Origin of the sequence: Brevibacillus parabrevis (assembly GCF_003710905.1) — a bacterium.
Lineage (GTDB): Bacteria > Bacillota > Bacilli > Brevibacillales > Brevibacillaceae > Brevibacillus > Brevibacillus parabrevis.
On sequence record NZ_RHHV01000014.1, the window covers coordinates 1 to 230686 of the forward strand.

General features: G+C 52.8%; 226 protein-coding genes, 7 tRNA genes, 1 other RNA gene, 2 pseudogenes, 3 riboswitches and 3 other annotated features (1 of these 242 cut by a window edge). Of the genes and pseudogenes, 154 read left to right on the forward strand and 82 right to left on the reverse strand.

Translation table 11 applies throughout. The features are described from left to right. Positions 1-129 precede the first annotated feature (129 nt). The 5 genes from EDM60_RS20450 to EDM60_RS20470 all read left to right on the forward strand — a co-directional run bounded on the left by EDM60_RS20450 (position 130) and on the right by EDM60_RS20470 (position 654). Positions 130-220: transfer RNA gene (locus EDM60_RS20450), tRNA-Ser, on the forward strand. A 10-nt stretch (positions 221-230) separates the two neighbouring features. Beyond that, positions 231-307, forward strand: a tRNA-Met gene (locus tag EDM60_RS20455). A 26-nt stretch (positions 308-333) separates the two neighbouring features. Then, positions 334-409, forward strand: a tRNA-His gene (locus tag EDM60_RS20460). Positions 410-414: 5 nt separating this feature from the next. Next, a tRNA-Cys gene (locus EDM60_RS20465) sits at positions 415-488 on the forward strand. A 92-nt stretch (positions 489-580) separates the two neighbouring features. Then, positions 581-654, forward strand: a tRNA-Arg gene (locus tag EDM60_RS20470). Positions 655-1046: 392 nt separating this feature from the next. Here the strand turns inward: EDM60_RS20470 and EDM60_RS20475 are convergent. Continuing rightward, positions 1047-1784 carry a class I SAM-dependent DNA methyltransferase gene (locus tag EDM60_RS20475; protein ID WP_122965628.1) on the reverse strand — a complete coding sequence of 246 codons (738 nt, stop codon included), beginning with the start codon at positions 1782-1784 and terminating at the stop codon, positions 1047-1049. Between the two features lie 1011 nt (positions 1785-2795). After that, entirely contained in the window at positions 2796-3053 is a 258-nt protein-coding gene (locus EDM60_RS20480; protein ID WP_122965629.1) for a hypothetical protein, read from the reverse strand. Positions 3054-3434: 381 nt separating this feature from the next. On the opposite strand from EDM60_RS20480, the gene EDM60_RS20485 reads away from it, so the two are divergent. The 3 genes from EDM60_RS20485 to mnmL all read left to right on the forward strand — a co-directional run bounded on the left by EDM60_RS20485 (position 3435) and on the right by mnmL (position 6199). After that, positions 3435-3519 (forward strand) — tRNA-Leu (locus EDM60_RS20485). 301 nt (positions 3520-3820) lie between these two features. Then, positions 3821-5059, forward strand: coding sequence for a glycosyltransferase family 2 protein (locus EDM60_RS20490; protein WP_122965630.1), 1239 nt, complete (start codon positions 3821-3823; stop codon positions 5057-5059). A 165-nt stretch (positions 5060-5224) separates the two neighbouring features. After that, positions 5225-6199, forward strand: coding sequence for a tRNA modification radical SAM protein MnmL/YtqA (gene mnmL / locus EDM60_RS20495; protein WP_122965631.1), 975 nt, complete (start codon positions 5225-5227; stop codon positions 6197-6199). Positions 6200-6267: 68 nt separating this feature from the next. Here the strand turns inward: mnmL and EDM60_RS20500 are convergent, their stop codons facing one another. Together EDM60_RS20500 and EDM60_RS29615 are read right to left on the reverse strand one after the other, a co-directional pair. Continuing rightward, positions 6268-6999, reverse strand: coding sequence for a glycerophosphodiester phosphodiesterase (locus tag EDM60_RS20500; RefSeq protein ID WP_122965632.1), 732 nt, complete (start codon positions 6997-6999; stop codon positions 6268-6270). Between the two features lie 96 nt (positions 7000-7095). Then, positions 7096-7182, reverse strand: a complete 87-nt coding sequence (locus EDM60_RS29615) for a YjcZ family sporulation protein (RefSeq protein ID WP_122965633.1) — start codon at positions 7180-7182, stop codon at positions 7096-7098. A 190-nt stretch (positions 7183-7372) separates the two neighbouring features. Here EDM60_RS29615 and ablB point away from each other — a divergent pair, with 190 nt between their 5' ends. Beyond that, positions 7373-8221 carry a putative beta-lysine N-acetyltransferase gene (gene ablB, locus EDM60_RS20510; RefSeq protein ID WP_122965634.1) on the forward strand — a complete coding sequence of 283 codons (849 nt, stop codon included), beginning with the start codon at positions 7373-7375 and terminating at the stop codon, positions 8219-8221. A 2-nt stretch (positions 8222-8223) separates the two neighbouring features. On the opposite strand, the gene EDM60_RS20515 is transcribed toward ablB, so the two are convergent. Beyond that, entirely contained in the window at positions 8224-9768 is a 1545-nt protein-coding gene (locus EDM60_RS20515; protein ID WP_122965885.1) for a PucR family transcriptional regulator, read from the reverse strand. Between the two features lie 149 nt (positions 9769-9917). On the opposite strand from EDM60_RS20515, the gene EDM60_RS20520 reads away from it, so the two are divergent. The 7 genes from EDM60_RS20520 to EDM60_RS20555 all read left to right on the forward strand — a co-directional run bounded on the left by EDM60_RS20520 (position 9918) and on the right by EDM60_RS20555 (position 17623). Further along, a complete protein-coding gene (locus EDM60_RS20520; RefSeq protein WP_122965635.1) occupies positions 9918-11270 on the forward strand; it encodes an aspartate aminotransferase family protein in 1353 nt (450 codons plus the stop codon). Positions 11271-11286: 16 nt separating this feature from the next. Continuing rightward, positions 11287-11979 carry a 3-oxoacid CoA-transferase subunit A gene (locus EDM60_RS20525; RefSeq protein WP_063227722.1) on the forward strand — a complete coding sequence of 231 codons (693 nt, stop codon included), beginning with the start codon at positions 11287-11289 and terminating at the stop codon, positions 11977-11979. Further along, positions 11961-12638, forward strand: a complete 678-nt coding sequence (locus tag EDM60_RS20530; RefSeq protein ID WP_122965636.1) for a 3-oxoacid CoA-transferase subunit B — start codon at positions 11961-11963, stop codon at positions 12636-12638. Before EDM60_RS20525 ends, EDM60_RS20530 begins: the two co-directional genes overlap by 19 nt. A gap of 54 nt (positions 12639-12692) precedes the next feature. Then, complete coding sequence (locus EDM60_RS20535; protein ID WP_122965637.1) at positions 12693-13973, forward strand: peptidase; 1281 nt, start codon at positions 12693-12695, stop codon at positions 13971-13973. 166 nt (positions 13974-14139) lie between these two features. Further along, positions 14140-15558: an aldehyde dehydrogenase family protein gene (locus EDM60_RS20540; protein WP_122965638.1), complete on the forward strand. Its 1419-nt coding sequence runs from the start codon at positions 14140-14142 to the stop codon at positions 15556-15558. A gap of 73 nt (positions 15559-15631) precedes the next feature. Next, positions 15632-15720 (forward strand) — tRNA-Ser (locus EDM60_RS20545). Between the two features lie 334 nt (positions 15721-16054). Beyond that, entirely contained in the window at positions 16055-17623 is a 1569-nt protein-coding gene (locus EDM60_RS20555) for an acyl-CoA synthetase (protein ID WP_122965640.1), read from the forward strand. Between the two features lie 397 nt (positions 17624-18020). Here the strand turns inward: EDM60_RS20555 and EDM60_RS20560 are convergent, their stop codons facing one another. Next, entirely contained in the window at positions 18021-20144 is a 2124-nt protein-coding gene (locus tag EDM60_RS20560) for an exo-beta-N-acetylmuramidase NamZ domain-containing protein (protein WP_122965641.1), read from the reverse strand. Between the two features lie 256 nt (positions 20145-20400). Between EDM60_RS20560 and EDM60_RS20565 the strand changes: the two genes are divergently transcribed. The 7 genes from EDM60_RS20565 to EDM60_RS20595 all read left to right on the forward strand — a co-directional run bounded on the left by EDM60_RS20565 (position 20401) and on the right by EDM60_RS20595 (position 29004). Continuing rightward, the gene (locus EDM60_RS20565; RefSeq protein WP_122965642.1) at positions 20401-21207 is read left to right on the forward strand and encodes a copper amine oxidase N-terminal domain-containing protein; all 807 of its coding nucleotides are present in this window, start codon (positions 20401-20403) and stop codon (positions 21205-21207) included. Between the two features lie 65 nt (positions 21208-21272). Further along, positions 21273-21896, forward strand: a complete 624-nt coding sequence (locus EDM60_RS20570) for a sporulation protein (RefSeq protein ID WP_122965886.1) — start codon at positions 21273-21275, stop codon at positions 21894-21896. A gap of 118 nt (positions 21897-22014) precedes the next feature. Further along, positions 22015-25242: an AfsR/SARP family transcriptional regulator gene (locus EDM60_RS20575; RefSeq protein ID WP_122965643.1), complete on the forward strand. Its 3228-nt coding sequence runs from the start codon at positions 22015-22017 to the stop codon at positions 25240-25242. Positions 25243-25417: 175 nt separating this feature from the next. After that, on the forward strand, positions 25418-25999 hold the full coding sequence (locus EDM60_RS20580; RefSeq protein WP_122965644.1) for a TetR/AcrR family transcriptional regulator: 582 nt from the start codon (positions 25418-25420) through the stop codon (positions 25997-25999). 40 nt (positions 26000-26039) lie between these two features. After that, positions 26040-27230, forward strand: a complete 1191-nt coding sequence (locus EDM60_RS20585; protein WP_122965645.1) for an HlyD family secretion protein — start codon at positions 26040-26042, stop codon at positions 27228-27230. Beyond that, the gene (locus EDM60_RS20590; protein WP_174769225.1) at positions 27220-28398 is read left to right on the forward strand and encodes an ABC transporter permease; all 1179 of its coding nucleotides are present in this window, start codon (positions 27220-27222) and stop codon (positions 28396-28398) included. The genes EDM60_RS20585 and EDM60_RS20590 overlap by 11 nt, the downstream gene beginning before the upstream one ends. A gap of 93 nt (positions 28399-28491) precedes the next feature. Then, on the forward strand, positions 28492-29004 hold the full coding sequence (locus EDM60_RS20595) for a DUF3907 family protein (RefSeq protein ID WP_063227734.1): 513 nt from the start codon (positions 28492-28494) through the stop codon (positions 29002-29004). Between the two features lie 29 nt (positions 29005-29033). Here EDM60_RS20595 and EDM60_RS20600 read toward each other — a convergent pair whose 3' ends face one another. The 7 genes from EDM60_RS20600 to EDM60_RS20630 form a co-directional block, all read right to left on the reverse strand. After that, on the reverse strand, positions 29034-29627 hold the full coding sequence (locus EDM60_RS20600; RefSeq protein ID WP_122965647.1) for an NAD(P)H-dependent oxidoreductase: 594 nt from the start codon (positions 29625-29627) through the stop codon (positions 29034-29036). Between the two features lie 33 nt (positions 29628-29660). Beyond that, a complete protein-coding gene (locus EDM60_RS20605; RefSeq protein WP_122965648.1) occupies positions 29661-31064 on the reverse strand; it encodes a S8 family peptidase in 1404 nt (467 codons plus the stop codon). A 70-nt stretch (positions 31065-31134) separates the two neighbouring features. Next, positions 31135-31767 (reverse strand): trimeric intracellular cation channel family protein, encoded by a 633-nt coding sequence (locus tag EDM60_RS20610; RefSeq protein WP_122965649.1) that lies wholly within the window; start codon positions 31765-31767, stop codon positions 31135-31137. 19 nt (positions 31768-31786) lie between these two features. Continuing rightward, positions 31787-32563 (reverse strand): Cof-type HAD-IIB family hydrolase, encoded by a 777-nt coding sequence (locus tag EDM60_RS20615; protein ID WP_122965650.1) that lies wholly within the window; start codon positions 32561-32563, stop codon positions 31787-31789. Positions 32564-32719: 156 nt separating this feature from the next. Beyond that, positions 32720-33835 (reverse strand): ABC transporter ATP-binding protein, encoded by a 1116-nt coding sequence (locus EDM60_RS20620; RefSeq protein WP_063227739.1) that lies wholly within the window; start codon positions 33833-33835, stop codon positions 32720-32722. Between the two features lie 110 nt (positions 33836-33945). Then, positions 33946-34980 carry a PucR family transcriptional regulator gene (locus EDM60_RS20625; RefSeq protein ID WP_122965651.1) on the reverse strand — a complete coding sequence of 345 codons (1035 nt, stop codon included), beginning with the start codon at positions 34978-34980 and terminating at the stop codon, positions 33946-33948. Positions 34981-35029: 49 nt separating this feature from the next. Next, complete coding sequence (locus EDM60_RS20630; protein ID WP_122965652.1) at positions 35030-35929, reverse strand: metallophosphoesterase; 900 nt, start codon at positions 35927-35929, stop codon at positions 35030-35032. A 163-nt stretch (positions 35930-36092) separates the two neighbouring features. On the opposite strand from EDM60_RS20630, the gene acsA reads away from it, so the two are divergent. Next, positions 36093-37808: an acetate--CoA ligase gene (gene acsA / locus EDM60_RS20635; RefSeq protein ID WP_122965653.1), complete on the forward strand. Its 1716-nt coding sequence runs from the start codon at positions 36093-36095 to the stop codon at positions 37806-37808. Positions 37809-38170: 362 nt separating this feature from the next. On the opposite strand, the pseudogene EDM60_RS20640 reads toward acsA, so the two are convergent. The 3 genes and pseudogenes from EDM60_RS20640 to EDM60_RS20650 form a co-directional block, all read right to left on the reverse strand. Continuing rightward, a pseudogene (locus tag EDM60_RS20640) lies at positions 38171-39157 on the reverse strand (cation diffusion facilitator family transporter); the annotation flags it as partial. A 25-nt stretch (positions 39158-39182) separates the two neighbouring features. Beyond that, entirely contained in the window at positions 39183-40229 is a 1047-nt protein-coding gene (locus tag EDM60_RS20645) for a flavin-containing monooxygenase (RefSeq protein WP_122965654.1), read from the reverse strand. Positions 40230-40368: 139 nt separating this feature from the next. After that, the gene (locus tag EDM60_RS20650) at positions 40369-40770 is read right to left on the reverse strand and encodes an ArsR/SmtB family transcription factor (RefSeq protein ID WP_122965655.1); all 402 of its coding nucleotides are present in this window, start codon (positions 40768-40770) and stop codon (positions 40369-40371) included. A 139-nt stretch (positions 40771-40909) separates the two neighbouring features. Here EDM60_RS20650 and EDM60_RS20655 point away from each other — a divergent pair, with 139 nt between their 5' ends. Together EDM60_RS20655 and EDM60_RS20660 are read left to right on the forward strand one after the other, a co-directional pair. Continuing rightward, the gene (locus EDM60_RS20655) at positions 40910-41914 is read left to right on the forward strand and encodes a permease (RefSeq protein WP_122965656.1); all 1005 of its coding nucleotides are present in this window, start codon (positions 40910-40912) and stop codon (positions 41912-41914) included. 13 nt (positions 41915-41927) lie between these two features. Continuing rightward, a complete protein-coding gene (locus EDM60_RS20660) occupies positions 41928-43136 on the forward strand; it encodes a TIGR03943 family putative permease subunit (protein WP_122965657.1) in 1209 nt (402 codons plus the stop codon). 212 nt (positions 43137-43348) lie between these two features. Here EDM60_RS20660 and EDM60_RS20665 read toward each other — a convergent pair whose 3' ends face one another. The 3 genes from EDM60_RS20665 to EDM60_RS20675 form a co-directional block, all read right to left on the reverse strand. Further along, positions 43349-43750 carry an SET domain-containing protein gene (locus EDM60_RS20665; protein ID WP_122965658.1) on the reverse strand — a complete coding sequence of 134 codons (402 nt, stop codon included), beginning with the start codon at positions 43748-43750 and terminating at the stop codon, positions 43349-43351. 97 nt (positions 43751-43847) lie between these two features. After that, on the reverse strand, positions 43848-44498 hold the full coding sequence (locus tag EDM60_RS20670) for a response regulator (RefSeq protein ID WP_063227749.1): 651 nt from the start codon (positions 44496-44498) through the stop codon (positions 43848-43850). Next, positions 44495-45301, reverse strand: coding sequence for a sensor histidine kinase (locus EDM60_RS20675; RefSeq protein WP_122965659.1), 807 nt, complete (start codon positions 45299-45301; stop codon positions 44495-44497). The genes EDM60_RS20670 and EDM60_RS20675 overlap by 4 nt, the downstream gene beginning before the upstream one ends. 106 nt (positions 45302-45407) lie before the next feature. Here EDM60_RS20675 and thiD point away from each other — a divergent pair, with 106 nt between their 5' ends. After that, positions 45408-46202 carry a bifunctional hydroxymethylpyrimidine kinase/phosphomethylpyrimidine kinase gene (gene thiD / locus EDM60_RS20680; RefSeq protein ID WP_122965660.1) on the forward strand — a complete coding sequence of 265 codons (795 nt, stop codon included), beginning with the start codon at positions 45408-45410 and terminating at the stop codon, positions 46200-46202. 60 nt (positions 46203-46262) lie between these two features. On the opposite strand, the gene EDM60_RS20685 is transcribed toward thiD, so the two are convergent. Both EDM60_RS20685 and EDM60_RS20690 read right to left on the reverse strand, forming a co-directional pair. Next, the gene (locus EDM60_RS20685; RefSeq protein ID WP_122965661.1) at positions 46263-47606 is read right to left on the reverse strand and encodes a DUF4179 domain-containing protein; all 1344 of its coding nucleotides are present in this window, start codon (positions 47604-47606) and stop codon (positions 46263-46265) included. Positions 47607-47616: 10 nt separating this feature from the next. Further along, entirely contained in the window at positions 47617-48141 is a 525-nt protein-coding gene (locus EDM60_RS20690; protein ID WP_122965662.1) for a sigma-70 family RNA polymerase sigma factor, read from the reverse strand. A gap of 141 nt (positions 48142-48282) precedes the next feature. Here EDM60_RS20690 and EDM60_RS20695 point away from each other — a divergent pair, with 141 nt between their 5' ends. The 4 genes from EDM60_RS20695 to EDM60_RS20710 all read left to right on the forward strand — a co-directional run bounded on the left by EDM60_RS20695 (position 48283) and on the right by EDM60_RS20710 (position 51172). Continuing rightward, positions 48283-48492, forward strand: a complete 210-nt coding sequence (locus EDM60_RS20695; protein ID WP_122965663.1) for a hypothetical protein — start codon at positions 48283-48285, stop codon at positions 48490-48492. 84 nt (positions 48493-48576) lie between these two features. Continuing rightward, entirely contained in the window at positions 48577-49650 is a 1074-nt protein-coding gene (gene splB / locus EDM60_RS20700) for a spore photoproduct lyase (protein WP_122965664.1), read from the forward strand. Positions 49651-49795: 145 nt separating this feature from the next. After that, positions 49796-50431, forward strand: coding sequence for a deoxynucleoside kinase (locus EDM60_RS20705; RefSeq protein WP_122965665.1), 636 nt, complete (start codon positions 49796-49798; stop codon positions 50429-50431). Between the two features lie 51 nt (positions 50432-50482). Further along, positions 50483-51172: a deoxynucleoside kinase gene (locus tag EDM60_RS20710; RefSeq protein WP_122965666.1), complete on the forward strand. Its 690-nt coding sequence runs from the start codon at positions 50483-50485 to the stop codon at positions 51170-51172. A 118-nt stretch (positions 51173-51290) separates the two neighbouring features. Here EDM60_RS20710 and EDM60_RS20715 read toward each other — a convergent pair whose 3' ends face one another. Both EDM60_RS20715 and EDM60_RS20720 read right to left on the reverse strand, forming a co-directional pair. After that, positions 51291-51881 carry a TetR/AcrR family transcriptional regulator gene (locus EDM60_RS20715; RefSeq protein WP_122965667.1) on the reverse strand — a complete coding sequence of 197 codons (591 nt, stop codon included), beginning with the start codon at positions 51879-51881 and terminating at the stop codon, positions 51291-51293. A gap of 43 nt (positions 51882-51924) precedes the next feature. Further along, a complete protein-coding gene (locus EDM60_RS20720) occupies positions 51925-52347 on the reverse strand; it encodes a VOC family protein (protein WP_122965668.1) in 423 nt (140 codons plus the stop codon). A gap of 162 nt (positions 52348-52509) precedes the next feature. On the opposite strand from EDM60_RS20720, the gene EDM60_RS20725 reads away from it, so the two are divergent. The 6 genes from EDM60_RS20725 to EDM60_RS20750 all read left to right on the forward strand — a co-directional run bounded on the left by EDM60_RS20725 (position 52510) and on the right by EDM60_RS20750 (position 56390). After that, complete coding sequence (locus tag EDM60_RS20725; protein WP_122965669.1) at positions 52510-53247, forward strand: class I SAM-dependent methyltransferase; 738 nt, start codon at positions 52510-52512, stop codon at positions 53245-53247. 87 nt (positions 53248-53334) lie between these two features. After that, positions 53335-53619 (forward strand): 4a-hydroxytetrahydrobiopterin dehydratase, encoded by a 285-nt coding sequence (locus EDM60_RS20730; protein WP_122965670.1) that lies wholly within the window; start codon positions 53335-53337, stop codon positions 53617-53619. A 106-nt stretch (positions 53620-53725) separates the two neighbouring features. Further along, complete coding sequence (locus EDM60_RS20735) at positions 53726-54049, forward strand: hypothetical protein (RefSeq protein WP_122965671.1); 324 nt, start codon at positions 53726-53728, stop codon at positions 54047-54049. After that, positions 54046-54819, forward strand: a complete 774-nt coding sequence (locus EDM60_RS20740; protein WP_122965672.1) for a DUF3109 family protein — start codon at positions 54046-54048, stop codon at positions 54817-54819. Before EDM60_RS20735 ends, EDM60_RS20740 begins: the two co-directional genes overlap by 4 nt. Positions 54820-54887: 68 nt before the next feature. Further along, on the forward strand, positions 54888-55397 hold the full coding sequence (locus EDM60_RS20745; protein ID WP_173595978.1) for an acyl-CoA thioesterase: 510 nt from the start codon (positions 54888-54890) through the stop codon (positions 55395-55397). A gap of 75 nt (positions 55398-55472) precedes the next feature. Continuing rightward, positions 55473-56390 carry an aldo/keto reductase gene (locus EDM60_RS20750; RefSeq protein ID WP_122965674.1) on the forward strand — a complete coding sequence of 306 codons (918 nt, stop codon included), beginning with the start codon at positions 55473-55475 and terminating at the stop codon, positions 56388-56390. A gap of 53 nt (positions 56391-56443) precedes the next feature. On the opposite strand, the gene EDM60_RS20755 is transcribed toward EDM60_RS20750, so the two are convergent. The 5 genes from EDM60_RS20755 to uvsE all read right to left on the reverse strand — a co-directional run bounded on the left by EDM60_RS20755 (position 56444) and on the right by uvsE (position 60844). Next, positions 56444-56872, reverse strand: a complete 429-nt coding sequence (locus EDM60_RS20755; protein ID WP_122965675.1) for a thiol-disulfide oxidoreductase DCC family protein — start codon at positions 56870-56872, stop codon at positions 56444-56446. 190 nt (positions 56873-57062) lie between these two features. Then, positions 57063-58568, reverse strand: a complete 1506-nt coding sequence (hutH, locus tag EDM60_RS20760; protein ID WP_122965676.1) for a histidine ammonia-lyase — start codon at positions 58566-58568, stop codon at positions 57063-57065. Positions 58569-58895: 327 nt separating this feature from the next. Further along, entirely contained in the window at positions 58896-59504 is a 609-nt protein-coding gene (locus EDM60_RS29240; RefSeq protein WP_173599749.1) for a hypothetical protein, read from the reverse strand. A gap of 10 nt (positions 59505-59514) precedes the next feature. Beyond that, positions 59515-59847, reverse strand: coding sequence for a hypothetical protein (locus EDM60_RS20770; protein WP_167470352.1), 333 nt, complete (start codon positions 59845-59847; stop codon positions 59515-59517). 64 nt (positions 59848-59911) lie between these two features. Then, a complete protein-coding gene (gene uvsE, locus EDM60_RS20775; RefSeq protein ID WP_122965678.1) occupies positions 59912-60844 on the reverse strand; it encodes a UV DNA damage repair endonuclease UvsE in 933 nt (310 codons plus the stop codon). A 312-nt stretch (positions 60845-61156) separates the two neighbouring features. Between uvsE and EDM60_RS28780 the strand changes: the two genes are divergently transcribed. From EDM60_RS28780 to EDM60_RS20810, 8 genes are all read left to right on the forward strand, one after another. Then, the gene (locus EDM60_RS28780; RefSeq protein WP_167470353.1) at positions 61157-61294 is read left to right on the forward strand and encodes a hypothetical protein; all 138 of its coding nucleotides are present in this window, start codon (positions 61157-61159) and stop codon (positions 61292-61294) included. A 22-nt stretch (positions 61295-61316) separates the two neighbouring features. Further along, positions 61317-62846: an amino acid permease gene (locus EDM60_RS20780; protein ID WP_122965679.1), complete on the forward strand. Its 1530-nt coding sequence runs from the start codon at positions 61317-61319 to the stop codon at positions 62844-62846. A gap of 121 nt (positions 62847-62967) precedes the next feature. After that, positions 62968-63492 carry a hypothetical protein gene (locus EDM60_RS20785; protein ID WP_233454065.1) on the forward strand — a complete coding sequence of 175 codons (525 nt, stop codon included), beginning with the start codon at positions 62968-62970 and terminating at the stop codon, positions 63490-63492. A 270-nt stretch (positions 63493-63762) separates the two neighbouring features. Further along, positions 63763-64938 carry an amidohydrolase gene (locus tag EDM60_RS20790; RefSeq protein WP_122965680.1) on the forward strand — a complete coding sequence of 392 codons (1176 nt, stop codon included), beginning with the start codon at positions 63763-63765 and terminating at the stop codon, positions 64936-64938. Positions 64939-64972: 34 nt separating this feature from the next. Then, on the forward strand, positions 64973-65803 hold the full coding sequence (locus tag EDM60_RS20795) for a DUF3100 domain-containing protein (RefSeq protein ID WP_122965681.1): 831 nt from the start codon (positions 64973-64975) through the stop codon (positions 65801-65803). Beyond that, positions 65800-66237, forward strand: a complete 438-nt coding sequence (locus EDM60_RS20800) for a hypothetical protein (protein WP_122965682.1) — start codon at positions 65800-65802, stop codon at positions 66235-66237. The genes EDM60_RS20795 and EDM60_RS20800 overlap by 4 nt, the downstream gene beginning before the upstream one ends. A gap of 162 nt (positions 66238-66399) precedes the next feature. Next, a complete protein-coding gene (locus EDM60_RS20805) occupies positions 66400-67191 on the forward strand; it encodes an ABC transporter ATP-binding protein (RefSeq protein ID WP_122965683.1) in 792 nt (263 codons plus the stop codon). A gap of 97 nt (positions 67192-67288) precedes the next feature. Beyond that, positions 67289-67978, forward strand: coding sequence for an MBL fold metallo-hydrolase (locus EDM60_RS20810; protein WP_122965684.1), 690 nt, complete (start codon positions 67289-67291; stop codon positions 67976-67978). An 85-nt stretch (positions 67979-68063) separates the two neighbouring features. Here EDM60_RS20810 and EDM60_RS20815 read toward each other — a convergent pair whose 3' ends face one another. From EDM60_RS20815 to EDM60_RS20825, 3 genes are all read right to left on the reverse strand, one after another. Beyond that, complete coding sequence (locus tag EDM60_RS20815; protein WP_122965685.1) at positions 68064-68684, reverse strand: peptidylprolyl isomerase; 621 nt, start codon at positions 68682-68684, stop codon at positions 68064-68066. A gap of 202 nt (positions 68685-68886) precedes the next feature. Continuing rightward, positions 68887-69573 carry a tetratricopeptide repeat protein gene (locus EDM60_RS20820; protein ID WP_122965686.1) on the reverse strand — a complete coding sequence of 229 codons (687 nt, stop codon included), beginning with the start codon at positions 69571-69573 and terminating at the stop codon, positions 68887-68889. An 80-nt stretch (positions 69574-69653) separates the two neighbouring features. Next, positions 69654-71606, reverse strand: a complete 1953-nt coding sequence (locus EDM60_RS20825) for a beta-propeller domain-containing protein (protein ID WP_122965687.1) — start codon at positions 71604-71606, stop codon at positions 69654-69656. 186 nt (positions 71607-71792) lie between these two features. Here EDM60_RS20825 and EDM60_RS20830 point away from each other — a divergent pair, with 186 nt between their 5' ends. The 3 genes from EDM60_RS20830 (at position 71793) to EDM60_RS20840 (ending at position 74279) form a co-directional block, all read left to right on the forward strand. After that, positions 71793-73328 carry a fumarate hydratase gene (locus tag EDM60_RS20830; RefSeq protein ID WP_122965688.1) on the forward strand — a complete coding sequence of 512 codons (1536 nt, stop codon included), beginning with the start codon at positions 71793-71795 and terminating at the stop codon, positions 73326-73328. 261 nt (positions 73329-73589) lie between these two features. Next, positions 73590-73967 (forward strand): LysM peptidoglycan-binding domain-containing protein, encoded by a 378-nt coding sequence (locus tag EDM60_RS20835; protein ID WP_122965689.1) that lies wholly within the window; start codon positions 73590-73592, stop codon positions 73965-73967. 120 nt (positions 73968-74087) lie between these two features. Continuing rightward, positions 74088-74279 carry a hypothetical protein gene (locus tag EDM60_RS20840; protein ID WP_063227780.1) on the forward strand — a complete coding sequence of 64 codons (192 nt, stop codon included), beginning with the start codon at positions 74088-74090 and terminating at the stop codon, positions 74277-74279. A 228-nt stretch (positions 74280-74507) separates the two neighbouring features. Here the strand turns inward: EDM60_RS20840 and EDM60_RS20850 are convergent, their stop codons facing one another. Further along, a complete protein-coding gene (locus tag EDM60_RS20850; RefSeq protein WP_122965691.1) occupies positions 74508-74762 on the reverse strand; it encodes an alpha/beta-type small acid-soluble spore protein in 255 nt (84 codons plus the stop codon). Between the two features lie 31 nt (positions 74763-74793). Then, positions 74794-75909 (reverse strand): radical SAM/CxCxxxxC motif protein YfkAB, encoded by a 1116-nt coding sequence (gene yfkAB, locus EDM60_RS20855; protein WP_122965692.1) that lies wholly within the window; start codon positions 75907-75909, stop codon positions 74794-74796. Between the two features lie 78 nt (positions 75910-75987). Here yfkAB and EDM60_RS20860 point away from each other — a divergent pair, with 78 nt between their 5' ends. Together EDM60_RS20860 and EDM60_RS20865 are read left to right on the forward strand one after the other, a co-directional pair. After that, positions 75988-76668 (forward strand): DUF1385 domain-containing protein, encoded by a 681-nt coding sequence (locus tag EDM60_RS20860; protein ID WP_122965693.1) that lies wholly within the window; start codon positions 75988-75990, stop codon positions 76666-76668. An 82-nt stretch (positions 76669-76750) separates the two neighbouring features. Continuing rightward, positions 76751-77296: a GNAT family N-acetyltransferase gene (locus tag EDM60_RS20865; RefSeq protein WP_122965694.1), complete on the forward strand. Its 546-nt coding sequence runs from the start codon at positions 76751-76753 to the stop codon at positions 77294-77296. A 40-nt stretch (positions 77297-77336) separates the two neighbouring features. Here EDM60_RS20865 and EDM60_RS20870 read toward each other — a convergent pair whose 3' ends face one another. Both EDM60_RS20870 and EDM60_RS20875 read right to left on the reverse strand, forming a co-directional pair. After that, the gene (locus EDM60_RS20870) at positions 77337-77867 is read right to left on the reverse strand and encodes a gamma carbonic anhydrase (protein WP_122965695.1); all 531 of its coding nucleotides are present in this window, start codon (positions 77865-77867) and stop codon (positions 77337-77339) included. Between the two features lie 13 nt (positions 77868-77880). Next, positions 77881-78189 carry an iron-sulfur cluster biosynthesis family protein gene (locus tag EDM60_RS20875; protein WP_122965696.1) on the reverse strand — a complete coding sequence of 103 codons (309 nt, stop codon included), beginning with the start codon at positions 78187-78189 and terminating at the stop codon, positions 77881-77883. Between the two features lie 134 nt (positions 78190-78323). Here EDM60_RS20875 and rnpB point away from each other — a divergent pair. The 3 genes from rnpB (at position 78324) to EDM60_RS20890 (ending at position 81702) form a co-directional block, all read left to right on the forward strand. Beyond that, an RNA gene (rnpB, locus tag EDM60_RS20880) (RNase P RNA component class B) lies at positions 78324-78712 on the forward strand. 260 nt (positions 78713-78972) lie between these two features. Continuing rightward, positions 78973-81015, forward strand: a complete 2043-nt coding sequence (locus EDM60_RS20885; protein ID WP_122965697.1) for a molybdopterin-containing oxidoreductase family protein — start codon at positions 78973-78975, stop codon at positions 81013-81015. A 57-nt stretch (positions 81016-81072) separates the two neighbouring features. Then, positions 81073-81702, forward strand: a complete 630-nt coding sequence (locus EDM60_RS20890) for a DL-endopeptidase inhibitor IseA family protein (protein WP_208715231.1) — start codon at positions 81073-81075, stop codon at positions 81700-81702. Positions 81703-81741: 39 nt separating this feature from the next. Here EDM60_RS20890 and asnB read toward each other — a convergent pair whose 3' ends face one another. Then, positions 81742-83589, reverse strand: coding sequence for an asparagine synthase (glutamine-hydrolyzing) (asnB, locus tag EDM60_RS20895; RefSeq protein WP_122965699.1), 1848 nt, complete (start codon positions 83587-83589; stop codon positions 81742-81744). 136 nt (positions 83590-83725) lie between these two features. Between asnB and EDM60_RS20900 the strand changes: the two genes are divergently transcribed. From EDM60_RS20900 to EDM60_RS20925, 6 genes are all read left to right on the forward strand, one after another. Next, positions 83726-85477 carry a LytS/YhcK type 5TM receptor domain-containing protein gene (locus EDM60_RS20900; RefSeq protein ID WP_122965700.1) on the forward strand — a complete coding sequence of 584 codons (1752 nt, stop codon included), beginning with the start codon at positions 83726-83728 and terminating at the stop codon, positions 85475-85477. Beyond that, on the forward strand, positions 85477-86208 hold the full coding sequence (locus tag EDM60_RS20905; protein ID WP_122965701.1) for a LytR/AlgR family response regulator transcription factor: 732 nt from the start codon (positions 85477-85479) through the stop codon (positions 86206-86208). The genes EDM60_RS20900 and EDM60_RS20905 overlap by 1 nt, the downstream gene beginning before the upstream one ends. A 134-nt stretch (positions 86209-86342) precedes the next feature. Then, positions 86343-86690 carry a DUF485 domain-containing protein gene (locus EDM60_RS20910; protein WP_122965702.1) on the forward strand — a complete coding sequence of 116 codons (348 nt, stop codon included), beginning with the start codon at positions 86343-86345 and terminating at the stop codon, positions 86688-86690. Then, the gene (locus EDM60_RS20915; RefSeq protein WP_208715233.1) at positions 86690-88216 is read left to right on the forward strand and encodes a solute symporter family protein; all 1527 of its coding nucleotides are present in this window, start codon (positions 86690-86692) and stop codon (positions 88214-88216) included. Before EDM60_RS20910 ends, EDM60_RS20915 begins: the two co-directional genes overlap by 1 nt. Positions 88217-88300: 84 nt before the next feature. Continuing rightward, positions 88301-89866, forward strand: coding sequence for a solute symporter family protein (locus EDM60_RS20920; RefSeq protein ID WP_370641099.1), 1566 nt, complete (start codon positions 88301-88303; stop codon positions 89864-89866). Positions 89867-89911: 45 nt separating this feature from the next. Further along, positions 89912-90223 (forward strand): hypothetical protein, encoded by a 312-nt coding sequence (locus EDM60_RS20925; RefSeq protein ID WP_122965705.1) that lies wholly within the window; start codon positions 89912-89914, stop codon positions 90221-90223. 48 nt (positions 90224-90271) lie between these two features. Here the strand turns inward: EDM60_RS20925 and EDM60_RS20930 are convergent, their stop codons facing one another. From EDM60_RS20930 to EDM60_RS20940, 3 genes are read right to left on the reverse strand one after another with little or no spacing between them, the layout of a single operon-like run. Beyond that, entirely contained in the window at positions 90272-91363 is a 1092-nt protein-coding gene (locus EDM60_RS20930) for a Ger(x)C family spore germination protein (RefSeq protein ID WP_122965706.1), read from the reverse strand. Next, the gene (locus EDM60_RS20935; protein WP_167470354.1) at positions 91360-92457 is read right to left on the reverse strand and encodes a GerAB/ArcD/ProY family transporter; all 1098 of its coding nucleotides are present in this window, start codon (positions 92455-92457) and stop codon (positions 91360-91362) included. The genes EDM60_RS20930 and EDM60_RS20935 overlap by 4 nt, the downstream gene beginning before the upstream one ends. 5 nt (positions 92458-92462) lie before the next feature. Further along, positions 92463-93785, reverse strand: a complete 1323-nt coding sequence (locus tag EDM60_RS20940) for a spore germination protein (protein ID WP_122965708.1) — start codon at positions 93783-93785, stop codon at positions 92463-92465. Positions 93786-94137: 352 nt separating this feature from the next. Between EDM60_RS20940 and EDM60_RS20945 the strand changes: the two genes are divergently transcribed. The 17 genes from EDM60_RS20945 (at position 94138) to EDM60_RS21020 (ending at position 111499) form a co-directional block, all read left to right on the forward strand. Continuing rightward, positions 94138-94512, forward strand: coding sequence for a hypothetical protein (locus EDM60_RS20945; RefSeq protein ID WP_122965709.1), 375 nt, complete (start codon positions 94138-94140; stop codon positions 94510-94512). A 159-nt stretch (positions 94513-94671) separates the two neighbouring features. Further along, positions 94672-97656 carry a formate dehydrogenase subunit alpha gene (fdhF, locus tag EDM60_RS20950; protein WP_122965710.1) on the forward strand — a complete coding sequence of 995 codons (2985 nt, stop codon included), beginning with the start codon at positions 94672-94674 and terminating at the stop codon, positions 97654-97656. Continuing rightward, positions 97631-98125 carry a helical membrane plugin domain-containing protein gene (locus EDM60_RS20955; RefSeq protein WP_122965711.1) on the forward strand — a complete coding sequence of 165 codons (495 nt, stop codon included), beginning with the start codon at positions 97631-97633 and terminating at the stop codon, positions 98123-98125. Before fdhF (EDM60_RS20950) ends, EDM60_RS20955 begins: the two co-directional genes overlap by 26 nt. Before the next feature lie 31 nt (positions 98126-98156). Continuing rightward, a complete protein-coding gene (locus EDM60_RS20960; protein ID WP_122965712.1) occupies positions 98157-98369 on the forward strand; it encodes a heavy-metal-associated domain-containing protein in 213 nt (70 codons plus the stop codon). 24 nt (positions 98370-98393) lie between these two features. Continuing rightward, on the forward strand, positions 98394-98537 hold the full coding sequence (locus EDM60_RS28785) for a hypothetical protein (RefSeq protein WP_167470355.1): 144 nt from the start codon (positions 98394-98396) through the stop codon (positions 98535-98537). Between the two features lie 83 nt (positions 98538-98620). Next, the gene (locus EDM60_RS20965) at positions 98621-99949 is read left to right on the forward strand and encodes a cytochrome ubiquinol oxidase subunit I (protein WP_122965713.1); all 1329 of its coding nucleotides are present in this window, start codon (positions 98621-98623) and stop codon (positions 99947-99949) included. Further along, positions 99946-100962: a cytochrome d ubiquinol oxidase subunit II gene (locus EDM60_RS20970; protein WP_122965714.1), complete on the forward strand. Its 1017-nt coding sequence runs from the start codon at positions 99946-99948 to the stop codon at positions 100960-100962. Before EDM60_RS20965 ends, EDM60_RS20970 begins: the two co-directional genes overlap by 4 nt. Positions 100963-101210: 248 nt before the next feature. Beyond that, positions 101211-104162 carry a formate dehydrogenase subunit alpha gene (gene fdhF, locus EDM60_RS20975; RefSeq protein ID WP_122965715.1) on the forward strand — a complete coding sequence of 984 codons (2952 nt, stop codon included), beginning with the start codon at positions 101211-101213 and terminating at the stop codon, positions 104160-104162. Continuing rightward, positions 104162-104641, forward strand: a complete 480-nt coding sequence (locus EDM60_RS20980) for a helical membrane plugin domain-containing protein (protein ID WP_122965716.1) — start codon at positions 104162-104164, stop codon at positions 104639-104641. Before fdhF (EDM60_RS20975) ends, EDM60_RS20980 begins: the two co-directional genes overlap by 1 nt. A gap of 44 nt (positions 104642-104685) precedes the next feature. Next, on the forward strand, positions 104686-105108 hold the full coding sequence (locus EDM60_RS20985; protein ID WP_122965717.1) for a phosphate-starvation-inducible protein PsiE: 423 nt from the start codon (positions 104686-104688) through the stop codon (positions 105106-105108). Next, positions 105105-105455 carry a Na-translocating system protein MpsC family protein gene (locus EDM60_RS20990; RefSeq protein WP_122965718.1) on the forward strand — a complete coding sequence of 117 codons (351 nt, stop codon included), beginning with the start codon at positions 105105-105107 and terminating at the stop codon, positions 105453-105455. The genes EDM60_RS20985 and EDM60_RS20990 overlap by 4 nt, the downstream gene beginning before the upstream one ends. Positions 105456-105489: 34 nt before the next feature. After that, positions 105490-106311: a formate dehydrogenase accessory sulfurtransferase FdhD gene (gene fdhD / locus EDM60_RS20995; protein WP_173600098.1), complete on the forward strand. Its 822-nt coding sequence runs from the start codon at positions 105490-105492 to the stop codon at positions 106309-106311. Further along, positions 106301-107305 carry a GTP 3',8-cyclase MoaA gene (moaA, locus tag EDM60_RS21000; RefSeq protein WP_233454068.1) on the forward strand — a complete coding sequence of 335 codons (1005 nt, stop codon included), beginning with the start codon at positions 106301-106303 and terminating at the stop codon, positions 107303-107305. The genes fdhD and moaA overlap by 11 nt, the downstream gene beginning before the upstream one ends. 5 nt (positions 107306-107310) lie before the next feature. Beyond that, positions 107311-108573, forward strand: a complete 1263-nt coding sequence (locus tag EDM60_RS21005) for a molybdopterin molybdotransferase MoeA (protein WP_122965721.1) — start codon at positions 107311-107313, stop codon at positions 108571-108573. Positions 108574-108612: 39 nt separating this feature from the next. Next, entirely contained in the window at positions 108613-109236 is a 624-nt protein-coding gene (locus tag EDM60_RS21010) for an HD-GYP domain-containing protein (RefSeq protein ID WP_233454066.1), read from the forward strand. A gap of 184 nt (positions 109237-109420) precedes the next feature. Continuing rightward, a complete protein-coding gene (locus EDM60_RS21015; protein ID WP_122965722.1) occupies positions 109421-110482 on the forward strand; it encodes an HD-GYP domain-containing protein in 1062 nt (353 codons plus the stop codon). Between the two features lie 147 nt (positions 110483-110629). After that, positions 110630-111499, forward strand: coding sequence for a universal stress protein (locus tag EDM60_RS21020; RefSeq protein ID WP_122965723.1), 870 nt, complete (start codon positions 110630-110632; stop codon positions 111497-111499). Positions 111500-111501: 2 nt separating this feature from the next. Here the strand turns inward: EDM60_RS21020 and EDM60_RS21025 are convergent, their stop codons facing one another. Then, the gene (locus tag EDM60_RS21025; RefSeq protein ID WP_122965724.1) at positions 111502-112755 is read right to left on the reverse strand and encodes an MFS transporter; all 1254 of its coding nucleotides are present in this window, start codon (positions 112753-112755) and stop codon (positions 111502-111504) included. A gap of 61 nt (positions 112756-112816) precedes the next feature. Next, positions 112817-113410: a TetR/AcrR family transcriptional regulator gene (locus tag EDM60_RS21030; protein WP_122965725.1), complete on the reverse strand. Its 594-nt coding sequence runs from the start codon at positions 113408-113410 to the stop codon at positions 112817-112819. Between the two features lie 153 nt (positions 113411-113563). Between EDM60_RS21030 and EDM60_RS21035 the strand changes: the two genes are divergently transcribed. Together EDM60_RS21035 and EDM60_RS21040 are read left to right on the forward strand one after the other, a co-directional pair. Continuing rightward, positions 113564-114406, forward strand: a complete 843-nt coding sequence (locus tag EDM60_RS21035) for a deoxyribonuclease IV (protein WP_122965889.1) — start codon at positions 113564-113566, stop codon at positions 114404-114406. 59 nt (positions 114407-114465) lie between these two features. Next, positions 114466-114867 (forward strand): hypothetical protein, encoded by a 402-nt coding sequence (locus tag EDM60_RS21040; protein WP_063227799.1) that lies wholly within the window; start codon positions 114466-114468, stop codon positions 114865-114867. Positions 114868-115072: 205 nt separating this feature from the next. On the opposite strand, the gene EDM60_RS21045 is transcribed toward EDM60_RS21040, so the two are convergent. Next, positions 115073-116497 carry a sigma-54 interaction domain-containing protein gene (locus EDM60_RS21045; protein WP_122965726.1) on the reverse strand — a complete coding sequence of 475 codons (1425 nt, stop codon included), beginning with the start codon at positions 116495-116497 and terminating at the stop codon, positions 115073-115075. A gap of 288 nt (positions 116498-116785) precedes the next feature. Between EDM60_RS21045 and EDM60_RS21055 the strand changes: the two genes are divergently transcribed. From EDM60_RS21055 to EDM60_RS21080, 6 genes are all read left to right on the forward strand, one after another. Further along, the gene (locus EDM60_RS21055; protein ID WP_122965728.1) at positions 116786-117451 is read left to right on the forward strand and encodes a CoA transferase subunit A; all 666 of its coding nucleotides are present in this window, start codon (positions 116786-116788) and stop codon (positions 117449-117451) included. Further along, complete coding sequence (locus EDM60_RS21060; RefSeq protein WP_122965729.1) at positions 117451-118113, forward strand: 3-oxoacid CoA-transferase subunit B; 663 nt, start codon at positions 117451-117453, stop codon at positions 118111-118113. Before EDM60_RS21055 ends, EDM60_RS21060 begins: the two co-directional genes overlap by 1 nt. A 39-nt stretch (positions 118114-118152) precedes the next feature. After that, the gene (locus EDM60_RS21065) at positions 118153-118962 is read left to right on the forward strand and encodes a transporter substrate-binding domain-containing protein (protein ID WP_122965730.1); all 810 of its coding nucleotides are present in this window, start codon (positions 118153-118155) and stop codon (positions 118960-118962) included. An 86-nt stretch (positions 118963-119048) separates the two neighbouring features. Further along, positions 119049-119714 carry an amino acid ABC transporter permease gene (locus EDM60_RS21070; protein ID WP_063227804.1) on the forward strand — a complete coding sequence of 222 codons (666 nt, stop codon included), beginning with the start codon at positions 119049-119051 and terminating at the stop codon, positions 119712-119714. Positions 119715-119732: 18 nt separating this feature from the next. Next, positions 119733-120473 (forward strand): amino acid ABC transporter ATP-binding protein, encoded by a 741-nt coding sequence (locus EDM60_RS21075; protein ID WP_122965731.1) that lies wholly within the window; start codon positions 119733-119735, stop codon positions 120471-120473. A gap of 33 nt (positions 120474-120506) precedes the next feature. Further along, positions 120507-121694, forward strand: a complete 1188-nt coding sequence (locus tag EDM60_RS21080; RefSeq protein ID WP_122965732.1) for a thiolase family protein — start codon at positions 120507-120509, stop codon at positions 121692-121694. Between the two features lie 191 nt (positions 121695-121885). Here EDM60_RS21080 and EDM60_RS21085 read toward each other — a convergent pair whose 3' ends face one another. The 4 genes from EDM60_RS21085 to EDM60_RS21105 form a co-directional block, all read right to left on the reverse strand. Further along, positions 121886-123163 (reverse strand): erythromycin esterase family protein, encoded by a 1278-nt coding sequence (locus tag EDM60_RS21085; RefSeq protein WP_122965733.1) that lies wholly within the window; start codon positions 123161-123163, stop codon positions 121886-121888. A gap of 64 nt (positions 123164-123227) precedes the next feature. Continuing rightward, the gene (locus EDM60_RS21090; RefSeq protein ID WP_122965734.1) at positions 123228-123596 is read right to left on the reverse strand and encodes a hypothetical protein; all 369 of its coding nucleotides are present in this window, start codon (positions 123594-123596) and stop codon (positions 123228-123230) included. A 172-nt stretch (positions 123597-123768) separates the two neighbouring features. Further along, entirely contained in the window at positions 123769-125484 is a 1716-nt protein-coding gene (argS, locus tag EDM60_RS21095; protein WP_122965735.1) for an arginine--tRNA ligase, read from the reverse strand. Between the two features lie 76 nt (positions 125485-125560). Continuing rightward, positions 125561-125826 (reverse strand) — a binding site (T-box leader). A 43-nt stretch (positions 125827-125869) separates the two neighbouring features. After that, positions 125870-126364, reverse strand: a complete 495-nt coding sequence (locus EDM60_RS21105) for a hypothetical protein (RefSeq protein ID WP_122965890.1) — start codon at positions 126362-126364, stop codon at positions 125870-125872. A gap of 208 nt (positions 126365-126572) precedes the next feature. Here EDM60_RS21105 and EDM60_RS21110 point away from each other — a divergent pair, with 208 nt between their 5' ends. Further along, complete coding sequence (locus EDM60_RS21110) at positions 126573-127145, forward strand: sigma-70 family RNA polymerase sigma factor (RefSeq protein WP_122965891.1); 573 nt, start codon at positions 126573-126575, stop codon at positions 127143-127145. After that, positions 127136-129304: a YcdB/YcdC domain-containing protein gene (locus tag EDM60_RS21115; RefSeq protein WP_122965736.1), complete on the forward strand. Its 2169-nt coding sequence runs from the start codon at positions 127136-127138 to the stop codon at positions 129302-129304. Before EDM60_RS21110 ends, EDM60_RS21115 begins: the two co-directional genes overlap by 10 nt. 69 nt (positions 129305-129373) lie before the next feature. Here the strand turns inward: EDM60_RS21115 and EDM60_RS21120 are convergent, their stop codons facing one another. Continuing rightward, complete coding sequence (locus tag EDM60_RS21120; protein ID WP_083955646.1) at positions 129374-129481, reverse strand: YjcZ family sporulation protein; 108 nt, start codon at positions 129479-129481, stop codon at positions 129374-129376. Between the two features lie 209 nt (positions 129482-129690). Next, positions 129691-129791, forward strand: a riboswitch (SAM riboswitch). Between the two features lie 116 nt (positions 129792-129907). On the opposite strand from EDM60_RS21120, the gene metH reads away from it, so the two are divergent. Both metH and EDM60_RS21130 read left to right on the forward strand, forming a co-directional pair. Continuing rightward, positions 129908-133357 (forward strand): methionine synthase, encoded by a 3450-nt coding sequence (gene metH / locus EDM60_RS21125; RefSeq protein ID WP_122965737.1) that lies wholly within the window; start codon positions 129908-129910, stop codon positions 133355-133357. Between the two features lie 34 nt (positions 133358-133391). Further along, positions 133392-135257: a bifunctional homocysteine S-methyltransferase/methylenetetrahydrofolate reductase gene (locus EDM60_RS21130; RefSeq protein ID WP_122965738.1), complete on the forward strand. Its 1866-nt coding sequence runs from the start codon at positions 133392-133394 to the stop codon at positions 135255-135257. Between the two features lie 72 nt (positions 135258-135329). On the opposite strand, the gene EDM60_RS21135 is transcribed toward EDM60_RS21130, so the two are convergent. The 4 genes from EDM60_RS21135 to EDM60_RS21145 form a co-directional block, all read right to left on the reverse strand. After that, entirely contained in the window at positions 135330-136316 is a 987-nt protein-coding gene (locus EDM60_RS21135; protein ID WP_122965739.1) for a phosphotransferase, read from the reverse strand. Between the two features lie 77 nt (positions 136317-136393). Further along, a complete protein-coding gene (locus EDM60_RS21140; RefSeq protein ID WP_122965740.1) occupies positions 136394-136972 on the reverse strand; it encodes a mismatch-specific DNA-glycosylase in 579 nt (192 codons plus the stop codon). Positions 136973-137095: 123 nt separating this feature from the next. After that, on the reverse strand, positions 137096-137239 hold the full coding sequence (locus EDM60_RS28790) for a hypothetical protein (RefSeq protein WP_167470357.1): 144 nt from the start codon (positions 137237-137239) through the stop codon (positions 137096-137098). 195 nt (positions 137240-137434) lie between these two features. Next, the gene (locus EDM60_RS21145) at positions 137435-138955 is read right to left on the reverse strand and encodes a carboxypeptidase M32 (RefSeq protein ID WP_122965741.1); all 1521 of its coding nucleotides are present in this window, start codon (positions 138953-138955) and stop codon (positions 137435-137437) included. Positions 138956-139146: 191 nt separating this feature from the next. Between EDM60_RS21145 and EDM60_RS21150 the strand changes: the two genes are divergently transcribed. Beyond that, the gene (locus EDM60_RS21150; protein WP_122965742.1) at positions 139147-140745 is read left to right on the forward strand and encodes a peptide chain release factor 3; all 1599 of its coding nucleotides are present in this window, start codon (positions 139147-139149) and stop codon (positions 140743-140745) included. A 126-nt stretch (positions 140746-140871) separates the two neighbouring features. Here EDM60_RS21150 and EDM60_RS21155 read toward each other — a convergent pair whose 3' ends face one another. After that, positions 140872-141390: a GNAT family N-acetyltransferase gene (locus EDM60_RS21155; protein WP_122965743.1), complete on the reverse strand. Its 519-nt coding sequence runs from the start codon at positions 141388-141390 to the stop codon at positions 140872-140874. A 159-nt stretch (positions 141391-141549) separates the two neighbouring features. On the opposite strand from EDM60_RS21155, the gene EDM60_RS21160 reads away from it, so the two are divergent. Both EDM60_RS21160 and EDM60_RS21165 read left to right on the forward strand, forming a co-directional pair. Next, entirely contained in the window at positions 141550-142707 is a 1158-nt protein-coding gene (locus tag EDM60_RS21160; RefSeq protein ID WP_122965744.1) for an MFS transporter, read from the forward strand. 216 nt (positions 142708-142923) lie between these two features. Continuing rightward, positions 142924-143457, forward strand: coding sequence for a GNAT family N-acetyltransferase (locus EDM60_RS21165; protein ID WP_122965745.1), 534 nt, complete (start codon positions 142924-142926; stop codon positions 143455-143457). A 199-nt stretch (positions 143458-143656) separates the two neighbouring features. Here the strand turns inward: EDM60_RS21165 and EDM60_RS21170 are convergent, their stop codons facing one another. The 3 genes from EDM60_RS21170 to EDM60_RS21175 all read right to left on the reverse strand — a co-directional run bounded on the left by EDM60_RS21170 (position 143657) and on the right by EDM60_RS21175 (position 145552). Further along, positions 143657-143830, reverse strand: a complete 174-nt coding sequence (locus tag EDM60_RS21170) for an aspartyl-phosphate phosphatase Spo0E family protein (protein WP_217365719.1) — start codon at positions 143828-143830, stop codon at positions 143657-143659. Positions 143831-144115: 285 nt separating this feature from the next. Next, complete coding sequence (locus EDM60_RS29495; protein WP_255679242.1) at positions 144116-144244, reverse strand: hypothetical protein; 129 nt, start codon at positions 144242-144244, stop codon at positions 144116-144118. A gap of 15 nt (positions 144245-144259) precedes the next feature. Beyond that, positions 144260-145552, reverse strand: coding sequence for a helix-turn-helix domain-containing protein (locus EDM60_RS21175; RefSeq protein WP_122965892.1), 1293 nt, complete (start codon positions 145550-145552; stop codon positions 144260-144262). Positions 145553-145893: 341 nt separating this feature from the next. Here EDM60_RS21175 and EDM60_RS21180 point away from each other — a divergent pair, with 341 nt between their 5' ends. The 4 genes from EDM60_RS21180 (at position 145894) to EDM60_RS21190 (ending at position 149845) form a co-directional block, all read left to right on the forward strand. Next, the gene (locus EDM60_RS21180) at positions 145894-146481 is read left to right on the forward strand and encodes a GNAT family N-acetyltransferase (RefSeq protein ID WP_122965747.1); all 588 of its coding nucleotides are present in this window, start codon (positions 145894-145896) and stop codon (positions 146479-146481) included. 440 nt (positions 146482-146921) lie between these two features. Next, positions 146922-147572, forward strand: coding sequence for a hypothetical protein (locus EDM60_RS21185; protein WP_122965748.1), 651 nt, complete (start codon positions 146922-146924; stop codon positions 147570-147572). A gap of 7 nt (positions 147573-147579) precedes the next feature. Continuing rightward, entirely contained in the window at positions 147580-147756 is a 177-nt protein-coding gene (locus EDM60_RS28795; RefSeq protein WP_167470358.1) for a hypothetical protein, read from the forward strand. 166 nt (positions 147757-147922) lie between these two features. Continuing rightward, positions 147923-149845, forward strand: coding sequence for an AraC family transcriptional regulator (locus tag EDM60_RS21190; RefSeq protein ID WP_122965749.1), 1923 nt, complete (start codon positions 147923-147925; stop codon positions 149843-149845). A gap of 365 nt (positions 149846-150210) precedes the next feature. Here the strand turns inward: EDM60_RS21190 and EDM60_RS21195 are convergent, their stop codons facing one another. After that, entirely contained in the window at positions 150211-150996 is a 786-nt protein-coding gene (locus EDM60_RS21195; RefSeq protein ID WP_122965750.1) for a DUF817 domain-containing protein, read from the reverse strand. Between the two features lie 497 nt (positions 150997-151493). Here EDM60_RS21195 and EDM60_RS21200 point away from each other — a divergent pair, with 497 nt between their 5' ends. Next, positions 151494-152237: a bleomycin resistance protein gene (locus EDM60_RS21200; protein WP_122965751.1), complete on the forward strand. Its 744-nt coding sequence runs from the start codon at positions 151494-151496 to the stop codon at positions 152235-152237. A gap of 143 nt (positions 152238-152380) precedes the next feature. On the opposite strand, the gene EDM60_RS21205 is transcribed toward EDM60_RS21200, so the two are convergent. Both EDM60_RS21205 and EDM60_RS21210 read right to left on the reverse strand, forming a co-directional pair. Further along, positions 152381-152794 carry a DUF4288 domain-containing protein gene (locus tag EDM60_RS21205; RefSeq protein ID WP_122965752.1) on the reverse strand — a complete coding sequence of 138 codons (414 nt, stop codon included), beginning with the start codon at positions 152792-152794 and terminating at the stop codon, positions 152381-152383. A gap of 144 nt (positions 152795-152938) precedes the next feature. Further along, complete coding sequence (locus EDM60_RS21210) at positions 152939-153766, reverse strand: sulfurtransferase (RefSeq protein ID WP_122965753.1); 828 nt, start codon at positions 153764-153766, stop codon at positions 152939-152941. Between the two features lie 96 nt (positions 153767-153862). Between EDM60_RS21210 and EDM60_RS21215 the strand changes: the two genes are divergently transcribed. Beyond that, positions 153863-154471, forward strand: a complete 609-nt coding sequence (locus EDM60_RS21215) for a DUF502 domain-containing protein (protein WP_122965754.1) — start codon at positions 153863-153865, stop codon at positions 154469-154471. Positions 154472-154595: 124 nt separating this feature from the next. On the opposite strand, the gene EDM60_RS21220 is transcribed toward EDM60_RS21215, so the two are convergent. Both EDM60_RS21220 and EDM60_RS21225 read right to left on the reverse strand, forming a co-directional pair. After that, on the reverse strand, positions 154596-154844 hold the full coding sequence (locus EDM60_RS21220) for an OadG family protein (protein WP_122965755.1): 249 nt from the start codon (positions 154842-154844) through the stop codon (positions 154596-154598). 164 nt (positions 154845-155008) lie between these two features. Further along, entirely contained in the window at positions 155009-155452 is a 444-nt protein-coding gene (locus tag EDM60_RS21225; protein ID WP_122965756.1) for a DUF2621 domain-containing protein, read from the reverse strand. Positions 155453-155626: 174 nt separating this feature from the next. Between EDM60_RS21225 and EDM60_RS21230 the strand changes: the two genes are divergently transcribed. From EDM60_RS21230 to EDM60_RS21240, 3 genes are all read left to right on the forward strand, one after another. Continuing rightward, complete coding sequence (locus tag EDM60_RS21230) at positions 155627-156001, forward strand: ATPase (protein WP_122965757.1); 375 nt, start codon at positions 155627-155629, stop codon at positions 155999-156001. Positions 156002-156099: 98 nt separating this feature from the next. After that, on the forward strand, positions 156100-157062 hold the full coding sequence (locus EDM60_RS21235; protein WP_122965758.1) for a tetratricopeptide repeat protein: 963 nt from the start codon (positions 156100-156102) through the stop codon (positions 157060-157062). Positions 157063-157245: 183 nt separating this feature from the next. Further along, entirely contained in the window at positions 157246-157635 is a 390-nt protein-coding gene (locus EDM60_RS21240; protein WP_122965759.1) for a VOC family protein, read from the forward strand. Positions 157636-157662: 27 nt separating this feature from the next. Here the strand turns inward: EDM60_RS21240 and EDM60_RS21245 are convergent, their stop codons facing one another. From EDM60_RS21245 to EDM60_RS21260, 4 genes are all read right to left on the reverse strand, one after another. Further along, positions 157663-158160, reverse strand: coding sequence for an 8-oxo-dGTP diphosphatase (locus EDM60_RS21245; RefSeq protein WP_122965760.1), 498 nt, complete (start codon positions 158158-158160; stop codon positions 157663-157665). A gap of 132 nt (positions 158161-158292) precedes the next feature. After that, entirely contained in the window at positions 158293-159099 is an 807-nt protein-coding gene (locus EDM60_RS21250) for an ABC transporter permease (RefSeq protein WP_122965761.1), read from the reverse strand. Beyond that, complete coding sequence (locus EDM60_RS21255) at positions 159080-159883, reverse strand: ABC transporter ATP-binding protein (protein WP_122965762.1); 804 nt, start codon at positions 159881-159883, stop codon at positions 159080-159082. Before EDM60_RS21255 ends, EDM60_RS21250 begins: the two co-directional genes overlap by 20 nt. A gap of 6 nt (positions 159884-159889) precedes the next feature. Further along, positions 159890-160882, reverse strand: a complete 993-nt coding sequence (locus EDM60_RS21260; RefSeq protein WP_122965763.1) for an ABC transporter substrate-binding protein — start codon at positions 160880-160882, stop codon at positions 159890-159892. A 130-nt stretch (positions 160883-161012) separates the two neighbouring features. Between EDM60_RS21260 and rnz the strand changes: the two genes are divergently transcribed. The 3 genes from rnz (at position 161013) to EDM60_RS21275 (ending at position 162945) form a co-directional block, all read left to right on the forward strand. After that, the gene (gene rnz, locus EDM60_RS21265) at positions 161013-161990 is read left to right on the forward strand and encodes a ribonuclease Z (protein WP_122965764.1); all 978 of its coding nucleotides are present in this window, start codon (positions 161013-161015) and stop codon (positions 161988-161990) included. Positions 161991-162111: 121 nt separating this feature from the next. Continuing rightward, entirely contained in the window at positions 162112-162723 is a 612-nt protein-coding gene (locus tag EDM60_RS21270; protein ID WP_217364905.1) for a YczE/YyaS/YitT family protein, read from the forward strand. Between the two features lie 132 nt (positions 162724-162855). Further along, positions 162856-162945, forward strand: coding sequence for a YjcZ family sporulation protein (locus EDM60_RS21275; protein ID WP_122965765.1), 90 nt, complete (start codon positions 162856-162858; stop codon positions 162943-162945). 84 nt (positions 162946-163029) lie between these two features. Here the strand turns inward: EDM60_RS21275 and EDM60_RS21280 are convergent, their stop codons facing one another. Then, positions 163030-163269: a stage VI sporulation protein F gene (locus EDM60_RS21280; RefSeq protein WP_063230750.1), complete on the reverse strand. Its 240-nt coding sequence runs from the start codon at positions 163267-163269 to the stop codon at positions 163030-163032. 192 nt (positions 163270-163461) lie between these two features. On the opposite strand from EDM60_RS21280, the gene EDM60_RS21285 reads away from it, so the two are divergent. Beyond that, the gene (locus EDM60_RS21285) at positions 163462-164409 is read left to right on the forward strand and encodes a S8 family peptidase (protein WP_122965766.1); all 948 of its coding nucleotides are present in this window, start codon (positions 163462-163464) and stop codon (positions 164407-164409) included. A 108-nt stretch (positions 164410-164517) separates the two neighbouring features. Here the strand turns inward: EDM60_RS21285 and EDM60_RS21290 are convergent, their stop codons facing one another. After that, on the reverse strand, positions 164518-164832 hold the full coding sequence (locus EDM60_RS21290; RefSeq protein WP_063230752.1) for a hypothetical protein: 315 nt from the start codon (positions 164830-164832) through the stop codon (positions 164518-164520). An 83-nt stretch (positions 164833-164915) separates the two neighbouring features. Between EDM60_RS21290 and EDM60_RS21295 the strand changes: the two genes are divergently transcribed. Together EDM60_RS21295 and EDM60_RS21300 are read left to right on the forward strand one after the other, a co-directional pair. Continuing rightward, positions 164916-165380, forward strand: a complete 465-nt coding sequence (locus EDM60_RS21295; RefSeq protein ID WP_122965767.1) for a YaiI/YqxD family protein — start codon at positions 164916-164918, stop codon at positions 165378-165380. Continuing rightward, positions 165367-166032: a phosphatase PAP2 family protein gene (locus EDM60_RS21300; protein ID WP_122965768.1), complete on the forward strand. Its 666-nt coding sequence runs from the start codon at positions 165367-165369 to the stop codon at positions 166030-166032. The genes EDM60_RS21295 and EDM60_RS21300 overlap by 14 nt, the downstream gene beginning before the upstream one ends. Positions 166033-166037: 5 nt before the next feature. Here the strand turns inward: EDM60_RS21300 and EDM60_RS21305 are convergent, their stop codons facing one another. Next, positions 166038-166922, reverse strand: coding sequence for a LysR family transcriptional regulator (locus EDM60_RS21305; protein WP_122965769.1), 885 nt, complete (start codon positions 166920-166922; stop codon positions 166038-166040). Positions 166923-167054: 132 nt separating this feature from the next. Between EDM60_RS21305 and EDM60_RS21310 the strand changes: the two genes are divergently transcribed. Next, the gene (locus EDM60_RS21310) at positions 167055-168272 is read left to right on the forward strand and encodes an MDR family MFS transporter (RefSeq protein ID WP_122965770.1); all 1218 of its coding nucleotides are present in this window, start codon (positions 167055-167057) and stop codon (positions 168270-168272) included. Positions 168273-168579: 307 nt separating this feature from the next. Here EDM60_RS21310 and EDM60_RS21315 read toward each other — a convergent pair whose 3' ends face one another. Further along, positions 168580-170013, reverse strand: a complete 1434-nt coding sequence (locus EDM60_RS21315) for an amino acid permease (RefSeq protein WP_122965771.1) — start codon at positions 170011-170013, stop codon at positions 168580-168582. A 215-nt stretch (positions 170014-170228) separates the two neighbouring features. Then, positions 170229-171569: a sigma-54 interaction domain-containing protein gene (locus EDM60_RS21320; RefSeq protein WP_229049948.1), complete on the reverse strand. Its 1341-nt coding sequence runs from the start codon at positions 171567-171569 to the stop codon at positions 170229-170231. Positions 171570-171847: 278 nt separating this feature from the next. Between EDM60_RS21320 and EDM60_RS21325 the strand changes: the two genes are divergently transcribed. Together EDM60_RS21325 and sda are read left to right on the forward strand one after the other, a co-directional pair. After that, complete coding sequence (locus tag EDM60_RS21325) at positions 171848-173059, forward strand: ornithine--oxo-acid transaminase (RefSeq protein ID WP_122965773.1); 1212 nt, start codon at positions 171848-171850, stop codon at positions 173057-173059. 277 nt (positions 173060-173336) lie between these two features. Next, complete coding sequence (sda, locus tag EDM60_RS21330; RefSeq protein ID WP_063230759.1) at positions 173337-173474, forward strand: sporulation histidine kinase inhibitor Sda; 138 nt, start codon at positions 173337-173339, stop codon at positions 173472-173474. 141 nt (positions 173475-173615) lie between these two features. On the opposite strand, the gene EDM60_RS21335 is transcribed toward sda, so the two are convergent. Then, positions 173616-174119 carry a hypothetical protein gene (locus EDM60_RS21335; protein ID WP_122965774.1) on the reverse strand — a complete coding sequence of 168 codons (504 nt, stop codon included), beginning with the start codon at positions 174117-174119 and terminating at the stop codon, positions 173616-173618. A gap of 181 nt (positions 174120-174300) precedes the next feature. Here EDM60_RS21335 and EDM60_RS21340 point away from each other — a divergent pair, with 181 nt between their 5' ends. From EDM60_RS21340 to EDM60_RS21355, 4 genes are all read left to right on the forward strand, one after another. Then, on the forward strand, positions 174301-175470 hold the full coding sequence (locus EDM60_RS21340) for a MalY/PatB family protein (protein ID WP_122965775.1): 1170 nt from the start codon (positions 174301-174303) through the stop codon (positions 175468-175470). 81 nt (positions 175471-175551) lie between these two features. Next, entirely contained in the window at positions 175552-176484 is a 933-nt protein-coding gene (glsA, locus tag EDM60_RS21345) for a glutaminase A (protein WP_122965776.1), read from the forward strand. Between the two features lie 93 nt (positions 176485-176577). Continuing rightward, entirely contained in the window at positions 176578-176859 is a 282-nt protein-coding gene (locus EDM60_RS21350) for an Fpa/YlaN family protein (RefSeq protein ID WP_063230762.1), read from the forward strand. 105 nt (positions 176860-176964) lie between these two features. Further along, positions 176965-177206: a binding site (T-box leader), on the forward strand. Between the two features lie 41 nt (positions 177207-177247). Beyond that, positions 177248-177496 (forward strand) — a binding site (T-box leader). Positions 177497-177558: 62 nt separating this feature from the next. Next, positions 177559-178899: a sodium-dependent transporter gene (locus tag EDM60_RS21355; RefSeq protein ID WP_122965777.1), complete on the forward strand. Its 1341-nt coding sequence runs from the start codon at positions 177559-177561 to the stop codon at positions 178897-178899. A gap of 122 nt (positions 178900-179021) precedes the next feature. Here EDM60_RS21355 and cax read toward each other — a convergent pair whose 3' ends face one another. Next, the gene (gene cax, locus EDM60_RS21360) at positions 179022-180065 is read right to left on the reverse strand and encodes a calcium/proton exchanger (RefSeq protein ID WP_063230764.1); all 1044 of its coding nucleotides are present in this window, start codon (positions 180063-180065) and stop codon (positions 179022-179024) included. 170 nt (positions 180066-180235) lie between these two features. On the opposite strand from cax, the gene EDM60_RS21365 reads away from it, so the two are divergent. Next, positions 180236-180496 carry a hypothetical protein gene (locus EDM60_RS21365; protein WP_122965778.1) on the forward strand — a complete coding sequence of 87 codons (261 nt, stop codon included), beginning with the start codon at positions 180236-180238 and terminating at the stop codon, positions 180494-180496. Positions 180497-180570: 74 nt separating this feature from the next. Here the strand turns inward: EDM60_RS21365 and sleB are convergent. Next, positions 180571-181221 (reverse strand): annotated as a pseudogene (gene sleB / locus EDM60_RS21370) (spore cortex-lytic enzyme); the annotation flags it as partial. A 256-nt stretch (positions 181222-181477) separates the two neighbouring features. On the opposite strand from sleB, the gene EDM60_RS21375 reads away from it, so the two are divergent. Together EDM60_RS21375 and EDM60_RS21380 are read left to right on the forward strand one after the other, a co-directional pair. Continuing rightward, the gene (locus EDM60_RS21375; RefSeq protein ID WP_122965780.1) at positions 181478-183106 is read left to right on the forward strand and encodes a thiamine pyrophosphate-binding protein; all 1629 of its coding nucleotides are present in this window, start codon (positions 181478-181480) and stop codon (positions 183104-183106) included. Between the two features lie 76 nt (positions 183107-183182). Then, entirely contained in the window at positions 183183-183518 is a 336-nt protein-coding gene (locus tag EDM60_RS21380) for an Asp23/Gls24 family envelope stress response protein (RefSeq protein WP_122965781.1), read from the forward strand. Between the two features lie 52 nt (positions 183519-183570). On the opposite strand, the gene ftsW is transcribed toward EDM60_RS21380, so the two are convergent. Together ftsW and EDM60_RS21390 are read right to left on the reverse strand one after the other, a co-directional pair. Continuing rightward, a complete protein-coding gene (ftsW, locus tag EDM60_RS21385; RefSeq protein WP_122965782.1) occupies positions 183571-184740 on the reverse strand; it encodes a putative lipid II flippase FtsW in 1170 nt (389 codons plus the stop codon). Between the two features lie 71 nt (positions 184741-184811). After that, positions 184812-185156: a YugN family protein gene (locus tag EDM60_RS21390; RefSeq protein ID WP_063230770.1), complete on the reverse strand. Its 345-nt coding sequence runs from the start codon at positions 185154-185156 to the stop codon at positions 184812-184814. A gap of 182 nt (positions 185157-185338) precedes the next feature. Between EDM60_RS21390 and EDM60_RS21395 the strand changes: the two genes are divergently transcribed. The 27 genes from EDM60_RS21395 (at position 185339) to EDM60_RS21525 (ending at position 213295) form a co-directional block, all read left to right on the forward strand. Continuing rightward, positions 185339-185779, forward strand: coding sequence for a CBS domain-containing protein (locus tag EDM60_RS21395; protein WP_063230771.1), 441 nt, complete (start codon positions 185339-185341; stop codon positions 185777-185779). A gap of 128 nt (positions 185780-185907) precedes the next feature. Further along, complete coding sequence (locus tag EDM60_RS21400) at positions 185908-186957, forward strand: MerR family transcriptional regulator (protein ID WP_122965783.1); 1050 nt, start codon at positions 185908-185910, stop codon at positions 186955-186957. Between the two features lie 404 nt (positions 186958-187361). Next, positions 187362-188867, forward strand: a complete 1506-nt coding sequence (locus EDM60_RS21405) for a YcdB/YcdC domain-containing protein (RefSeq protein ID WP_122965784.1) — start codon at positions 187362-187364, stop codon at positions 188865-188867. Between the two features lie 81 nt (positions 188868-188948). Then, a complete protein-coding gene (locus tag EDM60_RS21410) occupies positions 188949-189491 on the forward strand; it encodes an RNA polymerase sigma factor (RefSeq protein ID WP_122965785.1) in 543 nt (180 codons plus the stop codon). Further along, positions 189475-191034: a hypothetical protein gene (locus EDM60_RS21415; protein ID WP_122965786.1), complete on the forward strand. Its 1560-nt coding sequence runs from the start codon at positions 189475-189477 to the stop codon at positions 191032-191034. The genes EDM60_RS21410 and EDM60_RS21415 overlap by 17 nt, the downstream gene beginning before the upstream one ends. Positions 191035-191195: 161 nt before the next feature. After that, positions 191196-191945 carry a thermonuclease family protein gene (locus EDM60_RS21420; protein WP_122965787.1) on the forward strand — a complete coding sequence of 250 codons (750 nt, stop codon included), beginning with the start codon at positions 191196-191198 and terminating at the stop codon, positions 191943-191945. Positions 191946-191985: 40 nt separating this feature from the next. Beyond that, a complete protein-coding gene (locus EDM60_RS21425; protein ID WP_122965788.1) occupies positions 191986-192672 on the forward strand; it encodes a hypothetical protein in 687 nt (228 codons plus the stop codon). Between the two features lie 28 nt (positions 192673-192700). Beyond that, positions 192701-193750 (forward strand): sensor histidine kinase, encoded by a 1050-nt coding sequence (locus EDM60_RS21430; RefSeq protein ID WP_233454069.1) that lies wholly within the window; start codon positions 192701-192703, stop codon positions 193748-193750. Further along, entirely contained in the window at positions 193747-194577 is an 831-nt protein-coding gene (locus tag EDM60_RS21435; RefSeq protein WP_122965790.1) for a sensor histidine kinase, read from the forward strand. The genes EDM60_RS21430 and EDM60_RS21435 overlap by 4 nt, the downstream gene beginning before the upstream one ends. Then, positions 194555-195685 carry a response regulator gene (locus EDM60_RS21440; protein WP_122965791.1) on the forward strand — a complete coding sequence of 377 codons (1131 nt, stop codon included), beginning with the start codon at positions 194555-194557 and terminating at the stop codon, positions 195683-195685. The genes EDM60_RS21435 and EDM60_RS21440 overlap by 23 nt, the downstream gene beginning before the upstream one ends. Before the next feature lie 268 nt (positions 195686-195953). Continuing rightward, positions 195954-197285 carry a globin-coupled sensor protein gene (locus EDM60_RS21445; RefSeq protein ID WP_167470359.1) on the forward strand — a complete coding sequence of 444 codons (1332 nt, stop codon included), beginning with the start codon at positions 195954-195956 and terminating at the stop codon, positions 197283-197285. Between the two features lie 38 nt (positions 197286-197323). Next, the gene (locus EDM60_RS21450; protein WP_122965793.1) at positions 197324-199771 is read left to right on the forward strand and encodes a bifunctional diguanylate cyclase/phosphodiesterase; all 2448 of its coding nucleotides are present in this window, start codon (positions 197324-197326) and stop codon (positions 199769-199771) included. Positions 199772-199943: 172 nt separating this feature from the next. Continuing rightward, positions 199944-200522, forward strand: coding sequence for a glycerol-3-phosphate responsive antiterminator (locus EDM60_RS21455; RefSeq protein ID WP_122965794.1), 579 nt, complete (start codon positions 199944-199946; stop codon positions 200520-200522). Positions 200523-200668: 146 nt separating this feature from the next. Continuing rightward, the gene (locus tag EDM60_RS21460) at positions 200669-201931 is read left to right on the forward strand and encodes a PTS galactitol transporter subunit IIC (protein WP_122965894.1); all 1263 of its coding nucleotides are present in this window, start codon (positions 200669-200671) and stop codon (positions 201929-201931) included. Positions 201932-201952: 21 nt separating this feature from the next. Next, complete coding sequence (locus EDM60_RS21465; protein ID WP_122965795.1) at positions 201953-203467, forward strand: FGGY-family carbohydrate kinase; 1515 nt, start codon at positions 201953-201955, stop codon at positions 203465-203467. Positions 203468-203481: 14 nt separating this feature from the next. Beyond that, positions 203482-204240 carry an SDR family NAD(P)-dependent oxidoreductase gene (locus EDM60_RS21470; RefSeq protein ID WP_122965796.1) on the forward strand — a complete coding sequence of 253 codons (759 nt, stop codon included), beginning with the start codon at positions 203482-203484 and terminating at the stop codon, positions 204238-204240. Positions 204241-204269: 29 nt separating this feature from the next. Then, entirely contained in the window at positions 204270-205124 is an 855-nt protein-coding gene (locus EDM60_RS21475; protein ID WP_122965797.1) for a class II fructose-bisphosphate aldolase, read from the forward strand. Between the two features lie 20 nt (positions 205125-205144). Then, positions 205145-206185: a 2-hydroxyacid dehydrogenase gene (locus tag EDM60_RS21480; protein ID WP_122965798.1), complete on the forward strand. Its 1041-nt coding sequence runs from the start codon at positions 205145-205147 to the stop codon at positions 206183-206185. 156 nt (positions 206186-206341) lie between these two features. Then, positions 206342-206926 carry a TetR/AcrR family transcriptional regulator gene (locus EDM60_RS21485; protein WP_122965799.1) on the forward strand — a complete coding sequence of 195 codons (585 nt, stop codon included), beginning with the start codon at positions 206342-206344 and terminating at the stop codon, positions 206924-206926. A gap of 33 nt (positions 206927-206959) precedes the next feature. Further along, entirely contained in the window at positions 206960-208276 is a 1317-nt protein-coding gene (locus EDM60_RS21490) for a cytosine permease (protein WP_122965800.1), read from the forward strand. A gap of 31 nt (positions 208277-208307) precedes the next feature. Then, entirely contained in the window at positions 208308-209405 is a 1098-nt protein-coding gene (locus EDM60_RS21495) for a DUF917 domain-containing protein (RefSeq protein WP_122965801.1), read from the forward strand. After that, positions 209402-210955 (forward strand): hydantoinase/oxoprolinase N-terminal domain-containing protein, encoded by a 1554-nt coding sequence (locus EDM60_RS21500; RefSeq protein WP_122965802.1) that lies wholly within the window; start codon positions 209402-209404, stop codon positions 210953-210955. The genes EDM60_RS21495 and EDM60_RS21500 overlap by 4 nt, the downstream gene beginning before the upstream one ends. Positions 210956-211105: 150 nt before the next feature. After that, positions 211106-211348, forward strand: coding sequence for a spore coat associated protein CotJA (locus EDM60_RS21505; protein WP_007785259.1), 243 nt, complete (start codon positions 211106-211108; stop codon positions 211346-211348). Beyond that, positions 211338-211604 (forward strand): spore coat protein CotJB, encoded by a 267-nt coding sequence (locus tag EDM60_RS21510; RefSeq protein ID WP_007785261.1) that lies wholly within the window; start codon positions 211338-211340, stop codon positions 211602-211604. Before EDM60_RS21505 ends, EDM60_RS21510 begins: the two co-directional genes overlap by 11 nt. 20 nt (positions 211605-211624) lie before the next feature. Further along, complete coding sequence (locus EDM60_RS21515; protein WP_005827166.1) at positions 211625-212194, forward strand: manganese catalase family protein; 570 nt, start codon at positions 211625-211627, stop codon at positions 212192-212194. A 225-nt stretch (positions 212195-212419) separates the two neighbouring features. Continuing rightward, the gene (locus EDM60_RS21520) at positions 212420-212767 is read left to right on the forward strand and encodes an AMP-dependent synthetase and ligase (protein WP_122965803.1); all 348 of its coding nucleotides are present in this window, start codon (positions 212420-212422) and stop codon (positions 212765-212767) included. Between the two features lie 108 nt (positions 212768-212875). Further along, a complete protein-coding gene (locus EDM60_RS21525) occupies positions 212876-213295 on the forward strand; it encodes a hypothetical protein (RefSeq protein ID WP_007785265.1) in 420 nt (139 codons plus the stop codon). An 86-nt stretch (positions 213296-213381) separates the two neighbouring features. Here the strand turns inward: EDM60_RS21525 and EDM60_RS21530 are convergent, their stop codons facing one another. After that, positions 213382-213822 (reverse strand): protease complex subunit PrcB family protein, encoded by a 441-nt coding sequence (locus EDM60_RS21530; protein WP_035317423.1) that lies wholly within the window; start codon positions 213820-213822, stop codon positions 213382-213384. 67 nt (positions 213823-213889) lie between these two features. On the opposite strand from EDM60_RS21530, the gene EDM60_RS21535 reads away from it, so the two are divergent. Both EDM60_RS21535 and EDM60_RS21540 read left to right on the forward strand, forming a co-directional pair. Further along, on the forward strand, positions 213890-215785 hold the full coding sequence (locus EDM60_RS21535) for a hypothetical protein (protein WP_233454067.1): 1896 nt from the start codon (positions 213890-213892) through the stop codon (positions 215783-215785). A gap of 72 nt (positions 215786-215857) precedes the next feature. Then, complete coding sequence (locus EDM60_RS21540; RefSeq protein WP_007785272.1) at positions 215858-216313, forward strand: YlbF/YmcA family competence regulator; 456 nt, start codon at positions 215858-215860, stop codon at positions 216311-216313. A gap of 7 nt (positions 216314-216320) precedes the next feature. Here EDM60_RS21540 and EDM60_RS21545 read toward each other — a convergent pair whose 3' ends face one another. Beyond that, positions 216321-216656 (reverse strand): hypothetical protein, encoded by a 336-nt coding sequence (locus EDM60_RS21545; protein ID WP_122965805.1) that lies wholly within the window; start codon positions 216654-216656, stop codon positions 216321-216323. Between the two features lie 75 nt (positions 216657-216731). Between EDM60_RS21545 and EDM60_RS21550 the strand changes: the two genes are divergently transcribed. Together EDM60_RS21550 and EDM60_RS21555 are read left to right on the forward strand one after the other, a co-directional pair. Beyond that, positions 216732-217076, forward strand: coding sequence for a YlbG family protein (locus EDM60_RS21550; protein WP_007785275.1), 345 nt, complete (start codon positions 216732-216734; stop codon positions 217074-217076). A 159-nt stretch (positions 217077-217235) separates the two neighbouring features. After that, the gene (locus EDM60_RS21555; protein WP_007785277.1) at positions 217236-218000 is read left to right on the forward strand and encodes a 5-oxoprolinase subunit PxpA; all 765 of its coding nucleotides are present in this window, start codon (positions 217236-217238) and stop codon (positions 217998-218000) included. 63 nt (positions 218001-218063) lie between these two features. Here the strand turns inward: EDM60_RS21555 and EDM60_RS21560 are convergent, their stop codons facing one another. From EDM60_RS21560 to modA, 3 genes are all read right to left on the reverse strand, one after another. Next, positions 218064-218726: a sulfate/molybdate ABC transporter ATP-binding protein gene (locus EDM60_RS21560; protein WP_007785279.1), complete on the reverse strand. Its 663-nt coding sequence runs from the start codon at positions 218724-218726 to the stop codon at positions 218064-218066. An 18-nt stretch (positions 218727-218744) separates the two neighbouring features. Beyond that, on the reverse strand, positions 218745-219428 hold the full coding sequence (gene modB, locus EDM60_RS21565) for a molybdate ABC transporter permease subunit (RefSeq protein ID WP_007785281.1): 684 nt from the start codon (positions 219426-219428) through the stop codon (positions 218745-218747). Between the two features lie 101 nt (positions 219429-219529). Further along, entirely contained in the window at positions 219530-220345 is an 816-nt protein-coding gene (gene modA, locus EDM60_RS21570; protein ID WP_007785283.1) for a molybdate ABC transporter substrate-binding protein, read from the reverse strand. A 144-nt stretch (positions 220346-220489) separates the two neighbouring features. Between modA and EDM60_RS21575 the strand changes: the two genes are divergently transcribed. The 5 genes from EDM60_RS21575 to EDM60_RS21595 all read left to right on the forward strand — a co-directional run bounded on the left by EDM60_RS21575 (position 220490) and on the right by EDM60_RS21595 (position 224544). After that, on the forward strand, positions 220490-221437 hold the full coding sequence (locus tag EDM60_RS21575) for a helix-turn-helix transcriptional regulator (protein WP_122965806.1): 948 nt from the start codon (positions 220490-220492) through the stop codon (positions 221435-221437). Positions 221438-221638: 201 nt separating this feature from the next. Next, positions 221639-223507, forward strand: a complete 1869-nt coding sequence (locus tag EDM60_RS21580) for a stalk domain-containing protein (protein WP_122965807.1) — start codon at positions 221639-221641, stop codon at positions 223505-223507. After that, positions 223504-224025 (forward strand): shikimate kinase, encoded by a 522-nt coding sequence (locus EDM60_RS21585; RefSeq protein ID WP_122965808.1) that lies wholly within the window; start codon positions 223504-223506, stop codon positions 224023-224025. The genes EDM60_RS21580 and EDM60_RS21585 overlap by 4 nt, the downstream gene beginning before the upstream one ends. Before the next feature lie 65 nt (positions 224026-224090). After that, positions 224091-224252, forward strand: a complete 162-nt coding sequence (locus EDM60_RS21590) for a YqzE family protein (protein ID WP_083955784.1) — start codon at positions 224091-224093, stop codon at positions 224250-224252. 37 nt (positions 224253-224289) lie between these two features. After that, positions 224290-224544 carry a YkuS family protein gene (locus tag EDM60_RS21595; RefSeq protein ID WP_063230799.1) on the forward strand — a complete coding sequence of 85 codons (255 nt, stop codon included), beginning with the start codon at positions 224290-224292 and terminating at the stop codon, positions 224542-224544. A gap of 105 nt (positions 224545-224649) precedes the next feature. Here EDM60_RS21595 and EDM60_RS21600 read toward each other — a convergent pair whose 3' ends face one another. The 3 genes from EDM60_RS21600 to EDM60_RS21610 form a co-directional block, all read right to left on the reverse strand. Then, on the reverse strand, positions 224650-225498 hold the full coding sequence (locus tag EDM60_RS21600) for a hypothetical protein (RefSeq protein ID WP_122965895.1): 849 nt from the start codon (positions 225496-225498) through the stop codon (positions 224650-224652). 109 nt (positions 225499-225607) lie between these two features. Beyond that, positions 225608-226732, reverse strand: a complete 1125-nt coding sequence (locus tag EDM60_RS21605; RefSeq protein WP_122965809.1) for a YqhG family protein — start codon at positions 226730-226732, stop codon at positions 225608-225610. 42 nt (positions 226733-226774) lie between these two features. Continuing rightward, positions 226775-228475, reverse strand: a complete 1701-nt coding sequence (locus EDM60_RS21610; protein ID WP_122965810.1) for a DEAD/DEAH box helicase — start codon at positions 228473-228475, stop codon at positions 226775-226777. Between the two features lie 220 nt (positions 228476-228695). After that, positions 228696-228792, forward strand: a riboswitch (glycine riboswitch). Then, positions 228793-228909: riboswitch (glycine riboswitch) on the forward strand. A gap of 91 nt (positions 228910-229000) precedes the next feature. Between EDM60_RS21610 and gcvT the strand changes: the two genes are divergently transcribed. Then, positions 229001-230101 (forward strand): glycine cleavage system aminomethyltransferase GcvT, encoded by a 1101-nt coding sequence (gene gcvT / locus EDM60_RS21615; protein ID WP_122965811.1) that lies wholly within the window; start codon positions 229001-229003, stop codon positions 230099-230101. A gap of 46 nt (positions 230102-230147) precedes the next feature. Beyond that, positions 230148-230686, forward strand: partial view of an aminomethyl-transferring glycine dehydrogenase subunit GcvPA gene (gcvPA, locus tag EDM60_RS21620; RefSeq protein WP_122965812.1) — the beginning only. Its footprint extends 814 nt past the window's final position; only the first 539 of its 1353 coding nucleotides appear in the window; its start codon is at positions 230148-230150; the stop codon falls past the right edge of the window.

A 230686-nucleotide genomic window follows, 5' to 3' on the forward strand; every position in this document is an offset into this window, starting at 1 on the left:
CGATGAGGTTGATAGGTTCGGTGTGGAAGCGCGGTAACGCGTGGAGCTGACGAATACTAATCGGTCGAGGACTTATCCACACATGCTTAGCAATCATGCATATCCGGTTTTGAAGGAACATATAATTACGGAGAGTTACCCAAGAGGCCGAAGGGGACGGTTTGCTAAACCGTTAGTATGCGCAAGCGTAGCGAGGGTTCGAATCCCTCACTCTCCGCCATTTTTATTTTGGCGGCGTAGCTCAGCCGGTTAGAGCGTTCGGTTCATACCCGAAAGGTCGGGGGTTCGATTCCCTCCACCGCTACCAAAAACATAAGACAAGCAAAAGTTATGGCGGTCGTGGCGAAGGGGTTAACGCACCGGATTGTGGCTCCGGCACTCGTGGGTTCAAGTCCCATCGATCGCCCCATGCATGGGAGTATAGCCAAGTGGTAAGGCACGGGTCTGCAAAACCCTCACCCCCGGTTCAAATCCGGGTACTCCCTCCATAGTTGTCCTAATAGCTCAGCAGGATAGAGCAACGTCTTCTAAGTGTAGGTACTCGTATGGAAACCACCTGCTGGAACATTCTTTTTAATGTGTCCTGATAGCTCAGCAGGATAGAGCATGCGCCTTCTAAGCGCACGGTCGGGGGTTCGAATCCCTCTCAGGACGTTAGTTTTAAAGTATTTGAAGTCGCTATAGCTGGCGGCTTTTTTGTTGTATAGAGGTACATAGCTTGGCATGGAGCAAGGCGCTGGCTACAGATCAAGCTTTCATTTCACCGGTAAAAGCAGGAAAACACCACTGGCACATAGCTAGTGGTGTTTTCGAATAAAAAGCAAGTAGGTGGGGACGTACGATGTGCTGCGAGCATTGCCTTGATGGATATATATCTGCCTTTTAGCGCGTGAGTCAACGTTATAGACAGGCGTTATAGCAAGCTTGGTTGCACGCATGAGAAGGAGAAGCTGCGCATTTCAGTCCAACCGCAGTATGACTCAGCATGGAGGGCGCTGAGCGACTATCCCTTACACTCATACCAGGTTTGGTTTGCGCCGATACAGTCATAGCTGTTTTCTTGCAACGAATATAATCAGTTCATTCTTGCCAGTAAACGGTGATCGATTCCAGTTGCTATATTCACTTTGAATATCAAATCCATGTTCGCTTAACAATTTGCGAATCGATTCAGGCTCAGTAAACAAACATAAAATCTCTGATTCCCGCTCATAGCCTTGGAATTTACGAATCGTCGTCCATTTCATTATATTCGTATCAGGGTTATATTTCTGTTTCCCGCCCACTTCTACAGGATTCCCCTCATAATCCTGAAATGTATGCCAATATTCATAATCACAGTCTGTAAGATCATGACCACTTGGGTTGCGCGTCTCAAAAATAAATTTCCCGCCTGCCTTGAGTAGCTTGTTCACATTTTCCAGCAGCGAATTTTGAGCGTCACGAGTTAAAAACGCTTGGAACGCATTACCCGTCAAATATACAAAATCATAGGCAATCGCCGAGGGAAAGGTCATGGCATCCCCAACATAAAACCGGGCATTTTCGTTTGCGTTTTTCTGTTTGGCATACTGTATCATATTCGGTAAAATGTCTACCCCGTCAATATGTACACCTCCTTCAGCGAGGTACAACGTCGTTAATCCCGTTCCACAGGCAAGCTCAAGCACATGTTGACACGGCTTCGCTTCCTGCAGAAAAAACTCGTATTTCTCCCACTCTCTACCAAATTCAGCGTCGTAGTTTTTCGGATCAACATACTCTTCAGCGTTATGAAATGTCATCTATTTCTCCTCTCATGACGTTACATGTTGGCGGATGCAAGATAATGCATGTCTGATTTGTTCTGAAGGAATAATAAAAATGCATAAGCTGGCGGTCGGGAGTACAATTTCTCCTGAGACGTCACTTATTGAAAATACCTGCTACAGACTCAAACTGATTAGTTAAGTTTGTATGAGGTACTTGTTTGTTCAGCAGATATTTTTGAGCTTCTAAAACTCACGACTGCAAAAACAGGATAGAACAGAACAGCATTCACAGATGCGAAAACGGCTCTAGGTTAGGGAGTAAAAGGCTGTGAAGGGATCGACACCGGCCTGGCAGTGTGTCTTGTGCACCGCATGGATGCGAGAACCGAGGGAGGGCGTTCCTGTTGGCCATGCAGCGTTTATGGCTTTGAAAAGGCTAAGAATGATTGCTTGCAAGTCAAATAAAGTCCTGCTTTTTTACAGCAGAGATCACTGGAGCAGGAAGAGCAACAAAAACAAGAGCCATTTTATCGACAAAAAATGACTAAAATTGACGTACATATAATAAGGAAGCTTTTCGATAATGAGCATATTCTTTGCAAGGAGTTCCCTGTTAGTTTCACTCTCTACTCTATGTAACGTTTAGGGGAGAAAAAAGATACTCATTTTTACAAAAATGTTTTCACGGGATGTTCTTTTCTTGAGGGGCAATTCGAAGACAGGGCAGTTAGCAATGGTTCATTTGCAAAAAGACGGGTGCAATACGTGGCTGACGAAAAGGGGCACAGCAGCATGTGGTCAAATAAGATACCTTGCTGCAACGCCGATACGTGATCTATCGGAAGAGAACGCCGGACAGAGTACAGAAGAGAGAGCAGGACGGAGCACAAAAGAGACAGCAGGAAGAGAACGGCTAGAACAGAGAGCAGAAGAAAGCACAGAACAGGGCGCAGAACTGATCAGAGCGCGACACGGAAGACAAAGACGAGCGCAAGCAGAGCACAAACAAAGCACGAAGAAAGGAAGACCACGAACTGCTCGTGGTCAAATAAAAGGATTGTAGTAGTAGAGACCGTGGAAGTAGCGCCGCTCAGCTTTTTCTAATGCAATCGCTTTCTCGTTCTCCAGTGAGGCATGAAGCTTTTCCCAATAGTCTGGGGTGGCATCGCTCAAATCAACTTCCAGCTGCTCGCCAACCAGATTGCGGATCAGCTGCCAATCATCGGGATGCTCGTACTGCTTCATACCGCCACCAATTAGCCGAATATCGTGGAGCAACTGTTTGATATTTTCGGGAATCATCGGTTTCCCCCAATAACGAAAAATTTTTTTTGAGAACGATGGGTTTCTACTACTGGTAATAATTTGTCTGATTCGCCATGAAATATGTAAGAAAACCAAAAAATATGGAGTCGCAGTTGATCGGTTATGGTGACGAAACCTTGAAATTTTCCATCAACACGATCGCCGCATTTTCTAGAAGAAGAGACAAAACACGCTTTCAACCGACAATGGCTTAAAGCAGAAACATGCCACAAAAATATTCCAATGATTAGCAACGAAAATAGGCGCTCTGGATGGAGAAAAACGCTATTGACTTCTAAATTTCGATTGTGTATACTCAAAAACATGATTTCGCGGCAGGAATTTTGGCAAGGAAGTCCGCGATTATCAAGGAAACAGGCGGTCGTGGTGGAATTGGCAGACACACCATCTTGAGGGGGTGGCGGGGCGACCCGTGCGAGTTCGAGTCTCGCCGACCGCACCATCGTGATACCAGACTGAGGCTATTTTCGAGCTGAAATGAGCCGTTGCGTTTTCGAAATATATCAAGCCTTTTCGACAAGGGCTTTTTTTTCTGCTCATGTCCAAGGCTTGTCGAATAGAAAGAGAAAAAGGTGGGAAAGGTGATAGCAGTGCCTTCGTTTTTCCCACTTTTGGGTCATTGATCTTGAAACGCTTTTGATGTACACTCCCAATTGGGAGAATTACAATAGAGAAATGTTGGAAAAACAACACTACCTAAATCGGATCAGACCCAATTTGATTTAGGTCGAGGAGAAGAACCCATGAGTGTAATTAGAGAGATCATTGAGGGATTATTCATCGGATTCACTTCAACGGTAGGTGTGATCAGCACGTACCAAACACTGGTTTCTTGCGCAGGTCTGTTCCGCAAAAAGGAGCAGGTGACAAGCGAGCCACAAAAGACTTTTGCTGTACTGGTTGCGGCGCATAACGAAAGTGCCGTAATCGCGCCACTGATTGAAAACCTGAAAAAGCTCGACTACCCGCGTGAAATGTACGACATCTTCGTCATTTGCGACAACTGTTCGGACAACACAGCTGAGATCAGTCGGGCACACGGAGCCATCGCGTGCGAGCGTTTTGACACGTCCAAGCGCGGAAAAGGCTACGGGATTGAGTGGATGCTGGAAAACCTCTGGGCTAGACCGAAGCAGTATGATGCAGTCGTCATGTTTGACGCCGACAACCTGGTTGAAAAGAACTTCCTGCGCGTGATGAACGACCGTCTGGTCAAAGGCGCACGCGTGATCCAGGGCTATCTCGATTCGAAAAACCCGTTTGACTCCTGGATTACCCTGTCTTATGCGGTGACGTACTGGTTTACGAACCGCATGTGGCAACTGGCCCGTCACAACCTCGGTCTGCCAAACACATTGGGCGGAACAGGCTTGTGCATCGAGAGCAACTTGCTCAAAGAAATGGGCTGGGGTGCGACAAGTCTCACGGAAGACCTGGAGTTTGCTACCCGCTGTATTGAACGCGGCATTTATCCAACCTGGGCTCACGACACGAAGGTATGGGATGAAAAACCGATTGATTTGAAAGCTTCCATGCGCCAACGTTTGCGCTGGATGCAAGGTCACTATGATGTAGCAGGGCGTTACATCGGAAGCGTACTGAAGAATGGCTTGAAGTCGAGAAAGCTGGGAATGCTCGACGCAGCGTTCTACCTGTTCCAGCCGATGTACGTGTTGATGGTGACCATGATGTCCTTGCTGTTCCTGGGCAGATTTTTTGACATTGCGGCTCTGACGCCGGCTGCGACCATCCTGCCAACTTGGCTGGTGTACGGCTCTACCGCTGTGTTTTATTTGCTGCCAGTGCTGGCGCTCTATCTGGAAAAGGTGCCGCTCAAAGGATATTTGGGACTGCTGTTGTTGCCGTTCTTTTTCCTGACCTGGCTTCCGATCATGTTTTACGCGTTTTTCACCAAGAAAAATCAAGTGTGGAGCCATACGTCCCACACGCGCGCCATTCGCATCGAGGAGATCCAGCAATAGGATTGTCAAACAAACCACAGGGACATCGGACCTGTGGTTTTCTTATGGGAAAGTAGCGAAAAAGGGCGCTGATCTGGTATAATGACGCGATCACGCGTATGAGAGCAAGAGCCGTGGGAGCAGGGCACAGGGCTTTTGGCTGTGCCACGAGGAGGAAAAGCGGTGATGAAGCTGGCACTACAACCACAACAATGCGAACAAACTACTCCCGTGTTTTGGGGAGATAAGCGTTACCATACATGGAACTATCATTTGCGCTCGACGTTTCACGAAAAGATTTTCAAGGTGCCGCTGGACGGGGGCTTCAGTTGTCCAAACCGGGATGGCAAGGTGGCGACAGGCGGCTGTACGTTTTGCAGCGCTCGTGGCTCGGGGGATTTCGCTGGCGATCGGCGGATGGATCTGGAGCGGCAGTTTCACGACGTAAAAGGCCGGATGCACGAAAAGTGGCCGCAGGCAAAATACCTCGGCTTTTTCCAAGCGTACACGAACACGTACGCGCCTGTTCACGAGCTGCGCGAGATGTACGAAGTCATTCTCAGGCAGGAAGGCGTAGTCGGCTTGTCCGTCGCCACGCGTCCCGACTGCCTCCCGGACGATGTCGTCGAATATTTGGCCGAGCTGAACGAGCGGACGTACTTGTGGGTCGAGCTTGGGCTGCAAACGGTTCACGAGCATACGGCACAGCTCATCAACCGGGCGCACGACTACGCCTGCTATGTCGATGCGGTGGAAAGACTGCGCAAGCACAATATTCGCGTCTGTTCCCATATCATTTACGGGTTGCCAGGGGAAACGCACGAGCAGATGATGCAGACGGCCGATGCGGTTGCCCACCTGGATGTGCAGGGGATCAAAATTCACCTGCTGCACCTGTTGCGCAAGACGCCGATGGTCAAACAGTACGAGGCGGGGCTGCTTGAGTTTCTTTCCCTGGAAGAGTACATCAAGCTTGTCGTAGATACGCTGGAAATTTTACCGCCCGAGATGATCGTGCACCGGGTCACCGGAGACGGGCCAAAAGACTTGTTGATCGGGCCGATGTGGAGCCGCAAAAAGTGGGAAGTGCTCAACGGCATCCATGCCGAGTTGCAAAACAGAAACAGCTGGCAAGGGAAGTTTTATGTTCCGCGCGCCTGAAATGCCGCTCAAACGGCTCGAGCAACTGCATAAAAAAAGGGAGCCGGAAAATGGCTCCCTTTTTGACGTTACGCATCCGCCTCGATGATTTTTCTTGCGCGGCCAGGGTAATTCGTAATGATTCCGTCCACGCCGTATTCGATGGCATTCTGGATTTGCCGACTGCTGTTCACTGTCCAGCCGTAGACGGTCAGATTGCGCTGCTTGGCTTGCCGCACCAGCTCGGGTGTCAGCTGATCGTACGGCACATGCAGCTGCTCGCAGCGATACTGGCTGGCGACTGCCCACGGTTTTGCAATCGGGCCGACATAGAGCAGTCCGGTTGTCTGGGCAGGGTCCAGTTCTTTGATGCGCAGCAAGCTGTCGAAGTTGAAGGTGGAGATGATCGTCCGCTCTGTGAGCTGGTAGCGCCTGATCAGCTCGATGACCTTTTCCTCAAGCTGGGGCTGGGCCAAAAAGAAATTTTTCAACTCGATGATGAAGTGCAACGATGTATCGGAAAAGGTTTGAAATACCTCGCGCAGGACTGGAATCCGGGCTTTGGGAACACGCATGGAGCTGTCCTTGTCGGCGCGCAGCTGACGAAGCTCGCGCATCGTGTAGCCGCGCACCAGACCGGAGCCGTTCGTGGTCCGTTCGAGTCGATGGTCGTGAATGACGACGAGCTTGTCGTCGCGGCTTAGCTGAACGTCCAGCTCGATTCCGTCCGCGCGCTTGCGGACAGCAGCGTGGAACGCTTCCATCGTGTTTTCCGGATGCAGGCCGGAAGCGCCGCGATGCGCGAACACAAGTGTGGACACGGGGGCTTCCTCCCTTCTCAGACGTTACATAGCTTATTACATGCATATGTAAGTGGCCCCTCGATACTGCCTATCAAGAGGGGCACATACGAGTACCTATGAGATGGCGACGAGAACAATCACGAGAAGAACGAACAAAACCAAAACAAGGGCGAAATCGTTGTTTCCGCTGCTGCAGCTCATGAATACCCCCTCCTTCCCAGATGGAGCAACTCCTTCATCTTATGAACGTATAGGGAAAATGGCGCTCATCGAATGCCTACTCGCCTGAGATTTGTGCTTGGCAGCCCACTTTTTATACAGATTGGCAGATGACGGGAAGGTGCATTTTGCTACAATGGAGTCACAAGGCAAACAGAGGAGGGAAGGCTTCATGATACAGATCGAGGAAATGCTCGCTACGGGTGATTTGGTGGACGATCAGCAAAATCGCAGGGTCAAACTGCACGAGTACGATCGGACGCGCATCAGCGAGTACGACGAACTGCTCAAGCAGGTCGGAACAAAGTCTGCGGCGACCAAGCTGATCGTCTACGGAAAAAAGCAGGACGTTGGGGAATGGCTTGCGCGGGGATATCGCCAGGAGGGAATCATCGACGGTTTTTTCCAGGGGCAAAACGCTTACATGCTCACGGCTTATCTCACGGAGGATCGGGCGACATCTGCTGCTCCCGAGCTGGCCGAGGAAATTTTGGCGCTGAGTCTGGCGAAAGCGGGACCAGGCGAAGAAAAGCCGCTCCCGGAAGGATATCGCATGCGCCCGGCAACAGAAGCGGACGCAGAGGAGCTGGCGAAGCTGTACGGCCTCGTTTTCGCGACGTATCCTACGCCGATGGATGATCCCGCGTACATTCAAAAAACGATGCAGGAGGGCACCGTGTACTTCGTAGTCGAGCGGGACGGGCAAATCGCCTGTGCGGCGTCTGCGGAGGTGTCAGAGCGCATGGGATCGGCAGAGATGACCGATTGTGCCACCCATCCGGATCACGCCGGAAAAGGGCTCCTCCAGCCGTTGTTCCACGCGTTGGAACACAAGATGGAGGAAGCAGGGATTTACTATTTGTACACGTTGACGCGGGCCCAATCGGCGGGCATGAACGTAACAGCCGCCAAAATGGGCTACGAATACCGGGGGCGGCTGATCAACAACTGTACGATTTTTTCCGGATTCGAAGACATGAACATCTGGGTGAAGCCACTTCGGCCCACGCGCGATGAATAAGGCTACTCTTGTGAGGAAGACAGCTGCTGTTGCAGTCGGCGGGCCATAAGTGCCAGCTGAAGCTGCCAGCGCTGATGCGCGTCCTCCAGGCGGTAGCCTGTTTTTTCTTCAATCTGGGTCAAGCGGTATTTCAGCGTATGCCGATGAATATATAACGCTTGGGAGGTTTGCAGGCCGTTTCCGTTTTGGGCCAGGTACACTTCCAATGTTTCGAGCAGCTGCTGATTGTACTTGCTGTCGTAGCGGATCAGCGGCTCCAGAATCGGCTTCCACAATGCCGTCATGCTGTGCTCGTCCCGGTGGTAAGGAAACAGAAACTGATAGCCCTGCATGTCCCGGTAACGCAGCAAATCGGGAGCGGTAGCGAGCAAAGGATACGCTTGCAGCGCGAACATCGCTTCTTCTGCGGCCGAGGAAACATCTGTCAGCAAATCGCGGGGATTGCTGATCGCCACTTGCAGGGTGGTGGCAGAGTGCAGCCCTCCCCACCTGGCTGCAAATTGTTCGAGCAACTGCAAGCTCGTCCGGTCGTCGGGCAAAATGAACAAAAGACAGTGCGGGCGCTCCCGCAAAAGGTACGAACGTTGATGGCGGTCGCACAGTCTGCGCATCAGGGTAATGACGCTTTGATGCAGCTCCGCGAGCCTGTTGTGCTCGACCGTCTCGACTTTGACCGCGACCACGAGGTGCTTGCCGGAGAGCGGATAGCCGAGCATGCGACAGCGGCTTTCCAGGTCTTGCGGACTCATTGGTTTTCCGTTCAGCAGTTCCTCGACGAAATCCCCTTTCAACCGCCACTCCGTCGCTGAAACAGCGCGTTCTTTTACATATTCCAGCGCACACAAGGTGGCTGCGTGCTGGAGCGCTACGTCGTCAAGCTCTTTCCACGATTCCCGCGGCTTGCTCAGGCTGAGCGTGCCAAAATGCTCGCGGCTGGCCCGGATCGGCACCGAATGCACATGCTCCTTGCCTTCTTCCGTGTACGGCTCCGCCTTGCAGCCGTGCTGGGTCACTTCAAACCCGAGGGCGTCGAGAAGCGTCACCGCACCGCCCGTAAGCTCAGCAAGCTCGCCTGCGATCGCTGGTAGCCCTCCTTTGGACAGGGCTGCTTCAATCATCCGGTTGTGAATGGCTTGCGAGTAGGCCAATGTCTCAAACTGCCGATTGACGATCGGCTGCAAAATCGCTTTGGTAATCGTCGAGAAGTTGATTTCGGTCGGGATTTCGATGAGCGGCAGTTGATGGCGGTCCGCCAGTTCGAGAAAGCTTTCGGGAATTTCCCGCATGTAAAATCCGGTATGAATAGCGACTCCGCTGAGCTTTTGCCTGGCTAACATCGGGATGAATGAACTGAGCCGCTCGACATTTTCCATCAGCCCAAATCCGGTTGTAATCAAAAATTCCCCTTCTTGCAGACGGCTGGCATCCTCCAGCACTTCCACGATCGTCACCCAGCGGATCGGATTGTCCAGCCCGCCAGCACCTGCGATCAGACGCGTCTGAACCATGTCGGGCAGTTGCAGAGCCTCTCTGATCGTAATTGTCATGAGGTACACCTCCGTGTTGCGAAGTTCTTTATACAAAATGTACAAAAGATTTTGTCTCTTTGCCACGTTTTTTTTGCCAGCGCGTCGGATGGATGAAACGGGCTGGTCAGCTAGGATAGAGGTAGAGAATAAGCGAGGTGGCGACGATTATGAGCAGAAGCTATGTAATTAAACCGGAACTGGGCAAGACATATCCGTTCATTTCTCATGGAAAAGGCATTTATTTATACGATAAAGACGGCAAGCGTTATATCGATGGCTGCGGTGGCGCTGTCACGGCGAGCATCGGTCACGGCGTGGAGGAAATAGCCGACGCGATGTATCAGCAGGCAAAAGAAGTATCTTTTGCGTACCGCTCGCATTTCAGCAGCGATGCCGTAGAGGAGCTGGGAGCCAAGCTGGCTGAGTGGGCGCCTGGTTCGCTGAACTGGACGTTTTTCGTCAGCAGCGGCTCGGAAGCGACCGAAACAGCGCAAAAGATCGCGATCCAGTACTGGCAGGAAAAAGGCAAGCCGACGAAAAATCGGATCATTTCCCGCTGGATGAGCTATCACGGCATCACGATGGGCGCGCTGTCCATGTCGGGTCACGTATTGCGCCGCAAGCGTTTTGCTCCGCTTCTGGAGGACTATCCGACGATCACTGGCCCGTATCCGTACCGCAGACCTGAAGGAATGTCGCTTGAGACATACGCCTTGGAATGTGCGAACGAGCTGGAACGCGCCATTTTGCGAATCGGTGCGGAACAAGTCGCGGCCTTCATCGCTGAGCCAGTCATTGGCGCATCCGGCGGTGCAGTCGTGCCGCCAGATGGCTACTTCCAGCGCATTCGGGAAATTTGCGACAAGTATGAAGTGCTGTTCATCGCCGACGAAGTGATGACGGGAGTAGGGCGCACAGGGAAAGCGTTCGGGATCGATCACTGGGGCGTCGTGCCTGACCTGATGACTTTGGGCAAAGGCATGAGCGCAGGCTATACGCCGATGGCCGCCACAATGGTGTCGGATGAGATCATCGAGACGATTACCCAAGGAAGCGGTCTGATCATGGCTGGACACACGTACAGTGCCAATCCGCAGTCCGCCGCTGTCTCCCTGGCTGTTTTGCAATATGTCGAAAAAAATCAGTTGTTTGACAAAGCAGCCGAGCAAGGCGCTTACTTGCTGGCACGTCTGCAAGAGCTGGCGGATGAACTGCCGCTGATCGGCGAGGCGCGCGGTCTGGGATTGCTGTGCGGTCTGGAATTTGTCAAAGACAAGCAAACAAAAGAACCGTTCCCGCTCTCCCAAGGGGTGGCAAGCAAGGTAATTGCAAAAGCGTTCGAAAAAGGGCTGCTCATTTATCCGGCCATGGGTGGAATCGACGGGGTGGCAGGTGACTCCATCATTGTCTCTCCTCCACTGACGATTACAAAAGCAGAGATCGACGAACTGATCGGCCTCCTGAAAGAGGCGATTGTCAGCGTATCGCAGGAGTTGAAAGACAAGGCGCTGATCAACTAGAGTGGAGGGTCTATCGATGACGAATCGTTTTGATAAAGTAGTGACCATGCAGGAGGCGCTGTCCCATTTCCGCGACGGGATGACGCTTCTGGCAGGAGGCTTTGGAGGTGTGGGCAATCCGCCCACACTGATCCAGGGCATTTTGGATTTGGGTGTGCGCGATTTGACGCTGATCAGCAACGATACCGCGTTTCCACACATCGGGATCGGCAAGCTCGTGACGGAAAAGCGGGTCAAAAAAGTCATCGCATCCCACATCGGCTCCAATCCGAACGCAGGGGCGCAAATGACGGCCGGAGAGCTTGAGGTCGAGTTTTGCCCTCAAGGCATTCTCGCGGAGCGTGTACGGGCAGGCGGCGTCGGTTTGGGAGGCATTTTGTCCGACGTCGGCATCGGCACGATTGCAGAAAAAGGCAAGCAAAAGGTCGTGCTCGATGGCAAGGAATTTTTGCTGGAGACGCCTTTGACAGCGGAAGTGGCGATCGTCCATGCCAAAAAAGCGGATCGCTTCGGCAATCTGGTTTACGATACGAGCGCGCGCAACTTCAATCCGCTTGTGGCGATGGCAGGAGACATCACCATTGTCGAAGCGGACGAGATCGTCGAGGTTGGCGAGCTGAACCCGGAAGAAATCGTGACGCCGGGCGTGTTCGTCAATTACATCGTGCAAAGTGAAGGGGTGAACTGGCAATGGGCGTGGGAGAAGTAAAAGAGACCGAGAGCTACCGTGAGCGAATCGCACGCAGGGCGGCCCTGGAAGTCGAGGACGGAATGATTATCAACTTGGGAATCGGCATCCCTACGCTGGTGGCCGATTTCATTCCCGCGGACAAACGGGTGATGTTCCACGCCGAGAACGGCATCCTCGGAACCGGGCCAAGTCCGGCAAAAGGGGAAGAAAACGCGATGCTGTGCAATGCAGGCGGCTTTCCCGTCACCTTGGCGACAGGGGCGTCCTTTTTCGACAGCGCAACGGCATTTGCGATCATCCGCCGGGGCTTGTTGGATATGACCATCCTCGGAGTGCTGGAGGTCAGCCAAAACGGCGATATTGCCAACTGGATTGTGCCGGGCAAGCGCGTGCCGGGTATGGGCGGGGCGATGGAGCTGGCCCAGAAAGCGAAAAAAGTGATGGTCGTGACTACGCATCTCGATAAAAATGGCCGTTCCAAAATCGTCCGAGAATGCTCGCTTCCGCTCACTGCCACTCAGGCGGCAGACTGGATCATCACGGACATGGCTGTCATGGAAGTTACGCCAGATGGCTTGTATTTGCGCGAGGTCATGTATCCGTACAGTGTGGCGGATGTCATCGGCGCCACCGAAGCGGAACTGAAGATAGAGGGCGAAGTAGGCGTATTCCGCTAGGCAATAAGCAAAAGACAAAAGGCAAAGGACGAACCCAAGAAACGGAGGAAGAACATGGCTAACTGGCAAGCGCTGATACGAGAGCAGTTGGAAAAGGATCGGGAAGCTTCTGTCAAGCTGCTGCAAGAGTGGGTGCAAAGCCCGAGCGTGCAAGGAGCAGAGGAAGCGATTCAGAAAAGCATCGCCGATCATTTGGCGAAGATGGGCCTGAGTGTCGACTTGTGGGTCATGGAAGGGGAAGAGCTGGTTTCGCATCCGTACTTCGTCTCCCCCCGGCAAACGTTTGAAGGCAGTCCGAACGTCGTCGGCGTCTGGAAAGGCGCGGGGAATGGCCGCTCGCTCATTTTGAACGGGCACGTCGATGTCGTTCCCGCTGGCGATTACGCCCAGTGGAGCGATGATCCGTTCAGCGGAAAAGTGGAGGACGGCAAACTGTACGGCAGGGGCGCAACCGACATGAAGGGCGGAAACCTGTCGTCGCTCTTGGCTATTTCCGTCCTGCAAAAGCTCGGTGTCAGCCTGAAGGGAGACGTCATTTTCCAAAGCGTGGTGGAGGAAGAAAGCGGCGGAGCCGGAACGCTTGCCACCATCCTGCGCGGCTACAAGGCAGATGCTGCGTTGATCCCTGAGCCGACCAACATGAAAATTTTTCCGAAACAGCAAGGCTCGATGTGGTTCCGTCTGACGGTCAAGGGACGCTCTGCTCATGGCGGCACCCGCTACGAAGGAGTCAGTGCCATCGAGAAAAGCATGCTCGTCGTGCAGGCGATTGGCCGTCTGGAAAAAGAGCGTAACGACCGTCTCGATGATCCGCTGTACGCCAAGCTGCCGATTCCGATCCCGATCAACATCGGGGTCATCGAAGGCGGAAAATGGCCGTCGTCTGTCGCGGATCTCGTCAAGCTGGAAGGCAGGATGGGAGTCGCTCCCGGCGAGCAGATGGAGGATGCCAAGGCAGAAATGGAAGCGGCTTTGCAGCGTCTGGCAGAAGTCGATCCGTGGTTTGCGGAGCAGCCAGTCGAGCTGGAATGGTACGGCGCGCGCTGGGTGCCGGGGGATGTCGCACAGGATCATCCGCTCATGGACATTTTGCAGGACAAGTTTGCGGCCGTGACGGGCGAGCGTGCCATTGTGGAAGCATCTCCGTGGGGAACAGACGGCGGCTTGTTGACGGCTTTGGCCGATACGCCTGCTATCGTCGTGGGGCCTGGTGTTACACAAGTAGCGCACTATCGGGACGAGTACATCGTTTTGGATGACGTCTTCCGCTGCGCGGAAATTTTTGCTTTGACTCTGCTCGACTGGTGCGGGGTAGCCGAAGGGCCAGCGCAGTAAGGAAGCCGCAGCGTCTTTTTCTAGGGCGCTTTTAAGCTACTTGAGATGGTAATTGTGAAAAAAAGGAAAAAGTTTGAGCGCAGGACAAGGAAGCGCCGTCTGCTCTGGAGAATGATTGGGAGAGGCTTTGAGAGATCCAATCGTGTCAGGGACGGAGGAGACGGCGATGAGAAGAGCGTGTTTTATCGGGGGAAAGTGGATACCTATGGCAGACCATGCCCCGTTGTATTCGCCTTGTACAGGTCAGGTGATCGCACACATTCCCCAGGCGGATGCTGTGGCAGTAGAGCGGGCGATTGCAGCGGCCGAAGAAGCTACAACCCCCATGCGCCGCATGCCAGCTTACCAGCGTGCAGCCATTCTGGAGAAAATCGCCATCCTGTTGGATGAGCGAATGGAGGAAGCTGCCCGGATCGTCGCGCTGGAAGCGGGAAAACCGATTCGGACAGCGCGCGGCGAAATCATCCGCACGGTGCAGACGTACAGGTTTGCAGCGGAAGAAGCCAAGCGGCTGCACGGGGAAACGATTCCGCTGGACGCTGCTATCGGTGGCGAAGGCCGTCTCGCTTACACGGTGCGCGAGCCTTTGGGAGTCGTGGGCGCGATCACGCCGTTTCCTTTTCCTTTCAATTCGATAGCGCACAAGGTCGGGCCTGCGATCTCTGCTGGCAATACAGTCGTATTGAAGCCAGCTTCGCAGACCCCGATCAGTGCGCTTTTTCTCGCTGAGCTGGCAGAGCAGGCTGGACTCCCGGCAGGAGCGCTAAACGTCGTCACAGGAAGCGCAGAGGTCGTGGGCCACAAGCTGGTTACCGACCCGCGAGTTCGCGCCGTGACCTTTTCCGGAAGCCCTGAAGTGGGCGTCGAGGTGCGCAATCGGGCCGGCTTGAAAAAAGTAATCTTGGAGCTGGGCGCCAATTCTGCGGTCATCGTCGACCGCGATACGCCGCTGGACGAGGTCGTTTTGCGCTGCTTGTTCGGGGCTTTTGCTTATTCCGGTCAAGTGTGTGTGTCTGTGCAACGAATTTATGTTGTGACGGACATCTATGACGAATTTGTCCGCCGCTTTGTGGAACAGACGGTGGCGTTGCGCGGGGGAGATTCGCTGGAAGAAGAAGCGGACTTTTCCGCCATGGTCCATCCGAAGCAGACAGAGCGCGTGCTTGCCTGGATCGGGGAAGCGCTCGACCAAGGGGCGAAGCTCGCCTGCGGCGGCGAACTGATGGGGCGGATGCTTTTGCCGACCGTCCTGACGCATGTGCCGCGGGAGGCAAAGATTGCCCGCGAGGAAGTATTCGGGCCTGTCGTCATGATCAATCCGGTACAGTCGGTCCAGCAGGCGATCAGGCTGGTCAATGATTCGCGGTACGGCTTGCAGGCGGGGGTTTACACGAACAATTTGTCACTGGCGTTGGAAGCGGCGGACGAGCTTAGAGTGGGCGGGGTTATCATCAATGACATCCCGACGTTCCGGGTGGATCACATGCCGTTTGGCGGCGTGAAGGAGAGCGGGCTGGGACGGGAAGGTGTCGCGTGCGCCGTCGAGGAACTGAGCGAGTTGAAGCTCGTCGTCGTCAAGCGGTAAAGCGGTAGGCCGCTTCTGCCGACGCTTGCAAGCGGTCTTGCAGCTGTGCTATAGTTAAACCAGCTATTGATGCGGAGGGATACCGAAGTGGTCATAACGGGGCGGTCTTGAAAACCGTTAGAGTGCAAGCTCACGCGGGTTCGAATCCTGCTCCCTCCGCCACCATGTTTTCATTACCCCGAATAGGACACGAAGATCTCTTTCGTTTAAAGAGGTCTTTTTTATTTCAGCAAAATGCAAGCGTGTGCTCCGACGCCGAAGCTGCCCATTCCAGTACACACCGTTTTTTTCCTCAAAATCCAGAAGAACCAATATCGAAGAGCGGCCCGTTTTAAGATATGCTGTACACAAGGACTCGAATGTTTCTTGGGGCCTGCGGCAGCTTCAATAATGCAGAGGGAGCTGCCGTCTTTTTTTGCTATTAAAAGTCAGAAAATAAACATAACGCAGAAAATTTAGATATAATAAGGGGGAATACGGTGAGGGAGGGTTTGTGATGATGGAAGCCCAACGAGTAAGAAGAAATACGCTTGGCGATATTTTGCGACGAAGCAGGCTGCGCTACCCCGAGAAGATTGCCTTGCAATTTGAGGAAGAGGTACTTACATACACGGAGTTGGATCAACTTGTCAATCAGGCTGCGCACACCTTCCTCGCCAAAGGATTGCAAAAAGGGGAGCGAGTGGCGGTTCTGTCCAGAAACTCCATGGACTTTGTCATCCTCAACTTTGCGCTGGCCAAAGCAGGGCTGATTATGGTGCCGATCAACTTCATGCTGCATACAAACGATGTGGCTTTTATTTTCGGACATGCAGAGGTGAGCGCCTGCTTTGTGGCTCCGGAATTTCTCACGGTCGCCAAGGAAGCGCTCGAATCGGCAAACTTATCGCCCAAGCTTTTGTCGCTGATCTCCAGACCAGCGGTGCAGGAAGGAGAGTGGGTGCCGTTTCGCCCGCTGATTGAGGGCGCCAGTACGGAAGAGCCGGAGCTGGAGCTGGCCGACGAGGATGTCGCCCACATTTTGTACACGAGCGGCACGGAATCGAGGCCAAAAGGAGTCATGCTGACGCACAGCAGCATTCTTTCGGAATACGTCAGCACGATTATAGAAGGAAATATGTCGCACGATGATGTAGCTGTGCACGCGCTTCCTTTGTTCCATAGCGCGCAGCTGCACTGCTTCCTCGGGCCGTATGTATATCTGGGTGGCACCGGCATTATTTTGGAGCAAGCGACGCCAGGCTTGATGCTTCAGGTCGTAGAGAGCCACCAGGCGACACAGCTTTTTTGCCCGCCGACTGTTTGGATTGCCTTGCTCCGCTCTCCCGAGTTTTCGTCGCGGAACTTGTCTTCGCTGCAAAAATGTTACTACGGCGCGGCGATCATGCCTGTAGAAGTGTTGAAGGAGCTGGGAACGCGTCTGCCCAATGCGCAATTTTACAACTTCTACGGACAGACCGAGGTAGCTCCGCTGGCGACAGTATTGCAGCCGAAGGACCAGATTCGCAAAGCGGGATCGGCTGGCAAGCCTGCGCTCAATGTAGAGACAAAAATTGTCGATGACGATGGCGTCGAGGTGCCCAGAGGCTGCGTTGGCGAGATTGTTCATCGAACGAGCCATGCGATGATCGGTTATTTCCGCGACGAAGAAAAGACGCAGGCAGCTTTTCTCGGCGGCTGGTTCCACAGCGGCGACTTGGGGATTATGGATGAAGAAGGCTATATTACTGTCGTCGACCGGAAAAAGGACATGATCAAATCAGGCGGGGAAAATGTAGCGAGCAGGGAAGTCGAGGAGCTGATCTACCAGCACCCGAAAGTATCGGAAGTAGCTGTAATCGGCATTCCCCATCCGTACTGGATCGAGGCTGTGGCGGCAGTCGTGGTGCCAAAGGCAGGCGAGACTGTGTCGGAAGAAGAAATGCTCGCCTTTTGCAAAGAGCACCTCGCCTCGTTCAAGGCACCGAAGTATGTCTTTATCACGGACACGCTCCCGCGCAACCCGAGCGGGAAAATATTAAAGCGTGAACTGCGTCTGCGCTACGACACGCTGCCGACTTCGTAAGTCGTTTGGGGGACAACAGGGGCTGGTTCGCTACTGCGGACAAAAGCCCGGCTCGATACATGGCTGGTTCGCCGCTGCGAACAAAAGCCTAGCTCGATGCAAGGGCTAGTCCGCCCCTGTGAACAAAAGCCTAGCTCGATGCAAGGGCTGGTTCGCCCCTGTGAACAAAAGCCTAGCTCGATGCAAGGGCTAGTCCGCCCTTGTGAACAAAAGCCTAACTCGATGCAAGGGCTGGTTCGCCCCTGTGAACAAAAGCCTAACTCGATGCATGAGCTGGTCTGCTGCTACAAACAAAAGCCCGTCCCGATGCAAGGGCAAGGGCTGACCCACCCTCCCAACAAAAACCCGCTCGATCACCGGATGTTTCGGCTGTCGGGCGGGTTTTTTTGCCTGTATCCTATTTCACATGAGACACAGTCGGCTGGTCAGGGTGGATTGCTTCAAAGCGGTAGCCTTTTGCTTTCAAAAAGGCGATTACTTCAGGCAGCGCCTGGGCCGTAGGTGTTTTCGTGCTCGCATCGTGCATGAGCACGACAATTTCTTTTTGGGCCTTTACTTGCGCCTTGACATTGGCGAGAGCTTGCTGGGCTGTATATTTATTGCTGCGGGCGTCGCCGTTGGTCACATTCCAGTCGATGAACGTATAGCCTCTTTTGTTCGCTTCGGCTTTAATGGCGTTCATGACAGGCGCTTGCTTGCTGTATCGTTTCGTATCCTGGTATTTGAGGCTGACGGTGTTGGTGCTGCCGCCCGGATAGCGGAACAGGACGGGCTTGACTCCCGTTGCTTTTTCGATCAGCTGGTTGCCTTTTTCCAGATCGGCAAAAAAGGCTTCCATGCTTTTGTACACAATCTTGTAGTCATGCGAGTACGTATGACCACCGATAGCATGGCCTTCTGCCACAATTCGTTTCAGGATCGCTTCGTGGCCGGGCACATTTCTTCCGACGATGAAGAAAGTAGCTTTGACCTGATTTTTTTTCAGCGTATCCAAAATTTGCGGTGTTACCGGAGAAGGGCCATCGTCAAAAGTCAAATACGCGATCTTGTCGCCAGGCTTTGGTGCAGGGACTGCTGGCGGCTTCTGCGCTGGTGCAGGCGGCTTTGGTGCCGGATCTGCAGGCTTGGGAGCCGGAGTGTTCGTACCAGGCGGCTTGACAGGCTCTGGCGTGCTTGGAGCCGGAGTGTTCGTACCAGGTGGCTTGGCAGGCTCTGGAATGCTTGGAGCTGGTGGCGTAACGGTTCCAGGCTTGCCAGCAGGCGGTGCAGGTGGTTTGGCCGGGAGCGGAGCAGCGTACGGACTATGAATCGCTCCAGACGGCACGAACGGCGTCTCCCCATAGATTAAAAAGCTTTTGCGCAACTCGACGAATTTGCCCAGCGCTTCTGCATAGGAAGCGACGATTTCTTGGGGGCTTTTGCCTTGGGCAAGCAATTGGGCGATTTTGCTGGTGCCCATGACTTGATCGAACATCGTGATTTCTTTCTCGGTGCTCTGTGGAACCGCAAACGGCTGAAGCTGTCGCGCGTAGGCAAGCGCGTACAGACCTGTGCGAACCGGATTGAAAACGCGCGAATCGTGGATGTGCAGGCGCACGCCGCCAGCGTTTTCCTTCTTCTCAGGGAGAAAAAGCACGCCAGGCAGCAAGCTGCCGTTCAACAAGTCGGCGAACTGGACGGAATCGATGCCTTCCGCGCCGATCCAGGCAAAGTTGTCCGCTTGCTTGACGGGTGTTCCTTCGCCGAGTCCGGTAGCCATGTACCCGTAGACGGATGTCAGGTCAGGAAGGTGCGGGGAGCTTGGCACCCATTTCAGCCCCGTATCGGGGTAGGTCATGCCGCGCGTGTAGCCTTCCATCGGAACGACATACAAATCAGCGCCGATCGAGCGGTTGAAGAACAGGGCAAGCTCGCCGATGGTCATCCCGTGAGCGAGAGGCAGCTCGTCGATGCCGATGAACGATTGATAAGGTTTTTCCAGGACTGGTCCCTCTACGATTGTGCCGCCAAGTGGATTCGGGCGATCGAGCACGACGATTCGTTTGCCTTGTTCCTTCGCCGCAGCCATGGCGTAGTGGAGTGTCGATATGTACGTATACGTTCGGGAGCCTGTATCTTGCAAGTCGACGAGCAAAGTGTCAAAATGCCCCATCATCTCCGGCGTCGGCTGGCGAGTCGAGCCGTACAAGCTGTAGACAGGAATCCCGTAAACCGGATGGGTGTAGCTCTTCGCCTGAGTGCCGACCTGCTCTTTGCCGTCCAGTCCATACTCCGGGGCGAAAAGAGCCGTGAGTTTGACAGAGCGGTCGCGCCGCAACAGGTCGATCGTGCTCGCTCCCTGACTGTTGATTCCGGTTTGATTCGTGATCAGCCCGACGTTTTTCCCCTCAATCAGCTGATGAAAGCGGTCAAACAGCAAATCGCTTCCCAGCTGGACCGCAGTCGTATTGGCAGAACTGCCGCCGGGAGGGATCATGGTCAAGATCAATGCGAGGATAAGAAAAGGAATAAACTTTTTCATCATCATTGCCTCTTTCGAAAAAATACTGTCGTTTCTTGCTTCATTGTAACGCGTTTTGGGAGGAATATGGTTGTATTTTTGTAACAATTTGAAATTAGGTCAAAAGATAGAGGAATATCGTCGTTTTTTACCGTTTCCAGCGCTATCCTGCTTGTCCATTCGGTCCCTTCCTTCTACAATTAACAGTACGATCTTGGTGGGCTGATTCGAGGAATGCCTTGAAACGGTTGCTATCCTATAGTAGATTAAGAATCGTGTGAATCTTATTGGAAACGGAGTGGACATTTTGCTGAAAAAAATTACGTCATTCATGTTGGCTGTTGCCCTGGTGCCTATGGCGGCCTTTTCTGCTGCGGCAGCGCCTGCGCAAGCTGCCATCAAAGTCGAGTACAATAAAAAAGAGATTGTATTCCCGGATCAAAAGCCTGTGATCCGTGATAGCCGTACACTTGTACCGATTCGTCCCATTGCAGAGTCCCTCGGATTCAAAGTCGATTGGAATGAAAAAACAAGAACCGTGACCATCGATAAAGGCAACGATAACATTCGCCTCGTTGTAACGCAAAAAATTGCGAAGAAAAATGGACAAACCATCAATCTCGATGTGCCTGCGCAAATTGTCAACCAGCGCACGGTCGTGCCTGTTCGCTTTATCGCTGAAGCGCTGAGCTACAAAGTGGACTGGGACCCGGCTTCCCAAACAGTGCTCATTGCCGATCAGCAAACGACACAGCCAGGCCAGCCGCAAACTCCGCAACCGACAAAACCGACGACTGGCGAAGAGAAAAAGCCTGATCAGGTTGTCTTGATCAACGATGAAAGTGTTGTCGGAAAGACAAGCTCCCTTTTCCAGATCGGTCTGTACCAAGTAACCGGAAAAGTGGACCCGAAATCTGAGGTTATTGTAGTCATCGGCGATGAGTCGTATGAAGCGGAAGTAAAAGCAGATGGCACGTTCGAATTTATCGGCGACGGTGAAGACGGCATCCGTCAATTTACGGTCAAAGCCGAGAAGGACGGCAAGAAAGATACTTATGAAGGGGAATTTGTCTCCGTTGATTAAGGGAGCCACTTCCTGAGTAAGAACACCTCCTGCACACCACACTATGTGCAAGGAGGTGTTTTTTGTTGAAGCGATTTTGTGTAAGCATCTGTGCGTCTCTTCTGATCGCGGGCTTGGTGACAGGATGTTCGCCAAACAAAGAACAAGGCACCGAAGATCGGGGCGGGAATCAGGCAAAATTCGAATCGTATGGCATCAACTATCGCAATGACAACGCAGGGATGGACAAAGGTCCGGCAGCGATGATCAGCCAAAAAATGGTCCATAACCGGGAGCCTCATCTCGTCTCGTATCTGGAGCGGCATGCGGAAAAAATACCGGGAGTCGTCGATATTAAAGTGTTGGCTTACAAAGACAACCTGCTCGTCGGTGTGTTGCCAGTAGATACGCCAAAGCCAGACGAGGTCAACCCGCGTCCGACCATCCCTTATACGCCAGGCAAGATCGTCCGCAACGACAACGGACATACCGATGCGCTGCAAAAGCGGGTAGTGGACCGGATGAGGGGCAGGCTACAGACTGAATCCCGGTTCAATCTGATGTACGTGTCCACCAACCGGGCAATTTACGATCGCATTGCCGATTTGCATGAACGAATCTTGCGCGGCGAGGAAATCAACAATGAAGAATTTCAACTGCTGCTCAATGATATCGGTTATAGCGTCAAAGGTTACAATCTCGTTGACTGACAGAAGACCACCTGGCCGCCCGGGTGGGCTTTTTGTCGATCGGCGCGCGATGGCAGGAGTTTTGCAAGAAATGGGGAAATAGTCTGGAAGAGTAGGAGAACGGCAAGGAGTGCAACGCATGAGTCAATTCCAGGTACCCATTTCCAAAATTACTCTCCCCGGGCAAAAGCCATACGTGCTCAGACGCCCAGCCCTGGCGAGGAAGCTGCGGCTTCTTGCGCATGCGCAGCTCTGTCTGATTCACGCGGGAGCAGGCTACGGCAAAACAACATCGTTCGCCACGTTTTTGCACGATGAGTCCCGCAACGCTTCCTGGTATTTCATCGCAGAAGAGGATACGGCGTTAGCTGACTTTTTGTGGTGTCTGGTGGAAAGTGTCCGGCGGGTCGCACCTGATTTTGGACAGACGCTTCGCGAGTTGCTGGAAAAGGAAAAGGAAGCGAAGTCCGCTGCTGCTTTCGCGAAAGCAGCGCAGGGGGAAAACGGGAAGCGCTTCGCTGATTGGTTTGCCAGGGAATGCGCACGGATGCCGGATCAGTTTGTGATTGTGCTCGATCGTTACGAGCGAGTGGCTGGCGACAGCGAAATCGACCGTTTCGTGTCTGAGCTGGTTCAGCATGTGCCGCACAAGGTCAAGCTGGCGATTTTGACACGCATTCGCCCTGTGTGGAAAAATTTAGAATTACTCACAGCGCGAGGCGAGTGTCTGGAGCTTACGACCGATGATTTGGCGTTTACGATCGAAGAAAGCGAAGCCTTTTACTCGGATCAGTATGATATCGCACTGACCGAGGACGAATGGCAGCAAGTTGCGGAAGTGACGCGCGGCTGGGTCATGGCGCTTCGGTCCATCGGTGAAAAAATTGCCAGAGGCTTCAAGCTGTCGGATAGCTTGCATGAGCTGTCCCGCCTGCTGCACCTGCTGGAAGCGGATGTCTGGGTCGGGCTGAAAGAAGACATGCAGCATTTTCTGATGGAGGCAGCAGCGCTTGAAACGTTCACCGAGGAAGATGGCAGGCAAGTTTTAGGGGCAAAAGCAGGGGAGATGCTGCAAGAGGCAAAGCGAAGCAATCTCTTTTTGCATGTCGACGAACAGGAACGCTATTTTTTTCATCCGTTATTTCAGCGGCTGTTATCCGGTAAACTCGCTTCGCATCAGGACATTTACACGCGGGTGAATCAGGCGGCAGCCCTCTGGTTTCGGCGAAAAGGCGAGGAAGAACAGGCATTTGAGCGTTTGCGGCTGCTGGAGCGCTGGGACTTGCTCGGCTCCTGGGTTCGCCAGGCCGCAGAGCGGTTTTTGAGCGCGGGTGTGCTGGACGGTTTGTACAAATGGCTGGCTTTATTGCCCGACTCGGTGAAAGCAGAGGAGCATTGGCTCTGGTTTTATCAGGGGGAAGTGGAGCGGTACCGCTGTCTGTACGCCAAGGCGTTTGCCTCGTATGAGCAGTTTCTAGTGTTTTGCGAGCAAAAGCAGGACAGGATCGGGTTATGCCGCGGGCTGGAAGGCAAAGCGAGAGTACACCTGGACAGCGTTCAGGGGGTGCAGGCAGAGGCGCTGCTGATGCGCGCGATCGAACAGTTGCCTGTGCAGGAGCAGGAAAGCGAACTGGCGCCGAGGCTGTACAGGCTGTTGGCAGAAATTTATACGAACAGAGGCGATTCCAGGCAGGCAGCGGCCTGGTATGAAAAGAGCCAGGAGCTGGAGCAGCAGACAGAAGTTGAGCTGGAATCGCGGCTGTTGTTCCGGACGGGGCGGCTGCAATCGTCCATCCAGCTGCTGGAAACGAAGTGGCAGCTTGAGCAGACCAGACACCCGACCTTGACGCGCTCGTACCGGGAGACGTCCTTATTGCTTTCTTTTGTCTACGCGTTGGACGGAGAGTGGGAGCGGGGCTTCGAGGCCGCAGAGACGGCGATCCAGCTCGGACAGGCGGCGCATTCTCCGTTCGTCGAGGCCAACGGCTACGTGAGAAAAGCGCATGCCGCTCTAATCAGTCAAGGACTGCCTGCGGACGAAATACGCAAGCTGTACGAAAAAGGCTTGCATATGATGGAAGAGTTGCGGTCGACGCGCGGCAAATCGGAGACGCTGCTCGGTCTGACGCTGTATCACGCCAGTCAAAAGGCGCTTGATCAGGCGCTTTTGTACGGCAAGCGCGGGATTGCGGAGACGGAAGCGATGCGTGACGACTGGCTGGGCAGCCTGGTGCGAATGGCGATTGGAATAGCCTACGCCAAATACGGCAAAGATGCAGAAGCATTGGAAACGTTTCGCGATTGTTCCGAGCGGTTGAGCCATTGCGGCGACAGCTATCATGTGGCGATCTGCCAGTTATGGCTCAGCTTTTTGGCATACCGGAGCAAGCGCTGGGAGTTGTTTGTCCCGGCTGTGACGCAGGCGTTGTCGTTGATGCAGACGGGAGAATACGCCTTTTTGCTGCAACGCCCTACCTTGCTCACGCCGTATGATGTGCAGCAGCTGATGCCGATATTGCTGGAAGCGGAGCGGCGCAAAGTATCGCCGGATTACATCTCACAGCTTTTGAACGACCTCGGGCTGCAAAACGTGACGTTCCACCCCGGGTATACGCTGCGCATCCAGACTTTGGGGGCGTTTCGCGTCTGGCTGGGGGAGCGGGAGCTGAGCGAAAAGGCGTGGCAGCGCGGGACGGCCAAGCTGTTGTTTCAGCTTTTGCTGACGAAACGTCACCACTTGTTGGCTCGCGAGGAAATCATGCATCGGCTGTGGCCTGACAGTATCGAGGAAGCGGCGATTCGCGACTTCAAAGTGGCGCTGAATGCGCTGAACAAAGCGTTGGAGCCGGACCGCGCCGCGCGATCGGACACGTTTTTTATCCAGCGTCACGGCAGCTCTTACGGCTTCAACCTCGCTTCCGGCTACCTTTTGGATGCAGAGGAATTTGAAAAGCTGGTCGCGCTCGGGCTGTCCGAGCAGGACGTGCGCCAAGCCACTCTTTTGCTCGAAAAAGGCTTGGGTTACTACCTCGGTGAGTATTTGCCGGAGTGCCGCTACGAGGAATGGTGCGTCGAGGAGCGGGAGCGAGTCCAGGCACTGTTTTTGCGCGGGGCGGAGCGGCTGGCAAAAATCAGGCTGGAACAAGGCCAGCAGGAGCAGGCGATTCGCTGGTGTGAAGCGATCTTGCGCGTGGACGATTGCTGGGAAGAAGCGTATCGGCTGCTGATGACAGCCTATTATGAACAAAACAACCGGACCCAGGCGATCCGCTGGTACAAAAAATGTGTCGCGAAGCTTCAGGAACAGCTCGGCGTTGCTCCGATGCAGGCGACGCAGGAGACGTATTGGCGCATCAGGGAAAAGTGAAAGGCCGCATGCGTGCGGTCTTTTTTGCGTTTGGGCAGGAAACATCTTGCCTGCGCGCCGGGCAAAAGTTTGGCAGCGGAATGGAAAAGTGGCCTATTGACAAAACTAGGAGCGTTTCGTAAACTAATTTTTGTACTGACCAGTCAGTTCAAAGACGATAAGGAGGACGGGAGTGATGGCACCTTCGAAAAAGGATCAAATCGCTCAGGGAGCGTTGACAGCATTCGCCCAATTGGGTTACAGCGAAACGACGATGGACGCGATTGCAGAAATGGCGCAGGTGGCGAAAGGAACGCTTTACTACCATTTCTCGACCAAAGAGGAGCTTTTCTTGTACGTGATTGAAAAAGGCGTGAAGATGCTGATTTACCATGTCGATAGTGTGATGCAAAATGAACAGCTGACTTTGGAAGATCGCATGCTGAATGTGTTGGATGAGCATCTTCGCTTCTTTTCCGAAAACCGCGAGCTGTGCTTCCTGCTGCTCAGTGTCTTTACGGGAGATGAGCAGCGCGATTTGACCGTCGCCAAGCTGTTGACGGGATATTTTACGATGATGGAATCTTACATGACCCGATTGCAGGAGCAAGGGTATATACGAGCGGATGTGGAAATCGGGACGCTCGCCTCGGCGTTGTTCGGCATGGTCGGTTTTACCGCCATTCGAAAACAATACCGCAAAGAACCGCTGGACACGCCGGAAAACAAACATACGCTGCGCTGCTTCCTGGCGGGCATGTTGCAGACGAAACAATAACAAACAACAAGCACATAAAGAGACAGAGGAGAAATCGAAAATGAAGAAACGTGCATGGATCGGGGTAGCCGGATTTGTAGCCGGAATTGCAGTATTGGGAACGGTTTTGCTCGGGTCTGGCGGAAGCAGCCTGGCAGGGCAAAAGGCGACACAAGTGACAGGCGTCGTGGAGGGAACGGAAGTCGATCTTTCCTTTAAAATGGGCGGATCGATCGAGCAGATCGCTTTCAAAGAAGGCGATGAAGTAAAGGCAGGCCAACTGGTCGCTACCTTGAACAGTGAAGAGTTGCTGGCGAAAAAGGAACAAGCCGAAGCAGCCTATCGCCTGGCGCAAGTGAAGCTCGATCAAGCGAAAAAAGGTGTTTCCTTGACGGACAGCTCCAGTGACGCTCAGGTCGATCAGGCGCAAGCAGTCGTCAGCTCGGCACAGGCTCAACTGGCGGCAAACAAAAACGGAGCGCGCGCCGAGGAAATTTCCCAGCTGAAAGCCAAGTTGCAGGCAGCCCAAACATCCAATCAGATCGCCGCTTCCAACCTGGAGCGGATGAACAAACTGCTGAAAGAGGGAGCCGTTCCCCAGGTAAAAGTCGAGGAAGCGCAAATGCAGGCAGAAAAAGCAAGCGCAGAACTGAAGGCAGCCGACGAGCAGTTGAAAATGGCTACCACAGGGGCACGCCGCGAGCAAGTAGACGCAGCGCAAGCTCAGCTTGATCAGGCGAAAGCAGCTTACAAGCAAGCCGTAGCCGCACGCGGTCAAGTAGGATTGAAGGAGCTGGACGTGAAATCGGCTGAAGCGGGTGTACTGCAAGCCAAAGGAGCTTTGGCTGAGATTGAAGCGTATTTGAACAACACGAAGCTGGTTGCGCCGATGGACGGAGTCGTCAAATCTGTTGCGGTGCAACAAGGCGAGCTGGTTGCACAAGGCTTTACCGTTTTGACCATTCAGGCAAAATCCGATAACTACGTGAAGCTTTACGTGAACGAATACACGCTGGGGCAAATCAAGACAGGCGATACGGTCAAACTGTACGTGCCAGCCTTGAAACGGGAAGTGGAAGCGAAAATCGCCACGATTGCACCAGCAGCTGATTTTGCGGTGAAAAAGGCGACACAGGAGTTGGGCGATCGCGACATTCGTTCCTTCCAGGTGAAGCTGTTCCTGGCTGATCCAGAGCTGCGGCCAGGTTTGACGGTCGAGTGGAAGATCGAAGGAGCTGTTCATAGTGAGTGATTTCTCCCGGCTCTTTTTAAGCGAATGGAAAAACATGTTTGCGAACAAAACAATCCGCAACGTCATTTTTCTCGTACCGATCATTTACTTGACCCTGTTTGGCTTTTTGTACAGTGAAAAGAAAGTGATGCACATTCCGACCGTCATGGTGGACGCGGATCAGTCAGAGCTGAGCCGCGAGCTGTATCGGGCGTTTGAGGTCGATCAGACGTTTCAGGTTACATCTATCGTAGGCACCGAAGAGGAAGCGATGCGGCTGATTGACAAGGGCGAGGCCAATATTGCCCTGATCATTCCCGCCCAGCTGGAGAAGAACGTCAAGGCTGGACGGTCAGCCGAAGTATTGACGGTCATTGACGGCAGCAACATGATGATTTCCAACACCGCTGTCCGCGCAGCGAGCACGGTCGTCAAGTCGGTGTCCGCAGGCGCCACGCTGAAAAAAATGGAGGCAAAAGGCAGTTGGGGCGAAGAAGGGGTAAATCTTTTCACCGGAATCGACTATCGCTATCGCGTGCTGTACAATCCGACTTTCAGCTACATGTCCTTCATGGTTTTCGGTTTGACAGGAACGGTATTTCAACAGGTGTTGTTTCTCGGCATCGCCCTGTCAGTAGCGCAACAGAAGGAAGAAGGAACGTGGCAGGACACGCTGAGATCCCACAGCTTCTGGGCGATCACGGCAAGCAAGCTGCTGCCTTATTTCCTCGCAGGAACCTTGAACGTATTTTTGGGCTTCGTACTGCTGCTCAAAGGGTTCGAAATCCCGTACTACGGCAGCACCCTTGACTTGATGCTGATCGCAACCGCCTTTAACCTGGCCGTGCTCGCCATCGGGTACGCGATTTCTTTCTTCTCCAAAGACCAGCTGCAAGCGACACAAGTTGCGATGATGATTGCCGTTCCTTCGTTCATGCTGTCCGGCTTTACATGGCCGCTGGCATCAATGCCGACTGCGGTCGCTGCGATTGGTAAATCTTTGCCGCTCACCTACTTTTTGAACGGCGTCAGAGAAATCTTGAGCAAAGGTCACGGGCTGTCCTACGTCACGCACGACCTGGTTGTTTTGGGCTTCATGATCTTGCTCGGTCTGTTCTCGGCCTATTGCATATACTTGTTACAGACAAGGAAAAAAAAGGAAACCATTGCCGAAACGACAACGGTTTAGCGAGATTTGCAGAAAAGAAACCCTTGTGTTGTAAAGAATCTTTCCTATATACTTACTTAAAAAAGGCAGATTCTTCAACGCAAGGGGGACATTATGTCAGCGACTCATCTGAAGCAATTGTGCGAAGAGACGTACACCAAGTTGAAAAAGGTAAGCATGGAACTGGAGCGTTATCTCAATCAGGTTACCTTGTCTAGTCTTGTATCTGCATCGGGGGACCCGGAAGAGTTTGAATCTTACTACAGAACTTATCTGTCCGATTTGCGCCACTTGCTCGTCTACTGTGAAAATGCGTACGACAGGCTGGGAGTATCTTTGCGCCGGGCAAGGTTCAACGAAGACTTTGCCGAAGAAGTGCTGTATCAGGTGTACCACACCTGCATCAATTACTTCTATTATCCAAAAGGCGAAGTGTACGAGGAAGACGGACGCTATGCTTACACAGGCCAGGACTGTATTATCTTCCGCAAGCAGGTCACACCGGAGTTGGAGCAACTGACCTTGTCCTTGTCGAGAGTTTTTGAGCAAATGCGCGATGAACTGCAATATTATGAAAATGACTATATAGCGAAAAAACGATTGGAAAGAGAAAAAGCACAGGCGTAAACCTGTGCTTTTTTGTGCTTTCCCTGCTTTCAAACGCCGACTGGCTGGTGAATCGCCGTGACGATACTCTCGACTTCCGCAAGCATGCCTTGGCGGGCAGCGTCGTCCACGTATGGGACAGCAGCGAAATTGCGGTAAGTGACATCGTAGCCGATCATCGACAAGCTGCCATCGACGATTTGCTTTTTCACTACATCGTCGAAGCCTGTCTTTTTCATTTCCGGCTCGGATTCCCTCGTCGTCGTAATGACGATAGCCTGCTTGTTTTTCAACAGGCCGACAGGGCCGTGGGCCTCGTAACGAAAAGCAAAGCCGTTGGTGAATACCCGGTCGATATAGCCTTTGAGAATGGCGGGAGCCGACCACCACCAGACAGGGTAAATCATCACGAGCAGGTCAGCTTCTGAAATCAGCTCCTGTTCAGTCATGACATCAGCAGATGCAGTGCCGTTCGACACTTTTTGCATGTCAGCCGCCTGAAAAACAGGCTGAAACTTCATTTGATACAAATCGCGCACGTCATAAGCGATGTTTTGCTTCTGCAACGTCTGGGTGACGCGGTCGAGTATGGCATGGCAAAAGCTCTCTTTTCCTTCCTGGGCAAACACGATGCATGCTTTCATACTCCATCCCTCCGTATATATCGGTTAGACTGTCTATTCGAACCCGAAGCGCAGGCGCATGAAAAACTTGTTCAGCAGTCCGCCTACCGTCGTCTGCTTCGTTTCGGCGCGGGCCGGTTTTGCTGGTTTGGCTTGCCGCAGCGTCTGATTGACGTTGATCATCCCGTATCCGTAAAGCTGGTCGTGACCAGGAGCGCCGAGGTCTGTTGCGGACTGGCGAATCAGCTCCATCACATCACGGTTTTTCATATCCGGATGGACAGAACGCACCAGTGAGGCAAGAGCAGCGACATGCGGGCAAGCCATCGAAGTGCCGGAGAGCGAAGCGTAGTCGCTGTAAATGTACGTGCTGGGAATATCGACGCCAGGAGCGGCTACATCCACGTAATCGCCAAAGTTGGAGAAATCGGCGCGTTCTTTGCGGTGATCGACCGCAGCTACGGCGAGCACTTCGTCATAAGCAGCCGGGTAGCTCGGCTGGTTGGTCGCGTCATTGCCGGAAGCAGCTACGAGGATGACATTTTTCTCGAAGGCGTAGCGGCATGCTTCTTTCAAAGCGGCGGAAGAGGTATAGTTGCCGACGCTGAGGTTGATGACATCGGCACCGTGGTCGGTAGCCCAGTAAATGCCCTGGGCGATATCCACGGCTGACCCTGAGCCGTCTGCGCCGATTGCTTTAATCGGCATCAGCTTGCTGTTCCACGACATGCCGGCAATTCCGTCGGCGTTGTTCGTCTTGGCTGCGATGACGCCTGAGACGTGTGTTCCGTGACCGTTGTCGTCTTCCGGCTTGTTGTTGTCGGTGAGCACGTTGTAGCCTTCGACCAGCTTCCCGGCGAACTCGGGATGTTTGAGATCGACGCCTGTATCGACGACGGCCACGATGACGTCGCTGCTGCCTTCGCTCACATCCCAGCTTTGCTCCATGCCGATTAAAGGCAAATTCCACTGGTATTCGGTGTAGTACGTATCATTCGGTTTGCGATTGGGGAGCAGCAAATAGTTCGGTTCGGCAAACACGGAATCAGGGTGCTCGGCGAGCTTTTTCATCAGTTGTTTGGTCGTCAGGCTTTTGGATTTGATGATCAGAAATTGCTCAAAATCGCGCTTGATTTTGGCATCCAGCGACGCAACCAGCTCGTCGATTTTTTTCTGCTCCGGTCGCGGTGAGAAACGGACGACGACTTCATGCTCGACGTAGTGGCTGCGGTCACGCGGGTTGTGATGCAGCGTTTGGATGTGGCTTTTCTTTTCCAGATCTCTGCGAATGTCCTTGACCTGCTCGATATAGTTGATTCGCGGTATGCTCGCCTCGACGGAAGTGACGCGGGGATGAGGTTCGCGCATTTCCTGCTCTGCATTTTGATGATGGCGGTAGGGGATGACGACCAGACCAACCAGGGCTAGGGCGGCGATAATTGGGGGCAAGACGCGCAAAAAAACTCACTCCCTCCAGTGCTGATGACTATAGCGTGCACACGGAGAGAGTGATTATGAAGGAAATAGCTTACATTCGGTTGTCAAAAGGGCGAACGGGCACCGGACGAAGCGAGCGGCGCGGAAGCTTCCAGCCTTGATAGACGGAAACCATTCGGCAAGCAATAATGACGCTGAACAGCGTGTACATCTCGCCGACTGTCGATGCCCACTTCATGCCGACCGCCACTCCGGCAGCCATGGCCCAGACTGCGTAGATTTCTTCCTGGAAAACCAAAGGCTTGCGGCCTGCGAGAACATCGCGGATAATTCCGCCGCCAATTCCAGTCAGTACCGCTGCCACAATCGTGGCGCTAAGCGGATAATTCATTTGTGTCGCATAAAGCGCACCTTGAATGGCAAACGCAGAAAGCCCGACCGCGTCGAAAAACATTCCCCAGCGATTCCACAAGCCAAGGTACTTATGCGGCAGAACAAAGACGATAAGCATGGATATGAGTGCGATCGTAAACAGTGTGCCTTGATTCCAAAAAGCAGTGAGCGGGATTCCGAGCAAAATATTCCGCATGATCCCACCGCCGAATGCGGTTGCCATTCCGAGAACGATTACCCCCAAGATGTCGTACTCTTCCTCCATGGCAATAATAGCGCCGCTGATCACGAACGCTACAGTGCCAACGATGTTAAACCATTCCCAAGACATGTATTCTTCAACGTCCTTCCTAATTGATCAATCCAAGTTGCAACAAGCCGTGTCGGATGCCGTCTTCGTTTACGTGGCGGGTCACCATATTGGCAAAAGGCTTCAGTTCTTCATGCGCATTTCCCATAGCGACACCCATTCCGACGTAAGACAGCATTTCCCTGTCGTTAAGCCCGTCTCCGAATGCGACAGCATCAGCAGGCGTCAGTCCTTCATGCTTCAGGATCGCTTCAATGCCACGCGCTTTCGAACCGCCTTTTGGCAGAATGTCGAGGACGCGATTGTGCCAGCGCACATACGACACTTGCGCAAATTTTTCGGTATAAACCGCTTCTTCTTCTGCTGTGCAGTATAGAAACGCCTGGTAGATCGGAGCGACTTCCCAGTAGCGGTCATGGTGTGCCGGGGCCGGCAAGCGCAGGAAATCAAACGAGTCAATCACGTGCGGATGATCGGCTGCATTCGCATAGCATTGTTCATGGCTCAAAAACACCATAGGGTGCTCGTGCCCATGTGCCAACTGTTCCAGCTCGGCCAAGGTCGAAGTGGCAAAAGGGGTATGGTGAATCACCTTTTGCTCGCTCACCACGTAAGAGCCGTTAAACCCGATGAATGTATCGATGCCAAGCTGTTTGGCGATCGGCATCAGGTGATAGGGGGAGCGGCCAGTGGCAATTGCCACCCGAATCCCGTTTTGCCTCAGTCTGTTTACGGCGTCCACCGTTGATTGCGGGATGGCGTGTTCCGTGTTCAGCAAAGTACCGTCGATGTCAAAAAAGACAATTTTGTACGCCATTTGTTCTCTCCACTCTTTCTCTTTATAATAGCGCCGCGAAAAACGAGCAACATGCACGAAAAACAAGCGGCCATACAGGCGCCGCCTAAGCGTTTGAAACGTTTGAAGACAACAGAAAAAGGAATGTCGGAAAAGACATTCCTTTTCACTTCGCTATTAGAATACAGCCACTTCCGTCTCGCTGTCAAATAGATGACATTTGGAAAGGTCCATGGCGAGTTTGACCGTCATTTTTGGCTTCAGCTCTTCACGGGAATCTACGCGGGCCACCATTTGCGTGTTCCCGATATTATGGAAGTAAACATACAGCTCGGAGCCCATGTTTTCCACTACTTCGACCTGTGCTTCCAGCGTGCTTTCAAACGGATTGGCTTCCATGAACGCAGCATCGCTGTAAATGTCTTCCGGACGAATGCCAAAGATGGCCGGTTTGTTTACATAGCCTTTGTCGCGCAAAATTTTCGCCTTGTCGTCCGGGAAGCGGACGTGGATGTTTTCCGCGTCGAAGTACAGGGCGCCGTCTTTTTCGGAAAGCTGTCCTTTGACGAAGTTCATCGCAGGGGAGCCGATGAAGCTTGCGACGAACAGATTGACCGGATGGTTGTAAATCTCGTTCGGCGTCGCTACTTGCTGGATCAAGCCGTCTTTCATGACGACGATCCGGTCGCCCATCGTCATCGCCTCTGTCTGGTCATGGGTGACGTAAATGATCGTCGTATTCAGGCGTTGGTGCAGCTTCAAGATTTCCGTGCGCATCTGGACGCGCAGCTTGGCGTCGAGGTTGGACAACGGTTCGTCCATCAAAAAGACTTGCGGCTCGCGAACGATGGCGCGACCGAGCGCGACACGCTGTCGTTGACCGCCGGAAAGCGCTTTCGGCTTGCGGTCGAGCAAATGCGAAATATCGAGAATCCGGGCCGCTTCCTGAATGCGCGCATCGATATCGCTCTTGGAAAATTTGCGGAGCTTCAAGCCAAACGCCATGTTTTCGTATACGTTCATGTGCGGATAGAGGGCGTAGCTCTGAAAAACCATCGCGATATCCCGATCTTTCGGAGCGACGTCGTTGACGCGACGATCGCCTATGTACAAGTCACCGTCGGAAATTTCCTCCAGCCCGGCAATCATCCGCAACGTTGTCGACTTTCCGCAGCCCGATGGCCCGACGAGAACGAGAAACTCGCGATCTTGAATCTCCAGATGAAAATCGTCTACCGCTGTTACGTTTCCGGCGTACCGTTTGTATATGTGGTTCAGTGTCACTTTTGCCATGGAAAAGGCACCTCCTATAGTTTTGAAAAAGCGAGAGCGTGGATAACCTTTTTGCAAGAGTAACAATTTTTAGACAGTTGGACTATGGGCGAAATGTACAAAATGTTTTGTTAATGCTGCCGAAAGAGCAAATACAGCTGGAGCAGCACCGCATCGGGAAACTGCCGCGGATCAAGCCCCGTCTGTTCCGTCAGCTTGTCGAGCCTGTATAACAGCGTGTTGCGATGCAAAAAGAGCTGACGTGCCGTTTCGCTGACGTTCAACTGGCGGGCAAACAGCGTTTCCAACGTTTCCAGCTGCTCCGTACTGATCTGCGGAACGGACATGAGACTTGCCAGCTCATTGGCAATGGACTTCGCGGTTTCTTTCGGCAGCGAGGCAGCCCAGCGCTCCAGCGGATACATCCAGTCGCCAGCGACCATGACGTGCGGGCGATAATGCTGGAGAGTGCGAGACAGCAGCAACTGCCCGTAAACCGTTTTTTCCAGAGCGGAAGGGCGATGCACAGGGGCGCTGACAACAATGCGGACAGGCTCCATCCACTCCGTAGAAATCAGATCGTGCAGCCCGGATGCCCATTCCAGCAAATCGGCTTGCTCCTCGGAGCCTTCCAGGATAGAAACAGGCAGCAACAGGACAGAATAAGCATGACTTAATGGAAAGAAAGCGAGACTGGACGAACCTGGCGTGTAAGCCGTCGTCTCCCGGAAAAAGGGGTGCAGACAGCTTTGCAGCGATTCCCAGGTACCCGTGCCTTCTGTGCGGCTGCGCTCGAGCAAAAAGGAGAGCCGCGCTTCTTTCCACGGCCAAACAAGGTCAAGACGCTCAGGCGGAGCCAGTCGGCTTCCGGTCACAAACGATTGCAACCACGCGGCAATCTGCTCGTGAAGAGTCAGAGGCGCGTTTTCTTTCGTGCGGGAAAAAAACAGACTCAACAAAGAACGGGACGTAGCGGGCCACTGTGTCGATTCAATCAGAACGAGATAGGCCATCTCGTGTTCTGACCCAAGCGAAACAAGCTCCCAGCCTTTTTGCTCCCACTCTTGTTGAGTCTGGCTGATTTCGGCTTCCAAAACTTTGACACAAATGATCGGCAAATTCGTCACTTGCTTGATTTGCTCGATTTCTCTCATCCATTTCTCCACAAGACGACCTCCGTCACAAACAACTGGCGTACGTCTATTATACCGTACTCTAGGCGAGTGTGGCGGCGGTTTCCTGCAAGCTTGCGGTTTGCACAGGCGTGCCCACAAACGGTTCCTGGGGGACGCCACCCATCGTATGCAGCGTGATTTCCGGGCGGGAACGCAGGCGGATGTTCAGTCCCGTCTGGCCGAGTCCTTCACTTATATAGAAAGGGCGCCCGTCAAACTCGTGCAGACCTTTGACCATATTCAGCCGCACGAGCTTGCCCATTTTCACAAGATGGTACGGGCGCGGCCAATGAATTTGTCCGCCGTGGAAATGTCCCGCCAGCAAATAGTCGTAGGCGTAGTCTTTCATTTGCAGGACGAGGTTCGGATCATGGGTGAGCACGAGGCGCGCCCCCGTTTTCGGAACGGATTGAAAAGCTTTTTCCAATTGGCTTCGGCGTGTGCTGAAATCATCGACGCCGATCACATGCAGCAGTTGACCGTGATGCTCGACCGTGACGTGCTGGTTGACGAGGACTTGACAGCCGATCCGTTCCAGCTCCGACTTGAGCTGAGCGAGTTTGAGCGGCGACAGCACGTAGTCGTGATTGCCAAAAACGACGAATGTGCCGAGCGCGGGCTGCAATTGCATCAGCTTTTCTACGTAGGCGACTGCTTTCGGGATGTTTTTGTGGCGATCCAGCAAATCTCCGGTAATCGCGAGCAGATCGACGGATTGCCCGGAAAAATCGCGGACGATTCGCATCGGGTCAATCGACAAATTTTCCATGTGCAAATCGGACAAATGCAAAATGTTGAGCGGTTCGAAATCTTGCGGATCACGCAAATGCGGCGACGAGGCGAGCTGTATGGTCACATGATTGGTATGGACGTCAAATGTATTGCGGTACGCTTTTATGAAGAGCAAGGCGAGAGCGGCAACTAGCAAAAACCATAGCATCTCTTCCGGCCATCTCCTTTATCTCTAAGGTAGTGTCATTATACTCGATTTCTTCGCTTTTCGAATAAGTAGGTTCTGGCAGAAGGAATTTATCGAAAAGTGCAGAAATATTATGAATGTTGCGTAGTGAAGAATTCTATTTGGGGTTTAGGAGAGTGAGAGTATGAATGTAGAAAAAATTCCGGCGACAGAAGGCCGATTCAACCTGGAGAACTACGACGAGACGTACGCCCAATTTGACTGGAAGGAAGTCGAGAAGCAATTTTCCTGGTATGAGACGGGAAAAGTAAACATGGCGTATGAAGCGATTGACCGCCATCTTTCTACGGAGCGCAAGGACAAGATCGCGCTTATGTACAGCGATTTGACCAGAGAAGAGACCTACACCTTTGCACAGTTGAGCGAATTGTCCAATAAATTCGGGAATGTTTTGCGCAATCTGGGGATTGTAAAAGGCGACCGCGTATTCGTCTTCATGCCGCGTACGCCAGAGCTTTATGTAAGCGTTTTAGGAACGCTCAAAGTGGGCGCGATTGTCGGCCCGCTGTTCGAGGCGTTCATGGAAGCTGCCGTGCGCGACCGTCTGGAAAACAGCGAAGCGACCGCGATCGTGACGACGCCGGCTCTCTTGCCGCGCATCCCTGTATCCGAGCTGCCAGCACTGAAGCACGTCATTGTCGTGGGGGCAAAAGAGGAACTGAAGGAAGGACAAATCAGCTTCGAAAAAGCGATGGCAGAAGCATCCTCCGAGCTGGAAATCGAGTGGGTGGATCGCGAGGACGGCATGATTTTGCACTATACGTCCGGATCGACTGGCAAGCCAAAAGGCGTGCTGCACGTCCACAACGCGATGATCCAGCACTACCAGACCGGAAAATGGGTGCTCGACCTGCAAGAGGATGACGTTTACTGGTGTACAGCTGACCCGGGCTGGGTGACAGGAACTTCTTACGGAATTTTCGCACCGTGGCTGAACGGCGTGACAAACGTGATCCGCGGCGGCCGCTTCACACCGGAAGACTGGTACAAAACGATCGAAAAAAATAAGGTGACCGTCTGGTACAGCGCACCGACCGCGTTCCGCATGCTGATGGGAGCGGGCGACGAAGTGGTGAAGCGCTTCGATCTGTCCAGTCTGCGCCACGTTTTGAGCGTGGGCGAGCCACTCAACCCGGAAGTCGTGTATTGGGGACTTCGCGTGTTCAACCACCGTATTCACGACAACTGGTGGATGACGGAAACAGGCGGACAGCTGATTTCCAACTACCGCAGCATGGCGATCAAGCCAGGCTCCATGGGCAAGCCTTTCCCTGGCGTGTACGCGGCGATTATCGACGATCAGGGCAACGAGCTGCCGCCAAACCGGATGGGCAACCTGGCGATCCGCGTCGGCTGGCCGTCCATGATGAGACAAATCTGGAACAACCCTGCGAAATACCAAGAGTATTTCAGCATCCCAGGCTGGTATGTATCTGGCGACTCCGCCTACAAGGACGAGGAAGGCTACTTCTGGTTCCAGGGCCGCATTGACGATGTGATCAATACTTCCGGCGAGCGCGTTGGCCCGTTTGAGGTCGAGAGCAAGCTGGTCGAGCATCCGGCTGTTGCGGAAGCAGGCGTAATCGGCAAGCCTGATCCGCTGCGCGGCGAAATCATCAAGGCGTTCATCTCCTTGCGCGCGGGTTACGAGCCAAGCGAAGCCTTGATGGATGACATCCGCAAGTTCGTGAAGGAAGGACTCGCTGCTCACGCTGCACCGCGTGAAATCGAGTTTCGCGACAAACTGCCAAAAACACGCTCCGGAAAAATTATGCGCCGTGTCCTGAAGGCGTGGGAACTGGGCTTGCCGACAGGCGACCTGTCCACGATGGAAGACTAATCGGAGCGGATAAAAATGAAGAACCATCTCTGTCGCATGAGCGGGAGATGGTTCTTTTTTTGTTAGTGGGGAATGGGGCGGTGCGGGTGCCATGGTCGTGTGAGTGCTCGTGTCGTGTTGATGATCGTGCGGGTACCTGTGGTTGTGCGGCTGGCTATAATCGTGCGACTGGCTGCGAGCGTGGCAGGTGGTCATAGGCGTTTGATTTAGTTGCGGTTATGCGAATGCCCTTGGTTATGCGAGTGCTCGTGGTCGTGCGAATGCTTTTGGTCATGCGTATGGTCGTGGTTATGCGAGTGCTCGCGGTCGTGCGAATGCCCGTGGTCATGGGAGTGCTCGGAGTCGTGCGAATGCTCTTGGTTATGCGAATGCCCGTGGTCATGCGAGTGCTCATGATCATGCGAATGCTCCCCCGTCCCACCCTGACAATGCAACTCTCCATGCGAGATGGAAGAGTTCTCGATTTGGATCGTCGCATGGGTGATGCCAAACTCTTTTTGCAACAGCGCCAAAGCGGCATCGAGAATCGGGTAGCTCGGCAAATCGTCCTGCACAATCAGATGGCACGTCAAGGAGTCGAAGCCGGAAGTGACGGTCCAAACATGCAAATCGTGAACTTTTACCACGCCGTCAAGCTGTCCGAGCCGCGCTTCTACTTTTGTCGTATCGATACGGGAAGGCGCTCCTTCCAGCAAAATGTTGACCGACTCCTTCGTCACGCGCCATGCGCTCAGCATGATCAAAAAGGCGACGACGATGCTGATAATCGGGTCGGCGATGTACCAGCCAAAGGCGAGCATGAGCACACCGCCGAGGATTGCCCCTACGGAGCCGAGCATATCGCCCAGCACGTGCAGGTAGGCGCTGCGCACGTTTACGTTGTCCTTGTAATCGCCGCGCATGAGGACGAAGGCTGCGGCGATATTGGCGAGCAAGCCGACGGAAGCGATGATGATCATTTTGCCGCTCGCGACTTCAGGCGGCTGGAGCAGACGTTGGAATCCTTCCCAGAAGATGAACAAGGAAATCAGGACGAGCGTGACGCCATTGGTCAAAGCGGCGAGAATCTCGAAGCGCTTCATGCCGAACGTTTTTTGGGCAGAGGGCGGCCGGGCCGCAAAATGGAGCGCGACCAGACTTAGCAGCAGTGCCAAGGCATCGCTCAGCATATGTCCAGCGTCGGACAAAAGCGCGAGACTGTTGGTCAAAAAACCTCCGATCGTCTCGACGATCAAAAATACAGTGATGATCAGAAAAGAGGTGAACAGCGCTTTTTTGCTGGCGCCTTTTCCGTGGTGATGGTGGTCGTGCCCATGCCCATCTCCGTGATCGTGATGATGCAAGCCCATAATGATTCCTCCTCGATAGGATCGTTTAGCGAACGAGTCGATCTGCCAGAAAAAGGGCGTCTTTGCCTACGCCGCCCATGAGTGCGGAAGCGCGGGAATGCTGCCAGGGAAGCCCGAGAAAATACAGGCCGGACACCTCTGTCACCCCTCGCTCGTGCCGTGGCCAGCCGTTTGGATCGCGTACGTCCGGGATCGCAAGCCAGCTATAGTCAGGGCGAAATCCGGTGGCCCATAAAATGTTTGGAAAGCTCGCCTGCTCGCCGTCTGCGAAATAAGCGGTGCGATCCGCAATGCGAACGGTGCGTTCCACCAAGCGCAAGGCTCCGGTTTTCGTCAGAGCTTTCATTTCCTTGCGGTAGCCAAAAATCGGATCAGGTCGTTTCATCAATTGCTTTCCAGCCCATGAGGAGCGGGGAGCATCAAGCAAGCCGAACCGTTGCATGTAGTCAAAAATAGTTTTGCCCAAAACATACAAAGGCAAATGAAGCCGGGTCTGTCCGCTGGAAAAGATGACAGGGCGATGTCTGGCGAGTTCCACAGCAAGCTGCGCACCGGAGTTGCCTGCTCCGACTACGAGGACAGGCCCGTCCCGGAACGAATGCTCGTTTTGGTAGTCCGCCGTATGCAGCGACACGACATCGGGGGCCAATCGCTCGACAATCGGCGGGATGTACGGTATTTGAAAAGGGCCTGTCGCCACGACGACGTTTTTGGCGCGCGCTGTTCCTGCTTCTGTCTGCACCAGAAAGCCGGATGCTGTACGTTCTACCCACTGGACAGCTGTATTCAGGCGCACAGGCAGCTGGAAATGCGCAGCGTACTGTTCCAGGTAGTCTGCTGCCTCATCTTTGGTGGGAACCGTCTGCGGCTCTCCGGGAAAGGGCAGGCCGGGAAGCCCGTTGTTTTGCCGAGCGGTAAACAGCACGAGCGAATCATAACGTTTTCGCCAGCTGTCTCCCAAGCGCCCGTTTTTTTCGAAAATGACAAAGCGAGCTTTCCGTTGCTGGAGCAGAGCACCAAGCGCGAGGCCGGATTGGCCGCCACCGATGATGATGACTTCGTAATCGTGCATGGGTGAAACCTTCTTTCAAGCGGGAATTTACCTAAATCATACCACATTCAATCTTATATTCAAGCAATCGTTTGAATGTATTTTCGCAAACGAACAAAAAAAGGCCGCCACAAACGTGACGACCTTCCAAAAGTTCCGTTCAACTACGGGTTGTTTTTTTCGATTGCTTTAACTCGGACGCGTGCTCAATCCCGCACATGATCAAATGACGCACATGATCGTCGTCCAGCGCGTAGTAGACGAGCTTTCCATCTTTGCGATAACGGGCCAGCCCCATATTTCGCAGCAGGCGAAGATGGTGGGACGTATTGGCGATCGAGCTGTTGATCGTCGCGGCGACATCGCACACGCACAGTTCGCCTTCCAGAGCCAGGGCGTAAATGATTTTTGCCCGGGTATCGTCAGCCAGTGCCTTGAACAGAGGAGCGACTCCTTCTGTTTCGCTCATTTTCGGCCGCAGTCTGTTTACTTTCGCTTCGTCCACGGTTTGGATTTCACAAACGTCTGCTTCATCCGTCGTACGCTGATATTCCAGCTCCATGTTCTTCACCCCGCACAATTGGTTGTATCTATTATAAAACGGAATGATTCAGAAAAAAAGACGGGAAGCAGCAGGAAAGTGCCTAATCCGTGTCTAATTAGGAATGATGACGATTTGCAAAAAGGAGTGGACATCACAGGTGGTTGCTAAAATCCGTCATTTTCTCTTTGAGATTGTGGGGGCGCTTATACTTGGACTTGGAGTTGTATGGCTTACGGTCGGCGGAGAAGGCAACTGGTTTTCCGGTTTGGGCATAGAATGGTCTCCCCGTTGGCTGGATGTCAAAACGTTTTTTCTGAGCATCGTGCTGGAAGCGATCCCGTTTGTTTTGCTCGGCGTGTTTTTTTCCGCGTTCATTCAGACGTTTGTCTCCGAGGAGCAAGTCAGACGCTGGACGCCGAAGCATCCGCTCGTTGCGCTGCCGTTTGCCGGGCTGCTTGGCTTTTTGTTTCCCGTGTGCGAGTGCGCGATTATCCCGGTCGTTCGCCGTCTGATTCAAAAAGGAATGCCCGTGTCCGTGGGCGTGGTGTTTTTATTGGCAGGACCGATTGTCAATCCGGTGGTGCTGTCTTCCACGTACATTGCCTTTGCGCGGCAGCCGGACATGGCGCTCTACAGAGGAATCGCCGGATTTCTCGTAGCGCTGATCGCCGGGTTTCTCGTTCTGTTGTTTGTGAAAAAGAATCCGCTGCGACATGGGGTAGAAGCGGAACTCCGCCACGAAACCGCTCATGCAGAAGCGATGCGCGGCAAGCTGTCTGCGACATTTGCCCACGCCGTCGACGAGTTTTTTGACATGGGGAAATTTTTGTTGTTTGGAGCGCTGATCAGCAGCGTCCTGCAAGTGTTCATCAGCCGTGACACGCTGGTGGCTGTCGGACAAACTCCGCTTACTTCTCATCTGGTGATGATGGGCATGGCGTACTTGTTTTCGCTCTGCTCGGAAGCCGACGCCTTTATTGCGGCTTCGTTCTCCGGGACATTCCAGAGCAGCTCGCTTTTGGCTTTTCTCGTCTTTGGTCCGATGCTTGATTTCAAGACGACCTTGATGCTGCTCGGGACGTTCCGCTTGGGCTTTGTCCTCAAGCTGATTGCTGTCATTACCATACTGGTGCTCGTCGTTACGCTGTTGATGCCAATTTAGAGGAGGGAAAAGTATGCAAAAGTCGAACAGGTCCGGGCACGACTGGATGCGCAGCCTGATTTTAGCCGGATTCACCGGGCTGCTGTCTTACCTGATCTGGACGGATAAGCTGGGGCATTACCTCGCACCAAAGCTGCACATGCTCAGCTATGTCACTTTGGGCATTCTCGTGATTTTGACGTTCGTAAGCGTGCGTCAACTGGTGGCTGGCAGGCACCACGCATACGATTGTGACTGCGAAGACACGCATCACGTGCCACGTACGCGCTGGGGCTCGGTGCTGATATACGGCTTGTTTTTGTTGCCGATTTTCATGGGCTTTTTCATGCCGGACAAAATATTGGGAAGTGCCATCGCGGAAAAGCGCGGGGTGACGCTGCTGAGCAATGACGTGCGCAAATTGTCCGAGGTGGCGAGCGGCGAGCAGGCGCAAAAAGCAAAACAGGCTACGTCATCCCAAGGGGAGGAAGGGCAAGCCGTTGCTCCTGCATCGTCAGCACCCGGGGAGGAAGGGCAAGCCGTTGCTCCTGCATCGTCAGCACCCGGGGAGGAAGGGCAAGCCGTTGCTCCTGCATCGCCAGCAACCGCGCAGGAAGGACAAGCTGCTGCTTCTGCATCGCCAGCAGCCGGGGAGGAAGGGCAAGCTGCTGCTTCTGCATCGACAGCAGCCGGGCAAGAAGGGCAAGCCGCTGCTTCTGCATCGCCAGCCACCGGGCAGGAAACACAAGCCCCTGCATCTACCCCGATCAAACCGGGGATGAGCGATGCCGAATTGAAAAATCATTTTTCCAATGGCGGCTTCGGTGACTTTTACACCGATATCGCTACGTCGATGTACAAACAGCCAGTCATCAAACTGAACGACAAAATATTCCTGGACGGCCTGACGACGTTGGAGCTGTACGCCCAGGATTTTGCGGGAAAAGAGCTGGAGACGCTCGGTTTTGTCTACAAAGAGCCGGGGTTCGCCAGCAACCAGTTCGTCGTCGCCCGTTTCTCGGTCACTTGCTGCACGGCCGACGCCAGCGTCTTCGGCGTGTTGGTCGAGAGCGAGAGCGCAAGCAAATGGGCGAAGGACAGCTGGGTTCAAGTGCGCGGGAAGCTGGAGTTGCGCAAGGTAGACGGATTTGACATGCTCGTCTTGAAGGCAGCGCACATCCAGCCCGTCCAGGCTCCGAAAGACCCGTATGTGTACTACAGCTACGAAGCGCCGAGCAACTAAAGCAGCATCGGACAACGACGCCTTTAGCGCATGGGTTACATGCGTGAAGGCGTTTTCTGTTGTTGGAAAAAGAATTTGGCAAATCGCTAAAAGACGTGGCCACCACGATTGTCGAGCAGCGCAAGCTTGATCTCGACTTTGTCAGTTGAGACAGTTGAAAACGAAAAGCAAAAAGGCAGGTGAGCGCTCACCTGCCTTGTCGTGCTGCTTGCCTATTCCTTTTGCTCGCCGGACTGCTCTTCTTCGTAAAACCAGAGCGGATCGTCACAGTCTTCATCGCCGTTGTAGTTGATCAAAATTTCTTCGCCTGCCTGAATGTCACGGTACGCGTAGAAATCGAACGTGTGGTTGTCGAAGTTGATGCTGTACGTGGCGTTTGGCGTGTAGGAATGATTGAACAACATGCCGTATCCGAGTAACAATGCGGTATGGTTCGCACCGTATTCAAATGCGTAGTCAGCCAAGAGCGTTTTCTCGATGTGCTCATGTTCTTCATTCAAATAGGGAAGAACCGGAGCTTCATGGAGCAATTCGCCTTTTGTGAAATCGCGCAGGGCGAAAACGCCTCTGTTTAATTCTCCGTTGCTGAGCTTGGAGGTTTTGACTTCGAGCATGTGGTTCACCTGCCATTCTGGTATCTTGTATCGTAAAACAAGTCTTTCTAAGGATGACAGTGGTTGGCTTGGAAAGCAACTGTTTTCGAATGGGAGACTACTTTTTCATGATCAGATGATGGCGGACGGCGTAAGCGGCAAGCTGGACGCGATTCGCCAGTTGCAGCTTTTCCAAAATGTTTTTCAGATGGTTTTTGACCGTGTTTTCAGCGATGATCAACGCTTCGCTGATTTCCCGGTTTGTTTTGCCCGCCCCCACGTACATGACGATTTCCCGCTCGCGGGGAGTGAGCACATCCGGCACGAGATCGTCCACGTGCTCCTCCTGCCGGAAGCGGTACATCAGTCTCGTTGCCATCTCACGCGTCAGCTCGCTGTCTTCGCCCAGCAAGGCGTGCAAGTAGTTGATCCAGTCGTCCGGCTCCAAATTTTTCAAAAGGTAGCCTTGAGCGCCAAACTGGATGGCGGTAATCAGGTCGGCAACATCGTCCGAGACGCTTAAAATGACGACCTTGATGTGCGGGTACGCTTTTTTCACTTCGCGAGTTGCTTCCAGACCGCTCCATTTCGGCATGTTGATGTCCATCAGCACCAGGTCGGGCTGGAGCTTTCCACATTGGATGAAAGCTTCCTCGCCATTGTCAGCCTCTCCGATTACTTCAAACGAAGGATCGGGGTCAAGCAGCGAGCGAATCGCCATGCGAGCCATCGGGTGGTCGTCGGCGATCAGGACACGGTATGCATTCATTGCGAAAAACCTCCAGCATGAGCGGTCAGGCGGATGATCGTGCCGCCATCAGCCCGTTTTTGAATATCAATCGCGGCGTTCAGCTGTCTGGCCCGCTCGCGCATCATGGACAAGCCGTATTTTTTCGTATCCGGGTTGGTCTGGGCGATGCCCACGCCATCGTCCTCCATCACGAGCTGCCAGCTGCGCGGCTCGCCTGTGGTCAGTCGAATCCAGGAATGCTTGGCCTGCGCATGCTTGCGAATATTGGCGAACGCCTCCTGAATGATTCCGAATAGCTGCACTTCCTCGGCAGGAGTGAAAAAGCTTTCTTTCACGCGCAAATCCCAGACGACATCGACGCCGGACAAAGCGCTCCACTGGGTCAGCCATTTTTCCAGCCGCTGGTCGAAGCTGCCTTCCTCAGGCAACGATCGCAGGTTGAAAATGGCTTGGCGGACGTGATTGTCGATCGCGGAAACCGCCACGCGGGCTTCGTCCAGATGACCTTGCTTCAGCTTGACATTGAGAAAAAACAAAGATTGTGCGATGCCGTCGTGCAGCTCCCGCGCCAGACGCTCGCGCTCCTCGTAAACGGCGCGCCGGGCTTGTTCTTCCACGATCCGCGCGTTCATTTGCTTGATCGTGCGAAACATCCACGTCGCGAACAAGTAAGACAGCACCAGTGTCATCAAGGTGATGTACACATTTCCCGTTTCCATCGACATGTAGGGCAGCAAAAAATCGTGGCGGACAAATTCGAAGCCGCCGATGATAATCGTCGGGATCAGGACGGTCAGCCAGTAAAACAAGCGATAAGACATGAGAAAATCCCTTCTTTGCGGTTGGTGATCACTCCTTAGTATACCGAATGGGACATGCGGATGATATACTCGTAGGAGAAAAGGTGGTTGAGCAGGAGGGAAATTCATGAGTACGATTGCGAGAGCATTGACGATAGCAGGATCAGACAGCGGGGGAGGGGCAGGCATCCAGGCCGATCTGAAAACGTTTCACCAGCTCGGCGTCTACGGGATGAGCGCGATTACCGCTGTCACTGCACAAAATACGTTGGGAGTAGCGGGAGTATACCCGTTGCCGACAGAGGCGGTGGCGCAGCAAATGCGCGAGGTGCTTCGCGATCTCGGCGCCGATGCGGCGAAGACAGGCATGCTGTTTGACGCCCAGATTATTCGTGCGGTGTCGGCAGAAGTTCGCGACGCAGGCTTGCAAAAGCTCGTCGTAGACCCGGTGATGATCGCCAAAGGCGGAGCGAAGCTGCTGCTGGACGAAGCGATTGACGCTCTGAAAACAGAGCTGCTCCCGCTCGCCGAAGTGGTGACGCCAAACTTGCCCGAAGCCGAGTGCCTGACAGGCTTGTCCATTCATACCCCGGAAGAGATGCGGGAGGCTGCCCGCGTCATTCATGCGCTGGGAGCGCGCAATGTGTTGATGAAAGGTGGCCACCTGGAAGGGGATACCGTCGTCGATATTTTGTTTGATGGCCGCGACTTTATGGAGCTGTCGCACGAACGCATCCCAACCAGACATACTCATGGGACAGGCTGCACCTTTTCCGCTGCCCTTACCGCCGAGCTGGCGAAAAAGACGCCGCTTCACGTTGCGGTAGAAAAGGCGAACCGTTTTATTTTCGAGGCGATCAAAACGGCTCCGCAATTGGGCGGCGGCCATGGCCCGACCAACCATTGGGCAGTTGTCGATTAATGTATGGTACAAAAGGAAGGCCCTGCAGAAGAGCACATTCTTCGCGGGGCCTTTGCTTGCTCATTTGACTTGTACCGTAATCTCGCCTTGCAGACGTGTCGGATAGTCTGTCAAGGTGAGGGAGTAATCGTCGATAGTTCCTTTGTTCGTCAATCGTTTGAAGAGCAATCCTTGTTTTTGCGTGCGCCCATCCGGCGAAGCGATTGTCGAGGTGGTTCCTTGGACATACTCATATTTGTTTTCCCGATTGTCCGTAATATCGTTGCCAAAATAGGTGAAAAGGTGGCGATCGGACTCTTCCTCCACCCGCAGTTCCAGGTCGAGCCCGACCACATCGTCAACTTGTCGCAGCGCGGCCAGCTTGAGTTTGTCGTCAGGTGCTTTGACCAGCGTCTGCTTTTTCGCATCAATAACGACTTGCAGCTTGTCGCGATCAAGTGCTCGTATCCCGCTTGCTTTCAAAAACAGTTGCTGCGGTTCCAGAAAATAAATGCTCTCCAGATTGAACACCTTGCCATTTTCTCCGTTGTTCCGAACCGGAACGCCATTTCCCCAAAAAGCGTACGTCTGCCCCTTTTCGTCGACCAGCTTCAAGTCATCGAACCCGAAAATGTGCTTTTTGTTTGCCGGATCAAAGCGGATGCTCACCTCTGTTTGCGTCGGGAAGACCGTAATTTGTTCGATGGTCAGCGATTGTCCGTCTACCGTGATTTGCTTGTCGACAGGGTACACCTTTTTCTCAAAAGCGCTGTACTTGCTGCGGTCGATCGGGAACGTCACCGCGAGCGACGAATCTTGCTTGACGTCATCAATTTCAAACGTCACCTCGGCTGTCAAAGACTCGGGGATGACGCTGGCTTCCGGGACATAAACATCGATCCGGTCTTTATGTTCCACGTTCGCTGCTACTCCCATACTGCCCCAGCTTGCCCCATGCTCCCATTCCTTGCCGGATGCGTCCAAAAGTTTCACGCCGCGCAAGGCAACTTTTTGCCCTGTATGCTCGTGCTTGAGTGTGTAAAAAAGCAGCATGCGCTTCTGGTCGGTCAGCACCTGGTCAATGGTGAAGGTGATGCCGGACAAGGAAGCTTTTGTGCCAATATCCTGAACCATTTTGTGCTCCACGGCGCGTTGCAGCCCTCTGTCATCGCGGATCAGCTCCACGATCTTATCCATCCCGGGCAGCTCGCTGACATAAGCGGCGACGGCAGGGGAGATGCGCACGGACAGCACGAAGGCAAAAAGAATGCAGCACGCCGCAAGTCCTGAGTAGAGGCGTATCAGCCGATTGCGTCGCCGCATGCGTTTTTGCTCTTTGGCTTGCGCGATGCCGCGGCGAATGTACGGTTCTATGTCAGGGAGCGGCTGTGATTTTGTTTTTTCCATATCCGTATCGAAATCCATAACGTTCGATTCACCAGCCTTTCCCGAGATCTTTTCGCAAGGCGCCTAACGCTTTGTGCAGCCAAGTCTTGACGGTTCCTTCCGGATAGCCGAGTCTCGAAGCGATTTCCCGAATGGTCAGGTCTTCAAAATATTTCATGAGAATGATGCTGCGATACATCGGCGTCAGCTTGGCCAATGCTTCCTCAATGACCAGTTTTTCCGCCGTCTGCTCCATCTGGCTGCCAAACGGAATAGCAAGGCTTTCTCCGGCATGCCAGTCGGAGGCGAACCGTTTTTTGCGTTTCAGCTCGTCCAGACAGACATGAACCAGGATGCGCGTCAGCCATGTGCGAAAATGCGCGGGTTCTTTCAAGCGGGACAAGCGCAGATAGGAGCGGCAGGTGGCCTCCTGTATGGCCTCCAGCGTGTCTGCCTCGTTGCGCAAAAAGGCGTAAGCCACGCTGTACAGCTGTTTTTGCTGCTGGCAAATCAGCTGGTAAAAGGCTTCGTCGTCCCCTTGCCTGGCTTGCCTGACAAGTTGTTCGAGATTCACAATCTTCCCCTCCTACTAAACATTAGACGCCGCAAGAGCCAAAACGGTTTTGGGAAAATAGGCAATCTTGCTTTTTTGGCGAACCAATAGCCTTCTTGATGCTTACAGTAAAGGAGGAAGAAGCAACGAGGGTGAGAAGGCATGTGGACCAAGTGGGTAACGATTCATGAGTCGTACGGGCTCCCCAGGGTGGCGAGCGAGTGTCGCATCTATTTGGAGATGAAAGGCATCCGGGTCAGGCTGTTGTCCAGGGAGACGAAAAAGGGCGGGCATGTGTACACGCTGCAAGTGCCCATCAGCCAGGCGGCGGAAGCGAGGGAGCGGTTGCGCGAGTTCAAAAGCGGATTGTAGCGAGAGCAGGCCAAAAGCCAGCGTTCTCCTTGAGGCGAGCAGGGCGCTGTGGGCCATACTAGGCACGGGGAGGGATCTGTGCCTATGGCGACTACACTCTTGGAAGCGCCCGCGAAAACAGGGCGAAAAGATTCCGGTTTGTTTGTGCCCGACTACGTGTTCGTCGAGCCGAATGCCCTGGACTATCCGCTCGGACAAGAGCTGTACCAGCGGTTCAAAGAGCAAGGGATTCCGCTGCAAATGACAACCAGTCACAACCAGGTTCGCGGCATTCCCGGAGAAACGGATGTTGAAAAATATCGCAATGCCAAACGGACACTCGTCATCGGCGTGCGCAAAACGATGAAGTTCGAGCCTTCCAAGCCGTCTGCCGAGTACGCGATTCCGCTGGCGACAGGGTGCGCCGCTCATTGCCACTACTGTTACTTGAATACGAATGTCGGGTCGAAGCCGTACATTCGCGTCTACGTCAATACCGACGAAATTTTTGCCCAGGCCAAAACATATATCGAGAAACGTCCGGGGGAGATCACCAGGTTTGAGGCAGCCTGTACGTCCGATCCGGTCAGCATCGAGCATTTGACTGGCAACCTCAAACGCGCGATCGAGTTTATGGGCAAAGAAGAGTTCGGGCGACTGCGGTTTGTCACCAAATTTCACCATGTCGATTCATTGCTGGACGCGCAGCACAACAAGCACACCCGTTTTCGCTTCAGCATGAATGCCGATTATGTGATCAAAAATTTTGAGCCGGGTACTTCCAGCTTCGCACAGCGTATTGAAGCGGCAGGCAAAGTGGCGCGAGCCGGATATCCGCTCGGCTTTATTTTGGCTCCTTTGTACTGGTTTGACGGATGGGAAGAGGGGTACACCGATTTGCTCGAACGGCTGAGCAGCCAGCTCGTCCCGGAAGCGATGACCGATCTGACCTTTGAGCTGATTCAGCATCGCTTCACGAAAATCGCCAAAAGCTTGATCCTCGCGCGCTATCCGAAGACCAAGCTGGTGATGAACGAGGAAGAACGCAAATACAAATGGGGCAAGTACGGCAAGGGCAAATACGTTTACCCGGATGTTCAGGCAAAAGCTTTGCAGGCGCACCTGGAAAAAGAAATTGCCCGGCTGTTTCCCCAGGCGAAAGTGGAGTATTTTACGTAGAAAGTCCAGACTGCCCAGCCAGCGGGGGCAGTTTTTTTGCTGGCAAAAGATGGCTTGCGACATAATGCGAATGGTTTCGACAAATACAAGGACGCGTGCTAAAATATGGAGTGCTCTCATTTTTCGGAAAGGAACAGACGCTTATATGAAGTCCATATTGATAACCGTTGAGGGACCGATCGGAATAGGAAAAACCTCCCTGGCGCGGGAACTGCACCAAACATGCGGCGTGCAATTGCTGGAAGAGATCGTCTATGAGAATCCATTTTTAGGAAAATTTTACGAAAACATCGAAGAGTGGAGCTTCCAACTGGAGATGTTCTTCCTGTGCAACCGCTACAAGCAGTTGCAAGATATTCACTCCCATTACCTCAACCAGGGCATTTCTGTCGTTTCCGATTACAATATTTTTAAAAATACGATTTTTGCCAAACGCACCCTGTCAGACAACAATCTTCCTAAGTATCTTAAAATTTATGATATCCTGACAGAAGATTTGCCGCAGGCTCATCTGGTCATTTACTTGACGGCTTCCATCGATACGGTCATGAAGCGGATTGCCATTCGCGATCGCGAAGTGGAACGGACGATGGATGTGGGTTATATGGAAAATTTGATCGCCGATTACAACGAGTTCATGGACGAGTTTGAGAAGCACCACCCGGATGTGCCTGTCATTAAATTCAACTGTGACGAGCTGGATTTCGTGCATCGCCCGGAGGATCGGCAATGGATGATGGAGCAGATTTTGCCGCGCATTGAGGAGTTGCGAAAGAAATAGAGGTTACGAATGCCGCGTGATTGGCAAGTATTTCAATAAGGAGTTGCGTACATGTCTAGGTTTCAAAACAGCCACCTTCGTGAAAAATACGGGATACCGGGCAATGCAGTGATTACCATCGGCGGAACGGTAGGTGTCGGAAAATCGACGTTTACCCATGCGCTTGCCGATCAGCTTGGTTTCCGCGTGTCTGTGGAAAAGGTGGACAACAACCCTTACCTTGGCCGTTATTATAACGATTTGTCCCGTTGGGGCTTTCATCTGCAAATCTTCTTTCTCGCGGAGCGTTTCAAGGAGCAGAAGCGGATGTTCGACTATGGCGGCGGTTTCGTCCAGGATCGCTCGATTTACGAGGACACCGGGATTTTTGCCCGCATGCTGTACGAGCAAGGCAACATGACAGAAGAAGATTACAAAACATATACCGAGCTGTTCGAAGCGATGGTCATGACCCCGTATTTCCCGCATCCCGACCTGCTGATTTACTTGGAAGGAAGCTTCGACGATATTATCGGCCGCGTTCAGGAACGTGGACGTCCGATGGAGCAGCAAACGCCGATCGATTACTGGCGCGATTTGTTCGACCGTTACGAAGGCTGGATTCATTCCTTTACATCCTGTCCGGTTCTGCGAGTAAACATCAACGAATACGATGTGGTCGATGACCCTGCTTCTGTCGAGAGCATCATTGCGCGAGCGGCGGAAAAAATTCGCCTGGGACGGGCAACGCGGTTGACCTAACTTGACCTAACTTGACCTAACTTGACCAAACAATTCGCCCAATAACATAACCCCCTATCCATACTGCCTGGCAAATGCGCCGCGAGCAGCATAGGCAGGGGGTTTTTCGTCTGGCTATTTATTTGACCCGATAGCCTTCAAGCATCAGCGTCATGGCCCTGGTCATCTGTTCCAGAGAGTGCGCCTGGTCAGGCATTTGGGCAATCCAGAGCGCAGCTTCGTTCATTGCGCCAGAGAGCAGATGAGTCAAAGCTTCGATGGGCACAGCGGCAAGGTAACCTTGCTCTGCCATGCTTTGCAGCTGGGCTTGCAGCAGTTGCATGCTGTGTTCCTCGTCCATTTTCCGCCAAGCTTCCCAGCCGAGAACGGAAGGGCCGTCAATGAGCAAAATCCGTCTGTTGCGATGTTCGACGGCTGAGGTGACAAAGGCGCGGCAACCGTTCAACAGTTGTTCCCACGGGTCCTGGCTTTTGGCAGCTTCCGTCTCTACTTGTTCTGCGATTTCTTTTTGCACGGATTCGAGCACGGCGCGGAACAGCCCTTCTTTGTTGCCAAAATGATGGTACAAGGCTCCTCGCGTCAGTCCGGCTTCCTTGACCATGTCCTCTGTTGCGGCATGGGCGTACCCTTGGGTGGAAAAATGCTCCCTCGCTATTTCCAGCAGCTTCGCGATCGTTTCTTGCCTTTGTTGTGCTTTCGATACTTTCATGCTGTTTCTCTTGCTCCTATCTGATCGAGGATGAGGCCAACCGTCAGTTTTGATCGACGTACTGGCTGCTGAACGCTTCCGTGGGAGGAATGACGGTGATGACGTCGATCAGGACGCCATTTGGATCAGAGGTAATGAAGTGACGCTGCCCAAACGGTTCATCCCGGATATCCAAGTGCACGGGAAGCCCGGCTTTTTGGATGAGTTTGTCATATTCCGCATCAACATCATTTACTTCGAAGTTGAGAATCAGACCTTGGGTAGAGGTTCGATACCCGGACGGTATAGTGTCGTGATCGGGATGCAAAATAGCCAGCTCAAAAGGGAAGTCGCCCTTGCTGTGCTTCAAGCTCACGTACCAATCCGCTTCAAAAACGAGGTCAAATCCAAAGTGTTCCACATAAAAACGGGCACTAACGCCCACTTGCCGAGACAGGATAACCGGATAAAAACTGGATACTTTCACAACAATCTCTCCCTTCCGTTCGTAATGAAAATTTAACATACAGACTGTATGTATGTAAAGTTGTTATTGGCATTTCCTCTGCACTTTGCCCGGGGGAAATCGGCTGCGGACAAACCCTCCTGTGGTATAATAAAGAAATCTTGGTATTAAAGGAGCTAGGGAATGGCAGAAGAATGGTTTGAACGCAGCTTTCGCGAAGATTACGTGCTTGTCTACCAGCATCGGGACGACTCGGCAGCCGATGAAGAGATCGCCAACCTGTTGGAGCGATTGCCTGTCAAAGACACGGGACGCGTACTGGATCTTTGCTGTGGGAGCGGGCGGCATTCGCGTGCGTTGGTTCGCAGGGGATACGAGGTGGTCGGAGTCGACTTGTCTCCTGTATTATTGCAGCTGGCCGAAGAACAAAACAACGATCCGCGGCTCAGCTTCGCCCGCTGTGACATGCGCAATATTCCCTATCGGGACGAATTTGATATCGTGGTTAACCTCTTTACCAGTTTCGGCTACTTCTCTTCTGATGAGGAAAACGCGCAGGTCATTCGCAATATGGCGCAAGCATTGAAAACGAACGGCGAGGTCGTCATCGATTACTTGAATCCAGCCTACGTCACGAGCCATCTCGTCCCGCATTCCACGAAGCACGTCAATGGAATGTTCATTGAGGAAAAACGGTGGATCGAGGACGGAGTCGTAAAGAAACGGATATGGATTACAGACGATACGGACAAAGAAAAGCGTGAATACTTGGAGCAAGTCCGGCTTTTTTCTGTCGAACAGATGATCGCGATGTTGGAGCAGGCCGGATTCGGACAGATTCAAGTTTTTGGCAACTACCAATTCGAACCGTATATAGCCAGTCAATCGCCACGCATGATTTTTTATGCGATCAAGCAATAAGTCGTGAGGATAAGCGTGACTAACCTTTCTGTCAGGTGAATATGATGGTGTTACAACCGTTCATCGGACAAAAGGGGGGCGATGTGAGTGAGCAAGCTGTCTTTGGAGCAGGTCAAACTGTATTTGAGCAAGGTTCCGGGCTGGAAGCTGGTAGAGGACAGGATGGCGCTGTCGCGCACATACCACTGTAGAGACTTCGCCACGGCCGTAAGCTTCGTGAATCGCGTGGCGGAGATGCTTGAGCACGACAGTCAGCATGTGGAGATTCATTTGGCTGGCGGGACTGTCACCTTTACGCTCGCGACCCGTGAAGCAAAAGGGCTGACGGGCAAGGACTTCGCCCTGGCACAAACGATCAGCAAAGTAAGCTAGAACGGGACGACACACGACCGCTTCTTCGGGGAAGCGGTTTTCTTTTGGCATTTTCGCCTCACTTTGCTATGATGGGCAGTAATGAAACTTTCGGAGGGATCGAGAAATGGACATTCAACAACACGAGCAATTGCTGCGCTTGCTGACAGACGAATTTGCCAGCAAAACGGCATCTGTCACATTTACACAGTGGGATACAGACAGCGAAGAGGAAGAAGAGGTAACACAATTTCAGGGACAACTGACAGAAGTCAAGTTGACTGATAATGAATTTGAGGAAAAAGACTTGCTGCTGGTGTTTGTGTCGGAAGCAGAAGGCGAGCTGGAAATTTTGATGGAAATCCCTGGCGATGAAGTGGACCTCGCCACATTTGCAGACGGAAAGCTGAGCATTTTCGGTACGGAAGCGGAGATTGTTTTGGAGAAATGAAGAAAAAGCATTCCTTTCGCTACGTAGGCACCCCTGATCCGATGAGCGACAAAGAGGTGTACTGCTGCGAAAAATATATAAAAAAGCACAGAGCGGCGATGATCAGGGCAGGTCAGTATATAGTCGACGTCCCGGCCTTGCTCGCCCTGTTTCATCTTGACTGTTGGAACTGCCGTGCGGTTCATCGCGAGACTTGTTGCGAGGGTGGACAACCTTACGCGGTGGAGCCGTGGCAAATTCCGATTATGGAAAAAGAACTGCCGGAAATCACAGCCCGCTTGCAGTCAGCAAGCGAACGGGAAAATTGGGAGCGGCACGGCGTCTGGGACCGGGGGCAGCTGCCAGGCACGATCCGCATGCGCCACGGCAACTGCCTGTTTTATCAGGAAAACAACGGCCGCCTCGGCTGTGCGATCCATGCGTACGCCGAAGAGGCGGGGCATGTGGTGGAGCCGCTAAAACCGTTCAGCTGCCAGCTGTACCCGCTTGATCTGATCGATACGGGCGAGGCGATTTTGCTGACGGCGGTGACGGAGGAGACGTCGTCTTTTTCGCGCTGGGGAACAGACTATTTGGAGCAATTTTACTGTGCCAGCCCACAGCGCAGGAAACTGGCAACGCATCTGGATGAAAATGTGTTCGCACTCGCCGGGTACCGTCCGGCGTATGAGTGGAACTTGCCGATGCTGCGCTATTTTTTGCAGGAGGAAGCGCACGGGGTGCTTGAACACTTGCAAGCACACAACCAACTGGGAACTGTCAGGATGTAATTGGAACAGCGGATGCCTTGTGATATGATGGGGAAGGCATGAACATGATTGACAAAGGAGCAACAGTGATGAACGTCAAGACTACTCAAGAATCCCGCACGATTCAGGCATCCCTGGTTCAACCGTCTGATACCAATTACCACGGCACGATTTTTGGCGGCACGATGATGGCTTATATAGATGAGGTTGCGGCAATTGCTGCGATGAGACATTCCCGCAGGCCCGTCGTGACTGCTTCCATAGACTCCATCGATTTTCTCGCTCCGGTGAAAATGGGGCACTCGATTTGCCTGGAAGCTTTTGTTTCTTCGACAGGACGCACTTCGATGGAAGTGTTTGTCAAAATCGTTTCGGAAAACTTGCAAACAGGGCAACGCGTGCTGACAGCTACTTCGTTTTTGACTTTTGTCGCCCTGGATGAAGCTGGAAATCCGACCGAGGTTCCTGGCATTGTCCCGCAAACCGAGGAAGAGCAAAAACTGATGGCCTCCGCAGAAGAGCGCAAAAAAATGCGCAAGGAGCGAAAAGGAAGCCTGCAAGCTTTTGTCAGCCAGTTGAACGTGGAAAAAACGATTTGATTTTCGCATGCTTTCTCCCTGAGCGACAGTTCGCTCAGGGGCTTTTCTACATAGTGGCACGAGGAGGAATCGGCGATGAAGTACCGCAGACTAGGCAAGACGGAACTGAATGTTTCGGTCATCGGTGTGGGAACGTGGCAGTTCGGCGGAGAGTGGGGGCAAGACTTCACCCAGCCTGAGGTCGACGCGGTTTTGGACACGGCCAAAGAACTCGGAATCAACTTGATTGACACGGCGGAATGCTACGGAGATCATCTCTCGGAGCAACTGATCGGGGGCTATTTGAAAAAGGGCGGCCGCGCAGACTGGATTGTCGCAACGAAGTTCGGGCATCATTTTCACGACAAGTTTTCCCGCACGGACGAGTATGGGGCAGCGCAAGTACAAGTGCAGCTAGAGAACTCGTTGCGAGCTTTGCAGACGGACTACATCGACTTGTACCAGTTCCATTCCGGGCCGGACGCAGCGTTCGACAACGACGAGTTGTGGACGTATTTGGACAAGCAAGTACAGGCAGGAACGATTCGCCACCTCGGTTTGTCGATTGCGAAAAATGACAACATGCATCAAGTTGCGAATGCAAGCTCCGTGCAGGCGAAGACGATTCAGGTCGTGTACAACCGACTGGACCGGAAGCCGGAGGAAGCGGTTTTTGCTTCGTGTACCGAACAAGACTTGGGCGTACTTGCGCGGGTGCCTTTGGCAAGCGGATTTTTGAGCGGCAAGTACAAGCCCGGTGTCGTTTTTGCCGGAAACGATGTGCGGCATCGCCGCGACCCGAAGCAAGTGGCGGAGTTGCTTGCAGAAGTAGCCAACATCAAGGAAAGCGAAGTGCCGGAAGGAATGGACATGGCGCAGTGGGCGCTTGCCTGGTGCCTGAAGCATCCCGCCGTCACGGCGGTAATTCCGGGCAGCAAAAGTCCGGCGCAAGTGGAAGCGAATGCGAAAGCGGCAGCATACGCCGCGGACGACCATCCGCAAGCGCAAAAATAACAGCAAAAAGAGGAGCCGACGCCAAGTGCCGGCTCCTCTTTTTTTATGGGCGGTCAATCGAGAAAACGCGCCTTGATTGCGCGGGTCGGCAGCATGCACTGCTCTTGCTTGCCAAACCAGCGGTAACGATTCCGGGCGACCCAGTCGTAAATGAAATCGCGGGCAGGACGGGGGAGGAAGCGGCCGAGGTAAAAGCACAGCGGCCACGCTCCAGACAGTTTGCGCGCGACCTGCAAAACCGCGTCCGATTTGGTATACAAGCGACCGTTGGCCAAAAAGACGACAGATGAAAGCTGCGTGGCATCGTACTGATGCGACGACAAAATCTGTTTCGCCGTCTCTGACTGCAAGGAAGCGAAGTGAATCGCGCCGGACGAGTCGCGTTTCAAAACAAATTGTACGGCGCTGTTGCACATATGGCATTCGCCGTCAAAAAACAGCAGATTGTCAGGGTGTTGCAACGGCGTGGATGTCGGTTTCATCAGCCAGCCCTCCATGCTTCAAAGGCGAGTGAGTTGGAAATCACTCTTCTCTCTTAGGATAGCAAAGAACGGAGGGCATTCCCAGTGGCATGATGCTTTTTAGGAGCGTGGATCTGACCATTTGTGGTAAAAGCTCCTGTCTCCCGAAGCGGGTACAATGGTCAACGCTCAACAGTCGTGCCCCTTTTGTTTACACGATCACGAGTGTCCCTTTTTTGATCAGTTCTTCGGCCTTGACCAAGTCCGGGTGCATCTCGCGGTCTTCGTGGAGACGGGGGATGACGCGGCGCAGTTCCGCGTATGCCTTGCTTGTGCCTGCTCCCAGGTCGCCTGTTCCGAAGTCGATCGCTTGCGCTGCGGCCAAGTATTCGATGGCAAGCACTTTTGTTACGTTGGAGATCACGGTGCGCAGCTTGCGGGCAGCGGTAGTGCCCATGCTGACGTGATCTTCCTGGTTGGCCGAGGATGGAATCGAATCGACAGACGCAGGGTGGCACAGCACCTTGTTTTCGGACACGATGGAAGCGGCTACATATTGGGTGATCATAAAGCCGGAATGGAGTCCGCCGTTTTCGGTCAAAAACCCGGGCAAACCGCTAAGCTGCGGGTTCACAAGCCGCTCTGTCCGACGCTCGGAAATGTTCGCCAGCTCTGCCATGGCGATCGCGAGAAAATCGGCAGCGAATGCCATCGGCTGACCATGGAAGTTCCCGCCGGAGATGACATCGCCTGTCTCGGTAAAAAGAATCGGATTGTCGGTCACGCTGTTGCACTCCCGGCTCACCGTCGTCCAGACGTACTCCAGCGTGTCGCGTGTCGCGCCGTGAACTTGCGGGAGGCAGCGCAGGCTGTAAGGGTCCTGGACGCGCAGCTCGCCCTGCTGCGAGGTGCGCTGGCTGCCGGACAAGTGTGCGAGCAGTCGTCTGGCCGATTCCTGTTGTCCGGGATGAGGACGAACGAGGTGCAGCTGTGGATCGAATGCTTTCGGGATTCCGCGCAAAGCTTCAATCGTCATCGAAGCGATCAGCTCTGCGCTTTCCAGCACTACCCGGGAATCATACAGCGCCAGGCAGAGCTGCGCGGTCATGGCTTGCGTGCCGTTGATCAGCGCGAGTCCTTCTTTCGCTTGCAGGCGAATCGGGGCCAGACCGACTGCTTTGAGCGCTTCGCTGCCGCTCATTTGTTGCCCGTTTACATAAGCTTCCCCTTTGCCGAGCATGACCAACACCATGTGGGCGAGCGGCGCCAGGTCACCGCTGGCGCCAAGCGAGCCTTGCTGCGGGATGACCGGATGCACGCCGCGGTTGCACAGCTCTACAAGCTGGAGCAGCGTTTCTTCGCGGATGCCGGAATACCCTTTTGCCAGAGCGTTGATGCGCAGTGCCATCATGGCGCGGACGACTTCTACCGGATACGGGTCGCCCATGCCGCACGCATGGCTCATGATCAAGTTTTCCTGAAGCTTGCTGACATCTTCGCCTTGAATCATCACATCGGAAAATTTGCCGAAGCCGGTAGTAATTCCGTACACGACTTTTTGTTGCTGGACCATCTCTTCCACCATGGCCCGGGAACGGCGCACATTTTCCAGTGCTTCCGAAGTCAATTCGATGTGGACGAACTCTCTGGCGATCAAGGCGACATCTTCAATGCGCAGTTGATCCCCGTTCATTTGGATAAGTGTTGGCTGATTCATGGATAGTTTCCTCCTTTAACAGAGCAGAGAACGAAAAGAGCGAGGGGTTAGGATACTAATATCCTAACCCCTCGCTCCTGGGTTCTATATGTGATTGGATGAAACGTGTAAGCCTGCTCGGCGGCTGCATACGTCTGTCCTCACTTTCGCTCTACAACTGTCAGATAATTTTTGTTATTAGTATTATTGTAACGGAAGTGAGCGCGCAGTCAAGAGCAAGATTGTCACGGCGACTTCCCCAGGATAGAAAAAACGGGCTCAATCCATTTTTGGAAACTGGGCGAGTGTCGTTTCTTGAGCGGGATAAATGTCATACCATGTACTGTGTTATTTCATCAGAAAGGACGTGTTCGTTTCCGTGGAAAAGCGACGTAAGATGCCGCCAGTGCCGCCATCTTCTCCAAGGCGTCCAAAAGAAATGCCAAAACCGCCTTCCTCGATGATGCCGATGCCATCGCCATCGTTGCCGTCACCGAATGTGCCATCACCAAACGTGCCATCGCCGTCCAAACCAAATCCGCCGCAAAGCTCGGAGAATCCACAGCACAACATTCCGGCACGCCCGATGCCACAACGGCCAATCATGCCTTCGCCTAACCAGAATATGCCGAACATACCGAAGCCTATGCCACCAAAAGCGATGCCGTCGAATCCGATCCCGCCAAAAGCGATGCCGCCGAATCCAATGCCGCCAAACCGGATGCCAGCGAACCCGATGCCGCCAAACCGGATGCCAGCGAACCCGATGCCGCCGAATCGGATGCCAGAAAACCGGATGCCGGCGAACCCGATGCCGCCAAACCGGATGCCAGCGAATCCGATGCCGCCGAATCGCAGACCAGCGAATCCGATGCCGCCGAATCGCAGACCAGCCAATCCAATGCCGCCGAACTCCATGATGCCAAATCGGCGTCCGCCCAATTCTTCGCCGAACATGCGCCCGCCATCAGCGGAAAATGCACGTCCCGGAACGGAAATCGAGCTTTATTTGTTCAAATTCCATTTCCATATGGACCGGATGCAATACTTCCGCCACAAATGTGAGCAATACCGCGATCATCGCAAAAAGTACAGCGAGTACCGCAAGTATTACAAACACCATCAGCGGAGAATGAAGCATTATCACGATCGTTGCCAGGTTTGGCATCATAGGGGCGGCAGCAGTTCTTTTGGACGTGGCAGCTCCTCGTCTCATGGACATAGAGGATCTTCTTCCGGACATGGATGCGGCTGCGGTTGCGGCTGCGATTAAGCAAAGCCAAAAGGACGCCTGTTTCACCAGGGGCGTCCTTTTGTTTGTTGTTTCGCACGGAAATGGAAAGAACAGGCGTACTTTCTGGCGATCAAGGAGCGGAAGCGAACGCCTCGACTTCTAGCCCGCGCTTTTTCAAATGATGACGGAGCGACAGCAGGGCATCATCTTTGTTTTTGCATTCCAAAACAATGTCGACATGGTAATCGGCAAGGGCGCTGACAAAAGCGATAAACTCGTCGGGGTCAATATTGTCGGCATGGGCGCGAAATTCTTTGGCTGATTTTGGCGAGGACATATGCATTTTCGGAGTGCGCTTTCCCCATGTCTGGATGATGCGCGGAAGGTACTCCTTCCAATCTTCTCCATCCGAATGGCATTGATGGTGATGCATGTCAAACACCATAGGCACTCCGATTCGCTCGCATAGCCCCAGCACATCGAGCATCGTAAAAGACGTATCGTCGTTCTCGACGACCAGCCTGCGCTTTACGTGCTCGGGAAGACGCTCGAAGTTGGCGGCAAATCGATCGAGCGAAGACGCTTTATCCTCGAATACGCCGCCGACATGGGTGACCAGCACCGAGTTGTCGTCAAGCCCGAGCAGGTCGAAAACTTTGGCATGATAGGAAAAATCAGCGATGGTCGCTTCTACGACAGATGGCTTCTCGCTGTTTAAAATGCTGAAGTGGCCGGGATGCGCCGTCATGCGGATGCCGTTGTTGCGAATAAACTCCCCGGTTTTTTGAAAATCCCAGGCAAACTCTTTGGCCCAATCCCATTCTGCCGCAACCGGGTGAGTGGCGAGCGGTACAAACTCGGAAGGGAGGCGGTACAAAAAAATGCGGTTGTCCACGTTGTAGGCGAGCAAATCCATCAGGTTAAAGAAATTCGTCTGCAAAACTTGGCGAAGCTTTTTCAACCGCGCCTGCGGCTCCAGCTTGTTGATTTGGGCGACGGTCGTTTTTTTGTTCGGATTGTTTTTGAGCTTCACGCTGATGCAGGCATAGCCCAAACGGATCAAGGAAATCACCCCTAGGATCGTCGTCTTTCTGTAGTATCTCCCAAAAGCAGTCCCAAGGTCGGGATGAAAACTTCCCAGTGAAGGGAAACGAACCATGCAAGCAATCCCCCAAAGAAATATGTATGTGAGCAAAAGCAGACAGTGACTTGTTTCCGTCTGCTTTTTATGGAGAAAAAAACTTGGACGAGCCGTTAAACGGTCAGGTCGCCAAAACATGTCCGCGATCAAGCCGATAGGTCTAGCTGTCAAATTGGCACGTAAAATGTACTGATCCTGTCATTTGTTATGAGTAGGAAGGGAGGTGACGAAGACATGCTGGTACTGGGCATCATCCTGATTTTGCTGACGGTTGCCGTTGCCATTGCCATTGGCTACAGGGCGAATGAAAGCGTGCGGAAATTTGACGAAAACGAGCATGAAAGCTTTATCGGTTCCAGGACTAATTCGTGACAGGGGGAAGGAGGGAGGCAACATGCAGCAGGATAAAGAACATCAGTTGCTTGAGGATAAAAAAGACTTGAACAAGTTCGGCTATGCCCAGGAGCTGCTGCGGGATATGGGCGGATTTTCGAACTTTGCCATTTCTTTTTCGATCATTTCGATTTTGACAGGGGCGGTTTCTTTATACGGGCACGGGCTGTTGTACGGCGGGCCAGGCATGATGGGGTTTGGCTGGACGATCGTCGCCTTGTTTGTCATCCTCATCGCGGCTTCGATGTCAGAGCTGGCATCAGCGATTCCCACGGCAGGGGCGTTGTATCACTGGGCGGCTATTTTGGGCAGCAAACGCTGGGGCTGGTACACCGCCTGGATCAACCTGATCGGACAAATCGGAATCGTAGCGGGAATCGACTATTCGTTCTCCTTGTTTGCCGATCCGCTGTTAGCCAGCGCATTTGGCTATACTTCGACCGAGACGACCACCTTGATCTTGTTTGGCATCACTTTGCTTTTACACGGCATTTTCAATCATATTGGCATACGGCTTGTAGCGAGATTGAACGATTTTTCCGCCTGGTATCATATTGGCGTTGTTGTTGTGCTTGTAGGCAGTCTTGTGTTTTTCTCGCGCAATGAGTTGCAGCCGCTCGACTATTTGTTTCAGGTCGGACAAACGTTTTCCGACAAACCGTACGCCATCGCATTCCTGATCGGACTGTTGCAGGCGCAGTGGACGTTCACGGGCTATGATGCTTCTGCCCATACGATCGAAGAAACGATCAACCCGAGGGTTCGCGCCGCTTGGGGCATTTTCACTTCTGTGGCCTTTTCCTTTATTTTTGGCTTTATTATGCTTGCTTTTGTCACGCTGTCCATTCACGATGCAGCAGCTGCCAGCGCCGCGGACAATGCCTTTATTTACGTGATCAGCGCCGCGCTGGGTGGAACGTTCGGTTCCGTTGTACTGTGGCTGGTCACCTTTGCGATGTGGTTTTGCGGCCTTGCTTCGATCACTTCCTTTTCCCGCATGCTGTACGCTTTTTCCCGGGATAAAGGCATGCCGTGGAGCAGACAGTGGGCCGAAATCTCCAGGAAATACAGAACGCCTGCAAAAGCGATCTGGCTGGTGGTCATCCTCTCGTTTGCCCTTGCCCTGTTTGACTACATTTTGAAGCGGATCAACCCTGATGCCGAATACACGACATTGGCTTTTCTCACCGCAGTAAGCGTGGTCGGACTGTATGTCGCTTACGGTATTCCGCTCTATCTCAAGCTGCGTGCCGAGTCGCGAGGGGTGTTCCAGCGAAAGCATTTTGGCCCGTGGAACCTCGGCAACTGGAGCAAGCCAATCAACGTGCTCAGCTTGCTCTGGATCGTGTTTATTTCGATCATGATGGTGATTCCTCCGAACCAGACAGCAGCGTATGCGCTGATCGCCATGTTTGTCGTCCTGATCATTATGGATCTCGCTTACTACCGCAAACATTTTGCGGGTCCGCAGGCGGCGCTCTCGACTTCGGCAGAGGAAATCAAACGCCAGGAAGCGAAATTCCGCGAGTAACTCGCATCAATTCCAATGGAAAATCGTTACGAATATCAGCAAGCCCCCGCTCATGTGCGAGCTGCGGGGCTTTTTTGCAATCATCAGCGCTCATAACGGACGCACGCAGGAGAAAAGCTAGTTGTATCCCGGCAAAATGAATGAAAAGGAGCAGCAGATCATGCAAAAAATGAAAAGCGCGATAGCGACTGTGACGGGGATCGTCATTCTGGCCCAACTGTCGGCATCAGCAGCAGCGTGGCAAGGCATGGAGATGGGGAAGCGAGCCATTCATACGATGATCAAGCAAGCTTCGGAGAAAGTGCACAACCGCTATGAAGCCGCTGGCATTACCGATCCGGTTGCCTTTGAAGCCTTTTTCCGAAAGCTGCAGGAGGCAGTACAGGCGGGAGATAAGCGCCAGGTAGCCAAAAAAGTACACTTCCCGCTGCGGATCAACAAAGACGGGAGTAGCCGCTACATCAGGGATGAGCAGCAATTTTTGGCGGAGTACGACCAGATTTTTAGCGATAAAGTCAAAAAAGCGTTGCTCGCGCAAAACGTCCAGGAGACGTTCGTCAACGCGGAGGGCGTGATGGTCGGCAACGGCGAGTTGTGGCTGGGGCAAATCGGCGGGAAATACGTGCTGTTTGCTGTCAATGAATAAACGGAAGGAGGAGGGCTTTTTTGCGGAAAAGCCCTAAAGTTTCATCAAAAAAATTTTATTGAACATTGTGTATATTTTACGTGGACATTATAGATAGAAAATTCTAAAATAACTAATAAATAGACAAGAATTGGGGTGGATTCGACAGAGAATGTCCGTGCCGAATGGACATTTGTAATTTTAGTTAATACGTGGTAAGATTCACGAAAAGCTGATTTGTTTAATTAAACTTAACTGAACATGAACGTAGAGAGAAAAGGAGTGGTTACAGTGAGTTTGGATACAAAACGATTGGCGGACGAGCTGGCAGAACAGGTCGTTGCGTGGCGCAGACATCTCCACCAACATCCGGAATTGTCATTCGAAGAAGAGCAGACGTCTCAATACGTCTATGAAACGTTGCAATCTTTCGGAAATTTGGAACTGTCGCGTCCGACAAAGACGAGCGTGGTTGCCCGTTTGATTGGTTCCCAGCCAGGGCCAGTGCTCGGGATGCGCGCCGATATGGACGCCTTGCCGATTCATGAGGAAAACGCAGTGCCTTACGCTTCCGGCAAAGCTGGCGTCATGCACGCATGCGGACACGATGGACATACGGCCATGCTGCTTGGAGCGGCCAAAATATTGTCGCAATACAAAGACAAAATCAAAGGAGAAGTGCGCTTCTTCTTCCAGCACGCAGAGGAACTGCCGCCGGGTGGTGCCGTGGAGATCGTCCGGGCTGGAGCAGCGGACGGGCTGGATTCCATCATCGGCATCCACCTGGCCTCGTACATGCCAGTAGGAAAATTCGGTGTGCTGTACGGAGCGCTTACCTCTTCCACAGACCGGTTTGATATCAAAATCCAGGGCAAGGGCGGGCACTCCTCGCAGCCAGAGTCGGCGATCGACCCGGTTGTCATCGGCGCTCAGGTGATTACGGCCCTGCAACAAATCGTGTCCCGCAATGTCAGCGCATTGGACAAGGTGGTCCTGTCCGTCACGATGCTGAATGCAGGCACAGCGTACAACATCATCCCGGATTCGATGACGCTGACTGGCTCAACCCGTTGCTTCGACGCCAAGATTCGCGAAAATCTCCCGGTATGGATCGAGCGGATCGTCAAAGGAACGACGGAAGCGCACGGAGCCAGCTACGAATTTTCGTTCTCCCACGGCTACACATCGGTCGTCAACGACCAGCAAGTTACCAAGCTGATGGAAGACACGATTCGCGAGAGATGGGGCGAGGAAGACATTATTTACATCGATCCGCTGATGCCGGGCGAAGACTTCTCCGAATACTTGAAAAAAGCGCCAGGCTGCTTCATTCAGCTGGGAGCCGGCAATCCGGAAAAAGGCTTTGTCTATCCGCACCATCATCCACGCTTTGATTTCGATGAAGATGCACTTGCTCGAGGTGTAGAGTTGTTTGTTCGGGCCGCACAAAAAGTAGTCATGGAATAACAGACAGGAACGAGACCGAACAGGGGGAAACATTATGACTGAGGGACGCGTGAATGTGTTCAAGCTGCATTTCTTGGTGCTTATACTGGTTGCTTTGACAGAGTTTATCGGCACGAAAAAAATTAACATCGGTATCGGGGTAATCGCTTTGTTTCCAATGCTGTACGCACTTGTTTTGGGCGGTGTGATCAGTTGGCCTTCATTTAAATTTTTGAAAGAAAAAGACATGAATGTCGCTGCGAATATTTTGGGAGTTTCGTTCTTGCTCTTCGTATGCAAGCTGGGTGCGAATATTGGGCCGGAGCTGCCAAAGCTGTGGGGAGCTGGTGTATCTCTGCTCGTGCAAGAGGTAGGGCACATCGTCGGAACGATCATTTTGGGCTTGCCGGTAGCGCTCTTGCTCGGGCTCAAGCGTGAATCGATCGGGGCCACTTATTCGCTCGACCGTGAGCCGAACCTGGCCATTGTTGTGGACAAGTTTGGCGCGAGTTCTCCTGAAGCGCGCGGCGCGCTGGGCGTCTACATTTGCGGCACGCTGTTCGGTGCGATTTTCATGTCGCTTTTGGCAAGCATTTTGGGAAGCAGCGGACTGTTCCATCCGATTTCCCTCGCGATGGGCGCGGCAGTTGGCTCAGGCAGCATGATGGCCGCAGCGACAGGATCACTGGCTGTTATTTTCCCGGAAGCACAGCAAGACATCGCCTTTTACTCAGGTGCGGCCAACCTGATGATGAGCATCATCGGCACGTATGTATGTATTTTCGTGTCGTTGCCGCTGACTCAGCGCCTGTACGCATGGCTTGAACCGATTATTGGGCGTAAAAACGCTTCTGCGGAAACAGAAGGGGGGCAAAGAAGCGCATGAACCAAGTTCTGACGATTCTCATCATTGGTGCCATCACACTTGTCGGAAACTGGATCGGCTACAAGGTTCCCATCCTGGAATCCTTGCCAGGCATTGCGCTTTTGGCGGTCATTACCTTGATCGGGATGGGCTTCACGAAAATATTGCCGTTCAAATCTCCAGTCATCGTCTGGATTTCCTTGTTTGCCATGATTGCCACTTCTCCCTTTTTCCCAGGAAGCGCGTATACGGCTGCGGCGATTGCCAAAATCAATTTGCTGGCTCTCGCTACCCCGATTCTCGCCTATGCAGGTTTGTCGCTGGGCAAAGACATCCATCTGTTCAAGCAACTGAGCTGGCGGATCGTCGTCGTGTCCCTCGTTGTTTTCACTGGTACGTTCCTGTTCGCAACCTTGTTCGCGGAGATCGTATTCAAAATTCAAGGCAAGTTTTAACGCACAAAGCATGACCGAAAACCTTCGTGGCACACAGCGCGAAGGTTTTTTCGTCTCTACCCGGGGTGTACAAAAGAATTGATCGATCAGGATTAGACAGGTATACTCTTAATAATCAGAAAGATTACGGCATACGACAAAAAGAGAGAGTGGAGGCAGCACATGATCATTGACGTAAATCAGGTCACCTGGCAGCGGGACGACACAACGATCTTGAAAAACATTGATTGGCAAGTGCAAGAAAACGAACATTGGTGTCTTGTCGGCTTGAACGGTTCCGGCAAGACAAGCTTGTTGAAAATCATCTGCGGGTACACATGGCCGACGAAAGGACAAGTAAGCGTTCTCGGCGATTTGTACGGGACGGTTGATTTGCGAGAGGTGCGAAAATCGATTGGCTGGGTAAGCACGGCCTTGATCGCGCAGCTCCACGAACACGAAACGGCTTTTCGCGTGATTTTGAGCGGGCGGGAAGCGACGATCGGCTTGTACTCTGTTCCGAGTGAGGCAGATGTGCAAAAAGCGCAAGAGCTGCTGGAGACGTTTGGCTGCGCCGAGCTGAAGGACAGGCCGTTCGGTGCGCTGTCCCAGGGCGAGCGGCAAAAGATTTTGATTTCGCGGGCACTGATGGCATCTCCGCGTCTCTTGATTCTGGATGAGCCATGTACGGGGCTTGATTTGCTCTCCAGAGAGCAGCTTTTGTCGATGATTGAGCAGATTGCCAAACAGCCGGAGGGACCGACGCTTTTGTACGTCACCCATCACATCGAGGAGATTTTGCCGTGCTTTACTCACACGCTGCTGTTGAAATCAGGTGAGGTAGAGCGGGCTGGACGAACCGATGAGGTATTGACAGCCGAAGGGTTGACCCGCTTTTTCGGCGTTCCTGTCAACATCGCCCGTTCCCAGGGACGCTCCTGGGTCAGCCTGGGAGAAGAGGCGTCTGTGCGTTAGCAGTCCATCATTTGGCAAGGATCGGCAATGTCGTGTATCATTGTGTATAATAATATCAATAGGAATAAAAAACTGGGAGGAGAGGAGAGATGGAAGCATGAACAACGCGATTGCGCCAATCACAGACTCCACCTGGGCGATCATCACTTATGAGGACGCATGGAACAGCTACGTGAACAGTTATGTGATCAAACAAGGTGACTCGTTTGTACTGATTGACTCCCATCAGCGGAAGCAACGGGCGTATTTTCAACAGGCATTGGAGGGAATTGGCGCCAAGCCTGAGCGGATTGACTACGTGTACTTTACGCATCGACACGCTGACCATATCGGGAATGCCGACATGTTCCCGTCTCGCAACAACTGGATTCATCTGGACGATTACTACGAACTGGACGATTTTTCGCAGACGCTGTTCGGACACACCTTCACGGGGAGCGGAGGAGATTTGCCGTCCTTGCGATTTCGTCAGCTGGCCTTTCATACGGAAGGCTCTGTCGCTTTTTTTGACCCGCAGAGCAAAATTTGCTTTGTCGGCGATCATATTTGCTTTGAGAAAACCGAGCTGGGCGAAGTGATCGGGAAGGAAAGCGAATGCCGGGCCGCATATAGGCAGCAGCTCAAAACATGGGCAGGGGAAGAACCGGATCGCGTTCCTGAATATGTAGAAAGTCTCGAAGCCTTGCTGGATTGGCCGATTGAATTTTTGGCGACCGGACACGGCCCGATTTTGCAAGGGGAGATTGCGGATTACTTGCACGAGCTGATTGGGGTGCTCCGCACGTAATGGTCGGAAGCGAAGACGTGCAAAAAGACTTGTGAAGCCAGGAGGCGACACAAGTCTTTTTGCTATCCCGATTGGCGTATGGGAACTATTCTTGCTCCGGTTCGATCAGGACAGGGTCGGAAATTTGCACATTGTATTTTTTCTTGAGTTGAGTGATCCACTCGTCGACGTTTTTGCGCTTGTTCCGCTCTTGCAGCTTCTCGGCAATCTCTGGACGGGCTTCTTCCAGCGATTTTCCGAGTTTTTCCTTGTTCTTCTCGTAGTATTCCTTGATTTGCTCGTCTGTCACCGGATACGCTTTTTCAAGCAGCTTGTCGCGCAGCAAAATCATTTTGATACGTTCGCGCAGCTCTTTTTCGTTCGTAAAGTTTTTTTCCTTCAAGTATTGTTGGAATTTTTCCGGCGTTTTCAGCTTGTCCTTGATCGGATTGACTTTTGCGTCAACCTCCTGCTCGGATACGGTAATGCCTTGTGCGGCGCCTTCCTGTCGGCACAGCTCGATGGCGACCAGATCGGACATGACACTTGCGCCGGACTCTTTTTTCATCTGCTCGTACAGTTCGTGTTGCGAGATGGAGACGTTGCCGATCTTGGCTACTGCATTTGTATCGAGTGCAGCGGAATCTTTTGCTTGGGACACTCCGATGACTGCCAGCCCGGTCAGGAGCACGGCTACAGTCAGGATGGAAACATCAAACTTTTTCATAAAGAAACCTCTCTTTCTGGCGTACCTATGTGAAAATAGTATAGAGCAGCGATGCGGGGGAAAAATGGAACGACTTTTTACGAGAATCCCACATTTGCCTGCCAACCATGCCTAGAGCTTGGGGCGAAAAGGCGGCAATAGAAAACCGCACACCTGAATCATGTGCGGTGTTTGGTAAAATTCATGCAACGGCAAGGAGTGTTTAGCTGACGTGGGTCGATGCCTTTTGCCACTCTTCCAGGCGTTTTTCCAGCTCGGAACGGTTGAAGTGCAAGGAGCTGGCCGATTTGTCCAGCAGCTGGCGAAGATAGGTCAAAGCGTGTTCGTAATTCCCTTTGGCCGCCTCGATTTCAGCCAAGCAAAACAGCTTCCATTCCTTGGCGGAGCGCTTGCTGGCGATCAACTGGTACGCTTCCAGCGCGCTTTCGATTTCGCCCAGTCTGGCGTGCGAGCAGGCGATGAGCGCCAAAGAATCGGTCATTCCCTGGTCGCGCTGGTAAATGCGGAAAGCCACTTCGAGCGATTCGTTGTATCGGCCGGAAGAGTAATACACGACCGCCAAATTGTAGAACAAGTAGTGAATCATCGCTTGGTTGAACAAAGAAGGGCGTTCCTTGCACACATTGATGCCGGAAACAATATATTTTTCAGCCAGTTCGTAATTGCCAATCATAATTTCATGAGTCGATTTATCCAGCATGGCTACTGCACGCGAACGGTTTTTTCGGTAGGAAGCCTCCAACCAGCTAAGCCGAACATCCAAACGGCGTTTGTACAAATTCGCCATATATTGAAAACGGAAGGGCCAGTGCAGGCGAATGAACATGACCAACAGCACGGCTGCCAAACCCGCCAGTGTCGAGGCCAAATTAAGACTCAAATACTCCACGTAGTGACACCCTCTCTTTTTGCGCTGCCTCTATTACCCCATCTTAGCACAGAACCTGTCCGGGTGACAGACCATTCCCTTTATTTCGTCAGAGTGAGTGTCCGCCCTGCTTTTGACCCGTCAAGCTGCTGGGTTTTGAGGATGTCGTCCGAGACGGTGTACAGCGTGCGGTCAATCGTCAGGATGCGTTTGATGTTTTTGCTGTTTTCGTACCAGCCTTCTCCAGCTTTGTTCAAATCTTCTTGGCTCAGGTGCGTGATCTTGTCGGTCAACGTGAAGCCTTTGGCCAAATCGAGATGATAGACGTAGGCGCCCTGGAAGGTGAAGTGGCCGTAATCGCGTATGTCCGGGCTTTGCTTTTGCTCCTCCGTTAATTCAAAGACAGTGACAGGGAAAGCGAGCAGTTCCTTTTCTTTGGAGAAAAGCAGCGCCTTGTGATTGTACAGAAGCTCGGAATCGGTGCCTCGGTCGCCAATCACGGTTTTGAACTTTTCTTTTGGCTTGCTGACGTCGCTGACATCGAACAGCGCGATTTTCATCCCTTGGTAATAGGCTCTGTCCTTGTCAGATTCGGCTTCCTTGCCAAACCCGATAATGTGATTCTCGTCGTACGGGTGCAAGTAGTCGCTGTAGCCGGGAATTTTTAGCGCTCCCAAAATGCGGGGTGCTGCGGGCTTCGACAAATCAAGTACAAACAGCGGGTCTACGTTTCTGAAAGTGACCATGTAGGCGCGCTTGCCCATGAACCGGACCGAGTAGATTCGTTCGGTAGGCGCGACGCCTTCCAGCTTGCCGTGCAGATCGAGCTTGCTGTCGAGGACGTAGACGTTGTTTTGCGAAGTGTTTTCATCGGTGCGCCAAATGTTCCCGCTCGTCGTCGCGAGCCGGAAATAGCCGTCGTACTCATCCATGGAAAACTGGTTGAGGATGCGCCCCGGCACGCTGCCTTTTGCTGCGTAGGTCACTTCCCCTTTGTTCATGCCAAAGCGATAGATGGTCGTGTCGGTTTGCATGGGCGGCGGAGTGAAGCTAGGGGCGATTGACTCTCCTTGCTTCATTTTCGTCGGCAGCACTTTTTGTTCGGTCACGGCAACATACAGACTCGTTGGCGAGGCGTAAATGTTCTCGCCTGCCCCCAAATAGGCGGACAGCGACATTTTTTGCTTCGGATCGTCGAGATTGACGCCTGCGACCATCAAGTAACTCGGCTGCACGTTTTCGGGAAAATAGCGGATGTCGTCATACGGGACTGTCAGGAACTTGTCGCCCGAAGCGCTGTCGCGATAGGCAGGGCCGGGCAGTTCATTGTTTTCCTGCAAAATCCGGTACGTGTCGATGTAGCGGTTCGCTGTCAGGTACAAGCTGCCGCCGATTTTGCGGGAAGACAAATACTGGCCTTCCACATCCAGCTGCCGGATCAGGCGAGGATGCGCTTTGTCCGCAATGTCGTAGACAAACGCTTTGACCAGTTGATTGTTTTGATAGTACGGAATGCCGCGCTTGGAAGCAGGGAGGGGGGCCATTTCGACGCTTTCATTCGCCTGGCCGATCACGATCAGCCTGCGGTCGTCGACGAACATTTCCAGCGGGGTGAACAAACCGTTTTCGTAGCCGATTCTGCTCACGACATGCATCTCGGTTGCAGGGTAAGCCTTGACGATTCGCACTTCCCGGTTCGTCGACTGGTACAGGTAGGTTCCGTCGGTTTTGACGATGTCGGCTTCATCTACGCCTTGTACCTGCGTGTTCGTCGTCGAAAAATCGCGGGATGCACCTGCTGCTGCATTGTCCGCAACCGCTTTCGACATCGGGGCTGCTGTTGGCATGCTTAAAGCCGATTCTGCGATGGCGTAGTTGTACTCCGTTGCTTTGAGCAGCTTTTTCAATTGCCCGTAGCTGCCGACGAGTGGCAATCCGTCTTTTTCTGCGGCCGCAGTCACTGTCGGCTCGTGGAGCGTGCCTGCCGGGAACAAGAGCGGCATGGCGCAAAGCACGATGACTGTCGCGAGCAGCCCGGCTGCTTTTCTCTTCATTTTCAATCCCCCGTTTCTCTATCTGGTCAGGATGTGGATTCAGTAGTAAGACGTGGCAAAAGGCAAGAACGTTTCACGGATGATGAAGTCTTTGCCCAGCGGTGTACGGACAGGGGGGAGAGCGTGTGCTATAATAATAGGCGGTTTAAGCTACCATTCACACTTACGTCAAAAGGGGCGTCTTAGATGGAAAACTTGAAGCAAAGCATTCTGGAACTGATCACGGATACTTCTACGAACTTGCCGCCAGACGTGCGTCGCGCCGTCAATGCTGCCAAGGTAAAAGAAGATCTCGGAACACGGGCAGCACTGTCTTTGTCCACCATCGCGCAAAACGTCGTCATGGCAGAAGAAAATGTTTCTCCGATCTGCCAAGATACGGGAATGCCGACATTTGAAGTGAAAACTCCGATTGGCGTTAACCAGCTCACGATCAAAAAAGCGATCAAGGAAGCGATTGTAGAGGCGACCAAAACAGGCAAGCTGCGTCCGAACTCCGTTGATTCTTTGACAGGGGCAAACAGCGGCGACAACCTGGGGCCAGGTACGCCTGTCATTCACTTCGAGCAATGGGAAGAGGATGAAGTTGAAATCAAGCTGATCTTGAAAGGCGGCGGCTGTGAGAACAAGAACATCCAATATTCCCTCCCCTGTGAGCTGGAAGGTCTGGGCAAAGCAGGCCGCAACCTAGATGGCGTGCGCAAGTGCATCCTGCATGCTGTTTACCAAGCCCAAGGCCAAGGCTGTAGCGCCGGCTTCATCGGCGTAGGAATCGGTGGCGATCGCACCTCCGGCTATGCGCTGGCGAAGCATCAACTGTTCCGTTCTGTGGACGATGTCAATCCAAATCCGGAGTTGGCTGCCCTGGAAAACTACATTATGGAAGCAGCCAATCAACTGGGCATCGGTACGATGGGCTTCGGCGGAAACTCCACTTTGCTCGGCTGTAAGGTGGGCGTGGAAAATCGCCTGCCAGCAAGCTTTTTCGTTTCCGTCGCCTACAACTGCTGGGCATTCCGCCGTCAAGGGGTTCGTCTGCATGCAGAAACAGGCGAAATTTTGCGCTATCTGTACAAAGATGAAGCTGTGGCAATGGATCTGGCTCCGACCGCAGCTGCGAGCGAAGCGGCAGAAGAGCGCCGCGAGGTTGTGCTCCAAGCGCCGATTTCCGAGGAACAAATCCGCAGCCTGAAAGTGGGCGACGTGGTCATCATCAACGGGGAAATGCACACAGGCCGCGACGCTTTGCACAGCTACCTGATGGACCATGACTGTCCGGTCGACCTCAATGGAGGCATTATTTACCATTGCGGTCCGGTAATGCTGAAAGACGAAGCAGGCGAGTGGCATGTAAAAGCGGCTGGCCCGACAACCTCCATCCGCGAGGAGCCATACCAGGGTGACATTATCAAGAAATTCGGAATCCGCGCTGTTATCGGAAAAGGCGGAATGGGCGCAAAAACGTTGAAAGCGTTGAATGAGCATGGCGCTGTGTACCTGAATGCCATCGGCGGTGCCGCGCAATATTATGCGGAGTGCTTGGAAAAAGTCGAAGGCGTGGACTTCATGGAATTTGGAATCCCGGAAGCGATGTGGCACTTGCGCGTAAAAGGCTTCGCCGCGATTGTCACGATGGATTCGCACGGAAACAGCCTGCACGCAGATGTCGAGCAATCGTCTCTGGAAAAATTGGCGCAATTTGCCGAACCGGTATTCAAATAAGAATAACGAGATAGCCAAAAAAGCCTCTGGCGCCGCATTGTGCGCTGGGGGCTTTTTGCTTTTTTTGCCGTGACTGTACGCTGTACGCCGAGCTTTTGGCTCTGGCTGCCTTTAGCCTTTGCCGCGATTTTTCGAGCCTGTCACGGCGAATATACTGGGTGAATGACCATTTTCGCAAAGATAGGTATTGGTTTATTTCCGTTGCTTGCGGGCGGGCATAGGTTAGTAACGAACAAAGAAACGATAGGAGGAGTGAGATTCGTGAACTACACAGTTCGTGCGGGAGATACATTGAACAGTATCGCGGCCCGCTTTGGCGTGCCGGTACAGGAATTGATCCGAGTGAACAACATTGCCTATCCGTACTACATTTACGTGGGTCAAAACTTGTACATCCCCGTCAGTACAACACCTGCCCCCACAAGCGATGTCGAGCGGAGACTGACTCGCGTGGAAAACCGGGTGGACGCGTTGCGCGACGATTATACCAAGCTCGACGATCGGGTAGATCGCCTGGAGACGCGCATGAACCGCCTGGAAGCCCGCGTAACCCGTCTGGAGCGAATTGTCCCGGCACCTCCGCCGACACCAACCGTCAGACCGACACCTAGACCAACTGCGACCCCGCGTCCGCGTTGATTGAACAAATAGCCCGGCTATCCTTTCTTTGCAAGGGGCAAAGAAAATTCCCGCTTCGCCATTTCCTCTTGGCCCCGATCTGCATAAGGTGGTACTAGAGGATTACGAGGAGGTGCGGCCATGCTAGGGTTTTTCAACGGTAAAAACGTCAGACACCATTTCATGGGCGTCTATGGGAAAGTGGTGCAAATTCGGGAGCTGGTAGAAGTGATCGACCAAGTCTTCGATTCCTTCCACAAAGTGAACAGCATCAGCAAGACGATGCTCGGGCCCCGGAAGCCGAGTGCGAAAAAACTCGACAAACTCAGATGACGACCAGCTATGAAGCTGGACAGCAAAAAAACCGCCTCCAATCTCGGGGCGGTTTTTTTTGTAAACAAGTATTCAGCGAGGCTTTGCACGGAGTGTTTTTCTCCGGGATGTTCCTGATCCTCATCAGCCTGGCTGCGAGTCTGCTTTTGGGCAAGGCGCGGCTAATCGAAAAAAAGAACCCCGTCGCTTGATTTCATCAAAAGGCAGGGTTCCCAAAGCGTGAGACTGTTATGATTTTGGATTCATCGCTTGCGCAGCCATCCGCACCATTTCTTTGACCATGCTGCCGCCCAGTCTGCCGCCGATCCGGCCTGCATCGTGCGAAGTGAGCTGGCCGTTGTATCCGCGCTGCAAAGGGACGTGAAGCTCGGATGCCACTTCGTACTTGGCCTGGTTCGGGTCAGCGACATGGGCGACTCGTGCTTTCAACGCATCCAGCCCTTCTTGGGCACCCGGGACGAGAGGACGTTTTCGTCTGCTCATGGATCATCACCTCTCGTCTTAGCGTGCCCAACTAGACGAGTGCCTTGCGCATCGTGAAATTCGTCTCCGGGTAGTAAGTGTTGGCAACGAGCAGGTTTGGCCCTGCGCATTTGGCCGCTGGACAGAAGCAGTTGATATTCTGGTTCATGGAATGCCCCTGCCAAGAGTCAAACATGCGTTGCAGCTCGTCTTTTTGAATATTGCCGAGCGGTTCCACGTCTCCGAAGTCTGTCACGATCACGTCGCCCGTAAAAATGTTGATATTCAAGCGATTCCGACCATCCGGATCGTTGCGGGTCGTGACATTTTTCGCCGTACGGAGCCGCTGGATCAACGCCCTGTCTGCTTCGTCCGCACTGCAAGCGAAAAACGGCAGCGTGCCGAACAGCATCCACAAATCTTCGTTACGGACATCGAGCATCCGGTGAATGGCCTGGCGCAGCTCATCGAGAGAAAGCACGTCGAGATCGCGGGCAAAGTCACTCGCGTACATCGGGTGCACTTCGTGCCTGCGGCTGCCCATTTCCTGGATTTGCCGATGGAGCGTCTCCAGCTTGGGCCAGGTGCGATGATTGAGCATCGTCTCCGCCGAGACAAACACGCCTGCCTCCGCGAGCTTGCGCGCGTTGTCCATCATCCGCTCAAACTGCACTTCTGCCTGTTTGCCTGAAACCGGCTGCCTGGCTTTTGCGTAAACAATATCATGAAACTCCTCCGGGGTAGACCAGTTCCAGGAAATATGCATGACATCTATGTAAGGCAAAACCAGTTCGTAGCGGGAAAAGGGCATGGACATGTTGGAGTTGATCTGGGTTCGCAGCCCGCGATCCGCCGCGTAGCGCAGGATGGGCTGGATGACTTCCTTGACAGTTCGTTCGCTGTACATCGGTTCTCCGCCTGTTATACTTAGCGTAAGCAAATCTTTGGCTTCGTCCAGGCGACGAAGGATGAGATCGACAGGCAGAGCGGGATCGTCTTTATATCGCAATGTATCGCCAACCGCACAATGCTCGCAGCGGAGATTGCACAGATTCGTTACAGTAAACTCGACGCTGGTCAATTTATAGGCGGGGGGTGTCGCATTAAACAACGGCTCCCATGGATCGTGTATCGGTGTTAGTGGTGTTGTTGGAACCATGCGGATCAATTGTGGAAACCTCCTTCATTCTGCGTACAACTCAACCTATTATAACGACATTAGAGCGGAAGGAGAATAGCTAACGACATGATTATGGGGATGTCTTTTGGGCGCGGTGTGCTTTTTCACGATCGCAATGTGCTGGCTTGTGCGGAAGTAAAAGACGGCGTTATCCACATGTGGGCGGAAAAAATCACACTCAAAACGATTGGAAAGCTATGGTATCGTATTTTTTTCTCCTTTCCCTGGTATTATCAGCTTTTTCACTTGCTCCTCGCCTGCTATGTAGTGGCGGCTCTGGTGCATCCGGCCTGGGCAGTCGTAGACCCGATGTGGGTGGCTGTCTATATCGGCGGCTTTCACTTTGTTTTTCCAAAAATGATGAAAAAGTTTCACGGTGCAGAACATAAAGTATTCAGCTATTCCGGCAGAAAATCGCTGGCCGCCTTGCCGCAAATTGCCAAGGCTGACATCGTCAATGACGGTTGCTCGACTAATCTGGTCGTCTGGTTTTTCGTTGGCTTTCTGCTCTCTGTCTGGTTTTTGCCGATGGAGTGGAGCATCGTCTGCGGCGTCGGCGGACTTTTGGTAGGAATGTTCGGAGATCGCTACGTGCGCAAATATTGCGGAGTTGTTTACAAGCTCTCGGCCTTTTTCCAAAAGTATTTTACGACGAAAGAGCCGGATCGGCTGCATCTGGAGACGGCTATTCGCTCCTACATGCTGTTTGAGCACATACGCGATATGGAACGGCAGCACTCGGCATGAGAAGGAAAGAGAAGTGAGAAGCAACAAGCCTCCTGGGCAAAGGGGGCTTTTTGGGTCACGACAACGAAGGAGGCAGAGGGATATGAAAATAGCACCGCGAGATTTTGCTGGAAAAGGACTCGCTTATACGCTTCGTTCGGCTCAAGAGGAAGACGCGAGCGAGCTGGTAGCCGTACGACTGCAAATCGATGGGGAAACGGAAAATATGGACAGAGAGCGAGGCGAGGGGTTTCTGGATGAAGCTGCCTTTCGCGAATTGATCCGGGCTGACTCGGAAAGTGAGCGCAATCTGTTCCTGGTCGCGGTGGCGAATGGTCGCATCGTTGCCTTTTCGCGCTGTCAAGGAAGCTCGCTCAAGCGACTGGCGCACCGGGTTGAATTTGGCGTAGGCGTTTTGCAGGAATATTGGGGATACGGCATCGGGAAGCAGCTGCTTCAAGAATCGATCGCCTGGGCAGATGAACATGGCGTGAAAAAAATGACGCTGCAAGTTCTGGAGACGAATGAAAAGGCGATTGAGCTGTATCAACGGCTTGGCTTTGAGACAGAGGGCGTGCTGAAACAGGACAAGCTGTTATCAGACGGCAACTATTACAGCACGATCGTGATGGGGCGATTTGCAAAATAAAAAAGGTCGAGGGCATACGCATTGTCCTCGACCTTTCGCTTTATCTCTCCAGCGGGTTTTCTTCCAGCTGGCGGTACGTTTTTCCTTTGTCCACATAGGACTGGCGAATGCGCACCAGTTCCTTGAAGTCGGCTTCGGTCAGCTCGCGCTTTACTTTCGCGGGATTGCCGACGACGAGCGTGCGCGGTGGCACTTTCATTCCCGGAGGAACCAGCGCTCCGGCGGCGACCATCGCCTCTTCGCCGATTTCGGCCCGGTCCAAAATGATCGCTCCCATCCCGATTAACGCGCCGCGGCGCACCACGCAGCTGTGCAGGACGGCATTGTGCCCGACGGTGACTTCATCTTCGAGGATCAGCGGATTGTTCGGGCTTTGGTGCAAGGTGCTGTTGTCCTGCACGCTCACCCGTTTGCCGATCACGGTTGGCGCGATGTCACCGCGAATTACGGTGTTGTACCAAATGGAAGAGTCTTCGCCAATCTCAACGTCGCCTGTTACGACAGAGCCTTTGGCCAGAAAAACGCTGGGATGAATGTTAGGCTTGATGTTTTCAAAGGGAAGCAGTAGCATAAAAACCTCCTGGTCAGTGAGTAAGCGTGCAGCTGTTTTCTTGCGGACGGGGATGATGAATCGAGAATCGCCCCGTGACAGGGTCGCAGTCAATGACGGTGCCGATCAGCTTGTCCACATCTTGCGGTTGATAGAAGAAGCGGATGCTGTTGATTTCCTCAATCTGGTCGCGCTTGTCCGCTTCGGTAATGGCAATGCTGTAGGTGAAGCTGCCGCATCCGGTCGTGGTTGGAACAAGCTTGATTCCGAGCTTGTCTGCGTCGTGTTCTTCCGCAATCATCAGGGCAAGGCGCGCTGCCGCCTGCGAGGTAATGTTTATCACAATCAACCCTCCTTGTAGCCTCTCTATTGTACTACAGGTTTGCGATTGGATCGAATGCGAACATTCCAGCTTCTGTTAGTTGACCGCAAACGGCGCATGTGATAGAGTATGTAGTACTGATTCGTGAATGCGGGAAATGTGGGTAGTCGCTGCCGCAATCGCTTCGGCGGTTGGCGGTAGAGGAAAGTCCAGGCTCGCCCAAGCTGAGATGCTTGGAGTGTTCGTACCTGGCGCAAGCCAGGGCAGTGAGGCGCAAGCTTTGCTGACGGCGTGGAAAGGGCTCTCTCTGAGGCCCGAGTACGCTGAAAGTGCCACAGAAACGTAGCTTTTCTGGCGACAGAAAAGATGGAACGCGGTAAACCCTGCGAGCGAGAAACCCAAATTTGGTAGGGGAACCGTCCTGAAGGAACCAAACGGAAGGGACGGATGGCATCTTTGGATGCCATAGATAGATGGCTACCGCTCTTGGTGCGAGGGCTTGGCCCGTTTGAAGCACGGGAGAGACAGAACCTGGCTTACAGCATTTCCTGCTGGATATGATTGGAATACCGGGAGGCGCCAAGCTTTGGCGACGTTCCGGTTAAAAAGCAAAGACCGCCTTCATGCGAGGGCGGTCTTTTTGCATGCCAAAAAGCAAGCGCGGCACAGCGGCAAGTGTGCTTTGGAGGAGCAAAAGACAACCTTCTGTGATAAGATAAAGGTATGTTTCTCGATCTGCTTACACGGAAAAAGGCTCGGGTGAGGGATTGAAGGAAAAAAGCGCAGACGAAAGAGGGATCGACCGTGAGCTTCACGACAGAGGAAAATGGGATTTTTCCAGCCGTTTGTTCGCTGGATTGCCCGGATCAATGCGGGTTGTTGCTTCACAAGCAGGATGGCAAGCTGGTCAAAGTAGTAGGCGATCCGAATCATCCTGTGACAAAAGGAAACATTTGCAACAAAGTGCGCAACATGGCGGCGCGATTGAATGATCCCAAGCGTCTGGCCTATCCGCTCAAGCGGGTCGGGAAAAAAGGCAGCGGCGAATTTGTCCGCATCAGCTGGGAGGAAGCCATCGATACGATCGTCTCCCGCTGGCGCAGCCTGATTGCCACAGACGGACCGGAGGCGATTTTGCCGTACAGCTTTTACGGGAACATGGGCAGAATCAATGTGGAGGGAATGGATCGGCGCTTTTTCCACCGGATGGGAGCGAGCCAGCTTGACCGGACGATTTGCAACAGTGCTGGCGGAGTTGGCTACAACTACACGATGGGAGGAGCTTTCGGGACCGACCCGGAGGATACCGTTCACGCCAAGCTGATGATCATGTGGGGGATCAACACGGTCAGCACGAACATGCACCAGGTAGTCCTGGCTGAACAAGCCCGGAAAAATGGCGCGAAGATCGTCGTCATCGACGTGCACAAAAACCAGACAGGGCGTTGGGCCGACTGGTTCATTCCGATCTTGCCGGGCACGGACACGGCGCTGGCCTTGGGACTGATGCATGTGTTGTTTGCAGAAAACTTGGTTGATTCCGCCTTTTTGCAATCGTATACGGTTGGACACGAAGAATTGCGAGAGCATGTGAAGGCATACGATCCGGCAACAGTCTCTGCCATTACAGGCGTTCCGGTTGACGATATTTACAAGCTGGCGAGATGGTATGGGGAGACGTCGCCTTCGTTTATTCGCATTGGCAACGGCATCCAGCATCATGACAACGGAGGAATGTGCGTCCGGGCGATTTCCTGTCTGCCGGCGCTCACCGGACAGTGGCTGGTCCGGGGCGGCGGCGCGATCAAAGGGAACAAAGGCTTTTTGGAACACAACAAAACGGCCGTGCAACGGCCCGACTTGTTAGCGAACAAAAACACGAGAGTCATCAACATGAATGAACTGGGCAAGGTGCTGCTTGAAGTACAGCCTCCCGTGAAGTCGCTGTTTGTGTACACGAGCAACCCGGCTCTTGTCGCACCGGAAGGCAACAAGGTCAGACAAGGGCTGGCAAGAGAAGATTTGTTCACGGTCGTGCACGATCTGTTTTTGACCGAGACAGCCAAGTATGCGGATATCGTTTTGCCCGCCACGTCTTCCTACGAAAACATGGACTTCTACACGAGCTACTGGCACCATTACATCCAGTTGCAACAGCCCGTCCTCGCCCCGTATGAAGAGAGCAAGTCCAATACGGAGCTGTTCCGGTTGTTGGCAGCCGCCATGGGCTATGATGAACCTGCCTTCCGCGATTCCGACGAAGACATGATTCGCCAGGCGCTGGAAGGGCACGGCAATCCGCATATGGAAGATATCACCTTCGAGTCGCTGGTGGAGCACAACTACCGCAAAGCCAAGGTCGACTCGTACTTTACGGGCCGCCTCTCCACGCCGAGCGGAAAAATCGAGCTGTACTCGCAGACGATGGCGGACAGAGGGTATCCGCCGTTGCCGACCTACTCGCCGCTCGCAAAAGACGGCGATTATCCGTATCAGTTCGTGCCCGGGCCGAACCATAACTTTTTGAACTCGACGTTTTCCAACAACGAGAAGCATATAAAGATGGAAAAAATACCGAAGCTGCACATGAACCGGGCGGATGCCCAACAGGTCGGGATTGAGGATGGGGATACCGTCCGTGTCTGGAATGACCGCGGAGAGTGCGAACTGATTGTCTCTGTTGGGGAAAATGTGCTGCCGGGAGTGGTTGTCAGCCAAGGCTTGTGGGCGGATGGACCGGAGTCCAAACATTACGTAAACGCGTTGACCCCGGATCGGATTGCCGACATGGGCGGTGGAGCGACATTTTTCTCCGGGCGGGTGGATGTAGCCCGGATCGCGCGGTAATTCGGGCGTAAAAGGGCGTACTAGCATAAGCCCTTCTCCATACGGTTTATGGAGGGGGTGAAAACGTTGGATGAATTGCGTATGTTCAAGCAGTTTATCAGTTCCGCCGAGCAAGTCTGGACGCAGATTGCCACCTCGCCTCGAGGGAAGGTTGTCTACACCGTGAACGGCGTCGATTACACGCCATTGCCGGATAAGTACAACACCAAGCGGAAAATCTCCCGTATTTTTCGCAGGTATTGGGGAAAGCAGCTGACAGAAACGATGATTCGCAATCTCCAATTACGGCTGCTCAAAGGAAAGCTGTGTATCCCGTGTGGAACCATCTCTTCCGTACCTTGCTCGGTTCAATCTTTGCAAGTAAAGGCTAATCTCCCCAATCAGCGGACGATTGCCGCTACTTTGGTCGGGGGAGAAAAGAAGACAAAAGTAGACTATCGGTTGATCCGTTCGGGGGAGACGCAATCGTTTACGATCATGAAGCGATCCGGTCGTGAGCTGGATGTGCGATACCGTCCGCCAGTCGCTCCCAAAACAGCGCCGACAGCCGTCGCAAAACCTGTTGCCAAGCCGGCAGCGAAAAAAGCAGCGCCGAAACCGCTGCTGAATCCAGCCGTGAAGCCGGAAGCAAGGTCAAAGCGGAAAAGCAAAGGCAAAGGGAAGCAAAAGCTCCTCAAAACCCCATGATGATGGGGTTCGGGGAGCTTTTGCCTTTTCCAAAAACGATTATGCCTTGATCGTCACGCGATATTCGCGCAGCCAGTAATCCATTTGGCCGAGGTAGGCGAACAGCTGCGGCGTGCTCATGAGCTGGCCGAAAAACGGAATGCTGGAAGCCTGGGCGTCCGACTCGGCGATTTTGCGAATGACCGGGACGTCAATCAGTTGCAGCAGCGGGGAGCTGGGATCGTTCAAAATGTCGAGCAGCCACGTGCGAACCGCTTTTGTATAGGAAGGATTGTGCGTTTTCGGATACGGGCTTTTTTTGCGGTACAGCACTTCGTCCGGCAAAATGCCCTCCATCGCTTTGCGCAAAATGCCTTTTTCGCGATTGCCGTGCGTTTTCATTTCCCAGGGGATATTCCAGACGTATTCCACGATCCGGTGATCGCAAAAAGGGACGCGCGCTTCCAGGCTTGCAGCCATGCTCATCCGATCTTTGCGATCCAGGAGCGTATTCATGAACCAGGTGATGTTGAGGTAAAACATTTCTCTTCGCCGTGCTTCAATCGGGTCCTCACTGGGCAGGTGCGGCACTTCGTCCAGCGATTCCGCGTAGCGCATCGCGACGTATTCCTCCGGCTTGACCCAGGCGCGCAGCTCGGGCGACAGCCACGAAGCCCGTTCCTTGACCGCCCGCGACCAGGGGAATGTCCCTGCATGCAGCAGCTCCTCGCGGTAAAACCACGGATAGCCGCCAAATACCTCATCCGCGCATTCTCCTGAGAGAACGACGGTTGTCTCTTTTTTGATTTCCCGGCAGAACAAGTACAGGGAAGCGTCGACATCGGCCATTCCCGGCAGGTCGCGGGCGAGTGTCGCTACCTTCAGCGCATCGACCAGTTCGGCTGTGTCAAACTCAATCGTATGGTGCTGGGTGCCCAAGTATTTCGACACGAGCTGGACGTAAGGCGCATCTTCATTTGGCTGAAAAGAGCTCGCTTGAAAATGCTTGTCGTTGTCCACGTAATCAATCGAGTAGCTGTGGAGCGTTCCCCGGCCTGTTTCCTTGAAATGCTCGGCGGCTACCGCCGTAATGACGCTGGAATCAAGCCCGCCGGACAAAAGCGTGGCAACAGGGACGTCCGCGACGAGCTGCCGCTTGATCGAATCGACGACAAGCTCTCTGACCCGTGCCGCTGTGGTTGGCAAGTCATCGGTATGCGGACGGCTCGCAAGCCGCCAGTATGTTTCCTGTTTGACACGGTCGCGCGTTACGGTCAAAAAGCAGCCGGGCCGCACCTCGTGCACTTGATGGAAGACGCCGTGACCAGGGGTGCGAGCGGGGCTGATGCCGAACACTTCCGCCAGTCCTTCCCGCGAAAGCTCCGGTTTGACGTCTGGATGCGCCAGCAGTGCTTTGAGTTCGGAGGCGAACAAGAAAGAGCTGCCTCTTTGCGCGTAAAAAAGCGGTTTGACTCCCATCCGGTCGCGGGCGACAAACAGGCGCTGCGCCCGTTCGTCCCAGATCGCAAAAGCGAAAATACCGTTCAGCTTGGCAAGGCAGTTCGTGCCCCATTCGAGATAGCAGTGCAAAAGCACTTCGGTGTCGGAGTGGGACTGAAAAGTATGACCGCAAGCAAGCAGCTCTTGCCGGAGGTCTTCCGTGTTGTACAGCTCACCGTTGTAAATCATCGTGCAGGCATGTTCGCTTTTGAGAGCTGTCATCGGCTGCTGCCCGCCGGCAGGGTCTACGACGACGAGGCGGCGATGGCCGAGGGCGGCGCGCGGAGTCAGCCAAAAGCCTTCTGCATCTGGCCCGCGATCTTTGAGGCATTGCGTCATTTGCTGGAGTACCGGACGCTCCTGGGAAAGGTCTTTTTCCCAATCAATCCAACCTACGATTCCACACATGTTCTGATCACCCTTCCCATGAAGCATTGCACACTCAGCGTATGCAGGACGCCCAGTTAGATTGCCTGTCCAGCAGGGAATTGGGAGTAAAATGCGGAATTTATAGAAGATTTCAACAAGCAAGCAGGAGGACGCCGTGGACAATCTCACGCTGTTGCTCATCGAGAGAATGGGCATTCTCTTGACTCTCGGGTTTATGTTGACGAGGATTCCGCTGTTTCGGCAGCTGCTCGATCGCGAACTGCACGTTGGCACGTCTGTTGCCTTTTCCATGATGTTTGGCTTGTTCGGTGTGGCAGGTACATATGCAGGCGTAGTGGTGCACGAGGATGGATACGTTCCGAGCTTCTGGATTTTTCCGCTTTCCGGAGACGAGATTGTGGCAAATTCCACGCTGGTCGGCGTCGTGATCGGCGGTTTGCTCGGCGGGCCAATGGTCGGGATGGGAGCCGGAATCATTGCGGGCTTGCATCTGTATGATCTCGGCGGATTTGCAGCGCTTCCGATGGGGCTGTCTGTTCCGCTCACTGGATTTTTGGCAGGCTATGTGGCGCGGTTCTTTTCCCAGGAGCGGGTCATTTCTCCGTCCAAGGCATTGTTTATCGGAATGTTCGCGCCTGTGATCCAGATGTCGCTTTTGCTGATCATGTCGGGCCCGCCTGATCTCGTGCGCACGATGGTCAATGTGATCGGCATTCCGATGGTCTTGACCAACAGCATCTCGATTGCGATTTTTACGACGATGATTCGCGTCGCTTTGCAAGAAGAGGAGCGTTCTGCTGCGCTGGAGGCTGAGCGTGCCTTCACAATTGCGCAGCGAATTTTACCGCAGTTGAAAATGGGGCTGAATCCGCAAACAGCCCAGGCGGCGGCGCTCGTGCTTCAGCGGGAGGCGAAGGCGATCGCCGTAGCGGTGACCGATCGGGAGCGGCTGCTGGCCCACGTCGGAGCGGGTACGGACCATCACGCTCCGGGAGAGCCGATCCAAAGCGACCTCGATCAGCGGGCGATGGCGAGTGGCTGCATTGAAAAAGGCCATGGCCGGGAACTGCTTGGCTGCCGACAAAAAAATTGCCAACTGCATGCAGCCATCCTCATCCCCATCAAAGAAGGAGGCAGTGTCGCCGGACTGATCAAGCTGTACTTCCGCCGCCCCCAGCAAATCGGCAAAGTCCAGGAAGCATTGGCCAAAGGGCTGGGAAATCTGATCTCTAACCAGCTGACCATCTCGCTTGCGGAGCAGATGAAAGGGTTGATGAAGGACGCAGAGCTGCGAATGCTGCAAGCCCAGATTCATCCGCACTTTTTGTTCAATACGCTTAATTCGATCGTGACCTTGATTCGCATCGATCCGAAGCTCGCCAGACACATGACGATTCAGCTGGGAGTGTTCATGCGCTTCAACCTGAAGCTTACGTCAAGCGCACAAGTAACGGTCGGTCAGGAGCTGGAGCATTTGCACGCCTATTTGGAAATTATCCGCATTCGCTTTTCCGAGCAATTTGCCGTGCAGACGCTGGTTGATCCCGGTGTGGAGGATGTGCTTATGCCGCCTGGCACCCTTCAGCCGTTGATCGAGAACTGCATCCACCACGGACTGCGCGATATGGGCGCAGGCGGAGAAATCAGGCTGTGTGTGCAGCGACAGCCAACCGCCGTTCATTTTACGATCGAAGACAACGGCAGAGGATTCCCGGAGGAACTGCTTCCTCTGTTGGGCAAAATTCCGATGGAGCGCAAGGAAGGAAACGGCATCGGGGTTCATAATGTCAATCAGCGGCTGATCAGCTTGCAAGGCCCGGATGCCCAGCTTCATTTTGCCAACAGGCCAGAAGGCGGTGCTTTGATCACATTTACGATCCCGATCAAACAGGAGGTGAGTGCCTGATGCCGATTCGCATCATGATTGCCGAAGATGAACGACTGGCACGCGAAGAGCTGAGCTATTTGTTGCAGCAGGAGGAAGATGTCGAGCTGCTTCCCTGTGCCACCAACGGAAGAGAGCTGCTGGAAATGGTAGACGAGCACGAGCCGGACGTCGTTTTTCTCGATATGAAAATGCCGGAGCTGGAAGGGGCACAGGCTGCCCGAATGCTCGCCGCCAGAAAGCCGCAGCCGCTCATCGTGTTCTGTACAGCGTACGAGGCGTTTGCGGTGGATGCTTTCAAGCTGAACGCGGTCGATTATTTGCTAAAGCCGACCGAGCCAAAAAGACTCGTGGAAACGATGCAGCGCATACGCGAGCGACTGGTCAAGCCGAAGCCGGAGCCTGCGACTGCCAAGCGCTCCAAGCTGCTTGTCGAAGAAAACAGCAGGCTGGTGGTGATCGACCCGGCGACGATCGTCTACGCGGTGCGGGAAGAACGGCTCGTTCGTATCATCACCCAGTCGGACGCTTACTCCACGCGGATGACCTTGACGCAGCTCGCTGACAAGCTCAGTGGCTACGATTTTTTTCGCACGCACAAAAGCTATCTCGTCAATCTGAACTACGTGAGCGAGCTTGAGCCGTGGTTCAACGGCGCGTACAACCTGCTCTTGAAAGGAGAGGCGAAAACGCGAATCCCCGTTTCCCGGACTTCCGCCAAAGACTTGCTCAAACGACTCGAAGAAACGTAAACCGCAGATCGCGATGCAAAACTTGCCGTTGGCGCACGCCCCCAGACATCTTGCGCGCAAAACCACACGAATTACCAATGATTCCCTACAATAGAGGAAGCGCTTACATTTTGTTTGAAGAGGGGGAGGTTCCCATGAGCAATCCGCTATCGGCGAAAAAAGCCGGCAGTCAAAAGCAGGACGCTACCGATTACACGGCGATTATCCAATCAGCCACCTTCAAGGAACTTTTGCGAAGCAAAAGGGCGTTCATCCTGCCATCTTCCATTTTCTTCTTCGTGTTTTACTTTACTTTGCCGATCCTGACTTCTTACTTCACGGTGCTCAATCAGCCGGCGTTCGGGGCGATCTCGTGGGCGTGGGTGTTCGCCTTTGCCCAATTTATCATGACCTGGGGGCTCTGTATTCTGTACACCAAGAAAGCGGAACGTTTTGACGAGCTGGTGGAGAAAGTCAAACAGGAGACAGGGGGCAGAGGCTGATGAATGTAACGGCATTTTTACTGTTTTTAGGAATTGTTCTGCTCACGCTTGTCATTACGTACTTCGCTTCGAAGCGGACGAATACGACGAGCGAGTTTTACACGGCAGGCGGCGGGCTGACGGGGTGGCAAAACGGGCTGGCGATCGCCGGAGATTACATGTCGGCCGCTTCCTTCCTCGGAATCGCCGGAATGATCGCTCTCAGCGGGTTTGACGGGTTCTTTTACAGCATCGGCTTTCTTGTCGCTTATTTGGTCGTGTTGTACCTGGTGGCGGAGCCGCTGCGCAACCTCGGCAAGTACACGATGGCAGACATGATTGCCGCGCGTTTTGACAATAAGCAGGTACGTGGTGTGGCCGCGCTGAACTCCATCGCCATCTCGATTTTTTACATGATCGCCCAGCTGGTCGGGGCAGGGGCGCTGATCAAGCTGCTCCTGGGGCTGGAGTACAGCACTTCGGTGTTGATCGTCGGTGCGCTGATGACGGTCTACGTCGTGTTCGGCGGCATGACGGCAACCTCGTGGGTGCAAATTGTCAAAGCGGTGCTGCTGATGCTCGGGACGTTCGTGATTTCGCTCATGGTGTTCGCCAAGTTTGATTTCAATTTGCTGACGATGTTCGAGCAAATGAAAATAGCGACACCGCTCGGGGACCAATTTCTCAATCCCGGGAACAAGTTCAAAGTCGGGCTGGATACGATCTCGCTCAATCTCGCGCTCGTACTGGGAACAGCGGGTCTGCCGCACATCCTGATTCGCTTCTTTACCGTAAAAGATGCGACGACCGCGCGCAAGTCCGTCGTGTACGCGACATGGATCATCGGGATCTTTTACGTCATGACGATCTTCCTCGGGTTCGGAGCAGCCGCTTTCGTCGGCGCTGCCAACATGGATGCGGCTGGCAATATGGGCGCTCCGTTGCTTGCCCAATCGCTCGGCGGCAACTTCCTCTTCGCTTTCGTATCGGCTGTAGCGTTCGCGACTATTTTGGCGGTCGTGGCAGGACTCGTACTGACAGCGGCTTCGGCATTCGCGCACGATTTTTACGGCCATGTGATCCGTCAAGGCAAAGCGACGGAAAAAGAGCAGATGAAAATGGCAAAATGGGCTTCGGTCGGCGTCTCGATCGTTTCGATCTTGCTCGCGCTGTTTGCCCAGAAGCTGAACGTGGCCTTTCTCGTTGCGCTCGCCTTCGCGGTGGCAGCAAGCGCGAACTTGCCCGTCATCTTGTTCACGATTTTCTGGAGAAGGTTCAACACGACAGGGGCGATCAGCGGCATGCTCGTCGGACTGTTCAGCTCACTGATTCTCGTGGCGTTGAGCCCCAACGTCTGGAACCCGGTTGCCGGAAAAGCCATTTTGGTCGGCGAAGCGCTGTTCCCGCTGCCGAATCCGGGGATCGTCTCCATCCCGCTCGGGTTTTTGGCAGCCTGGATCGGAACGCTCCTGTCCAGCTCGCGCAACGATGCGAAGTACGACGAAATTTTGGTGCGGGCCAACACAGGAATGAAAGATTCAGCGTAGAAGCAATTAACGCAAGGAAGCTCGTGCCAGTTCAAAGGCTGGGGGTCATCCCCGGTCTTTTTCCATTTGTACGGGAGAGGGGGCTTGTCGGTGACGACGATCATTTTCTTTTTGGCTGTCATCATCGGGACGATGGCGATCACGTATTCGGCGGCGAAACAAACGGGAACGACCAAAGATTTTTATGCGGCAGGCAACCGCCTGACAGGGCTGCAAAATGGCATCGCGATTGCGGGCGACTACATGAGTGCCGCGTCGTTTCTCGGCATCGCCGGGACGATTGCGATGTACGGCTTTGACGGCTTCGTCTACGCTATCGGCTTTTTCGTCTCCTACTTGATCATTTTGTTCCTGATTGCCGAGCCGTTGCACAATCTCGGGCGCTACACCTTGGCAGATGCCATCGCGGTGCGGTTTGACAGCTTGTGGCTGCGCGGAGTGGTTGCCTGTACGACTTTGCTGATCACGATTTTTTACATGATCGCCCAGCTCGTCGGGGCGGGGGCGCTGATTCACTATTTGCTTGGGGTTCACTACGATACGGCGGTGATGATCGTCGGCAGTCTGATGACTTTTTACGTCGTCTTCGGAGGGATGGTCGCTACTTCGTGGGTGCAGATCATCAAAGCGATCTTGCTTTTGACCGGGACGCTGGTGCTCAGCCTGATCGTCTTTTCCCGTTTTGGCTGGAGCCTGTCGGAAATGTTTTCCCATGTCAGCACGATTACGCCTTTGCAGGAGCAATTTTTGCATCCGGGCAACCAGTTGAACGACCCGTTGGAAACGATCTCGCTGCATCTTGCGCTCATCCTCGGGACGGCCGGGCTGCCGCACATCATCTCCCGCCTGTTTACGGTCAAGGACGCAGTGACAACCCGTTCCTCGATCTACACCGCTACGTGGGTGATCGGCGCGTTTTATTTGCTGACGATTTTTCTCGGCTTTGGTGCAAGCACGTTTGTCGGGTATGAGGCGCTGAAAAATGTAGGCTTCGGAGGCAATTTGACGGTGACGCTTTTGGCGGACGCGCTTGGCGGCGAATTTTTGATGGCATACATCGCGGCTGTCGCTTTTGCCACGATACTGGCTGTCGTGACAGGGCTGGTGCTGTCCGCCTCGTCGGCTTTTGCCCATGACGTTTACAGCCACCTGATTCGCCGCGGGCTGGCTTCGGAAAAGGAGCAGGTCGTCATGGCGAAATGCTCGTCCGTTGCGGTCGGATTCGCCTCGATCTGGCTGGCGATCGGCGCGGAAAAAATGAACGTGGCGATTCTCGTCGGCTTGACTTTTGCCGTAGCCGCTTCTGCCAATTTGCCGCTGCTGTTGTTCACCCTGTATTGGCGCCGCTTTACCGTGCGCGGTGCGATTTGCGGCGTGCTTACCGGACTGGTTGCATCTGTCGTGCTCGTCATGGCCGGGCCGACTGTGATGAATCCCGATACTGGCTTCATCCGGGCGCAGCCTTTGTTCCCGCTGACCAATCCTGGCCTGATTTCCATTCCACTCGGCTTTTTGGGGGCGGTGCTCGGGACGCTGCTGGACCGGCGCGACATACAGGCCGAGACACATTACGACCGCGTGTTGCTCCAGGCTTTGACCGGCATTCGCGCCCATGGACCAAAAGTGGCGAGTAAGGCCGACTCTGCATAAAAAACGGCTTCTGCTCCAACCTATAGGGGAAGGAGGAGGGGCCACTTGTCGAAGAAAAAAGCAGCAGATGCCGTTTCCACTGATCAGCCGGATGTGTACGAACGGGCGCGAATCGCGCTGGATGAGTTGATCGCAGAGCTGTGCGAAGCATTGGATGAAGAAAATACGGAAACGTTCAAGCGAAAAGGCTATGAAATGATCGGGCATTATTTTCGCACACCAGTCAATACGGGAGATTTGACCTTGATCGTCGCGTCTGTGCTCTCGGATATCCTTTACAAACTGGAGCTGACCCAGCAAGGGGATGACGTCTCCATGGTCCGCGATGAATACAGTGTGATGCGAAAAGAAGAGTAAGGAACGGCGACCCGTGCAAAAGGGTCGTTTTGTTTTTTTACCGGGGGATTATTTGATCCCCCCTGATCCAAGCAGGTCGATGTTCACCTTGATGTTCCAGTCGAGCCGGGGGTAGATGCTCAGCCATTTTTCCCAATCTTGATCCCGTTGGTAATGGGTTGCCCGATAGCGTAGCCCGAATCCGATCGGATCGACTTTCAGTGACTGGAGCTTCCGCAGCACATGAGCGTATCGTTTCGCCGCCTCTTTTTCCGCTTCTGCTTTATAGCGATCCCAATTCGAGTTGTAAAAAGACTGATTCGATTCCTCTGACAATCCTCTGATGTGGACGTTCATTTTCAGCTTTGGTTCCGCTTCGTTGCGTTCATCAAACTCGTACGAATAGCGGAAAGAGGTGACATTCAAGGCAAAGCGGGCCTGCTCCGTCCTGGTTTCGATATCAAAGTTGCTGATTTTCTTGGACAATTCATTGAAGATCCGCGTTTCCTCGGGACTTAATACCGCTTTGATTTTTTCTTTGTCAAAAACGGCGACTTGATCGATCAAATACGTGTCTTTGAGCGGGCGGATGACGGGCATGTACGGGTCCAGACCCTTTTCGCTCAACCGCCGATGAAAATCAAACAAAAAAGCGGTGACGATAAAAGACGATTCCGTTCCTTCCTGATCAAAGCTCAGCATCAGGCTGTCAGCAGGCATGCGTTCGGACTTGGGGCGGACGCCCAGCACTTGTTCGGCTGTCGGGGAGCCTAGCGCCATGAAGGCGATGCCCTGAATTTCCGGCTTCCGCAAAAACCAGTCGATAGTTGTCTTGTCCAACCGTTCCTCGGCCAGCTTTGTCCCGAAAACGAGAATTTTCGTCTGCGAGAAATCGAGGTCTTTATCGACTTTTGATTTCAAATGCCGCACCGCTTCGGTTATCGTCGGGGCATCGTCGCTGATGAGATGAAACGTATTCGACTGCCCGGGTCTGATTTGCGCTGTCGGAATCGCGAGCTTCAACGATACGCGATAAGGCTTGTCTTTCAGCTCCGACTTATCGACGCCGACCGCCATGACTAAATAGCGCTTGTCAATATCTTTAAAGCCGCAGCCCGTAAACAGAAACAAGACCGCGAGCCACATCCAGACATGTTTCACAAAGCTTGCCTCCACCTGCTCAAGATATAAACGGAAAAGACCACACAAATATCGAGTGGGGATCGTATCATCATCCAATACGAGGATACCGAAAACAGGTCGTCTTCACCGAGCCAATTGCCGACGATCACGGTTCCGATCCCGAATACGATACAACTGATCGCGTTCGGCAGCACAGAGTTGATGGACGACGTGTTGGGCTGGTAGTGGGAGAAACAGCCGCGTATGAACTCGGACCCGACATGCCAGGTCGTCATGGCGAATAAGTAAGAGATGCCTAAATAAACGAGCAGAAAAATATAAACAACGCGTTCAATAAAGGCATACTTCATCCGAATCGCATCTGCCGTCGAAACCCAGGTGAAAATAAATTCGTTCACGCCATCTGTGCCCAAAATGCCGATCGGCACAAAAAAGGCGGTAAACAGGATGCTGAAGCCGATGCAAGGGACGGCCCAACGGTGCTTGAGCTTGGGGATATCGGCAAACACGCGGTTAAAAATCGACAAGCTGATGTATCCCGTAACGGCGTAAGTGGATACGGACAAGCTTTTCCAGCTGGGCAGGATGTTCGAGTAGTCAATCATGGCGCGGATTTCATCGTAATTCATGTTTTGATTCGTATACGCTTTGAAAATGGAAAACAGGAGAAACGGCAAGCAGAGAACGAGAATCATTTCCGTGCTGTACAGCACCGTTTGCGACGATTGCATGGCGCCAAAGCTCGCTACGAGAACGAAGAGAATCAGCACGACATAGATCGGGGTGTTCGGGATTAAATATCTGGACACGATAAAGGCGTAATTGATCAACACGAGCGCTCCCGAGATAAACGACACGCTGCCCATCAGGAGCAGGAACGGAACCACAATGCTTTTGGGCAAAGCCTGTCGCATGATTTCCGGCAACCCTTGACCGCGAAACTTGAACATGGAGCTGGTAAACAGGTACATGAGTGCGCCGCCGATGATCACCCCGAACAGCATGGACGAAATCGCCCCGTCATAGCGCTCGTCGATCAAAATGCGCGGGACAAACAGGATGGCATTAATCAGTATGGAAAGCGTCACAAAATAGAGAAAATAACGGGACAACCGATTCACCTGCTCTTTTTGGCTTCACCGATGAAAAGCTTCAAATAAGGTTGACCGAAGCTTCGCAAGCTGGTTGTGTAGACAAGGAAACAAAATAACCCCGTCAACACCCCCGTCAACCCGAAAAAGATCGCCAACACGACAAGGGGAAACTTGATTACCCGCAGGGCGAGGTTCATCGTATTAATCGGGATGACAAAGTTGGAAATCGCTACCATGGAGGCGACGATAATCATGATACTGCTTACCAATCCTGCCGTTTGAGCGGCTTGCCCCAAAATTAATCCGCCTACGGTAGTGGCCATCGAACCGATGTATTTGGGGAGACGGATGCTCGCTTCCGTCAACGCCTCAATCAGAAACAGCATGAAGAACACTTCGTAAAAGGAAGGGTAAGGCACAGCCGCGCGACTCCCTGCCATCTCGATCGCCAACTGGGCGCGAAAAATCTCCGGATTGTGCGAGACAGTCGCCACGTACAGAGCGGGAAGAGATGTGGTGATGAACGCGCCTATATAGCGCAAAGCCATGAGCGGCCGGGTGAACCACGGGACGTCGTAAAGATCGTCCATCGATGCCAGAAAGTCGAAAAAAACGGAAGGCACGATAATCGCAAAAGGGGTTCCGTGCAAAATCAGGATCACTTTTCCTTTGCTTAAATTCAGGACGGATCTGTCAGGCCGCTCGGAAACAATCGCAGTCGGCAGCAAATTAAATCGTTTCGTGATCAGCATTTGCAGTTGATTCGAAGCTTGGACGACTTCTGCGTCGACTTGTTGCAACTTGTTTTTCAGGCACAAAAGCACGTCGTGATTCACCTTGGAATGGTCGTAGACGATGGCTAAGGGAGTTTGGCTCACGGAACCGACTTTCATATATTCGACATGCAAGTCCTGCAACGGATAACGGGTGCGAATAATGTGAATGTTCGTTTCGATATCTTCGGAAAAAGCGTATTGCGGCCCCTGCAAGATGTATTCGATGGTGGCTTTTTGAGGTTGAAAGGGCGGGGGCTTTTTTGTGTTGATCGCACATGTTTCGCGGGGGAGAAACAGCAAAGCGTATCCTTGAATGAGCTTGTCTGCCAATTGCTGGCGGTCCTTCATTTGCTCGTATCCTGGCATAGCCTGCAACATCGCTTCAAACTCGGATAAATGCTGGCTTTCCAAAAATGGCTTCACGATAGTGCTGTGAATTGTGGAATTGTCGCACATGCTGGATAAATAGACGAGCTGAGCGGCTTCTGCGTTGAAGTTGAGTTTGCGGGTTACAAGATCGCCTGACTGAGCCAGCCCGTGAAGATGGGCGTCCAGGTTAAATTCTTGCATGAGAATCGCCCCTTTGTCTGTTGCATCATGGGCATAGGCTTCCTCGCTTCCTGAAAAATATGCATAAAGTTCCAGTTGCCTGCAAGCGGCAATCCTTTTGCTCCGGGAGCTTTTTCGACGTTTTTTTGCTATAATGGTTTCGGAAAGCCCACAGATCGGCAGTCTTGAAACAATGCTGGCCGATCCTGGTATTTTCGTTTTTGCATGGCGGGATGGATCACAGGTATGAACACATGCCTGTTGCTACCCCCATAAAACTTTTGGCGTACAGCTTTTTTGTGCCGAAAAGTTTTATGGGGGTTTCTTTTTTGCAAAATAGCAAGGAAATAGTGTTTCGAAGGAGAGCGAGATTATGAATATCAAAAAAATGCTGGAAGCGTTGGAGCCAAGGGAAATCGACGGGGAACAGCTGATTGCCAATCTGCGTAACCAATTGGTTGACCTTTTCAACGACAAGAGCGTCGACAAGTACGCAGTTGTTTTAAGAGACATGTTGCATATAGCCGTCTTTGAAAAGCACGAGCTTATTTTGAAACATTTTGCTGCTGCACCTGTCGTGGCCCGGGATGAAACGATGCAGCTTCAGGAAATGTTTACATGTCTGGCTCTGCGAAGCCGCAATCGGAATTGGTTTCTCGACTTGTTTGCTCTCTTTCTCGGATTGGCGGTCGTCCTCCGCTTCCCGTCAGCTGACGTCGAGAACGCTTTTTTCAAGGGGAAAGACTGACCAGGGGTAGCGCCCTGGTTTTTTTGTGGGCAAATCGGGCCTTGGCCGTCCCTGAAAAACACATGCATAAAAATGTATATCCAACCATTTTTACGGAACAATACAGTCGAATAGCAAGGTGAAAGGCGTTTTTGTGCCGCGATTTTGGAGGGATATAAAATGGACGACCGATCGTACTCGATCCAGATCAACGACGAAACGTACCATGCCGTGCAAGGGCAAAGTATCTTGGATGTGGCAGAGTCGCACGATTGTTATATACCTCATATCTGCAAACATCCCAATTTGCTTCCGATTCAGACGTGCGACACTTGTATGGTGGAAGTCGATGGTCAGTTGGTGCGTGCCTGTGCAACCGCCAGCGAGCCGGGAATGAGAGTGAACACAAAATCAGAATTTGTCAAAGAAGCGCAATTGGAAGCCATGTCCCGCATTTTACGAAATCATGAGCTGTACTGTACGGTTTGTGATAACAACAACGGCAACTGCGTCGTCCACAACACAGCAGAGTATTTGGAGATTGAACACCAGAAATACGAGTTCAAACCGAAGCCGTATCCCCCCGATCTATCCCACCCGATGTATCGCTACGAACCCGATCAATGCATCCTCTGCGGCCGCTGTGTGGAAGCCTGTCAGGATCTTCAGGTCAGCGAAGTGCTTTCGATCGACTGGAACCGTGAAAGTCCGCGAGTAATCTGGGACAACGATGTGCCGATCGATCAGTCATCCTGTGTGTCCTGTGGTCATTGTGTAACAGTCTGTCCATGCAATGCGCTGATGGAAAAATCGATGCTCGGCGAAGCCGGATACATGACAGGCATCCCGGCAGATGTGCTGGAGCCGATGATTAACATCACGAAAGAAGTGGAGCCTGGCTACAAAGAAATTTTTGCCGTATCAGAAGTAGAGGCAAGCATGCGAAAAAGCCGGATCAAGCGGACCAAAACGGTCTGTACATACTGCGGCGTAGGCTGCAGCTTCGAGGTTTGGACCAAAGGGCGCAAAATCTTGAAGATCGAGCCGCAAGTAGAAGCTCCCGTAAATGGCATTTCCACCTGTGTAAAAGGAAAGTGGGGGTGGGATTTCGTCAACAGCGAAGAGCGCTTGACGAAGCCGCTGATTCGCAAAGGAGACAAGTTCGTAGAAGCGAGCTGGGAAGAAGCTTTGACATTTATCAGCAATAAGTTGAACGAGCTGAAAGGAAAGTACGGGCCAGATTCGATCGGGTTTATCGCTTCTTCCAAATGCACCAATGAGGAAAACTACATTTTCCAAAAGTTCGCCCGTTCCGTGATCCGGACGAACAACGTGGACAACTGCTCCCGGTATTGCCAATCGCCAGCGTCGATGGCGTTGATGCGGACCGTAGGCTACTCCGGCGACTCGGGAACGATTCAGGACATTGCCAGTGCTGGATTGGTCATCGTGGTTGGGGCGAATCCTGCTGAATCCCATCCGGTGCTGACAACTCGCGTGAAGAGAGCGCACAAGCTGTTCGGGCAGAAGCTGGCAGTGGTCGATCTGCGGAAAAACGAATTGGCGCAAAAAGCGAATTTGCATCTGCACCCGAAACCAGGCTCAGACTTGGTGTGGATTTCCGCGATTACGAAGTACATCATCGATCAAGGCTGGGAAGCCAAAGAGTTTCTGGAAGCGAGAGTGAACGGCTACGACGAGTTCGTCCAGTCGTTGCAAAAATACACCTTGGACTATGCCGAAAAAGTTACGGGCTTGTCAAAAGAAGACATGATCAAACTGGCTACGATGATCCACGAAGCAGACGGGACGTGCATCCTCTGGGCGATGGGGGTGACCCAGCACGTTGGCGGAACTGATACGAGTACAGCCATCTGCAACCTGCTGTTGGTCACGGGCAACTTCGGACGTCCAGGCGCGGGAGCGTATCCGCTGCGCGGACATAACAACGTTCAAGGAGCGTGCGATTTCGGGACAATGCCTGCCTGGTATCCGGGCTATCAGCCTGTGCAGGACGCGAAAGCAAGAGCGCGTTTTGAAGAGGCGTGGGGCGTGCCATTGCCAAAAGATCCCGGTTTCAACAACCACCAGATGGTCGAGGGAATTTTTGAGGGGAAAATCAAGGCGATGTATTTGTTTGGCGAAGACATGGCTGTGATTGACTCCAACATCAATCACGTCGATTCTGCTTTTGAGAAGCTGGAGCTGTTCGTTGTTCAAGATATCTTTTTCTCCAAAACGGCGCATTTTGCCGATGTCGTGTTGCCTGCATCGCCAAGCCTGGAAAAGGACGGGACGTTCGTGAACACGGAACGGCGGATTCAGCGGCTGTACAAAGTGTTTGAACCACTCGGCGAGTCGAAGCCGGACTGGATGATCATCCGCGATCTGGCGAACAAGATGGGGGCTAACTGGAACTATACGCATCCAGGGGAAATCATGGCGGAAGCGGCCAGCTTGTCTCCGATGTTTGCCGGGGTCAGCTACGAGCGGCTGGAAGGCTGGAACAGCCAAATCTGGCCCGTGCAGCCTGACGGAAAAGACACGCCGCTGCTCTTTACCGAGCGGTTCCCGTTCCCGGATGGCAAAGCCAGATTAATCAAGGTCGACTGGACCCCGCCGATGTTTGAGCCGACGCAGGAGTTCGACTTGCACCTGAACAACGGTCGCTTGCTGGAGCATTTCCACGAAGGCAATATGACCTACAAAGCCAAAGGAATCACGCACAAGGTTCCCAATCCATGGCTGGAAGTATCGCCGGAGCTGGCGGAAGAACGAGACATCAGGAATGGCGCGCTCGTCCGCCTGTCGTCGCCATACGGAGAAGTGGAAGTGCGCGTATTGGTCACGGATCGGGTAAAAGGAAACGAGCTGTACTTGACGATGAATACATCCAAAGACAAGAAATCGGTCAATCGCCTGACCAGCAGCTACCATGACAAGCTGACGCATACGCCTAACTACAAGGAAATGGGCGTGAAAATGGATATTCTCGAACGGGAAGGAGAGCCGCCACTTCCCCCTGTCAACTACCGTTTCGGCAATCGTCAGCCGCAAATGGGCGTAAAGGTAGAAGAAAAATGGCAGCGCGACGATTGGATTTCAATCCCTGACTTACTCGGAACAGGAGGACAAGCCGATGGCCAAAGCGATTTCCAACATTGAACGATACGTGCCCACTCCAGAGGAAGAGAAACAACAGGCGATTCAGCAAGTGCTGGATGCCGTGGGCGAAAACCACCAGGCGTTGATCACTTTGTTGGACATTGTCAAAGAATTGCAGGAGATAGGCGTATTGGACATCGTGCAAGGGGCGCTAAAGAATCGGCATGATATCGGGGTCATTGCCGTGTCGCAGCTCAATAAGCCGGGCATGCACCGCATCATGAAAAACGGGATGAACGCGTTGCAATTCATGGGCAAGCTGGAGCCTGCCAAGCTGCAAAACATTTTGAACGCCGTCGATCATGGCATTGAGCGATTAACGGATACGAAAAGCGATAAACCGATGGGCTTAATGGGGATGGGAAGGGCCATGATGGAACCGAACGTCACATTGGCCCTCGGCTCCATGATCAACTTTTTGCGCGGGATGGGCGAAGGAATGCAGCAAGCGGAGAAGCAAGTTCACTAACCGTGAACCGTTACGGCAAGGAGGCGAGAGAATGCATACAGAGAAAATTCCCGTACAAGGAATGCGTGACGAACAGGATGCGCAAAAAGTGAACGATGCCCTGCACAACGTGTGGGGCATCCGGCAGGCGGAGGTGAGCCTGGCAAAAGGCGAAGCGCTCGTCTCCTACGATGAAAAGGCAGCGTCGCTGATTGACTTTCAACAGGCGATTCGCGATTTGGGGTATGAAGTGGCTTTGAAATAACGCGGACAACGGGAGGTGGATGAGATGACCAGAGTATGCGAAGTGTGCGGGCGGGTAGAGGAAGAGTCCCCGCAGGATCAGGAGGCGGAAGCCGTCTCCTCTACGCAGATGAGCCTTCTGCACGTATGCGAAAGCTGTATAGCCGACCGACAGCACCCTCATTTTTAAATGAGCGGTGCTGGCGAAGTCAACAGCCAACAGCCAGGCTGTGCCGTGCAGAGTATGACTTACGGTTCCAAGGAGGAAAGTCGATGGAGCTTGCGTTGCAAAGCAGAATCTTGTTCGGGCTTACGTTAGGATTTCACATCATTTATGCCACGATCGGGGTAGGAATGCCGTTACTGCTTCTGCTGGCTGAAACAATGGGGATTTGGAAGAAGGATTACCAGTACAGGCTATTGGCGAAAAGGCTGGCAAAAGGCTATTCGATTACCGTGGCGGTTGGCGTCGTGACCGGAACGATTATCGGACTTCAACTGTCGCTGCTTTTCCCGGGGTTTATGCGAATCGCCGGGCAGGTGATTTCCTTGCCGCTGTTTATGGAGACGTTCGCCTTTTTCTTTGAAGCGATTTTTCTGGGGATTTATTTGTATACGTGGAGCCGGTTCAAAAAGCCGCTGTTTCACTTGCTCGTCTTGATCCCTGTCGCCATCGGCTCCGGTCTTTCCGCCTTTTTTATTACAACGGTAAATGCGTTCATGAATACACCGCAAGGATTTACGATCGACAACGGAGCGATCACCAATATCGAGCCTTTGAAAGCGATGTTCAACCCGGCGACACCGACCAAAGTAGCGCATGTCCTCACGTCTGCCTACATGACGACGGCGTTTGTGATCGCGGCGATTACGGCGTGGTTTATCTTGCGCGGCCACCGCAATGAGTATTATAAAAAGGCGTTGCGATTGACCATGGCGATCGGGCTTGTTTTTGCGGTGGCGACAGCGGTAGTCGGGGATTTGTCGGGCAAATTTCTCGCTGCCTACCAGCCGGAAAAATTGGCTGCGGCGGAATGGCATTTTGAGACGAAAACGCACGCTGACCTGCTCGTGGGCGGAACTTTGGACCGAACGACGAACGAGGTGAACTACGCGCTCAAATTGCCGAACATGCTTTCCTTTTTGGCGACAGACAGCTTTCAAGGAAAAGTGGTCGGCTTGAACGATATTCCCAAAGAAAATTGGCCGCCGTTAATCATTCATTACTGGTTTGATCTGATGGTAGGAATCGGAAGCTTCATGATCGCTCTCTCGGCTGTCTTTGTCGCTTGTCGCATCTGGAAGCCAAAGCTGGAGTGGAATCGCTGGCTGCTTGGTCTGATCGTGCTCGGAGGGCCGTTGTCCATGCTCGCTATCGAATTTGGCTGGGTTTTTGCAGAAGTCGGTCGCCAGCCGTGGATTTTACGGGGCTATATGACCGTTTCAGAGGCGGCTACAACCGAGCCGCACGTTGGCTCCATGCTCGTGCTGTTCAGTGTGATCTACGCCCTGTTAGGCATCCTGACCGTATTCGTTTTAGTTCGCATGGCACGCAGAAATCCGGTGGAACCGTTGCTGGATGCGAGGAGTGAGCAAACGTGACGACAGAAGGGCTGGGGATCTCCATCCTCTGGCTGTTTTTATACGGGTATATCATCGTGGCGTCGATTGATTTCGGCGCAGGCTTTTTCTCCTACTACGGGAGGATTACAGGCAAAGGTGAAATCATCAACAAAGTGATTTCCCGCTATTTATCGCCTGTCTGGGAAGTTACGAACGTATTTCTGGTGTTCTTTTTTGTCGGCATCGTCGGTTTTTTCCCGGAGACAGGCTATTACTATGGAACAGCTCTGCTTGTCCCTGCGAGCATTGCCTTGGTGTTGTTAACGATTCGCGGCTCTTTTTACGCCTTCAGCAAGTACGGGAATCCGAACAGTCACCTGTACCACTTTTTGTACGCGGCGACGGGCGTATTGATTCCCGCGTCTTTTTCCACCGTCTTGACGATTTCGGAAGGCGGGTTTATCGCGGTAGAAGATGGCGTCCCTCGCTTTTTGGCGGGCAATTTGTTTTATAGCCCGTATTCATGGGCCGTCGTCTTCCTGGCACTGGTGAGCGTGCTGTTTATCAGCACAAGCTTTCTCACGTACTACGCCAATCGGGCGGATGATCCGCAGGCAGAAAGTGTGTTGCGGCAATGGGCGTTGTTTAACAGCCTGCCGACGATTTTTGCCTCGCTGCTTGTCTTCATGGCCTTGTGGAAACATAATCCGGAGCATTTCGCGTCGTTAATGGGAAACAGCATCTGGTTTATTTTATCGTTCGCTTTCTTTTTGAACGCTTTGCGTTTGCTGATCGTGAAAAGGTCGTACGGATGGATGTTTATTTCTGTGATGCTGCAATTTTTCACGGCTTTCTGGGGTTACGGAAAGGCTCATTTGCCGTACTTGCTTTACCCGTATGTCTCCTTCCACACGAGCGTGACGAACCCAACCATGGCCAAATTTTTGGTCGCGGCGTTCATCGGCGGGATGGTGTTGCTGATTCCGTCGCTGTTCCTGCTTATGCGCTTGTTTATTTTTAACGCCAAATACGTGAAAGGGAAGCTGAGTTAACGGGGTGCGAATGATAAAAAGTTGGATTTCCCGCCAGATTCGGTGCTATAATGGACCCATAGCCGATCATTGATGATTAGTAATGCGAATTGCTGAATCATCCTGATCACTTCCATAGTTTATGGCGGGACGGATAATGGGCATCAGTTGATGTTTGATCATTAGCCCACCATAAAACAATTTGTGCATGTATTTGCCCAGATTGTTTTATGGTGGGCTTTATTATTTTTGCTGGAGGTTTTTGGGAGATGAAAAAAGTAAGCTTCGTATTAAATCAGGAGCAGCATGAGGCAGAAGAAGGGACGCGAATCCTCGATTATTTGCTGGAACATGGCATCGAGCATCCGCACATCTGCTATTCGCCGATTTTAGGCCCGATCCAGACTTGCGATACGTGCATGTGCGAGATTGACGGCAAAATCATGCGGGCCTGTTCGACTGTGATCGAAGATGGAATGAACATCCTGACTGCTTCCGAACTGGCAAAAGGCGCTCAGAACGAAGCGATGGACCGCATTTTGGAAAACCACATGCTGTACTGTACCGTGTGCGACAACAACAACGGAAATTGCCGCGTGCACAATACGGCAGAGCTGCTGGAAATCGACCACCAAACACGCCCGTTCCGCGGAAAAGAATACGAAGTGGACATGTCGCATCCGTTTTATCGCTACGATCCGTATCAATGCATTCTTTGCGGACGTTGTACAGAGGTTTGTCAAGACTTGCAGGTCAATGAAACGCTCACCATCGACTGGGAACGGGAAATCCCGCGAGTTATCTGGGATGACAATAAATCAATTAATGAATCCTCATGCGTGTCTTGCGGTCAGTGCGTGACGGTTTGCCCATGCAATGCCTTGATGGAAAAATCGATGCTGGGCGAAGCGGGCTTTATGTCCGGGATCAAAAAAGATTTGCTGAACCCGATGATCGATCTGATCAAAGAAGTCGAGCCTGGTTACAGCAGCATTTTCGCGATCTCGGAAGTCGAAGCGGCGATGCGCGAAACGCGAACCAAGAAAACAAAAACCGTGTGTACGTTCTGCGGGGTAGGCTGCACGTTTGAAGTATGGACGAAAGGCCGCCACATTTTGAAAGTGGAACCGACGGAAAACTCTCCGGTCAACAGTGTCTCCACATGTGTCAAAGGCAAGTTCGGTTGGGATTTTGTCAATAGTGACCAGCGTTTGACGACGCCTTTGATTCGCAAGGGAGATGCATTTGTACCGTCTACGTGGGATGAGGCGCTGTCCCTGATCGCCGAGCGAATGGGCGCAATCAAGCAAACGTATGGCGGAAAAGCTCTTGGATTCGTCAGCTCCTCCAAAACGACAAACGAAGATGCGTACCTGATGCAAAAACTGGCGCGTCAAGTGTTTGAATCGAACAATGTCGACAACTGTTCCCGCTATTGCCAATCGCCTGCCACGGACGGATTGCTCGCCACTGTAGGACACGGCGGTGACTCAGGCACGATCAAAGACATCGCCAGTGCCGGACTGGTCATCATCGTCGGGGCGAACCCGACCGAAGGCCATCCTGTTTTGGCAACACGGGTGAAACGGGCGAAAAAATTGCACGGCCAAAAACTGATTGTCTCTGATTTGCGCAAGCATGAAATGGCAGAACGCTCCGATCTGTTCCTGCATCCGAAACAAGGAACCGACTTTGTCTGGCTGACGGCGGTTGCGAAGTACATCATCGACCAAGGCTGGCACGACAAGGCGTTTATCGAGCAGCGGGTGAACCAGTTTGACGAATATCGCAAGATGCTGGAAAAGTACACCTTAGATTACGCCGTCGAAGTAACCGGACTGCCCAAAGAACAGTTGATCCAGACAGCGAAAATGATTCACGAAGCGGATGGCACTTGCGTCTTGTGGGGAATGGGCGTGACGCAAAATGTCGCTGGCTCGCATACGTCTGCCGCGATCTCCAACCTGCTTTTGGTGACCGGAAACTACCGCCGACCTGGTGCCGGAGCTTATCCGTTGCGCGGGCACAACAACGTCCAGGGCGCTTGCGACATGGGCACGCTGCCTACATGGCTGCCAGGGTATCAGCATATTACCGATGACGCAGCGAGAGCCAAATTTGAACAAGCATACGGCGTAACGATCTCCAATAAACCTGGTTTGACCAACATCGAAATGCTGGAAGCAGTCGAAAAAGGCGAGCTGAAAGCCATGTACCTGATGGGCGAAGACATGGCTTGGGTAGATTCCAACGCGAACCACGTGCACGATACGCTCGGCAAGCTTGACTTTTTCGTGGTACAGGATGTATTCCTGACCAAAACGGCGCAATTTGCCGATGTCGTCTTGCCCGCGTCTCCATCGCTGGAAAAAGACGGCACCTTCGCGAACACAGAGAGACGTATCCAGCGTTTGTATCAAGTGTTGGAGCCGCTGGGTGAATCCAAACCGGACTGGGCGATCATCCAATCGATCGCACAGCGCATGGGAGCCGATTGGAACTACCAGCATCCGAGTGAAATCATGGACGAAATTGCCAGTCTGGCACCGCTGTATGGCGGAGTATCCTACGAGCGCCTGGAAGGATGGAACAGCCTGCACTGGCCGGTACAAAAAGACGGCACGGATGAGCCGCTTCTGTACAAAGAGCGCTTCAACTTCCCGGACGGAAAAGCAAGACTATCCACAGTGGAATACATTCCGCCAGTCGAGTATCCGTCGGAATTTGACCTTACCTTGAATAACGGACGTTTGCTGGAGCATTTCCACGAAGGCAACATGACGAATAAATCGAAGGGAATCCAGTATAAATTGCCAGAAGTATTTGTGGAAGTTTCCCCTGAGCTTGCGCGCGAACGCGGTGTGCAAGACGGTTCATTGGTGCGTCTCGTCTCGCCATACGGAGCGATCAAGTTGCGGGTGCTTGTGACAGATCGGGTAAGCGGCAACGAATTGTACGTGCCGATGCACTCCGTCAGCCATGAAAATGCGATCAACTTGTTGACAGGCAGCGTGGGAGACGTTCGCACACAGACACCTGCTTACAAGCAAACGAAGGTGCGTATGGAGTTCCTCAAAGAAAAAGGCATGACTCCGTTGCCTATGTACAATCCGCGCTATGCGAAGCGCAACCCGCAAATGGGCGTCCAGGTCGAGCGCAAGTGGGCGAGAGAAGATTATGTACCGATTGCGGAAGTAAACGTTGCGGGAGGCGAAAAATAATGGCAAGACCGATCACGAAAATAGTAAAGCCCGAAGTTACTGAGGAAGAAAAGCAAGCGCAAACGGTAGAGCGTGTCCTGGAATCTCTGGCGCAAAACCCCGAGGGCATTCAGGCGACGATCAAGCTACTCCAGGAGCTGCATGACAGCGGCATCCTGGGAGCGCTCAACGCCGCCGTCGAGGCGAAAGAGGACATTGCCAAAATCGTCGTCGGACAAATGGTGCGTCCGCCTGTGACGAACATGATCAACAACGCGATGGCAGCAGCGGGAGGTTTGACAGAGCTTGATCCTGACATGACGAAAAAGCTGATGTCCGGTGTGACCAAAGGGTTGCAACGGGCTGACGAAGCGCTGCAATCGGGAGCCAAGGTCGGCATTTTCGATTTGATGAAAGCACTGCGCGATCCGGACATCAACCGCGCGATGGGCTTTGGCATCAACCTGTTGAAGGGGATAGGGGAAGGGCTAAAAGAATGAGGAGAGCCGCAGCAATCCTGATCAGAAGGAGGGCAGAAGCTTGGATGCGAACAAATAAAAACGAAGCGTCAATCGTACGCTTCTATCAAATGATGTTAAACGCGTCTCTGATCATTCTTGGATTGGTACTCAGCTTTTATTTGTTGCGTGAGCTGTACGCCATCGTAGTAGATGCGGTGCAAGGCAATACTAATGTCCATGATATTTTGGAAAAGGTTCTGGCCTTTTTTCTGTATTTTGTCTTTGTTTCGATGATCGTCAAATATTTTCATGAAGCGTACCACTTTCCCCTGCGCTATTTGATTTATATTGGAATTACGGGTACCGTGCGCTTTATTATCGTCAACCGCGACGATGCCATGAACAATCTGATTTTGTCGCTGGTCATTTTTATTCTGGTGATCAGCTATATCATGCTGGCCCCCCGGCAAAACAAGGCGGGGGAAGCAAAGGAGATAATCGAATGACGAAAAACCTGGAACATCAATTCAGCATGCTCGTCCGCGAAATCCGCAAAGAACACGTCGGCAACGGCCCGCGGGAAATTCTCACCCGCTTTTGCGGCCCCTGGGTCATCTGCGAGATGAAGGGGAATCTGACCAACGTAGAAAAGTTCATGATTCTTTCCGAAGACGGCAAGCGCATGGTCCACGAGGCGCGCACCAAGCTGGTCAAGAACATTTACCACGATCAGGCGGTCGTAGCCAAGCTTGAGGAATTGATTGATGCCAAGATTTTGCGGATTTTTTCGGATATCAGCTTGGAAGAGGATATCGCCATGACGGTCTACGTATTGGACCGTCCTCTCGCATGATCGAGACCTGGAGGAAAGGCAGGGAGCTTTCGTGATCCAACCCGTCTTTGTTTTGTCGCCTGTCCTGCATTATGAAAACGGCTCTATGCAGGAAAAAGAAGATTCAATCGTGACAGAGTCGCCCATTACGATCGTGCTGAATGACGAGGAATTTGCGACTCTCGTATGCAGCCCGGAATACATCGAGGAGCTTGTCATCGGGTTTTTGGCGTCCGAAGGGGTGATTCAGAGCTATCAGGACATTACGGACCTGTTCATTGACGAGCCAACCGGATTCGCTTACGTTCGCGCTAAAAATGTAAACACGTATAACCAGATGTTTCATTCGAAAAGGTACGTGACTTCCTGTTGCGGAAAAAGTCGGCAAAGCTTCTACTTTTACAATGACGCCCGAACGGTGAAAAAGCGGGATGACACAGCCGTGACGATCCCGGCGGCTGACTGCTTTCGCTTCATGCAGGCGATGCAGCAATCGGCTACGCTTTTTCAGGATACGGGAGGGGTGCACAATGCTGCCCTGTGCGATCCAAACGGGATTGTCGTCTCCCGAATGGACATAGGCAGGCATAATGCCCTCGATAAACTGTACGGCTACAGTTTGATGCATGCAGTGTCCGTTCATGACAAGGTCATGGTGTTCAGTGGCCGGATTTCTTCCGAAGTATTGCTGAAGGTAGCCAAGATCGGCTGCAGCATCGTTTTGTCCAAGTCAGCGCCGACCGAATTGGCGCTTCGTCTGGCAGATGAACTCGGCATTACTACCGTTGGCTTTATTCGCAATCAGTCGTTTAATGTGTACACCTGGCCTGAGCGAATCGTGCAGGAAAAAGGGGGGAAGTCCAGTGATTCCCAGTGAATTAGTGGACTCGTTTGGCCGGATTCACGATTATTTGCGCATTTCCGTGACAGATCGCTGCAACTTGCGGTGTGTGTACTGCATGCCTGCTGATGGCATGGAATTTGAACCCGCAGAAAACATTCTGTCTTTTCACGAGATTACCGAGGTTGTCAGGGTTTTGGCTGAAATGGGCGTGAAAAAAGTGCGGTTGACCGGCGGAGAGCCGCTCGTCCGCAAAGGATTGGAAGAGCTGATCGAGAGCGTAGCGGGGATACCGGGAATCGAAGATATTGCGCTGACGACCAACGGCATTTTTTTGGCGAAAAAGGCCAAGAAGTTAAAAGAAGCGGGCTTGAAGCGCATCAACATCAGCCTGGATACGTTGAGGCCGGAGCGTTTTTCGCTGATCACCCGCGGGGGAGACGTCAACCGCGTCCTCGACAGCATAGCGGCGTGCCAGCAAGTCGGGATTCAGCCGATCAAGCTGAACGTCGTGCTGATGAAGGGAATCAACGATGACGAGATTGCAGATTTTCTGCGGCTGACCATCGATGGTGCTCTGCAAGTCCGCTTTATCGAGTACATGCCGATCGGCCACAACGACACGAGATGGAAACAGTCGTATTTGCCGTTGTCCACCGTGCTGGATCGTTGCAAGGAAATGGACTGGAAAGTCGCAGAGACGCATGATGGCCGCGGCAACGGGCCTGCGCAAACGTTTCGCATAGCAGGTGCCAAAGGCAGCTTTGGGCTGATTCATCCTGTGAGCGAGCATTTTTGCGAAACGTGCAATCGGCTGCGCTTGACGGCAGATGGCAATATTAAGCCGTGCCTGTACTGGTCAGATGAATTTAACGTCCGCAAATGCATCGGCGATGACGAAGCGGTTCGTCAACTTTTTTTCAAAGCGCTGAGCATCAAGCCGCAAAATCATGAAATGGCCTTGGCTTTGGCGGGGGAAAGTCAGTCGCACGTACCAACCGTAAGACGTATGTCGCAAATTGGAGGATAGTCGACATGGAAAAAGGGGCAAGCGTCAACCGTTTTCGTCGAAATACCGTCCAGGTGGAGGAAGCGCAGCGCAGAATCGAGCAGCATCTGCGTCCGCTTGGCGTGGAACAAGTTTCGTTGGAAAATGCCTACGGCCGCACATTGGCAGAGGATGTGTTCGCGCCTTCGCACATGCCGCATTTTCGCCGCTCCGGGATGGACGGTTTCGCTATTATGTCCAGTTCTACCAAAGGAGCGTCGCCTGAATCTCCCGTCTGTTTGGAAGTGATCGAGCATATTCCGTGCGGCTTTGTCCCGACGAAAGCCGTCTCGCCCAAAACGGCTTCGCGGATCATGACAGGCGCGATGGTGCCCGAGCAAGCAGACGCTGTGATCATGCTGGAAATGACGGAGGAGAGCGAAAAAGAGGGCAAAACCTGCATTTCCATCCGAAAAGAGATTCCAGCCGGAAAAAATCTGACTTCGATTGGTGACGAAATCACGCAGGGCGATTGTGTGTTGCAGAAAGGAACAAAAATTGGCGCAGGTGAAACGGCGCTGTTGGCTATATTCGGTTTCCACCATGTCCACGTATGCAAGCGTCCGACGATTGCGATTTTCGCAACGGGCTCGGAGCTTTTGCCTGTGGAAGCGCCACTGACGCAGGGGAAAATTCGCAACAGCAACTCCTATATGCTGCAAGCGTTGATCCGCGAAGCAGGAGGAATCCCTTTGCTGATGGGCGCCATCCCGGATGAAGCGGCGAAAGCGCAGTCGCTTGTCTTGGAAGCATTTTCTCAAGCGGATTTTGTCGTGACATCCGGTGGGGTATCGGTAGGCGACTACGATATTTTGGTAGACCTGTTTCAAAACTGGGACGGGGAAATGCTGTTTAACAAAGTAGCGATGCGTCCCGGTAGCCCGACGACGGCAGGCGTTTGGAACGAGCAGTTTTTATTTGCGCTGTCAGGCAATCCGGGAGCGTGTTTTGTCGGTTTTGAGCTGTTTGTCCGCCCGGTTATTTTGGGGATGCAAGGCCAGTCCCAGAGATACCGGCAGGAATGCACAGCCTTTTTGGGAAAAGAGTTCAGCAAAGTCAATGCCTATCCGCGCTATGTTCGCGGCAAGTCTTATGTAAGCGAAGGCAAGCTATTCGTTGAGCCTGTCGGAATGGATCAGTCAAGCGTTACCGTATCGATCAAAGATTCCGATTGCCTGATCAAGATTCCCGCTGGCGGGAAAGGAGTACAACAAGGAGAGCTCATCTCCGCTCTCCTGCTCAAAGGGTAGCGAGCGTGCCGACGCATTTTTTGGATCGAGGAGGCACCATTGCAAAAACTGTTAAAAACAATGTTGTATTGTCATCAAGCCACGACGAATCTCATGATCGACACGATTCATTCGCTCATCACCAGTGTGAATGCTCGTGATCCGTATACGTACCAACACTCGCTCAACGTCGGGTTTTACGCCTGGAAAATCGCCAACCAGTTTCAACTGGGCGAAGAGGAATGTGTCAATATGTATATCGCTGGCCTGCTGCATGACATCGGAAAAATCGGTACGCCAGATTCGATCTTGCGGAAATACGGCGAGCTGACGAAGGAAGAATGGGAACTGATCAAGAAACACCCGGAGACAGGGTGCGCGATCGTGCAAATGATTGGCCCGCTGCAAAATCGGGGAATCGATCAGACGATCCTGTACCATCACGAACGGATGGATGGGCAGGGCTATCCCCATGGCCTTTCTTCAGCAGAGATTCCGCTCGGCGCCAAAATCGTCTCTGTAGCAGAAGCTTTCGATGCGATGACAACCGTTCGACTGTACCGTCCCGCTCTCCCATACGGCGAAGCAGTCGAGCAGTTGATCGACGGCAAAGGAACGCAATTTGACCCGATTGTGGTTGATGCCTTCCTGAAAAGCATGGCTGATCGCAGCTGGTGGGACTGATTCCTTTAAAAAATAACGACACGAAAGACTTTTGTGCAAAAAGTACCGGATCAATCAGGTGCTTTCTGCCCGCAAAGGTCTTTTTTGTGTGGGAATGTTCATAAAAACAGCGGCGAAACATGTTTTTTCAATGCTAATATAGGGAAAAAGCATCAGGGGAAGAGGAATCAGGAGGATTGACCCCATGAAATATGTGAGTGTGGATCAAGTCGAGCCTGGAGATGTGCTGGCTCGCAGCATTTATACAAGCGAGGGCTTGACGCTGTTGCAGACGGGCGTGCAGCTGACCGTCGGAATGATTAACAAGTTGCGTCGTTTCGGGGTGACGATGCTCAGTATCAAAGACCCTTTTTTCGACGAGATCAAAGAACAGGAAGTCGTGACAGAGACGACGAGAAAAGATGCGATCCGCAATCTGTCCGGGGCGATTGCATGTGTCCAGTCGGGCAAGCAGTTCGACGTGCGCGGCATCCAAAAGTCGGTCGGAAATATCGTCGAGGAGACGCTGCGCAATCGCAAGGTGCTGCTCAATCTGGGGGAAATTCGCACGACCGACAACGCCCTGTACATCCATTCACTCAATGTTTGCATGATGGCGACGGTCATGGGCGTGGGTCTCGGGTACAACACGACGCAGTTGAAAGAACTGGCGATTGGCGCCCTTTTGCATGACATCGGCAAACTGTCGGTCGACAAGGAAGCGCCTGCCTACAAGAAAAACAACAAGACCAATCATCATACATGGCTAGGGTTTGACATATTGCGCAAAAAACACGAGATGAGCATCGTGTCTGCGCACGTTCCCTTGCAGCACCACGAATGGGTCGACGGGACAGGCGTGCCCCGCGGCCTCAGCGGAGACGAGATTCACGATTTCGCCAAAATCGTCTCGATTTGCAATTACTACGACAATCTCATTTCGCCTTTTTCCGAAGAAGAGGAGACGATGGCGGCCTATGAAGCATGCGAGCAGGTCATGGGATTGGCGGAAAAGCGTTTCGATCACAAAATGGTCGTTCATTTTCTGCGCTCGATTGCCATGTATCCGACCGGAACGTCACTCAAGCTGAGTACAGGCGAAGTCGGCGTCGTCATCGACCAAAACCGCGGCTTGCCAGCCCGCCCTGTCGTCCGGGTCATCCGGCGAGAGCAGCAGGCCAATCGGCGGATGGCAGAGGATCACGAGATTTGCGACATCGATCTCGGCGCAGAGCCTACCATTTTTATTACAGGGGTGATGGAATAGCGCACAGCCAGTCCTAAGGGTTTTTGGAATGCCAAGATCAGGGAATTCCCCTACATACATAACTAGGGAGCAAGTCTACAATGAAAGCAGGCAAAAAGTCGTAAGAATCGACTTTTTGCGACGAAGAAGAGGAAAGGACGTGTCCTTATGTCCCGTATTCTAGTACCAGTAGATTTTTCTGCACAGTCGATCCAGGCGGTTCGCTTCGCTCTTGCGTACGCCAAAAATAAGCATGAATTGACCTTGCTTCATGCCATTCCTCCATTTCCTTCACGCAATGTCGTAAGAAAGCTCGGACAACAGAGCGTGGAAGATTTTCAATTGGACGAAGCAAAAGAAGATTTGAAAAAGTTCCTCACGATCGTAGAAGAGGCAGGGGTTCCTTACGAGCTGGAAATCGAGTTCGGAGAGCCGCATGAAGTCATCTCCAAGCACGCTACGAACGGCGAGTATGCCGCGATCGTGATGGGGACGCACGGATATGGCCGGATTACCGGATTCTTGCTGCAAAGCGTCAGCTACCCAACCATTCACGATGCGCAGTTGCCTGTGTTCCTCATTGCCGAGGAGACAGATGCCGACAGCTTCCCATGGCAAAAAGTTTTGATCACGGTGGACGGCTCGGAGCAAGCGAAAAACGCGGCGCAAAAAGCAATCGCTTTGAGCGAGGGCATTCCTGGCGTTTCTTACCTGCTCCTGAGTGTCGTCACTCCTCCTGTTGCTTACGCTGGTGTGTACGGTGTAGGCTGGGAAGACACAGCGACTCTGGAAAACTGGGGAAAAGAAACCGTTCGCACTTGCGAAGAAGTGCTGGAAGCAGCGCAAATCCCTTATGAGAGCAAAGTCGTGATTGGCGATCCTGCAACAGCGATTCGTCAAACAGCCGAAGAGGAAAACGTTGGCCTGATCGTACTCGGCCACCATGGCCTGGGCGGCATCGCGGGCACTCTGCTCGGCAGCGTCACCTTCAAAACGATCCACCGCACCAAAACACCGTTGTTGATCGTCAAATCATAAGCTCATTCATGAACTGGCAAGCTGTCCGCACTGCGGGCAGCTTCTTTGCTTTCCAGGGCGGCGGCATCCGAGGCGGTTTCCCACGGAATCCGCGAGCATCCCCAGGCAGCGACGAGGACGATGGCACCTGCGATTACAAACACGCTGATCAGCGAGGTCATCTGCATGAGCGGGCCGGCTGCGAACGAACCGATCATCATCAATCCGACGAGCAGCGGGGTAATCGTTCCGTTTACCCGACCAACGTACGCCTCGTCGACGAACTTGATCATGCGCATGCCGATCACGATTTCCAGAAAAGCCATCCCGATTCCGGTGAAAAAGCGCATGGAAGCTGTCACGACACCCCAGACAGACAAGGCTTCCACCACGATGGAAAGCGCGAAGAAGATCAAGCCGCCCGTGATGACAAAACGGCTGTTCAAGCGTTGCACGGACAAGGAGGCGAATACGCCGCCCACAAGCATGCCCAACCCTTCCAGGGCGACAAACCATTGGACCGATTCTTTCGGCAGCTGGAGCCGCTCCGTGACCAGGAACACTTCGAGCGGGTTGATCAACCCAGAGGCCAGACCGAGGCAGGCAAAGGCAAGCGCAATTCCGCGCAAGGACGGGTGGTTTTTGACGTAGGCGAAACCTGCCTTGATCTCGGAGAAAAGTGTGCCGTTCTGTTCTTCTGGAGCTGTTGCAGCGTTAGGAAGCAGGCTCAAAATGAGCGTGGAGAGCAGAAACAGAGCTGCCATGGCAATCAGCGAAGGGTAGATGCCCCATTGTTCGTAAAAAAAGCTGCCGATGACCGGGCCGCCAAGCAAAAAGAGTGCGCTCATGCTTTGCGAGATGGAGACGGCCACTCCGACATGTTCTTCCGGGATGTGTCTTTTTAACAGCTTGGCAGACGACGGCTGGGAAAACTGGGACACGACTGCCGAGATGAAAGTAGCGAAAAAGACGGCAACCCACATCCCGTGCCAGAGCAAATACACGATCAACAGCACGGACAAGGCACTTAACAAGTTGCCCGTCATCATCGTCCGCTTCGGATTCCAGCGGTCCGCAAGCGCCCCGCCGATGATCGAAAACAACAAGATCGGCACAAGCTCGATCGCGGTTAACAGCGACACGGCGGTCGGATTGTTGCCGCTCGTTTCCATGACGTAGTACAGCAAAGCCATATTCCTGATCCAAATCCCGATATTTTCCAAAGTATCGGTGACAAAAACGGTCAAAAAGATCCGGTTTCCCCAAATCGATTTCATTTCAACCACTCCCGCAAGAAATTAAACCGAACGTTCGGTCTAAATAAACCTGAAAAAAAAGCTACTTGGCGGCGATACCATGCAGCAAAATATCAATTCCTCTTTTCATCAGGTCAAAAAGGTTTTCTTCGCCCATATTCAAGCCGACATTGATCAGGCCCGTTATGTACCCTTCCAAAATCATCGCCAATTCCCGAGGGTCGCCATCAGCAAATTCCCCGCGCGCGATGCCCTCCTCAAAGATCGGGATGTACAGCGTGTAGGAAGAAGACAGCATCGTCAGGACCTGTTCCATGATGGCTGGATCGGCAAGCTGGCTTCCGGCAAACTCTTCTCCTGCTCGGCGAAGCGGGTGGGACAAAAAGTCTTCCAGCAAAAAAGCAGCCAGGGCATACAGCTTTTCGACAGAGGTGGCGTGCTGTTTTTCTTTTTCTTGCCACAGCCCTGACCATTCCGTGTACTGCTTCTCCAGCAAATACAAAAACAAATATTCCTTGCTTTTGAAGTGGTAGTAAAGGCTTCCTTTGCTCGCACCAGTCGCCTGGCAAATATCTTCAATGGAAGTCGCCAGGTAGCCTTTTTGCGAAAACAGCTCGGTTGCTTTTTCGGCGATATGTTGTTTCGTTTTCTCCCCATCTAGGCGGCGTCTGGACATGATGCAGTAAACTCCTTTTTATAAACTGAACGTTCGGTTTAATAAAAGTGTAGCGGAAATGCGCAAGAAGTGCAAGGGCTGTTTGCCGGAAAGGACGTGTGAGAAAGCAGGAGCCAGGGAAAAATGAAGGGAGCGTACGAGGGGGGAAGAGCGATGCAAATCGGGTGTCACGTCAGCATTCGCAACGGTTACGAAGAGGCTGCCAGAACGGCGCACAAGGAGGGGGGCGCTTCTTTTCAGTTTTTCCCGAAAAACCCGCGCAGTCTGGGAGTCAAGTCGTTTGCTTCCCGCGATGCTGCGGCTTGCCGGGCGTTTTGCGAACAGCACGGCATGCTGGCGATTGCCCATACCGCTTATCTCGTCAATCTGTGTGTCGAGACGGCCGATTTGTACGAGGTAACGGTCGCTTCGGTGCGCAACGATCTGGAGATTGCGGAGGCGTGCGGGGCGCTCGGCGTCGTCGTCCATTTCGGACAGGACAAAGGGCCGGATGTGCTTGCCGGATACAGACGCATGATTCAGATGATGAACGAGATTCTCGCTGGCTGGAGCGGACAGGCCAAGCTGCTAATTGAGAACAACGCGGGGCAGGGAAACCGGATGGGCATTACGCTGGAAGAATTGACGCAAGTGCGGCAATTGCTCGCGGAACCAGAAAAGGTCGGGTTTTGTCTCGATACGTGCCACGCGTTTGCCAGCGGGCTGTGGAACGGGGAAAACTGGCGCGAGGTTGCCGAGCGGATGCGCGAGCTGGACTACTTTTCCCATCTGCGCGCGGTGCATTTGAACGATTCGGTCTATCCGAGCGGCTCGTTTCGGGATCGGCACGCCCCAATCGGAAAAGGGATGATTGGTGACGAGGCTTTCGCGGAGTTTCTGCGCACGCCTGAGCTGCACGGCTTGCCGATTGTCCTGGAGACAGCGAGAGGGACAGACGGCGGGCACCGGGAAGAAATCAGACATGTGCGTCAGTTGGCGGGTGAGTGGCAGGCTTGACCATATTGTGATACAGTGTGAAATGATGTGATGTGTGGTCAATGAGGGAGGAGTTACCAATGGCAAAACGGATCAAAGTGACGATTGCTGACTTTGCTTCGCTGAAAGAAGTGTTGAACAACCCTGAGGAGCTGGCGCTTTACGAGACAGCGAACGGGAATACATACGATGCCGATATCCAGCACGACGGGTTCGCTGTCATCGATGTGACAGAGGACGACTATATCGAGCTGGCACCAGGCGAATACCAACTGATGATCGAGGAATGGACAAACGCGGGACAAATCGGGGATTTGACGCTGCAAACGAAGTCCGATCCGGCTGACGACACCGCTTTGCTCTACCGGAGCGTGGATGCGGCGGGCAATGAAGTGCAAGCGCCACAATCGCTGCCGAAGCAAGTGGTGGAGCTGGTCGCGAAGACGTGGTTTGGCAAAACCGCCAAGAAAATCGAGGAATAAGTCAGACGAAAAGGTCACAGAAAAGAGCGCTCACGTGTTGAGCGCTTTTTTGCTTTTCCGTGGATGGGCTGCGAACAGCTGACAGCCCGCAGTCAACCGTGTAGCTGTGAACGGAATGTCCGGCATGCTTTTTTCGCGAGTGCAAGTGGTCAGCCCTTTTACCAGCGACTTGCAGCAGGTTTCGGCTTGTCCACGGCCGCTTTTCTCAAGCGTCCTCCTCGTCTTCCAAGGCAATCCCGTATTTCTTGATCCGCCGCATCAGCAGCGACTGTGTAATCCCCAAAGCGGCAGCCGTCTTGCGGGTTGTCTTGTGAATGCGCAGCGCCTGCATAATAAACTCCACTTCGATTTTTTCCATGCGCTCCGTCAGGGACAGCGAGCCTAACGTGAGGATGCCTTCCTCCAGCTCGCGAATACTGCGCTGTTCTTCCGGCAAATCGGTGACAGAAATCTCGTCGAGCTTGGAGGTGATGACGATGCGCTCCACCAAGTTTTCCAGCTCGCGCACATTTCCCGGCCAGTCGTACTGGTGCAGCACATCCAGCACATCTGACGTAAACCGCCGCTTCTGGTTATGCTTGGCGTTGAATTTTTGCAGGTTGTGGTGCAAGAGCGGGAATATATCGTCTTTGCGCTCGCGCAATGGCGGCACGTTGATCGGCAAAATGTTCAGTCGGTAGTACAGGTCGTGCCGGAACTTGCCGAGGCGCACCAGCTCCTGCAAGTTCGTGTTCGTGGCGGCGATGATGCGGATGTCGGCCGTGTAGGTTTTCGTGCCGCCGATCGGCATGAATGTTTTGTTTTGCAAAAGCAGGAGCAGCTTCGATTGCAGGTGATAGGGCAGCTCGCTGATCTCGTCGAGAAACAGCGTGCCTTTGTCCGCCATTTTGACCAAGCCGATTTTGCCTGAATGGTTGGCTCCGGTAAACGCCCCTTTGTGGTAGCCGAACAGCTCCGACTCGATCAACGTTTCCGGGATGGCACTACAGTTCACATGGATAAAAGGTCCGGTGCTGCGCTCGCTCAGCTGGTGGATTTGCTCGGCGAGATGGCTTTTGCCCACGCCGGTTTCCCCTGTGATCAGGACAGTCGTATCAGCCAAGGCGACTTTTTTGATCAGCTCCATCAGCGCCAGATAGGAGCGGCTGTTGCCGATCAGCGTCTGCGACGAGCTTTGATTCGCCTCGCGCTTCATCAGTTGCAGCTCCTCGCTGTAGCGCTTGAGCAGGGCCACGGTTTCTTCGAGCTGCGAGCTGGCCCGCGCCGCTTCTGTGATGTCGCGGGAATGGGCGACGATCAGCTCCGGATTGCCAGCTTCATCGGGGATGATATGCCCCGTCACGAGAAATTTTCCTCTGCTGTTCACCAGCTGGATTGTCGTCGTCGGCTTGCCGGATTCGAGGACGAGACGTGTCACAGACGGGCTGAAAATGCCCATCTCCTCCAGATCCGCCACGTTTTGTCCGATCAATTCTGCTTTGGGCATGCCGCACAAGTTTTCGCTCGCTTTATTCAACCAGAGAGTCGTGCCTTGCGCATCCGAGATGAAAATGCCGTCCGCCAGCGAGTTCAATATGTCGATGAAGCGATCGACAGACGACAGGGCCAAAATCTCCGCATCTTTTTCCATTGGCGATTCGCTCCCCCCATTTTTGAACTGATTGTACAAGATGAAACCGTCCGTTGTATAGTGAGTCGGATTTGAAAAAATGTGAGTCGATATCAATTCGGCGTAAACAAGCCTGTTTTTCTTGATTTCGATTCAAAAGTGAGTCTGATTCGATTCGTCAGAAAAAACATAGTTTCGGCAATTTTCGCTACGATTCAGCATTTGCGGCATTGGCACGAGACTTGCTACAACGAAGAAGACGAAAGCGACTTTGCCCAATAATCAAGAGAGATAAGGAATGGCCATGCTATGCTATCAAAACTGGTGACGCGCGACCAAGCAATGGAATGTGTACAAGACGGAGCACGGTTGATGTACGGCGGCTTTGGGACGATCGGTTCTCCGGCCTTGCTGATTGATGCGCTTCTGCAAAAGGGAGTGCGCGACCTGACCTTGATCGGGATTGACGCCGGATACCCCGATGTGGGGATTGGCAAGCTGATCAGCCACGGACGGGTCAAAAAGCTGCTGACGACCCATATCGGCTCCAATCCCGAAGCAGGTCAGCAGATGATGGACGGACGTCTTGCGGTAACATTTTGCCCCCAAGGCATTTTTGCCGAAAAAATTCGCGCCGGGGGCGTGGGCATACCCGGGATTCTCGTCGATGCGCGCATGTGGGGAGAAGCGACAGACGGCAGGGAAGCGGTGCTGTTCGAGGGAAAGCCCTGTTGGATGGAGCCGGCGCTGACGGCGGATGTGGGCATCGTCTACGCGAAACAGGCGGACACGTACGGCAATCTCATCTACGACAAGTCGGCGAGAAATTTGAACCCGCTGGTGGCGATGGCGGCGGAAATCACGATCGCTGAAGTGGAAGAAATCGTTCCGGCAGGCGAGCTGGACCCGGAAAAAATCGTGACGCCAGGCATTTTTGTCGATTACATGGTGAATCGCAGCGGGGGGAACAGCTGATGCGACTGACAATGGATCAACGCAACATGATTGCGCGCCGGGCCGCAAAGGAAATCGTGCCGGGAATGGCCGTGAATCTGGGGATCGGGATTCCCGAGCTGGTCGCTGATTTTATCCCGAACGAATGGCACGTCATGTTCCATTCTGTGAACGGCATTCTCGGAGTCGGGCCTACGCCGATCCAGGGCGAGGAAGATCAGCATATTTCCAACGCGGGGGGAGCGCCAGTCACAATCGTTCCGGGGGCTTCCTACTTTGACAGCACCGTCGCCTACGGCATGATCCGGCGCCGAAAGCTGGATGTGGCTTTTATCGGGGCGCTGCAAGTAAATCGCCGCGGAGATTTGGCGAACTGGATCGTTCCCGGGACGAGGGTTCACGGGATCGGCGGTGGTGCCGAGCTGGCGTTTTACGCCAAAAAAGTGATTGTGCTGATGAGCCATGTGACGCTTTCCGGGGAGCCGAAAATTCGCAGGGAATGCACGTTTCCGCTGACAGCCAAGGGCTGTGTCGACCTGATTGTCACGGAGCGGGCAGTCATTGAGGTAACGCCAGAAGGGTTGATGCTGACGGAGGTGATGTATCCGTATTCATTGCAGGATGTCATTTACCATACCGGAGCGCCGCTTTTGATTTCCGAACATTTGCAAATGGTGGAGTAATGAAACAGTTTGACAGACATCATAAGGGGGCTAATTACTATGAAAAATTCACTCAAAGCCGTTGCAGGAGTATTGTTTTCCTTGTCACTTCTCGTAGCAGGATGTGGACAAGAAGCGTCGACTGGCAATACCGGAGGACAAGGTAGCGCAGCTGCGGGTTCCTCGATGACGAAAGAAGCAGGCGTGTTCACTTTCGCGGCTTCCGGTGAATACCAGCCGTTCAGCTATTTCAAAGACGGGCAGTTGACCGGATTCGATATCGAGATCGGCAACGAAATCGCCAAGCGGCTGAATCTTACACCGAAAGCGGTTACATCGCCTTTTTCCGGCATCATTGCCGGGGTAAAAGAAGGGCGCTACGACGCAGCGATTGCCAGTCATGCCATTACAGAAGAACGCAAACAGCAAATTGATTTTGCTGATCCATATTATTTGTCCGGTGGTCAACTGTTCACTCGTCCGGACGGCACAACTTCCACACTGGAAGAGCTGAAAGGCAAGGAAGTTGCGGTTGCCCTGGGCACTACGCACGAAAAAATGGCGCGCGAGTACACCGACAACATCAAGACGTACGACAGCGACGTGACTGCGCTGCGTGCCCTGGAGCAAGGAAAGCACGATGTGGTCATTACTGATAGCGTGGTCGGGGAAATCGCGATTGGCCAAGGCTTGAAGATCAAGAAAAGCGGAGCGCCGCTGTCAGAGGTTCAGCATGGAATTGCCGTGCGCAAAGGAAACACAGAACTCTTGAACAAAATCAACGAGGTACTGAAGCAAATGCATGAAGACGGCACTTACAAACAGTTGAGCGAAAAGTATTTCCAACGCGATATCAGCAAAAACGAGTAGTTTGACGCATCGGTTCGACTGCCTGTCATCTGCGGGCGCAAAGCTGCGGGTGACAGGAACATTTTATCAGCGAGGGGTGGCATCGAGTGCCCAGTATTTCACATTTGACCGAAGAGTTTTTTCGCACACTGCCGTTTTTTTGGAAGCCGCTGCTGCTGACGTTTGAGCTGACGGTTGCTTCCGTCATCGTAGGTTCGATTATCGGGCTGTTCGTCGCCCTGTTGAAAGTGTCCAAGTTCAAGCTTGGGCAAATCATCGCCAACGTGTATATCATGGTCATTCGCGGTACGCCGCTGATTGTGCAAATTTTTGTCCTCTATTTCGGTTTTTACAAGATGATCGATCTCGGTCAATTTTGGTCAGCGGCTTTGGCTCTGGCGATTCACAGCGGGGCGTACATCGCAGAAATTTTCCGCGGCTCCATCCAGTCGATTGACAAGGGCCAGATGGAAGCAGGCTTGTCGCTCGGGATGTCCTCGTCTCAAACGATGCGCAGAATCATTTTGCCACAAGCGATGAAGCGTTCGATTCCGCCGCTCGGCAACCAGTTTATTTTGTCGCTGAAGGAATCGTCGCTGGCGGCATTTATCGCGATGGATGAGCTGTTTTCGCTGGCTCGCCGTCTGTCAGCAGAAACCTTTGACGAGATGACGTACTTTTTGATCGTCGCCTTGTACTATTTGGTGATTGTCATGATTTTCACGTATGTCGTCCATCGGATGGAAAAGCGGTTGGCCAAAGGTGACGTGTAGAGCAAAGGGGCGAAAACAATGGAAGACAAGCAAGTCATGATTCGCGTGCAAAACTTGAAGAAGAGCTTTGGACAGGTAGAAGTGTTGAAAGACGTCACGTTAGAGGTGGCAAAAGGCGAGGTCGTCGTCTTGATCGGGGCGAGCGGCTCCGGCAAGAGTACGTTGATTCGCTGCATCAACTTTTTGGAAATCAAGAATGGCGGAGATATCTTGATTGAAGGAAAGAGCATCGATCCGAAAAAGGACGATTTGACCAAAGTGCGGCAAAAAGTCGGCATGGTCTTCCAGCACTTCAATCTGTTCCCGCACAAAACCGTGTTGGAAAACGTCATGGAAGCGCCGCTGATCGCGAAAAAAGCGGACAAGGAGCAAACGAAGCAGGAAGCGTTGCAGCTTTTGCAGAAGGTAGGATTGTCAGAAAAAGCAGACGTCTATCCATCCTCGCTGTCAGGCGGTCAGAAGCAGCGGGTGGCGATCGCCCGTTCGCTGGCGATGAAGCCGGAGATCATGCTGTTCGACGAGCCGACATCCGCGCTCGATCCGGAGCTGGTCGGCGAAGTGCTGGAAACGATGAAGCAGCTCGCCCAGGACGGGATGACGATGATTATTGTGACGCATGAAATGGGATTCGCCAAAGAAGTAGCGGACTGGGTCGCTTTTATGAACCAGGGGAAAATCGTGGAGATGGCGCGCCCGGAAGAAATTTTCAACAATCCGAAAGAAGAGCGGACACGCGAGTTTTTGAATCGGGTTTTGTAAGGTAACGAGGCAACAGCGAAAGGGAGCGTAGCGATGAGAGAAGTAGTCATTGTCGCCGGGGCGCGCAGCGCAGTTGGCGCTTTCGGCAAAAGCTTGCGCGACGTGCCGGCAACGGAGCTGGGACGGCAAGTATTGGAAGGCTTGATGGAAAAGTCCGGCTTTTCCAAGCAGGAAGTCAATGAAGTGATTTTTGGCAACGGTTACGTGCACGGCGGCGGTCTGAACGCGGCCAGGATCAGCTCGCAGCTCGCCGGATTTCCGCGCCAGGTGTACGGGCATGTCGTGATCAAGGCGTGCGGATCGGGCTTGAAGGCGATCACAAGCGGCGCACTCGCGATCATGGCCGGGCAGGAAGATGTCGTCGTTGCCGGCGGCGTGGAAAACATGAGCAATGTCCCGTACTTGGTGAAAAACCGTTGGGGCAGCAAATTCGGCAACTTGACGATGGAAGACGCTCTCTTGGCGGACGGCTTGATCTGTTCTCTGGAAGGCGAGCACATGGGGATCACAGCGGAGCGGCTCGCGCTCCAGTACGGGATTTCCCGCGAAGAGCAGGATCAGTTCGCTTTTGACAGCCATAAAAAAGCCGCAGCCGCCATCGCCGCAGGCAAATTTGCCAGCGAGATCGTGCCGATTGCAATCAAGGAGCGCAAAGGGACGCGCGTCTTTGACCAGGATGAGTCGGTGCGTGCGGATATTAATCTGGACGATTTGGCGAAGCTGAAAAGCGTCTTCCAAAAAGACGGCACAGTTACGGCGGGCAACGCGTGTCCGATGAACGACGGAGCAGCAGCCGTCTTGATGATGTCGCGGGAAAAAGCGGAGGAAGCGGGTCTTAAACCGCTGGTCAAAATCAAGGCGTTTGCCAGCGCAGGAGTGGAGCCGGGCGTAATGGGAATCGGGCCTGTCCCGGCGACGCAAAAAGCGTTGGAAAAAGCAGGTCTGACGCTGGATGACATCGGGCTGATCGAGCTGAACGAGGCGTTCGCCGCACAAGCGCTGTCCGTCATCAAAGGGCTGGAGCTGGACCCGGCGAAGGTCAATGTCAACGGAGGCGCGATCGCACTCGGTCACCCGGTCGGAGCGACAGGCGCCAAGCTGACCGTGACGCTGATGAACGAAATGGTGCGCAGCCGCGTCAAGTACGGCATGGTCACGCTCTGCATGGCAGGCGGGATGGGGCTGTCCGTCATCTACGAAAACATGACGCTGTCTTCGTAAGGCCAAGCATGTAAGCGAAACAAGCACAGCACATAAAAAAGCCCCGTCAGAGAGCCGCTTCGATTTAGCGGCATTCTGGCGGGGCTTTTGCGGTGGTGTCGGGAGCGGCGCTTTGCAGTCTACTCATGTGTGCACATGCGACTGATGTAGAGTGAGGTAGATCAAGCATTCAACTGCTCGCTCGGACGCTGTCACTCTGCGAGCATGACAGAAGGCGTCGCCGTCCGCACGAACACCAACGCATCAAACGCTTTTGCCGGAACCATTTGCAGCGTGTACATTTTCTCGATGCTGCCATACCAGCTGGCAAACATGTCGCCGATGGCGCTGATCGGCTGGGCGCGATTCACGTAGGCGGAAAAGGCTGTGTCCTGGCGGGTCTTGGCAAAATCCAAAAAGCCATCCGCCATTCCGGTCTTCGCGAACAGAACGGCTAGTCGCTGCTCCCCGCTGTTTTTGACATGGAACAGCTTGCGTTCATTGGTTGACGCGTCTTTGGCCAGAAACGAGCTTTCGTAAAATTCGCTGCCGATCGCGTAATACTGGTCGCCCCACGTTTTCGCCAGATGGGCGCCCATGGAGGCGATGATGCCTGCCGTTGTCGACGTTTTTTCGATGTGTCCGTTATGTCCGGCGATAAACAGTTGCTGGCGTCCGTAAAATTTCTTTTCAAACGCGAGAATCCAGTTGACCCGGTCGGCCATGAAGCGGTCGCGCGTGCTGCCGTAAGGGACGTTCGTTCCGTGCAAAGTGGCATTTTGCATGATCGATTCGGCATAGGCGACAGCCAGCTCGTAGTCTTTTTCCGAGCTTTTGGCGATGTAGGCGGTTTTGTTTTGCTTGATTCGTTCGAGCATGTGGCGAGTCGAAGCAAGGCTCTCCTTTGCGAGCTTTTCGTCGGACACGGTTTGATCGGTCAGCTTGGCGAGTGCCTTTGCCGATTCAGAAGCAAGCGCAGGGTCGACTTTTTGCAAGTAGGCGAAAAGCCTTGTCTTGTTGTGATCGTAGCGCTGCATGTCAAATCCGTAAAAATGGATTTTTTGGTCGGCAGGCTGCTTTTCGTTGTAAGTGCGCATCCAGGACAGCAGATCGGCCATTTCTTGCGTGTTGTAGATGGCGAAGCCGATCGCCTTTGCCGCATCGTTTGCGGTTACATGTCCACCCAAAAGGAAGTCGTTGACCTTCTGGGCGCCGCCAAAATCACCTTCGATGGCAAACACGCGATAGCTTTGCTTCTCGACTACATGCCGGAATACGTCCAGCTTGAGCGTAGTGAACTGCTTGTTTCCGTGCGTAGCTTCGCCAAAGCCGATAATCGTCTTCGCGGGCAGCTCCATTTTCGCTACAGGAACGGCATATTTTTGCAAAGAACTTTGCAGGGAGCTTGCAGCAGGGGCAGGGGTGTCAAAGCCAGTCAGGACGCTGAGCATGAGCAGCAAGCTTGCGGCGATCAAAACAATTTTTTCCATAACAATCTCACTTTCTGTAGGGCGTTTTTTCAAAAAGAATCTGCTTCACAACGGTTGTCTGTCTTCATTCGTGTTGAGCGAGCAGATGTTGTTGCAGCGTAACGGCGATCTCGGTGGGGTTCTCCACCTGCACGACAATTTTCCGGTATTTCGCATGTCCTTCCAAATCGAGCAAAAGCAGATGATTCGTCCGCTCGAAGGAAAGGAAGTACCAATCGTTTCCGTAGAGGAATCTGCCCGCATATGTGCTGGAAAAAGGAATCTCCGTTCCCGGCATGCGCAGCGTTCCCGGCTCGGGAGTAAAGGAATCGACTTGAACATGCTTGATGAATCGATACGGCATGGTAATGCGGTTCTCGAATGCGATCACCGCGCGCCAGCCGCTGAGCGCCAATGTGCACTCCGATGGGCCAAACTGTATCGTTCTGCTCACATCCACTCACCACCGATGACGTTTTTCTTTTTATTATCGCAAAGCATGACAAAAAATGGAACGATTTAGGTGGTGAGATATCGGCAAGCGAGCCGTGGCTGCTGTTTTTCAAAAAGGAAAGCCGGCGTTTCCTGAGAGCAGGAGGCAGCCGGCTTTCGTGATCTTGCGACAGTTACATTTCCTCTGGAGCAGCCAGTCCGAGCAGGCGCAATCCTTCTTTCAGGACAGCGACTACCGCAGCTACGAGCTGGAGGCGGGACGCTTTGACGTCTTCTTCCTCGGCCAAAATGCGCACGTTGGCGTAGAACTTGTTGAACGATTGGGCAAGGTCGATGACGTACTTGCCGATTTGCGACGGATCGAAATTGTCGCTGGCCCGTTCAATCACTTCCGGGAAGCTGTTCAGCAAAGTGATGACTGCCCACGCTTCCTTGCTGTCCAATGCATCTGGTACGAGGCTGGCAGCCGTTTGCGGCTTGTACTCTCCTTTGCGCAGAAGCGAGCAAGCGCGCGCATGCGTGTATTGCACGTACGGCCCTGTCTCGCCTTCGAAGGTGAGCATTTCTTCCCAGGAGAAGTTGATGTCGTTCAGACGGTAGTTTTTCAGGTCGTGGAAAATAACGGCCCCAACCCCGACTTGGCGGGAAACTTCGTCCTTGTTCGCGAGGGAAGGATTTTTCTCCTCAATCACTTTTTGCACATCGGCAATCGCCTGCGCCAAAACTTCTTCGAGCAGGACGACTTTTCCTTTACGCGTGGACATTTTCTTGCCGTCTTTGAGCATCATGCCGAACGGGATGTGATGCATGTCGGCGGACCAGGCGTAGCCCATTTTTTCCAACACTTTGTAGAGCTGCTGGAAGTGGAGGCGCTGCTCGTTTCCTACGACGTAGAGCGCTTTTGCGAAGTCGTACGTCTCATGACGGTACAGGGCGGCTGCCAGATCGCGCGTGGCGTACAAAGTAGCGCCGTCCGACTTTTTGATCAGGCATGGCGGCATGTTGTACTCATCGAGACTGACAACCATGGCGCCGTCCGATTCGGTCAGCAAGCCTTTTTCTTCGAGCAGGGTGACGACGCGATCCATTTTGTCGTTGTAGAAAGCTTCCCCGTGCGTGGAGTCAAAGGAGACGTTCATCAGCTCGTAAATTTTCATGAACTCCTTGAGCGATTCGTCGCGGAACCATTTCCACAGATGCTGCGCCTCGGCGTCGCCATCTTCCAGCTTTTTGAACCATTCGCGGCCCTGGTCTTCCAAGGTAGAGTCGTTTTCAACTTCTTCGTGGAAACGCACGTACAGGCTGAGCAGCTCCTTGATCGGCTCCGCTTTGACTTTCTCCTCGTCACCCCACAGGCGATAGGCGACGATCAGCTTGCCGAACTGTGTGCCCCAGTCACCCAAGTGGTTGATGCGCACAGGCTGGTAGCCGCGTTTTTCCATGATGTTCGCAATCGCGTTTCCGATGACGGTCGAACGCAAGTGGCCCATGGAAAACGGCTTGGCGATGTTAGGGGAGGAGAGGTCGATCGGCACTTTGCGGCCTTGGCCTGCTTCGCTGCTTCCGTATGCGCTGCCTTGTGCCAGGATGGTGCCAATGACTTGCTCCGCCACGTTTTGCTGATCGAGAAACAAGTTGACGTAAGGGCCGACTGCTTGTGCCGAGCGCAGCGGCGCACCTTCTATTTTTTCCGCAAGCTCTGTCGCGATCATCGGCGGAGCTTTGCGCAGTGCTTTTGCCAATTGGAAACATGGGAAAGCGATATCTCCCATAGCCGGGTTTGGCGGTGTTTCCAGCATGTTGTACACCGTTTCTTGCGAGAAATCGTTCACACCGAGTCCGGTGAGGGCCGCGGCGATTTTTTCCGCCACTTGATGTTTGTAACTCATGGTAATTCTCCTTTCAAATGGGAAAAGCTTTGGAACGGAACGCTTGAAAAATAAAAAAACCTCTACGTCTCCTGTAAAAAGAGACGAGAGGTTGTGCTCCCGCGGTGCCACTCTTGTTGTTTTTGCCTGCATGATTTGGTTGAGGCAAAAACCGCTTTGCGCTGCTGTAACGGGCAGACCCGGCAAAACCCTACACAATCCAGACGCTTACATCTATAGCGTCAGATGTTCAGGCCGCATCTCCGAGGGGCGCTTCCGCACTTGGTCAGGCATCGGGCTTCCACCATCCCCGATTCGCTACAGCCGTAAGTCCAAGGGTACTGTCCTCATCAACGATTCGCTTGTTTACCTAGCATTATAGCCGTTTTTGGTGCTTTTGTGCAACTTACTCTTCCGGTTTTTTCAAAATCTTGTCGAGTGCCGCGAAATACTCCTGCGTCAGCTTTTCTCTTTCTTCCGCCGTCAAGTTTTCGGCATGCATCCATTGCGCCTTGTACTGCTCCAGTTTTTCCACCATGGCCAGCTCGGCAGCCGCTTCTTCTTCCAGATCGTAATTCTCGGATGGATCAAAAGGGATCAGCCGATTGTCGTTGCCGCTGCGCAGGTAGGAAGAGCGCCAGTTTTCCGGGAAGTGGTAATCCTGATCGCCAAACATCAGACCGAGAACGTCGTCGGAGTCGAGTGGCAAAAAGTGATCGTAATTGTCCCTTCTGCCGCCTTCGGACAGGTTGATATGCGACAAAAAGTAGCGCAAATAGTGTTCACCTGTTTCGGTATGCTTTACGATGGAATATGTTTCAAACTCGGATGTTTCCAGTTCCTTTACCGTCTCTATACAGGACAAAAACTCGTCTTTTTCACAAGCGAGCAAAGTGTTCATCGTCAATCGTTCCTTTCTGGGGGTTAGGTAAGCCTCATGATAGCAAAAGCGTTCCGCTCTGACAACGAACGCAGTGCGCGCAGGTGTCGTCTTTTCCGCTGAAAACAGAGGCCAGGAAAAATAAATCGCGATTTCTGTCACAAAAAGCAGGCTGCTGGATCAAATGGATATCGTTTGCAAGAGGAGGTGAAGCAAAGTGAATGTCAATCTGAATGCCAGTGCAAAGGCTAACGCGGCAGAGCGGTCTTTGCAGCCGACCAAGGACGCGCTACTGTCGACTTTGATGAATGACTACGGTGACAAAATCGTCCAGCTCGCCTACATGATCGTCAAAGATCGCGGAATCGCGGAAGACATCACACAGGAAGTGTTCCTGAAAGCCTATCGGTCGCTGGATCAGTTTCGCCATGAGAGCAGTTTGAAAACATGGCTGTACCGGATTGCCATCAATGAATCGCGCAAGTATTTGCGATCGTGGTCGTTCCGGCAAATCTTTTCTACGTTTGTCTCCCCGAAAGAAACCGTGCCGGAACAAGTGGCGGAAGGGAACGTGGAATCGTCCGTTTTTAAGCAACTGGACCAGGTACATATCGCCGAGAAAGTCATGATGCTGTCGCCTTTGTATCGAAAGGTCATGGTACTTCATTACTATGAAGATTTGTCAATTAAGGAAGTAGCACAAGTGCTGGATATTTCCGAGGATGCGGTACGGACGCAGCTGCATCGGGCGCGCAAACATTTTCGGGCATTGTGTGAAAAGGAGGGATTGGAATGGAACTAGATCAGGGGCTGCGTGAAGCTGTACGCGAAGCAGGGAAAGCGGCAGCTTCGGAAGTGAAGTTTACCCGGGAAATGGAAGAGAGGATTCGGATGGAGGTCGGGAAGAAAAAGCAGAAAAATCGCAATCGCGTGGTCATGGCGGGATCGCTTGCGGCCTGCCTGGCATTGACCGTGCTAGGGGTGCGAGAGGGCTTTCTGCCGTCCATGTCGCCGCAAAAAAATGGAACGAGCGCAGCGGCGGCGCATCAAACGGACAAAACCGCGGAGCAGGCCGTTTCACCGGAACAAGCGCTGGCTCCGCTGCAAAAGGCAGTCCCTGAGCTTGGCGGTGTCACACTGCGCAAAGGCGAGACGCTGGATGGGGTTGCGCTTGTGACCTTGCTGCAAAAGGACAGGGCAATCGGACAAGTCGCGTATGACACCCGGACGGGGCGGATCGAAAGCTACTTGCTGGACGCGAGCAATGACGGCGAGAAAACAACGATTGCGCCCGCGCAAGCAGAGAAAGTCGCGCAAGCATTTTTGCAGACCGCGCTCGGTGAAGAAGCGAAGGCTTACGCGCATCAGGCGACAGAAGTTTATGCGGATGAGGATTGGCGCAACGGAACGTGGATGAACGTCAGCTATCAGCGGTTGGAAAACGGCAAGCCTGTCCCGTACGATGTCTTGACTGTCCAGGTGGACAAAAAGGAGCGCGTCGCCTTTTTCGGCAGGTTGAACGAGCAGGAGCAGAAGCTGTTTGCCAAATTCGCCGCCTCCGTGCCTGAACTGAATCCGTCCCCGGTTGTCTACAACAAACAGCTGACTCGAGATGGTTGGGCGCTGGTTTTGGGTAAAGTGAACGACGAAGGCCAGACAGCGATGGTGAGCGAAATCGGCAACGGGCAAGACATCGATCTGTACCGGATTCAGCGGGACCGCAACGAAGTAGCGCAAAAGCCAAATGAAGCAGAGGCGTTAAAGCAAGCGAAGCAGCTTCTCGGCCGATTGCTTGGAGCTGACAGCGCGAACTATCGCCATGTGGAATCGAATAGCGCGGAAAAATTCATGCGTTATCATAACGGGTTACCTGTCATGGAAGATGTGCTGGATATTGAACTGGGCAGCTCCGGACGTCTTCTGATGTTCAGCAAACCGACGAGAGCGTATTCCCCGTCTTCGTTCCCGGATGCTGCGGAAGCTGTGGCGAAAAGCGCCGCCGAAAACGAGCTGGCCGCAAATATGAAGCTTGTATACGTGCAGCACATGTCCGAAGGGAAGGCGCTGAAACAGCCGACACTGGAATACAGGGCAGCGGTTTCCTTTTTCCAACAAGGAAGGCCGGTTTTCCTTGATTGGTACATTGATGCGCATAGCGGCAAGATCAACTACGGTACGGGAAACAACGGCTTTGCCTACGATCAGCTGCAGCGGGAGCAGCCGCAGGCAGATGCGTTCGAGACACACGAACAGCCTGTCATCGTGCGTACGAAGGAAGAGGCGAAGGCGCTTTTGCAAACGGAATTTGGCGTCAACGTCGAAGGCATGTCCTATCGGGAATCCGTAGATGATCACCAAAAGAACAAATCATTCAACTGGGCAGATAGCAAAGACCGCTGGCATGAAGTGACGATCGACGCGAAGACGAGCCAGGTAGTTGGGTTGCGCGTTCCCCGCACAAATACGCAAGTGACCGTGAAGCGCGAACAGGCCGAGCAGGCAGCCGTGTTCTTTTTGGCCAAATACGCCGATCCGGGCGTAAAAGAAGTGCAGCTTGCACAAGTGATGGAACCTGGCGCAGCCAATCCGGTTTCGTCAGGCAACTGGGTATTCCGCTATGTCATGAGCAAGGATGGGATTCCGGTGTTGGACAAGGGGCCAGATGCCGCTTACGAGGTGTCGGTAGACCCTTCGACCGGGAAGGTAAACAGCTTCCGGAATTGGCGAGAGACTCACAAGTTGATAGAGCTTCCTTCGTCAGCCGAGGTCGTTTCCAAACAAAAGGCTGCCGAGTCGTTTTTGCGCGTCATGCCACTCAGGCTTGTTTACCTGTTAAAAGATCAGGAAAACGATTGGCTGGATCGTCCGAGACTCGCGTACATTCCGTGGAGCGAGGAAGAGCTGGCAAGCAGTTTCATTACCATCGATGCCAAAAGCGGCGAGGCTGTAATCGAGCCGTAAGGACAAGAAAAAGAGGCTATCCCGCAAGCCAGCTGGAAGGCGGGGGGATAGCCTCTTCTTGTCATTTACCTAGCAGTCGTCACACGAACACCCAACAATGACCAGCAGGATAAACAGTACGAGCACCAGTGCGAAGCAGTCTCCAAAGATGCCATTTCCGCAGTAAGATGTACTCACGTTTGTTCCCCCTCCTTTCCGTTATGCTACAGTCTATACACGATCGCACAGATTGGCGTGGGCGGATGCCCGGTAAGCACAAAAATGGGCGCAGTCGGGGAGAAAAGCAGTAAATAATAGACAAATTCTCAATTGACGTAGACAGGACGCGGTGTTAAGATACTGTCAAACATGAAACCTGAAAGTCAAAAATGAATACCATGGTACAACTCTTATCAAGAGAGGCAGAGGGACTGGCCTGATGAAGCCTCGGCAACCGGTTAAAATCCGGTGCCAATTCCAGCAAAGCTACGGCTTTGAAAGATGAGAGGATGGTTCAGGCGCAATTGTATCCGCGGACAAATCCTCTTCTTTCAAAGAAGAGGATTTTTTTGTGCAAAAAAACTGCCGAGAATAAACGCCGCAAGGGAGAAAAGGAGTACGTCAATGAAACCCACTTTTCGCGAACAGCTTTCCCGGAAAATTCTGATTCTGGACGGTGCGATGGGCACGATGCTGCAACAGGCGAACTTGACCGCCGATGATTTTGGCGGCGAAGCCTACGATGGTTGCAACGAGCTTTTGAACTTGACGCGACCAGACGTCATTCGATCCATCCACGAAAAATATTTGGAGGCGGGAGCGGACATCGTCGAGACGAATACATTCGGAGCCACCTCCGTCGTGTTGGCCGAGTACGATGTCGCCGACAAGGATCTGGAGTTAAACATCGCTGCGGCCCGTCTGGCGAAGGAAGCCGTAGATGCCTATAGCACAACCGAGTGGCCGCGATACGTGGCAGGGGCAATGGGACCGACGACGAAAACGCTCGCTTTGACAGGTGGCGTCACCTTCGAGGAGCTGGTGGAGTCCTACTATCGTCAGGCAAAAGGACTGATCATTGGCGGAGCCGACGTGCTGCTGCTGGAAACATCGCAGGATACGCTGAACGTCAAGGCGGGGGGAATCGGCATCCGCAAAGCGTTCGCAGAGCTGGATGTGGAGTTGCCCGTCATGCTGTCCGGGACGATTGAACCGATGGGCACCACTCTTGCCGGTCAAAACATCGAGGCGTTTTATATCTCGCTTGAGCATTTGAAGCCCGTGTCCGTTGGGCTGAACTGTGCGACTGGCCCCGAGTTCATGCGCGACCATCTGCGCACGCTGTCCGGACTGGCTCAATGCGGAGTGAGCTGTTACCCCAATGCGGGCTTGCCGGATGAAAACGGACATTACCATGAGACGCCGCAAGGGCTTGCGACGAAAATGCGCGCTTTTGCAGAACAAGGCTGGCTGAACGTGGCGGGCGGCTGCTGCGGAACGACGCCCGACCATATCAGGGCGATGGCAGAAGCATTGAAAGACTGCAAGCCACGTCAGGCTGTCGATCAGGCTGTCAGCGCGGTATCCGGCATCGAAGTCGTGTACGTGGAAGATGACAGTCGCCCGCTGTTGGTAGGGGAGCGCACAAACGTCATCGGTTCGAAAAAATTCCGCGACTTGATCGCCGCAGGCCAATACGAGGAAGCGTCAGATATCGCCCGGGCACAAGTAAAACGCGGCGCTCACGTCATCGATATTTGTTTGGCTGACCCGGATCGGGATGAATACGCCGATATGGAAAAATTCCTGCAATTCGTCGTGAAAAAGGTCAAGGCTCCGCTGATGATCGACTCGACGGATGCAAAAGTAATGGAGCTGGGCCTGCGCTATTCCCAGGGAAAAGCGATTCTCAACTCGATCAACCTGGAAGATGGTCTGGAGCGCTTTGAAGAAGTAGCGCCGCTGATCAAAAAGTTCGGAGCGGCTGTAGTCGTCGGAACGATCGAGGAAGCGGGCATGGCTGTCACGCGCGAGAAGAAGCTGGAAGTGGCGAAGCGCTCGTACGATATTTTGGTCAACCAGTACGGAATTGCCCCGCAAGACATCATTTTCGACCCGCTGGTGTTCCCGGTCGGTACAGGGGATGAGCAGTACATCGGTTCCGCCAAGGAGACGGTTGAGGGGATTCGCCTCATTAAAGAAGCGATGCCGCTGTGCAAAACGATTCTCGGGGTCAGCAACGTGTCTTTCGGGCTGCCAGCAGCGGGCCGCGAAGTGCTCAACGCCGTGTTTTTGTACCACACGACGGTTGCCGGACTCGATTTTGCCATCGTCAATACAGAAAAGCTGGAGCGCTACGCGTCGATTCCCGAGGATGAGCGCAAGCTGGCGGAAGCGCTGCTGTTCGAGACAAACGACGAAACACTGGCTGCATTCACCGAATTTTACCGCCAGAAGAAAAAAGAAGTGCGGGTGGAAGCTTCCACGCTGACTTTGGAAGAGCGCCTCGCCCGATATGTCATCGAAGGCTCCAAGGATGGCTTGACTGACGATTTGAAGCTGGCTCTGGAAAAGTATGCGCCGCTTGAAATTATTAACGGCCCGTTGATGTCAGGAATGGAAGAGGTCGGCCGCCTGTTTAACGGAAACCAGCTGATCGTAGCGGAAGTGCTGCAAAGCGCGGAAGTCATGAAAGCGTCTGTCTCGTTTTTGGAGCCGTTTATGGAAAAGAGCGATGCGGCGGCCAAAGGCAAGATTTTGCTGGCGACAGTCAAAGGCGACGTGCACGACATCGGCAAAAATCTGGTGGAAATCATTTTGGCAAACAACGGCTACAACGTCGTGAATCTGGGGATCAAGGTGCCGCCTGAGCAACTGATTGCCGCTTGCCGGGAAGAGAAGCCGGATGCGATCGGGTTGTCCGGTCTTTTGGTCAAATCGGCCCAGCAAATGGTCATTACCGCGCAAGACTTGAAAGCAGCGGGAATCGATGTGCCGATGATGGTCGGAGGTGCGGCTTTGACGCGCAAATTCACTTCCAACCGGATCGCGCCGGAATACCACGGAATCGTGTTGTACGCCAAGGATGCGATGGACGGACTCGACCTCGTCAACCGTTTGCAAAACCCGAACGAGCGGGAGCGTCTGGTCGCTGAGCAGCAAGAACTCGCTGAAGCGGCGGCAACGGCGCAACCCGTGGTGGTACAAGAGAAAAAAGCTCCGCTGCCAGCCCGTTCGGCGATTAGCAGAACCGTTCCGATTCAGCTGCCGCCTGACTGCGAGCGACACGTGCTGCGCCAGTACCCGATCAGCCATTTGCAACCGTACCTGAATTTGCGCATGCTGCTCGGCAAGCATCTCGGTGTGCGTGGAAACGTGGAAAAATTGCTGGAAGCGGGCGACGAAAAGGCGTTGGAACTGTACGGGATAGTCGAGGAGCTGTTGAATGAAGCGAAGCAGCACGGAACGATCAAGGCGCACGGTGCCTATCAGTTTTTCCCGGCGCAAGCGGACGGCAACGATATTATCGTCTACGATCCAAACGACCACAGCAAAGTGCTGGAACGCTTCTCGTTCCCGCGTCAGCCGGAAGAGCCGCATCTGTGCCTGTCCGATTTCTTGCGTCCGGTCGAGAGCAAGGAGATGGATTACGTCGGATTTTTGACGGTGACAGCAGGCGGCGGCATTCGCGAGCGCTCGACTGAACTGAAGGAACGCGGCGACTACTTGCGCTCGCACGTTTTGCAAGCATTGGCTCTGGAGCTGGCGGAAGCTTTTGCGGAGCGGATTCACCACGTAATGCGCGATGTATGGGGGATTCCTGATCCGGCGGAAATGACCATGCTGGAGCGCTTCGGTGCCCGCTATCGAGGCATTCGCGTGTCGTTCGGCTATCCGGCTTGCCCGAACTTGGAAGACCAGGCGCAGCTGTTCCGCCTGTTGCGGCCGGAAGACATCGGCATCCAGTTGACAGAAGGCTTCATGATGGAGCCGGAAGCTTCTGTATCCGCGATGGTATTTGCCCACCCGGAAGCGCGTTACTTTAACGCAGGTCCGTCGGTGTTTGAAGTATAGATCGTCTAATGAAAATGGGAGAGAAGGGATTGAGTTGACGACGAGCAAGCAAGACTTACGGGAGTATTTGCAGGAGCACCTGCTGGTCGGAGACGGAGCCATGGCGACCCAGCTGCATGCGCTGGGCGCCCCGGTTGGCGTCAGCTTTGAAGAGTTGTGTTTGTCCAATCCGCGCGTGGTGCACGAAGTTCATGCGTCGTACTATCAGGCAGGAGCGCGCCTTTTGGAGACGAATACATTTTCCGCGAACCGGGATGCGCTCAGCCGCTACGGTTTGGAGCACAAAGTGGCGCGGATCAACCGCCTTGCCGTGGCGATTGCCCGCGAAGCCGCCAAGGACGATGCGTACGTGGCAGGCAGCATCGGCTCGATTTTGGCTGGACGGGTGAAGAAAAAGGTACTGGATGAGTATCGGGACCAGTACGAGGAACAGGCGATCGCGCTGTTGCACGCAGGCGTAGACGCGCTGATTTTGGAGACGTTCCTCGATCTGGAGGAACTGCTGCTCGCCATCGAGGTCATTCGTCCGCTGACAGATGTGCCCGTCATTGCGCAACTGGCGACATTGGAAGTCGGACGCACGCGCGACGGCTACTCGCTGACGGATGCTTTTCCGCAACTGAAACAGGCAGGAGCAGACGTCATCGGTTTGAACTGCCGCTTGGGTCCGGCTGAAATTTTGCGCTCTTTTGAAAGCACAATCTTCCCGGATGATTCGCTTCTGTCAGCGTTCCCCAATGCGGGACGGCTGGGAATGACGGACGGGGAGTACGCCTTCAAGTCGTCTCCCGACTATTTTGCCGAAAGCGCCCTGCGCCTGCGCGACCAGGGAGTGCGCCTGATCGGCGGCTGCTGCGGAACGACCCCTGCACACGTGAAGGCGATAGCAGATGCGCTCGCAGGGCAAAAGCCGCAAGCACGCGTGAATCCAACGATTGCGTTGGCGGAGCGTCCGCACATAACGGTACAAAGCATTCACGAGCGCGAGAAGCCAAGCATCGTGGAACGGGTGAAAACAGCTACAACGATCATCGTCGAATTTGATCCGCCGCGCGATCTCGACGCCGAACAGTTTCTGGACGGCTGCTGCGAGCTGCACAAAGCAGGGGCAGACGCGATCACGCTGGCAGACAATTCGCTTGCGACGGTGCGGATGAGCAACATGGCGCTCGGAGCGCTGATGAAAACGAGACACGGGATCGATCCGCTTTTGCATATTGCCTGCCGTGACCGCAACTTGATCGGGCAGCAATCCCATCTGATGGGGCTGCACGCGCTTGGCATCGACCAAATTCTCGTCATCACGGGCGACCCGTCCCGCTTCGGCGATTTGCCGGGGGCAAGCTCGGTGTTTGATGTCACTTCGTTCGATTTGATCCGCATGGTGAAGCAGTTGAACGAAGGCGTCTCGTTCTCGGGACGACCGCTCAAGCAAAAAGCCCAGTTCATCGTGGGCGCAGCCTTCAACCCGAACGTGCGCAACATGGCAGCGGCTGTCGCCCGGCTGGAAAAGAAAGTCGAGGCAGGGGCTGATTACATCATGACCCAACCTGTGTATGACGTCGAATCGATTCGCCTTGTACACGAGGCGACCAAGCACATCGGCATCCCGGTTTTTATCGGCATCATGCCGCTGACCAGTTCAAGAAATGCCGAGTTCCTGCACAATGAAGTGCCTGGCATCAAGCTTTCGGCGGAAGCCTTGGAACGGATGAAAAAAGTGCAGGGACCAGCGGCCAGGCAGGAAGGCATCGCCATCGCCAAAGAACTGCTCGACACGGCTGTCCGCTATTTCAACGGGATTTACCTGATTACGCCTTTCAACTATTACGATATGGCTGCTGACCTGATTGCGTACGTGCGGCAGCAAAGCGCCCTGGTCAAAACGGCGCAACCGTAGAAGACCAGACCAGCCCAAACAGGAAAAAAGCCCAATAGGCCCTCGCGCAAGACAGGCAGCTGCCTTTCGTCTTTACGCGAGGGCTTTTAGTTCATCCAGCATATAGGCGGTCTTGATCGCCTCACGCGTGCAAAACTTCTGAATCTCGGCCACTTCCATCTCCTCATACTGCTTCATGCGCAAAAACCGTTCCATGATATGTGGGAAGGTCAGATCGACAAACAGCAAATGCAGCTGCTCGGCAGACAGCGGATTTTCCTGCAAGTAGGCCCGCAACAAAGACGTAAACAACGGCTCGTTCCAGCTTCCTGCCTTGCGCATGGCGAGCGAGAGGACGCGACTGATGTCTTTGGAAGGAAAATCGTAGCGGACGTCTTCCCAGTCGATAATCGCGATTTGCTGGTTGCGCGTGAGCAAATTGCCGTTGTTGAAATCTCCGTGGCAGAGGAAATGCTTGCGCAGGGCAAGCTTTTTCCAGCTGGAAAAGTAGGCGGATGATTTCAACTGTTCTCGCGCCGCAAGCCCTGCCTGGCGAAAATAAGGCAAGTATTCCACAATCGTCGTCGATTTCGGATTCTTTTTGCTCATGTGGCGCTGCTCCCATTTTTCCAGTGCAGCCAGGTCCGCCTTGTATTCCTCCGACCATTTTTTCGCCCCGTTGTACAGCTCGCCATGCTTGGAAGTAAAACCGAGCGATTGCAGATGGAAGCGCCCTAGTGCGGCTCCGACCTGTTCCAGCTTTTTCGGTGAGCTGTAGGCGATTTTCGGCCAGGAAAACCATTGGTGCAGCACAAACAAGTTGTCTTTGTACACAATCGAGCGCTGGTTGCTTTTCGTGCGCTGGATGCCGGGGATGAGAATGCCTTTTTTGCGCAAATGCGCTTCGGCGTTCAAAATGAAGTGCTGGCGTTCTTTCGGTAAGTACGAAATTTTGCCGATAAACTTGCCGATCGAGGTATCGAGAAAGACGACGAGCGACTTGGGCGTCTCGCGAAGTGTTTCCTGCTGCAATACTTTCAGCGCGTACTTTTGCTCGATTTTGCCGATGAGGTCGTCCATCCGTTTTGCGCCTCCCTTGCAAAAGAAACGTACGATTATCATACGCGGCGGCCCAAGCGGATGACACTCATGGCGCTTCAGTTGGGCGGCAAGGGAAGCGGATGCCAGTCTTTTTGGCGCAAAAAGTCGCTCAGCTCGGCGAATTTGGCGATGCGTTCCGCGCGTGTGAATGAGGCGTTGGCTCCACTCGTGGACGGGATGACGAACAAGTAGCTGCCTGCCCAATCATTGGTAGCGAATGCCTTCTCTGGTTGCAGACCCAGCGCGACAGCGGCTTTTTTCTGGCCTGTTGCATGGCGAAAAGCCGTAATTCCGTTAAAGCAGATGACGCGCGGGCGGTACGTTTGGATCATGTGCACGAACTGCTCTGCGCCTGTGTCAAAATCTTCGCGCGTGAGATCAGAAGAGGAGCGGGTAGGGCGCGTGACGAGATCGGTAATGCCGTAGTTGTAATCCAACAGCAGCGAGGTTTCTTCCGGCAGCAGTTGTCTTGCGGTAAGCCCGCCCTCGAACAAGCCGCGCCAAAACAAATTCGCCGGGTTCGCGTAGTGGAATCCGGCTGTGGCCGATACGCGCCCGGGATTGATGCCGCAAAACAACACTGTCAAATCGCGGCGGATGTAAGTAGGCAGCCATTTTTCCGTAAATTCCACCAAGATGATCCCTCCGATTGTTTTCCTTGATTTGATTGTAGCACAGAGGAGAGCGCTTACAGAAACAGGCAAAAAAAGCTGCCAAACGCTGGCAGCTTATCGGTAAAAGTGTGATTAGGTTCGATCTTACAGCTGAGCGTACGGCAGCATGTGCTCCGGCTCATTCGTGATGAATTGTTCCATTTCATTGCGGACGTATTTTTTTGTCTCGAAAGGAACGGCTTCGTGTTCTTCTTTGCCCCACAACCAGCGCGACAATTGTTGAATCATAAGGATTACCCCTCACTTGGTGGAAATGTTTTACACGCTTATCATACTCCTCTTTTGTGAGTTTGTGGCTGGGCAGGTGTGAATAAGGCGTGAAGAAATCGTGGATAGAAGGTGAACAAAAAGGAAGCGATTTCAAGCGATCCGTGAAAAAAGCGCTCCCGGATTGGGAACGCTGTGGGTACAACCATCTACACATTACAGCTTGTAGATGTCGGTATATTTTTTCTCCAAGTATTCCATCAGGTAGGTCGCGTTGGTGCCTTCGCCCGTGATCGCTTGCACGAGTTCACGCGGGCTTTTCATTTTTCCGTGCTGGTGAATTTTTTCTTTCAACCAAGCGCGGATCGGAGCGAAGTCGCCGTTTGCCAGCAAGTCTTCGAAGCCGCTGATTTCCTGCTTCATGACGTGGGCGAATTGGGCCGCGTACACGTTGCCGAGCGAGTAAGTCGGGAAGTAGCCGAAGCTGCCGCCGGACCAGTGCACGTCCTGGAGAACGCCGAGTGTGTCGGTAGGCGGTTCCACGCCCAAGTATTCCTGCATTTTTTCGTTCCAGATTTTCGGCAGATCGGCAACCTGGATCGTTTGGTTGATCAAGCCTTTTTCGATCTCATAGCGAATCATGACGTGCAGGTTATATGTCAGCTCGTCAGCCTCTGTACGGATGAAGGACGGAGTGACAGAGTTGATCGCCCGGTACAAGTCTTCCACGGATACGCCTTCGAATTGGGCCGGGAATGCTTTTTGCAAATCAGCGAAAAAGTGGTTCCAGAACGGCAGGCTGCGTCCGATCATGTTTTCCCAGAAGCGGGACTGGGACTCGTGAATGCCCATCGAAGTACCGTCGCAGAGCGGCGTGAACAAAAGCTCAGGATTGATGTTTTGTTCGTACATGGCATGCCCCGCTTCGTGGATGCAGCTGAACAGCGCCGAGTTGAAGTCGTTTTCGTCGTAGCGAGTCGTAATGCGCACGTCGCCCGGATTGAAGGTGGTGCAGAACGGATGGGCGCTCTTGTCCATGCGGCCCGCCTTGAAGTCGTAGCCGATTTTTTCCAAAATGAAGCGGCTGAACGCCTCCTGCTCGGCAATCGGGAAGTTTTTGTTCAAGAAAGCGGTGTCCGGCTTGTTCGGCGATTCCGCGATTGCTTTGACCAGCTTGACGGTTTTCTCGCGCAGGGTAGCGAAGATCGGATCGAGCTGATCGACTGTCATGCCCGGCTCGTACAGGTCGAGCAAGGTGTTGTACTTGTTTTTGCCGTCGTGTCCCCAATATTCGATAAACTCCAGCTGGAAGTTCACGATTTTTTCCAGGTACGGCTGGAACATCGAGAAGTCGTTGTTGGCGCGGGCTTCTTCCCATACCGTTTCCGCCTGGGAGGTCAAAACGACAAATTCCTGGTATTTTTCAGCCGGAATCTGCTTGTTGCGGTCAAATTCTTTTTTGCATTCGAGCACGCTGTGACGCGTGATCTCATCGAGCGCTTCCAGTGCGGACGGTTCGCCGAGCTCGGTTAAAAACGCTTCCATTTCTTTGGATGTCGCCAGCTTGAACTGTTCGCCAGCGAGCACGCCGATAATCTCGGAGCGGGCATCCATCCCTTTGCGTGGCGCTTGCGTTGCTTTGTCCCATTGCAGAACTGCGAGTGCCTGGTTGTAGCTGGTCATTTTTTTCACATAGGCGCGAAAATCAGCCGCGCGTGTTTCCAGATTGGTCGTCATGGAGTCCCTCCTGTGTAAGTATGAAAACGTTAATTGGTCAAGTATGTACATCATGCAGTCAAAAAATTTTTACTACTAAATATTATAACGGTTTGAAGAAAAATTACTAGGTGGATGCAGCACGCATTTGTCGGTATAATCGTATAGGAAAACAATCTGGCTACTTATTCGCGATGACAGGAGAATGATTGATGAGTCAAACCAATCCCCAATGGGAAAATGAGATAGCAAAACGACGCACCTTTGCCATCATCTCCCACCCGGATGCGGGTAAAACGACGATGACGGAAAAGCTGCTTTACTACGGCGGAGCCATTCGCGAAGCAGGGGTGGTCAAAGGCCGGAAAAACTCCAAGCACGCTACCTCCGACTGGATGGAGATCGAGAAAAAGCGCGGAATCTCCGTTACGTCCAGTGCGATGGACTTCGAATACAACGGGCACCACATCAATATTTTGGACACTCCTGGTCACCAGGACTTCAGTGAAGACACGTACCGCACCCTGACTGCTGCCGACGCTGCTGTCATGATCATCGACGTGGCAAAAGGGGTGGAGGCGCAGACGATCAAGCTGTTCAAGGTCTGTCGGATGCGCGGCATTCCGATTTTTACATTCGTCAACAAGCTGGACCGTCACGGGAAAGACCCGTTTGAGCTGTTGGAAGAAATCGAGCGCGTACTGGGCATCCGTTCGTACCCGATGAACTGGCCGATCGGCATGGGAAGCTACTTCAGCGGAGTGTACGACCGCATGAAATCCCGCGTCGAGCTGTATCAGACCAACACCCAACATGAAGATATCTCGTTTTTCCCGGTAGAGGGAGCCGAAGACCCGCTGATCGGCGACCGCGTCGGTCAGGAGCTGTGGCAGCAACTGCAAGACGAAATTTCTCTGCTCGACGTAGCAGGGGATGAGTTCGATCCGGAACTGATTGCCCAAGGACAGCTGACACCTGTGTTCTTCGGAAGCGCGATCAACAACTTCGGCGTGCAGACTTTCCTGGACAACTTCCTGCAAATGGCGCCAGCGCCTTCCGCGAAAAAGAGCAATGCCGGCATGATCGATCCGTACACCAATCCGTTCTCCGGCTTTATTTTCAAAATCCAGGCCAACATGAACCCGGCTCACCGCGACCGTATCGCTTTCTTGCGCATTTGCTCCGGAAAGTTCGAGCGCGGCATGGCCGTGAAGCACGTGCGTCTGGGCAAAGACATCAAGCTGGCACAGCCTGTGCAGTTCATGGCGCAAGACCGCGAGATCGTCGAGGAGTCGTTCGCAGGCGATGTCATCGGCTTGTTCGATCCGGGCATTTTCCAGATCGGAGACACGCTCTGTGTCGGCCAGTCGTTCGAGTACGAGGAAATGCCGCACTTCTCGCCTGAGTTTTTCTCCAAAGTCATGGTGAAAGACGCGATGAAGCACAAGCAGTTCCAAAAAGGCATCATGCAGCTGACAGAGGAAGGGACGGTACAATTGTTCCGCACCTATCCAATGGAAGAACTGATTCTCGGCGTAGTCGGCGTCTTGCAGTTTGAGGTGCTGGAATACCGACTCAAAGCGGAGTATGGCGTCGATATTATGCTGACGAGAATGCCGTATCAGATTGCCCGCTGGCTGGAAGGCGACAAAGCGGCGCTCGATGCCGTGAAGAACAAAACCGTGACAGACCGCTACGGACGTCCGGTCATGCTGTTCGAAAGCGAGTACCAGCTTCGGGTAGCGATGGATAAGCATTCGTCCATCAAATTCCATGAAAGCTCGCTCGGGTTGAAAGCTGTTCAATCGTAAGTGGCAGGAGAGTAGAACAGGACTTCGCAGGAATTGCGGGGTCCTGTTTTTCGTGTTCCAGCGCGCTTGACTGAAAGATTTGCTCGCTTAAAGACGGGTTTGCTAGAGACTTGCTGCCCTAAAGTCTTAGGAGGGGAAATCAATGGAGAAGAACTTCAGCTCTTCCTGATCGGGCTGCTTGCGAACGTAGCCTTCCCAGCGCAAGCCCAGCTTCTCCAGCAATTTGCCGGATGCATCATTCGCCTTGTCCGTGATCGCGACGATCCGTTTCAGCCCGAACGCCTCGCGCCCGTAGTCCAAAACAGCGTAGGCCGCTTCGAAGGCGTACCCTTTTCCCCAATAGGGAGGACAGAGAGCATAGCCGATATCGACATCCTCCAGAAAATCTCTTTTTATGAGGCCACACAAGCCTACCGGAGTGCCTGTTGCTTTTTCTGCGACGACAAACAAGCCAAAGCCGTAGCTTTCGTAGCTTGCCTGCAAGCTGTTGACGATGTACTGCTGCGCATCTGCCAACGTGCGGACGCCGCGATCACCGATGTACTGCAACCAGGATGGCTCGTTCAAAAGCCCGAAAATAAAGGCCGCATCGTCTTCCGCGTGCGCGCGCCGCAGAACAAGACGCTCTGTTTGCAAAACGATCATAGCTTGACTCACCAGCCTTTTCATTTTTTTCCATCATACAGGATGCAAGCGAGAAAAGCTGCTTGTTTTTGGCAATTCAGAAAGCTTTTCCTATCCTACTTGGACGACTCCCCTCATATACTGGGACAAAGACTGGCGGGATGAGAGGATGGGAATGCTTTGAGGGTTCTGCTGTTGGTCGTGTTGTTTCTCGTTGCCTTTGACATGCACGCGCAAACGCCGCTGCTGGCGCCGTACTTGAATATATTGGGCGTATCCGCCGCGATGATCGGCTTCGTGCTGGGCGGTTATGCCATCAGCAATCTGAGCGGCAATCTCATCGCAGGCCCTTTTCTCGACCGTTTTCCGAAGAAATGGTTTATTGCCGGAGGCCTGATCCTGGCAGGGGTAATGCTGATTGGACAAGGACTCGTGACGCATGCCGGGGCATTTTTTTCGTTTCGCCTGATGCTTGGCTTCGTCATGGCGTTCGTCTCGCCCGCCTGTTCCGCCATGCTGGGGGAGACAGGCAAAACCGCGCTGGAACAGGGCGAAATCATGGGCAAAAAAGGACTTGTGCTCACGACAGCCGGGATCGTCTCGCCAGCGGTCGGGAGCTTTTTTGCGGTACAATTCGGCTACGGCCAGTCGTTCGTCATTTTGGGTTACATCATGATCGTGGCAGGCGTTTTTTCCTGGCTCGTCCTTCCTTCCAGAGTAGTGGACAGCGGCAGCGACCAGGTGGCGCCCTCCAAGCCGAACATATCAGGCAAACAGAGCCTGCTCGCGATCATGGAAAATCGGATGCTGTATCCGGCTTTTCTCGGCGGGTTTGCCATCATCTACGCGCAAGGGACGATCATTTACGAAGTGCCGCTGCTCGTGCAAAAGCAAGGGATGTCGCCAGCCGTTACGGGAATTTTGTTCAGCCTGAAAGGATTGGGAGCGCTCGCGATCCTCAGCCAGTTTTGGCTGCACAAGGTAGCGATCGAAACGCGGTCATTTGCGGGGCTTGGCATCCTCAGTCTCTTGATGTACATGCTGGCGATGGGTCTGGCGATTCCGATTCAGGTGATGATGTTCTGCCTCGGCGCATGCTTCGGAATGCTGTTCCCGGCTTTTGCCACGACCTTGACGATCCACACTCCGCGCGAAATGTACGGCAGCGTGTTCAGCATTTACTCTGCCGTGTTGTCGGTCGGGGCTGTCCTCAGTCCCGTGGTGGCAGGTCTTTTGGGCAACTGGCATCACTCGTACTTCATCGCCTTTTTTGTCACGGCGGGGGTGTGTCTGATCAGCGGGTTGCATCGGCTGTTGTTGAGCGGGGTGACAAGGTAGGGAGCGGAGAGTTTTCCTGGAGGGGGGGCAGGGAGACTCTTTTTTTTGTGCAGGGGGAAAAGGGGAATCGGGAGAAGGGTGTTCACGTTTTCAGTCGGTCCGATTTTGAAAATTAAGACTCCGTTAATCGACTATTTTCCATGGCGTGCTATGATGATGAGCGGACGATCATTTTTATGATAAGCGCCAAAAGTGAAAAAAGGAGCTAAACACCAGATGAAAGACAAACGAATCACGACGGAAAGACTTGTTTTAACACCGTTTACGAAAAGCAGCGCGGAGTCGATCTTGCGGGGAAACTTTGATGAGCTTTTAGTGGACGGCTATCGCCTGGGCGACGGCTGGCCGGATGAGGATGCCATCGAAACGTTGCCAAAGATCATTAAAAATCTGGAGCTTGTCGGGGAACCAACAGGGTTCGAATCCTGGATGATCGTGAAAAAAGACGGAAACACGATTATTGGAGATGCGGGTTTTAAAGGAAGACCGAATGAGCTGGGAGAAGTCGATATCGGCTATGGCATTATTAGGCAGGAGCGGAAGCAAGGCTTTGGAGTGGAGGCAGCGAAAGGGTTGGTAAAGTGGGCATTTTCACAAGCAGAGGTGAAAGCGATCACAGCCAGATGCCTTATACATAATGCTGACTCTGCGAGGATTTTGGAAAAATTGAATTTTCAAGAGACAGCTAGAGACGGAGAAATGATTTACTGGTCGTTGATGAGGGAGAATGTGGAGGGTGTTTCGGAGTAGGAAACGTCTTTCTGTAACCCTATAATTCATGATGCGTTTTGCGCTTCATCATAAAGCCAGTCTCAACAGGGAATGAATATTCAGAAAAAAATCTTCATACGTAACACCTTGGTACTGCAATATGTACATCTGATGAGGGCTGGCTCTATGAATATATACGCTGAGTTCGTTCATTACTCCACATAATCGTGTTCCCGATTCAGAACTCGCCATTTTTTTCTTCTCCGTGTTTAAGTTGATATTGAACGATATAAATGTCGAGTTTTTGGCTTAGCTCAACCACGGAAGCATCGGATAAACCTTTTTCTTTTACTATCTGGCATAATTGTTGTCGCAATTGTTCTATAATCAGTTCAAGTTTTTCCTTTTCCAAAACGATACCCTTCCTAGCAAAATATTGGGTTTTTATTCTAATTGGTTGAAAACCTTTGCAAGAAATGTCATAGCAAAGAAACCGTTGTCCAGTTAGCTAGTCTTTTGCACGCTCACTCCTTTGGCATATTTGCAATCTGAATGTCCTTATTGTAAAGGCTGTCGCATGCATGTTAATAAAAATAAAAGCCTTGAGAAGTTCTACATATTTCGACTTGAATTTACATGAAAAGCAAAAAGAACGCTCATTGAGCGTTCTTAGTTGAAGCGATTTTTTACTTCTAGATTAATAGCCAGGGTCAACTACTCGTTGAACTACCGTGTTTGACGGGGAGTTCACTTGGTCACCAGGCAGATAGTGGGCAGAAACAAACAGAGTTAAAGATAAGAATATCATAGCAATTGCTTTTTTCATGTTACTAGCCTCCTTTTATTTACGGTTTTTACCAATATAATTATTATATACTTGGTGAATCATATCTACAAAATGTAAATCCATAGACTTGGAATTGTTGGAGAAATAGGAAAAAATATCTGCCATACATTTGACAATTTCTTCTTCGGCATTAACTGTTCCATATGCTTGCAAACTGGTAACGTAGCTGTTCATCCCGGCGTCAAGCTGCCCCATTCTCACCATGTAATTCCCTTTGTGTTGATGATAGATTCCAATCGAGACATGTTTATAGGGTGTTTGCGGAGAATCAGGCAAAAACTCTTCCTCCCGTGCGAGCAGTTCTGCTATGGAGTCCATGTCTTCTGTTTGAAAATAAACATCAAGCAGTTCGGTTACAACGTGAATCTTTATATCCTTGCTAACCTCATCCAAGCAACGTCGAAGTAGCGGAATGGCTGTATCGTATTTTTTTAGTCTTGCTTTAACAATACCACGGGTCGTCTTGGTTGCGTCTGTAACAAAATCATATCGAAACTTTTCAAAGACATCTAAATGCTTTTCTACTGCGTCAAAATTGTCCAAGAAATAGTATGAGTTGATCATTGCCAAATAGGCCCTGGCTTTTAGTTCTGTTTCAGTCGTCTCCAAAGCCAGACCTGCTTCGCAAAGTTCAATACACTGCTTGTACTTCTTGATGGCAAAAGCTTGAAGCCCCATTCTGAAATAATAGATGATTTTTTCTTCTTGAGACAGGAAGTCCACGTAATACAGAATTTCCTCGCCAGCTTTGAATGAATCCTCCATTTGTTTTAAATCAAGTCGCTCGATCAAATATATTTGCAGCAGGCTTTTTGCAACGTATGGAGGCACGCCACGCTCTCTTGCGTATTGAGCGATGATCTTGTATAGCAACAATTGAAAAGCTGTTTCTGTCAAGTTTTTCGTCAGAAGATATAGCTGTTCTATTGCGTTATATGTATCTTCTTGGGGAGATTCAAGAAGCTTTACGGCAACTTTTGAGACTAATGGCTCGTTCGCGAATTGTACGGCCTCCAAAAGCAGTTCCTTTAAGGTTTCTACTCGTTTCTCGACGTCAATATAGTGCGCAACAATTTTTTGATAAGGGATTTCCAACACATGTGAAATCGCTTTGATTGTTCTCAACTCTGGTCGTTTGGTATCTCCCAATTCGATTTTGGAAATGACGCCCTTGTGTACCCCCGAGAGGTTTGATAGCTGTGTGATACTGAGACTAGCCTGTTCCCTATGCTTTTTTATGATATCACCGATGGTAGTAAATTGAAGAGTGCCTACACTTTCGTCCATCTCGTTCCACCTTCTAACCTGGTTTCCCTGCATTTTCCTTTTTTATCCTTTTGAATTTTAACACTATGCATTTTCTTTGTAAATTATAGGAATTGGTAACTGTGTGAAAATAGAGTGAGCTTTTGCACGAGATCGAAGTTTGTTCGCGCTGTCAAATTTTGTCCACTTTTTTCCATGATGTGATATGATGATGAGCAGAAAACAGCACGCTCATGCCACTAAAACCTAGTAGCTCTATATAAAATCTTGGTACTAATACATACATCAGATGGAGGCTGGCTCTGTGATCGGTATTGGTTGAGTCTGTTCAGCAAAAAAGCTCTGAAAGGATGAGATTTGGGATGAATATGACAACCCCACTGGTGCTAACTGGTGTCAATGTAACGCTGGCTCCTCTGGAACTGAGGCATGCCGAGGATTTGTATGAGGCGGGTCGGTTCCCGGATATATGGGGGCTGACACAAGGGCGAATCCAGTCACTGGAAGACGCAAAAGAGTATGTCTCGAAAGCTTTGGAACAAAAGAATGCCTTTCCGTTTGTTATCGTCGAACAAAAGACGCAAAAGGCAGTAGGCAGCACCAGATTTTACGATATCTCTATTCCAAACAAAAGCCTGGAGATCGGCTCGACCTGGCTGACTCCTGCGATGTGGAGGACTTCCATCAATACGGAAGCCAAATACTTGCTGTTAAAATATTGCTTTGAAACGGCGGGAGCCATTCGGGTTCAACTGAAAACGGACAGTCGGAATGGCAGGTCCCAAAAAGCAATTGAGCGGCTTGGCGCAGTCAAAGAGGGCGTTTTGCGAAACCATATGATTTTGCCTGACGGGTATGTAAGAGACACGATTTACTACAGCATACTCGACAGGGAGTGGCCAGCCGTCAAGGCGCGGCTTGAGGGATTTTTAAAGTCATACATTGATTAGTACATGCAGTTGCTTTTCGCTTTTCGTGTAACGAACAGACTTGGTTTGTTTAGGAAAAGCGATGTCGGTGAAAGGACAATCGAGCATTCATGCTGGCGACCTGCAATAGGAAAAGCCCAGCGATATAAAGATGTAGAGAGAGTTTTCCTGGTGCAAACGGGGGGACTCTTTTTTGCATGGGATGTGGAATATGGCCTAGCCTGGTAAATGAGTCGGCAACGCCTATTGATGATGTCGAAGTTCCTGACCGGGTGGGTTGCACGAAACAAGTATGAACAACAAACCTTTGCCAAATTCATTTCCAACATTCAGGTGAAGGTAGACTCAGCACGAATGTTCCTTAATAATGGAAATATCAGACAGCCGAGAGTCTGCTTTTAGGCGATGAGCATGTAGCAGCAATGTACTGCAATGGCAAAAAAGTGCGAGGAGGCAAACCTGTGGGCAGATCGTTCGCAAATTTGCATATCAAGTCGGGAAGTTTTGAGAAGACTGTCGAAGCGCTAAAAAAGCTAAGCGAAGAGCGCGCCGAGGTATTAGGTTATTCATCTACGCAAGACGAGGCCGCGGATGTTTCAGAGCGCTCTGTCGGCGAATGGAAAAGTAACCAGCCAGACACGGAGGCGCAAAAGCCCAAAGTTGTCATGCACATAAGCAAAAGCAACGACAACTGGATCAGCGTGCTCCACGATTATTTTGTCTGGGGCACGGTGAAGAAGATCGGCAAAGCGCTGTCCCAGCTGATCGAGGAACCAGTAATGACCGCCGGATACATCAATGAGGAAATATTCGAGTTGTCGTTTTACGAGAACGGAGAGATTCAAGCGGAAAAAATCTTTTGTGAACCGTGGACGCGGGACGAGTACGGGCTGAAAGAAGAGCGTCTTCATGATGACTACATGCGAGAAGCGTTGGGGATGCGTGTGGAGGATTTTGATTCGTTCATCAAGCTGACAAGTCCGGAACAGGCCGCAGACAAGCTGTCGCAACTCACAGGGATACCGATCTGGAGTGATTCGGAGTGGCTGCCGTACGAAGAGAAGCTCAGAGATCAATTTGGGCAATATGAATTTCGGATCGAAAATGCATGAGTGGTATATGGAAAATGAAGAAGTTAAAACAAATGTTGAAAGAAATAGATTTTCTAAGGTAATTTATGAAATCCGCGTAACACCGTTTTTACATTGCAACGTAGGCTATACAGATCAAGCGTTAGATGAAAAAGAGGGGGGGCATTCTCCCCCTTTTTCGTTGCCCAAGCTCTCAATGACCTGAACCATTTTAATTAAAGAAATAGATATATCCCACCTGGAATTTTCCACATGTTGCTCCCCCCAACAAATTCCCTTATAATACCGATGTGTTTTCCCGATAATCATTCTCATAAAAATCAAACAAATCAACGCTGTTCATTTCACGCAAAACAGGCAGGGGTGCTCGGATGAAGGAAGAGGAAAAGAAGAAAATCCATGATTGGTTCGCGCATTGGACGCATGCGGCTGTTCAGGTGATCGACGTTCGGCATTTTGTGTTGCAGGCGCAAGAGTCGTGGAACAGCTACCGGCTTCCGGCCTCCAGTTATTTATACGCTTGCAAAGGACAGGCCACGGTGCGGCTGGATGGACGCGAATATGCGGCGGATCGCTTTTTGTTGCTTCACGGCGGCAAAGGAATGGTGCTCGACGTGAAGCTGACGGATGAGCTGTTCGCCTTTTATTTGATCTTGTACAAAGCCAAAATGATGCTGCCGCGCTCCGCCAACCATGCTCTGTTGAGCGATGGGGGTGGCGAGCCGTTTCATCTGCCGTATGCGCTCGTGCCGCATGAGCCGACCAAACTGTATCATCTCGTCGCGACGATGGCCCGCGAATGGGCAGCACAGGAGCGGCTTCGGGCAAAAGGCACGTTTTTGCAATTCGTCCATGAGGTCATGCAGCAGCTTCTGCAGCACGGGTTTCAACAAGAACAAGAGCCGCTCGCCAAACAGGTCGTTCGCTATTTGGAGGAGCATTATACCGAGAGAATTTCGCTGGAGAGCCTCGCGGAGCATTTTTGTTACAGTGCCAGATATTTGACTCGACTGGTCAAGGAAGAGACGGGCCACAGCCCGATCGACTATGTGATCTCGCTACGGATGGAAAAGGCGAAGGAGCTGCTTTCCCAGACAGATGCGACGATGCAAGAGGTGGCGGCTTCTGTCGGGTACCACGACGTGCTCTATTTCAGTCGGCTGTTCAAAAAACATACGGGCATGACACCTACCAGCTTTTCCGGACATGCCCCAGGTCCAGATCGTCTATATGGAAAGCCCGGATTGTGTATTGTGGACGCGCATAGGGAAAGCTATAGTGTTAACGATAATCGTTATCAGCGAAGCTTTGGGGGGATCATCCACATGAACAAAAAATCGACGCGCCACATGGCAACTCTTTTCATGGTCAGTCTAGCACTGTTCGTGAGCGCGTGCTCCGGTACAGCCAGCCCGACACCACAGAAAGGGAGCGTGCAGGAGCAAACTGGCGCGACACAGCGCGAGTTGACCGATGGCATGGGCAACAAGGTTACGGTGCCGTCACATCCGCAGCGCATTATTGCGACCTACCTGGAAGATCATCTGGTGGCACTCGGAGTCAAGCCGGTTGCCCAATGGTCGGTAGGGAAGGGCGATGTTCAAGGATATTTGCAAAAAGACTTGGCTGGTATTCCGGCAATCCCGCATGATTTGCCGCCAGAAGTGGTCATGAGCTACAACCCGGATCTGATCATCATGGACAATGAAGACCTCGTAGCGGGAGACAAGTACAGCCAGTACGCCAAAATATCGCCGACATATACGATCGGAAAAGAGAAAAACAGCGATTGGCGCAAAGAGCTGCTGGTTGTGGGGGAAGTCCTGAACAAGAGCGAAGAGGCGAAAAAAGTGCTCGCGGACTACGATGCCTACGTTGCGGAATCGAAACAAAAGCTCAAGCAGGCGATCGGCGACAAAACGGCTGCGGCCCTGTGGGTGACAGCCAAAAACATTTATGTAGCGCGCCAAGATTTGTCCAGTGGCGATGTGCTGTATAAAGACCTCGGGTTTACGGTGCCAGCCGTCGTCCAGGAGATTTCCAAATCCGGCGACGCGAACTGGAACGCTCTGTCTCAAGAGAAGCTGGCTCAGATGGATGCGGACTACTTGTTCATCGTGAACAGCAAAGGCGCTTCCAAGGATGAATTTTTGAAGGAGCCGGTTTGGGCGAACATCCCTGCCGTTCAAAAAGGGCAGGTCTACGATTTCTCCACAGAGTCCAGCTGGCTGTACACGGGAGTTATCGCCAATCGGCAAATGATCGAGAACGTGCTGGAAAATGTGGTGAAGTAAGCCAGTTCAAAACCCAAACCTTGTGCACGCGGCAGGCGAGCGGGGGTTTGGGTTTTTTTGTTGTAAGGTGGACGCAGGTCAAAAATGGACGAGGCTTCATCAACTGTCAACTGGGGCGGGGAACGCTCATGGCTTGGAACCTGATCGACGTTTTGCCGCAAGCGGAGCTTTTTGACGGATGGACCGCCGAACAGACAAAGCAGCAGGAAAAGTTTCATGCCTTTCATGACAAAAGACAACGAGGTTGTCGTTGTCTTTTTCTGAGCATACATTTCGCCATTTTCATAAAAGAACAGGTGAGCAGTTGCGGTCGCCCAAATGAACATGGGCTTGTTACTGCCATTTACGCTTATGAGCTTTTCGTTTTAGCGATCGGGCTTCCCGCCACCCAGCCTAGCCTTCACATGCTTCAACTCCGCCACAATGATGAAGCTGACGATCACGAGCAAAAACCACGAGCTGATTTTGCTCAGATGGACCAGCTCCCAGCCGGAGCGCTGGTTCGGGTACGCCCAGGCGCCGAAAAACGTGGCGATGTTTTCTGCGATCCAGATGAAAAAGCCGATCAGAAAGTAGCCGAGCGGGACGGGCATGGAAAAACGCTCATGGGTGACGCGGAAGTAGACCTTCGAGCGCCAGAACACGACGAACATGAGCACCATCAGCACCCAGCGAAGATCCCAGATGTAATGATGGGTGAAAAAATTCAAGTAGATCGCCGCACCGAGCGAAGTGACCAAAAACGGCCGCGGCCAGTTTGTCAGACTGACGTCCAGCCGTCGCCACGCCTGGCACAAATAGCTCGCCACGCTCGCGTACATGAATCCGCTGTAGAGCGGGACGCCAAACACTTTGCTGTACCCTTCTTCCGGATAGCTCCACGAGCCCATGTGCACTTTGTAAATTTCCAGGCACAGTCCGATCAGGTGAAAAACCGTGATGACTTTCAACTCGTCCCGCGACTCCAGTCTGCTTTTGACCATGAACACCTGGAAGGCCAGACAGAGCAGCAAAAGCAGGTCGTATCTGGGCAGGCCAGGGATGGCGACGAACTTGGAGATCGCGAGCGAGGCGAAGATGAACACGGGAAACAGACAAGACATGGCCTCCTGGTATCCGAAGTGGAGCAGGAGGCGGATAAATCGGATCATGATGTGACTCCTTCGGCAGTTGTAGCGTCTTTGGCGACAGGCAGATCGTTGGAACGCCCGTCGCTCCAGCTTCTTATTCTCCCATGAAACCAAATGCTTGAATAGTACCTAAACAAACATGCGGGGATGATCGTGCGGGCGCAATGCGAATTGCGAATGTCAGAGGAACGATAGAAGCGAACCCCACACTCTTTTTGACGCGCGGGCTGGAGGCCAATGTGCGCTTTGTTGATTAATCACAGAACCTCAAGCTTATCCCCTTGTATGATGCGCGGCATCCCTTCGCGAACAAAATGCGATCCCTAACCCGGGAATCAGCACGCGTATAGCCCACCTCCTTTAAACCTTCAATCAATGTTTAAACTTCGCGACGGATGTTGCTTGCAGCACAAGGCTGATTTCCGCAAAACCTTACCATTTGCATAAATATAGTACGATTAAGGAGGTCGATTGATTTCACTTAGCACAGTATTTCTTTGGGCGTGGAGGGTGGTAGCGTGTCAGCCAATCGGGAGAGCGTAACAATTCCTATTTTCCCTTGCAGATCGATAGACGAACAGTTGGAGTTTTATCAGGCGCTAGGTTTTGAACTGACTTACAGGCAAGCCAAGCCAAACTTATACGCTTGCGTCCGTCACCGAATTGTGGAATTGCATTTTTTTGTCTGGAAGCAATTGGACCCATCCAACTCGTACAGCATGTGCTATGTACACGTCCGCGATGTGGATGCCGTGCACAAAGAGTTTTGTGAAAACTTGAAAAATGCGTATGGCAAGGTTCCTTCCAGAGGTTTTCCGAGAATTACCAAACCGAATAATCTCGTGGAAGACCGCCGATTTAACCTCATCGACCCTGCCGGAAACCGCTTGTTAATCGGTCAGAAGCATGCATCTGCCGCGCCAGTCCAAACTGAGCAAACCGTGATGGCGCAGCCGTCCAGGTTTGCCAATGCGTTCGAAACGGCATATCGATTGGCGTATGCCAAAGACGAACCCGCAGAGGCGGCCAAGGTACTGGATCTTGTATTTTCAAAAGCAGAAGAAGCTTCGGCAAGCCTGCGCTACAAAGCTTATGTGCTGCGAGCCGATATCGCGGCCTCAATGGACGAGATAAATCACGCGCTGGTTTTGATGCAGGAGGCAGAGCAATTATCGCTGTCTGGCCAAGAGCGGGAAGAGGTGGTGGAGGCAACAAAAAGGTTGCTTGAACTGAAAGGGGCTTTCGGGCACGGTCATTCTTGACGGGGATAGGACCAGTGCAATTGTAGCTCCCGCGGACTTCATTTTCCAGAGAAAAAACCAGCGTGCTACGGTCGAACACCGTCTCACGCTGGTTGCTCAGGCAATCCATATTAACAGGAGTTACGGTTACTGCTTTGCATTTTCTACTCAGAATCGCCGTCTTCATCTAAAACTTCTGGGTAATAGCGCTTGATGACATCACTAGCTGAAATCTCTTGACCAACATGGATAAATCTTGAATAAATTTCAGTTCCAATCGTGATTTTATCATCATTTAGCTCAAATGCATGCAGATGTCTTACAAACTGATGCTTAACTGTTTCACCAAAGCTATTCAAAGACTCATGTTCAGCCTTTTTGGCAAACTTTTCCGCAATTTCAATGGCCTTTTCCATATTCGTATCTTTTACGAGAATAATACTTTCTTCAAAAAGTTTCATGTTGTTCTCAGCATTGTCTTCATTTTTTTGCTGATCGGAACCTCCAGAGTGAACCGATTCAAATAAGACTTTGACTGCATACCATTTTGTTTGGGGCAGTTTAGAATTTGTCTCCATAATTTCACCCTTACACCTTTAATTTTTGCTGAATCTCCTGTTTTAGCATCTGCCTCCGAAACGCCAAAAAAGCTGTAACAGGCCGCATACCGCTAACCTGTTACAGCCCTACTATCGCGTCAAACAGTCTTCCTATTAAAACTCTTACTCTTCCCCCGTAGCAACCGGATTCTCGCTGTACGAAACCCAGTCGCTCCAGCTTCCTGCGTACAGCTTGGCATCTGTGCGGCCAGCCTGGTGCAGGGCGAGCAGGTTGGAGCAAGCGGTCACGCCTGAGCCGCAGTAGACGATGATTTCTTGTTCGGCGAAGCCGGCGATGCGGTTGCGAAGCTGCTCGGCTGGCAGCATGGTCATGTCTGCTTGGAGGTTGTCCTTGTAAAAGAAGTGGCGGGCGCCAGGGATATGTCCTGCTTTCGGATCGAGCGGCTCTTGCTCCCCGCGATAGCGTTCGCCTGCGCGGGAGTCGAGCAGCACCGCTTCCGGCTCGCGATTTTTTACGCCTTCGACGCTGACCAGCATGTCCGGGCGCAGTTGCGGGACGAAAGTACGTGCTTGCGGCGTCGGCACTTCCGCTGTCACTTCGTAGCCAGCCTTTTTCCAGGCTGCGTATCCGCCATCGAGCACAGCGACACGATCGTGACCGAGGTAGCGCAATAGCCACCAAAGGCGTCCCGCCATCGCCATTTCTTGGTCGTCGTAAGCAATGACGGTTGTGTGCTCATCGATTCCAGCCTGGGAAAAGAGCGCGGCGAGGGCAGCCGGATCAGGAAGAGGATGACGTCCGCCGTGTTCCTGTTTCGGGCCGGACAAGTCGCGATTCAGATGAAAATAGAGCGCTCCCGGGATGTGGTCTGTTGCGTACTCTTCGGCTCCTTGTTCGGAAGCGGAAAGGGCAAAGCGGCAATCGGCGATAACAATTCGTTCGTCGTTCCTATGATCGCGGAGCCATTGTGGCGTGACAAGTGCTTGCATCGTTCACCCTGCTTTCTGATTTTTCTTCATCATAGCAGATGGCTATCCGATGGGGTACAATATTTCTAAAAAGTGTTGGCAGAGAGGGGCAACGGAATGAAGCGTGTTATCCGCTACTTTTTGGAAGGATTGCTGTACGTCATCCCACTGGCTGTGACGATCTATATTTTGTACTACATTTTTGCGACGGTCGACAGCTGGTTTTACAACCTGGCCCGCAACAATTTCCCTCTGCACTTCCCGGGCATAGGCGTGCTGATCACGATTGTGGGGATTACGGTTGTCGGATTTCTCGCGTCGAATGTGCTGACTCGCGGGGTGCTGTCCATCGTGGACAGACTGTTTGAAAAAGTGCCATTCATCAAGCTGATCTACACCTCGATCAAAGATTTGATCGGCGCCTTTGTCGGGGATAAAAAAAGCTTCGACAAACCTGTCTTGGTCACATTGTCCAAAGACACTGGGGCGAAAGTCATCGGCTTCATCACCAAAGAAAGCATGGATACATACGGGCTTGCCGATCACGTCGCCGTCTACCTTCCGCAGTCGTACAACTTTGCTGGCAATCTGCTGCTTTTTCCAAGCGAGCAAGTACAACCGCTGGACATGGACAGCGCGGACGTCATGGCTTTTCTCGTGTCCGGTGGAGTATCGGGAAAGAAGACGGCTGCCAAGGCGGAAAACGAAGCAGCCGGGCAGGGATAAGGCAGTTTTTCAGCCAAGCATGCGCCGCCTCTATCCAAACAAACATCCGCAGACGCTATGCAGAACGTACAAAGGGCAGCCAGACTTTAGACAAGTCGGGCTGCCCTGATTTTTGGCGAGAGGATCAACTGCTGAAAAAACCGCTGTGGCTGGAGTGTTTGCGACGACGATAGTAGTGATGTCCGTACGACTTGTGACCGAACTTCCACAACGGCCCGCGATGTCGGTAATCGCTGCTGCTGTACTTGCGATAGCCGTGTCCGCCCATTTTCCAGATGAATTTGGCTCCTTTTTTCAGCAGGACGATCACAATAATGATCGCGGCGAGGAACAGCACGAAACCGATCGCCAAAATGGTAAGTATGACTGACATCAACATCGTCTCCTTTTGTCCAACCTGGTTTTCGCGAAAAAGGGTGTGGTGCAAGCTTCACGCGTTTTCGCGGGCCGGTTATCCGTATAAGTTATGTTACGGACGGGAAGACAAGAAGTTTCAAGCGAAGAGAACGAGCCTTCGGGCATGAGCGTGCAAGCTGTTTAGCCCTCCGCGTTCAAATATTTTTCGTACGGCGTGTAGTCAATCTGCTTGGATTGCAAATGGGCGATGAGCCATTTGTGGTCGCGTTTGGGGGTAGCCACGATATAGCCTTTGACGATCAGGTCGGTGGTGATTACAGTCGCCTTCTCTTCAAGGGCGATCTGCCCGATTTTGGCTGCGATCGAACGTCTGGCTACATCACGGAACAACTGCGGAACCGGGTCGACCAGTTCGTTGAGAAGCACCAGGCCGTCTTCCGTCCACATTGCGCGCGTTTTGTCGATGTAATAGTCCTGCCAGTCGAGATCGGACTTGCCGTCCTTTTTGGGCATGGACTTGAGGAACTTGCGAAACATGAAGTAGCCGCCAATCCCCATCAGTCCTACAAGCACAATCGTCCAGCCAACAATGAACAGGGAAAACCCTGTAGACATTTCATTCATTTGCGAACACCTCGTAACCGTAATCCATAAAAAAGCCTGTATAGGTAAAGTGTACCTTATTTTCGTGTACGCAACAAACTTTTTGTGCTTTTGCCCATCGCGAGGGTTTTCTCTTCCCAAGTACACATACAATTTAGTATGATTAGAATTAATCTTTATTGGGAGTGGACGCTCATGTTCAAGCTTGGACAACGCGTCGTCATTGTTGCCGACTCCTTCGAGCAAGGTTTGCCGATTGGCGAATACGGGTATTTGATCGCGCGCGACCGCAACCCGGACAGTGCGTTTGCATGGGTCATTCGCATACCCAAAATAGATAAGCACATTCCTGTGGTGGAAGAGGACATCGCCCTGGAAGAACAATTGCTGGAGGAGGAAGCGCAGCGCGTCTCGCAGGAAGCCTTGCTTGATTACGCTTTGGCTACCCGCAACGAGGCTCTCTTCAGGCAACTGATGGGCATGTCGGATGCAGATGAGGCAAATGACGAACCAGCGAAGGAATCAATGGAGGATTTTATCCGTAAAGTAAACCTGAAAGCCTGGATATAACCAATCGCGGTTTTCCTTTTGGGGAAAATCGTTCTTCTTTGCAAGACAGGGCTTGTCCCTTGATACTATTGTGAAGGAAATGAAAGCGAGGCTGTTTCATGTCTGAATTTGTGACGTTTACCAATGAATTTGGCCATACGATCGAGATGTCCAGAGAGGACTATCAGAAAAAAGTGATTCCGCACAATCTGGATATGTATTGGGACCAAAAGGAAAAGCTTCGTGACTTCGCGATGGAGTTGGTGAAGGAGCAATTTCACGAGCAAGCGGCGATTGCGGCGGACAGGCTGCTCGAATTGTACGGGCCGATCGAGTCCGCGCTCATTTTCCGTGCAGTCGTTCACATGCAGGCGAGAGAATTTGAGAGAGCGAAAACGATTTTGAACGATTGCCTGGAACGATTCCCGGCGTCGGGAACGGCTTGTACCAACCTGGCGAAAATTTACGCGTATGAAGGGGAAGAGGACAAAGCGTTCGAAATCCTGAATACCGGACTGCACAAAGATCCGAACCAGGAAAACGGATTGAACATGTACGTGGAAAGCTTTTTGCAAAATGGCAAGCGCGAGGAGCTGAGAACCCGATTGGAAGCGCTCTCCGTCAAGGAGGGAGCGTGGAGACCGCAGCTGCACTTGGCGCGTCTTGCTCTGACCGAGACCGACCTCCTGAACGCGATGAAGTGGTACACGATTGCCATCGAGGGGGCGAAAGACCGCTTTGAAGTGGTCATGACGGTAACGGGCGAGCTGGGCCAGGCAGGCTATGTCTATCAGCTGATCCAGATTTGCGAAAAGTTTTGGACGCCGCAGTTCCCGTATCCGTATGCGGGCTTCAACTACGCCAACGCTTTGCTGGCTACCGACCAAAAGGAGCGGGCGATTGCGATGCTGCGCAACATGCAGGATCATTTGCCGGACAACTACAAGCCGATGGTCGATCATTTCCTCGCACGGGTGCCTGGCGCGTTGGAAGCAGAAGAAGCAGCGAAGCAAAAAGTGGAAGCAGGCAACCACGCTGGCGATCAGACGGAGAAAAAGAGCTGGTGGAAGTTCTGGAAGTAAGATGAGACGCGTACATAACGCCCGGCATGCGATTGGTCGGGCGTTTTTTCTATGCGTATGCGGATAAAAAGGCTATGCCGGACCGGAAGGCGATTAGAATTGTGCTTAGGCTTGAAGCAAGGAAGAGGCTTTCACGTGTTTTCACGATAAAAGACAGGTAGCTGGGGCAAAGGAGGCTGGGCGATGCTGCATCATGTCGAGTTGTACGTCACAGATTTGAAGCGGTCCGCGGAATTTTGGGGCTGGCTGTTGGAGCAGCAGCTAGGCTATGAACGCTACCAGCAATGGGCGAGCGGGGTCAGTTGGAAGCATGGCAACACGTATCTGGTGTTCGTGCAGGCGGAAGAGCGGTTTCGCGATGTACCGTATCACCGCTGTCGCGTCGGATTGAATCATCTCGCTTTTCACGCGCGCAGCCGGGAGCAGGTGGAGTCGATTCGCGAGGAACTGCGGCGGCGAGGCGTGCCGCTGCTCTACGAGGATCGCCATCCACATGCGGGCGGCCCGGAACATTACGCGCTGTTTTGCGAAGACCCGGATCGGATCAAGGTGGAGATCGTAGCGCCGGAGTAAGTAAACAGGCGGCACGTCCCGGACGGTTTACCCGAGCTGCTTGATTTTCTCGGCAATCGGTTCTTGTTTTTCTTCATCCCAGACGATGGAGATTTCAAATGTTCCCGGCTCGAAAAAGAGCGGGAAACGACGGCGAAACCACGGTTGCATCGGCACCTGGTCAATCTCGTCGAGCGAAATCCAATGCAGCTCTCCCTCGGGAGGATGTGTCAACAGCTCGCCTTCAAAGCGGGTTGCCAAATAGTTGAAAACGATGTAGCGAAAGCCTGTCGCCGGAACGACATACTCATCCACGCCCTTGAAGGCAAGGTCTGTGACGCGAAGCCCTGTTTCTTCATACACTTCGCGAATGGCCGCTTCCGTCAGGCTCTCGGGAAAATCCACCTTGCCCCCGGGGGCGATGTAGCCGGGGAAGCCTTTGGAACTGGGGCGATTGAGCAAAAGTACCCTGTCGCCGTCGCGGATCATGCACATAGTCATCAACTGATAAGTAAGAGCGGGAGCTTGTACATCTGATGTACCCATAAATGATTTTCCTGCTTTCTGGACTTTTTTGACCATAAGTATAGCACAGCTTTTGCACCGCAAAACGTCTGTCAGTCAAAACACAGCGCGACCATCCCCGGACGATGGTCGCGCTGTGTTGCGAAAAGGCATCTATTTAAACTGGCTGGTGAGCCGCCGTTCCAAAAACGCCACGCCTTGGTACATCAAGGTGGCGACGACCGCGATGATGGCGAGACTCATCATGACCAGGGTAAAATTGAACACTTGGAATCCATAGATGATCAGATAGCCCAAGCCTTGTTGGGAAACGAGAAACTCCCCGACGATGACTCCGACCCAGGAGAGGCCGACGTTTACTTTCAGCGTGGCGAGCAAGGTCGGGAAGGTGGCGGGGAGGATGACCAGGCGGAAAATGTGCCGTTTGTTGCCGCCGAGCGTCTGCACGACTTTGACGTAGTTTTGGTTGACTTCGCGAAAGCCGGAGTAGACGTTGATCGTGGTAATGATGATGGAGATCGCGCAGCCCATGGCGATGACGGACATGAGTCCGGGGCCGAAGCCGACGATGAAAACAGGGCCGAGCGCGACTTTTGGCATGCTGTTGGCGATGACCAGGTACGGATCGAGGACGCGGGAGAGAAAGGGCGACCACCAGATGAGCGTTGCGATCACAGCCCCGAGCAACGTTCCGAGCAAAAAGCCGATAATCGTCTCCCAGACGGTCATGCCGACGTGCGGCAGCAGGCTTCCGTCGAGCAGCTGCGACCAGAATTGCGCCCAAATTTTCGACGGGTAGCTGAAAATAAGCGCATTGATCGTGTTGGTGCGCGCAAGCACTTCCCACAGGGCGAGAAACAGCAGAAACAGCATGCATTGGGTGAAAAACACCCAGTAGCGGTTTTTTGCTTCCTGCTTCAAATAGTGGCGATGGATGCTTTCAATTTCCTTTTGCTGCATCAGATACTACCTCCATCTCCTTCCAGACGCGATGGAACAGGTCCTGGAAGCCATCCTGATTTCTGGCGTCGAAGGGCAGGGAGTCGCGGATGGCGGGCGGGATTGCGATTTCGCTGCTGACGCGGCCAGGGTTGCGCGAAAAGATGTAGATGCGGTCTCCCATGGCGATCGACTCCGACAAATCGTGCGTGACCAGGATGGCGGTTTTTTTGTGTCTGCGCAGCGTCGAGAAGATCAAGTCTTCCAGTTTCAGCTTCGTCTGGTAGTCCAGTGCGGAAAAAGGTTCGTCTAAAAGCAGCACGTCAGGCTGGCAAGCCAGGGTGCGAACGAGCGCGACACGCTGCCTCATGCCGCCGGACAGCTGCATGGGCGAAGCTTTGCGCACGTCAGACAGCTCCATTTCATCGAGCAGATGCAAGGCGTATTGCTCTGTCTCCCTGGAGCGGATTCCCTGGATGTCCAGGCCGAGAAAGACGTTGTCTTCGATCGAGCGCCAGTTGAACAAGTAATCTTGCTGAAGCATGTAGCCGACCTGGCGGGAAGTTCCGCGAACGGGTGTCCCATCAATGGACACTTTTCCCGCAGTCGGCAATTCCAGTCCCGCCATGAGCGAGAGCAATGTCGTCTTGCCACAACCACTAGGGCCAACCATACAGATGAACTCGCCTTCCTCCACGCGCAGGTTGATGTCCTGGACCGCCATGAACGCCCTGGTTGTGGATAAATAGAGGTGGGTCACGTGGGAAAGTTCAATCTTGGCTGGCGCAGAAGGAGTCTGGTTCATGACGGATTAATTCCCTTCCTTGGATTGTTTGGCGAAGGTGGTGTTGACCAGCTTGCTGTAATCGGCCCGTTGTTTCAGTTCGCCAGCGGCATCCATGATGTCTTGCAGCTGATTCCATTCCGCTTCGTCCAGGATCGGATCGGTGGCGTAAGAGCCTTGCTCCAGATAGCGTTGCACGGCTTTTTCCAGGATGGTCGGATCGATCTGTTCAAAATATTTGCCGATGACCGCAGCCGTCTCCTTGGCGCTGTGGCTTGCAACCCACTGTTGCCCTTTGTAGATCGCATTGGTAAACTTTTGGATAGTTGCCGCATTGCTGTCGATATTGCTTTGCTTCGTCATGTAGACGGTGTAGGGAACGGTGCCGCTTTCCTTGCCGAAGGAGGCGACGACATGCCCGATCCCTTCCTGCTCAAACCGCGACGCTTCCGGTTCGAACAGTTGAACGTACTCGCCTGTGCCTGAAGCGAAAGAAGAAGCGATATTTTTAAATTCGATATTCTGGATCAGCTCCAGGTCGGACTGCGGATTGATTTGATGTTTTTTCAGGACATACTCTCCGACCATTTGCGGCATTCCTCCTTTGCGCTGACCGAGGAAGACGCTGCCTTTCAGTTGGTCAAACGAAAACTGGTCGGTTTTGTTGCGGGCGACGAGGAAGGTGCCGTCCGTCTGGGTCAACTGGGCGAAGTTGACGACGACGTCTGCTGCTCCTTGCTGGGAGACGTAAATACTCGTCTCCGAGCCGACGAGCGCTACGTCGATCCCGCCAGACAAGAGCGCCGACATGACCTTGTCGCCGCCGGGAATAGTGGAAAGCTCCACATCGAGCCCCTCTTCCTTGAAAAAGCCTTTTTCCAGCGCGACGTATTGGGGGGCGTAAAAAAGCGAGCGGGTTACTTCGCCAATTCTTACTTTTTCAGGAGTGCTGGAGCAGCCGGCCAAAACGGCGATCAGAGCCAGACAGGCAGCCAGCCCCAGCGCGAAAAATCGTTTCATTATCAGGAGTACCTCCTTGCTAGGCTGTTGTTTGCTGTAAGGTATGCGCCCAGACAAAAAAGGGTGAATGCCTACAGCTGGTGACAGGCACGCTTGCGGGAAGCTCTGCACAAAGAGAGGGGCAATCATTGTGATTGTGACATTTTTAGGTACGGGATCAGGAGCGCCCACCACGCGCCGCAACGTGAGCGGAATCGGGCTTCGCTTTTTGCAGGCAGGAAAATGGTGGCTGTTTGACTGTGGGGAAGGCACGCAGCATCAGCTTTTGCGCTCTCCCATGAAAATCAGTCAGCTGGACAAAATTTTCATCACGCATTTGCATGGCGACCACTTGTACGGCTTGATCGGGTTGCTCGCTTCCCGCTCGCTGCGCAATGGCGAAGCATCGCCGCTCACGCTTTACGGACCGCCGGGGATTGACCGCTATTTTCGGGCGATCATGGATGTAAGTCCGGTGCATTTGCAATATCCGCTGGAGCTGAAAGTGGTCAGCGAAGGGGTCATTTACGAGGATGAGGAAGTCGTCGTTTCGTGCCGGAAAGCGAAGCATCGGGTGACGTCTTTTGCCTACAGCGTCCTGGAAAAAGACAAACCGGGAGCTTTTCTCGTCGAGCGAGCGAAAGAGGCGGGAGTTCCGTCCGGGCCGCTCTTCGGAGCCTTGAAGCGCGGCGAGCAGGTGACGCTTGCCGACGGTCGCGTGCTGGATGGCAAAGATTTTGTCGGAGCGCCGCAGCAAGGCCGCAAAATCGTCTTCAGCGGCGACACGGAGCCGTGCCAAAGCGTCGAGGAGCTTGCGGCGAATGCCGATTTGCTCGTGCACGAAGCCACGTATGCCGATCACGACAAGGAGCTGGCGGTGCGCAGCGGACACTCCACGGCGAAAGAAGCGGCTGAGCTGGCGAAGCGTGCAGGTGTAAAAGCGCTTTGCCTGACCCATTTCAGTCCGCGCTACGAGGATGAGGACGGCGACTTCTCCATGGATGATCTGTTAAAAGAGGCGCAGGCGATCTTTCCCATGACGACGCTCGCCGAAGACTTGGGCAGCGTCGAAGTGAAGCGAGTGCGAAAAACGGTGGGAGAAACCGATCTTCCTTGTTATAATGAATAAATTATGAACGCATGGATGTGAGACTTCACCATTCAGTGAGAGAAAAATGGCAACGGGAGAGGAAAGGTGAACGACGGTGTCCGGTACACGGGTCAGCAAGTCGATTGCCGTGCGCTACGCCATGTTTGTGCTCGGATTGTTCATCGGGGCATTCGGCTGCGTGCTCGCGATCAAGGCGAATCTCGGGGTGGCGCCCTGGGATACGTTTCACATCGGCTTGCAAAAAACATTTGGTTTAACCATTGGCATCTGGTCGCAGATCGTCGGCGTAGTGGTCATTTTGTCGTCCTATCTGGTAGCCAAAATCAAGCCGACCTTTGGCATGTTTCTGAACATGATCTGCTTCGGAAGCTTCCTGGACTTGATTTTATGGCTCAACATCGTGCCGGAGTTCGAGTCATTCTGGCTGCGCTTGCTGGTGTTTTTGCTCGGCGTAGTCGTCATGACCATCGGCATCGGCATGTACTTGTCTCCGCGCCTGGGGGCAGGACCGCGCGACAGCTTCATGCTTGCCATGAACGAGCGGTTGGGCTGGAGCATTCAAAAGGTTCGGCTGATTATCGAAGTAACAGTGTTGATTGCCGGGGCGGCGCTGGGTGGCCCGGTGTCGATCGGAACGGTGCTCATTGCCGTTTTGACGGGGCCGATGATTCAGCGGACGATTCCTTTTTGGCAGTCGGTTATGAAAAAACAGTATGGCCTGATGGAGCCAATCGAGCGTCGCGCGAGTTGATCTGACGCGGTTTTCCCTCACAGCAGCTACACTCTTATCCTGAAAAATGGGCAATGTCTGGGCGAGCGTCCAATCAAGATTGGCTATTCGCACATACATTATGATTAGTTGCTGACAAAGGAGGGAAAGCGAATGAGTCTGTTCAACGGAGGATTCGACGATTTTGCTTTGATTCTGGTGTTGTTCGTATTGCTGACAATCGTTGCTTGCGCTTGCGACTAACGAGGTAACACACCGACCGCAAAAAGGTTGGCAATAGCAAAAGGGAGAGCGTAGCTGCTCTCCCTTTTTGCTGTTTCGCTCGCCTTAGTCGAGCTTTTCATGAACCTGTTTTTTGACACTGGAGATTTGTTTGTCGGACAGTTTGACGCCTACGGCTTTGCTGACTTTTTTAATCAGATCGCCGAGCTTCTTGTCGTCCTTCAAATCTTTTTTCGTGATTCCTTTCGCCAACGACTTGATGTCGCTCATTTTCCATTTTTTCTTGCTTTTCTTGTTGATTTTTTTCAAGAGATCGCCTGTGCCTTTGCCCTTCTTTTTACCCATACAGCACTCTCTCCTCTCAAGATTGGCTTTGAGCCTGCCCTAAGCAGTTATATGGGAGAAGGCATCTGTTTGCTTGGACAGATGGACTGGGGGAATCGCCTATTTTGGCGGGCGGTGTGCAGATGCCCAAGCAGACAGAGGCAGATACGACATAGGATGTGGCAACGCTGTGCATGACAGGAGGCTAGTGGGTTGAAAATCATCAGCTTTCAGCGGGAGACGTCCTTTCACGACATCCTGAGCGATTTGCAGAAAAAAGTGATGACCAAAACAGAGAGACTTCCTTGGCGATGCTTCGATGACTGGGCTTGCCTGTGCATCAAGGACAACATATACGAGCAGCACTGCGAGCATTTTCGCAGGTATCAAGCCATGGTGGAAGAGAATGTGACCGTAAGCGTCCATGCCCAAGCACAAACAGTAACACAAACAGAGGGCGAAGACGAAATCCCGTGGGGCGTCCGCTATGTCGGCGCGCAAAAGCTGTGGCGAAAAGGCCGGGGCGAAGGGGTGAAGGTGGCGGTCATTGATACGGGAATCTCCCGCGACCATTTTGACTTGAAGGATCGGATCAAAGGGGGCGTCCATTTTGTGCGCGGCAAGCAAAACGAACATGGGACGCATGTAGCCGGAATCATTGTGGCCGAGATGAACCAGCGCGGAATCGTCGGTGTCTCTCCCGAGGCGCATCTGTACGACGTACGCGCCTTCGACCACGAGGGCAAAGCGTCGCTGTCGACGATTTTGCAGGCATTGCACTGGTCGATTGCCAACAAAATGGACGTGATCAACATGAGCTTCGGCATGCCGCAATACAGCGAGGCGTTGGCGCGAGCTGTGGAAAAGGCGAAAGAGCACGGCATCGTCATGGTAGCCTCGGCGGGAAACAGCGGGGGAGAGGTCGAGTACCCTGCCAAGTACAAAGGCGTTCTCGGAGTGAGCGCAATCGATCAGTCGGGCAGGCTGGCTTCGTTCAGCTCGCGCGGAAGGGGAGCGAATACGAAAGCGCCTGGTGTGGAAATTTTATCGACGTGGCCGGGCAACCAGTTTAAAAAGCTGAACGGCACCTCGATGGCAGCTCCACACGTCTCCGGGCTGATGGCGCTGGAAATCGGCCGCAAGCGGAACAAGGCAAAGTAGATGAAAGACAGCGAAATGGAAAAAAGCTCCATGGCTTTCTTGCAGCCACAGAGCTTTTTTTGTGGGAAAAACGTCTCGAATGTGTTCCTCGCCGTGTTGTTTCGAGGATTATTGATGAATTTTGGTGTCATGATCTTGCTGGACGCGAAACCATATATTAAGATCATTAATGACGCTCGCCAATTCATGAATTTCGCTGTTCAGCTCACAAGAGCGCGCGAAATTTTCCTCCTCGGACATCTGCTTGGTTTTCTCGATGATCACAGCTTCCACCCGGTGAATCCGATCGGGGATGGTTGCGCGAATTTCTTCCCACTCCATCAAAATGTCCGCACGTTCCGTATGTGAATACTCCTCCCATTGCATATCCAATGCAGGAAGGCGAATGCCTAAACGTTCATCGAAAGTAAAGTAATTGCGCAAAGGTAAGTTCACTCCTCTCCAGTTCCATCATACCAAAAATGAGCGGAATCGGGGAGAGAAAAGCGCTTGAAAGGAATGGTTGGATGCAAAAAGGACGCGTCCTGATCGATGCCGATGCTTGTCCGCGCCAGGCGCTGGTGATCGCGCAACAGTTGTGCAAGGAGTTCGGGTGGCAGTGCCTCACGTTTGCCAGCTACAATCATCAGATCGGTTCCGAGCATCACGTGACAGTCGATGCCGGCCCGCAGGCGGTCGACATGAAGCTCGCCAATGAAACCCGCCCGAATGATGTCGTCGTGACGCAAGATATTGGACTGGCGGCTCTGATTCTTGGCAAGCGTGCGCAGCCGCTGACGCCGCATGGCCTGATTTTTGAACCGGAACGGATGGCTTTTCATTTGGAGGAGCGAAACGAGAAAGCCCGCTTTCGTCGCGGGGGAGGAAGAACGCGCGGCCCTGCGGCCCGTACGCGTGAAGATGACCAGCGCTTTTTGACGGCACTGCGTTCATTGCTAGAGAGAGGAGAACAACAGGATGGGAACGAGTAAAGAAAGAGGATTGATTTTTTGCGGCATCGTGTTCGCGGTGCTGGGGGCATGGATGTTTCGCCAATACATAACCGGTCAGGTAGCGGGGATGGATCAGGCAGCCTTTTCGTTGGCAGCCGCTGTTCGCTCCGCTGGCTTGACGAGCTTTTTCCAGCTGCTTACCCACTTTGGGAACGCGACTTTCCTTGCGCCGTTTGGCGTCGTGCTGATCGTCGCCCTTTTCCTCAAAAAACGCAGGCTTGAGTCTGTCGTCATCCTGCTGTCGCTCGGGGTCAGTGAAGTCGTCAACGAGATTTTGAAGCTGATTTTTGCCCGTCCTCGACCAGTTGGCTTCAATCTGATCGATCTGCCGGATTCGTTTTCTTTCCCAAGCGGCCACGCCATGATCGCGCCCGGCTTTTATTTGATGCTCGCCTTGCTGATCGCCCGCTGGTACGAGGAAAAAAGCTGGTCGGCATACGTACAGCCTGTCGTGTTTGTCTTCGTTGTGCTGCTTGCCGCGAGCCGCGTGTACTTGGGCGTGCACTTTTTGAGCGATGTGCTGACCGGGTTTTGCCTGTCGATGTGCTGGTATTTCTGCGTTCGCTGGGGCTATGAAAAAAGGCTGGGGAGACGAGATGTCGTCGTCGGCCCCATACCGCAATCGCGCTAGTTGCGCTACGTTGTTGAGTATCCCAATTCACTCATCAGACTCAGCCATTTTTCTACGCTGGGTTTATTTTTTTTGTCTTTCGGCAGGACGATATAGGCTGAGCGCTTGGGCGGCTTGTTGCCAGTGATCGGCAGTTCCTTCAGCGTCCCGGCAGCCAGCTCTGCTTTGACCGCAGAGCGGGTGAGCAAGCTGACGCCAAGCCCTTCCTTGATCAAATCGATGGCAAGCTCCGCCTTGTCGACAGTCAGCTTGGGCACGTAGTTGCGCGGCAATGTTTGCCTGATCCATTCGTTAAAAGGCGGTCCCCAGTTCATGTAGAGCAGCGGCAGGTTGCGAAGCTCGCGCGAATCCACGTGAGTCGCTTGGGCGACGCTGCTCTCTGGACAGCAGACCAGGACGATTTCATCATCCCAGGTAGGAATGACTTCAAAGTTCGGCAAGGAGGGCGGCACGTACACGATCCCGATCTGGATCACGTTGTCGAGCAAATACTGGATGACGTCCGAGGAATGCCCGGTTCTGGTGCTGATGGCAATTTGCGGATAGCGGCAATGGTACTCTTTCAAGATCGGTTCGAGGGTAGAGGTCCAGATGGCGTTCAGGCTGCCAATCGACAAGTAGTCCTCGTAGGGCTGGAGAGAAGCGACTTCGTTGAGCGCTTCGTGGGACAGTTTGAGTATGCGCTCGGCATAAGGCAAAAGCGTCAAGCCTGCCTGGGTAATTTCAACACTTCGCTTGTCACGGATGAAGAGAGGCTTTCCGACTTTTTCTTCCAGTTGCTTGATTCGCATCGTCACCGTAGACTGGACAAGATGGAGCATCTCCGCAGCCTTGGTGAAGTTTTTGGTCTGTGCCAATGTGTAGAAAGCGCGCAGTTGTTCGAAGTCCATAGCGTGTGTTTCCCTCTTATCTAAATATTTGATAACCATATACAAAAACGTTCGTTTCCCAAATTATACCCTGTTCTTTAAGCTGGGGATATCCCTAAATCATGAGAGCAAACGGGAGAGCGAGGGTATCGAATGAAGCGGGAAATGTGGAGAGAAACACCGTTTTCGGTCAAACTGCTGTTGGCGACATCCTTTATGATGAATCTCGGCTTTTACGCCCTGATTCCTTATTTGACCTTGTATTTGACAGGCAGTATCGGATGGACGCTGGCGATGGCCGGTCTGGTACTTAGTGTGCGACAATTTTCCCAGCAAGGCTTTGCGTTTATGGGCGGAGTCATTGCGGATGCCTTCGGCTACAAGGGCGCGATGGTTTTGGGTATGGCAGTGCGGGCTGTCGGCTTTGCCCTGTTTGCTTTTTGCACCGAGACTTGGCATTTTTTTATCGCAGCGATTTTGTCAGGCTTGGGTGGGGCGTTGTTTGACCCGGCTGGCTCGGCGGCGTTTGCGATTTTAACCCCTGATTCTATCCGCAAAGAAGTGTTCGCCTTTCGCAATGTGCTCGGAAATATTGCGGTGGTCGGTTCGCAAATCGTCGGTACAGCGCTGTCGGCTGTCGATTTTACCTACCTGTCCCTGTTTGCCGGAGCGGTTTTTGCCTTGAACGCGGTCGTCTCGTTCTTTTTTCTGGCCCCGATCAGCGCTACCAACACGCGGCACAGTATTTGGGAGAGCATGTTCACGGTGATTCGGGACAAGCGCTTTGTGCGCTTTACCTTGATTTTGATGGGTTACTACTATTTGAACATGCAAGTATTTTTGACGATACCACTGCTCGTGGAGCATGTGACACATAGCAAGACTTCGGTCGGAATTGTTTTGTCTGCCATGTCTTTGTTCGTCATCCTTTTTCAAATGAAAGTGACGCAATGGCTGGAAGGCTACCCGCACAGGCTCACCTTGATCGGGATCGGCACCCTCGTCATGGGGGCAGGACTGTTCCTGTTTACGTTTGCCGATTCTCTGTGGATGTTGCTCATCGATGTATTCCTGTTCGCACTGGGGACGATGATCGCCGTGCCCAATCTGGTAGACGTCGTTCCGCGTTTTGCGCCAAAAGATTTGGTAGGGGCTTACTACGGCTTCAACGGCTACTCGATCGCCATCGGAGGCTCGCTCGGCCAGATCGCAGGCGGCTGGGTGTACGATGTGGGGCTTAGGCTGGAAGCGACGTGGCTCCCCTGGACGATCTGCCTCGTTGTCGGGCTGCTCGTTGCCTGGATGCTTCACCTGATGGAGCGCGATACGTACAAACTCGGCAACGATTTGACAAAAATCGCGCAGCCGTAAACTTTTTGACGAGAAAACACGAAAAAATGTTGGGCGCAAATTGAAACATTTACCATTCCTTGTGCGTATATATCGGTAGGAAACGAAATGCTGGGCGTTAACGAAAGTGAGGGAATTTTATATGGAAGATATGAAAAAATTGAAGCGGATGTTGCTGGTGACGAGTTCCCTTGGATTTGCCGTTTTTGCCATGGTAGTCATAACGGAAATCGTGCGAATCTCTCTGTAGCATGGCCAAACAAGTTTGCGTATAAAGCGAAAAGCTTGCTTCCCGTAAATGGGAGTGCAAGCTTTTCTTTTTGCTTTCTTATAGGTTGTCCGCTTTGCGATAAGAGCCAAGATCGTTTTTCGGTTGTGGCTCCAGTCGGTTTTTGAAGCGGTATTGGTAAATGAGGATCGCGATAATCATGAACGGCACCCCGCAGTAAAGGGCAATTCGCTGCTCCGGATCGAAGGCCAGGCTCACGAGAACGGTCAAGTTCAAGATCAACGAAACCAACGGAAGGACCGGATACCAAGGCGTGCGGAATTTCAGGTCTTCCAGTTTGCCGCCGTTTTTCAGATAATGGCGACGGAAAGCGAGCTGCGAAGCCGAAATGGAGATCCAGCCCACTTGTGCCCCCAGACCAGCGATAGACAAAAGCACCATAAACACGGTATCTTCCGCGAAAAAGCCAGACAACAGCGAGAGCAAGGAGATCGCGAAGGTAATCATGAGCGCATTCATCGGAATACCTTTGCGGTTTACAATCGCCAGTTTGCGGGAAGCCATTTTCTCGTTGGACAAGGAGTAGAGCATCCGGGTTGCGGCGTACAAGCCGGAGTTTGCTACGGACAGCAGGGCAGTCAATACGACGAAGTTCATGATGTCTGCCGCATAAGGGATTCCGATGCTGTCGAATACGACGACAAACGGGCTTTCGATAACGCCGGCTTGCTGGTGAGGGATCATCCCTGCCACAATCGCAATCGCCAAAATGAAGAAGACGAGCGTGCGCCAAACTGTAGCGCGAATCGATTTCGGAATCGTTTTTTCCGGTTCTTTGCTCTCGCCTGCCGCGATACCGATCAATTCGGTACCCTGGAAGGAGAAGTTCACCGTGATCATCGTCATCAGCAACCCGGTAATTCCGTGGGGAAGCAGTGAGGTGCTGGTGAAGTTGGAGAACATCGGAGCAGGTTGTCCATTTTTCATGTCGATCAAGCCGAACATGGCCGCGCCACCCAAAATGATAAACAGGATGATAGCGCTTACTTTAATGCTGGAAAACCAAAACTCGGACTCACCGAACGCACGAGCAGAAAGCGCATTCAACAGGAACAAAAGGACACCGAAGATGGCGCACCACATCCAGACAGGCGAGTCTGGAAACCAACGTTGCATCAACAGACCGGACGACAAAAGCTCCAGGGCAACCGTTACCGCCCAACCGAGCCAGTACAGCCAACCTACTCCAAAACCGAGGGACGGACTTACGAACCGGGTCATGTAGGTCTGGAACGAACCGGCAACAGGCATGGCGACGGTCAATTCGCCGAGGCAGAGCATGGTGAGGTACATGATGAATCCGCCCACCAGAAAAGAAAGGATCGTACCAATAGGGCCAGCCTGGCTGAGAGTATAGCCTGAACCGAGAAACAGTCCGGTTCCGATTACGCCTCCAAGAGAAATCATGAAGAGGTGCCTACTGTTCATACTGCGTTTTAGTTCATTGTTCTGTTCGTTGCTGCTTGGTGTCATATAACCCTCTCCTTCACGCGAGAAATATTGATTCGATGAATGCGTTTTCAGGCGCGATATATGCTCTGCAAGAATGATACCAAATGAAACGGCCCAAGCAAATCGACTTTTGCAGGTAGTTTATGGAGAAAAGTGCAAAACAAATCGGCACACTTGTGCAAAAAAAATGAAAAAACGCCAAGAAATTTGGCGTCATGAAAAAATGAAGCTGTTTTTTATCCTTTGATTCCCAATTTGCGCAAGCGATATTGCAAGCTTTGCCGACTGATTTGCAGCTCCTTGGCCGCCCGGGAAATATTGCCGTGGTAACGATCGACGACGTGGTGAATATAGGCGGTTTCGAACTCCTGCATCGTTTCTTTCAATGATTTTCCTTCTTCGATAAAAGGAAGCGAACGGGGCGGCGCTTGTTCGATCACGACGGCGCTTGCAGGGGAGCGGCGCAAAAAATGCAGCGGCAGATGCTCGTAGCGGATCATCGTCTCGTCCACCATCAAATTCATCGCGCCTTCGATGAGATGCTGCAACTCGCGGACATTACCCGGCCAGTCATGCTCCTGGAAAAATTGCAGGACATCCGCCGAGACACCCGCGACTTCCATTTGAAACAGCTCGTTGTACTTTTCGATAAAATGCGAGACGAGCATGGGAATATCTTCTTTGCGTTCCCGCAGCGGGGGCAAAAACAGCGTGACGACGCCGAGGCGGTAGTACAAATCTTTTCGCAGGTGCGAATTGGCGATGGCCTCGACAGGGTCTTCGTTGATGGCGGCGATGATGCGCACGTCAATGGCCCGGTCCTTCGTGTCGCCGATGCGCCGGATCGACTTCTCCTGGAGGGCGCGCAACAATTTTGCTTGCAGAGGCATACTAAGCGAGTTGATTTCGTCCAGAAACAAAGTGCCGCCCTCTGCCTGTTCGAACAAGCCAGGTCTTTCCACGGCTCCGGTAAAAGCGCCGCGTGCCGTGCCGAACAGCAAGCCTTCAATGAGGCTGTCGGGAAGCGCTGCGCAGTTTTGCGAAATAAGCGGGCCGGATGAGCGCAGACTGGCGTTGTGAATGCTTTGCACGAACAGTTCTTTTCCGGCTCCGGTTTCGCCGACGACGAGGACGGAGGAGGAGGTGCGCGCCGCGCGTTTGGCGTTTTCAATCACATCGAGAATCGGGCCGCTTTTGCCGATAATCTGCTCAAAGGTGTAGCGGGAGCCGTTTTTGGCAAGCAGGTTTTCCCTGATCAGCCGTTCCATCTTCGTCACATCGTTGGCAATCTCCATCGCGCCGATGATTTGCCCGTTTTCGATGATCGGGTACGTGTTGTTGATCGTCGTAATTTCTTTTTGCTTGTCATTGAAATACGTTTGCCGCGTATTGCGTATGCTATTTCCTGTTCGCAAGCAGGTGAGCAGCGTGCTCTCCTGACCGCTGTGGAATTGGAACACTTCCGACAGAGGCTTGTGCAGAACGTCTTGGCGGGCCATCGACTCCAGCTCGGTCATTTTCTGGTTGTACACAATCGTCGTGCCAGTGGCGTCAATCACGTGGACGCCCTCGTTCATTCTGTCCAGGATATGTTCGTAAATGCGCAAAAACGTGTCGAGGGAAGATTCTTGCCTTGAAGTCGACACAATGGGTCACCAGCCTTTCTTCGTGACAGTATCATATCATAGAACAGGCGATGTGCAAAATGTCTATGCACCTGCAAAATTATAAGGAAAACGCATGCAAAAAAATTTTGCTGAAAACGGATTCCATTGCGCCGTTTCGCACGTTTTTTATATTGGCATCATTCTTGCTTGATTAAGATTGGCAAGTGAAACCGAAGGAGGCTACCACCATGACGAAAACAAAAGTTGTCATTGATCAAACCGAAAAATACGGCGCACACAACTACCATCCGCTGCCGATCGTCATTTCCAAAGCAGAAGGTGTTTGGGTAGAAGATCCAGAAGGTAACAAATACTTGGATATGCTGAGTGCTTACTCCGCTTTGAACCAAGGCCACCGCCATCCACGCATCATTCAGGCGTTGAAAGATCAGGCAGACAAAGTGACATTGACTTCCCGCGCTTTTTACAATGACCAACTGGGCGAGTTTTACGAAAAGCTGTCCGCATTGACTGGCAAAGACATGATCCTGCCGATGAACACGGGTGCGGAAGCAGTAGAAACCGCTCTCAAAGCTGTTCGCCGCTGGGCTTACGATGTGAAAAAAGTACCGGAAAACCAGGCAGAAATCATCGTCTGTGAAGGAAACTTCCACGGCCGTACCGTAACGATTACTTCTTTCTCTTCTGCGGAAGAGTACAGACGCGGCTTCGGACCGTTCACTCCAGGCTTCAAAATCATCCCTTACGGCGATATTGAAGCACTCAAGCAAGCGATTACACCAAACACCGCAGCATTCATGCTGGAGCCGATTCAGGGCGAAGCGGGCATTATCATTCCGACAGAAGGCTTCTTGAAGGAAGCACAAGCTGTATGTAAAGCAAACAACGTGCTGCTCGTGAGCGACGAAATCCAAACAGGCTTTGGCCGTACCGGAAAACTGTTCGCAAGCGATTGGGAAGGCGTCAAGCCAGACATGTACATCATGGGGAAAGCGCTCGGCGGCGGGGTATTCCCGATCTCTGCTGTAGCTGCTGACAAAGAAATCCTCAGCGTGTTCGAGCCAGGTTCCCACGGCTCCACTTTTGGCGGAAACCCGCTTGGTTGCGCAGTAGCGATTGCCGCTATGGACGTACTTGCCGATGAAGGTCTCGTGCAACGCTCCCTGGAAATGGGAACGTACTTCATGGAAAAACTGCGTGAAATCAACAACCCGATCATCAAAGAAATTCGCGGTCGCGGTCTGTTCATCGGACTGGAACTGACTACAGCGGCTCGTCCATACTGCGAGAAGCTGAAAGAACTGGGCCTCTTGTGCAAAGAGACTCACGAAACAACGATCCGCTTTGCCCCGCCGCTCGTGATCAGCAAAGAAGATCTCGATTGGGCAATCGATCGCATCAAGCAAGTGCTGCACGTATCGGAAACTGCAAACGCGTAAAAACAGAGCAAACAGCCATCCGGCGTCAAGGATGGCTGTTTTTTTATCGTTGGCAGCGCTGAAATCTATCCTTCAATCGTTCGACAAAATTCGACTACCTGTGGATAAAAGTGGAAGAAAAATCCACATAGGGAATCCCGCGTTTTTGTTTGTTACACACAGGCTGCCCACAAGTTACTCACAACATTTCCACATGCTTTGTGGATATCAGAACGGTTGTTCGATACTCTATCATCTGGTACAATGAACTCATACGACAGGATGGAGGTGAGCAAGGGTGAAATACTTGAGTGACCAAATGCTGATAGAAGTATATCATCGTGCTGTCGACCTTCAGCTAGATTCTGCTTTTATTGAACTGCTTCGCGAAGAGATGCAGACACGAAACATTCGCATCACACAGGTCAGCGCCTGAGTGCACAGTGCAACCACAACACATAAGACCTAAACGACAAAGCCATCCTTGGCCATGAGCAGTCCTCCTGATTGATGGGAGCGACTGTTCAGTTAGAGGATGGCTTTTTCTTTCTTTTTTCAAAAACAGTGCCGTGCGGGATCAGGCAGAAAAAAACTCCAGTGCCGTGATTCCGGTAATCGGCGCTTCCTTGTTGAGCAGAACTTCCGGCAAGTAAAAGTAAACCGGCCCGTCTTCTTTAATCGGTTTTCCGGCCTTGGCAAACTGCAAAATCGCCCGTCTTGCTTCGGAAATCGGCAGGACGATCGGCTCCTGGTTTTCGCGATGAAGCCGGACATGGGTGGCTTCAGGCAGCGGAGCGGCGTTAGTGATGAACGGATCGAGCCGAATCCCGTAGTCGCCTTCCAGCACTTTGCGCTCCTCGGCCAAGCTTTTGCGCTCGGACGGCAGCTGGGCGCCTTCGCGCAATTCCTTGTCCCACTGTGTTCCTGTTCCTTGCAAATATTGCATTTGTTTGGACAAAGCAGGGTCGTCTTCACCCGTGTACGCGTTCAAATCAAACTTGCGATCGTCGAACACCCAAACAGTCGGGTCCAAAGTGATGGGGTAAGTTACGGCCCCTTTAAACACGATAACATCAGACATGATGCATACCTCCGTCATCTTTCTCAATCATCTAGCATTTTACTATACCTTTTTGAAAAAGGGCAAACGCTGCTTTCGCCTCACGCTTGGACAATCTTGCCAAGAGGGGGTATGCTGGACATAGTTGTAAAAATAAAGGACAAAATGGCCGGAAGCTTTCGGATATGCGGGAGGGGACAACGTGTACGACTTTGATGCGAGAATCGAGCGAAGAGGGACAGACAGTGTAAAATGGGACATTGACAATCCAAAAGTCAACGGAGAAGGCGTGCTGCCGATGTGGGTGGCCGACATGGACTTCGCATGTCCCAAGGAAGTGACGGAAGCGATCACGCAGCGGGCGATGCACCCGATCTACGGGTATCCGCTGAAAAGCGCGGCTTTTTATGAAAGCTTGCAGGAGTGGATACAGAGACGGTATGGAGTAGAGGTGCAGACGAGCTGGATGACGGGCATTCCCGGTGTGATTCCTGGCATTCATGTGGCGATAGAGGCATATACATCACCAGGGGAGCGCGTCCTGATCCAGACTCCCGTGTACCATCCGTTTTTTCATGCGGTGGAAAATCGCGGCAGGCAAGTCGTGCGCAGCTCCTTGGTGGAGCAAAATGGGCATTATGAGATGGACTGGGATGATTTGGCGAACAAGCTGAGCGATCCACGGGTAAAGCTGATGCTTCTGTGCAGTCCGCACAATCCGGTTGGACGGGTCTGGACGAGGCAGGAGCTTGTGCGATTGGGCACGCTCTGCGTGGAGCACGGGGTCGTCGTCGTGGCGGATGAGATTCACGCCGATCTGGTCTATGAAAAAGGCAGCCACGTTCCGTACTACTCGTTGCCAACGGAGCTGGCGAGGCAGAGCGTCACGTTTTTGGCGGCATCGAAAACATTCAATCTGGCAGGATTGTTTACTTCCTACCTGTTGACGGAAAATCGCCAATTGCTGCGTGACTTTGCCGTGACGGCTTCGCGAATGGGCTGTGAAAATGTGAACCTGTTCGGGATGGAGGCGACGATTGCTGCCTATCGCTACGGGGAGCCGTGGCTCGAAGCTTTGCTTTCCTACTTGCACAAAAACGCGACTTATATGAGCCGCTTTTTGGCCGAGCACGTGCCAGCGGTTCGCATGCCGGTTCCGCAAGCGACGTATTTGGGCTGGATGGACTTTCGCAGCCTGGGACTGAAACAGGCCGAGTTGAGCAGCCTGCTTCGGGAGAAAGGCAAGCTCGGCTTTCAGGACGGCCTTGTGTTCGGCCAGGAAGGGGAAGGCTTCCAGCGCGTCAATTTTGCTTGCCCTCACTCTGTCGTTGTGGAAGCGATGGAGCGGCTGAAGCGGGCGATCGTGGAATAGCGTCCCACAATTTGACAGCCGACGCATTCAAATCTACAATCTATTCATATGCATCACGAGTATGGATAGAGGGGATAACAGATGGACATCGAGAGTGCATCCAATCAATTGGCCGAGAAAGTACAAGCGGCCAGCGAATATACAGGACAAGGCAAGGTAGCAGCATATATACCCGAATTGGCAAAAGTAGACGCGCGCATGCTGGGCGCGGCCGTCTGTATGCCAGACGGGACGATTGTATCAGCGGGAGACGCGGATGTTCCCTTCACCCTACAGAGCATTTCGAAAATTTTCTCGCTGGTCGTCGCCCTGTGCCAAAACGGACACAAGCATGTATTTGAGCGGGTGGGCAAGGAGCCTACAGGCGACCCGTTCAATTCGATTATCAAGCTGGAGACGATCAAGCCGCACAAGCCGCTCAACCCGATGATCAACGCCGGGGCGATCGCGGTTGCGGGAATGATCCAGGGCAATGGCGTAGAAGAGCGTCTGGACGCGATTCTGGGCCTGCTGCGCAGCGTTACGGGGAATCGTGGGCTGTCTGTCAATGAAGCGGTTTACCGCTCGGAAAAGCGAACGGCTGACCGCAATCGCGCGCTCGCCTGGTTTTTGAAGGACAGCGGAGTGCTGACCACGGATGTGGAAGAGACGCTTGATCTGTACTTCCGTCATTGCGCCATCGAGGTAACGGCAAAAGATGTGGCGAGATTGGGCATGGTGCTCGCCGCCGATGGCATTATCCCTCATACAGGCGAAAGAATCATTCCACGCGAGGTTGCTCGCATATGCAAGACTTTCATGGTGACTTGCGGGATGTACAACGCATCCGGGGAGTTTGCCATCGATGTCGGGATTCCGGCGAAAAGCGGAGTGGCTGGCGGCATTATGGCAGCTGTGCCGCAACGGATGGGGATCGGCGTGTTCGGCCCTGCTCTGGATGAAAAAGGAAATTCGGTTGCCGGAGTCAAGTTGCTTGAGCTTCTCTCACAAGAATGGAATCTTGGTATCTTTTAGCTTCTTGCAGTTGATCTAGCTTCTCCCCTTTTCAAATGGCCCAGAATCGCGTACTATGTATGATAAGGATGGAGGCAAACGGAGGGATAGGTTTTGACAGAAATTAAAGTTCCTGACTTGGAACAGAAAGCGCTAGCACTGCTTAAAGCGGACGCAGACAAGATTTACAAGCTAATCGACGTGCAGATGGAAAACCTGACCATGCCGCAGTGCCCACTGTATGAAGAAGTGCTTGATACACAAATGTTCGGGCTTTCCCGTGAAGTAGAGTATGCAGTGCGACTTGGACTGATTGGTGAAGAAATCGGCCGTGATATCATGGGTTCATTGGAGCGCAAGCTGGCGACTCTCCATGAACTGTTCAACCAAAAGTAAGGCGAGGAGAGCGGTGATCATCCTCGCTTTTCGTTTTTTTTTGAAAAAAGTCTTGCCTATTTGTGTTGTATATATTAAATTTAACACTAGCATTTCAATAACAACTAAAATGCAATGACGGAGACCAGTACACGAATGACATCGCTTGACAGGGAGAAGCTGCCGAAGACTGCAAGCAGCTTTGAAGTGAGCCTCGTGAAATTCCCTCCAGAGCAGCCCTTTGAACGGCGCAGGCCAAGTAGGAGGAAACGGGTCATTCCGTTAACGATGAGCAAGTGAAGTGCCGGGAACGTCCTATGTTCTTGGTGCTTAATCAGGGTGGTACCGCGAACAGACTCGTCCCTTTTTTGGACGGGTTTTTTTATATTTAGCCGACCCCCTGCATAGGAAAATAGCGACGAAAGAGAGTAGTATACGAAAGTGCTGCCTGACAGGGAAGCGCCGCCACAGACTGAGAGCGGCCGCAGGAATAGTCTTCGTAGAATTCACTCTGGAGCTGACCTCTGAACGCATGGCGCCGCTAGTAGGAGAGTCCGGGTCATACCCGTTATCAATGACGAGGAGAGGCATGTCTTTTGGGAAAAAGGCGATGCCTAACTAGGGTGGTACCGCGAGAAACGAACAACTCGTCCCTTTTTGGGGCGGGTTTTTTTTATTCCATTGGAACAAGATGTATGTATAGTTGAGGAGTGATTGATCATGAAAAATCAAACAGAGCAATGGACGAGCCGCCTCGGTTTTATTTTGGCCGCTGCTGGCTCGGCGATTGGGCTGGGGGCGATCTGGAAATTCCCGTACATGGTAGGGACGAGCGGGGGAGGAGCATTTTTTTGTCTGTTTCTGATTTTTACGCTCGTCATCGGTTTGCCGTTGTTGCTCGGTGAATTTGTCATCGGCCGCAGTACGCAAAAAGAAGCGATCAGCGCCTATCGCGCGATTGCGCCGGGTACTTTGTGGCATTGGATCGGTCGGCTTGGAGTCGTGACGTGCTTTTTGCTGCTGTCGTTTTACAGTGTCGTCGGGGGCTGGATTCTTACTTACTTGCTGCGCGGGGTGACGGGGCAGCTCATGGGCGCTTCGTATGAGCAGCTTTTCGGAGAAGTCATTTCCGCTCCATTCGGTTCTGTTGCCGCCCAGTTCGTGTTCATGCTGATTACAGCCTGGGTCGTGGCGCGCGGCGTGCAGAGCGGAATCGAATCCGCGAACAAATACATGATGCCGGCCTTGTTTATTCTTTTTCTCGTCCTGATGTTCCGTTCTCTAACATTGCCGGGAGCGATGGAGGGCGTGTCGTTCTTCCTCCGTCCGGACTTTTCCAAGCTGAGTGCGGAATCGATCTTGTACGCGCTGGGCCAATCGTTTTTCTCGCTCAGCGTCGGGGTATCCGTGATGGTGACGTACAGCTCGTATTTGGCGAAAAACGAAAGCCTTGTCCGTTCCGCAGGCTCGATCGTCGGCCTGAACCTTTTCGTCTCCCTGTTTGCCGGACTGGCGATTTTCCCTGCGGTTTTCTCGCTCGGCATGGAGCCGACGGCTGGGCCAGGTCTGCTGTTTATCGTTTTGCCATCCGTGTTTGAAAAGATTACGTTCGGCGGCTTTTTCCTGTTGATCTTCCTCGCCTTGTTCCTGTTTGCTACGCTGACCTCGGCTTTTTCCATGCTGGAGATCATCGTCGCGTCTCTGACAAAAGGGAACGAAGCAAAAAGAAAGCGGCTGTCCTGGATCATCGGGCTGCTCATTTTCATCGTCGGAGCGCCTTCCGCCTTGTCGTTTGGCGTGTGGAGCGACATCAAGCTGTTTGACAAATCGATTTTCGACGCGTTCGATTTTCTCGTCAGCAACATTTTGATGCCGCTTGGGGCTTTGCTGATCGCGATTTTCGTCCCGCTGAAAATGAAGCGGGAAGTGCTGATCGAGGAGCTGCGGGCTGACCATTCCCCGCTCAGCAAACGATTGTTTGTCATCTGGCTGCTGCTGTTGAAATACGTTTCCCCGCTGGCGATTGTGCTGGTGTTCATGCAAATGCTCGGGATCTGGTAACATCCATTCACGAAAAAGGAGTGCAACGGCGTCAACTGCCGCATGCACTCCTTTTTTCAGTGAAGCTGACTTTTCCTAGATTCCCGTTACGGGGAACGACGAAAGTTATGCGCGATCTCTCGTCAAGCGAAGAAAAAGGCTGTACCCAAAATAATGTACACCGTAAGCAAAAGCACCCCTTCGAACCAGTTGGTCGCTCCGTCTTTCGTGATCGAGATCGTAATGAACGTGGCGACTCCGATGGCGGCCAGTTCAAATGGCGTAAACACGATGTCCATCGGATTGCCGAGCAACAGGCTGACTAAAACGAGTGTGGGCGCCACGAACAGCGCGATTTGCAAGCTGGAGCCGATGGCGATTTCCACGGCAGCGCCGATCCGTCCTTTCATGGCGAGCAACAGGGCAGCACTGTGCTCGGCGGCGTTTCCGATGATGGCGATGACGAACGCACCGACGAACAGCTCGGACCAGCCAAGCGAATGGGAGACGTGCTGGACGCCGTGCACAAGCCACTCGGAGACGACGGCGACAAACACGGTCGAGATGGCGAGCATCAGGATGGAGACGCCTTTTGACCAGACCGCGTCGCTTTCGTGCGGCTCGATATCGGACAAAAAGTCGCTGTGCGTAATCATCGAGAAAATCAGCCAGAGAACGTAGGCGATGATCAGCAAAATCGCGATGACGATGCTGAGCGTCTCAATTTTCACAGGCGGCAGCTCTCTCATGAAGACGGCAGGGATAAACAGCGCGACGATCGCCAGCGTCATCAGCGAAGCGTTGTGACCAGCGAGTCTGCTGTTGAAGTTTTGCTCCTTGTACTTGAGCCCGCCAAGCAACACGCTGAGTCCGAGCACGAGGAGCATGTTGCCGATGATCGCCCCGGTAATCGATGCCTTGACCATGTCGAACAAGCCTTCCTTGACGAGGAAAAAAGCAATGATAAGTTCTGCGGCGTTGCCAAAAGTAGCGTTCAAAAACCCGCCGATCCGGTCACCGGCGTAATGCGCGACGCTTTCCGTCGATTTGCCGAGCCAGGCCGCGAGAAAAATAATCGCCAGGGCGGAGGTAGCAAATTGGAAAAACTCGTTTTCTGTAAAGTAGTGCGCGAAGGCAGCCAGCAGCACAGATGCTCCGACGAGCGAAAAGAAAAGTCGTAAATTCATGTGATCACCTCAGATGCAGAATCAAATTACTTACCTACCTATTGAATCATACCAGCATTGTCTTCCTTTTTGTACCAAAAAGTTGGTGCCTGCGCGGAATTAGGAAGATAGGTATAGAGTTCCTCTTCTGACAGAAACTAAACGATGAAACAAGACAGGGAGGTGCTTTTATGACCAAGCCGATGCTTTGTCCTACATGCAAGTCAAACCGGATGCGCTTTACGATCATCGAGCAAGTACCGCGCTACATGCGTCTCGACCCGCAAACAGGCGAGGTGGTTCAGCAACTGTCGAGCGAGGAGCTGGACATTTTTCATCAGCCGTATAAAGGCGACTCATACATGATCCAGTGTGGAGTGTGCGGCACGACGGAATCAGAAGAGCGCTTTGTCAAAATGGCAGAGCATATGCAGACCCAGCGTTCGCAATGAACGCAGTTTCTGCGGACAAAAGGGAACAGGCACGCAGTCTTGTTGACTGTAGTGCCTGTTTTCGTGTTTCGGGCTTATCGGCAGAAGATGTGCCGGCCGATTTTTTTGATTTGCGGGCGGCTCCAAATCCAGCCGGATGTGGCTGTGTCCGGGTTGAAGTAGTAGATGGCTCCTCCGGTTGGGTCCCAGCCTTTCAGCGCATCGTTGACCGCTTTTTTGGACTGTTCGTTTGGGGTCAGCCAAATTTGTCCGTCCGCTACGGCAGTGAATGCGCGAGGCTCGAAGATTACTCCGGCTGGCGTGTTCGGGAAGGCGGGGTTTTTCGTCCGGTTCAAGATGACCGCCGCAACGGCTACCTGACCGATGTACGGCTCGCCGCGAGATTCGCCGTATACCGCATTTGCCATCAGCCGCAAGTCGTTGGCTGATATGTTGGCGGCGTGGTACGTCTCTTTTTTCGGATTGCTTGGCGCGGGTGCGCTTGGAGCCGCCTGCGACGCGCCCAAATCCGCAGCGGTTGGCTTGTAGTTTTTGGTGGCATTGTACAGCTTCACTTTCGTTTTCGGCCCCAAAACGCCATCTACGGGCAAACCAAACTCATACTGAAAGTTGCGGAGTGCCCAGTAAGAGCGCCAGCCGAAAATACCGTCAACCGTTCCGGTGTAAAACCCTAAATGCTTGAGACGGTATTGCATTTCGCGAACATCGCTTCCTTCTGTGCCGACTTTGACGACTTGTTGGCTGAATGCGTCAGAACGCAGCGGGGAAGCCATGACGGCGGTGGTGACGACGATTGCTACTGCTGCCAGTGCGATCAGCCATTTCACAGGCTGCTTCATTTTTGATCCTCCTTTGGGAATGTGCTTATCAGCTGATGATAATTGTTAGGTTCTCCAACTTTCTACAACAGGCCCTAGTAAAATATTGGAGAATGCGTACACTACCATTGACTTTTCGCTAACGAAGAATGGAGGAGTAACGATGCTTGTGGCGCAATATCTTTCCAGGCAGCTCGCCGAATGGGGAGTCAAACGCATTTACGGAGTGGCCGGGGATGGCATTTTTGCCTGGCTGGATTCACTGGGGAAGCAGTCAGAGCTGCAATATATCGCATGCAAACACGAGTCTGCCGCCGCGATGATGGCGAGTGCGGAAGCGAAGCTGACTGGCAAGCCGGCGGTATGTACCGCGACGATGGGGCCGGGATTTGTCAATCTGCTCAATGGATTGGCGGACGCGCATACAGACCGCGTTCCTGTCATCGCCATTACCGGACAAGTCGAGACAGCCAAGCTCGGGGGCGGCTACAAGCAGTATGTGGCGCAGGAAGACATGATTCGCCCGATCAGCTGCTATCAGGCGACGGTGACTGAACCAGATGCCGTGGGCGAGGTGCTCCATCGCGCTTTTGTTTCCGCCGCGCAGCAAAAAGACGTCGCGCATCTGTCCATTTGCAAAAATGTGTTTGCCGAAAAAACGCAAGCGACAATCCTTCCGTCATTGCCACGCATCCCGCGCGTGCTGGGTGATCGCGTAGAGATCGAATCGGCGGCTGACCAGATCATGCAGGCCAAAGCGCCGCTCGTTTTGCTCGGGATTGGCGCGCGGCAGTCGGCGGCACTTTGCTTGCGGTTCGCTGAACAGCTTGGGGCCGGGATTGTTTTGTCTTTAGGGGCAAAAGGGGCCATCGACGAGTCGCATCGACTTGTGCTGGGCGGCTTGGGTGAAGGGGGAAGCGAGGGGGTGCTGCAAGCGCTTGACGAAGCGGATTTGCTCGTCATTTTGGGGGCGAGCTGGTTTCCGAAAGAGTTTATTCCGAAGCATCTGCCGATTATTCAGGTCGATCATGCTGCTACGTCTATGCATGCACAGCCGAAGCTTCTTTCCGTCACTGCCGATCTGCTGGACGTATTGCCGCTGTGGCTTGCCCGTTTAAAAAATCGTCAGCGTGGCGAAGCTTGGGAACAGAGAGTAGAGAGCTGGCATGAGCAGCTTTGGGCGGAAAATGAGCAAATCAGCAAGGCGTCATCGCCCGACGAAGCGGTGAAGCCGGAGTTGTTATTGCATACAGTAGGGCGAATGGTGGCGGAGGACGCGATTGTGGCGCTCGATACCGGAGAGCATACGATCTGGTTTAATCGCGCATTTCGCGCAGTCAGGCAGTACCCGCTGTTTTCCGGGAAGTGGCGCACGATGGGCTTCGGCCTGCCAGCCGCGATTGCGGCCAAGCTCGCTTTTCCCGACAGACAAGTCGTGTGTGTGACAGGCGACGGCGGACTGCAAATGAACCTCGCGGAGCTGATGACGGCGGTGGAGCAGCAGCTTGCGATCACGCTGATCGTCGTCAACAACCAGACGCTCGGCTTGGAGGAGTTGAAAATGAAGCAGGAAGGCTACGGCTCCTTCGGCGTGAGGCTGACAAATCCAGACTTTTGCCTGTGGGCCAAGGCGTGCGGGGCTGACTCCGTGTCGGTGCGCAGCGCTGTGGAGCTGGAGCCGGCTTTGCAGCAAGCGCTCGCCAGCAATCGTTTGACACTGCTTGACATTCATTGCACCGCTCCGACATTAACCGAGAGAAAAAAACAAATCCCCTTCCAAGCCCAAGCATGATTTGTTTATAATGAAAGAAAAATCAGATAACACGGGAAGAGCCGTTATCATTCGGTCAAAAGAGGAGGGCATCCTGATGGCTGAAAGACTGGGCGAGATCAGAGTGGCCGATCAAGTGATCGCGATCATTGCCGCTGTGGCAGTAGAGGATGTATTGGAGATTTCGGTGAGATCCGGCGGTTTGTATCAAGATTTGGCGAAAAAGCTGAATGGCGGTGCAAAAGGAATCACGGTAGCGGTAACGGAGGACAGGGTCATCATTGACATGCGGGTATCCGTCCGTTACGGATCGCAAATTCATCACGTTTGCCACACGCTGCAAGAAAAGGTGAAAGAAGCGGTGGAGAGCCTGACCGGACTGTTTGTGGATGCGGTCAACGTGCATGTGGAGAGCGTCGATATCAGCAAATAAAAACGACCTGCGCAGCAGCAGGCCGTTTTTTCTTTGGAGACGAATAGGCGCCCTACATCGAGTACGGCTGTTTTTTCATCTGTTCTTCCAGCTTTTGGCGGCTGACCTCACGTGATACGCTCAGCAAGAAGCCTGTCGAGATCAGACAAACGAGCAGGGATGACCCCCCGTAGCTGATAAAAGGCAGCGGCACGCCTGTCAGCGGGATCAGTCCGGTTACGCCACCGATATTCAAGATCGCCTGCAAGGCAATCATCGTGACGACACCGATTCCGGCCAAGCTGGCAAACGTGTCTTTGACGCGCAGGCAAATATGGATGCCGCGCAACAAAAACAGCAAATAAACCAGCAAAAACAAGGAAGCACCGATGAAGCCAAGCTCCTCAGTAATGATCGAGAAAATAAAGTCGGTATGCATCTCGGGCAAGTACAAATACTTTTGGATGCTCTTCCCGAAGCCAGTCCCGGACAATCCTCCGTGAGCGATGGCGATCCACGACTGAATGATGTTGTACCCGGTTCCGCTTGGATCGTTCCAGGGATTGAGGTAAGAGTTGATCCGGTTCAAGGCGTGAGACTTCGTCGTGATGTAGGCAAGCAAGGCGACGGTGACAACCGGACCGCCGAGGCCGATCAGATGACGAAGTCTGGCCCCGCCGCAGATCATCACAACGAGAGCACTCCCGAGCAAAATGGCGGCAGACCCGAGATCGGGCTGCACGACAATCAGGAGAAAAAACAAACCTGTGACCATGAGCGGCGGCAGCAAACCTGACTTGAGTTTGCGTACACCTTCTCCTTTTTTCGAGAGAATGGCCGCCAGGTACAAGATCAGGCCAAGCTTGGCAAACTCTGCTGGTTGCAGGTTGGATGAGCCGATTTGGAACCAGGACCGCGCTCCCTTGATATTGACACCGATTCCCGGAATCAGTACGAGCACGAGCATGAAGAAGCTCACCATCGCAATCAGCAGGAAATTGCGTTTGTAAAAGGAGAAGGGAATATTCATGGCGACCAGCATGCCGACGACACCGATCAGGAGGAAGCGAATTTGCCGCTTCACGAAATACAGCTCGTCCCCGTTGCAATAGGAGCAGCCATTGGCTGTGAAGCTGGTCAGGGCGAAAATGGAGCTTGAGCTAAGCACCATGGTAATACCAAACCCGACAATCAGGGCAGTTAAAAACAGGAGCAGGAAGTCAGGTACGCCCCTCGTCTTCACGGTAATACCCCCTTCTACGTGAAACAGAGAGGGGATACCTCTCTGTATCGCAAGACATTTTCATTTTGAAATTAGTGCGAGGAAAGCTTTTCGCCGAGCATTTGCAGTTTCAGCTTGGCAGTTTTTACAACGGAATCAGGCATTGGATAGTCGTAGTCCAATCCGTGTGGGAAAAGGTGTTTGCCCATGTACGGCTCATCCAATTTCAGGACAGCGTGGGAATCTTCCAGCTTGCCTTCGGTCACGTTTGCTTCGATGCGCAAGTAGTAAACGTTTCCTTTATCTTGGATTTTATAATCGTATGTAGCGTGCTTGTAATCCCAGGCGCCACGATCAAAGCCGAGTTCGCTCATGTAATGTTCCAGATCAGCGAAAAAAACTTCTTTCGTGCCAATCCCCGTGTCCTTGATAACCATTCTTTTTCCTCCTACAAATGGTGAGATTTTCACTTATTAATGATAGTCTGTTTTTGGAAGAAGCGCAATGCATAACTCTGTTCCGCCACGATCTTATCATACCCTTTTGCAGCGCATGAAATGAGAGCAGAGAGGACACACTACAACCGTTCATTAGCAAACAGCAAAAGGAGGAGAACAAGATGGCGAAAGTGGAAAACCGCACACTGCGCGAAATTATGACCAAAGATGTCGCAACGGTGACGCTTAAGGATAATGTGTACGAAGTAGCTTGCAAAATGCGCGACTGGAACGTCGGTGTCATTCCGGTTGTCGATGAAAAGAACGATGTGATCGGGGTAATTACGGATCGCGATATCGTCATTCGCGGCCTGGCCGAGAAGCATGAAGGCTCGACGGCGACAGAGGTCGTCATGACCAAGGACATCGTTCTCGGCCAGCCGGGCATGACGGTCGATGAAGCAGCAAAAATCATGGCTGAGCACCAAATTCGTCGCCTGCCTGTCGTAGAAAACGGCAAGCTGGTCGGGATTGTCGCGATTGCGGACATGGCGATCCGCCAAGTACACCACGATGAGGCGAGCGATGCGCTTCAGGAAATTTCCGAGCCTGCCCGCCACTAACAGGCGGATACAAGAGAAGCAACCTGAGAAAAAGCTGCCGCACAGGCAGTTTTTTTCGTTTTTCCCTGTACATTGACGCAACGGTAAGGTATATGATACCGATAAGAAGCTGACAGGGAGAGAAATGCATGCTGATCAATGATATGGCGCGCAGGCTGCAAATTACGCCAAGAGCGATTCGTTATTATGAAGAAAAAGAGCTGATCAAGCCGGCCAAAGCAGATGAGTCCGGGTATCGTCATTTTACCGAAGAAGATGTATGGCGATTGCAAACGATCATCACGCTGCGCGAGGTCGGCATGTCGATTGACGATATACGCGAGCTGCTCTCGCAAATGAAGGAGCAGGAAGGCAGTCTGCTGCATTATCTGGATCTCCAGCGCTCTTTCATGTACACGCGATGGGTGGAAATGGCCAAAGTCATCCAGACGACAGAAGCGATGATCGAGCGGATCGGACACAGTCAAACGATCGATCCAGCCGAGTTGTTCGAGCTGGCTGAGGCGAACAAACGGTTGCGGCAGTCCCGCGACAACTGGGTGGATCGCTGGAATTTCAACCAGATCGCCAACTATTACGACGACTGGGTCACCAGCGAATCGCAAAGCTTTAACGCCCACCAATCATACGAGACAGTGCTGGACGAGGTCGTCGCCGCACTTGGCCCGATTCACGGGGAGATCGGACTGGACGCAGGCACGGGTACAGGCAATCTCGCCAAACGGCTGGTCAGCCAGGGAGCGATCATGAGCGGCTTTGACCAGTCGCCGCAAATGCTGAACCGTTGCCGCAGCAAACTGCCTGCCATGGAAACGAAGCTCGGCACCTTTTTCGCCTTCCCGTTTCTGGAAAATCGCTTTGATTTTGTGGCGACGAGCTACGCGCTGCACCATCTCGACGATGAGCAAAAGCTGCTCGCCTTGGCGGAGTGCCGCCGTGTACTGAAGCCGACAGGGCGCCTGGTGATTGCGGATTTCATGTTTGTGGATGAAGGGCACAGGCAGGCGCACATCGCTGAGCTGACCAGAGAAGGCAAAGACGAAGCGATCATGCAAATCCACGATCGGTTTTACGCCGATCGCTCCCGGTTGCTTGCAGAGCTTGACGCTCTCGGCTTTCAAATCGAGGCGAAGCAACTGACCGTCTACACGCATTTGCTCATCGCCAGACTGCGCTAAAACATTCCTTTACTTTTGGGCTCTTCCAATCGCTGACACGTGCCTAGCCTTCTGCATAGGCTGTAACGAGAAGGAAAGGAGGACTCCACTATGGGTCTGTTCGATGGCTTTTTTGATCGCGATAACGATGAGTTTCTGTGGATTATCATTGTCGTGGTTGTTCTGCTGTTTTTGTTTAGCGCCGATCGTGACTAAGTCTGTACGTATAGACAAAACGACCTTGTGGAAGGTCGTTTTTTTCGGTTTGGCATCTGCCGGGCACAGACGCTGGGAAGCGCGCAGAGAATTTGCCTGGGACAAGCTTTTGCGAGCAAGCTGCGAAAATTTGTAACCTTTTCCAAACTCATGCGAATAACGCAGTGAGCAACAAAAAAACAACATTCACCATTCAGGAGGCAAGGAAAATGAAAAAATGGAACAGTGCCGTCATGTCAATTGTTGCTGCAACCCTTTTGGCAGCAAGCCCTGCATGGGCAGTTCAAGCGAGCGCGAAGTCAGCCGACAGCTCGGCAGCACAAGCCCAGGGAGTCGCGCAGCAAACGATCGCGAAACTGGAAAAGCTTCTGCCGTACATGGAGCAGTTGCCCGTTGAAAAAGTGAGTCTGGATGAGGACAGTGACGTCATCGTCGTCGAGCGCAGAAAGCTGGAAGAAGATAAAGAGGCGGCGATGACCATTTATTTGAACAAGCAAACAGGCAGCATTCAGAGCTTCGAATATGCAGCGGATGATGCAGGCGACGAAGAGCTGTCGCCCGACGAGCAGAAGAAAAAAGCGGACGTGTTTTTGCGCGAGCTGCTCGGTGATGCTGCGGAAGGCTACCAGTTCGACGCCAAACGGTCCGAAGAACTAGGAACACCAAGTTATCAGCTCGTGGTAAACGGCATTCCGTTTTTTGAGCGCAACTTGCTCGTCAGCGTGAACGGAAACGGCGAAGTGTCAGGGCTGATGGCGAATGCCGCAAGCAATCCGCTGTCTTCCGCAAACTTGCCGAAGAAAGAAGAGGCCATCTCTGTAGCGCAAGCCGAGAAAGCAATTGCCGAGCGGATGACACCTGCGTATCGTTTGCAAAAAGACGGCAAGAGCATGATGCTGACCTATCATGTGTCCTGGTCGGGCATGCTCGATGCCAAAACCGGACAATCGGTAGAGACGCAGCACTCGCAGTTTTACTATGAACCCGATCTTTCTGGTGCCCTCCTTCCCGTATCGCCGCAGGGCAAGACTTTGACGGCAAAAGACAAAGCGGAAGCAGCGGCATTGCTGAAAACGATCATCGGCTTCAACACAGAGGACGCTACTTACGTGGAGCGGGCTGCGGAAGATACGCCAGAGGGCAAGGTGCAAAACTATGTCTGGAAAAAGGGAACATTCGTTGCGAACGTATCCGTTAAAGCAGCAACCGGACAAGTCATCGATGTGAGTCTGGAACCGAGCCAATATGTGGAGCCAAAGCAGAAAGTAACCGTGGAAGCAGCGAGGAAAGCAGCCGTGCAGGTGCTGCAAGTCTACTTGGACAAAGAGACGAAAGCGGTAGCGTTAGATGCAAGCTCCTATCTGAAAGACCCGAACGCTTACCGCTTCACTTTTTACCGCACGCAAAACGGTTTGCCCGTCTTAAACCATGCTTATCAGGTGACGATCGACAAAGAAACGGGCAAAGTGATCGGACTGTTCGGTGAATTTTCCAAACCGGCAAATGTGGTCTATCCCGATCCGGCCAACATCGTTCCGCGCGAGCAAGCAGCCAAGGAGTATTTGAAACATCATCCGCTGAGCCTGGTCTATCTGGAGCCAGTATTGGATGGCAAGCGCCAGCCGAACCCGCTGCTCGTGTACAAGTCTGCGAAGAGTGAAAGTGTACAGGAATATGTGGATGCCGTGACAGGAAGCAGTATCCCTTGGAAATAGTTTACGGATAGAGCATGTGCCTGCCCTTTCGCGGAAGCGGGCAGGCGCACCTTTTAGGGATGGGGAGACGGAGGAAACCCAATGAACGAAACGTACGAAGAGCGGATTGCGAACCTGGTCGACACGTACTACCAGGATGTCTTCTATTTCCTCTATCATTTTATCGGGAATCAGAGCGACGCCGAGGACATCACCCAGGAAGTCTTTATACGAGTGTTGCAAGCATTGCCGCGGTATGACGGAAGAGTCCGGATGAAAACATGGATTTTTTCCATAGCGAAACATGCGGCAATCGACCTGTATCGCCGCCGGAAATTTCAACGTTTTTTTGCGGATTGGTGGTTCAGCGAGTTGCCAGCCAAGGATGGCTTGCCGGAAGAGCTGTTTGTAGAAAAAGAACGGGACCAAGAGCTGAAACAGGCGATTCTCGCGCTTCCGCTCAAATATCGTCTGGCTATTATTTTACGTTCCATCAAAGGGTGCAGCATAAAAGAAACAGCGGAAATTCTCGGCATATCCGAATCAAAAGTAAAAGTGGACTATCATCGCGCGATCAAGCTGATTCAAAAACAGTTGAACGTGCGAACAGCAGGTGAGGGGGGAAAGCATGTATTGGGAAGATGACGAGTTCCTGCATGAACGCATGAAAAGACTTGGCGGGAATGTACCTGCACCGCGAACAGAAGAAATCAAGCGGCTGCAAGGGGTGTTGTCCAAACAGGCGCGCGAGATGGACAGGCGCAGCAAAATGAGCAGGACGGCAAGCTGGACGCTGCAGACGGCTGCTTTTTTTGCCCTGGCTGTATGGGGCACTTCTCTGGCGTTTCCTTCCGTGAAACAGGAGCTGCCTGGCAATTCGGAGCAGGCGAAGCCCTCCTACGAAACCGTGAATCCGCCGTCTGCACAGAAAACTTCTCCGCTGGAACGAGAAAAGGACGGGAAAGCTGCTCAGGAAAAGGAACAGCAGGCGAAGCCAACTAAGCAAAAGGCGACAGAGACACGAACAGAAACGAGAAAGCAGACTGTCCCGCCGACGAGTCAAACCGTCGCGCCAGCCGAGCCGTATGCAGCAACAGCCGATGGCAGCGCAACCAAAAAGGCGGCGGCCTATTTGGAACAGTTGATCGGAGCCGAGCAGCGTCAGTACAAGCTGGTCGAATCGCTTGCCGATCCGAAGCAAAACCAGCACGTCTTTGTGCGTCAAGTAAACGGGCTTCCGTTTCTCAACGAGCATTACACGGTCGGGTTGGATGAGCGCAACAACGGGAAGGCAATTGCGGCCAAGCAGATTCAAGGAGGCAAATGGAGCGAGCAACTTTTCCCTGATCCGGCTGCTGCCATCGGAAAAGCGGAGGCCGAAACGATTCTCGTCCAAGCATTGACGCCTTATTTTGCCGAGACGCAAACGAGTGGCTACGATCCGGCTCTGATGGGCTTCCTCGATGCGCAAAGCGGGCAGTTGATCGGCGTTGACAAGGCACACGACTCGTTGCGCGGCAAAACGTACAAGCTGGATGCCGAGCGGACAAGCTGGAAGGTGACGACGGAAGACGAGGCTGTGCAGTTGGTGGCGAGCGAGTTTGGCTTGACGGTGGAAAAAACGTTCTGGCGAGCGGAGAACGACTTTTTGGACACGCGCAACTATCGGTGGCGCTTGGAGAACGGCGGCAGCATCGCGCTAAAAACCGTTTCCTCCACGGGAGAGGTCGTGGAACTGGAGTACAAAAGTCTGCCTGCTGCTTCTGACAGGACAACCGCTCCCAAAGATGCTGCGGCAGCGACACAGACAGCGGCTTCATTCCTGCAACATTACCTCGCTGCGGAAGTGACGGGCTTGCAAGTCATGGAAGTCGAACAGGACAAACTGGCTTACCGCATTTATTTTCAAGCGTTGTCCAAAGCAAATGACGCTGCTGCCTTGCCTGTCTACACCGTTACGGTCCAAGCAGCGACTGGTCAAATCGTCGGGTTTCAGAAGACGCCGCCGAAACAGGAGCAGGCTGCGCACAAACCAAACCGGCAAGCAAGCGCTGTCGAAGCCGCCAAACAGTACGTAGAGCGCCATCCCCTGCAATTGGCTTACGTCTGGATCAAGGGCGAGACGGCCCCTTCCCTGGTTTACGTTCCGCTGGAGCGAGATATGCTGTCTGATTATATCGAAGAGTAGAACAGGCAGGGCTTTGCTTGAAAATTGTGGGGGAGAATTATAAAATCATAAAAATCGCAATCGCGTAAAACTGACACGTTCTGGGTCAGTTTTTTCGCGTGTCAGACGGTTTTTACGAAAGCAGTCATAACGAGAAGCAATGCGGAAGAGGAGAAGACAAAATGAAACGAAAGCTAGTGATGTACCTGTTCGCGGTAGCGCTTTTGCTTGCGGCTTGTTCTACAGCAGAAGGACCAAAGGCAAACGGAGAAATGACGGCGATCGTCAAACGCGTGGTCGATGGAGATACGTTTGAGCTGGCGAGCGGGGAAAAGGTGAGGATGATCGGAGTCGATACACCGGAAACGGTCAAGCCTAACCATCCCGTCGAACCGTACGGCAAAGAAGCGAGCAATTACACGAAAGAGCTGCTGACGGGCAAAAAGGTCACGCTCAAGTTCGATGTAGAGCCGTACGACAAATACCAGCGGCTGCTCGCTTACGTGTACATGGAAGACGGGACGTTCGTCAACGAAAAGCTGGTGCGGGAAGGGTATGCGCGGATTATGACCATCCCGCCGAATGTGGCCCAGGCCGATTTGTTTTTGACCGCAGAGCGGGAAGCGCGGGAAGGCAACCGCGGGCTGTGGGGGCTGGATGTAGGCGAGCAGGGTGCAGACGCCAAGGACGCAGACAAAAAAGCGGCAGGCAAAAAGGACAAAGCCAAGGATGAGTCCAAAGCGCAGCCGAGCAAGTCCGCGGACAGCGACACCCCGCCAGAGGGCAAGGCGATCAAAGGCAACATCAACGCCAAAGGCGAGAAAATTTACCATGTTCCCGGCTCGGCCAGCTACGAGCAAACGAAGGCGGAAATGTGGTTTGCCACAGAAGAAGAGGCGCAAGCAGCAGGGTTTCGCGCTCCGAAACGATAGTCTTTGTCTGGGCAAGCCGTAAAGCGCTAGGGGGCAGGGCATGAACATAAAGCGGATTGCGATTTTGAGTGCCGTTGTAATAGCAGTGATCTGCGTCAATATGCTGTCGTTATTTGACTGGGATCACGATCCGGTAGCCAAACAAGGAGTCATGGATTTGCGCGGGTGGACGAAAGGCGCAACAAAGCCGCTCAAGCTCAAGGGAGAGTGGGAGTTTTATCCGGGCCAGCTCCTTTCGAGGCTACCGGAAAATCAGCCTGCCAGCTTCCCATACATTCAGGCCCCTGGAAATTGGGGGCCAAGCTTGAATGCTGACGATGCCCGCAGCGCCATAGGCTACTGGACGTATCGGTTAACCGTGGTGATGGATGCCAAGCAAGCCGGGCAGATCGCTTTTCGCGTACCGCTGATTCGCTCTGCCCATCGGTTAATCGTTGATGGCCAGGAGATTGGCGCGAAAGGCATTGTGGCCCCAGACCCGGCGCAATATTTTGGACAAGCTGTTCCGTATGTCGCGTGGAAAAAAATCGAGAAAGAGCGCTTCGATATTTTCGTTCAAGTCGTTAACTTTGACCATGCCGTAAGCGGAGGCATCATTCAGCCGATCAGCATGGGGCCTGTTGCTGTAATCGTAGGGGAACACCAGCGAATCGCTGCACTTGATTTTGCCATTCTCGTAGTATATTTGCTGTTTACCTTGTATTTCGGACTTCTCCATTTTTTTTGATCGGAAAAATAGCTGGGAGTGGCTCTCCCTGTTTTTCTTTTTTCTAGCGGTTGTTGTATCGGTGAATAGCACCAAATGGCTTTCCTACTTGCTGCCGTTTCTTTCTTTTCACGCAACTGTGACGATATACTGGATTGCCAGGATCGGACTGAATTACTGTGTGTTCATATTCGTCTATCGTCGCTGCCAGCGGCGAGTAGACAAGTGGCTCAAAAAGTTGGTACTGCTTATAAGCTGCGCATTTATTCGCATGATCCTCGTGTTTCCGCCTGACCAGGCGACGCAGTACATAGCAGCGTGGAATCTTGTCTCTACCTTGATGTATATTTTCATACTCGTTCTGCTCATTTGGAGCTTGCGAAGCAAAGAGGAGGGGGCCTGGTATGAGTTTCTGGCTTTTTGTCTGTTTGCATCGGAAGCTTTGTTGAACGCGCTAATCATTTTTGGAATCACGGAACAAGGCGGCTGGTACTTCTTTCAAAACTTCAGCTTCCTCGTAGTCATTTCTTTTTTGTTCCTGCAACAAGTCATTCTCGCCTACCGCAAGACCGAGAAGATCACACAGGAAATGCTGCTTGTCGACAAGTTCAAAAATGAATTTATGGCGAGCATTTCCGAGCAAATGGTAACGCCGCTCAATGCGATGATCAGCATTGCAGATGCGAGATTGCATGAGGACGACAAACTGACGCCTGACCAGAGGCATGACCTGCGGATTATCACTTCTGTAGGCTGGACGATCAGAAGCATGGTCAATGACTTGCTCGACTTTTCCCGCTTGCGCAACAAAACTATGCTGCTGCAAGTTCGACCGATTGACTTTCGCTCAGTGGTCAACGAAGGAATCGAGAGGCTGTACTACCTCGATTTTGATCACAGCGTCTTGTTCGAGAACAAGATTCCTTTGGGGTTTCCGCCCATTTTAGCGGATGAGGAGAGAATGGATCAGCTGCTCATGAGCATTTTGATCCACGCTCAAAAGAAAGTGATTCGCGGGAAAATCATCATTGAGGCGAGCGTAAAGGAGCCGTTTGCCGACATCTCCATCCGGTTGCAGGGCGAGGGAATGGCGGAGTGATAACGGTTCACGCTGATTCTCCTGAAGATGTCGTATACCGCCTGGCTATTCCATTGGCGAATACAGGACAGCAAGAGGTTTCGCGAAAGCTTGTTGAAGCTGCGCTGCCGAAGCCAACGATGCGAGCCGATCGTGTCAGCGCTGCGCCGAGCGGCGAGGGAGCATTGGCGGAAGCGGAAATTTTAGTCGTGGATGACGACAGCGCGGGATGGACGGGAGGCTATGCAAATTCTGGGAAACAGGATGAAAATACGCTTAATTCCATTGCGTCGCTGAGTCGGAGTGAACCTGACCGGATGGCTTCCTTGTTAAATGAATTTGGGCAATATTTGCGGGAGAGCTTCCGGTTTGAAAGCTCGGAGCCGCTCATTCCGTTCGAACGGGAATTGGCGCTGGTTCGTTCTTACTTGCACATCGAGAAGGTCAGATTTGAAGATTGGCTCTCCTATCAAATTGAAATCTCCACGACGACTGATTTTTTGATCCCGCCCCTGACCCTGCAAACGCTGGTGGAAAATGCGATTCGCCATGGCATTATGCAGCAGGCTGAAGGGGGACATGTGCTCATTCGTGTCTACCGAACAGACGAGCATGTGTGCGTCGCGGTAGAGGATGACGGCGTTGGCATCGCTGCGGATGTCCTCGAACATTTATTTACAGATTCATTGTCTGGTGGAATCGGCTTGAAAAATATCGAGCGGCGATTAAGGCAACTGTTCGGCCAAGGATTGCGGATCAACAGTGCACAAGGGACAGGAACCGAGATTTTGATTCGTCTGCCGTTGGAAAAGGTAGGGATTTCGTATGAAAGTAATCATCGTGGATGACGAGCCGCTTGCCCTTCGCCATCTCGCACAGGAGCTTGAACGCATCGGCGGGCTGAACATTTTGGGACAATACCGCAACCCGCAGCTGGCTCTCGAACGAATCACCCAGGAACCTATGGATGCGGTGTTTCTGGACATTCAGATGCCAGGTGTCAACGGAATCGAGTTAGCCGAGCGAATTTTGCAACTGTATCCGCACATGGCGATCGTTTTTGTGACGGCATACGACGAATACGTAATCAAGGCTTTTGAGCTGAATGCGCTGGATTACATTTTGAAGCCGATTCAACATGAGCGCTTGCAAAAAACGATTCAGCGACTCGGCAAACAAGCGCCGCTTGAGGCTGTTGCAGCTCGTAATGCTGATCCGGAAAACGGATTGATCCACAGCCTTCGCTCTTTGCAACTAGAGCTGGCTGGCCAAAAGCCGCTGACGTTGCGCTGGAAAACTGTAAAAGCACAAGAAATTTTCGCCTTTTTGCTGCACCACCGGGGAACAGTTGTCAAAAAACAAGTTCTTCTCGACCAGTTTTGGCCGGGAATCGATTGGAAAAAAGGGATTACGCAGCTTTATACGACCGTTTATCAGATCAGAAAAGTCATCAATGAAGAAAAAATGAGCGTTCAGATCGTCAACTGTGACGAAGGCTACTTGCTGGAGATGAATGGTACGAGACTGGACGTGCAGGAGTGGGAAGCCAACCTGAACACCGCGCCGCCGCTTGATCCAGAAACATTGGACGTGCATCTGTCCGTATTGCAGCAGTACCGTGGAGATTACTTGTCTGACCATCATTACTTGTGGGCTGAAACCGAACGAATCCGACTGCGCGGAAAATTTCTTCAGCATGCGCACGACATTTTTCGCTTTTTCGTAGAGCGCAACCAGTTGACACAGGCCGTTTCGCATTATTTGCACGTACAAAAAATCTTGCCTTCCGAAGAAGCACTCTATTATGAACTGATGCGTCTTTACGCCAAGCTTGGCGATCGTTTTTCCGTGGAAAAGCAATACGACTTGCTCGTGTCTATGCTACGAACTGAGTTTGACGCCCAGGCTCATCCGGCGGTTCAAGCGTGGTTTGCGCAGTGGAAACAAAAATCATAACGAAGAGCCGACTTTTTACAGGTCGGCTTTTTTGGTGAAAAAAACCTATTTCTATTTTTGTTTTTAGTATTTTTCACCTATAAATATTGCGTTTCCATGAAAAAATAGGTTTTTTCCAAAAAAAGTGCGACGGTTTCAAAAATCTTTCAGGTGAATGTTGTATCATAAAGAGGGTCTATTTGCCTAAAGAATAGGTTGCAGTTGGGGGACTGCATCTGAAGCAATGTTTGTAGCTGGTTTGAATTGGGAATAGGGGATGAAGAAGAGCATGAGCAAATGTCCATTTTCGTTTTTTCACAGTTTGTGGGGAAGCCGGAAAAAGCCGATGGAGCATTCCAGGTGGCTTGATCAGCAAGATCGCGCAAAAGCAAAGATTGACGTGACCGATCCGACGATCTTGAAGCAGTTGGAAATGATTGATTTGACCATAGAGGAAATCCGGTTGGCAAGCTCGATCCAGAAACTGATCCAGGCACATATTCGCGAGATTGTGTCCGCTTTCTACCAGACGATTACCAATGTCGAAGAACTGAAACAAATCATCCTGGACAACAGCACGCTGGAACGGCTGCAAAAGACGTTGGAGCGGCATCTGATCGAGATGTTCAGCGGGCAAATCGACGGCGAGTTTTTGCAAAAGCGGATTCGTGTAGCAGAAGTGCACTATCGAATCGGCCTGGAGCCGAAGTGGTACATGGGTGCCTTTCAAAACTTGCAAAGTACATTGCTCGATATCGTCCACGAAAATATTGGGAATCGAGTGGAAAGCGTCCGAATTGGCAAAGTGATTTCGAAGATCCTCAATTTTGAACAGCAAATCGTCCTGGAAGCTTACGAAAAAGAAAATTTGCGCCAAAGACAGAAGCAGTATGAACAGGTCAAGGAAGAGCTGAAGGCGAAAATTTTTACGGTTTGCGAGCAGATGACGTCGATTGCCGAGCAGACGAGTGCTTCGATGCAAGAACTGATCTCCAGCAGCAATGAAGTAAACCGCAGTGTTCGCTCGGGAGCGCAGACATCGAGAGAGACGCAGCATCTGGCTTCGCAGGGCAAAGTGAAGCTGGGCGAGCTGGAAGGGCGGATCGAAGCGATTTTCAACCGGACGAATACGATGGAAAAAAGCGTGGAGCTGTTGAACCAATCCGTACGCGAGATTGGCACGGTCATCAAAATCGTCCAGGACATCGCAGGGCAAACCAATTTGCTGGCGCTTAATTCGGCGATTGAAGCGGCACGGGCGCAAGAGCATGGCAAAGGATTTGCTGTGGTGGCCCAGGAAGTTCGCAAGCTGTCCGAGCAAACGAAGCTGTCAGTGGAACAGATCAATTCCTACATCGTCCAAACCCGTACATATACCGAAGAGGTCGTAGGCGCGATTCAGGAAGTTCATCAACTCGTGCAGGCGAGCAAGGCGGAATCCGAAGCGACAGAAGAATCGTTTGCGCACATCGTCCAGTCGATGGCACGCAGTCTTGGCGAGGTTGAAAACGTCGAGGCAGGCATGCGCGTTCTGGTACAAAGCATGGAGGAAATTGGGGTTGCCACACAACAGGTGGTCATCTCGGCTGAAACGCTTCAAGAGGCTGCGGGCATAGCGTAACGCTGTGCAAGTCATCAGAGGAAAGCGGGGGGAAGAGAGTGCAACACCAACTTCACGGAACTTATGATAGCTTTCTTGTTGTTTTATCTTATTTAATCGCCGTCACCGCTTCCTACTCTGCTCTCGATCTGGCAGGCAGAGTGACAATCAGTCGGGGAAAACATCGCGTGCTGTGGCTGATTTTCGGAGCAACATCCATGGGGCTGGGCATCTGGTCCATGCACTTTGTCGGCATGCTGGCCCTGACTTTGCCGATCCATGTTATGTACGATATGGCCTACGTCATCTTGTCTGTCGTACTCGCTATTTTTGTTTCCAGCATCGCTTTGTACACCGTGACCAAAGACGAGCTGACGCCAAAGGAACTCGTCATCTCGGGAGCTTTCATGGCTGCGGGGATATCCGGCATGCACTACACCGGAATGGCAGCGATGATCATCGGGATTACGTATGACAGCTGGTGGGTCGTCCTGTCCGTCATCATTGCGGGTACGGCTTCGGTAGCAGCGCTCTGGCTGCTGTTTTACTTCCGCAAAGATCAGACGCGCTACGCGTCCTTGTACAAGCTGGGCAGCGCCCTGATCATGGGAGCGGCCATCGCGGGCATGCATTACACGGGCATGGTCGCCGCCAGCTTCCACACGGACTCGCTTGTGCGGGAGCACGTGCAAATGCAGATGCAGCCGGAGACGCTTGCGTACGTCATTGTGTTTGCTACGTTTTTGCTATTGGGCGTCACGCTCATAGGAGTGTTCATCAACAAGCGCTTTTCGCAAAAAGATTCCGAGATCGAGGAAAACGAGAGCTGGTATCGATCTTTGTATAAAAACAATGAATACGGGATTATTTCTCTGGATAAGACAGGCATGGTCATCGACATGAATCCGGCGGTGCAAAAAATAACCGGGTTGATCACCGAGCAATATATCAATCGCCACGTCGCCCAGATCGGATTGCACATTCCGAGAGCAGAGAGAGAGCAGACCAGAAGCTTGTTCTACGAGACGACGGCACAGCATCTGAACAGCTTTGAAACAGCGTGGAGCTACCCCGGTGGCGATGTCATCAAGCTGAGCGTGATGAAAGTACCTGTGGAAATCGCGGGAGAAATCGTCGGTACACACATCATCGTCAAGGATATTACAGAAGAAAACGCAGCCAAGCAAAAAATCGAATACTTGGCGTACCATGATGAACTGACGGGCTTGCCGAATCGCAGAAGGTTCAACCAACTGCTGGAGGAGGCGATCGAGCGCAGCGCTTCCGAGCAAAAGACGTTTGCCGTCATGGTGCTCGATGTGGATCGCTTCAAGATGATCAACGATTCTTTGGGGCACACCTACGGAGACTTGTTTTTGCAGGGCGTGAGCAAGCGGATTTTGCAGAGTGCAGCTGGATGCGAGGTCACGATCGCCAGGATGGGTGGCGACGAGTTTACGATTCTTTGCAAATGCGAGCCAGACGGCCGGGAAGCATCGGAACTTGCCCAAAAAATCATCGACACATTGAAGCAGCCGTTTCATCTGAAGGACAGCGACTTCTACATTTCGGCGAGCATCGGGACAGCCCTTTTTCCAGAGCACGGGTCAGATGCCGTCTCCTTGTTGAAAAAAGCGGATGCGGCGATGTACAAGGTCAAGCGACAAGGGAAAAACGGCCATCTGTTCTACACGGATGACCTCGACGCCCAACTGCTGGATCACATCGAGCTGGAGAGCGATTTGCGCAAAGCGATTGAACGAGACGAATTGGTCGTCTACTACCAGCCGCAGTTTCATTCCGAGTACAACCGGATGATCGGTGTGGAAGCGCTCGTCAGGTGGAATCACCCGACAAGAGGACTGCTTTCGCCTGGCCTGTTTATTCCACTAGCTGAAGAAACCGGCTTGATCTACGACTTGGGAACATGGGTTTTGCGCGAGGCGTGCCGCCAGATGAAACGCTGGCATGACGAAGGCGGACCGCTCATTCCTGTGTCGGTCAACCTGTCTTCCCACCAGTTTCATCAGTCCAACCTCGTGACGTATATCCGAAATATCCTGCAAGAAACGGGGCTTGCCCCGGAGTATTTGGAGCTGGAGATCACGGAGAGCATGATGATGGACCCGGCTGTCTCCATTCACATTTTGGAGGAGCTGAACAAGCTTGGCACACGCATCAGCCTGGACGACTTCGGGACAGGCTACAGCTCGCTCAGCTACCTGAAAAAATTTCCAATTCACAAGCTGAAAATCGACCGCTCCTTCATCACCGATATCTCCCAAAACCGCAACGATCGGGCCATCGTGTCCACAATCATTGCGATGGCGCAAAACCTCAAGCTGGATGTCATTGCCGAAGGCATCGAGACAAAAGACCAGCTGGACATTTTGACGGAAAACGATTGCAAAAAAATTCAGGGCTATTACTTCGCCAGCCCGTTGTCGGCGGCAGATGTTGAGACGATGTTCATCATGCCTTCCCGCGAGGCGCAGCACCTTGAATAGAGGCACAGCAGGTCAACCCGCGCTCACCGGGTTGGCCTTTTTTACGGGGAAAAGATTTATCTGAAAAAACGGAATTTCCGGTGAGGAGCAGTTGACAAACGATTCGTTCTGTTATTAAATAAATGGCGAAAGCGCTTTAATTACCAACAAGATGTCAAATGAGGGTTTCAAGATGGCGACTGATTTTTTTCCTAACCACGTCACGATTCCTTCTGTCAGGGACTTGCGCCATTTTCAGATCGCGCTGCAAAGCGACGCTCCGGTTATCCTCTTGTCGGATGTCCATATCGGAAATTTGAAAAGCTTGACGCAAAAATGCCACGAAGCCAAGAAAAAAGTGATTGTGCACGTGGACCTGATCGGCGGCTTGAACAAGGATCAAATGGGAATCAAGCTGCTCAAGGACTTGTTTCAGGTAGATGGACTCATTTCCCCGAGTGCCAAAATTGTCAACCGTGCGAAGAACGTAGGATTGATCGGGATTCACCGATTTTTTCTCCTCGATTCACGCTCGCTGGAAAATGGTTTGAAAGGACTGGAAATGAGCGATCTCGATGCGATTGAGATTCTCCCGGGTCCTTTTGCCAAGCAGTTTGTGAACCAGTTCCGCGCCGTGAAAAATGTCCCGATTCTCGCAGGTGGCTTTATCGATTCGGCAGAAGTCGTTCACGAGCTGTTCGCAGCCGGAATCAACGGTGTGACAACAAGCAAGCGTGAACTTTGGAACATACGCGACAACAAAATACGTTAACGGGTTATGTGTAGATGCGAAACCCTACAGAGAGTTAGTGCGAAAAGGCGCTAGCTCTGTGTAGGGTTTTTTGTTTTGGAAAGGGGGTGGTGCAGCGAACGAGCGTGCAAGGGCAAAGCGAAAAACAAATCAAAGGAGGCAACCGAATGGCGGTCATTCAGTTTTTGATCCAGTTGGGCCCATCTGTTATGATGCCGATTATTTTCTTTATTTTGGCGATGATCTTTCGGGTGAAAGTCGGGCAAGGCTTCAAGGCAGCGATGCTGGTAGGGATCGGGTTTGTCGGTATCAACCTCGTAATCGGCCTGTTATTGGGAACGCTGGGCCCGGCAGCAGAAGCGATGGTAAGTCGCTTTGGCCTGTCGCTGACGGTCGTTGACCCGGGCTGGCCTGTCGGTGCGACAATTGGCTGGGGGACGCCGATTGTCCCGATCGTTGTTTTCAGTGCTGTTCTCTTGAATATTTTGTTGCTAATGTTGAAATGGACAAAGACAGTCAACATCGACATTTTCAACTACTGGCATTTCATGCTGACAGGCGGTGTCGTGTATGCGGCAACTAACAGCATCGCAGTTGGTACGATCGCTGCACTCATTCACTTCCTGATCGCGATTGTGATTGCGGACATTACGGCGCCGAAAATCCAGAAAGAGTTCGACTTGAAAGGCGTCTCCTTTGCTCATGCCACATCGGCGATTTACGTGCCCATCGGCATCGCGGTGAACTGGATCATCGAAAAAATTCCCGGTTTGCGGGACATCAAGGCCGATCCGGAGGAAATTACCAAAAAATACGGCGTGATGGGCGAACCGCTCACGCTTGGTACGATTCTCGGGGTGTTGCTCGGCATCCTCGCCGGGTTCGGAATTGCGGAAATTTTGACACTCGGCATTCAAGTAGCGGCGGTGATGGTTCTCTTGCCTGCGATGATCAACGTGCTGGTCGAAGGGCTGGAGATCGTGCGGCAGGCGGCGGAACAGTTTTTGAAAAAGCGTTTCCCGGACCGCGAGTTTTACATCGGCTTGGATACGGCTCTCTTGATCGGCAATCCGGCTGTGTTGGCTACTGGGCTGCTGCTCATTCCCGGGGCGCTGGTCCTCGCGATTTTGTTGCCTGGCAACAAAGTGCTGCCTTTTGTCGATCTGGCTTCGCTCGTGTTCTTGATCCCGATGGCGGCACCGTATTTGAAAAAGAATCTCGTTCGTCTGTTCGTCTCAGGGCTGGTCATGGTCGCGTTCGTGCTGTACGCGGGAACAAGCATTGCGCCGCTGTACACAACCGCTGCGAATCTCGTCCATGTTTCGCTGCCTGAGGGTGTCAGCGCCACAACCGAGTTGGCCAACCTGGTCGGGGGAGCAACGACTCCGCTCGGCTGGATTCTCATCAAACTAGCTTCAATTTTTGCATGAAACCAGTAAGGGGGAGAGAACGTGGCACCATTTTTGATTGGGATTGACAACGGAGGAACAGTCACGAAAGCAGCTGTCTACACCGTGGATGGACGGGAGCTGGCGGTTTCCAGCAGAAAGACCGTCATGATCATGCCACAGCCTGGCCATACCGAGAGAGACATGGAAGAACTGTGGAAAGCGAATGTGTCCGTCATAAAAGAGGTGCTGGCAAAGTCGGGCATCGATCCTAAAGAAGTGGCGGGCGTGGCTGTCACGGGACACGGCAACGGACTGTACCTCGTCGACGCAGCAGGAAAGCCGGTTGGCAACGGCATCGTCTCGACGGATACCCGCGCCAAGCACCTTGTCGAGCAGTGGTATCAGGACGGAACGGCGGAACGCGTCCTGCCGAAGACGATGCAATCGATCTGGGCTGGCCAGCCTGTGGCGCTCTTGGGTTGGCTGCAAGCGAACAGACGCGAAGCGCTGGAAAAGGCACGCTGGATTTTGATGTGCAAAGACTTTATCCGCTATCGGCTGACAGGCGAAGCGTATGCAGAGGTGACGGACATCTCCGGCACCAACCTGTTCAACATCAAGGACGTATCCTACGACGATGAACTGCTCGCCGAATTTGGCTTGCAAGGCATCGCGGACAAGCTGCCGCCCGTCAAATACTCTGCTGACATTTGCGGCTATGTGACGGAGCAGGCGGCGAAAGAAACCGGGCTGGCGGTAGGGACACCTGTAGCGGGGGGATTGTTCGACATCGATGCGTCAGCGATTGCCTCTGGCGTCACTGATGAGGACAAATTGTGCGTCGTAGCTGGCACATGGAGCATCAACGAATACATCACGAAAGAGCCAGTCGTCGACAAAGCGTTGTTCATGACGTCCATCTATTGCATCCCCGGCTATTGGCTGACGCTGGAGGGCAGTCCGACTTCGGCGAGCAATCTGGAGTGGTTCACCAACGAATTTTTCAGCCAGGAACACGACGCGGCGCTCAAGCAAGGCATTAGCGTGTATGAGCTGTGCAACCAGATGGTAGCCAGCACGAAGCCGGAAGATTCCCACATCGTCTTCTTTCCGTTTTTGTTCGGCTCCAACGTGGACGCCAACGCCAAAGCGTGCTTTATCGGCCTGAATGGCTGGCACACCAAAGCGCATATGGTCAGAGCCTTGTACGAAGGAGTCGTGTTCGGTCACCGCCAGCATATCGACAAGCTGCTCGTCCACCGCTCCCGGCCAAAGGCGGTGCGCCTGGCGGGAGGGGCCACGAGGTCGGAAGAGTGGATGCAAATGTTCGCTGACGTTTTGCAGCTGCCTGTCGAGGTGGTCGAAGGCACAGAGCAGGGAACGCTTGGCGCTTCCATCTGCGCCGGGGTGGCAACGAAGCACTTCGATTCGTTCTCGCAAGCGGCAGAGTCGATGGTGAAAGTCAGCAAAATGTACACGCCACAAGAACAACATAGAGACATCTACGAGCAAAAGTACCAGGCGTATTTGGAAGTGCTGGAAGCATTGCAGCCGTTGTGGAAAAAACTTTCGTGAAGGATGGAGCAGACATGGATTTTGGCATCAAAGGAAAAAGCGCGATTATTACCGGAGCTTCAAGGGGCGTAGGCCGGGCGATTGCCTTGGCGTTGGCGGAAGAGGGCGCAAAAGTCATCATCAATTACAACCGCAGCGCCGACAGTGCAAATGAAGTAGTCGAGCTGATCCGGGAACAAGGCGGCGAGTGCATCGCCATCCAGGCAGATCTCGGCCAAAAGGCAGACTGCGACCGACTGATGAAAGAAGCGACCGCCGCATTTGGCAGCGTGGATATTTTGATCAACAATGCAGGCGTATGGCCGAAAAACTGGGTGACGGACATTTCCCTGGAAGAATGGAATCACACGATGGATGTCAATTTGACGTCGGTGTTTCTCACCTGCCAAAGCTTCGTCAATCATTTGCTCGCTGAAAAACGCCGAGGAAAAATTTTGAATGTGACTTCGCAGGCTGCTTTCCACGGCTCGACGACAGGTCATGCGCACTACGCCGCCAGCAAAGCAGGAGTGGTTGCGTTCACGATTTCGCTTGCCCGCGAGGTGGCGAAGCAAGGAATCAATGTCAATGCGCTCGCGCTCGGCATTGTGGAGACGGATATGATCAAGGCCGATCTGGAACAGAAAAAAGACTACTACGTCAGCCGGATTCCGCTGGGACGGGTGGCCAAACCGGAAGAAATCGCGGATATCGCCGCTTTCCTCGTCTCCGAGAAAGCGAACTACATCACCGGAGCCACGATGGACGCCACTGGCGGCATGTTGATGAGATAGAAGCACGAGAGAGGATAGGAGGAAGCAAGATGTTGACCACACTGCGTGAAGTAGCAAACGATGCACGAAAAAATCAATACGCCGTTCCGGCTTTTGACTGCGTAGGCGATATTATGGTGCGTACCATTCTCGATACGGCGGAGCGGCTGCAATCGCCCGTCATCCTGATGTGCCTGGAGCACAACCTGCGAGAGCCGAAAGGGTTCGTCTACCTGGCGGAATACATCAAGGCAGTCGCCCCTTTTTACAACATCCCGATCGTTTTGCACCTGGATCACGCGATGGACGTCGATCTCGTCCAGGAAGCGATCCGCTACGGCTTTACTTCGGTGATGATCGATGGGTCGAGTCTGCCGTTTGCCGACAATGTCGCGCTGACCAGGCAAGTGACAGACTTGGCTCGCCCGCACGGAATCAGTGTAGAGGCTGAGCTGGGACATGTGGGCGGAAACGAGCTGGGCGGCGCGTACGGCACAGAGTCGAAACTGACAGAGCCGCATCAGGTGGCCGAGTTTGTCGAGCGAACAGGTGTCGATGCCTTGGCTGTCTCCATCGGGACGGCGCACGGTGTCTACACGGCAGAGCCGAACCTGAACGTGGAAAGAATGCAGGAAATCAACCAAGCAAGCCCGGTTCCGCTCGTCCTGCACGGCGGTTCGGGAACGCCGGATGCCCAAGTGCAAGCAGTGGTCAAACACGGGATCAGTAAAGTAAACTTGTACGCCGATTGCCGGATCGCGATGGCAAAAGGCGTGAAGCGGGCTGCCGCTGAAATGACCAGAATCGACCCGTTGCCGGAAGAGATGTTCCTTCCGATCAAGCAGGAGCTGGAGCAAACGGTAGAACACAAAATTCGCATGCTAGGTTCGCTGGGCAGAGCGTAAGAGATATAGGAGTGAGAGAGATGAAAGTTTTGGCGATTGCCGATCGGTTTATTCCTTCCCGCGAGATGGGAGAAGGACTGCAAGAGTTGGAAAAGCTCGGTTTTCAGGTAGAGGTGCGGGAATGGCAGCACAACTCGCTGGAAGAATTGCAAAAAGACAATCTGGCGGTGGAGCTGCACGGGCCGGAAGCGGTGACCATGCCAGACAGCGTCTTTGCCGGAATCGAGCAATATGACGTGCTTGTCGTTCAATTTGCCCCCGTCTCTGCGAAAGTGATCGCGGCGGCAAGCAAGCTGAAAGTCATCGGAATTTTGCGCGGCGGCACCGAGAACGTCGCGATTGAGGCTGCCAAAGAGCGCGGCGTTAGCGTCCTGAATACGCCAGGCCGAAATGCCCGCGCCGTAGCGGAGTTTACGCTTGGCCTGATTCTTTCCGAGGTGCGCAACATCGCCCGTTCCCACGCTGCGCTCAAGCAAGCGGAATGGCGAAAGTCTTTTCCGAACAGCGAAGCGATTCCCGAGCTGTTTGCAAAAAAAGTCGGCCTGATCGGATACGGCAATGTCGGTCAGTTGATCGCCGGATTTCTCACCGCCATGGGCTGCGAGATTCTCGTGTACGATGAGTACATCGAGCAAGTGCCGGCTCCGTATCGCAAAGTGGCGCTCGACGAACTGTTGCAGCAAGCCGATATCGTTTCCTTGCATTTGCGGCTGACAGAAAAGACTCAGCATTTTATCGGGGAGCACGAGCTTGCGCAAATGAAGCCGAACGCAGTTCTGATCAATACGGCGCGCTCCGGGCTGATTGATGAAAAAGCATTGGTGGCATACCTGCAAGCAGGCCGGATTGCCGGAGCCGCTTTGGACGTGTTTGACAATGAGCCGCTGGCAGCGGATGATCCGTTGTTGCATCTCGACAATGTGACCATTACACCGCACATGGCGGGCAGTACGCGCGATGCCTTCACGAACAGTCCGAAACAGATGGCGGGCTACTTGGCCAACATCGTCCGCAAAGAGGGGAACGTCCCTGTTGTAAACGAAGTATTACCTCAACTGTAACAAGCTTCCAAAAGCCTTTGCTCATCGGTTTCGCCGCGAGCAAAGGCTTTGTTTTTTCACCGAGAAAAAGGATTGACTTGTCAGACGATTCGCTATAAGATTCACTTAATTAACGATCATTAAGTAAAAGTGTCACATAAACAAAAGGGGGTATCCATGACGACGAGAGACAAAATCAAGGCAGTTGCCCTGACCCAGTTTGCCAAGGGCGGGTATGAAGGGACGCCGCTGTCGGCCATTACAAAAGAAGTCGGGGTGACAACTCCGGCCGTGTACGCGTTTTTTGGCAGCAAGGAAGACTTGTTTTTATCGATTTTCGAAGATGTTTTGTCCAACCATTATCACTCGGTCAAAAGCGCGATTGAACAAGCGCAGGACGGTACCGTGGAAGAGCGGCTGTACCAGATTTTGCGCGGCGCCTTTACGTATCACGTCAGCCAGGAAGAAGAGACGATTTTTTACAAACGCGCGATGATGTTTCCGCCTGCGTCGCTTGAGGACAAGCTGAAAGAACGCTTCGGCGCGACAGAGGAGATGCTGACGCAGGAAATCCGCGCTTTGCTTGCGGAAGGAATCGCGGCGGGCGTAATCGCAGACCGTCCGCTTGACGATCTGTTGGACGGCTTTTTGTGCCTGATGGATGGACTGTTTTTGCAATTGCTCTACTATGACGAGTCGAAGTTTGAGCACAAGCTGCAAAACATCTGGAAGCTGTTCTGGAGTGGAATCGCCGGATCATAAAAAGACAGATACCGAACCTGGGGGTTAGATGACATGGAAGAGGCGAACAACAAGAAAAACGACTACGAACGCGAGCCGGTCCCACTCGCCTTGCGAAAAGGGTGGGTTCCGCTCAGCCTCGTCTGGATCGCCATCGGCATTGATATCTCATCAATGCTGCTCGGCGCGCAGCTTGGCTCTGGAATGAATTTTTGGGACGCCATCTGGGCGGTTATGCTCGGCTCCTTGCTTTTGGGGATCATGGGGGCCGTATGTGCTTACATGGGCGCAGCCACTGGCTTGTCGACTGCGATGATTACCCGCTACGCCTTCGGGGAGTACGGGGCGCGCCTGATTTCCGCCATCATCGGCATTTCCTTGCTGGGCTGGTTTGGCGTACAGGCCGGATTTTTTGCCCAAAATGCCCAGACAGCGCTTTCTTCCGTTTTGGGCATTGAAATGGACCAGGCAGTTCTCTCGGTCATTGGCGGACTGCTCATGATGTCTACCGCCATATACGGCTATCGAGCATTGGAAAAGCTCAGCTCCTGGGCTGTTCCGCTAATGGTCATCTTAATTGTTACTTCTATTGTTTTGGCTATTCAAAATCATCCGTTTTCGCAAATGGCGCAGACTGGGTTGTCCGGAGAACCGCTGTCCTTCGGGATGGCTGTCTCGCTCGTAATCGGCATCTTCGTCGTCGGGACGATTATCACGCCTGACGTTGCCAGATGGGCGCGGACGCGAAAAGATGCGATGCTCGCCTCGTTCGTCGGTTTTTTTGTCGGCAACAGCTTCATGATCGTCGTGGCGATCATTTTGTCGAAAGCGATGGGCACGAGCGATCTGACGACGATCTTTTTGGCGCTCGGCCTGGGCATCCCCGCGATTTTGGTCATCACGCTCGCGCAGTGGACGACGAATACGAGCAACCTGTATTCCTCATCGCTCGGCTTTTCCGTCGTCTTCAGCAAAACGCCCAAGGTATGGATTACGCTGATTGCCGGCCTGTTTGCCACGGCTCTTGCCTACATGGGCATTTACGATCGGTTTATTACGTTTCTGTCGTTCATCACGATGCTGATTGCGCCCGTCGGGGGAATTTGCATCGCCGAATATTACTTCGTCAACCGTGCGGCTTTTGCTTTTGACAAAGCGCATCGCATGTTGATTGCCCGCTCGCTGGTGTCGTGGCTACTCGCTTCGTTCATCGCTTACTGCACAACGGCGGCTCCCGATGGCTTGGGGTTGTTTCATTTGACGACGGTTCCGGCGCTCGACGGATTTTTGTGCGGCGTGTTGTTCCAGGTTGCTTTTGGAGTAGCCAGCCGCAGGAAGCAACAAGCCGAGGAAGCAGCCACAAGCAAATAATGCATACGTACACGCAGAAAGGAAGATACGCATGAGATACATTGACGCACAAGCGATCGAGGACATTGCAGCAGGCGCAGCCGTTTTGGGAACAGGAGGGGGCGGCGATCCGTACATCGGCAAAATGATGGCGTTGCAGGCGATTGAAAAGTACGGCCCGATTCCGCTCATGACGGTAGATGAGCTGGACGACGACGCGCTCGTCGTGCCTTCCAGCATGATCGGGGCACCTACGGTCATGGTGGAGAAAATTCCGGCGGAAGGCATGGTGACGCAAGCCCTCGAATTTATCGAGCAAGCGTTGGGGAAAAAGGTGGCGGTAACGATGCCGATTGAGGTCGGCGGGGTCAACTCGATCATTCCGCTGGTCGTTGCGGCGGAAAAAGGCATCCCCGTCCTCGATGCAGATGCGATGGGCAGAGCTTTTCCGGAGGCGCAAATGGTCACCTTTTACCTGGACGGACTGGCTCCGGCTCCAACCGCGATGACAGATGAGCGCGGCAACGGGATCGTGATGTATCCGGTAGACGGCGTCATGTCGGAGAGGTTCGCGCGCAGCGTGACCATCCAGATGGGCGGCTCTGCGGCGATGTGCGACTATCCGCTGTCGGGCAAACAGGTGAAACAAAGCGCCATTCCAGGCACGCTGACCTTGGCGCAGGAGATCGGCGCCTTGTTGCGAACCGCGCGCAGCCAGGAGACGAGTCCGGTGCGTATGCTTCTGGACAAGCTTGGCGGATTTGAATTGTTCACGGGCAAAACCGTCGACATTAGCCGCCGGACAGACAGCGGCTTTACAAAAGGCCAGGCGACTTTTGACGGGATCGACCACGATCGCGGACGCCAAATGATTCTCGGCTTTCAAAACGAGCACCTCGTCGCGCTGGAAAACGGTCAACCGCTTGCGACCACGCCTGACTTGCTCGCTGTCCTGGACAAAGAGACAGGCATGCCGATCACGACAGAAGGCTTGAAATACGGCGCGCGCGTCTCGATTGTGGCATTCCCGTGCCATGCCAAATGGCGGACGGCCAAAGGCATCGAGACAGTGGGGCCGCGCTACTTCGGGTACGATTTTGACTATGTGCCTGTGGAACAGCTGGTTGCAAAGAGAGGGGAAAAGGCATGAGCTACCGGATTGGAATTGACGTAGGCGGGACGAATACAGACGCGGTGCTGCTGGATGAACAGCTGCAAGTCGTCCACGAGGTGAAATCGCCGACCACAGCAGATGTCAGCTCGGGTATTTACGAAGCGCTGCGCCGCGTTGTGGCCGAAAGCGGAGTCAATCCGCAGCACGTTCGGTACGCCATGCTCGGAACGACGCATTGCACCAATGCGATTGTAGAACGCAAGCGCTTAAACCGCGTGGGCACCATCCGCATCGGAAAGCCAGCCACGACAGCCGTTCGGCCGATGATGGGCTGGCCGGAAGACTTGCGGGCCGCCGTAGGCGAGAACTGGCATATGGTGTCTGGCGGATACGAATACGACGGTCGGACAATCGTTCCTTTGGACGAGGAAGAAATCCGCAGCGCCTGCCGCTCGATGAAAGGCGACGTGGAGACGATTGCGATTTCCGGCGTCTTTTCTCCGGCCAATGCGGATCAGGAAAAGCGGGTGGCGCACATCGTCCGCGAAGAGCTGGGCGAATCTATCTCGATCTCCGTGTCGCATGAAATCGGCAGCATCGGCCTGTTGGAACGGGAAAATGCGACGATCTTGAACGCAGCCCTCATCCAGACGGCAAAAATGGTGGCAGAAGGTTTCCGCGAGGCGCTCGGCAAAAACGGGATTGAACATGCGGGAATCTTTTTCGGACAAAATGACGGGACATTGATGTCGCTCGTGTATGCGATTCGCTACCCGATTTTGACGATCGCTTGCGGTCCGACGAACTCGATCCGCGGCGCGGCTCATCTGTCCGGGCGAAAAGACGGGCTGGTCGTCGATGTCGGCGGAACTACGACGGATATCGGCGTTCTGATCAACGGCTTCCCGCGTCAGTCTTCGCTTGCCGTCGACATCGGGGGGATTCGTACCAATTTCCGCATGCCGGACATTCTCTCCGTCGCAATCGGAGGCGGCACGATTGTCCGCCGATCCGGCGAGGAAATCAAGCTTGGTCCGGACAGCGTAGGCTACCAGTTGCGCAATCGGGCATTGATCGTCGGCGGAGATACGATGACCGCGACAGATGTAGCAGTCGTCATGGGCCGCTTGAACTGGCCGGGGGCGAAAGTAGCAGGCATCGACCGGGCTTTTTGCCAGCAGGTAGACGCTCAATTGGTCGCAGCCGTGGAGGATGCGATTGATCGGATGAAGACGAGCCCGACTCCGGTCCCTGTCATTCTCGTCGGCGGCGGCAGCGTCTTGCTGCCTGATCAGATGAAGGGCGTCTCGGAAGTGATCAGGCCGAAACATTTTGGCGCAGCGAATGCGATCGGCGCGGCGCTCGGTCAAGTCAGCGGGCAAATCGAAAAAATATACGCGCTGGACGAGCAGACGAGAGAAGCAGCACTGGCGGATGCAAAAGCCGGAGCGATTCGCGAGGCAATTGCCGCAGGAGCTGATCCACAGTCATTGGAAATCGTTCATATGGAAGACATCCCGTTGGCGTATTTGCCGGGGAATGCCTTGTTGATTCGCGTAAAAGCGGCAGGGCTTTTGCAAGCATGACCACAAAGCTGATCGCATGACGAGCAAAAACAGGAGCTGACAGCAGGCTCCTGTTTTTTTGCATTCCGGGACATTTATCACGCCTTCTGGGTAGGGAGCATATCGTATTCATGACAAACCGGAAAAATCACATGGAGGAGGGCATCCTGCTTGTACCCGCAAACACGTAACTGGTTTCCCTACGTAAGTCCATACGATCCTTGCCCGCCGATTCGGGTGAAAACATACTCGGTGCCGCCACAATTGTTTATCACATTCCAGCCCCCTGATTTGCCCCAAAATTCTCCAGCCGAAGCTTTGCGCACGGGTGTATTGTGGCCGTCTCTGTACAGCCCGTACGACCCGAGGATGGATCACTTAGGAAGAGGGGGAGGGGGTTCCCATGGCACCTGAACAACGAGGAAAAGAATACTACGCTCTGTTACAAAGGTTGCAAGAGATCGATTTCGTCCTGGTCGAGCTGAATCTGTATCTCGATACGCATCCTACCGATATGAACGCGATAGAGCAGTTCAACCAGCTCACGGAAAAGCGCTGGGCGCTGGCGAATGAGTATGAAAAGTTGTACGGCCCCTTGCAAGGGTTCGGACGCAGCTATTCCGGATATCCGTGGCAGTGGAATGACGAGCCTTGGCCATGGCAAGTGTAGAAATGAGGGGAAAATAACCGATGTGGATTTATGAGAAAAAGCTGCAATATCCGGTTCGCGTCAGCAAGTGCGACGTGAAAATGGCGAAATATTTGACCGAGCAGTACGGCGGAGCAGACGGAGAGCTGGCAGCAGCGCTGCGCTACATGAACCAGCGCTACACGATCCCGAACAAAGTAATCGGTCTCTTGACAGACATTGCCACGGAAGAGTTTGCCCACCTGGAAATGATTGCGACGATGGTGTATAAGCTGACCAAAGACGCGACCGTCGAGCAGCTGGAAGAAGCCGGGCTTGGCGCCCATTACGCCAACCACGACAGAGCGCTGTTTTACAACAATGCGGCAGGCGTGCCGTGGACGGCAACCTACATCGCGGCCAAGGGCGATCCGATCGCCGACCTGTATGAAGATATCGCCGCAGAGGAAAAAGCGCGGGCCACGTACCAATGGCTGATCGACATGACAGACGATGTGGATTTGCAGGACAGTCTGAAATTTTTGCGCGAAAGAGAAATCGTCCACTCCTTGCGCTTCCGTGAAGCCGTGGAGATTTTGAAGGAAGAACAAGGCCGCAAGACGATTTTTTAAGCAAACAGCCAGCGGGAAGACGACTAAGAACGCAAAAGAGAGCGAAAAGCTCTCTTTTTTTGTTAAACATCCACGATAACGGGCAAGGTCAACATCGCATCTTTCCTTTTCACGAAGGGGAAAGTGATTATGTACCGGATCAAGCCAATTTTGGAGAATAAACATTGAGCAGGGAAAACATGATAAGTTTGTCCATAAACAAAAGCAGTGGAATGGAGGCTTCTTATGAATCCCTTTGCAAACAATAATCAAATCGCACAACAATTGGCCAAATGCGAGCAGCTCATTGCGCAACTGATCCAGCAGACACAACAAGCATCAGCCCAGTATCAACAGCTTTTGCAGCAAGAACAAAAAAATGCAATGGCGCTCGAACAAATTGCGCAAAGAGAGCATCAAGCGGCACATATGATTCAGACAGCACTTCAAGGACATGACATCGCCATTCAACAAATGCAGCAAATCGCCAACATTTGCAGGCAGGCGGGTCTGTCTGTCCATCAACCCGTCTCAAATGTCCCGCTGTCTTTGCAGCAACAAACACAAGGATACGGAAGCCAGCCGCAACATTAATCGCTGCGGGCAATCCCCTAAAGAGCACCGGGTTCCGAGCGCGGCGAATAAATGGCCTGTTTCAGGGCACAATGTGGGATGACTGAATTTGGAAAGGAGCCGTTTTCGGTGAAAACCAAACGATTGATTTTCCGCTTGTTCCTGCTGATTGCCATCGCGGCGCTCGTCGAGTGGTTCGTCTATGCGAAAAACGATGCACAGACGAATGTCATGGTTGAACAGCCGCAGGCTCACCAGGCCGCACCTACGCTTCAGGTCACGCATACGCTCACGCAAGATGACCTGGAACTCAAGCTGGCTGTCACCAACTTTACCTTTTCTCTGGAGAACATGGGAAAAGAAAACAAGCAGGGAGAAGGCCATGTCCATCTGTACCTGGATGGGAAAAAAATCGCAAAAGTGTTTGAAGCAAGCTATGTCTTGAAAGACATCCCGAGCGGAAAGCACGAGATTACGGTCGAATTGGCCCACAACAACCACGAGTCGTATGGAGTATCCGAGCGCTTCAACATCGAGGTCAAGCCTTGATTCGCGTCCAAGCCTAAGTGGTCAGACTCCATAGAAAAAAGCCGACAGAAAAGCGCCAATGGCACTCGATTTGTCGGCTTTTTTCATTAGCGCATTTGCACTTTGACTTGCGCCTGTTGGTCAGGCAAGGCAATGACGAGCGTCGGATACGAGATCGCTTGCGTTTTCAGAGCACCAGGTGCTGGCGGCTGAACGCGAACGTGGACGGTGAAGCCGTGCGGGCCTGTCCGCTTGACCTGATCCGCTACAAGTCGGTACCCTCCCGTTGGCCGTTGTCCTGCGCTGATGACGACATACGCCTTGCCGTTCGCGCGCACGACCGTATGACCGCCATTTTTTCGCACGGTTTTCAATGCTTCCGTTACAGCAGGCGGGTACGGAGCGGCTACAGCTTCATACTCGGCTGCGAAAGGCGCAACCTCTTTTACTGCGGGCGCAGATGCGGTAGGATGGGATAGGGAAACTGATTGGGCACCTGTGACACAAAGCGAAGCTGCGAGCAACAAACTAGGGAATATATTCATCATCATTCTCCTTCCAATTGGTAAAAGTAATCGTGATGAGATCATGAAAACTGAGGTGACAGGAGTGCGTGTGAACGATTCGCTGGAATACCTGTCCGAAGCAACGAGACAAGCGATTCTAAACGAACAGACGAGGCGTTTTCGCCTTGACCAGGAACAGCAGGACTTGTCGTCCAGACTGTTGGATAGCGCGTTTATCAGCCGTGTCTGGCAAGAGGCTGATGAACTGGAAAGAACCGTCATCAAGCTGTTTCTTACCAAAGCGCCACGCGGCTTTTTCAGCAAACGGGCCTGGGAACGGGAAACGGCAAAAGAGCACAGACACTTGTCCATCGGTCTGACGAGGCTTCGACGATTGGGACTGATTTTGACTGTACGCAAAATGTGGAGTGAGATCGGTTATGTGATGCCGCAAGAAATTCGTGAGCAGCTGACCATGCAGTTGTTGCCACAATTGACTTCGGCCTATGTTTCTTTGTCAAAAACGCTCCCTTATTATATATCAGCCGGCAGAGGGATACATCTGGATCTTTTTGGGCTTCTGCTGTTCGTCCGCGATCAGCAAGTGCCTGTGACGCAAAAAGGGAGCATTCACCGCAGGGCAATGCAAAAAATGCTTCCGCTCCTGTCCATTGCGGACGAGCATGTGCAAGGCATCGCCCTCGCTCCGCTGGACAAAGAGCAGAGAGATGGCCTGGCGCTCACGATCGTCCTCGATCTGGCTTTCCGGCTGGGGCTAGTGATGCGCAAAGAGAAACAGCTTGTCCCAGACGCATACCAAATTCGCCAGTGGCTCAACCATTCTTCTCCCGAGCGATTTGAACAGTTGTATCAGTTGGTTGCGGATCAACTGCTGCCGCATGGCGATTGGTGGGATGCTTTTGCCCAGATGATGAGGCATGTTCCGCTTGATCAGTGGTGTTGCGTGGACGCGCAATTGCGCATGCTAGAGACAGCGGGTTTTGTCTTGCCAGAGGAGGCCGAAAAAGCGATTGTGGAGCAATGGCTGCACATTTTGCTCGGCATGGGCTGGATTCAGCTCGGAGCCGATGACGAGGAGCGCCTTTTCTGGCGGTGGAACAGTTTGCCGCATTTGACGGCCGAAGAAGGCTGGTTTGTCGATCCGACCGGAGCACTGACGATTCCGCCGCTTGTTCCGCTGCGTGACGTGTGGGAGATCAGCGCATTTTGTCAGCTGACGTTTGAAGGCCAGTTGATCAGAGGCGAATTGCAAGCGGGAAAGCTCCAGTCGTATCTTGCTTCGGGGGGAACTAAGGAGCAGGTGATTGAAAAGCTGCGGAGCGGTTGTGCCCATCCATTGCCGGATAGCCTGGTCGAAGTGATCGGGCATTGGGCGAAGGCGGCTACGCAAATCCAACTGGAGCCGTTTTACCGCGTCCGTACCGCACATGGCGGATTTGTGGAGGAATGGCGGCAAATTCCTGACTTTCAGCCGTTTTTGCAGCACGTTTTGTCTCCGGCGGAATTTTTCATCCCGCTCTCGCAAAAAAGGCAGCTGATCGACCTGCTCAAGCATTATGGCTACGAGCCGCATGTCGTCATGCAAACAGACGCTGTCGATGGGGAAGAAGACACGTTACCGGATGTGGCTGCAAGGGGGCTGCTTCTGATCGAACGGCCCTGGGATGGATATGCGATCGAAAATACGTTTCCTGCCCAAGATGAAGCCATGCCGCAGTTGGCGACATTGCCGAAAATGTGGACGCAGCATTTCCAGTCGTATCATCCGCAATCGCTGCGGGATTTGCTCAAGCGGGCGGCCGAGCTGCAACTGGAAGTAGAAATCCAGTTGACCGATCAGGAGCGGCTGCATGGACTGCCTGTGGAAGTCAAACTGGACATGGGCTATTGGGTCGTCTCCATCAGCGGTCCGCGCGGCAAGCGCTCCTACAGGCTTGATGATCTGGGCCGAGTGCGCATTGTCGTGCCTGATTATCTGTACTAAGGGTGTAGATCGTGGTACAATCAGAAGGGACTAAAAGCTTTACGCCTTTAGTGTGAAAGGAGGTCTCGCCCTATGGAAGCAGTAGAGACTGTGGATATGGCCCAGTTGATTATGGAGTCGCATGAACTGTCCACCATGATCAATCAATCGCGCGAGGTCGTGCAATATTTGGAGGCCAAGCGTTGGATGGAAGCAGACGAAGAAGTACAGCGCCTTCTGGAGTTGTTTGAAAAGAAGAAGGAGCAGTATGAAGATGTACAACGGTTCGGGAAGTACCATCCCGATTACAACCATATATCAAAAGAAGTGCGCGAGCTGAAGCGGACAATTGAGCTTCGCGATTCCGTGCAGGCTTTCAAGCGGGCTGAGGACGCGCTGGATGAGTTGTTGTATCAGGTGAGCAGAACGATTGCCCACTCGGTATCTGACACCATCAAGGTGCCGAGCAACAATCCGTTTCTGGAAGCGCAGGGCAGTGGCTGCGGGACCGGGGGAAGCTGCGGTTGCAGCACGAAAAAGCTTTCCTGACAGGCAGTCACGCTTCGGCCTGTGGCGAGGACTTTTCACGCAACAGAAAACAGTCCTCGCACAGGTTGCCGCAGCAAAACTGCTTTTCGCTGGGCACCAGAAAGCGAAAACGGTAGACGTGCTGGTCGTCGCCTGAGCGCACATAAATGCACTCGGGCTTTAATTTGGTATGGGTGGTCAGTCGCTCCCCCGTTTCCATCAGCCGTTCAGTCAGGCGAGAAGCGGGGAGTGTGCTGCTTACATAAAAGAAGCGTTGGCCCGCATGCGTGCGCAAGCCGCTTTTTGTCACGATGCCTTCCTGGTGAAGCGCTTCCTCGAAGCTTCGATAAAAGCTAGCCAGCATAATGACCACAAATCCTTTCTGTATCGGGCGTTTACAGGTGATTATACCATGAAGGGAAAGGAGACCAACGGTTACATGAGAGAACGACGTCTTGGTGTTGCCGTGTGGGTAAAAAACACGCGAGCGGCCAAAAATTTACGCAAATTTGGCACCATTCATTACATCTCCAAACGGCTGAACTACGTCTCCATGTACGTAGATGCGAATCTGCTGGACGAAACGATCCGCATCATGGAGAAACTGCATTTCGTGACCAAAATCGAGCGGTCCCATCGTCACGAGATTCCGGTGGAGTACAACAATGCAAGGCCGGACAAAGCGAAGGAATACGATTACAAACAGGAAAAAAACCAGGTGATGGCGCTGGCCGAGACAATGACGGCAGAAGAGGGAAGCCCAGCGACGGTCGGTTCGACATAAGTTGTTCACAAGCTGCCAGTTTTCGGCAGCTTTTTTCCTTTTGCCAAGGCAGTGTACATGGTATGCTAGATAAATAGGAAGACTCCAGGAGTAACGCTGATGAATGCGCTTTCAATACGCGTACATAGATCATGAGAGGAAAGGTGGGGGCGTACATACATGATTCATCTAGACATTAACTGCGACATGGCCGAATGCTTCAGCCGAGGACGACAATCAGAGGATTTGGGAATTATGAAATGGATCACCTCCGTCAACATTGCTTGCGGTTTGCACGCAGGTGATCCGCATCTCATATGCAGAACGATCGAGGCAGCGATCAAGCACGATGTAAAAATCGGAGCGCACCCTGGATACCCGGACATACAAGGCTTTGGACGACGCTCCATGAACCTGTCTGTGAACGAAGTATATGAGCTTGTTTTGTACCAGGTAGCGGCTTTGTCCGGCATGACACGCGCTTTGGGGGGAGAACTGCACCATGTCAAGCTGCACGGAGCGCTTTACAACGAAGCAGCAGAGCGTCCCGAGCTTGCCGAGGCGGTCGTCCAGGCGATTGCCGACATCGACGAGGAGCTGATCCTGTACGCGTTGTCCGGCAGCAAGCTGGTGGAAGCAGGGCTGGAGCATGGACTGCAAGTAGCCGAGGAAGTTTTCGCGGAACGGGCGTACATGCCGAATGGCCGTCTGGCTCCGCGCGAGTTGGAAGGCAGCGTGCTCATCAGCAAGGAAGAGCGGATGGAGCAGACGCGCCAGCTCGTGCTCAAGCAAAAAGTAACGACGGTCAATGGCGAGGTCATCGAGCTTGCAGCCGATACGCTTTGCGTCCATCATGAGAGTCACGATGTGCTGCAATTTTTGGTGGAAGTGCATAAATGGGCAAAGCAGAACGATGTGAAAATCGAGCCGATCACTGCCCGGTAAAAGTCATACTGGCAGCCATCCCGTAATAAAAGAAAGCCATACAGCAACGCCAACTCCTGCGATTCAGGAAGACGACGTTGCTGTATGGCTTTTTTGCGCGCTTGCTTCCACGATTCTCCCGTTTTCCATCAAAAGGATCGTATCTCCGAGCTTTTCCGCTTCGTCCCGGTCGTGGGTGACGAGCAGAAACGGAATGCCCCACATTTCGTGAAGCCGGAGCAATTCGTCCTGACATTGCTTGCGCGTGGCTGTATCCAGCGCGGAAAGCGGTTCATCCAGCAGCAAGATGTCCGGCTCCGTAGCGAGTGCCCGCACAAGCGCGACACGCTGCTTTTGCCCACCCGAAAGCTGGTGCGGGTACTTGTCCAGAAGATGATCGATTCCGACTGTCGTCAAAAGCGGTTCCAGATGCAGTTCGTGCCCTTTTCGCAGACCGTAGCGAATGTTTTGGGAAACGGTCATGTGCGGGAACAAGGCGTAATCCTGAAACAAGTAGCCAACGTTGCGCTTCTGCACGGCGAGCGGTTTTTGCCCTGCGCTGTAAAACGTGCGGCCGTTCAAGGAAATGTGCCCTCCATCGGGATGGACAAGCCCGGCTATGCTGTTCAAAATGGTCGTCTTGCCCGAACCGGATGGGCCGAAGAGGACGACAATCTCCTGTTCGGTTGAAAAGGAGACATCCAACACAAAATCTGGTAAGCGCTTCTGAATGTCTACTTCCAGCATGACGCTCTCCCTCCTGCCTTACTTTTGATTGGCGTACCTGCGCACGTTGCGTCGGCTCCACCAGTTGAGCCATAGGGTGGTGCCCATGCCAAGCGATACGATGATGACGACCCAAAACAGCGCTTTTTCCATTTGTCCGGCTTCCACGGCAAAATAGATGGCGACCGGAATCGTATCCGTTTTTCCCGGGATGTAGCCTGCGAGCATCAGCGTGGCCCCAAATTCCCCCAAGCCGCGGGCAAACGACAGCACAAGTCCTGCCAAAAGCCCTGGCCAAGCCAGCGGGAAAGCGACGGTCCAAAAAACGCGCCACTCGGATGCGCCCATCGTGCGTGCGGCATTTTCCAGGCGCTGGTCGACTCCGGTAAAAGCTGCGGCGGCGCTCTGGTACATCAGCGGAAACGAGACGACGATCGAGGCGATCACCGCTCCCGACAGCGTAAAGACGACCTGGATACCGAACCATTGCTCAAGCAGTTGGCCCAAAAATCCGTTTTTTCCGAACAGCAACAGCAGACCGAAGCCGACAACAGTAGGGGGCAAGACGAGCGGGAGCAGGAAAAAAGACTCCAGCACGTTTTTGCCCCAAAATTCTTTTTGCGTCATCCAGCGCGCGCCAAGCATGCCAAGCACAAAAACAAAGGAGGTGGATAGCGCAGCCACTTTTAACGACAGCATCAAAGGTGTCAGATTCGTTTCCATATCGCTAACCCACCTTTTTTCTGCGAGAACGTCTCGACGTTTTTCATGAAATAGAATGTGACCGCTTGTGTGAATCACAAACGGTCATAAACTTTTGCTGCTTATTGGAATCCGTACTTCTGTAAGATCGCTTTTCCTTTGTCACTTGTCAAGTAGGCGAGGAAAGCTTTTGCTGCATCTGTATGTTTGGAAGCGCTGATGACCGCACCAGGGTAGACGATTGGCTTGTGCCATTCCGGCTTCGCTGTAGCGAGTACCTTCACGTCTTTGGAGATCGCGGCATCGCTGGAATAGACGATTCCGACTTCGGCATTTTTCGATTCCACGAAGGTCAGTACCTGACGAACGTCACTGCCGAATACCATGCGGCCGTTCAACGACTCCCACATTTTCAGCGTGTCCAGCGTTTCTTTGGCGTAACGTCCCGCTGGAACCGACTCAGGCTCACCGACAGCGATGTGCTTGATGTCTGGATTGTTCAGTTCTTCAAAAGAAGTAATCGCGATCGAGCTGTCTTTTCCCGCGATCAGGACGAGCGAGTTTTTCGTAAAGTCCTGGCGCGTGTCTTTGACAATCAGTTGTTTTTCGTCCAGTCCGTCCATGTCTTTTTTGCTGGCGGACAGGAAGACGTCGGAAGGAGCGCCTTGGGCAATTTGTGTCGCCAGTTTGCCAGAGCTGCCGAAGTTGAAAGTAAGGGTTGTTCCCGGATTTTCTGCTTCAAAGCCCGTTTTCAGTTCGTTCAGGGCATCTGTCAAGCTTGCCGCTGCGGAAATCATCAGCTCTGCCTGTGGAGCCTGTTGTTGTTGGCTGTTCTCTGTTTTGGCAGGCTCATTTGCCTGCGGAGCTGTTTGGGAAGTCGAACACGCGCCGAGCATCAGGGTAAATGCTGCGCATAAAGCGAGCCATTGCTTTTTCATCAAAACTAACCTCCAATGTGATGTTTCGTTATATTTAATTATAACTGGATATAAATAGATTATAGTTCCTATATGTGAATAATCAATTGCGATTTTACGAGAATTGAAAGAAAATGAAAGGAAAGAACCGAGCGGAGGCATGACATGAGCCATGAAAAGTCGTACACAACAGAAGAAATTGCCAAGCTTTTGCGCATCTCCAAACTGACCGTTTACGATCTGATTAAAAAAGGAGAACTGCCGGCTTATCGGGTCGGGAGACAGATGCGCGTGGACGAAAGCGACCTGGAGGCGTACAAAACGCGCGCCAAAGGGGGATACCGTGCGGCTGCGCAGCCGGTGGCGTACACGTTGCCTGTGCCGGGACAAGCCCAGCCGACAACCGGACGCAATGTCATCATCAGTGGTCAGGATGTCAGCCTCGACTTGCTTTCCAGCCATCTGGAAAAAAGCGATGCAGCGCTTCGCCCGCTGCGCTCCTACCAAGGCTCGCTGAACAGTCTGGTCGCCATGTATACAGGCAAAGCCGATATCGTCAGCACCCATTTGTTTGATGGCGAGACGATGGATTACAACGTTCCTTACGTCCGCCGTCTTTTATCCGGCCATCGCTTTGTCGTCGTTAACATGTTGGCTCGTTGGGCCGGCTTTTATGTGCAGCCTGGCAATCCGAAACAGCTTTTGTCCTGGACCGATCTGAGCAAGTCCGGGGTGCGGATGGTCAATCGGGAAAAAGGATCGGGGGCACGCACGCTGATCGAGGAGCAGTTTCGGCTGGCGTCCATTACAGGGCGGGACGTGAATGGCTACGAGCGGGAGGAGAACAGCCATCTGGCTGTAGCGGGAGTGGTCGCACGCAAGGAAGCGGATGTGGGAGTGGGCATTGAAAAAGCGGCTCGCATGGTCGGCGTTGAGTTTGTTCCGCTGATCAAGGAACGATACGATCTCGTCATTCTCAAAACGGAGGAAAACGGGGCGCTGCTGAAAACGGTCATGGATATTCTCCACTCCGCTGCCTTTTCCAAGGAGCTTGAGGCAGTTGGCGGCTACGACCTGTCCCAAACGGGAAAAATCATGTACGAGACGTGGTAGCACACGGAGCCGTTCACCCTTGCTGTTGCGAGGGCGGACGGCTTTTTCTCGACAGAATCTCCTGAATTTCTACTCACCCTGCCCGTTATTTGCTACAATGGAACAAAACGGTACGACTGTTTTGTCGACCCGCAAGCGGTCTATCCTATCCATTACGATAAAAAACGCACGCTTGCAGCCGAGCGATTTTTGGGGGCTGTCATGAAGACTTTGCAAAAAACAAGCTTATTAGTATGCATCACCATTCTCGTCATGTTTGGCTCCATCGGGATCATCAGCTACTGGCCGCAGATCTCGGGCTTTTTTCAAACGAGCCAGGCGACCGTGGCAGAGCAGCCGGGGGTCGATCCGTTTTCCTACGATCCGCCGTTGCCTTCCCTTGTGAAAGACTTGCATCCCGTGTATAACATTCAAGCCGAGTTGCATACGTCGGAAGCGAAAATTACCGGAAAAATGACGATCGAATTTGACAATCCGGGAACAGCGGATGTACGCCTCTTCGTCTACGATTATTTGTGGAACAAGCTGGCAGTCAAATCGATTCGCTATAAAGACAAACCGCTTGCCTTTGAGCGGGGGCTGTCGACCGTCAAGCTGGCAAACCCGCTAGGCTCGGAATTGCGTGGAACTATTGCCATTGAGTTCGAAAATCCGGTTCCGCGGAGAGGAACCAGGTTTGGTGTCAAGGATGACATTTGGACGTTGACGACGTGGTACCCGATGCTCGGTGCCCAAAATCAGCAAGGAAAATGGTACGATCCGCCGCAACGCGTTGATTTTGGCGATCCGTTTGTCTACCATTACGCCGATTACAACGTGTCCTTTGTCTCGCCAAAAGGCTACAACTGGGTCAGTTCCTGGGGCAGAGGAAATGCGAAAGCGATTGATGGCAGCAAGCAGCAAATTCATTACGAGGGCAAAAAGCTGCTGAATTTCGCCTTGATCGGCAGTCCGCTGTACCAGGTGGAAACCGTTCAGATTACTCCAAACTTGTCTGTTGATATCGCGTCTGTAGACAAAGGAAACATCGAGCGGATCAAGGCGATCGCCGGATCGGTCTTTCCGACGTACACCGACTGGTACGGGCCGCTTCCTTATCCGCATGTTGCCATCGCGGAGACGAGCACGGGAACAACTTATGCGATGGAATACGCCAATCTCGCCGTGTTCAAGCGCGACATGTACCAGCGCAATCTGATTGACCACTGGCTTCCGCATGAGATTGCCCATCTGTGGTGGTATAACAGCGTAGCGACATTGGAAGCGTCTCACGGCTGGCTGGACGAGGGGCTTGTGGAGCTGAGCGTGTACCACTATTTGCAAAATCGGTATGGGGCGCAATCGGCAACGACCTTGTTGGAAGAGTACAGTCATGACGCCCGCCGTTTGCAGGAGCGCTATCCGGACGGCAAGCTGGACAAGCCGTTGCAGAAGTTCGCCACGGAAGAAGAATTTCATTGGACGTGGTACTCCCGGGGCGCCCTTTTGTTCGACCATTTGCGCAAGCAGATCGGGGATGACGCCTACAAGCGTTTTCTCCACCGCGTCCAGCAAAATTACCACGGCAGCGTGATCGGGGCAGAGCATCTGGATCAGGCGCTGGGCCAGACGTTGCAAGGCGAGGCTTCATACTTCGTCACGGCAACGAAAAAATCGAACCGCGAGGGCATGGGAACGGTTCAGCTGGAGCCGTATATTACGACTGTCATCAACAATATGAGCTACTATCCGTCCATTTCGGCGCGGGCAACGGGCGGCACGGTGTATTTCCCGTTGCGCGAGCTGGGGGAAAAGATGGGGCTTGCCATTAGCTGGGACAAGGAAAAACAAATGATCCGCATCACGGGCAACGGCTACGAGGTGTACGTAAAAGAACGCGAGCGTTTTGCCATTCGCGACGGCAAGAAGCTCGATCTCGGCCATCCGCTGATGGAGATCAAGGAGCGGACGATGGTGCCGCTGTCGTTTTTCGCGACGATTCTGGAATTTGATACCCAGTACAATCCCGATGAGAGAACAGTCAAAATACAAACGCGCAGATCGAGTGGAAAGGTGTCGGAAACAAAATGAAAAACCTGATTTTGGTCGGTTTTATGGGAACAGGCAAGACGACCGTTGGCGCTGCGCTGGCCGCTTCTTTGGGGCTTGCGCATACAGACCTGGACACCGCCATCGTGGATAAGGAAGGCCGCTCGATCCCAAAGCTCTTCGAAGAGCGAGGAGAAACTTATTTTCGCGATGTGGAGTCGGCTGAGCTGTCCAGGCTGCTGAATGAAGGGCCGCAAGTGCTGACAACGGGCGGAGGGGTCGTCCTGCGCGAGCAAAATGTAAAAGTCATGTTGGAACGAGGAATCGTCATCGCCCTGCATGCAACCGTAGAAGAGCTGATACGACGGCTGAAAAACGACACAGCGCGTCCTTTGCTTGCCACAGGGGTGGCAGAACGGGTGACAACGCTCATGGCAGAACGCGCAGGAGCGTACGATTTTGCCCCGATCCAGGTGGATACGACCGGAAAAAGCCTGGAAGCGATCGTGGAGGAAATTAAGCAGCGCGTGGTTGAAAGCACAGAAGACGGGAAACAATAAAAAGGACAGCGCTTTTGCCGGTGAACGACGGCGTGCATCTGCGAGTACGAAGGAGGTCACGTGCGATGTCCTTTCAAGAATATTTGAAGTACCTGACGAAATTGTTTGTGCAGTACATGGATACTCCAAAAGACGAACGGCGTCAGCGAAAGGCTCCACGTGAGCCTTGGTCTGCACGCTGGTTTGGGGCAATTCCCATGGCGATCCGGCTGTTGTGGCGCAAATAATCCTACACCATGGTAAGCGGACGGAGGGTGCGTGCGTATGGCGAGAGTAGCGGTAGAAAACTCCCTTTCTCAAATTCGCAAAATGCTGTGCGATAACGGCTACGATGTGGTTGATTTGGGAAACTGGCAGCAAGTGGTCGATGCGATCGTGATCACTGGCCAGGATGTGAACGTTCTTGGCGATCAAAACAAGACGATTACGGGTGCGCCGATAATCAATGCGGAGGGCATGACAGCCGCGGAAGTTTTCCACGCCGTGCATGAACGCCTTTCTCCAACAGATCATCACTGATCGAAAAAATGGCGTCTGACGGCGCAAACAACGAAAAAACAAGCTCTTCTGCACGCTGGCAGGGGAGCTTGTTTTTTATGCATTTGATACATTGCGAAGCGTGTGTCAGCTTTGAGGCGGCCGCACCTGCGGACTGGATACGTAAAATTTGCCGATCTTGTCAGCGTAGACGTAAGGGACAAAGCGCAGTCCTTCATCCCAGACCCCCACATAGGCAGATTGGTCGTTCCACAAATGGAGCGAGCCGACAGCGTAAGGAGCCAGCACCTGGGCGTGGTACAAGGAAACAGTGAGGGTAACCGACGCGTTGTTTTGCTGTTGCCACAGCTCTGACCACGTAACGGCGCTGCCGCGTTGCATTTGGTTGAACCAGCCGATCTGGTCGAACGGGTCTGTCTGCGCCGATTGCAAAGTGCGGGTCTGGGTCAGTTTTTGTCCTGTCTGCACCAGATTTTGCAGCACGGTTGGTTCGTTGGCTGCAAACGAAGCGGGATAAGCTTCGCCTGTTTTGGCGTTCACCATTTGCGCCGAAGACTGGCGGGCAATCAGCCAGTGGGAAGCGAATCCGTCGTAGACTGGCTCAGCGGCAATTTCCCGGGGAGCGAAGGCATCGTCGAACAAAATGTATTCCCCGACGCCGTATTCGAGCAAGACGAATTTTTCCGGGACATTCGATTCGACTGTTTCTCCGACGACCAGATAGCCTACTTGTTTGTCGGCTTTTTTGATGCTGACCAGCCATTGATGCTGGTTCGGGCCGAGCGTCTGTACTTCTGTATCAGCTTTTTGCCACTCTTTGAATTGCGGATCACGGCTTGCGAGCTCTTTCATCCAGGTCTGGATTTGAGCCTGAAACGCTTTTTCCCAGCCGCCTTGCTCCTCGGCATGAACGGGCCAGGAGATCAATACGAAAGACAAGAGGACCCCGAGAAAGGGCAGAAATCGTCTGGTCACAAACATGCACCACCTTTTGCGCTGGCTATCCTATTCCTATTGTAACCAGCTATGACAAAAAGATTTGTTGCAACTTGTCACTCCTCTCACACTACTTCTCGTTGATCTTTTACATGATTCGCCCGTTTGCGGGAAGATGGCGCACCGTTTTTGCGCCAGAAAGCTTTTGAACAGGCGGGTTCGAGTGCAAGTAAAACAGCCCGCCGTTAATGAAGTGAACCTCGATGCGCGGTTCATACTGCCAGCGCAGCTCGTCCATTCGCCGCTGTTTTTCTTCTTCCGGCGTGCTTTTTTTCCACTCTTCCTGATTGATTTCTTCCCGTGGTGTCACCTGAATCCCATTCGCACGTAAAAAGTCGAGGATTCGCCCGCCAGATGAGCGGTATTCGTCAATGGTTTGCGCTGCTTCGACAACAGGCTCCGCGACAGGAGGAGCTTCCGTTTGCGGGAGGGGAACGATGGCTTGCGCTGCTTGCGGCTCCTCGGCTTTTTCCGCTTCTTCGTCGTCCGCATCAGCCTGCTCTGCTTGCGGCTCCCGCTTCGCCAGTTCTTCGTAGTAGGCGGCGAGAATGTCCAGTTCTTCCGCCAAGCGGGCTTTTGCCTCGGCAGCCCACGCCTGGTCTTCCTTGGCGATGACCGCTTCGGCTTCCTGGCGAGCCATCTGGAGCGCATCCTCTACGGAAATTTTCCGATCAAGCGTATAGAAATAGTCCGGGATGGCCGGGGAGAGCGGCAACTGAAACAAGTACGTCGAAAAGTCGTGCACGACCCGCGGCTGGTGCAGGTTGACCCCGAGGTAGAGCATGAGATCGCGCCGCTTGTCGCACAGAAACGACACTTTTAGATTGATGCCCAGCCACGGAACGAGCGGCGTAGAACGGCGTTTGCCCGTGGCGGGGAGCGAAGCGGTATTTTGCTCGTACATGCAGACGAATTGACCGTGCTTTTTCGCCGAGGCAAAAATTTGCTGCATGCGCCCGGCGCCGAGGTGCAGGTGTTCGGCACGCAGCCCATCCGGCATGCGGTCGGGGTGAAAGGCGAAGGTGAGCACGAGCGGCTGGTACGCCAGATTCATTTTGTCGACCCAGCTCCAGTAAAAAGGCCGGTTGCCGATATCTTTGTCGACCTCGACAGGCAGCTTGACCGTCAAGTAGTCGGGGTGGGATTCGACGATGTGAGCAGAAAAAGTCGCGAGATAGCGCTCTACGAATTGCCTGACCTGGTTGGCTTGCATCAGGGAACCTCTTTTCTTGTTGGCTAGTTGGGGGCATCCAGACTACTGCTCGGCGGCTTCCGAGAGAGCAGGGGCGGCGTGCGGCTGGCGGCTTGCGCGAATCGCGTGCCCCATGTTGTCCAGCTTCAAAGCCATTTCGCGAGTGGATGCGGAGTCCATAATAATTTGCGTCAAGTTTTCTTCCAGCGAGGAACTCAGGTTGAGGCGTTCGACGATATCATCGAGTTCGCCGATGACCATTTCAAACAGATCGATTTTTTCGTACAGCAGTTTGAGAATATGTTCTTCGATCGTCCCGACCGTGGACAGATTGTAAATGTGCACATCCCGCTTTTGCCCGAGACGGTGAACGCGGCCGATTCGCTGTTCGACACGCATCGGGTTCCAAGGCATGTCGTAGTTGATCACCTGATTGCAAAATTGCAGGTTGATTCCTTCGCCGCCTGCTTCTGTCGCGATCAGCACTTGGGCGCGGTTTTGAAACAGATCGGTCATCCAGTCTTTTTTGCTGCGCTTGAAGCCGCCGCGAAACGGCACAGAGGTAATTCCGTGGTCATGCAAATATTTTTGCAAGTAATTTTGCGTGGCCCGATATTCGGTGAAAACGATCACTTTGTCGTTGATCTGCTGAATCAGCTCGACCGTTTTGGCGGCCTTGGAATGCGTTTCGATCCGCTTGATCATCTCCACCAGTTCCAGTATTTGCGCCCGCAGCAAAGACTCCTCGCTGGTGCGTTGATGCATGTTGTACAGCGTCATGAAGGAGGCTTCCTTGCTGGAGCAAACCTCGCGCTGGAGCGTGATGAGAGCGAGCGAATTGAACAGCCCGGTTCCCGTCTTGTACTGATCGTGGACAAAGCGCGTGACGCCCTCGTACAGCTCCATCTCCTCCTGCGTCAGCTCGATGGGAATCGACTGCACGCGGCGGCTGGTGAACTGGATGCCGCCGTCGCTTCGCTTGTTGCGAATCATGACCTTTTCGATTTCTTCGCGCAATTTTTCGCTGTTTTTCGATTGGCGCTTTCCCTCGACGTAATTGGTGGAAAACGACGTCGAGTGGCCCAGATGCCCCGGTTTGAGCAAATTGATCAGGTTGTACAGCTCGTCCATCTCGTTCTGGATAGGGGTGGCGGTGAGCAGCAAACAGTATTTTTTGCGAATTTCCTTCACGAATTGATAGTTTCGGGTTCGCTTGTTTTTGAGCTTGTGCGCTTCGTCGATAATGAGCATGTCGTAGTCGATATCAAGCACATGGCGGCGATGCGGGTCGCGTTTGGCCGTGTCGATGGAGGCGACGACGACTTCGTGCTGACGCCACATGTACTCTTTTTTTTGCGCGACGGCAGGAATGCCGAATTTTTGTTGCAGTTCTTTTGTCCACTGAATGACGAGAGAGGCGGGAACGAGGACGAGAATTTTTTTCGCCAAGCCTCTGACCATGTATTCTTTCATGATCAACCCTGCCTCGATGGTCTTGCCCAATCCGACTTCATCCGCGAGAATCGCGCGGCCGCGCATGTCATTCAGCACGCGTTCCGCCGTCTGGAGCTGATGGGGAAAAGGCGAGAGCAGCGGCAAGTAGTTCAGGCATTGCAAAGAATCGAACTCGCGAACCGCCATCGCTTCTTCTGCTTCCAGCGCCAGCTTGAACAGCTCCCACTTGTCCCATGGACCATCTTCGTGCAGCCGCTCGGTCAGCGGCGATATCCAGCTCGTGTCAAATGAAACAGGAACATTCGGCATATACGTTACTCCTTTACACAGCTCTGCCATAACTTTCATGCGTTTTAATAAAAAACTTAACATTATGGGTAATGTTCATCACTTTGTTAAGTATTTCTTGATCTGACTGTTAATTTGCATATTTTCAACTGTCGACTCTCATGGTAGGATATAGAGGAAGTTCGTTCATTAGTATGGAAATCATAGCAAAAACTTATGTATGACCATCTAACCAACGCGAATGATAGTAGCAGGGAGAGACTGCGTGAACCACTGCAGCGCCGAAGGAGCAAGCCGGTAACGGTGAATCTCTCAGGCAAAAGAACCTCTACTGGACGCAACTCTGGAGAGAGCTCGCATGTCGAGCCACCAAAGGGGAAACTTGCAAGCCCGGTGATCCCCGCCGAGCTTGATTGGCAAGGTAACTCTCAGGTACCAAGGACAGAGGAGGAGAAATGGGCACCTTTCTTTTGGTGTACCCGTTTTTTCGCCTCTGTTTTTTCATGGGGAAAAATGCCGACTATCTGCCTTTAGGAGGTGCCACACATGTCCAATCTGAAAAGAACGCCACTGTTTGATTCCTATGCAAAATACGGCGCCAAAACAATCGACTTCGGCGGTTGGGAGCTGCCTGTACAGTTTTCCAGCATTGGTCAGGAGCATGAAGCTGTTCGCACGAAAGCAGGTTTGTTTGATGTATCCCACATGGGAGAGGTGGACGTAAAAGGCGAGAGCGCGCTCGAATACTTGCAGCGCGTGACAACCAACGACGTTTCCAAGCTGGCAGTGGGACAAGCTCAATACAGCGTGCTTTGCTACCCGGACGGCGGTACGGTCGACGATTTGCTCGTTTACAAATACGCAGACGACCATTACCTGCTTGTCATCAACGCTGGCAATATTGACAAAGACTATGCATGGCTGCAGGAGCACCTGATTCCGGGCGTCACGATCGAAAATATCTCGCCGCAAACGGCGCAGATTGCGATCCAGGGGCCTTTGGCTGAATCGATTTTGCAAAAGCTGACCCAAACGGATCTGTCCCAAATCGGCTTTTTCCGTTTTGAGCGCGATGTAGAGGTTAGCGGTATTCCGGCATTGGTATCCCGTACAGGCTACACGGGCGAAGATGGCTTCGAGATTTACCTGGCTGCGGATCGTGCGGCAGAGCTGTGGGACGCCCTGCTTGAAGCAGGCAAAGAAGACGGTCTGGTTGCTTGCGGACTGGGGGCGCGTGACACGCTGCGCTTTGAAGCCAAGCTGCCACTGTACGGTCAGGAACTGAGCAAGGACATTACACCGATCGAAGCGGGTATCGGCTTCGCGGTGAAGGTAGATAAAGCAGTGCCGTTCATCGGCCAAGAGGTGTTGAAAGCGCAAAAAGAAAACGGCGCGCCTCGCAAGCTGGTAGGGATCGAGATGATCGATCGCGGCATTCCGCGCACGCACTATCCGGTCTATGTCGGAGAAGAGCTGGTAGGAGAAGTGACCACAGGGACACAATCCCCGACCTTGAAGAAAAACGTTGGTCTGGCCCTGGTCAAAAGCGAGCACACGGCGATTGGCACAGAGGTTGAAGTGGAAATTCGCGGAAAACGACTGAAAGCTGTTGTTGTTGCCGCTCCTTTTTATAAACGTGCGAAATAACCAAGCATAAGCCCACAATACATCCTATTTGAGGAGGACAACGTTCGTGAAATACCGCTACCTGCCCCAAACTGATCAGGACAAGCGCGAAATGCTCGAAACTCTGGGCATTTCCAGTGTAGAAGAACTGTTTGCAGACATTCCGGAAGAGGTGCGTTTCAAAGGTGCGCTGAACATTCCAGAAGCTCTGTCCGAGCCTGATCTGGTCAAATACTTCACTCGCCTGGCTAACAAAAACGTCAACTTCAGCACACACGTCAACTTTTTGGGTGCTGGCGTTTATCAGCACTATGCGCCAAGCACAGTCAACCACATGCTGCTCCGCGGAGAATTTTTCACGGCTTATACGCCTTACCAGCCTGAAATCAGCCAAGGCGAGCTGCAAGCGATTTTTGAATTTCAGACAATGGTGTGTGAACTGACAGGAATGGAAGTAGCGAACTCCTCCATGTACGACGGAGCGACTTCCTTGGCAGAAGCGGCTATGATGGCGGCTGGTCACACTGGCAAAAAGCGCGTCATCGTTTCCCGCGCGGTGCATCCGGAAGCGCGCGGCGTTCTGAAAACATACGCGTACGGTCAAGG

Bases quoted from the DNA above. Each gene is read 5' to 3' on its own strand.
- EDM60_RS20870 (WP_122965695.1), bottom strand. From the start codon at position 77,867: ATGCTACTGCTTCCCTTTGAAAACATCAAGCCTAACATTCATCCCAGC.
- EDM60_RS21035 (WP_122965889.1), top strand. From the start codon at position 113,564: ATGCAAATCGGGTGTCACGTCAGCATTCGCAACGGTTACGAAGAGGCT.
- EDM60_RS21155 (WP_122965743.1), bottom strand. From the start codon at position 141,390: ATGATCGTTTTGCAAACAGAGCGTCTTGTTCTGCGGCGCGCGCACGCG.
- EDM60_RS20985 (WP_122965717.1), top strand. From the start codon at position 104,686: ATGCGAACAAATAAAAACGAAGCGTCAATCGTACGCTTCTATCAAATG.
- EDM60_RS28790 (WP_167470357.1), bottom strand. From the start codon at position 137,239: ATGATTCAACAATTGTCGCGCTGGTTGTGGGGCAAAGAAGAACACGAA.
- EDM60_RS21460 (WP_122965894.1), top strand. From the start codon at position 200,669: ATGGCGGTCATTCAGTTTTTGATCCAGTTGGGCCCATCTGTTATGATG.
- EDM60_RS20915 (WP_208715233.1), top strand. From the start codon at position 86,690: ATGAATGTAACGGCATTTTTACTGTTTTTAGGAATTGTTCTGCTCACG.
- EDM60_RS20715 (WP_122965667.1), bottom strand. From the start codon at position 51,881: ATGAAAGTATCGAAAGCACAACAAAGGCAAGAAACGATCGCGAAGCTG.
- EDM60_RS20580 (WP_122965644.1), top strand. From the start codon at position 25,418: ATGGCACCTTCGAAAAAGGATCAAATCGCTCAGGGAGCGTTGACAGCA.
- EDM60_RS21195 (WP_122965750.1), bottom strand. From the start codon at position 150,996: ATGATCCGATTTATCCGCCTCCTGCTCCACTTCGGATACCAGGAGGCC.
- EDM60_RS20620 (WP_063227739.1), bottom strand. From the start codon at position 33,835: ATGGCAAAAGTGACACTGAACCACATATACAAACGGTACGCCGGAAAC.
- EDM60_RS21490 (WP_122965800.1), top strand. From the start codon at position 206,960: ATGGAAGAGGCGAACAACAAGAAAAACGACTACGAACGCGAGCCGGTC.
- hutH (WP_122965676.1), bottom strand. From the start codon at position 58,568: ATGAATCAGCCAACACTTATCCAAATGAACGGGGATCAACTGCGCATT.
- modA (WP_007785283.1), bottom strand. From the start codon at position 220,345: ATGAAAAAGCAATGGCTCGCTTTATGCGCAGCATTTACCCTGATGCTC.
- EDM60_RS20990 (WP_122965718.1), top strand. From the start codon at position 105,105: ATGACGAAAAACCTGGAACATCAATTCAGCATGCTCGTCCGCGAAATC.
- EDM60_RS21300 (WP_122965768.1), top strand. From the start codon at position 165,367: ATGGGAACGAGTAAAGAAAGAGGATTGATTTTTTGCGGCATCGTGTTC.
- EDM60_RS20710 (WP_122965666.1), top strand. From the start codon at position 50,483: ATGTCTAGGTTTCAAAACAGCCACCTTCGTGAAAAATACGGGATACCG.
- EDM60_RS20530 (WP_122965636.1), top strand. From the start codon at position 11,961: ATGGGCGTGGGAGAAGTAAAAGAGACCGAGAGCTACCGTGAGCGAATC.
- EDM60_RS21560 (WP_007785279.1), bottom strand. From the start codon at position 218,726: ATGCTGGAAGTAGACATTCAGAAGCGCTTACCAGATTTTGTGTTGGAT.
- EDM60_RS20780 (WP_122965679.1), top strand. From the start codon at position 61,317: ATGCAGCAGGATAAAGAACATCAGTTGCTTGAGGATAAAAAAGACTTG.
- EDM60_RS21520 (WP_122965803.1), top strand. From the start codon at position 212,420: ATGAATCCCTTTGCAAACAATAATCAAATCGCACAACAATTGGCCAAA.
- EDM60_RS21445 (WP_167470359.1), top strand. From the start codon at position 195,954: ATGAGCAAATGTCCATTTTCGTTTTTTCACAGTTTGTGGGGAAGCCGG.
- EDM60_RS21555 (WP_007785277.1), top strand. From the start codon at position 217,236: ATGATTCATCTAGACATTAACTGCGACATGGCCGAATGCTTCAGCCGA.
- EDM60_RS21530 (WP_035317423.1), bottom strand. From the start codon at position 213,822: ATGATGAATATATTCCCTAGTTTGTTGCTCGCAGCTTCGCTTTGTGTC.
- EDM60_RS21150 (WP_122965742.1), top strand. From the start codon at position 139,147: ATGAGTCAAACCAATCCCCAATGGGAAAATGAGATAGCAAAACGACGC.
- EDM60_RS21075 (WP_122965731.1), top strand. From the start codon at position 119,733: ATGGAAGACAAGCAAGTCATGATTCGCGTGCAAAACTTGAAGAAGAGC.
- argS (WP_122965735.1), bottom strand. From the start codon at position 125,484: ATGAGTTACAAACATCAAGTGGCGGAAAAAATCGCCGCGGCCCTCACC.
- EDM60_RS20825 (WP_122965687.1), bottom strand. From the start codon at position 71,606: ATGAAGAGAAAAGCAGCCGGGCTGCTCGCGACAGTCATCGTGCTTTGC.
- EDM60_RS20945 (WP_122965709.1), top strand. From the start codon at position 94,138: ATGAATATCAAAAAAATGCTGGAAGCGTTGGAGCCAAGGGAAATCGAC.
- EDM60_RS21585 (WP_122965808.1), top strand. From the start codon at position 223,504: ATGAAAAACCTGATTTTGGTCGGTTTTATGGGAACAGGCAAGACGACC.
- EDM60_RS21315 (WP_122965771.1), bottom strand. From the start codon at position 170,013: ATGACACCAAGCAGCAACGAACAGAACAATGAACTAAAACGCAGTATG.
- EDM60_RS21475 (WP_122965797.1), top strand. From the start codon at position 204,270: ATGTTGACCACACTGCGTGAAGTAGCAAACGATGCACGAAAAAATCAA.
- EDM60_RS28780 (WP_167470353.1), top strand. From the start codon at position 61,157: ATGCTGGTACTGGGCATCATCCTGATTTTGCTGACGGTTGCCGTTGCC.
- EDM60_RS20795 (WP_122965681.1), top strand. From the start codon at position 64,973: ATGACTGAGGGACGCGTGAATGTGTTCAAGCTGCATTTCTTGGTGCTT.
- EDM60_RS20745 (WP_173595978.1), top strand. From the start codon at position 54,888: ATGAACGTCAAGACTACTCAAGAATCCCGCACGATTCAGGCATCCCTG.
- EDM60_RS21410 (WP_122965785.1), top strand. From the start codon at position 188,949: ATGAACGAAACGTACGAAGAGCGGATTGCGAACCTGGTCGACACGTAC.
- EDM60_RS20960 (WP_122965712.1), top strand. From the start codon at position 98,157: ATGCATACAGAGAAAATTCCCGTACAAGGAATGCGTGACGAACAGGAT.
- EDM60_RS20685 (WP_122965661.1), bottom strand. From the start codon at position 47,606: ATGGATTTCGATACGGATATGGAAAAAACAAAATCACAGCCGCTCCCT.
- EDM60_RS29240 (WP_173599749.1), bottom strand. From the start codon at position 59,504: ATGTTCGGCGAAGAATTGGGCGGACGCCGATTTGGCATCATGGAGTTC.
- EDM60_RS21235 (WP_122965758.1), top strand. From the start codon at position 156,100: ATGTCTGAATTTGTGACGTTTACCAATGAATTTGGCCATACGATCGAG.
- EDM60_RS20515 (WP_122965885.1), bottom strand. From the start codon at position 9,768: ATGACAATTACGATCAGAGAGGCTCTGCAACTGCCCGACATGGTTCAG.
- EDM60_RS20755 (WP_122965675.1), bottom strand. From the start codon at position 56,872: ATGAAACCGACATCCACGCCGTTGCAACACCCTGACAATCTGCTGTTT.
- EDM60_RS29495 (WP_255679242.1), bottom strand. From the start codon at position 144,244: ATGAAAAAAGCAATTGCTATGATATTCTTATCTTTAACTCTGTTTGTT.
- EDM60_RS21175 (WP_122965892.1), bottom strand. From the start codon at position 145,552: ATGGACGAAAGTGTAGGCACTCTTCAATTTACTACCATCGGTGATATC.
- EDM60_RS21165 (WP_122965745.1), top strand. From the start codon at position 142,924: ATGAAAGACAAACGAATCACGACGGAAAGACTTGTTTTAACACCGTTT.
- EDM60_RS21455 (WP_122965794.1), top strand. From the start codon at position 199,944: ATGGCGACTGATTTTTTTCCTAACCACGTCACGATTCCTTCTGTCAGG.
- EDM60_RS20810 (WP_122965684.1), top strand. From the start codon at position 67,289: ATGAACAACGCGATTGCGCCAATCACAGACTCCACCTGGGCGATCATC.
- EDM60_RS21310 (WP_122965770.1), top strand. From the start codon at position 167,055: ATGAAGCGGGAAATGTGGAGAGAAACACCGTTTTCGGTCAAACTGCTG.
- EDM60_RS20865 (WP_122965694.1), top strand. From the start codon at position 76,751: ATGAAAATAGCACCGCGAGATTTTGCTGGAAAAGGACTCGCTTATACG.
- EDM60_RS21320 (WP_229049948.1), bottom strand. From the start codon at position 171,569: ATGAACGAGGGCGTCCACGTGATTGACGCCACTGGCACGACGATTGTG.
- EDM60_RS21220 (WP_122965755.1), bottom strand. From the start codon at position 154,844: ATGTCAGTCATACTTACCATTTTGGCGATCGGTTTCGTGCTGTTCCTC.
- EDM60_RS21115 (WP_122965736.1), top strand. From the start codon at position 127,136: ATGGAACTAGATCAGGGGCTGCGTGAAGCTGTACGCGAAGCAGGGAAA.
- EDM60_RS21080 (WP_122965732.1), top strand. From the start codon at position 120,507: ATGAGAGAAGTAGTCATTGTCGCCGGGGCGCGCAGCGCAGTTGGCGCT.
- EDM60_RS21355 (WP_122965777.1), top strand. From the start codon at position 177,559: ATGAAAAATCAAACAGAGCAATGGACGAGCCGCCTCGGTTTTATTTTG.
- EDM60_RS21180 (WP_122965747.1), top strand. From the start codon at position 145,894: ATGAATATGACAACCCCACTGGTGCTAACTGGTGTCAATGTAACGCTG.
- EDM60_RS20575 (WP_122965643.1), top strand. From the start codon at position 22,015: ATGAGTCAATTCCAGGTACCCATTTCCAAAATTACTCTCCCCGGGCAA.
- EDM60_RS21515 (WP_005827166.1), top strand. From the start codon at position 211,625: ATGTGGATTTATGAGAAAAAGCTGCAATATCCGGTTCGCGTCAGCAAG.
- asnB (WP_122965699.1), bottom strand. From the start codon at position 83,589: ATGTGTGGAATCGTAGGTTGGATTGATTGGGAAAAAGACCTTTCCCAG.
- gcvT (WP_122965811.1), top strand. From the start codon at position 229,001: ATGTCCAATCTGAAAAGAACGCCACTGTTTGATTCCTATGCAAAATAC.
- EDM60_RS20800 (WP_122965682.1), top strand. From the start codon at position 65,800: ATGAACCAAGTTCTGACGATTCTCATCATTGGTGCCATCACACTTGTC.
- EDM60_RS21480 (WP_122965798.1), top strand. From the start codon at position 205,145: ATGAAAGTTTTGGCGATTGCCGATCGGTTTATTCCTTCCCGCGAGATG.
- EDM60_RS21400 (WP_122965783.1), top strand. From the start codon at position 185,908: ATGCTGATCAATGATATGGCGCGCAGGCTGCAAATTACGCCAAGAGCG.
- EDM60_RS21205 (WP_122965752.1), bottom strand. From the start codon at position 152,794: ATGGAGACAAATTCTAAACTGCCCCAAACAAAATGGTATGCAGTCAAA.
- EDM60_RS21060 (WP_122965729.1), top strand. From the start codon at position 117,451: ATGCGACTGACAATGGATCAACGCAACATGATTGCGCGCCGGGCCGCA.
- EDM60_RS20905 (WP_122965701.1), top strand. From the start codon at position 85,477: ATGCCGATTCGCATCATGATTGCCGAAGATGAACGACTGGCACGCGAA.
- EDM60_RS21540 (WP_007785272.1), top strand. From the start codon at position 215,858: ATGGAAGCAGTAGAGACTGTGGATATGGCCCAGTTGATTATGGAGTCG.
- EDM60_RS21055 (WP_122965728.1), top strand. From the start codon at position 116,786: ATGCTATCAAAACTGGTGACGCGCGACCAAGCAATGGAATGTGTACAA.
- EDM60_RS21575 (WP_122965806.1), top strand. From the start codon at position 220,490: ATGAGCCATGAAAAGTCGTACACAACAGAAGAAATTGCCAAGCTTTTG.
- EDM60_RS21190 (WP_122965749.1), top strand. From the start codon at position 147,923: ATGAAGGAAGAGGAAAAGAAGAAAATCCATGATTGGTTCGCGCATTGG.
- EDM60_RS21225 (WP_122965756.1), bottom strand. From the start codon at position 155,452: ATGAATGAAATGTCTACAGGGTTTTCCCTGTTCATTGTTGGCTGGACG.
- EDM60_RS21395 (WP_063230771.1), top strand. From the start codon at position 185,339: ATGGCGAAAGTGGAAAACCGCACACTGCGCGAAATTATGACCAAAGAT.
- metH (WP_122965737.1), top strand. From the start codon at position 129,908: ATGAAACCCACTTTTCGCGAACAGCTTTCCCGGAAAATTCTGATTCTG.
- EDM60_RS21230 (WP_122965757.1), top strand. From the start codon at position 155,627: ATGTTCAAGCTTGGACAACGCGTCGTCATTGTTGCCGACTCCTTCGAG.
- EDM60_RS20840 (WP_063227780.1), top strand. From the start codon at position 74,088: ATGCTAGGGTTTTTCAACGGTAAAAACGTCAGACACCATTTCATGGGC.
- EDM60_RS21485 (WP_122965799.1), top strand. From the start codon at position 206,342: ATGACGACGAGAGACAAAATCAAGGCAGTTGCCCTGACCCAGTTTGCC.
- EDM60_RS20695 (WP_122965663.1), top strand. From the start codon at position 48,283: ATGTGGACCAAGTGGGTAACGATTCATGAGTCGTACGGGCTCCCCAGG.
- EDM60_RS20520 (WP_122965635.1), top strand. From the start codon at position 9,918: ATGAGCAGAAGCTATGTAATTAAACCGGAACTGGGCAAGACATATCCG.
- EDM60_RS21425 (WP_122965788.1), top strand. From the start codon at position 191,986: ATGAACATAAAGCGGATTGCGATTTTGAGTGCCGTTGTAATAGCAGTG.
- acsA (WP_122965653.1), top strand. From the start codon at position 36,093: ATGAATGTAGAAAAAATTCCGGCGACAGAAGGCCGATTCAACCTGGAG.
- EDM60_RS21105 (WP_122965890.1), bottom strand. From the start codon at position 126,364: ATGAACACTTTGCTCGCTTGTGAAAAAGACGAGTTTTTGTCCTGTATA.
- EDM60_RS20940 (WP_122965708.1), bottom strand. From the start codon at position 93,785: ATGCAAGAATTTAACCTGGACGCCCATCTTCACGGGCTGGCTCAGTCA.
- EDM60_RS20585 (WP_122965645.1), top strand. From the start codon at position 26,040: ATGAAGAAACGTGCATGGATCGGGGTAGCCGGATTTGTAGCCGGAATT.
- EDM60_RS20610 (WP_122965649.1), bottom strand. From the start codon at position 31,767: ATGTCTTGGGAATGGTTTAACATCGTTGGCACTGTAGCGTTCGTGATC.
- EDM60_RS20815 (WP_122965685.1), bottom strand. From the start codon at position 68,684: ATGAAAAAGTTTGATGTTTCCATCCTGACTGTAGCCGTGCTCCTGACC.
- EDM60_RS21495 (WP_122965801.1), top strand. From the start codon at position 208,308: ATGAGATACATTGACGCACAAGCGATCGAGGACATTGCAGCAGGCGCA.
- EDM60_RS21025 (WP_122965724.1), bottom strand. From the start codon at position 112,755: ATGAAATCGATTTGGGGAAACCGGATCTTTTTGACCGTTTTTGTCACC.
- EDM60_RS21380 (WP_122965781.1), top strand. From the start codon at position 183,183: ATGGCTGAAAGACTGGGCGAGATCAGAGTGGCCGATCAAGTGATCGCG.
- EDM60_RS20600 (WP_122965647.1), bottom strand. From the start codon at position 29,627: ATGAAAGCATGCATCGTGTTTGCCCAGGAAGGAAAAGAGAGCTTTTGC.
- EDM60_RS20965 (WP_122965713.1), top strand. From the start codon at position 98,621: ATGGAGCTTGCGTTGCAAAGCAGAATCTTGTTCGGGCTTACGTTAGGA.
- EDM60_RS21270 (WP_217364905.1), top strand. From the start codon at position 162,112: ATGTTTGTGCTCGGATTGTTCATCGGGGCATTCGGCTGCGTGCTCGCG.
- EDM60_RS21390 (WP_063230770.1), bottom strand. From the start codon at position 185,156: ATGGTTATCAAGGACACGGGGATTGGCACGAAAGAAGTTTTTTTCGCT.
- EDM60_RS21415 (WP_122965786.1), top strand. From the start codon at position 189,475: ATGTATTGGGAAGATGACGAGTTCCTGCATGAACGCATGAAAAGACTT.
- EDM60_RS21580 (WP_122965807.1), top strand. From the start codon at position 221,639: ATGAAGACTTTGCAAAAAACAAGCTTATTAGTATGCATCACCATTCTC.
- EDM60_RS20540 (WP_122965638.1), top strand. From the start codon at position 14,140: ATGAGAAGAGCGTGTTTTATCGGGGGAAAGTGGATACCTATGGCAGAC.
- EDM60_RS20630 (WP_122965652.1), bottom strand. From the start codon at position 35,929: ATGCTATGGTTTTTGCTAGTTGCCGCTCTCGCCTTGCTCTTCATAAAA.
- EDM60_RS21015 (WP_122965722.1), top strand. From the start codon at position 109,421: ATGAAATATGTGAGTGTGGATCAAGTCGAGCCTGGAGATGTGCTGGCT.
- EDM60_RS20615 (WP_122965650.1), bottom strand. From the start codon at position 32,563: ATGGCGTACAAAATTGTCTTTTTTGACATCGACGGTACTTTGCTGAAC.
- EDM60_RS21240 (WP_122965759.1), top strand. From the start codon at position 157,246: ATGCTGCATCATGTCGAGTTGTACGTCACAGATTTGAAGCGGTCCGCG.
- EDM60_RS21365 (WP_122965778.1), top strand. From the start codon at position 180,236: ATGACCAAGCCGATGCTTTGTCCTACATGCAAGTCAAACCGGATGCGC.
- EDM60_RS20740 (WP_122965672.1), top strand. From the start codon at position 54,046: ATGAAGAAAAAGCATTCCTTTCGCTACGTAGGCACCCCTGATCCGATG.
- fdhF (WP_122965715.1), top strand. From the start codon at position 101,211: ATGAAAAAAGTAAGCTTCGTATTAAATCAGGAGCAGCATGAGGCAGAA.
- EDM60_RS20555 (WP_122965640.1), top strand. From the start codon at position 16,055: ATGATGGAAGCCCAACGAGTAAGAAGAAATACGCTTGGCGATATTTTG.
- glsA (WP_122965776.1), top strand. From the start codon at position 175,552: ATGGACATCGAGAGTGCATCCAATCAATTGGCCGAGAAAGTACAAGCG.
- EDM60_RS21280 (WP_063230750.1), bottom strand. From the start codon at position 163,269: ATGGGTAAAAAGAAGGGCAAAGGCACAGGCGATCTCTTGAAAAAAATC.
- mnmL (WP_122965631.1), top strand. From the start codon at position 5,225: ATGAAGCTGGCACTACAACCACAACAATGCGAACAAACTACTCCCGTG.
- EDM60_RS20475 (WP_122965628.1), bottom strand. From the start codon at position 1,784: ATGACATTTCATAACGCTGAAGAGTATGTTGATCCGAAAAACTACGAC.
- EDM60_RS20705 (WP_122965665.1), top strand. From the start codon at position 49,796: ATGAAGTCCATATTGATAACCGTTGAGGGACCGATCGGAATAGGAAAA.
- EDM60_RS20560 (WP_122965641.1), bottom strand. From the start codon at position 20,144: ATGAAAAAGTTTATTCCTTTTCTTATCCTCGCATTGATCTTGACCATG.
- EDM60_RS20735 (WP_122965671.1), top strand. From the start codon at position 53,726: ATGGACATTCAACAACACGAGCAATTGCTGCGCTTGCTGACAGACGAA.
- EDM60_RS20490 (WP_122965630.1), top strand. From the start codon at position 3,821: ATGAGTGTAATTAGAGAGATCATTGAGGGATTATTCATCGGATTCACT.
- EDM60_RS21020 (WP_122965723.1), top strand. From the start codon at position 110,630: ATGTCCCGTATTCTAGTACCAGTAGATTTTTCTGCACAGTCGATCCAG.
- EDM60_RS21260 (WP_122965763.1), bottom strand. From the start codon at position 160,882: ATGAAACGATTTTTCGCGCTGGGGCTGGCTGCCTGTCTGGCTCTGATC.
- EDM60_RS28795 (WP_167470358.1), top strand. From the start codon at position 147,580: ATGGAAAATGAAGAAGTTAAAACAAATGTTGAAAGAAATAGATTTTCT.
- ablB (WP_122965634.1), top strand. From the start codon at position 7,373: ATGATACAGATCGAGGAAATGCTCGCTACGGGTGATTTGGTGGACGAT.
- EDM60_RS20850 (WP_122965691.1), bottom strand. From the start codon at position 74,762: ATGAGCAGACGAAAACGTCCTCTCGTCCCGGGTGCCCAAGAAGGGCTG.
- EDM60_RS21215 (WP_122965754.1), top strand. From the start codon at position 153,863: ATGAAGCGTGTTATCCGCTACTTTTTGGAAGGATTGCTGTACGTCATC.
- EDM60_RS20595 (WP_063227734.1), top strand. From the start codon at position 28,492: ATGTCAGCGACTCATCTGAAGCAATTGTGCGAAGAGACGTACACCAAG.
- EDM60_RS21335 (WP_122965774.1), bottom strand. From the start codon at position 174,119: ATGTCTGATGTTATCGTGTTTAAAGGGGCCGTAACTTACCCCATCACT.
- EDM60_RS20535 (WP_122965637.1), top strand. From the start codon at position 12,693: ATGGCTAACTGGCAAGCGCTGATACGAGAGCAGTTGGAAAAGGATCGG.
- EDM60_RS21440 (WP_122965791.1), top strand. From the start codon at position 194,555: ATGAAAGTAATCATCGTGGATGACGAGCCGCTTGCCCTTCGCCATCTC.
- EDM60_RS28785 (WP_167470355.1), top strand. From the start codon at position 98,394: ATGACCAGAGTATGCGAAGTGTGCGGGCGGGTAGAGGAAGAGTCCCCG.
- EDM60_RS20665 (WP_122965658.1), bottom strand. From the start codon at position 43,750: ATGCTCGAAGTCAAAACCTCCAAGCTCAGCAACGGAGAATTAAACAGA.
- EDM60_RS21375 (WP_122965780.1), top strand. From the start codon at position 181,478: ATGCTTGTGGCGCAATATCTTTCCAGGCAGCTCGCCGAATGGGGAGTC.
- EDM60_RS20860 (WP_122965693.1), top strand. From the start codon at position 75,988: ATGATTATGGGGATGTCTTTTGGGCGCGGTGTGCTTTTTCACGATCGC.
- EDM60_RS20525 (WP_063227722.1), top strand. From the start codon at position 11,287: ATGACGAATCGTTTTGATAAAGTAGTGACCATGCAGGAGGCGCTGTCC.
- EDM60_RS21135 (WP_122965739.1), bottom strand. From the start codon at position 136,316: ATGGACGACCTCATCGGCAAAATCGAGCAAAAGTACGCGCTGAAAGTA.
- EDM60_RS21605 (WP_122965809.1), bottom strand. From the start codon at position 226,732: ATGCAAGCCAACCAGGTCAGGCAATTCGTAGAGCGCTATCTCGCGACT.
- EDM60_RS21500 (WP_122965802.1), top strand. From the start codon at position 209,402: ATGAGCTACCGGATTGGAATTGACGTAGGCGGGACGAATACAGACGCG.
- EDM60_RS21610 (WP_122965810.1), bottom strand. From the start codon at position 228,475: ATGCCGAATGTTCCTGTTTCATTTGACACGAGCTGGATATCGCCGCTG.
- EDM60_RS21275 (WP_122965765.1), top strand. From the start codon at position 162,856: ATGAGTCTGTTCAACGGAGGATTCGACGATTTTGCTTTGATTCTGGTG.
- EDM60_RS21405 (WP_122965784.1), top strand. From the start codon at position 187,362: ATGAAAAAATGGAACAGTGCCGTCATGTCAATTGTTGCTGCAACCCTT.
- EDM60_RS29615 (WP_122965633.1), bottom strand. From the start codon at position 7,182: ATGAGCTGCAGCAGCGGAAACAACGATTTCGCCCTTGTTTTGGTTTTG.
- splB (WP_122965664.1), top strand. From the start codon at position 48,577: ATGGCGACTACACTCTTGGAAGCGCCCGCGAAAACAGGGCGAAAAGAT.
- EDM60_RS21085 (WP_122965733.1), bottom strand. From the start codon at position 123,163: ATGGAAAAAATTGTTTTGATCGCCGCAAGCTTGCTGCTCATGCTCAGC.
- EDM60_RS20480 (WP_122965629.1), bottom strand. From the start codon at position 3,053: ATGATTCCCGAAAATATCAAACAGTTGCTCCACGATATTCGGCTAATT.
- thiD (WP_122965660.1), top strand. From the start codon at position 45,408: ATGAGTACGATTGCGAGAGCATTGACGATAGCAGGATCAGACAGCGGG.
- EDM60_RS21045 (WP_122965726.1), bottom strand. From the start codon at position 116,497: ATGGAAAAAGATGCGGAGATTTTGGCCCTGTCGTCTGTCGATCGCTTC.
- cax (WP_063230764.1), bottom strand. From the start codon at position 180,065: ATGAATTTACGACTTTTCTTTTCGCTCGTCGGAGCATCTGTGCTGCTG.
- EDM60_RS20830 (WP_122965688.1), top strand. From the start codon at position 71,793: ATGGAAAACTTGAAGCAAAGCATTCTGGAACTGATCACGGATACTTCT.
- EDM60_RS21065 (WP_122965730.1), top strand. From the start codon at position 118,153: ATGAAAAATTCACTCAAAGCCGTTGCAGGAGTATTGTTTTCCTTGTCA.
- EDM60_RS20725 (WP_122965669.1), top strand. From the start codon at position 52,510: ATGGCAGAAGAATGGTTTGAACGCAGCTTTCGCGAAGATTACGTGCTT.
- EDM60_RS20910 (WP_122965702.1), top strand. From the start codon at position 86,343: ATGAGCAATCCGCTATCGGCGAAAAAAGCCGGCAGTCAAAAGCAGGAC.
- fdhF (WP_122965710.1), top strand. From the start codon at position 94,672: ATGGACGACCGATCGTACTCGATCCAGATCAACGACGAAACGTACCAT.
- EDM60_RS20645 (WP_122965654.1), bottom strand. From the start codon at position 40,229: ATGCACGATTACGAAGTCATCATCATCGGTGGCGGCCAATCCGGCCTC.
- EDM60_RS21005 (WP_122965721.1), top strand. From the start codon at position 107,311: ATGGAAAAAGGGGCAAGCGTCAACCGTTTTCGTCGAAATACCGTCCAG.
- EDM60_RS20750 (WP_122965674.1), top strand. From the start codon at position 55,473: ATGAAGTACCGCAGACTAGGCAAGACGGAACTGAATGTTTCGGTCATC.
- EDM60_RS20980 (WP_122965716.1), top strand. From the start codon at position 104,162: ATGGCAAGACCGATCACGAAAATAGTAAAGCCCGAAGTTACTGAGGAA.
- EDM60_RS21420 (WP_122965787.1), top strand. From the start codon at position 191,196: ATGAAACGAAAGCTAGTGATGTACCTGTTCGCGGTAGCGCTTTTGCTT.
- EDM60_RS21255 (WP_122965762.1), bottom strand. From the start codon at position 159,883: ATGAACCAGACTCCTTCTGCGCCAGCCAAGATTGAACTTTCCCACGTG.
- EDM60_RS21295 (WP_122965767.1), top strand. From the start codon at position 164,916: ATGCAAAAAGGACGCGTCCTGATCGATGCCGATGCTTGTCCGCGCCAG.
- EDM60_RS21145 (WP_122965741.1), bottom strand. From the start codon at position 138,955: ATGACGACCAATCTGGAAACACGCGCGGCTGATTTTCGCGCCTATGTG.
- EDM60_RS21510 (WP_007785261.1), top strand. From the start codon at position 211,338: ATGGCACCTGAACAACGAGGAAAAGAATACTACGCTCTGTTACAAAGG.
- EDM60_RS20805 (WP_122965683.1), top strand. From the start codon at position 66,400: ATGATCATTGACGTAAATCAGGTCACCTGGCAGCGGGACGACACAACG.
- EDM60_RS20670 (WP_063227749.1), bottom strand. From the start codon at position 44,498: ATGAATGCATACCGTGTCCTGATCGCCGACGACCACCCGATGGCTCGC.
- EDM60_RS21250 (WP_122965761.1), bottom strand. From the start codon at position 159,099: ATGCAGCAAAAGGAAATTGAAAGCATCCATCGCCACTATTTGAAGCAG.
- EDM60_RS20650 (WP_122965655.1), bottom strand. From the start codon at position 40,770: ATGGAGCTGGAATATCAGCGTACGACGGATGAAGCAGACGTTTGTGAA.
- EDM60_RS21245 (WP_122965760.1), bottom strand. From the start codon at position 158,160: ATGGGTACATCAGATGTACAAGCTCCCGCTCTTACTTATCAGTTGATG.
- EDM60_RS21545 (WP_122965805.1), bottom strand. From the start codon at position 216,656: ATGCTGGCTAGCTTTTATCGAAGCTTCGAGGAAGCGCTTCACCAGGAA.
- EDM60_RS21595 (WP_063230799.1), top strand. From the start codon at position 224,290: ATGGCGAGAGTAGCGGTAGAAAACTCCCTTTCTCAAATTCGCAAAATG.
- modB (WP_007785281.1), bottom strand. From the start codon at position 219,428: ATGGAAACGAATCTGACACCTTTGATGCTGTCGTTAAAAGTGGCTGCG.
- EDM60_RS21040 (WP_063227799.1), top strand. From the start codon at position 114,466: ATGGCAAAACGGATCAAAGTGACGATTGCTGACTTTGCTTCGCTGAAA.
- EDM60_RS21590 (WP_083955784.1), top strand. From the start codon at position 224,091: ATGTCCTTTCAAGAATATTTGAAGTACCTGACGAAATTGTTTGTGCAG.
- EDM60_RS20955 (WP_122965711.1), top strand. From the start codon at position 97,631: ATGGCCAAAGCGATTTCCAACATTGAACGATACGTGCCCACTCCAGAG.
- EDM60_RS21305 (WP_122965769.1), bottom strand. From the start codon at position 166,922: ATGGACTTCGAACAACTGCGCGCTTTCTACACATTGGCACAGACCAAA.
- EDM60_RS21325 (WP_122965773.1), top strand. From the start codon at position 171,848: ATGACGAAAACAAAAGTTGTCATTGATCAAACCGAAAAATACGGCGCA.
- EDM60_RS20660 (WP_122965657.1), top strand. From the start codon at position 41,928: ATGCAAAAGTCGAACAGGTCCGGGCACGACTGGATGCGCAGCCTGATT.
- EDM60_RS21210 (WP_122965753.1), bottom strand. From the start codon at position 153,766: ATGCAAGCACTTGTCACGCCACAATGGCTCCGCGATCATAGGAACGAC.
- EDM60_RS21550 (WP_007785275.1), top strand. From the start codon at position 216,732: ATGAGAGAACGACGTCTTGGTGTTGCCGTGTGGGTAAAAAACACGCGA.
- EDM60_RS20675 (WP_122965659.1), bottom strand. From the start codon at position 45,301: ATGTCTTATCGCTTGTTTTACTGGCTGACCGTCCTGATCCCGACGATT.
- EDM60_RS21470 (WP_122965796.1), top strand. From the start codon at position 203,482: ATGGATTTTGGCATCAAAGGAAAAAGCGCGATTATTACCGGAGCTTCA.
- EDM60_RS21030 (WP_122965725.1), bottom strand. From the start codon at position 113,410: ATGTCCAGACGCCGCCTAGATGGGGAGAAAACGAAACAACATATCGCC.